Below are 213,742 nucleotides of genomic sequence, written 5' to 3'. Positions count from 1 at the left end.
ATGTCCGAAGAGCCATACAAGGGTGAGAACGGGCTGGACGAGTTGGATCTGGCTGACCTGCGCCATGGGTCCGATCGCGAGCCCTCGGTACCAGGCGAAGAAGCCGAGGTACATGCTGACGACGGCGAGATAGGCGAAGGCGAGCCAGTGGACGGCGGATGCCGCGGGCGGCGCCATCGCGACCGAGACCGCGCTGACGGTCACCGTCACCGGCGCCGCGACCACGAGCGCCCACGAGACGGTCTGCCACGCACCGAGTTCACGGGAGAGGAGCCCGCCCTCCGCGTATCCGACGGCGGCGGCGACGACCGCGCCGAACAGGAGGAGGTCGGCCCAGGTCAGGTGCCCGAACCCTCCCGAGGAGAGCGCGGCGAAGACGACCGCCGCGACCGCACCGAGGGCGGCGAAGATCCAGAACGACACCGGTGGGCGCTCGCGCGTGCGGAGGACGACCGCGACCGCGGTCGCCGCGGGGAGGATGCCGATGACGACCGCGCCGTGGCTCGCGGGCACCGAGGTCATCGCGAACGAGGTGAGGAGCGGGAACCCGAGGACGACGCCGCCCGCGACGACGACGAGTCGCCCCCACTGGGCACCCTGTGGCAGACGCGCGCGGGTCGCGGCGAGGGCGATGACCGCGAGGATCGCGGCGACGACGGCGCGGCCGGCGCCGATGAAGACGGGATGCAGCGCCTCGACGGCGACGCGGGTGAACGGGACTGTGAACGAGAAAGCGACGACCCCGAGGAGGCCCCACCACACACCCGCGAGGGGCGATAACACTGTCGCCGCGGGGAGAGTAGCGCTATTGTTCCCTGACATGGCACACGATAGCACCGACCGGATCGTCGCCGCACTGCGCACCTGGATCGCGTCGGCGCCGGCGGGAACGCAGCTGCCGTCGAGCCGTCGGATCAGCGCCGAGCACGGAGCGAGTCCGGTGACGGTGCAGAAGGCGCTGCACCGCCTCACCGCGCAGGGCCTCATCGATGCGCGGCCCGGAGTCGGGACGTTCGTGCGGGGATCCCGGATGCGCCCGCCCGCGGACTTCGGCTGGCAGACGGCGGCGCTCGGCGCACCGCAGGGGCGGCATCCGGATCTGTCCGTGACGCAGCGTCCCGGCGCGCCCGATGCGATCGCGCTGCACTCGGGGTATCCCGCGTCGGAGCTGCTGCCGGGCGGCCTGGTGCGGGCGGCGCTCGCGCGCGCGGCGCGGTCGGATGCCGCGGTCCGGCGTGCTCCTGCGGACGGTCTCGCGGAGCTGCGGGAGTGGTTCGCCGCGGAGCTCGCCGCCGTCACTGCACCCGAGGTGTCGCCGGTGTCGGCGCGCGACGTGGTGATCGTGCCCGGGAGCCAGAGCGGGCTCGCCTCGGTCTTCCGCGCCGCGGTGGGCGAGGGACGGCCGGTCGTCGTGGAGTCGCCCACATATTGGGGGGCGATGGTCGCCGCGGCCCAGGCCGGCGTCACGCTCGTGCCGGTGGCGTCGGGGCCGGTGGGTCCGGATCCAGACGATGTGGAGCGGGCGCTGGCCTCATCCGGGGCGCGGGCGTTCTACGCGCAGCCGACGTTCGCCAATCCGCACGGCGCGCAGTGGACCGACGAGCGGGCCCGGGCGGTACTGGAGGTCGTCCGCCGGCGCGGGGCGTTTCTCATCGAAGACGACTGGGCGCACGATCTCGCGATCGACTCCGATCCCTCCCCGCTCGCCCGTCTTGATCAGGACGGGCACGTCATCTACATCCGGTCGCTGACCAAGAGTGTCTCCCCCGCCCTGCGCGTCGCTGCGGTGATCGCCCGCGGGCCGGCGCGCGAGCGGATCGCCGCCGATCGCACGGCCGATGCGATGTACGTCAGCGGCGTCTTGCAGGCGGCGGCGCTGGACGTCGTGACGCAGCCGGCGTGGCGCCGTCACCTGCGCGCGCAGCGGTCGGCGCTCCGGGCGCGGCGCGATGCGCTGCTCGGCGGCATCCGTCAGCACCTGCCGCAGTGCACCGTCGCGCTCGTGCCCGCCGGGGGCCTCAACCTGTGGGTGCGCCTGCCGGACGGAACGGATGTCGCGACCCTCGTCCGCGCGGCCGCGGCGCGCGATGTGCTGATCGCCCATGGGCGGGAGTGGTTTCCGGCGGAGACGCCCGGCCCCTACGTGCGCCTGAACTACGCCGGCCCCTCGCCCGAGCGCTACGACGAGGCGATGCGCCTGGTCGCCGAGGCTCTGGCGGAGCAGGGCTGATCCCGGAACACGGCGGCCCCCGCGGCGGTTGACGCCCGCATGACACTCGCGACTCCGCCGACGCAGCTCCGCCTCATCATCGAGACCGACGACTTCGACCGGACGGTGGCGTTCTACCGCGACGTCCTCGGCCTGACCGAGCGGCCCGCGTTCGCGACCGAGGGCGACGATCGGGTCGCGATCCTCGAGGTCGGCGACGCGACGATCGAGATCGCCACGCCCACCCACGCGCGGAACATCGACGTCATCGAGAACGTCCCGGCATCCGAGGGTCCGAGTCTGCGGCTGGCGCTCGAGGTGGCCGACACTCCGGCTGCGGTGCGCGCGAGCCGAGAGGCGGGTATCGAGGTCATCGCCGATGCCACGGACACGCCGTTCCGTTCGGTGAATGCGCGCGTGCAGGGGCCGGCCGGGTGGCAGGTGACGTTCTTCCAGGAGACCGAGTCGCTCGACGAGCGCCGCGCCCGCCCCGGTTTCGAGACGGACGACCGGCGCGCGCGATAGGGGCCACCCGACAACGAGAGAAGACGGGCTCCAGGAGGACCAATTCCGGGGAGCCCGCCTTCCGGCTTGAGGGGGTGCGGGAGCGATCAGCCCGTCACGGTGACGAGGGTGCGCTGCCAGCCCGACGAGCCGTTCGGGGCGATCGGGGCGCGCTCCTGCTCCTGCACCTCGCCGTCGCGGTTGACGGCACGGACCGTGACGTAGTGGGTGCCGGGTTCGGCCTCCCACTCGAGGAACCACTGCACCCACGTGTCGACGTTCACGGCGGTCGACAGCGTCGCCTCCTGCCAGTCGCCGTCGTCGATCTGCACCTCGACACGATCGATGCCGACGGTCTGCGCCCACGCGACGCCGCCGATGGCGACCGTCCCCGCGGGAACGGGAGCCCCGGCCTTCGGGGTGTCCACGCGGGAGGAGAACTTGATCGGAGCCTCGGCGTCGTACCCGCGCGGGGTCCAGTAGGCCTCGTCCCGCGCGAAGGTGGTGACCTTCAGCTCGGTGAGCCATTTGGTCGCCGAGACGTAGCCATAGAGACCCGGAACGACCATGCGGACGGGGAAGCCGTGCTCGAGGGGCAGGGGCTCGCCGTTCATGGCGACGGCGAGGATCGCGTCGGTGCCCTCGTCGGTCAGCGAGGCCAGCGGCGTGCTGGCGGTGTACCCGTCGACGCTGCGGGAGAGCACCATGTCGGCACCGGACTGGACGCCGGCGAGCGCGAGGATGTCGCGGACCGGCACGCCGAGCCAGCGAGCGCTGCCGACGAGATTGCCGCCGACCTCGTTCGACACGCAGGTGAGGGTGATGGAGTACTCGTCGAGGCCGCGGCCGATGAGGTCGTCGAAGCTCAGCTCGATGCGCTGGTCGACCATGCCGTCGACGACGAGACGCCATGTCGCGGGGTCGATCGTCGGGACGGTGAGCGCGGTGTCGACGCGGTAGAACTGGTCGTTCGGCGTGTACAGCGACGAGATGCCGTCGACGTCGAGTTCGGCGCCTTCGGGGATCGTCACGCGCGACCGCGGTTCGGGAATGCGCAGGGCCCCGCGGATCGCGTCGACGGAGGAGGTCGCGGCGCTCACCGCGCGGGCGGCGACACCGGCGATGACGGCCGAGGCGCCGGCGATCGCGCTGGTGAGGAGGAAGCCGCGACGGTTCACGCCTTTCGCTGCGCCCTCCCCGCTCGTCACGTCCTCGCGCCATCCCTGCAGACGGCGGATGAGCACGATCAGGATGACCGAGCCGGCGATCGTACCGGCGAGCGGGGGAACGAACGACAGCGCCTCCGCCGACGCGCGCGTGACGATCGCGGCACCGGAGAGGACCCCGGCGAGCACGAGGGCCGCGACGCCGAGGTGCGGACGCAGGTACTGCAGGATGCCGGCGATGGCCGACGCGATCGCCACGGCGAGGCCGAGGCTTCCGAGGAGCACGATCTTGTCGGCGGCACCGAAGGCCGTGATCGCGAACTCCTTGACCGGCTGCGGAACGATGTCGATCACGAAAGATCCGACGGCGAGGATCGGGCTCGCCGAGCGCGCGGCGATGAGCGCGACCAGCTCGGCGGCGGCGAGGAACACCGCGCCGGAGATGAGCCCGGCCAGCGCTGCCCAGAGCAGGACGCGGGGTCGGGTTCTGCGTGCGCCCATGCGGGTCTCCTTCGGCTTGTGGCTTCGGGAGTTCTTCGGAGCGCGAGGGGCGCCGGATGGGTTTCGCTTCGTGTGCGGGCGCTACGCCGCCGGAGCGGTGATCGGGTCGTCTCCGACAGGAAGGACGATGCGCGCCGCGGCGGCGAAGTCGGCGAGCAGCAGTCGCAGCTGTGCGGGGTCGCTTCCGGCGTCCTCGGGGTGCCACTGCACGCCGACGACCCAGCCGGCATCCTTTCCGGTGTCCCGGCCCTCGATCGCCTCGATGACGCCGTCGGGCGCGGTCGCGCTCACGACGAGGCCCTCGCCGAGCGCGTCGACGGCCTGATGGTGGCCGGAGCGCACGTCGCGCGTGCCGGTGCCGAGCACCGCGGCGAGGCGCGTGCCGGGGCGGACCGCGACCGGGTGGGTCACCATGTCCTGGTTCGGTTCGCGGTGGATGCCCGCCCCGAGGTCCTGCACGAGAGTGCCGCCGCGCACCACGTTCAACAGCTGAGTGCCGCGGCAGATCGTGAACACCGGCACGCCCCGCTCGAGCGCTTCGCGCAGGAGGGCCGCCTCGAACGCGTCGGCTGCGGCGTCGGCGGAGTCCATCCACGCTCCGGCGGGGGTCGCGCCGTAGAGGGAGGGGTCGACGTCGGCGCCGCCGAGCACGATCACGCCGTGCGCCGTCGCGAGGAGGTCGTGCGCGTCACTGTGAGGTGCGGCGGCGTTCACCCACCGCGCCTCGAGACCCGCCTCGGCGATCGCGGTCGCGGCCCCCGCGGCGAGGACGCGGAGCTCGTCGGCGAAGGCGGCATCGTGCCGCGGGGTCTCGCTGGAGTACGAGACGATGACAGGGATCGGGCCGTTCACGAGCACAGCATACGGCCGGCGGGAACGCTGCTCAGGCGACCCCGGACTCGAGCATCTCCTCCTGCGCGGCGAGGTAGCCGGCGTACCCGCCAGGGGTGCGTCCGACGAAGCGGCCGGAGGTCATGACCTCCGCGACGTCGGAGGCGGTCAGGACGAACCCCGCGGCACGCGCGGCGGCGACGAACGTGACGTCCTCGTGCTCGGGCACCTCGGCGAAGCCGCCGACGTGGCGGTAGACGCCGGCGCGGAAGCCGAGGTTCGCGCCGTGCACGTGTCCGTTGGGACGTCCGGGCGTGTGCGTGGCACGCCAGTGGTCGACGTGACGGAGGGTCAGATCGGCGAAGTCGGGCCGGACGGTGCCGATCATGACGTCGGATCCGCCGGCCGAGAGGGCCACCTGGTGGGTGATCCAGTTGCCGGGGACGATTGAGTCGGCGTCAGTGTGGGCGACCCACGCACGGGTCTCTTCGTCGGCGTGGCGGAGAGCGGCATCCGTTCCGATGCGACGCGCGCGCCCCACGCGGCCGGCGTCGATCTCGATGATCTCGACCGGGTACCGGCGGGCGATGAGGGCTGAGCGGTCGGTGCACGCGTCGAGGACGACGACGGTGTGGACGTCGATGCCGAGCGCGCACGCGCGGGCGCTCGCTCCCTGCACCGCGTCAAGGCACGACTGCAGGAGGTCTTCCTCGTTGTGGACGGGGACGACGACGTGGACGGAGGTCGCGATCACGGCAGCATTCCCATCTCTTGCGCGACCGACCGGGCGGGGTACGGACTGAAGACCTCGAGCACGAAGTCCTTCTCGATGTGCACCGCGACGCTCTGCCATCGGCTGTTCGCGCGCAGTCGTTCGTGGACTTCATCGCCCCCGGTGGGGTTCTCGGGCATCGGATGCCGCCAATGGCATGCGATCAGGTGACCAGTGGGCGCGAGGCTCTGCGTGATGCGGTCGATCGCGGTGTCGAGGTCGGCGACGTTCCAGAAGTAGCCGATCTCGGAGAGCAGGACGAGGTCGTACTCTCCGTCGGGCCATTCGTGCGGGAGCGCCGCGGTCTGCAGCGTGACGTTGTCGCGACCGGCGAGTTCTCGCGCGGCGGCCGTGAGAGCCTCCTCGGCGAAGTCGACGGCGACGAGGTGCGCGCAGCGGTCGGCGAGGCGCGAGGTGAGGATGCCGGTTGCGCAGCCGAGCTCGAGCCCTGCGCCGTACGTCGCGCGCGGGAGGGTGGCGAGGAGGAGTTCGCGCTTGCGCTGCTCGTACCAGCTCGAGCGGAAGCCCCAGGGGTCGTCGTGGGTGGCGAAGAACCGCTCGAAGTGGGAGCGCGGCGTCGACGCGGCGGCTTCGCGTGAGACGGATTCGGGGCGAATGAGGATCTCCTGGTAGCGGGCGAAGTGCTCCTGCATCCCGTCGTGGACGATCGCTTCATCGCCGGAAGCGTCCGAAAGGGGCCGGAGCTGGCTGTCGTGGACGGCGAGGGCGCGGCGCTTGGCGTCGTGCACGGCGTCGTCGAGAGTGACGACTTCCGCGCGGTCCCACGGCACGTCGGCGGGGGTGCCCCAGTGCCAGAGCCAGATCGGGTACCCGCGGACGGTCGCGCCGGCCTCGGTCGCGACGCGTTCGGCGAGCGCGCCGACGATGCGGTGGTCGCGATGGCCGTCGCCGGTCCACGGGGATGCCACGAGGATGCGGTGGGGTGCGGCATCCGTCATCCCGGTGAGTGCGGCGATCTCTTCCTGTAGGGCAGCGGTGAGGTCGTCTTCGTGGTCACCGAGGGTGCCGTCGGGGAGATGTAGCAGGCGGAGGGTGGCGGTGGGCGCGACGACGCCCAGGGCGTCGCGCACTTCGGTCTGCCGCCGCGCGGCGAGGTCGGCCGGGGTGTGGGTGGGCGAGTCGGGGTGGGAGTTCTCACCGTCGGTGGCGACGACGACGCGGATCGGGATGCCGCGCTGCGCGACGGTGTGCACGAGCCCGGCGACACCGAGGGTCTCGTCGTCGGGGTGGGCGGCGATGATGAGGAGCGCGTCGATGTCGAGGGACACCTCGGGCAGGGTGCGCGCGGCAAGCGCCGTGCGCCATTCGGATTCGGGGGTTCCGGGGTCGCGATGGTCGAAGGTCACCACCCGGACTCCCCCGCGGTGGTCTCGTCGCGCTCGGCTCGCCGCCGAACGAGGTCGCGCCCGAGGCGGGCGAGGTCGCGTTCAGCATGGTGCTGGCGGAGGTAGAGGTGCAGGTCGGCGACCCGGCGGGCGTGCGCGTCGTCGGCGACGAGCGGGGCCGGCCCGAGCGCGTGGTCGGCGGTGTGCAAGACGGTTTCGGCGGCGTCGGCGACGATGGTGCGGACGCGCGCAGCAAGGATCGCGCGGTCGATCGCGTCGCCTTCCGATGACCGGGCGGTCGCGTCGGCGAGGGTGGTGCGGGCGGCCCATTGGGCGGCATCCGCTCGTCCGAGGTGGACGCGGGCGAGCTGGTCGGCGCGGTCGGTGGAGGCGGCGTCGGCGAGAGCGTCGAGGATGCCGGCAGCGCCACCCCACCAGGTGGCGGCGACGCCCATGCCGCCGGTGGCGAATCCGGGGCGGGCGAGGTACCAGCCGGCGTCGCCGACGGGGACGGCCGGGGCGGCGGCGAGGTCGATGGGTGCGCTGACGATGTGCGGGAGACCGCGGGCGTGCCAGGGTCCGTCGTGCACGTGCACCTCGGGGCGGCGGAGCGCGATCGCGAAGAGGCCGCGGTTGTCGTCGTCGATCCAGGCGGTGACGAGGGCGTGGGTGAGGTGGGCGGCGAGGGAACACCAGGGTTTGGTGCCGGTGAGGGTCCACCCGGTCGTGCGGCTGGCGGTGAGGCGGACACCCGGCCCTTCGGCGGCGAATACGCCCCACGTCGAGGTGGTGTCGACGTCGAGGGGGCGGAGGTCGGGGGCGATGCCGTCGTCCCATGCCTCGGCGAGAATGCGCTGCGCGTCGACGTGCGGTTCGAGGACGCGGCCGGCCGCGACGTCGAGCGCGGCGGTGGAGGCGAGGAGTTGCCAGACGGTGTCGACGGATGCGGTGGCCGCACCGGTGTCGCGCGTCGCATCGCGCGCCCAGGCGAGGGTCGCCTCGACGTCGGTGCCGAATCCGGGGATCCGGCGGGCGGCGTCGATGGCGTCGACGACCGCTGGTTCGGTGTCTTCGCCCGGGAAGAGCGGGGACGGGACGCGAGGGAGGGCCCGTGTGCGGGCGGCGGAGAGGGGCACGGTCGCATCATCACCCCGTCCGGACGAAACGCGCGCGGGGGTTGCTTTCGTCCGCTGAGGCCTGCTAGGGCGTGTTGCTAAACCCTTGAGTGCTGCGTGGGTGAGTCTTGAGGGTGTGTCGCGTGATGTGATCTCTGATGACGCGTGGGCTGTGATCGGGCCGCTGTTCCCGACTGCGAAGTCGACGGGGCGGCCTCCGGTGGATCGGCGAACAGTAGTCGAGGCGACGGCGTGGCGGTTCCGGACCGGCGCGCCGTGGCGCGACGTGCCCGAGCGGTTCGGTAACTGGAACACGATCTACAAGAACTTCAACCGGTGGTCCGAACAGGGTGTGTGGGCGCGGGTTCTAGAGAAGACGCAGTCTCTCGCGCAGCAGTCCGGGGATCTGGACTGGGTAGCGTCGATCGACTCCACGATCGTGCGAGTGCACCAGCATGGCGCGACCCTTCCTCGCGCCACAGGGGGCACTGTCGAACTACAAGAAGTTCGGTGACGAACCGCTCGATCATGCGATCGGGCGTTCCCGTGGCGGGTTTACGACGAAGAATCACCTGGTGTGCGACGGGCAGGGCAGAGCTCTCGCGTTCATCCTCACGCCGGGACAGACCGCGGACACCAGCATGCTGGCCACGACGCTCGACGAGATCCACGTTCCGGGCGCGAGGGGCAGGCCACGATCCCGGCCGGACCGGGTCCTGGCGGACAAGGGCTACCCGTCCAAAGCGAACCGGGCCTGGCTACGCGAACGAGGGATCGCAGCGACCATCCCGGAACGCGACGACCAGATCGCGCACCGCCGCAGGAAGCGGGGCCGGCCGATCGACTTCGGCGACGAGCAACGCGTGCGCTACCGCGGCCGCAACGTCGTCGAACGGTGCTTCAACAAGCTCAAGCAGTGGCGCGGGATCGCGATGCGCTCAGACAAGACCGCCCGCAACTACCACGCTGGCCTCTGCCTCGCCGCGACACTCCATTGGGTCACCAGCAGCGCGCACAACGCTCCTTAGGTGCCGGAGAGCGCACCGAACGAGAGGGCAAGGAGTTCGTCTGGCGACCGAGTCTCTCCGGCTATCGCCCAGGCGTTAAGGGCTGCCTCGAAGCAAGCGATTGCGCACTGCACGACAGCGTATGCGCGCAGGTCGGCATCCGCGCCACCAATGCGACGCGCCACGATCGGCGTGAGCGTGCTCGCCCAGCCGAGGTGCTTCTCGAGGTTGCGTGCACGAAGCGAGGGGGCGCTGTTGAGAACGCGCATCCCACGCTTCTGCCGCTCCCCGCTCATGTCGGACATGGCCAGGAGCGCGCTGAACGCGTGCCGCAGAGACTCCCAGACAGGCTCGTTGACCGGCCGGTTCTCGAGGGTGTCGCGGACGAGGACGCCCCACGGTTCGGTGTCGCCGAGGATCGCGTCTTCCTTGGCCGGAAAGTAGCGGTTGAAGCTGCGTGTTGAGATCCCGGCGGCCGCCGCGATCTGCTCGACGGTCACCTCGTCGAAGCCGTGCTCAGCGAAAAGGTCGAGGGCCGCCTCGGCGATCTGCGCGCGCACAGCTGCGCGCGTCTGCTCGCGCAGGGACGGCGGGGGTGCGGCACTCATCATGCAGTCAGCATACCGCGCATACTTGTCTGAGTCAGACAGTTATGGCGTAGACTGTCGCTTCGTGAAGGGATCAACCATGGAATCACGCAAACTCGGCCGGCAAGGCCTCGAGGTCTCGGCCATCGGCTACGGCGCGATGGGAACGGCCGCGGGCTACGGACCCTCCGACGACACGGAGTCGATCGCCGCGATCCGCACCGCGCACGAGCTGGGAGTCACGCTCTTCGACACCGCAGAGATGTATGGCTGGGGCACCGGCGAGCAGCTGCTCGGGACGGCGCTCGCGCCGATCCGTGATGACGTGGTCATCGCCACGAAGTTCGGCCTGACCCCGGAGGGAGGCATGAACTCGCGCCCCGACCACATCCGTGAGGTCGTCGAGAACAGCCTCCGCAACCTGAACGTTGACACGATCGACGTCCTCTACCAGCACCGCTCCGACCCCGACGTGCCGATCGAGGATGTCGTCGGCGTCATGCAGGGGTTCGTCCAGGCCGGCAAGGTCAAGTACCTCGGCCTGTCCGAAGCCGACGGCGAAACTATCCGTCGCGCGCACGCAGTGCACCCCATCTCCGTACTGCAGTCCGAGTACTCCATCTTCGCCCACGACGCCGAGCCGGTACTGCCCGTGATCGAGGAACTCGGCATCGGCCTCGTCGCATACTCGCCGCTCGCGCGCGGGTTCCTTGCCGCACCCCCGAAGCCGCGCACCGAGTACGCCGCCGACGACTTCCGCCAGTATCTCGGCTGGTGGGCGCCCGCCAACTTCGACGCGAACGCCGCGCTGTCCAACGAACTTCGCGCGTTCGCCGCCGAAAAGGGCACAACGCTCTCCAAACTGGCGCTGGCGTGGCTGCTCGCCAAGCGCGACTACATCGTGCCCATCCCCGGCTCCCGCAACCCGGCCCGCGTCGCGGACAACATCGCTGCCTCGGACCTGCACCTCAGCACCACCGACCTCGCGCGCATCGACGCGATCGCACCCAACGGCGCGGTCGGCAGCCGCAACTACGGATGACGTGCACATAAGGATTGAAGCCGGGGCACCGCACCACACGGTGACCCGGCTTCAATCATCTCCAACACGGCCTCCGAGGGGATTTCCTGCGACGACCCCTACTTCGCCACCGATTCCACCGGATCAATTCCGGGGTTTGGCAACACGCCCTAGGTCGCCGGCGGAACGGATGGCGGCAGGTTGCGTCGCTCGCGGATCTCCTTGGCGAACTGGATACCGCCCGCGGCGATGACGAGAAGGCCGGCGACGAAGAGCAGGATGCGAACCCAGGCTGCGGCATCCGGGAACATGAGTCCGGGCATGACGAAGATGAAGGTCGCGGCGATGAAGTACCAGACCGCGACCTGCTGGGGCGGTTCTTCGGGCGGCTGCGGCTGCGGCAAACCCGGCTGGTGCGGCGGCGGGGGCGCGGGCGTGTTGTCCATGTCGGTACCTCCTGAACGGGCCACGTTACGGATGCCCTGGTGCGCGGCGCCTCCCCCGCGCGACGGAGATCTCGAAACGCGCGGGCTGCTCCGACACACTGGGGAGGTCGCGCACGTCGATCGGGCGAACAGAGGAGAGCTCCGATGAAGTATCTGATCCTGATCCACAACAGTCCCGCGGTGATCGAACTGTTCGGCGATATGAGCGAGGAGGAGCGGTCGGCGGCGTTCCAGGTCTATTGGGATGTCGAGGCCGATCTGCAGGCGAGCGGGGAGCTCGTCGATTCGTCGGCGCTCGACACCGATGCGCAGAAGTCGGTGATGCGGGGCGCGGACGGTGCGGTGATCACCGATGCTCCGCGGCCGGAGGTGGCGGAAGTCGTGTCGGGCTACTACCTCGTGGACGTGGCCGATGAGGCGCGGGCTGCGGAGATCGCGGCGCGGTTCCCCGAGGCGGTCGTGACTGGAGGGATGCGTATCGCGCGAATCTGGACCGAGGCGGACTTCGCCGAGAACACGTGAGCGGCGACGGTCATGGACGCGCGCCGGATGCGGGTGTGACCCCGTTCGGGGCTCTCCATCATGTCGAGGTGCAGGTGGCGGACCTCGAGCGCGCCATCCCCGGGTGGGAGTGGCTGCTCGGCGAGCTCGGGTATGAGCCGTTCCAGCGGTGGGAGGGCGGGCGCAGCTGGAGACTCGGCGCGACGTACATCGTGGTGGCGCGGGCGCCGCGCGAGGGTTCCCATGATCGACGGATGCCGGGGCTCAGCCATCTGGCTTTCCACGCCGGGTCGGCGGCATCGGTGGAGCGGCTCTGGCGGCTGGCTCCGTCGCACGGATGGACGCACCTCTATACGGACCGGCATCCTTTCGCCGGTGGGGAGGGTCACTACGCCGCGTTCATAGAAGACGCTGAGCGCTTCAAGGTCGAGTTGGTGGCGACGGATGCCGAGTCGGTTTCGGCCGCGCGGTTGGGCGCGACCTGAACACGCCTGCCGTGCGAAGAAAGAGAGATTCGAAGCCGATTTCGGCTTAGAACGGTGCGGGGTCGGGCGGCGGTGCGCCGCCGCTCCCGTCCGGGGGTGGTGCCCCACCTCCGGACGGCATGAACCGCACCAGTGGCGCCGGTGGGTGGTCGATGTAGACCCTGCCGGTGGGTGAGGTCCATTCCAGGATCCCGCCGCCGAGTTGGCGGACACCCCACGAGGTGAATTGCTTCATCGAGTGGTGTCTTTGACAGAGGTGGCAGAGGTTCCGGATGTCGGTCGGGCCGCCGAGGGCGTAGTCGAAGGTGTGGTCGAGTTCGCAGCGGATCGCGGGGCGGCGGCAGCCGGGGAACCGGCAGTGCCGGTCGCGTGCCCGGAGGAGTCTCGCCATCGACGCGGTGCGACGGTAGGAGTCGGTGCACAGCACCTGCCCCGACACCGGGTGGACCACCAGACGCTCCCACGACGCGACGGCGCCCGCCAACGCTCGGGCGGTGGCCGGGTCGATCGGCGCCGACCCGACGAGGTCGACTGTCGTGGTGTCGTTCGCCGGGTCATTGTCCTTCCCCACGAGAGCGAGGGCGGGGACGACGACCTGCACTTTCGCGCGGATCATCCCCAAGGTCCCGTTCCCGTCCCCGTCGATGGTGGGGTCTGCGAGGGGGGACCCGGTGAGGAGCATGTCGCAGAGGATGTCCGCGCGGATCTGGTCGCGGGTTCTGCCGTCGGGGTCGGCGTCGATGATGGTGGAGGCCTGTTCGTTGAGCCGGTCATCGATCGCTGCGGCGAGGATCTCGGGGACGCAGGCGATGAGAGCAGACATCCCGTCGCCGACGGACTGTCGCCCGACCCGACGGTCCTTCCGGGCGTCGATGTGACGCTCCGCCAGGGTCCGCGGGTGCAGCTCCTGCGCCAGGTGGTCGAGGCGATCCTTCACCCGCCCGACCGATTGACCCACGCACATCTCCGCGGCCTGGGCATCGAACTCCGCTCGCGCATCGCGGGGCAGCACCGTCCCGCACCGCAGCACCGCGGTCGCGTGGCCGCGGGTGATCCGTCCCGCCTCCCATGCCGAAAGCGTGGCGGGGTAGCACTCGACCCACTCCACCGCCTGGTTGATCTGGACCTGCATCGACCGGTCGGTGGTGAACGTCACCCCGGCAAGCTCTGCTGCGACCGAGCGGTAGACCATCTCCTGCGACCGCACCGACGCCGACTGACGCCGCGCCACCCGCTCCGCGATCGCACCCGCCCGAGCCTGGTTCCGGACGTTCTCAACCTCGATCGCACCGAGCGCCGGGGTGATCCGCTCGGCGGCGCACGCGACCTCATCCAGTTCCGCGAGTTCATCCTCGCTGAACTCGACCAACCGGCTGGTATTCATGTTCGAATACTAGCGACTACCTCCGACATTCGCCTAGCACTTTTCAGCGAGATTGCATCTTCCGGCCGAGACTGCATCCCGCCGACAAGACTGTGCTCCTCGCACCGCGACGCCTCCGAACCGCGCGCCACCGACGGAGGAATCCCATGCGCTCTTCGAGGGCGCGCTCCCCCGCGACCCGCGACCTCACACCCCCGGGCGGATCATCAGCTCCGGAATCTGCGCATCCCGCGGCACGTCGAGCACCGTCAGCATCGCGGTGACGACCGACTCCGGATCGATGAACGCTCCCGGGTCGTACGCGGCGCCCTCCTGCTCGTGCACGCGCTCCTGCATCGGCGTCGCCGTGCGGCCGGGGAACACCGACGACACCCGCACACCGTGCGCCGCCTCCTCCTGCCGAAGCGAGTCGGCGAGCGCCTTCAGACCGTGCTTGGATGCCGCGTACGCCGACCACTCCGGAGACGCGCGCAGCCCCGCACCGGAATTCACGAACAGCACCTGCCCCTTCACCGCACGCAGCGCCGGCAGCAGCAGACGCGTCAGCTCGGCGGGCCCGGTGAGGTTGACGTTCAGCTGCCACTCCCACGACGACACCGGCAGCTCGCCGACGGGCCCCAGGTCGACCACCCCGGCAGCGTGGATCAACGCGTCGATGCGGTCCGGCAGCCGCTCTTCCGCCGCGGCCTGAGACATCGCGGCGGCGAGCGCTGCCGGAACAGCGAGGTCGGCGACAACGGCGACGGATCCCGGATGCCGCTCCTCGAGCTCGCGCGCCCGCTCGGCTCTCCGCGCGATGAGGACGAGATCGTCGCCCCGATCGCGCAGCCGCGTCGCAAGCGCTGCGCCGATTCCCGAACCGGCACCGGTCAGTACATGAAGAGCCATGCCCTCATGCTCGCACGCGGCACCAGCGCGCGCCCATCAGCCGACCCGCCCACAACCGCCCGACTACAGGAACCCGTCGATCGCCTCTCGCGTGAGCTCCATCTCGATCGGGCCGCCGTGCCCTTCGCTCTCGACGATCTCGAGTCGACTGCCCGGCCACGTACGGTGCAGGCGCCATGGGGTGATGGCCGGCCCGCTCACGTCCCGACGTCCGTGGATCAGCACCCCCGGGATGCCGGCGAGCTTGCCGGCCCGCTCGAGGACGGCATCCGCACCGCGCAGAAAGCAGTCGTTCGCCCAGTAGTGGGTGACGAGGGTGGCGAAGTTCTCACGGGTGCGGGCATCCTCGTGCAGCGGGCCGGGCTGCCATGCGGGGTCGAGCGAGATGTGCGTGGACTCCCACCGATCCCAGCGATCCGCCGCAGCCGCGCGGGTGGCGGCATCCGGGCTCCGCATCAATCGTGCATAGTGCTCGACGACCCGCACGCCCACCGGAACCTCGCGCGCGAACTCATCCCACGCCTCGGGGAAGATCGCTCCGACGCCCTCCGTGATCCAGTCGATCTCGGACCGGGCGCCGGTGGTCACGGCGGTCAGCACGATCTCGGTTACGCGTGTGGGGTGCGCGAGCGCGTAGGCCAGCGCGAGCGTCGACCCCCACGACACCCCGTGGAGCAGCCACGCGTCGATACCGAGATGTTCCCGCAGCGCTTCGAGGTCATCGAGCAGCGTCTGCGTCGTGTTCTCGTCGAGGCGGTCGAGATCATCGATCGCCCATGGCGTGCTCCGCCCACACCCCCGCTGATCGACGCCGACGATGAGGTGCGCGGCGGGGTCGAAGCGACGCCGGTATCCGCCCTGCCCCAGCCCGCCGCCGGGCCCACCGTGCAGGTAGATCGCGGGCTTGCCCTGCGGGTTGCCGGACGTCTCCCAGTACAGCTCGACCCCGCCCGGGCGACGGAGCCTGCCGGTCGCGAACGGCTCGATCGGAGGATGCACCGTCGCAGACTACTCCGGCGCCATCGCCGCGACCCCGGGACATTCCTCGCAACGGATGCCGCACACCACCCCGCCGAACCCGGCAACGCAGCGGTGCCCGGCGCGAACCTCCCCGCGCCGGGCACCACCACACCCAACGCCCCGGCTAGATCACCAGCCCGAGCGCCCACGGTCCGATGAGCACCGTGAAGAGGGTGATGAGGATCGCGCCGACGATGTTGAGCACCAGTCCGCCGCGGACCATCTCGATGATCTTCACCTGTCCAGACGCGAAGACGATCGCGTTCGGCGGAGTGCCGACGGGGAGCGTGAACGCGCACGTCGCAGCCAGAGCCGCGGGGATCAGCAGCGTCATCGGGTCGACGCCGACCCCAATGGCCACCCCACCCAGGATCAGGATGAACGTCGCCGCCGTGGCGGTGTTGCTCGTGATCTCGGTGAGGAACAGTACCAGGATGCCGGCGCCGATGGCGACGACGGTGTCGTCGAAGATGCCGAGCCACGGCATCCGCTCTCCGAGGTCTCCGATACCCGAGAGCAGACCCGGGACGATCCAGAAGAACGCGGCGAGGAGGAAGACCGCGAGCACGGTCTTCTCGCCCTGGCTGGTCGGGCCGAGCTTGGCGATCTCGTCGTTCAGTCGGGCATAGGCCGACTGCCCTTACGTGTAGAGACATGTCTCGTCCGATATACCGATCCCTCAGCGGGATGCGAAAGCTCACGGTGAAACATGCCGCCGCGGGTACGATCCAGTCCGTCCAACAGACCCACCACTCCTCGACAGCCCGGGGCCACACCACCGGGATCAGTCCCCAGAATGCCAGGAAGCTCAACGAGCCCATCCACACGATCCGATCCCCGAGCGATCCCGACGTTGCGGTACCTTGCAAGCATGGCGTCCACCGAGAGTCCGGCGCATCCGCCGCAGGGGCGGGCGAGGAACGCGCGCGTTCTACTCGTCATCGCGTCGGGGGCGGTCATCGCCTCATTCGCAGTAACGGCTGCCGCCGCGGCCGCGCCGTCGCCATGGCGGTCTCAAGCCGAACTCGCCGGTATGGGTGCGCTGTGGGTCATCGCTATCGGGACGGTCGTGGTGTGGCGGCGGTACGATTCGCTCGCTGGCATCGGCCTGCGTCGCGTCGGCGGGCGGGATGTGCTCATCGCGTTCGCATCCGGTGTCGTGCTCATGCTCGCGGTGCCGGCACTCGCCTGGCTGGCCACGACGGTCACTGCGGACGGGGTGGGGCTGGTCGAGTCAGCTACCGCTCGTCCGGCGCAGCTCGTCGTGCTGGGCGTGCTGACGGCGGCGGTCACGGAGGAGGTCGTGTTCCGCGGGGCAGCGATGGGCGCGCTCGCACGCGCGGGTGCAGTGCGGTTCTGGCAAGTAGCAGTGCCAGCAGTGCTGTTCACGGCGACGCATGTGGCGTGGTCTCCCGCTCACACACTCTTCGTTGTGCTGCCGCTGAGCGTTGCGCTGGGGTGCCTCTACTTGTGGCGGCGGAGCCTACCTGTCACGATGCTCGCGCACCTCATCATCGATGCACCGCTCGTCGTCTTCGCGCTGGCGGCGTGACACCGCGTGCTCGCGTCGGCCCATTCCGCGCGTCTGTGGGTGAGGACCGCGCGAGAGTGCATGTTCCTCAAGCGCCACTGACCAGACCGTTCCCGTAGAGGGATCCAGCTGCGGACGCACCCGCGCGTGCCCACGAGGTGGTCTGGCCGAGAATCACTCCGGGGCTTAGCCTCGACCTATGGCCTCCACACAGCACCGCACTCGGACGACGATGTCGGTCCTCGTCGGTCTGGCAGGTGTGGCCGCGGTCTCCGTCGTCGTATTCTTCGTGTCTCGTTGGCTCTCGGTTGGGATCTTTGCCGCTTGGAACCGATGGCAGCCGGGTCTGCCGCACAGATAGGTGACGGCTTCTAGTCACGCCGCGAGGGCGACGTCGGTGTTCATGATTGCTTCGTACTCGACCGGGGTCAACCCATGGAGCCGCTTCTGCCGGCGGCGTCGGTGGTAGGTGCGTTCGATCCAGGTCACGATGGCGATGCGGAGCTCGTCGCGGGTGGCCCAGGTGCGCCGGTTGAGGACGTTCTGCAGCAGGCTGAAGACCGATTCCATCGCCGCGGTGTCGCCCGCCGCGCCGACGCGGCCCATTGATCCGATCATCCCGTGGTGGTGCAGGGTGCGGACCATCTTCCTCGCGCGGAACCGAGATCCTCTGTCGGTGTGGACCACGCAGCCGGCGACGTTCCCGCGCCGTGCGACGGCGCTGTTGACCGCGTCGACCGCGAGGCGGGCCTTCATCCGGTCGCTGATCGAGTACCCCACGATCCGGCCCGAGAACACGTCCTTGATCGCGCAAATCCGCGGCGGCTTCCTCACGGCGGCCCTCGGGGTGGTGCTCATGGCACTGCCGGTCGACACGGACGTGTTCGCCCTCATCGGCCTGACCGTCGCCGGCCTCGGCTGCGCGCCCATCTACCCCGCGATCATCCACTCCACGCCGGTGAACTTCGGCCGCCGCAACTCGCAGGCGATCATCGGCATCCAGATGGCCTCCGCGTACACCGGGTCGACCCTCGCCCCGCCGCTGTTCGGCGCCCTGTCGGCCTGGCTCGGCCTCTGGACCTTCCCGCTCTTCCTCGCCGTGCTCGTACTCCTCGGCATCGTCATGTCGGAGCGCGTGAACCGCCGCATCCCGGTCGCGGTCGACGCGTAGGTCGGTGCGCGGGCGCGGGTCGCTGCCGCGGGTCGCTGCTGCCGTGGGTGACCGCCGCCGGCACGACCCGGCCGAGTGCGCATCCGTTTCGTGAGGGAGTATCCGATCGGGTGCGCACTCGCGGAACGGGTGCGCGATCGGGGCGGATGCGGGTCAGTCGGCCTCGGTGACCGCGTACTCGCGGGCGATCCCGGCGGTCGCGCGACCCCACTCACTCGCAGCGACCCGTGCCTGGTGCGCGTCGAAGGCGGCACGGTCGGCGAAGCGCTCGGCGACCTCCCACACCAGCGGATCGGCGGTCGCCGTGACCTCGAACCGCAGGCACCCCGGCTCAGCACGGCTCAGCGCGGTGTGCAGTGGCAACTGCCGCACAACGGTGGCGGCAGCATCCGTGTCCGCGCAGACGAGACGTCCGCGAAGTTCGACCTGGCCCATCCGTCGAGCGTACGCGGCCGAGCACCCGCACCCACACCCAACTGCATGCGGTCTCGGGCGATGGATGCGGTCTCGGCGGTGTGCGGAACAGCGACCCCCGAAGGGCGCACCCACCCCGCCCGAGTGCGCATCCGTTTCGTGAGGGAGTATCCGATCGGGTGCGCGCTCACGAAACGGGTGCGCGCTGGCGAACGGTCGCGCCGTGCACGCGCCGGGTACACAGGGGCGCGGCATCCGTCTACCCTCGGATGAATGAGCGACGAGGCACCGAGGCTGCTCTCGGGCGGGAACCCGCAGATCCCGAAAGGCGACGGCGATGGGCCCGTGCAGGCGTACATCGCGGCGATGCCGGAGTGGAAGAGCGACATCGGGCGGACACTCGACCGGCTCATCACCGAGAGCATCCCCGACGTCCGCAAGGCCGTGAAGTGGAACCAGCCGTTCTACGGCACGGACGGCGAGACGTGGCTGCTGAGCTTCCGCTGCTTCACGAAGTACGTGCAGATCGCGTTCCACCGCGGCACGTCGCTCACCCCGGAACCCCCGAAGGCGTCGAAGCACCCCGCGGTGCGCTATCTCGACATCCGCGAGACGGACGACCTCGACGAGGCGCAGCTGCGCTCGTGGTTCGAGCAGAGCGGGAAGCTCGCCGGCGAGAAGCTCTGAGCCGGCACGGCGGCACCGCCGGACGCCACCGCAGGCAGGACGGAGCCGCTACGGTATGGCCGTGCCGTTCGCCCTCGCCTTCACCGTCGTCCTCGGTCTGCTCGCGGTATTCCAGCTCGCGCTCGCGCTCGGCGCACCGCTCGGCCACTTCGCGTGGGGCGGCAAGGACCGCGTCCTCCCCGCCGGCAGACGTGTCGCGAGCCTGGTCGCGATCCTCGTCTACGCCGTCATGGCGCTCATCGCGTGGGACCGTGCCGTCCCTGATCCAGCAACGCATGTCGCTCGACCGTCAGCGCCTCCGGGCCCGCTGAATGCTGTTGTGGGGATTCGCGTTGGTGTACTTCGGCGTCACTCTCCACTTGAGTGCATCCAACTGGTTCGCCGTACCGTACTTGCTGTTCCCGCTGGTGGTCGTCGCGTTCGGCATCATTCGCGTTCGGACCGCCCGACGCGATCGGACCGCCTTCGAGGCCGAGCACGGCCCCGACGCCGGCAAGCAAGGCCCCGTCCACTGAACTGCCGGCTTGGAATCGCTCGTGCCCGACCTCCCGCTGATGGTCGACGAAGGGCGCCGACGTCAGCGCCATACTGCTGAGATGGAAAGCGATGCGAAGCCCCTTGCCGCGTCACGGCGGTCTCGCTTCGCTATCCCCAGCCTCGCCATCGGCGGCATCCTGATCCTGGCCGGCGTCGTCGGTGCCATGGCGCCATTGATGACGCGAGACGCGTCAGCGTGCGTCTACAACATCCAGCCTCCGGCGGACTTCACCGCGAGGTACCAAGAGGGCATTACGGCGACCGGCGAGATGATCTCCCTGCTCCCCTTCGGCGCGCAGTGCTCGTACCTAGCCCCGTCGACCGGCGAAACCGCTCTTTCCGTCGTTCCGCTTTGGCCGACCATCAGCGTGCTCGGCGGAGTTGCCGGCATCGCCCTGGGCGCAACAACCCTCGCCGTGCCCCGCCGGGCGGGCTAACGTCAGCACGGCCGCCTCCTTCGTCACTCGACTTCGAAGCGCACCCACCGGCACCCGAGGCTCCCTACCCCGCGACGGCCACCCGCACCGCGTCGACGATCTGCTCCTGCGCCTCACGCCCGGCACGCGTCGGCACGAGCGGATACACGTGCACCTGCCCGGCCTCCTCGCGGAGCTCGAACGACACCCCCGCCGCGCGCGCCTTCTCGGCGAGCACGTGCGCGTCGGGGTTCAGAACGTCGCGCGTCCCGGTGAACACGGTGATCGGGCCGAGTCCGGCGAGGTCTCCGAACAAGGGACTCACCACCGGATCCAGCAGGTCCAGGTCCCCGCGCCAACACTCGGCGAGAACCTTCCCTCCCGGGGTGCCGAGCCACGGATCGGTCGGCTGCACGATCGGGATGCGGGGGTTGCTCCACGACAGATCCAGCGCGGGTGAGATGAGGATCGACTGCGGCAGCACCACGCCCTCATCGCGCAGGGTGAGCGCGGCTGACAGGGCGATCTGACCGCCCGCAGAATCCCCCGCGAGGCACGTCGCCCCGTACGTCTCGATGCTCCCCCGCACGAGGGCGACGACGCCGTCCCGCACCTCCTGCGCTGTCCCGAACGGCACGAGCGGATAGATCGGAACCACGACCGCCACCGACGCCTCCGCCGCGACGCGCGCCGCGAGATGCCAGTGCTGGGCCGCGATCTCGTTGACCCATCCCCCACCGTGCACGTACACGACGGCTCCGCGCACCATCGGCGGCAGGATCGTGTACACCGGCCACCCGTCGACCTGTTCCACATCGACGCGGATGCCGCTCCGCAACCGCCCCGGAGGCCCGTACGGCACCGGCCGCACCTCTCGCTCCCGGATCCGCCGGCGCGCCCCCTCCGCGGTGACGAACGTGCGATTCGCGCGCATGAGCCGCAGGAGTACCGGGACGACGGCGTCGGGGAGGACGAGGTTCACCGCCCCAGCATCACACGAGTCGGATTTCGCGGGGTACTACCGGGTCCGCTCCGTGGCGTACGGGTTCAGACCTGCGAGAGAGCGGCGGGCTCCACGACGGTGACGATCGTCGAGGCCAGCCCCACGAGGCGCGGATCCGCGGTTGCGAGAGCGTCCGCTTGCAGCTTCGCGACGGAGATGTACTCGGCGTCGCGAAGCTCCGCCCAATCGTGTTCGCGCGCGAGGTTCCAGGCGGTGCGCCGGGAGACCCGGTCGCCGAGCAGACGGATCTTCGTCTCGGTGGCGCGCGTGTGGACCGCGAGCGCATCCTTCTCGTCGCGAGAACCGTCGCGGACCTCGGCGAGGAGAAGTTCTAGGAGGTCCGGCAGTATCCGATTGGGCGCGACAAGGGTGTGGGTGGGCACGACGACACGATCGCCGGAGGCGATCAACAGCAAGGTCGAGGCGTCGATTCCGTATCGCATCGGCGCCACGCTACTCCGACCGCACGACATCACTCACGACGAGGCGGGCATCACGCGGAAAGCTACAGCGCATCCACCGCCGCGAGGATCTCCGCCGTCTCCGTGCGCTGGGTGTAGTCGACCTTGATGTCCGCGAACGCGACCGTCCGCGCGGCGTCGACGACAATCACCGACGGGAACGGGATCGCCGGGGTGTCATCGGCGTTGCTGTCCTTCACCGCGAAGCCGAGCTGCGTGTGCGCGTCCTGCGCAGCGGCGCTCGGAGCGGTGACGATCCCGAGCGCGCCCGCGAGCGCGTTACCGGGGTCGGAGACGCCGGTATAGCCCAACTCGCCCTTCTCGACGGCGGATGCCGTCCCGTCCGGCGTCTGCGGGCTGATAGCGATCAGGCGCACACCGCGCTCGTCGAGCTCCGGAGCGAGGGTGCGCTGGTAGTGCGCGAGGGTGATGTTGCAGAACGGACACCACGCGCCTCGGTAGAACACCAGCACCGCCGGGCCCGCACCGAGAAGCGACTCGAGGTCGCGCGACTCGCCGCGGACGTCGACGACGGTCGCCGCAGGCAGCGTGTCACCCACCGACACAGCCCCGTCCGGCACGCCACCGGCACGCAGGTCGCTCTGCTCCTCGTCGAAGACGGCGGTCAGCGTCGGGCCGACGGCGTTCGAGAAGCCGGGGACGAAGTCGGCGAACTCCGCGGCGATGGTGTTCGAGGTGGTCATGAGGGCTCCTGTCTCGGAAGTCCCGCCGGCGGTGAGACGCGGCGGAGTCGGGTGTTTCCGATTATTCGGAGCGGATGCCGGGCCAGGGCGAAATCGCGCAAAGTCCAGTCACGGACGGTAACAATCCGCCCCACGCGACGTCAGCGCCGCTCCCCCGCAGGTCGGTCAGACGGTCGCGAGGAACGCCTTCACCCGCTCCATCATCACCGCGGCCGCCTCCGGGTCGAAGGCCTCGAGCGACGAGTCGGCGAACAGGTGCTGCGCCCCGGGGTAAAGGAACAGCTCGACCGTCGGCGACGAATCGGCGAGCGCGCGAGCCGCGGGCAGGTCCTCCTGGAAGAACTCATCACCCTCCTTGCCGTGGATCTGCGCAGGGAGCCCCGGGGGCCACGCCTCACCGAACTCCGAGACGGGGATGCAGGAGTACATGAGGAGCGCTCCGCGAGCGCCGGGCCGTGTCTGCGCCAGCTGCTGCGCGATCATCACGCCGAACGAGAACCCGGCGTACACGAGGTCGGTGCCGCACTCGTCGGCGAGCGCCACTCCACGCTCGCGCAGCGCATCGAAGCCGATCTCCTGTGCGAACGCGATCCCGTCGTCGATGGTGTCGAAGGTGCGCCCGTCGAAGAGGTCGGGGGTGTGCACGGTGTGCCCCGCGCGCCGGAGGTCATCGGCGAACGCGCGCACCCCGTCGGTGAGCCCCTGGATGTGGTGGAAGATCAGCACCTCGGCCATGCTGAGCATCCTCCCCCATTCACCGCTTTTCGGCAGCCCTCATCCGCTGGCGCTCCGTCCGGTCCTCGGCGTACCACCGCCACCTCGACGGACCGCTCAATGTCCGAGGTCGCGCGTATCTTCGCGGTCAGCCCGTCGACTCGAGTTCTGACCGAATCTCGAGTACGGTTTGACGTGAACTAGGAGCGCAAACATGTCGAACGCATCGTGGAAAGTGGCCGGGCTCTTCGCTGGTATCGGCGGGGTAGAGCTAGGGCTGGAACGCGCTCTTGGCAATCAGATCGAGACCCTGACGTTCTGCGAATGGTGGGAACCCGCGCAAGCAGTCCTTCGCGCGCGTTTCGAGGGCGTACCGATCGACACCGATGTGCGCAACATGAGAAAGCTCCCAGACGGGACGAACCTCGTCACGGCGGGTTTTCCTTGCACCGACCTGTCGCAAGCAGGCAGGACCGCCGGCATCGCCGGCGAGAACTCCGGTCTTGTCGTGAACGTGTTCCGGCTACTGGAGGATGCGCAGGAGCGCACCGGGCATCTGCCGACCCTTCTGATCGAGAACGTCCCGAACATGCTCGCCCTCGATCGCGGCAAGGCTATGAGTTACCTCATCGCCGAGATCGAGCGGCTGGGGTACCCGTGGGCCTACCGCGTAGTCGACTCACGCTTCACAGGCGTTCCTCAGCGACGTCGACGCGTGATCCTGGTCGCGTCGGTCGACTTCGACCCCAAGTCGATCCTCTTCGCAGATGATGCGGGCGATCGATCCGACGACTTCCACGACGACATGTTCGGTTTCTATTGGACCGAAGGGCGCGGCGGCCTCGGTTGGGCACAGGACGCAGTGCCGACACTCAAAGGCGGGTCGACCATCGGGATTCCATCACCGCCGGCCGTGTGGGTTCGGGGCGCCGAGCTCGGTCGCCGGCTCGTCAAGCCCTCCGTCGAGGACGCCGAAGCGATGCAGGGTTTCGACCGAGGGTGGACCAACGTAGAACACCTGTCGTCGCGGCGCAACGGCCCCCGGTGGAAGCTCGTCGGCAATGCTGTGACCGTCGGAGTCTCCCGATGGGTAGGTAGCCGACTCCTCTCTCCAGGCGACCCCGTCGTCGAGTTCCGGGATTGGGAGCCCGGCCGAGGCGCATGGCCAGCTGCTGCTGCCGGATCGGCAGGACGCATCCAAGTTCCCGTCGACCTTTCCGAGTTCCCCACGCACGAGGGGTACAACCACCTCGCGCAGATGATCGACGCATCCGCTGCAGAAGCACTGAGTCTCCGAGGTGCCAAGGGTTTCTGGAACCGCCTGCAACAAGGCAATCTCGGCCGCTACCCCGGCTTCCGCGCCGATGTACAGGAACACATCGATGCACTTGAGCGCGCCCAGACTGGAAGCGAGCCGCTCTTTCGTTAAGGCCGAAGGAGTGGCATGAGCGAGTTCGAAGCGACCTCCAGCAAGACATCGAGCCGAATGGCCCGCGTCGGCCAACGTGATACCGCCGCCGAGATGGCGGTCCGCAGACTTCTTCACGCCGCCGGTCTCCGCTACCGTGTCCAGTTTCCCGTGCCTGGACGGCCGCGGAGAACGATCGACGTGGCGTTCACCAGACTTCGCGTTGCCGTGTTCGTTGATGGGTGCTACTGGCACGGCTGTCCCCTTCACGCCACACAGTCCAAGACGAACGCGGACTGGTGGAGATCGAAGATCGAAGCGAACCGACAGCGTGACGCAGATACCAGCCGCGCTCTGATGGAGAGAGATTGGTTCGTGATCCGAATTTGGGAGCATCAGAGCCCAGTCGAAGCAGCAGCGGAGATCGGGCGGGTCGTCGCGCGCCGCGTCAATGACATCGGAGCCGCATCGAGCCGATAGCCTCGGAAACATGCATGGACCCGAGCTGCTGGCGCGATTCTTGTCGACCCCGGGACCGCCTGATAGCCACGGCAACGTCTGGCAGTACAACTCTCGCTCCGATCGTCACTCCAAGGTCGGGTGCTGGGGCGTGGCGTTCGACCTGCTCCTCACATCGAGCTTGCTTCGGCGCCATGTGGAGGACGGCAAGGTCGTACTGGGTGTGAATCATGAGATGCGCGACTTCGCAACGGGACGCAAGAAGGATCTCGACCTTGTCATCGCCCGCCCAGCGGGATCCGTGCCTACCCCGCATCGGAGCCTCAGTAGCCTCGCGCTCGACTACGGTGCGCCACTTACATCCGCCGAGCTCGCGACTCTGGATGGTCTGCCCGAGTTCCCCGTTGCTCCCGTCGGGGCGGTTCTCGTCGCATTGGAGGCAAAGGCGGCAATGACCGCGCACATTAAAGCGCTCCCGCGGCTGTACGACGAACTGAACTCATCGCACGTCTGCGTGCACGGCGCGTCAGCGCAGGCACTCGCCATCGCATATGTCCAGGTAAATGCCGCCGAGGAGTTCATGTCCTCCGTGACCAACAACTACGCGCTCACAGAGTTCCCCGCCCGCTACACGAAGCACAAGCAGCCGGGCGACACCGCACGGGTCGTCTCGAAGATCCGTGAGCTACCCCGCCGCACACGCCAGTCCGAGAACGGTTTCGATGGCATCGGCATCACTGTGCTCGACTTCGCTAACGACGGAGGCCCCGTGTCGATCGTCAGCGGACCGCCGGCACCTGGCACGAGCGACTCGGACAACTACGCACGCATGATCGAACGCATGGCGACTGAGTATGACACAAGATTCGTGGGAATCTGAACTTCCCCTCGTCGCTCAGCGGCTAGCCAACACCGTTAGGAGCAACAGTGGTCGCACCCACCGCATCGAAGCTGAGCAGCGCCTGGGATACTGCGCGTCACTCGCAATCCGGATGGCCGCTGTTTCTGACCTCCATCAAAATCGACGGGTTGCGCGGCTGGACTGGTCAGGCGGTTGAATTCAGGTACCCCGTGGTAGCAGTAGCTGGGACGAACGGTGCGGGGAAGAGCACGGTGCTCAAGGCTGCTGCCGCGGCATACCAAGCGCCGGCCGGCTCGCCTACGGTCACGTACTACGCAGACGATTTCTTTCCGAGCACGCCCTGGGAACAAGTGAGCGGAGTCATACTCGCTTACACCGTTCGGCAGGGAGACGAGACCAGTTCCTACACAGTCAGAAAGCCGACGTCTCGCTGGCGCGGCGCACCGGAGCGCAAGCGCCGGGCCGTGTACTTCCTCGACATTTCCAGGATCCAGCCCGCGAACACGCTGATCGGCTATGGCCGCACTGCGCAGGAAGTCATCAGCCAGGGAACTGAAAAGCCGCTAACGGATTCACAGGTCACCCAGCTGAACCGTACCCTCGGGAGGACCTACGACTCGGCGAGGATCGATGAGAATCAGGGCAAGCAAGTAGGAATCCTGACTCAGGGGGGAGTTCCGTACTCCAACTTCCACCAGGGAGCCGGTGAGGATTCGGTCCTGGACTTGATCGCACTCCTCAATGAAGCCCCGAACCAATCACTCGTAATCATCGACGAGGTGGAAGCTTCCCTGCATCCGCAGGCTCAACGCGGCCTCATGACGGAGATCCTCCGACTTGCGTTCGACAAGAAGTTGCAGGTGATTCTCTCCACGCACTCCCAATTCATTCTTGAACAATTGCCCGACGTCGCCCGCATCTTTGTCTCCGTCGATCGCGACTCAGAGCGTCAGGTATTGCACGGCGTTACGGCCGACTTCGCGCTCAATCTGATGGACGACGAACGACACGAAGAACTCGACATCTACTGCGAGGACGACGAAGCGGTTTACCTCATCGAGCGCATCCTCGCGCTCGGAGCACCCGAAGCTCTGAAGCGGGCTCGGATCACCAGCGTCGGACCTGCGAGCACAGTAATCGCGCTCTCCACGGTCGCGAGCAAGGCGAAGCTCCCGCGCGCAAGTCTATGCATCGTTGATGGGGAGCAGCCATCAGGGGCTACCTACCTTCGACTACCGGGCGAGGAGCGGCCGGAACGTGTCGTGTTTCAGTCGCTCGACGACTCGCATTGGCAGGCGGTGGCCGAGCGCCTGGGGCAGCCCGTCGGGGAGCTTCTCGACGCGAAGGATGCGGCCCTCCAGATCGAGAACCACCACGCCTGGGCGGGCGAGATCGCTCGGCGGATCGGGGGGACCATGCGGCCGTCAAAGGTTTGGGAAGCTATCGCGGACGTCTGGACGCGGGATGTCTTCGGGCAGGAGGCCGCGAAGGAATGGAGCGAGCCGGTCCTAGCTGCGCTCCCCAACTAACTGAGACGGGGATGCAGGAGTACATGAGGAGCGCTCCGCGCCCATCCGGGCCGTGTCTGCGCCAGCTGCTGCGCGATCATCACGCCGAACGAGAACCCGGCGTAGACGAGGTTGGTGCCCGTACTCGTCGGCGAGCGTCACTCCACGCTCGCGCAGCGCATCGAAGCCTACCTCCTTTGCGAACGCGATCCCGTCGTCGATGGTGGCGAAGGTGCGCCCGTCGAAGAGGTCGGGCGTGTGCACGGTGTGCCCCGCGCCCCGGAGGTCATCGGCGAAGGCGCGCACCCCGTCGGTGAGCCCCTGGATGTGGTGGAAGATCAGTACCTCGGCCATGCTGAGCATCCTCCCCCATTCACTGCTTCTCGGCAGCCCTCTTCCGCTGGCGCTCTGCTTCCATTGCTGCCGCGACCTCGGGGGTCGGCGCCGATCCACCCAGGTGCGCCGGCTGCCACCACTGTCCGTCGCCGGAACGCGGATAGGTCGCCTGCGCGTCGGCGAGCAGCGTCTCCAGCTCCGTGCGCAACGCGGCCGTGGCCTCGACCGGGTCGTCGGATTCACTCACGTGCATCGGCTTCCCGATCGAGACGCGGATCGGAGCGCGGAACGCCTCGCGGAAGCTCGCGCGGTGGTTCTTCGTGCGAAGGAACTGTCCGCCCCAGACGACCACGGGGATGACCGGAACACCGGCGGCTGCTGCCATTCGCACCGCCCCCGTCTTAAGCTCTCGCACCGTGAACGACGCGCTGACCCCCGCCTCGGGGAAGACGCCGAGCACCTCGCCGCGCCTCAGCGCCGCGACCGCGTTCGTGTAGGCGTCGCGTCCGGCGGACATGTCGACCGGAATGTGTCGCATTTGCCCCAGCAGCCAGCCGACGACGGGCTTGTCGGCGGCGCGCTTGGTCACCATGTACCGAACCCGCCGACGGGTTCGCAACCACGCGACCCACTCGACGAGGGCGAAGTCCATGTATCCGAAGTGGGTGATCGCGAGCACCGCCGGCCCGGACTTGGGGATCGACTCGGCGCCGGTGATCTTCGGCCGGAGCTGCAGCACTCCCCCGAAGAACACGCGGCCCGCGGCGACCGCCATCGAGTAGATCGGTTCGAATCGACGCTTCGGGTTCGGGTGCATCCGTCTATTGTTTCGCGCCCAGCTGTGAGATGGGCCGTGGGGCCAGCGCATGACCAGCCCCACGGATGCCGATCTCAGCGCCCCGCGAGCCACTCCCGTGCGGCGTCAATGTCGCTCTGCGCGAGTCCGTGCCCGCCCGGGCGGGTGTGACGCGTCACCTTCGCGCCGTGGGATGCCGCGGCCTCTTCCAGCCGGTTGACCGAGGCCGACGGAGCCATCGGGTCGGCGACTCCGTTGAGCAGCACGACCTCGACGGCGGAGACGTCGCCGATGGGGTCGCGGTCGGCGAACGGGAACATCCCGCTGAATGCGACGACGCGGTCGAGCACTTCGGGGTGCAGGAGCGCCGTCGCCAGGCCGATGTTCGCGCCGTTGGAGAAGCCGACCGCGATGATGCGGCGCTCCGCGAGGTCGTAGTGCTCGCGCGCGGCGGTGATGAACTCGGCCAGCTCCCCGGCGCGCTGGATCACGTCGTCGACGTCGAACACGCCCTCACCGAGCCGGCGAAACCAGCGGTTCATACCGCTCTCGCTCACGCGACCGCGCGGAGAGAGCACGCCGGCGCCGGGCCAGAGGTGGGAGACGATGCCGGTGATCTCCTGCTCGTTGCCACCGGTTCCGTGCAGCGTCAGCAACACCGGGGCGTCTGTCTCCCCGGGAGTGAAGACGTGCGGCCAGGACTCGACGGAGACCGCGCTCATGCCGCCGCCCCCGGGTTGTTCTCGGCGGGAAGCTGCACCGGCACGACGGCGGCCTCGATCGCCTCACGAGAGGGCTCGAGCCACGGCGGCAGTTTGAGGGCGCGGCCGAGTTCGAGGAGCGGCTCGTCGATGTCGAAGCCGGGGGTGTCGGTGGCGATCTCGAAGAGCACACCGCCCGGCTCGCGGAAGTAGATGCTCGTGAAGTACTGGCGGTCGAGGATCTCGGTCACCTGGTGTCCACGCGAAACGAGCTCGTCGCGCCACTGCTGCTGCGTCTGCTGGTCGGGCACGCGGAAGGCGATGTGGTGGACTGTTCCGCCGGCCGTGAGGCCGGTCGGGGTGAGGCCGGAGCTGACGACGTCGACGATCGCGCCCGGGAGCCCGTCGCCGGCGACGAGCCGGGTGCGGTTGCCCGCCTGCTTGACGACGCGCATGCCGAGGTCGTTGACGAGGAGCCCGACGGTGCCCTCCGGGTCGCGCACGGTGAGGACGCTGGAGTGCTGCCCGCGCACGGCGTACTCCGCCGGCACGCTCGCGGAGTCCCAGGGGTCGCGCGGGTCATCGGTGCTCGTGGCGACGAGCTCGATGTGGAGCCCGTCGGGGTCGGCGACCATCAGGCGCTCCTCGCTGCTGGAGGGCGAGGTGATGTGCGGTTCGGCGCCGAGGGAGGTGAAGTGCTCGTGCCACCAACCGAGGGATCCGGCCGGAACGCTGAACGCAGTCGAGGTCGACTGCCCCGAGCCGATGCGTCCGGGGGCGATGTTGCGCCATGGGAAGAACGTCATGAGGCTGCCGGGGCGCCCGGACTCGTCGCCGTAGTAGAGGTGGTACGTGCCTGGGTCGTCGAAGTTGACCGTCTTCTTCACCAGCCGCAGGCCGAGCCCGCGAACGTAGAAGTCGATGTTCTTCTGCGGGTCACCGGCGAGTGCGGTGACGTGGTGCAGTCCCGAGGGCGCGACATTCATGGGATTCTCCCGTCGATGGGTCAGGTGGGTGCGAGGCGTCGTGGTGGCGATTCTCGCACTATTTCCATTCAAGCGCATAGAAAACCGGAACATTCCCGGGTTGCCACTTGCGGCGCCCCGGCATGCAGCCCCGTGGTCACGAGTGCCGCGCGGCGAGCCCTTGGGATTCGATACCGGACTGAGAACCACTCCCCCCCGTTACTTTCTTCATGACCGTCTGGCGGAGGATGCTGGGCGGTGACGGCCTGCTGGGCCCGGCATGATTGCTGCCCCCTGTCCTTGATGATCCGGGGGGGTGTTGTCACCGGGCCTGGTTGGCGGTGTGTGATCGCTGATAGGGGCCAGGCCCGAGCACGCTCGAGGCCGTTCGTAACGTGGATGCCGAGACGCACCGCCTGCGGACGCCGTCGGGAGCGAACGGAGGCAACGTGGTCACCAGTATCGACAGATACGACGAGGTCGGCGTGTTCGTCGGGCTCGATGTCGGCAAGGGCGAACACCACGCCGTCGCCCTCGATCGGGCCGGCAAGCGGCTGTTCGACAAGCCGTTGCCGAACGACGAGCGTCGACTGCGGGCAGTGCTCGACCAGCTCGCGACGCACGGGACCGTGCTGCTGGTCGTGGATCAGCCGGCGACGATCGGCGCGCTGCCGGTCGCCGTCGCGCAGGCTTTCGGGGCTCTGGTCGGCTACCTTCCCGGGCTGGCGATGCGGCGCATCGCCGATCTGCACCCGGGCGAGGCGAAGACCGACGCGCGGGACGCCGCGATCATCGCCGAGACCGCACGGACGATGCCGCACACGCTCCGCTCGATCCAGGTCGCGGACGAGCAGGTCGCGGAACTGTCGATGCTCTGCGGGTTCGACGACGACCTCGCCGGACAGATCACCCAAGTCAGCAACCGCATCCGCGGGCTTCTCACCCAGATCCACCCCGCGCTGGAACGCGTGATCGGGCCACGGCTGGACCATCCCGCGATGCTCGACCTGCTGCAGCACTACCCGTCCCCTGCGGCGATGCGATCAGCGGGTGAGAAAAGGCTCGGGAACCGGCTGCTCAAGAACGCGCCGAGGAAGGGTCGCGTCTGGGCGGGCGAGATTGTGACCGCCCTCGGTGAGCAGACTGTCGTGGTCACCGGCACCGACGCGGCAGCGCTCGTCCTCCCGCGGCTGGCGGAGCAGCTCGCCGCGCTGCGCAGGCAACGGGACGAGATCGCTGGTGAGGTCGAGAAGATCGTCGAGCAGCACCCTCTTCAGCCGGTCCTGACGAGCATGCCCGGAGTCGGCGTCAGGACCGCAGCCCGGCTCCTCACCGAAGTCACCACCAGAACCTTCCCGACCGCCGGGCACCTCGCCGCCTACGCCGGCCTCGTACCCGTCACCCGCAGATCCGGGGCCTCCATCCGGGGTGAGCATCCGTCCCGCCGCGGGAACAAAATCCTGAAACGGGCCATGTTCCTCTCCGCGTTCGCCGCGCTCCGCGACCCCGAGTCGCGCGCCTACTACGACCGGAAGATCGCGCAAGGCAAACGCCACAACCAAGCACTCATCGCCCTCGCCAGACGCCGATCGGACGTCCTCTACGCCATGCTCCGCGACGGCACCCTCTACCAGCCACACACCACCGCGATCGCCGCGTGAGCTTCGTCCGGACGGAGCCAGAGTTCAGCGCGGGTCGGCAGCCGCCCGCCGCGACGACCTCATCGACCCGATCGGCATCATCGGCACGGCCAGACCGGCGAACGCGATCAGAGGCCAGAAACTGCTCGACACCACCGCCAACACAATCCCCACGATCGCCAGCGCGATCGCGATTGACCACACGAGGACCCTCAGCCAAGTCGGGACCGTGGATTGCTTCGCGCTCCTCATGTCCGAAGCCTAGCCGCCAGCGTTACAAGCCCGACGAGACGCACACGACGTTCCCAGCAGCCACCCCGTCGTGCTTGACAAAGAACATAGGGGCACCCCCCACTCGCGAAGCGAGTCCGACGCTGCCTGAGCATCGACGTTGGACAGGGTGCGGCAGTCGGCGTCCATCGTGCCGGCGTACGGGCAACGGCACGAACGTCTCGTTGAGAAGATCCCCGCTCTTCACGCTGCGCATCCCGCCGCGTTCGATTCCTTGGATTCTGGACTTGGGCCGATTGGATGGCATCGTTCGAATATTGGGCATCGACTGTGATGCCCACGGTCGTCGCCGATCCGGCGGAGTAAGCGGTCAACTCGGACACGATGGACACGGAAAACAACCTGGTCAAGTCAAACATTAGAAACATTGCGGGCAACTTCCGGCATTGACAGGACACGTGCGAGAGTCATTCGCATGGCACGACTTCAACGGCAGAACGCGCTCGTCGACGCGCTTCATCAACTCGGGTTCCAGCTCGGCAGAAATCTGCCTGTTCCGCGATTGCCCGGTCTGCCGGAACCTGCGGCATCGTGGACCATGGACGCCTACAAGCAGCTCGGCGGGGTGCTCAGAACGCCAGTCCTTAAACCGCTCGGGTGGGACATTACAACGACGGGCGGGCTCATCGTCGAACTCGACGAAGAACAGCACTTCAACCGCTATAGAGCTGCCACTCTCAACACGAGTTGGGCTGTCCACCTGCCTTGGCGAGAGGATTACCTCGCCTACTGCTCCGAGCTCGAGCACATCGCCCTCAAGGGTCACTCTGGCGGAGGGTTCTGGTCGAGCGAGGGTTCGGTTGACCAGTTCGGCCCAGCTGGACCGCGTCGCAGCCTGGAAGGCGCGGGGTCGCCCCGCTGGAAACAGCGAGCGATCTACGACGCATTGCGCGATGCCGCCGCGGCCGCGGGATCGGTTACTCTCGCCCGCGTCTCGGTCCACGACCGCGTTGGCGCCGCGCGACTGGGCGACGCGCTTCGCGGCCACGCGCGCCTCGACTTGCGAGCACTCCACGCACTCATCACCTCGCGCACTTCCAACCGTGATCACCTCGCTCGCGGCACTCGCCCCCAGCGGGACGACGTTCGATCCAACAGCCCCGCCCGGCTGGCGACGAGTCCGGACGAGCGCCCTGCCAGCCAGGGCGACGCCGCGACATTCGAACCGACGAAATCGGCACGGACGCTCACTAACGATGACTTCGTTACCGTTAAGGATCTCATGCGCGAGCTTGGCTATGACGACGACGGTCGAGTCGTTCGCGCAGCCCTCCGGAGGGCCTTCCCGAGTCACCCCAAGAACAGTCGATGGGACCCGCTCTCCCCCGATAAGGTCAGCGCCGTACGCAGGAGCGTCAGCCCAAAGCGATGATGATCCCCAGTCGGGCATTGCCCGCTGACGGCGCTCCACGAACGTCGCCGAGCCGGCTGTTGATTCGCCGCACGGGGAAACTGGCGTCTGCGAGAGCGGGGGCAGCCCTTACGCGGGAAAGTGGTCGCGCTCGCGCCGCCCGTGCACGTGAACGTTGGGCACAACAGAGACTCCGGTCAGAGCGTTTGGATCGGAGGGATGCGCGGCGGCGTATGAGGAAACGCCGTCGCCAATTCGTCGCGAGCACGTCGACCTACCAGCCTCACAGGCCCGCGCCCGGCAGCCCGATCCTCCTGTGACCAACGGATCACACTCCGTGCTCGCAACCACGGGAGCAACGGTCGCTGCCAGCTGACCTCGCACAACACTCCGTAAGGCAATGGCACCTGAACGTGATGGACACTCGTGGAGCCTGGAAGGGTCGAAGTCGGACCGTCGGTGAATTCAATGTGTCGGTACTCGCCTGAAAGCACAGTGCTTGGACCTACGCCCCACGTGCCGCCGGATTCGGCAGCGAGCGCGCGCCCGTCGCCGAGGAGCGAAGCCCATCGCCAACACACGTTGTGTGCTGGCGCAGCACCTGATTGGTGCCACACAAAGACCAACAGTCTGTCCCCTCCCTGGTGTTCAGCGAAGACGTTGAGTCGAGGGCGGACGAGAAGCGCGTAGGCGAGGCCGGTTAGAGCGACGGCCGTCGCGATCAACCCTGCAACATCACCGACTCGGCTGATAACAACCCAAACGTCAAAGGGCGGCGGACCCAAGATCTCGTTCGTCACCGCGCTCATGCACTGGCCCCGCGTCTACTCCGCCACGCTCTGACCGGAGTCGGCCCCCGACCCAGCACCCTCGCCATTGAGCAATTGCTCGCGGAGCGTGTTCAGCCAAGGCCCGTTCTCGACGCGCCAGAAGAACCACGCGTTCACACTTCCGCCTCGTACCTCTCGCGCCGCGGCAGCGGGAGACGAGTACTTCTTGCCCAGGTACAGAACCTGCCCACCCGCCAAGACCTCACACTTGGCGTCAGGCCAGCGACCATCAGTGCAGACGAGCGTCGCGCCGACCTCGAGCAGCCCGGCTGCGATGAGGTGGGGGTAGCCCGTGGTGGCCTTCGAATGCCGCGAGGCACGGTCGATGACTTTGCCCTCGTGCCCGTCCGGCACAGACCACGTTTCGAGGAACGCCTTCGTGAGCTCGGCGGTGCGTTCGTCGATCAGCGACTCATCCCAGCCGCCGACGGATCGAGCCACGACCGCCCGGTTCATGAGGAAGACATCATGGCGGTCGACTGCCGCGCGCTTGCCCTTCTCACCGAGCCAGGCGCTGTTCGACACTGATGCGTTGAGCGATCCCGTGAGTAGCGTGAGATTGCCCAGACGATGCACGTGATCATCGCGGTCTGCTTCGTCCGCTGCACCCTCAACGGGCCAGTTCGTCCGCCAGCCCCGCGGCAGCAGGTGCTCGACCTGCTGCTTATCGCGAAAGATTCGGATGCCGGACTTCGATGCGCCGGGCGATGCATAACCGCGATACCAGTCTTCGGCTGCCTGCAGAAGGAGCCTCTGCATGGGCTGGGAGAAGCGCCGGTAGAAGTGCTCGGTCGCGAGCGCAGAAGTGATCTCCGCGTCGCCGGGCCAGTAGGTGCTGGCGTACTGCTGACCGGTCAGGAACCGCTCGACGACGCCGACGACGTCAGATTCACCGGCCCCGCGCCCCACCGACACGAGATCGGCCGCGATGCGACCGAGGTCGCTGCTCTGCAGCCGCAGGAGCCGGCGACGGATGATCCAGCTCTCGACCATCCCGATCACTCGATCGACGACCGGCCGCGAGTACCTGGCGCGCGGCTCGGTCAGCCACAACACGACGGGCTTCGTGATCTCGACCTGCGCGACACCCATTCGGTACATGTGGAGTTCGAGTCGACTCAGGTCAGCGTGGGCGTCCGCGGCGCGCTCGGTGAGGTGCTGATACGTCTTTGCCTGCTCACTGATCAACTGGAGCAGCTCCACCATCGAGAGCTTCGTCTCGTGTTCGACGAAAAACTTGAAGCGGGTAAAGGTCGAGCGCGGACTGATCTCCTTGCCTACCCGCGACACAAGCCACTGGCTCAGGAAGACCGCGCTGCGCGTCGTCGCGTAGCGGCCGACGCTGACCTCCGCCTCCCAGAATTTCGCCTCGAACGGCCACAGATCCCGATACGCACGCTCCTCGTCCTCCCCCTCCAGCTTGAGGCGCTGGAAGACGAAGTTCTTGATGAGATCCGCCGCGGTGAGCGGCGTGCCGCGTGCGTTCAACGTCTCGAAGATCTCTTGCGAGTCCTCACTCGCGTTCAGCTGTATGACGACGAGCTCGAGCGCGTTCTGGAGAGCCACAGAGAGCGCATCGGCTCGCACTGGCGCCGGCTCGGGTCCTTCGTCGAGCCACTTGCCCACACGTTCATAGAAGAATTCGTGTGCCTCCACGATCAGCGACTCGCGGTGCGAGAGCTCTGCGTAGTCGATGGGTGGCTCGGCCAGCATCACCTCCTGAAAGGCGACGCGGTCACGGTTCGTGTGGCGGAGCTTCAAACCGGGCTTGTCGGTACCGAGGAACATCGCGCTGTTGTGAGTCAGGAACTCGAGCTGCCCCGTCAGTGCCGCGAGCTCACGCGCCGTGAACGCCGCCGCGGTCGCGTCCAGCACGAGCTGCAGCGTGGTGAGCCGCTGCTGACCGTCGACGATCAAAAACTCCTGCACCCCGACCGGCTGCGCGTCCGCCTGCTGCGTCACAACCGCCCCGAGGAAGTGCGTCGCGAGCGTCCCCGTGCTGCCCAGACGGTGCTCCGCGATACGACGGATGTCGGCCCAGAGCGGTCCCCACTGCTCGTCCTCGTTCCACACGTAGGGGCGCTGGTACAGCGGCACCGTGAGGTGCTGCGGCATCCCGAAGATGCCCTGCGGAGTCGTAACGTCAGTCTTCATGTGTCACCTCACCCGGCAGCACCGGGGTTGTACTCGATCGAGAACTCGCCGTCGTAGAAGTCGACGACCTTGCCAGGGCCATCGAGAATCGCGTTCTGGATCGTCGGGTTCTTGAGATCCAGCGCACGCAGCGCAGGACCGGTCGAACCGCTTGCGACGGCGTCAATCCGGTGGAAGTGGTGCCCGTGGTCGCGCGCGAACTCTGCGAGACCCTTGAGCTTCACGAGCGCATCGTCGAGGTGATGTCCGTGCGGGTCGACGATCGACGCCTTCACCTCTCCCTCGATCTCATGGAAGAACAGAAAGTCCGGGAAGAGCGAGCGCCAGTTGCCGAAGGCGTCGCGGTAGGTGACGCCGAGTGCGTCGACGGCGGCGCGGGGCGGGTTGCGGTACCAGCCAATGCAGTCGTCGCGCTCGAGCTCAGCCTTGACGACCGAGTACTCCCAGCCGCCGAGCGAGCTAATGGGGAACAGCCCATCAGCATCGGACATCAGGTGACGACCGACGAGCGCGGCCATTGCCACCTGCTCGTTCGCATCGACGACTTTCCAGTCCTCAAGCCGCGTCCGCGGGCGTCTCAGCCGACCCGGCTGTGGAACAGTCGCAAGGGTCCAGATCTCGAAGTAGAGCGACTGCCGATCGTCGTTGAGCTCTCTGATCGCACCGTCATACTCGGCGAACCAGTCCTTCGCGACTCTCTCCGACACGGCATCGATCTTCGCCCGCAGCTCGGGGATGTAGGCCAGGGCGGATGCCGTCACGTAGGCCGCGGTCAGCCCGTCATCGTCCGCATCCTCGTCGTCGGGTCCCGCGAGGTGATCCACGTACGACTGCGCGACGTCCGCTCCGAAGGCCCGCTTCGCGTCCTCGAACGCGCCTCGCAGCGCACGCGCGTCGGCGCGCTCGGTGAACTGCCGGTACGAGACCCCCGTGCGCCCGGTCGTGCCCATGAGCGTCTGCCCGTGGACGTCCCACACTTCCTTTCGCTCCTGCTCGACACGATCCGGGTACTCAGCGACGAACGCATTCATCACCCCGTGGAGGAGCGAGGTCGCCTCGGCGAGCGCGCCGGGCCGCAGCTGATCGCTCGACAACGCCTGCGCGAGCGAGACGAGCCGCTTGACCGGGCGCGCACCCTTGACGGGGACGCTCAGCGTCGGCAGGCTGTCCCACTTCTTCCACACAGACTCGGGCACGTGCGGGTTCGGCACGAGTTCGCGCGGGTCCAGTAGCACCTTGCGGCCAGTTCCACCAGGCATCTCCGCGATCTGGCCCGTCATGTAGCGGACAACCTTGCCCGCGGTCGTGCGATCGAAGAACGGCAGGATGCAGTCGACAGCGTTGAGGCGCTCGTCGCCAGGCACGCGGCGGGCGAGAGGGCTCCGCACCATGCGCCCGAGAAGCTGCGTGATGTGGGTGTGATCATTGGCCGGACGGAACGAGACGAGCACCTCAGCGCGCGGGCAATCCCAACCCGTCGAGATGCCGTCCTTAGCGATCAGCACGCGCACATCCGGGGTGTCCTGCACACGCTGCGGCTCGATGTGGTCGATCTCCCAGCGCCCGAACTCGTGCGGCTTGTGCTCACCGAGCACGTGACGGATGGCGGATGCGGGTAGACCTCCGAGCTCCTCTGCGATCGTGTCGAGCGCGACGCCTACGTCGGCAGCATCGGGTGTGTTTGGGATCTGAAGGACGAGCAGAGGCTCGACCCTATCGGCGAGCCCCTGATGTGCCGAATACGCGTGCCAGCGGTCCGTCGACTCCTGGAGCTTGCGCGCCGCGCGCCGCACCAGCACAGAGTCGAAGTTGCCCGCCTCGTCGGGGATGTCGAGCATTACCGTGTCTTTGACCAGGCCGGACTCCTGCACCTGCCAGGGGTGCACGGCCACCTGCTCAAGCAGCTGGCGTCGGTCGCCGGCCTGGGCTTCCTTCATCGCCTGAGCGAAGCGGTCGATCGTCGCCGAGATTCCCATCACGATCGGGATCGGCGGCTGTCCGCCCTCGCCGTTCACCAGCCTTTGGACGATCGTCTTGCGGTCGCCGGACGTCTTCGTGTCGAATCCGCGGTGGGCCTCGTCGAGCACCAGGTAGACAGTCTTGTCTTCGTTGGCGACTGTGTTGCCGATCGTCTCCCAGATGTTCCAAGCGAGGTCGTCAGGGGTGGCGACATGGTCGAGGATCTCGTCCGCCGTCGGGACGTAGCCGCGCGTCAAGAGCGAGTTCTTCGACAGTCGCTGCGTGTTGAGGAAGTAGACCTTCCCCGCCTCGAGCTCGGGCACGGCGAACGGTGGCTTGATCGTGACGAGGTCGCCCGAGATCAGCTTCTCGGACGCCTGCATCAGCCGCGTGCGGCTCTGCTCGTTAAGCGCCGGGCTGTCCGAGAACCAGATCACGACAGCGCCCGGATCGGGATCGAACTCGAAAGTGTCACTTCCGTAGAAGAGCGCTTCGATGGATGCCGCAGCCATGACGGTCTTGCCCGCACCGGTCGCCGCCGTGAGGCTGAACGCCACCTCGTCGCCATCGCGACGGTACGTGCTTCGAGCCTTCTCGAGGTTGGTGAGCACATTGTCGACGGCCTCGGCTTGGTAGTCCTTGAGCGTGTACTTCATCGCTCGGCCGCCCTCCGCGCCTCGATCTCGAATGTTCGTAGGTATGCCTCGTACAGCCGCACCGGCTCGACGTGCTCGGGCAGCTCACGCACGAGCGCTTCGAATAGTCGATCCTCATCGGTGATGATGAAGGCGATGGATGCCTCGGGTGCGGCCACGATTGCCTGAGCGAACTGCTCCGAGTGATCGAGGTCGGAAATCACGCCATAGGTCGTGGCGACATCCCAGCCGATAGGGAGGTTATCGATTCGGCGACCCTTTGACCCTGCGCGCAGCCACAACAGCGGGGCAATACGCGCAAACTCACGGTCGGCCTCAATCCGGAGCGACGACTCGTACGTGAGGGTGAAGAATTCGACGTTCTCCTCAAATCCTTCAGAGATCGGGAACTCATCGGTGAATCGATAGTCACCCTTGATCGGATCGCCGCCAGGCGTCTTGCCGGTGATTGCAGCCTCGATGCGGGGCTTCGTGATGTAGTCGCAGATTCCGTGTTTCTCCCACTCCTCTTCGCCGGGACGAAGGCTTTGCATGCGGAGCGCTTTCTGTTCTTCCGCCGACACCTCGTTGTTGGTGATTGAGATCGACCGACGATGCCCGCCATCCTGCCTGTTGAGGCGAAACAGAGCATGCGCCGTGGTTCCTGATCCTGCAAAGAAGTCGACTACCGTCGCGGCGCGCTTGTGCGTCACGAATAAGCGAATAGCATCTTCGACCGCGAACAGCGACTTTGGGAACGGAAATTTGCGGCCAGGCACGAGTGAATTTAGGAGTGAGGTGCCGAACTCGCTCGAGCTGTGAGACTTCGCCGCCCACTGAGTCTTTGCGCGATACTCGCGGCCCACACCCTCCGCGTAGCTCAGAATCACGGCACCGCTCGACTCGCGTCCACTGATCACAATCTGCCCGGAGCCGAGTTGGCTCAGAACACCCGTCGGGAGATACATGATCACAGCACGGGCTTCGTCAGCTCGCAGCGAGGACACCTTCACGTAGCCACGGTTGGCCAGTTCAATCAACCGCGGACCAGAAAGCTGCCAGTTGCCATCGCTCCCGTCGCTGCGTCGCGGCCAAACCGCAACCGAACCGTCCGGCGGCGATGCTGCGTCGCCAGCGTTAAGCGGTACAGATTCCCCCACCCCAGTTATCGTCAAGCGCTCCCGATCCACGTAGATGGGGTAGTAGAGGTTTGGACGATCTGATCTCCGCGCGTTGGTGCCGCTCCGGAGCAGGGCGCCCCAACGCACCGCACCGACCCCTTCTTCGCCACTCTCCCCGCCGACGACAAGCCCCTGGACGTACCTCGCGTTTACCTTCGCAGAGCCGACGAATACGAAGAACAGATACTCATCGACGCGGTAGAAGCCCTCGCCCCGCGCGACGCCCTTCGGGTTGATCGCGGACGAAACCATCTGCACACTCGAGTCCGGGAACACCTGCTCAAGCAGCATCCCCAGCCGCAGATACTCCTTCTCATCGATCGTCACGATGAGCACCGAATCATTGGGGTTCAGAAGCTCCTTAGCAAGCAGAAGTCGCCGCTCCATAAACGCGAGCCACTTCGAGTGGCGGTACAGGTCATCGCCCTCGACGTAGTCGTTGTTGTACTTCCAGTCCTTGGCGCCGGTGTTGTAGGGCGGGTCGATGTAGATGCAGTCGACCTTGCCTCGGTGCGTGAACAGTAGCGCCTGGAGCGCGTGGTAGTTCTCGGCGTTGATCACCGAGTGGTACGGCTTCTCGCCGCCCCGCTCGACCTTGCCCGTCGAGACCAACCCGGGGTAGATCGGGTCACGGAACTCCGCAACAACGACGAGATCCTCGAGCGCGACCTCGTCGGTCGCCTCGGAATCATCGAGGGCTTCGATCGTCGCGACACGTCCCTGGTCGGCCGTTACGATCTCACGCACCTTGAAGAGCCGGTCGTTCTCCTTCTTCGGCATCTGTCCGCGCGGCGGAAGCACTCGCACCTTGTCGCCGCGGCGCACCTTGCGGCCGGGAAGCTCCACGGCCTCAGGCTGGTGTCGCTCGAAGTTGAGGCCGAATGCGCGGCGATCCTGAAGCGCGCTGACTTCACGCTCGATGTCGCGCGCGAGCGCCTCGTCTTTCGTGGCGAGTTGGCGGATGAGGTCATTCAGGTGTGACAACGCGCGGTCCTTAAGCGTCGGTGAGGGTCAGGTCGAGGGTGGCGCGAGCAAACGTCGCGAGAATACGTTTATGCGTCTGGCGCGGAAGGGTCCGATTGCCTGGCTCGCCAAACGGCGTTCCCGGACGGGCGGGTGCTTCATTGAGGAGCTGGTCGAGTCCGGGACGGGCCACGAGCAGCAGCCCGTGCGTGGCACGAGTGCACGTCACCGCGAGTCGACCAAAGGCAGAGTTGAACTCGTCGAGCTTCGCGGCGCCCGTCAGAGGGTGAAGGGCCACTGTGATCGCGTTGGTCTGCCCCTGGTACGAGTCGACAGTCGAGCTCACGAGGTCGTTCTCGGCGAGGTCGTGTTTCTCGCGCAGTCGATCGACCATGTCGGCAGCGTCGTCCACCGCCTGGTTGCGCGTCGCGAGCACAGCGACCAGCGGATCCTCGTGGGCGGCGCCGGCATGGATGGACAACTCCGTTCCATTAGGTGCGGCCCCGTCGTCGTAGTTCGCCCGCTTCACAGTGAAGCCCGAGGCGAAGAGCTCATCGAGCAACGACTCGACGGCGTTCATCAGCGGCAGGTCGATGTCGGGAGCCTCCGCGGCAGGCAGGCCATCGATTTCGAGGAGGGTCGGGATGCCTGAGGCGACCTGGTGCCAGATGATCTGGGCCGCGTCGGGAGGCACGGGGAGCGTTTCGTCTCGCTGCGCTCGCTCAACGACCGGGCTAGCAGCGGTCGCGAGCTCGATCGTGCGGTCGCCGGGCGCGGCCACACAGTTCAGCTCGGACCACTCGGGATAGAACGCACGCCAGAGGCCAAGCTGGCTCGCGGTCGGGCGCCAGACCGCCGGCAGTTCGCGCGACCAGGTGCGCGGGTTGTCGTCGTAGTCGGTGGGCCAAGCGCGATTCGGGTTGTAACGGTCGTCGCCGCGCCAGGGGTTGTCGCCGATCTCGAGGGGCGGGAGCTGACCGACGTCGCCCACACCCACCCACAACGGCGCAGCGCGTGTGACACCGTCGAAGAGATGGTGTGGGATCTGCCATGCCTCGTCCACGAAGAGAACATCGAACACCGAGGTGCCGTTGGCGCCCTTGCCGCCGAGCTGCTTTTCCATACGACCCAGTTCACCCGGCGCGCGCAGCATGTGGACTGTCGAGATCATCACCTGCGTACTCTCAGGGATGGCCGAAGCCGAGTCCGCGACAGTGACGACCTCCGCGACGTCGGCGGGCACGTCGGCGCCGGTGCCACCCTTCACGCGAAGACACACTCGATCCTTGCCGAGCAGCTGACCGAGCGAGCGCGCGAGGGGTCGGGTCTGCTTGTTCGTGAAGGCGATGATCGCGACCTGACGGCACCGGGGGTGGTGCACGGCTTCGGCGACCAGTCGCTTCAAGACGAAGGACTTGCCGGCCCCGGCTGCCGCCTTGAGGAGGATCCGATCGAGGGGCGCTGTACCGGAGAGCGCATCACGCAGCGCGTCGGCCGCGGCATCCGCGACCTGCGCATTACCGGCCGCCGCGTCGGCGTGGTGAAGACCGGTGGCAGCAGGCGAGGCAGGCGCGATGAAGTCGACCATACTCACTCCACATCATCCAGGGTCAGGTCGGCAGGCGGGGGTTCCGACGGGCGCGCGGCGGCGTCGCCCTGGGGCAGTGAGCCGGGCGAGACCTCGAATCCGTCCTCGTCGCGTACGGGCGGCCACGCCTGCGGATTCAGCTCACCGCGTGCGCGGCGGTCGGCGAGATGGTCCGAGAAGTCTGCCTCGTTCACCTTGTGGGGCTTGCAGCACCACTGATGCGACGCCGGATCGTCCGCATACGAGGACGGTAGGCAGGTCACTTTAGGAGCAGCCGAATCGTCAGCGCCGGGTCGGGACACCGGCAAGATCGTGTCCTTCTTGTTCGACGAGAACCAGTTGAAGCCCGCCACGACCAGTCGATCTCCCACGTCGACGTTGGGAGTGTTCTTCGGTTTCCACTGCAGCACGGTCGGCTTCGCATCCTCAGCGATGTCGTCGCGCACGAGCGGTCCGATGCTGAGACCGCTGATCGAGAAGCCACCCGCTGTCATCGTCACCGACGCACCCGGCTCCTCGACACACGGCTGCTCATTTACGTCGAGCATCACCACGCGCGTGCCGTCGACGAGCCGCCTGGAGTCGACGTCGAGCGTAAGCGGGTCGAGCGACAGAACAGTGGCGTGCGCGACTTCGCGCATGCCAGCATCCGTCGCCATCTCGGACGCCGCCGATGGATTGCTCAGGGCGAGCAGCTGGTCGTGACACTGCGCGTCGGCTTCGATCACCGGAACCAGTCGGTTGCGCCAGCTTCGGTACGTGCGCCCGAAACGGACGAGGTCGGATGCCGTGAACCTCAGCCGGCGCCGCCACACAGCCTGCGCGTCGCCCTCGATCGCGCGATATACCTCCCGCAGGTTCGACACCTCGAGCTTCTGGAGCGCGTCGAGGGCGAGGTCGAGCACCTCGGCCTTATAGCCGAGCTCAGCGCGGGTCAGCTCGTCGTGAAGCGCTGGGTTGGGGTCGATGCTCTTCTGTCGGCCGCGCCCCATCATCCCGGCGAGCGCACGATGCAGTGCGTCCGAGCGGGCCTTGGTAAGGCGCGCGCCAGGCGTGTAGTCGCTCTCCTCAATCTGGTCAGCGAAGGCTCGGTGATCCACCGGTGCATCGCTCGCGAGCCATTCGACGACGTAGTCGAGACGGAGCGCGTTGACGGCCGGTCCACCGGCGATCAGGTGCCGAGAGAGGACGGTGCGAACGTCGATGATTGGCGAGCGAACCTTGAGCGCTCGGGCGCGATCCTCTTCGAGAAGGAAGGAGACGGCGGTCCGGGCGGTCTCGCGAAGCGGTCGCGGGATGTCGGCGCGCTCACCGTCCCAAGTCAGCGCCGGCCGGTTGATCTCGACGTCACGCTCCCAGCGCAGCCGGCTAAGTTCGATGCCGGCGAGGTTGTCGGCGATCGAGGTGAGCACGTCGGCGGTGGCTGCATCCGGCACCACGATGTGGAGGGGACTCGGGGAATTCGGGTTCGCCTTGCGCTGCTCGCGCATGGCGTCTTCGATCGCCGACCCCAGAAGGCTCATCGCACCGCGTCGCGCCTCGGGAGCCTGGGGGTTGGCGAACACCTCGTACTTCCAGGTGCCGCGGCCGGAAGCACTGATCCGCTGAACCGCCATGCCGTGGAGCCCGAGTGCCGCGGCATCTGACTTCGCGACGACCACGTTGATCGTGCCGGGGAGACCGGCTGCGTCGATCCGTCGCTGGCCGGTGTCGACCGCGCGTCCGTCGAGGGTCGCCTGGATGGTCGCGACGACCGAGTTCGGAGCGTTCCCGACCTCGCCGGTGCCGTCGACGAGTCCGGTCACGTGCGGACGCAGCGCGGGGTCGATCCCGATCTCGATTAGGAGGTCGGTCGGGTTTGCGGAGCCCCGCAGCTCGGCGCGGCAGAAGGTGAAGAGGTTGCACGTGGCGCAGGTTGACGGGTCGAAGGTGGCCTTGAGGTGCGTGACGTAGTCCTCGAGGATGGCGTCTTCAGCGAGCTGGGCTTCTTCGGCGGCCGCCTTTCGTTCAGCGACGCGCATCGCGACCTCTTCGCGATGATCGTGCAGGTCTTCAACGACGGCGGTCGGCTGAAGGAACGCGTTGCGGGGTACAGCCAGCACCCCGTGCGTGTGGACGTCCATCTCCTTCGGGACCTTGGACCAGGCCGCGAAAGCCTCGGCGCCCAGCGCGACCTGCAGGAACCCCTTCAGCATCCGGCCGTCGTCGATGCGCGAGCGAACCCGCTCATAGTCCTTCGCATCGCCGACGATGAGCCACGAGCCGTCGCCCTGCGCGGAGGTCTTCGGCGCCACGACGACGTAGTCGGGCTTGACCTCCGTGGCGTCCTCGTCCTCGAAACCCGGGAAGGGAAGGGCGGGCTGGTGGATAAGCGTGGCCGCCCCCTCGCCGAGTGCGCGGGCGTGAGCCGCTGCGAGCGCCGCCTCGGTCTTCGCGGCATCCACCTTCGTGTCGACGGTGAAGACGGCGGTGGGACGGTCGAGGCCGAGCGCGCCGACGGCCGTCGTCGTGACCTGCCCGGCGAACGCCTTGTTGCGCACCAGCCGCTCGAAGGCCATGGCCCGCATCCAGCGCGCCTCGGGGATGCCGACGCCGAGGTCTTCGAACCCGATGTCTTTGGCGAGCGTGCGACGCGGCTTGCCGGTGATCAGCGGGTCGGTACCTCGGAATCGTGCACACGCAGCATGACTGGATGCCGCGACCGCGCTCGAGCCCCCACCCGTTGAAATCGTCGCCACTGAATACCTTTCCCCACCCGCGAGCCTAGCCCGCGGGGACTCCATCTCTCTCGCGCCGTCGGCCCGGCTCAGTGCGCGATGTCCCCCGTTAGCGACACTCTGGCACGCGCCGCCGACATCGATGTGACGGGCTGTTCGCTTCGCTCCCGATATCGTGTCAGACACTGTGGACGGCAAGGAAAACGACATCCCGACGCTCGAGGGCGACGCCGCGGATGCCGTCGCCCATCGCGGCGGACACATCCAAATCATCGCCGCCGCAGGCTCCGGCAAGACCGAGGTGGTCTCGCAACGGGTAGCCGACCTCATCGCCAGCGGCGTCGAGCCGACAACGATCGTCGCTTTCACCTTCACCGAGAAGGCCGCCTCCGAGCTCAAGGAGCGCATCCGACAGCGGGTCACGGCACGCGTCGGCAAGGCAGCCGGCGACAAGCTTGGGCAGCTGCAGGTGAGTACTATCCACGCGTACTGCTTTCGACTGCTGCAGACGTACGACCCACGGTTCGAGGCGTACTCGCTGATCGACGAAAACCAGCTCGTGGCGCTGATGGTCCGGGAGGGTACGCGCCTAAACCTGAAGCGGTTCGGGACCGGGCTCTTCGCAGGGATCAAGAACTTCTTGCGCAGCGTGGACGTGATCGAGAACGAGCTGATCGATCCCGACGAGCTCCCCGATGGGGACTTCAAGGATGCGGTACGGGACTACTACGCGACGCTCGATCGGTATCGCGTGCTGACCTTCGGCCAGCAGATCGTCCAGGCGGTGCGGGCGCTCGAGCAGCCGCACGTCCACTCCGCAGTCAGTGCCGTCGTTGAACACCTCATCGTCGACGAGTACCAGGACATCAATCCCGTCCAGGAGCGTCTCATCGGGTTGCTCGCAACCCCCGTCGGGCGTGCGGATCTCGTCGTTGTAGGTGACGACGACCAGGCCATCTACCAGTGGCGCGGGTCAGCCGTCGAGAACATCGTGACATTCACCAACCGATACCCGGGAGTCACCCAGTTCCGGCTTCTCACGAACCGCCGATCTCGTCCGGGAATCGTCGCGCTCGCCAACGAGTTCGCGGGCACGATCCCCGGCCGTCTCGACAAGGAGATGCTGCCCTTCCGGGCGGCATCGGGTGAGTCCGTGAAGGTCAACGTCGGCACAGGAACCGAAGCAGACGAGGCCGAGGAGATCGCCGAGAGCATCCTCGAGCTGAACTCGGCGGGAGTGCCGTTCCGTTCGGTTGCGGTCCTGGTGCGGGGAAAGGCCGCCTACCCCAAAATAATGACCGCGTTCGCAGCGCGCGGCATCCCCGTTCAGCCGGGTGGCCGCACCGGGCTCTTCGAGCAGCCTGCCGCCGACGCCGTGGGGTCGGTGTACGCCTGGCTGGCCGACCTGCAATGGAAGTTCGCCGGCACGGCCACGCGTGTTGACGTCACTCTTGATGAGGTCGTCGTTGCGTTGGTGCGCGCGTTCACACTGAATCGACGATCGCTTCAGCTCGTGCGCCACCACCTCACCGCATGGAAGGCGCAGGTCGCAAACACGTCCTCCCCCGTCGATCTCATCGGCGATTTCTACGCGCTGCTGGGACTCCTCGGCGTCAAGGAGTGGGACCTCGACGACGCGATCGTCCGCAACACTCTCGGCACGATCGCGCGTTTCACGCAGGTGCTCGCCGACTACGAGTCGGTTCAGCGACGGTCGCGGCGCGATCCCGCTAACCCCGGCGAGCAGGTCGGCGCGTCGTGGAGCCCGTGGTACTACAAGAGCCTCGCGATCCTCATGGTGAACTACGCGTCCGGTGAGTACGACGACTTCGACGGCGAGGAGGACCTGACAGGAGACGCCGTCGCCCTGGGCACGGTGCACGGCGCCAAGGGCCTCGAATGGCCGGTCGTGTTTCTTCCCTCTCTCACGAAGAAGCGATTCCCGTCGATGCGGGCTGGATCACAGCAGACGTGGCTGCTCCCGCGCGATATGTTCGAGGCATCCCGCTACGAGGGATCGGATGCCGACGAACGTCGCCTCTTCTACGTCGCCGTCACTCGCGCCCGGGACTGGGTATCGCTTTCGTCGCATGCTCGTGTTAACAAGCAGTCGGGCGCACCATCGCCGTATCTTCAGGCTGCGCGGGACATCGCCGGCGCCGGTGGCAGCGCCGACTCGTTCGACGCCAAGTCGATCGAGGAACCCGACCTGCAGGTCAGCTACAGCGACGTGGCCGCCTACCTCGCCTGCGGGCGCAGCTTTCTGCTTCGTTCCCGACTGGGCTTCCTGCCTCCCGTCCGCGACGAACTCGGCTACGGCAACGCCGTGCATCACGTCATGCGCGTGCTCGCCGAGCAGACGAAGTCGACCGGACACATGCCTAGAGCGTCTGAGATCGACGCTCTCATCGATTCGGACTTCTTTCTTCCCTTCGCGAACAAGCCGGCGCATAAGCAGATGAAGGCGCGAGCCCGTGCTCTCGTCCAGACCTACCTCGATAACCACCCAGACGAGTTCCTGCGAACCTGGGCGACCGAGCGCCCGTTCGAGCTCTACCTCGACGGGGTCGTCGTGTCAGGGCGTGCCGACGTGATCTACGACGATCACGGCGGTGTGCCCTCGAACCTGGCGATCGTCGACTACAAGACGGCGACTGGGCCAGAGATCGAACCACTGCAGCTCCAGATCTACGCGGACGCCGGTCGGCGTGAGGGCTTGACCGTGTCGGCAGGATTCGTCCACGACATGGGGAAGGGTGTGCGTCACTCCGTGGACGTCGCGGACGACGCGATCACGGCTGCAGAGGCACGGGTGCAATCGGCCGCAGCCGGGCTAAGGTCCCTCGTGTTTGCTCCCTCCCCGGCTAAGGAGAAGTGCACGCACTGCGATGTCCGACTCCTCTGTAAGGATTCGGCATCGTGAGCGAACCACTCTGGACTGATGTGCTTTCGGCATGGTCGTCCCTCGCGTCAGCCCTCATCGGCCTTGCAGCGCTCGCCGCGGTCATCGTAGTCGGCGTGCAAATCCGTCTTCAGCGGACGCAGCTCCACCGCGACCTGGAGAACATGTACGTAGCCCGCTACTGGGCCATCATGGATCAGCTCGCCGAGTCCGAACTTCTGTCACCGGACGAAGGACTGAAGCGGCGCACGATCGCAATCCGTTCCTACCTGCGACTCAGCGAGGACGAGTGCGATCTTCGCGCTGCAAATCGGGTGACCGACGATACCTGGTGGGAATGGCTCGCCGGTATGCGCACGCAGCTGGCAGAGCCAGGCTTTCGCGAAGCAATGGAATCGGCACCAGCGGATCAGTTCCTAAACCTGCGGAAGCTCGTAACCAGCGACCTAGACTTCGAGCCGTCGCAGTCGAGCGTCCGACAGCGCCGGCGGGTGGGCCTATAAATGGCGCGCATGATTCCGTCGACGATCGCCGACGATGCAGCACCGGGCGAGCGTGCCGCGTTCGCCGCGCTCCGAGATGCTCCGGGCGCCGACGACTGGATTGTCTTCCATTCACTCGCGATCGGTCGGCACGTCACACAGCGGGAGGGCGAGGCCGACTTCGTCGTGATGGCACCTGGGCTCGGCATCCTGGTGATCGAGGTCAAGTCTCACCTCCGCGTGCAGACGGACGCTGCTGGCCGGTGGAAGCTCGGCAACGACGACTGGACTGACCGGTCTCCCTTCACGCAGGCCAGCGGCGAGTTTCACAGCATCCTTCACTTCCTGCGCCAGCGCACAATTGAGCCCCTCGCTTACCCGGCTGGATATGCGGTGTGGTTCACGGCAATCGCGAAACAGAACATCCCACCTGCGATTGGGTGGCAAGAGTGGGCGGTGCTCGACGCGAGCGACCTTGCCCAACCCGCGAGCGCCGTGCGGCGAGTACTGGCTGCGGTGGACAAGGACACTGTGGCGAAGAACGGTGGATACCGACACGTCGCAGGCGAGCCGACGGCAGAGCGCCTTGACCGAGTCCGGGATGCTCTCGTGCCGAGCTTCGCTGCTGAGATCAAGCCCGCTGAGCGCAGACGCCGCCGTGAGCAGGAGCTGTCATTGTTCACGGCTGATCAGGTGCGGTCGCTCAATCTGATCAGCAGAGTGCCCCGTGTGCTGATTGAGGGACCAGCAGGAACGGGCAAGACCTACATTGCCGCTGAGGCGGCACGACGACACGCCAGCGCGGGCGAGAGGGTTCTCGTCGTCATGTTCAACCGCCTGCTCGAAGGTCACCTGCGATCAGCGCTTGCTGACGTTGACGGTGTCACAGCCACGCGTCTTCATGCCGAGATGGAGCGTGTCGGCGGGGTAACCTCGCCGGCGAACGGGGATGCTGACTGGTACAACACCCACCTTCCGCTTACCGCGCTCGAGAAGGCGACCGAGTCGGGCTTCGACCCGCCCTACGACTACCTCATCGTCGACGAGGCCCAGGACATCGCGTCCGACCTCAATCTCGACTTTCTGGACACGATGCTCGTCGGCGGCCTCAGCGACGGGCGGATGCTCCTCCTCGGAGATTTCTCGAACCAGAACATCTTCCGGAGCGGGATCGACGACGGGCGCGAAACGATCGAACGTCGCGTGCCGGGCATCGTGCCGGTCGATCTCGACACCAACTGCCGGAACCGACGTGACATCGGTGAGTGGGCGGAACGTGCCAGCGACCGATCGGGTATTTGCAAGGAGTTTCGTCGGGATGGCGTAGCCGGGAACGCCGTCGAGGTTCGGCACTTCGCGTCGAAGGCCGACGAAGTGAACATGCTCGATGACGTCATCCGTGGTCTACGTGCCGAGGGTTACGGGCCCAAGGACGTCGTCATCCTCGCCCCCTACCGCGACTCAGCCGCGCAGCGGGCGATCGACCAGAAGATCTCGGTGTCAACACTGGGGTCCGGCATTCGAGACACTTCTTACATCCGCTGGGGAACGATTCACGAGTTCAAGGGAATGGAAGCTCCAGCGGTCATCTTGACCGACATCTCAGGCACAAGTTCACGGTTGCCCGACCTGATCTATGCCGGCGCCACCCGAGCCCAGGACCGGTTGGTGGTGCTCACGTCGCTTGAACACCTCGCCTCGATCTAGCGGCATCACGAGCCAGAATGGGTGGATGAGCGATCTGCTGTCGATGTTCGATGACAAGGACGATGACGCGGAGCCGGCCGGAGTTCGTCCGCTCCCGATGGCGGATGGCCAGCGATCGGAGATCCGCGCGCTTTTTGCGGCGCTTGACATCGGAAGCGCAGCGCTTCAGTTCGAGGCCACCGCCGAACTTGCTGGCGTCCGAATCACCTCGGTTGGTGACCTGGACGCAGCGACAGCCCATCGGCTGATCGGGGCGCTCCAGCGGCGCGTACGGCGTTCGGGTCGCGTGACGACCGGTAAGTCTTGGGACGACCGCGAAGAAGAAACCTGGATTGACCGACTGTAACCCCGCGGGGTTTCGCCCCGCCTCAACTCCAGGTTCCCTCGCTCACCGAATCTGGATTGACCGGTCTAGTTTCACGTCGACCATCAGGCGCCCCTCATCGACCACGCGACGGAGCCGGCGGCGACCGCGCACCCCGCGCATGCGCACAAAAGTCGCCACCCGCCGCACAATCCGCCGCTGGGCGCGACCAGTGACATCGCCCGAGCCGTCGATGTCGACCCGCACCGTGCCGTCTGTAGAAACCGACGCCTCCACATCGTCGGAGCCGTTCAGCTCGACCACGTCGATATAGCGGAGTTAGGGCACACTGTGCGTCCGCGGAGCCGAACCGCTGCATCGAAGATCTGCGCTTGAGCACACAGGACGCACAGACCCGATACATTCACAAGACTGCACCGTCGCATCTATCTGGGGGATACACCGCATGACCACTTCGGCCGCGCCGCCTTCGGCGACCGCACCTGCATCAAAGCCCGTCAGGACGACACCGGCATGGGCCAAGATCCTGCTCGTCGTTTTCATCCTCGCCGTCATCGGCGCAGCTGCGGTCGCCGGGCTCACGATTGGGAAGTTCCTCGGCGCGGCGGAGTCGCGCGACACCCAGGTCATCCGGTCAATCAAAGGCGAGGAGCAGGTGATCCTCGTCACTGCGGGGATCACGGATGTCCAGGAGGAGCGCGCGGACGGACTGAAGCTCGCGATCGGCGACTTCCAGCTCTTCACCCTCCCAGGCACCGAGCGGTCGGTGCTCGTTCGCTACGAATACGACGCCAAGTTCGGCATCGAGGGGAGGGACGTCGAGATCGTCCCCGCGGGTGACAACGCGTACCGCATCACGATCCCGAAGTTCATCTACCTGGGCTACGCCAACCCCGATCTGAGCGTCGCTGAGGAAGAGAACGGCCTGCTGAGTTGGACGACCCCCGAGATCGACACGACCGAAGTGTTCGAGGAACTGCTGTCTGCGCAGACCGTGGACGAGCATATCGATGGCTTCCGAGCGGTGCTCGAAGAGCAGGCAGAGCAGTTCTACACCAAGATCGTGAAGGCGATCGACCCCGCGATCACTCTCGAGTTCGAGTTTGAGTGATGACCGAACGCCGCAACCCACAGAAGGACAACCGCGCATGACCGACTCCGAACCACTCGAGGCTCCGGCAGCTCCGTCGGGCAACGAAGTTGAACTTATCAGCGACGGCGACGGGCTCATGATCATCGGTGAGCACGCAACCGTCGAGCGGTTCGTCGCGTCGACGGGATTGCCGTCGCGGGAAATCGATCTGCGGCGGCTGAGCCCGTCGGTGGCGAAGGGCGCGGCGGTGGTGCAGGCCGCATCCGAAGTGTCGGCGAACGCCGGACGATGGATGAAGTTGACCGAGGAGTCAGCGAGGGCCGCCCAGAAGCTGCCGCTCGTCAAGAACTCGACGACCGACTTCCTGCACGCCACGACGCGTGCGCCGAACGGACAATTCGCGAAGAACCTGCAGTTCGTGGCAAAGCCGGGGGCCATGCTGACCAACCCCGCGATCCTCGCCGGTGTGGGCGGCATCATGGCCCAGTACGCAATGCAGCAGACGATGGAGGAGATCACCGAGTACCTCGCGAAGATCGACGCCAAGGTCGACGACATTCTCCGCGCGCAGAAAGATGCAGTGCTTGCCGACATGATCGGCATCGAACTGACGCTCGACGAAGCGATGGTCGTACGTGCGGAGGTCGGCCGAGTGTCCGAGGTGACTTGGTCGAAGGTGCAAGGCTCCGCGGCGACGATCGCGCGAACCCAGGCGTATGCTCTGCGGCAACTGGACGGACTCGCCGAGAAGCTCGAGCGTGAGACCAAGATCGGTGAACTCGCCGATCTGTCGAAGCAGGCGCAGGACACCGTGGTGGAGTGGCTGGCTGTGCTCGCCCGTTGCGTCCAACTGCAGGAGGCCATGGGGGTGCTGGAGCTCGACCGTGTACTCGATGCCTCGCCGGACGAGCTCGACAAGCATCGCGTCGCGCTGCAGACGGCTCGCCACCGGAGGCTCGAGCTCATCGCGACGACCACCATGCAGCTCGTCGCCCGTATGGACGCGGCCGCGAGCAGAGCGAACGCAAGAGTGCTGCTGAGCCCCGTCTCGGCTCGAGTCGTCGTCCACGCGAGCAACGACGTCGCCTCCGGTGTCGGTGAACTTCACGCGACACTTGGGCTCGCCGATGAGCGCGCCGCGCTCGAGGCTCGACGGTGGTCGGCGGCTGCAGCGGACGTGCGGGATGACGTGGTCGGTGCGGGCAGGGATGGCCTTCAGGCGGCGGGTCGATTTGGGACCGAGACGCTCGAGGCCGCTCGGATGTCGACAGGGCGCTTCGCCGGCAAGATCGCGAACCGTCTTCAGCGCACCGGCGACACCAACACCACTGAAGCCGACCAACCTGAACCTTGAGGCGAAGTGGGATCAGATGTAGGGCGACTGCCGAACGAGCCGCGATGCGCTTGGGTCACGACGTCGTCGACCGGCAGCACCCTCACACTCGGATACGCCGCCGCTCGCCAGTCGGCTTTGTCCGCTCGTCGGCCACTCTGTGGCGAGAGCGGCGACGATTCAGTCCGATCGAAACGATCGACGAACCCCGAGATGCTGCGGGTTTCCGACTCAGACAGATCGAGGTGGAAACCGCTCCGCCTCAGTGGGCTCCCGCCGTCGCGAGAACCATTGACGGACTCGCGCCTTACACTCGCAGGCCGGTGCCCGATGTCGGATCGGCGCTCAGGACAGACGCGACGTGGTTGCGGAGAACCGGATCGCAAACGTACACGTAGGTTCCCAGGATTCCCCGCGTAAGGAGTACGCCGTAAATGTTCTGGATCAGTGTAAGGAGGTCCGCGTCGGTGGTCTGCCTGCGCAGTTTCTTGAGGTTCTCCTTCCCCTTCTTGTCGCGGTAAGAGTCACGGTCTACGATTACCTGCCCAGCAACCTCGTCGTATCGGAGATCACCGCCGATGATCACGCCGGCGTAGTTGAGGTCGTAACCCTGCACCGTGTGAATCGAGCCGACCTCGTCGATCGATCCCGGCGAGTTGATCCAGTCCTTGTCTGTGCGGTTCCAGACGAAGCCAGTTCCCTCGAGTTCGAAGTCGAAGCCGGGTCGGTTGCCGCGGGTCTTCCAGTCCCACGCGTAGCCCGCCACGAGTCGGGCGAGCCCGACCTCGCGGTCGCGGTCGCGGATGGCCTGCCGCATTTCTCCGACACTCTCGAAGAACCGCAGGTCGTACTCACCGAAGTCCGGGCGATCGCCCGTGCGAAGTTCACCCCGAAGCAGCTGACGGACGAATCCCACGTAGTCTGCGTCCGCCCTCACCCGCATCTGCCTCGCCAACGGAAACCACCGATGCACTCGCTTTGCATCAGTGATCTCAGCGGCAAGAACTTCGCTAGGGAGGTCTGCTGGCCGTACACCCTGCTGCTCGTCGATGAGGAGAATCTGGTGCGTGCTCTGCGCGCGGATCCAGTCGAGTTGCGTTTTGCTGAGGTCATCAGCTCCGAACAGTCGTGCGTTGATTTCCGCGAAGTCGCGGTTGCGTATTCCCGAGGATTGGTTCGCGCGGCGATTGAGCCGGTGCGTCTCGTCGACGATGAGTAGGTCGAACGGCATAGACGACTTGCCGACGTCGAACGGATTCAAGACATGGTCCTCGCTGACCTTCGGCGTCTTCTTGAACACCTTCTTGATTGAGTCTCGAAGCGACTGCTGGGGTACGACGAGTCCGACGCGAACGCTCTTCAGGAGCTCCCGGTTCTCGGGTACGAAGAACTCAGAGAAGAGGGAGTCTTGCTCGATCTCATCCGTGTCGTCGTAGTCGCGAATGTCCGCCAGCAGCTTCATCAGGAAGATCGCCACGATCGTCTTGCCCGTACCCGGATTGCCCTGGATGACGCTGGTCGATCGTGTGCCCGTCGCGAGGTCCGCGAGCAGCGATTCAACGATCTGCTCGACGGCGATGGCCTGCTCTCGGGTGAGGACCTTGAAAGGCGAGAGCTTGAAGAGGTCGCTGTTCTCGATCTCGGGGATGCTGCGCTGGAAGATCCCGTCCGATCGCAGCTGCTCGAAGATGTCACGGAAGCTCTCGCGGTATTGGTCGCGCTCGTAGTATCGCGCATCGATGATGCCCTCGTTCCCGTTGAGCACCGTGAAGTGCCCGTCGCCGGCGAGCCAACGGATGAGGTGCGACTCGAGGTCGAGACACGCCGACTTGTTGAACGTCTCGTCTATGACGACACGGACGCGGCGGAAGCCTGCCTTCGATGGATTCTGGAGGTGCTGACGGATTCGCGATACAGCGCTGACCGTCTCGCCGACGTACACAGATGGCGCATCCGGGGACCCGGCGCTGTCGAGAACGTAGACGACGGGCCAGTTGGTACGCCGTTCATCGCCGGACGCCCAAGTGGAGATCGCGGGCGTAGTGAAGTCGAGCCGCTCGATCTCAAAGGGCGTCATACTTCGTGCTCCGCCCTCTCGATCGATCTGCGGGGTACTTCGAGTTCGTCACGGCGAGCTTCTGCAGGACGATCTCGTCCAGGTCGACTCCCAGTTGAGCCGCGAGCAGAACGCAGTAGGTGACGACGTCCGCGAGCTCCTCGCTCACGCGAACCTCGTCTGCATCGTCACTCCACTGGAAGCACTCGAGAAGTTCGCCCGCCTCGATCGAAATGCTCTTCGCGAGGTTAGCCGGCGTATGAAACTGAGCCCAGTCGCGCTCGCGCACGAACTCCGACAAGGCTTCGCGAACTCTCTCACTCGTCACGGTGCGACGGTATCGCACCGCTGCCTTCCCTCTGACAATGAGCGAACCAGCGATCGGGCGCGGCGCAGTGCTCGTCGTCGAACGGCTGCTAAGCGACGCGCGCCAGCGCGGAGTCTGCAAGGAGTGAGCGGCGAGAACGGAGCCGCGAGCGATCGCTACACTCTCGGCGTCGGAGGGAGGCGCCCCTCCCACCAACACCAGTTGACGACGTCTTCCGCCATCTATCCACATATGAAATCGGCCGCGTTGACGGCGTCCGACCTGTGTCCGACACTAGGCCGATACTGACCGTCGAGCCGGCACGAGCGGAGGTCGAGATGGGCACCATCGCCCCGTACGAAACAGCGAAGGGCCGCCGCTACCGCGTGCGCTACCGCAAGCCTGATGGCACCGAAACACAGAAGCGCGGCTTCACGACGATGCGCGAGGCGAAGCTCTATCTGTCCATGGTCACCGTGTCCAAGTCGAAGGGCGAGTACATCGATCCCGTGGCATCGCGGGTGCCGGTCCAGATGTTCGCGGACAGCTGGCTCCGGTCGAAGCAGCCGCCGATGTCGAAGCCTTCGTACTACATGACGCTCGAGCGGGCATGGAAGAACCACGTCGCGCCGGTCTGGGCAGACAGGGAGATCTGGTCGATCCGGCGGTCTGAAGTTCAGGACTGGGTGTCAGAGCTCGCGACGCAGAAGTCCCGCACGGTCGTGCTTCGCGCGCTGGGAGTCCTCGCAGGCATCCTCGACGTTGCCATCGACGACCGTCGCCTTGCCAGCAATCCGGCCCGTAACGTGCGCAGTCTTCCTCGGCGCGGCCCAGGCAAGCGTCGCGTCTACCTCTCGCATGACCAGGTCGCGACGCTGGCGGCGTGCTCGGCGTATCCGACGCTTGTCCTGACGTTGGCGTACACCGGGCTCCGGTGGGGCGAGGCGACAGGGCTGCGGGTGCGCAGCGTGAACCGCCTCCGCCGGCGCTTCGTCATCGAAGAGAACGCGGTGATGATCGCGTACGAGATCCACGTCGGCACGCCCAAGACGCACGAGAAGCGCTCGGTGCCCTACCCGGAGCGGCTCGCGCCGATGATCGAGCAGGCGTGCGCCGGTAAGGGGCCGGAGGGTCTGCTGTTCGGCGACGGGGTACATCACATGCGCAGCTCGGGCAGTAAGGGATGGTTCGCGAACGCGGTGCGGCGTGCGCAGGCGTTCGATCCTTCGATCCCGCGGCTCACCCCTCACGACCTCCGCCACACCGCTGCGTCGCTCGCGATCAGCTCGGGCGCGAACGTGAAGGCCGTGCAGCGGATGCTCGGGCACGCGTCCGCCGCGAAACGCTCGATCTTGGCGCTCTCAGACGTCGCGCAGGCCCCTGAAGGCGCTCGTTTTCGGCCAGCCGAAATTTCAGAATGCGGGCAAAAAGCGGGCAAAAACGACTTTTGTGCGGTCTGACCACAGAAGAAAGTCTTGGTCAGATGCAAAAAGAGACTGTGCCCCTGGAGGGACTCGAACCCCCAACCGTTTGCTTAGGACGCAACTGCTCTTCCATTGAGCTACAGAGGCTGGCCCGGCAAGTTTAGCCGAGCGTTCCGGGGCGGGATCGCGGTCGCAACGACCCGACGGCGAGCGCGGGCGTGCGTAGGGTGGGGGCGTGCGCACTCCCCCGGCATCCGTCATCGGGGTACGCGTATGAACGCCGAGGATGCGGCGAGCGACACCCCGGAGACCGAGGCCGTCGGCCGAAGCCCGTTCCTGCACGCGCTGCGGAACACCGGCATCCTGCTCGCCATCGCCGCGGTGGTGTGGGCCGTGTTCCTCCGCGACGACGACATGCTCCTGTTCGCCTGGATCCCGCTCATCTTCGCCGCGATCGGCTGGTACGTGCACGGCTTGCTCTTACGGGTCTTCCCTCCGCGATCGCGCTGGGCCGCCGCGTGGCGCGCGATCGCCGCGGCATACGTCGGGCTCGGAGTCGGGCTCTTCCTCCTCTCCCCCGGAGCACCTCAGCTCCTGTTCGGTGGACTGCTGACGTTCACAGTGTTCGGCGGCTTCATCGTGGTCGGCGCGGTGGCGATGCTGACGTGGCCGCTGCTCGGCATCCGCTCTCCTCATCGGCGTGATCCGCTCGCGGAGGACGAACCTCCGTATCCGGTGTGAGTCGACGCCCATACGGCGGTATGGGTTGCGGGCGGCGCGGATTCTCGGAATCGTGGCCACCTCGTTGACCGCAGGAAGGAAAGGAGCACTCAATGCTTACTATGACCGACACCGCGGCCGAGGCCGTCAAGACGATCATCGCGCGCGTCCCCGAGGCCGGCGACGGAGGAGTCCGCATCCGCGACACCGGCGCTCAGAACGGCTTCGAGCTCAGCGTCGCTCCCGCACCGGAGCCGCAGGACACCGTCGTCGTCACCGACGGCGCACGTGTGTTCCTCGACGAGGCCGCTAACACCGCACTCGACGACCGTGTGCTGGATGCCGAGCTCGGGCAGGACGGATCCGTCCGCTTCGCCCTCGGCTCCCAGGCGTGATCTGACGTCTTCCGGCACCGCCGGATCTGCGGGCCCTCGCGTTTCGACGCGGGGGCCCGCCGTCGTGTATCCGGGGCAGGGTTGCGAGGGGTGGATAGGGTCGAACGATGAACACCGCACGCCGTCGCGGCGAGATCATCGGGTGGGTTGTGTCCGCGGTCGCGCTGGTTGCGGGGTTCGTGCTGATCCTCGTCGGGATCGCGACTCCCCCGAGCGCATCGTTCGGGTGGTTCGCCTACCAGCCACTTGCGAACGCCGCGTTCGTTCCGGGAAGCGCCGGGATGGCCATTGCCCCGGTCACCGCGGCCGGGTTCACCCTCTTCGTCGTCGGACTCGTCGGGGTGGCGTTCCTCACCGGCATCCGCGTCGGAGCGCGCCGCCGCGCGTGACCTCGTGACGCGCGTGGCCGCGTTAACACGCTGATTTCGGCGTCTTGTCGGAGTGTTCACACGCGGCGCACAGGTTGAGCCCTAGGCTCGCGCGCATGCATATCGCTCTCGAGCTTCTTCCTCTGGTGACCTCCGACAACCTCGCCAACTCCGGCGCGACAGCGGGCGGCCTGATCGGCGGCTTCCTCGGCTATGTCCTGTTCGTCGCCGCCGTGTGGCCCTTCCTCAACAAGGCCGGTCAGCCCGGCTGGACCGCGCTCATCCCGATCGTCGCCGCCTTCTTCATCGTCCGCGCCGCCGGCCTCTCGGCCTGGTGGACCCTGCTGTACATCGTTCCGATCGTGAACATCGTCTTCGCGATCATCGTCGCCCTGCGCCTCGGCAAGGGCTTCGGCCACGGAGCCGTCTTCTCGGTCTTCCTGCTGTGGCTGTTCGCCCTCATCGGCTACTTCATCCTCAGCTACTCCAGCAACACCTACGACCGTTCGCGCATCGCCTGATCACCCCCTCGACGCGACCCCGTTCTCCGGCAAGGATGAGCGGGGTCGCGTTGCGTGTGGAGGAGGCATCCGATGACGACATATCTGATCTCGTTCCCGAGCTCGGCCATGGGCTGGCGTGACACCGGGAGGCGCTGATGGAGACCCTCGACGCGTGGCGCGACTTCAACGTCGCGATGGTCGGGGCGACCTCGGCCCTGGCCGGGCTCGTCATCGTCGCAGCCAGCGTGAACATCACCGCGATCATCAAGGCAGCGACGCTGACCGCTCGCCTCGCTGCGGGCATCGCCAGCCTGCTGATGGGCCTGACCGCGTCCGCCATCGCACTCTGGCCTGACCTCTCTCTTCCCGGATTCGGCATCGGAGTGATCGTCATCGCGGCCATCTCGGCGATCTTCCCCGTCGCCGCGACGGCACGCCTCGCCACGAACCCCGCCGCGCAGGGCAGCGGGCGACGCGCCGTCAACATCGTGCTCGCGTGGCTCCCGACCGTCGCGTACCTCGTCGGCGGATCCGTGCTCCTCGCGGGCCTCGCGGTCGGTGCGGGTATTGTCGCGGCCGGCACGCTGCTCGCGATCGTGAGCGCGGTGATCGTGTCGTGGGTCGCGCTGGTGGAAGTGCTGCGCTGAGCGGTTCGTTCGCGGAGGCGCCAGCAGGAAGCGCAGCTGGGCACCCCACCCGCCGGGCGGTGTCGGTGGTGACGGGAAGGATGGTCCGGTGACGACATCCGCCCCCAGCTTCTTCCCCGTCCCCGCGGCCGAACTGGACGATCTGCGTCGGAGGCTGGAGGCCGCGCGGCTGCCCGCACAGACACCGGGCGACGACTGATCGCGCGGCATCCCGATGCGCGTGCTCGAGCGGCTCCGCGATCGCTGGCTGAACGGCTACGACTGGCGCGCGTACGAGCGTCGACTCATGAGCGAACGGCAGGACGTCTTCGCGAGCGACATCGGCCCGCTTCACTACCTCCGCCGCGTCGGCGATGACGCAGCGCTACCGGTGATCGTGATCCACGGCTGGCCGTACTCCTACGCGCAGTTCCTCCCCCTCGCGGATGCCGTGGGAAAGGCACGCACGATCGTCGCGCCGTCACTCCCCGGGTTCGGTCACTCCCCCGCGGCGTCGGTGCCGTTCAGCGCGGAACGCATCGCCCGCGCGTTCCATCTCCTCATGACGGAGCATCTCGGCTACGAGCGCTACCTGGTGTACGGAGAAGACATGGGCGCACCGATCGCGGACTGGATGGCCGGCCTCTACCCCGATGCCGTCGCGGGAATCATCGCCACCCATCCCTCCTTCTCCGCACAGAAGCGCGACGGGGTGGTCCTGACGGATGCCGAGCGCGACTTCCTCGCCTCGACGCGCGACCCGGCCGAGAGCGGATATGCCCACCAGCAGGGCACTCGACCGGACACCCTTGCGGCGGCGCTGCAGGACTCACCCGTGGGCCTGCTCGCCTGGATCGCCGAGAAGATCGCGGCGTGGAGCGACGGCGGCGTCACCACCGAGTTCGTGAATTTCGACGACGACGATGTGCTCGATCTCGTCTCGCTGTACTGGCACACGAGATCGGTCGGAACGAGCTTCCGCAGCTACGCCGAACCCGACGACCTCGACGATCATCCGCTCATCACGGTTCCGGCATCCATCGCCGCCTCAATTGAGGAGCACGCTCGGCACGTCACCGGCGCGTGACCGCTGCCGGCGCCACGAACGTGTCGGAGGCCCGTGGGAGCATCGCGGATATGACGGCATCCGATCGCCTTCCCGAACCGACGCGGGCACCCGACGTCGACGACGACTTTCGTGGCGGACTCAACCCCGCGCTGTGGGTCGCCGAGTACCTGCCGCAGTGGACCACGCCCGAGCGCGCACGGGCGCGATACGCCCTCGTCGACGTGGGCCTGGAGCTGCGGATCGACGCCGACCAGCCCGACTGGCGGCCCGAGGACGCACCGCTGCGCGTCTCGAACCTGCAGACGGGCACGTTCTCGGGCCCCGTCGGCTCGGACCGCGGAACCCACCGGCACCGCGACGGTCTCCGGGTGCGGACCGAGACCCCCGAGCGACTGCTGTTCGCACCGTCTCGCGGCCGCATCGAGGTGACGCTCTCCGCGGGAACGGATGCCGGCACCATGGTCGCCGCGTGGCTGGTCGGCACCGAGCACCGCAGTCCCGACGAGTCGGGCGAGATCTGCCTGTTCGAGATCGACGCCCACGCGGTCGGTGCGACGACCGGGGCACGGACGGGCATCAAGGCCCATCACGATCCGTCGCTCAGGACCGACATGGCCGGGGTGACGGTCCCGATCGACGCCTCGCGGCCGCACACATGGACGGTGATCTGGGGCGACGGCGAGACCGTCATCGGCTGCGAGGGCGTCGTGGTGCGGCGGATCGCGCAGGCGCCGGAGTATCCGATGTTCCTGCTCATCGACCTGTTCGAAATCGGCGGGCCCGGCGGGACGTACCCGAAGTCGGCGACGATCCACCGCGTCCGCGGATGGGACGACACCGACCCGGTCGGACGGGCGGTGTCAGTCGCTCACGAGGTCGTCGACGGTGAAGGCGTTCAGACCCTCGGCGACGGCACCCACGCCGGTCAGCACGAAGGCGATCACGAGACCGAGGATCACCATCCACCAGCCCTTGCGCACGCACCGCAGGAGAACGGGAACGCCCACCAGCGTTGAGATGAAGAACTGCGCGAGGTAGAACATCCGCAGTTCCGCATCGACCCCGTCCGAGCCGAGGTTCCACGCGATGGCGAAGTTCAACGCAGCCCAGCCGAGGAACGCCAGGCCGGTGATGAGCGCGCCGCGGCCCGCACGCTTCGCGGGTGCTGGGGCGGCCTCCTGCAGCGCGGGCGTCGGTGCGGCATCCTGCGGCGCGGGCAACGGAGCCCCCGCCTGCGGAAGGGGTGCTCGCGGAACGGGTGCTTGCGGAATGGACGGCGGGGTCACCGGTGTCCCACGCAGGAACCTCCCGCGACGTGCCTCGTGCTGAGCGACATCCGCGAAGCCCGCCTTCACCTGATCGAGCGAGAAATCGTCGAGCGTGCGACCGCTGTCCAGAAACCGTCGGCGTAGGCGATACCGCGAGACGGCCAGGGCCGCGCTCCCCCAGGTGAGCGCGACCCCGAGCACCAATGCGACGATGACGACGGGAAGCATGCCGACCTGCCCGCTCCGCAGAGTGAACACCCCCGAGTCGGAGGAAATCACCGAGCTCCACTGCTCAGGGAACGCGATGATCCGGATCGACACCGCCACGTAGACGGCGACGGAGTACACGCCCGCAACGACGGCGACGATGGCGGGAGTCCTCCCGCCGGCCATCACACCGCGACCGGTGCTCCGCACCATCCGCTCGAGCGAGTCGAGCTTGTCGTTCTTCTCACGCCGCGACAGGACGACGCCCAGCGCGATGGCGACGATCGGAATGATGGCGGCGCCGACGATCGCCGCCTGCGTGAGGGACCGGAAGCCGATCGCCAGCGTGAGGAACGGCACGACCGCGGCGAAGACCACGAGCGTCCACAGCTGCGAGGTCTTCGTGATGCCCTTGTCGCGGATGACCCACACCAGGGTCGCAGCGAGAAGCAGCGCCGTCCCCCAAAGGCCGATGGCGAGGGTCCACCCGCCGATGCCGGTGACATCGATCCCGAACGGCCACACGAGGATCGGCAGCACGAACCCGAGCAGGTACGCCATGAGCGGGATCACGGTCGAGAACGCCATGATCCGGAAGACCCGCTCGGACGAGGAGACGGCGAACGTGTCGACGGTGGTCTGCATCGGGCACCTTGTCGGGGGTGTCGGGGAGCGAAATCGGATCGTGGGCGTCACGAGCGACACGAGTGTCCATGATCACCTCGCCACCCTTCGAGGTCAAAACGGATGCCGGTTGCCGACGCCCGAGCTCAGCGGTCGAGCACCGCGCGCGTGCTCGCCTCGGGCGTGAGGTCGATGCGGCGGAGCAGCTGCGCGTTCAGCGCGACAACGACGGTCGACAGCGACATCAGGATCGCCCCGATCGACATCGGCAGGACGAACCCGATCGGCGCCAGCACACCCGCCGCCAGCGGGACCGACAGCAGGTTGTAGCCGGCGGCCCACCACAGGTTCTGCTTCATCTTCCGGTACGTCGCGCGCGAGAGCTCGATCACCGACAACACCGACCGCGGGTCGGAACTCGCGAGGATGACGCCGGCCGAGGCGATCGCGACATCCGTCCCGGCACCGATCGCGATGCCGACGTCGGCTTGCGCGAGCGCGGGCGCATCGTTCACGCCGTCGCCGACCATCGCGACCTTGCGACCCTCCCTCTGCAGCTCGGCGACCTTGTCGGCCTTGTCCTCCGGACGCACGTGCGCGAACACGCGATCGATGCCGAGCTCGGTGCCGACGGCGTCTGCCACGGCATCCGCGTCACCGGTGATCATGACCACCTGGATGCCGAGGGCGTGCAGCGCGTCGACCGCGTCGCGCGACTCGGGGCGGATCTCGTCGGCGAGCTTCAGCCCACCGATCACGACGCCGTCGCGGACGACGTGGAGGATGATCGCGCCGTCCTGACGCCACGCGTCGGCCTGGGGGACCTCATCGGCTCCGACCTCGTCGAGCAGGCGCGGGCCTCCGACGCGGATCTCGGCCCCGTCGACGGTGGCGGTGACGCCGACCGCGGGCGACGAGGTGAACCCGGTCGCCTGCGCCAAGCGGAGGTCCTTCTCCTTCGCCGCGCGGACGATCGCCTTCGCCAGCGGGTGTTCGCTGTCGCCCTCCGCCGCCGCGGCGAGCGCGAGCACGGCATCCGCATCGAGATCCCCGACCGCGTCGACGGCGGAGACGACGGGCTCGCCCTTGGTGAGCGTGCCGGTCTTGTCGAACAGGACGGTGTCGACCGTGCGCATGCTCTCGAGCGCCAGGCGGTCCTTCACGAGAACCCCGCCGCGGGCGGCACGCTCGGTGGCGATCGAGACGACCAGCGGGATCGCGAGACCGAGGGCGTGGGGGCACGCGATGACCAGCACGGTGATCGTGCGGATGACGGCCTCATCGGGGAAGCCGACGAGCGTCCAGACGAGCGCGGTGATGACCGCGGCCCCGAGCGCGAACCAGAACAGCAGCGCGGCGGCCCGATCAGCGATGCGCTGCGCGCGCGACGAGGAGTTCTGCGCCTCGGTGACCAGCCGCTGGATGCCGGCGAGGGTGGTCTCGTCGCCGGTGGCCGTCACTTCGACGCGAAGACCCGAGTCGGTGGCGACGGTGCCGGCCGTGACGAGGTCGCCGACCGTGCGGGCGACGGGGCGGGACTCGCCGGTGACCATGGATTCGTCCATGTCGGCAGATCCGTCGACGATCTTCCCGTCGGCGGGGACGCTGCCGCCCGGGCGGACCACGACGACATCCCCCACCCGCAGGTCGGCGGGAGCGACGGTGACGACCTGGTCTCCCTCGACGCGCTCCGCCTCATCGGGGATCAGCGCGGCGAGCGAGTCGAGCGCGGAACTGGTCTGCGCGAGCGAGCGCATCTCGATCCAGTGACCGAGCAGCATGATGACAATGAGGAGCGCCAGCTCCCACCAGAACTCCAGCTCGTGAGCAAGGATGCCGAGGGTCGCGCCCCAGGAGGCGAAGAACGCGACGGTGATCGCCAGGCCGATCAGCAACATCATCCCGGGCGTGCGCGCGCGCAGCTCACTGATCGCGCCGGTGAGGAACGGCCACCCGCCCCAGACGTACATCACGGTGCCGAGCGCGGGCGCGATCCACATCGCCCATCCGGGGACGTCGTAGCCGAGGAGCATCCCGAACATCGGCGAGAACGCCACAACGGGGACGCCGATGATCAGGTTGATCCAGAACAGCCGCCGGAACTGGCCGACGTGGTCGCCGTGACCGGCGTGGCCTCCGTGACCCCCGTGGCCTGCGTGGTCGCCATGGCCTGCGTGGTCGCTGTGGGCGGACGGCGAGCCGTGGGCCGAGTGATCGACGTGGGCGGAATGACCCTCGTGATTGCCGGGATCGCCGAGGGCGGCATCCGTCGTCGGCGAATTCCGGTGGTGTGCGTGCGGATCGGACATCGATTCACTCCCCGTGGGTGCGGTCTCTCAGCGATGGGCGTATGCTCGAACATGGATACCCCCCAAGGGTATTCCCGAAGGCCACGAATCGGAAGACCTCGTCCGAACGGAGACTCCCATGATGAAGACGATGCGCCCTGCGACGATCGCCGGGGTCACCCTCGCCGCAGCCCTTGCACTGACGGGCTGCGCGAGCGATGCCCCGACCATGCCCGGCATGGATCACGGCGACCACGCGTCCTCGTCGGCGGAGGCGGTGGATGCCAACAGTGCGGACGTCATGTTCGCGCAGATGATGATCCCCCACCACGAGCAGGCCATCGAGATGTCGGACACGCTTCTCGCGAAGAGCGACATCGACCCGGAGGTCACCGCGCTCGCCGAGCAGATCAAGGCCGCCCAGCAGCCCGAGATCGAGCAGATGGAAGAGTGGCTCGACGCGTGGGGTGCGGACATGCCGGGCATGGACGACATGGACGGCATGCACCACGGCGACGGGATGATGAGCGAAGACGACATGGAGGCGCTCGAGGCCGCGACCGGCACAGAGGCCGCGCGGCTGTTCCTCGAGCAGATGATCGAGCACCACGAGGGCGCCATCGACATGGCGCAGGACGAGGTCGACGACGGCCAGAACGCGGATGCCGTCGCCCTCGCGAACGACATCATCGCGTCGCAGACCGAAGAGATCGCCACGATGCGGGAGCTTCTGGCTCAGCTGTGACCCGTGGGCGGCGGCCTGGCGGGCGGACGGTTCGTAGGATCGAGGCGTGCTGGCCTTCGACGATCCCCTGCCGATCCGACCCCGCCGGGTGCTGGTCGCGGGGGTGTCCGGGGCCGGGAAGACGACCCTCGCCCGGCAGATTGCGTCGGTCATCGACGCGCCGCACACCGAGATCGACGGGCTGTACCACGGGCCGAACTGGGTTCCACGGGATGCCTTTCTCGACGACGTTCGCACGCTGGTTCAGGCCCCCACGTGGGTGACCGAGTGGCAGTATCGGGCCGCGCGTCCGACCCTCACCGCGCACGCCGACCTGCTCGTCTGGCTCGACCTGCCGTTCTTCCGGGTGACACTCCCCCGCGTGGTGCGCCGGACCGTGCGACGTCGGATGCGGCGCGAGGAGCTGTGGAACGGCAACGTCGAGCCCCCGCTGCGCTCGATCCTCACCGAACGCGACCACATCGTGCGGTGGGCTGTGCGGACGAGGAAGAAGTACGACGCGCTCCCCGTGCGGCTTGCGGACGAACGGCCCGACCTCGCGATCGTGCGGCTGCGGACTCCGCGCGAGGTGCGGGCGTGGGTGGCGGGGCCGCTCGCGCGGGTGTGAGCGGCCCCGCCCGCCAGCAGGTCATGTCACGTCGCCCAGCTGCAGCGCCGGCCAGTCGGCGACGTCGCGGAGAAGCTGCCGATCGTGGCTCGAGACGATGACCGCGGCATCCGTCGCCTGAAGGGCATCCGTCAGCTCATCGACGAGCGCGATCGACAGATGGTTCGTCGGCTCGTCGAGAAGAAGCACGTGCGGCCGGCCGGCGAGGACAAGCGCCAGCTCGAGACGGCGCTGCTGCCCCATCGACAGCTCGCCGACACGTTTGCCCGTCTCGCGGGCGTGCAGGAGCCCGAGCTGTGAGAGCCCGAGCGCGGCGTTCGCCGGAATGACCCCGCTCGCGACGAGCGCATCGACATGGTCGGTGAAGAGGTCGCTGACGCGGGCGTCGGGTGTGAGCGCGGTCTCCTGCCGGAGGAACCCGAGGCGTACGTCGGCGGGACGACGGACGGTCCCGGCATCCGCCGCGAGATCGCCGGCCACCACGGCGAGCAGGGTGGACTTTCCCGCGCCGTTGGGTCCGGTGACCACGAGGCGTCCGCGGTGCGACAGGGCGAAGCACACCGGATGCGGCAGACGGTGGGCGACGGACACGGCTTCGACCGTCAGAAGCGCGGCACCCGTGCGCGTGGCGAGGTGAGGGAACCGCAGCTGCAACGGCGGTTCGGGAACCGTGATGCGGTGCGCATCCACCTGTTCCTGCCGCCGCCGGACGCTCTGCACCAGCCCGCCCGCACGCGTAGCGCGACCGTGCTTGTTCGTACCCTTATCCGGACGCCAGCCGGAGACGAGCCGGTTCTGCGCGGCAGTGAGGTCGTCCTGCAGCCGCGCAATCTCGGCTTGCTGCCGCTCGTAATCCTGCTCCCAGCGCTCGCGCTCGGCCCGTCGACCCGCGCGGTAGCCGACGTAGCCGTCGCCGTAGACCCGCGCCCGACCGTCGGGGGTCGGGTCGAGGTCGACGATGGTGTCGGCGACGTCGGACAGGAGGGCGCGGTCGTGCGTGACGACGACCACACCTCCGGTCCGCGAGCGCAGCTTCGCCGTCAGGAACTCCAGCCCGCTCCGGTCGAGATGGTTCGTCGGCTCATCGAGCAGCAGGAAGTCGTCGTCCGCGCCGAGCAGGCACGCCAGGCGCACCCGATAGCGCTGGCCGACGGAGAGATCGTCGAGGCGCACCGTCGCGTCAGTTTCGGCGTCCAGTGCTTCGAGCGCGATCTGGACGCGGCGCTCCGCGTCCCACGCGTCGAGGGCCTCAGCGTGCTCGAGAGCTGCGGCGTAACGGTCGTCGGCGTCGGCGTTTCCCGCCGCGAGAGCGGTCGCCGCGTCATCGAGGGCGTCGAGTGCCGCGAGCGCCGCGGCGATCGCCTCGGCGACGGCGTCACCGACGGTGCGGTCGTCTCCCGCCGGCATCTCCTGCTCGGCGACACCGAGCGTGCCGAGCTGCTGGACCGATCCCCCGTCGGGCGTGAGCGCACCCGCGAGGACGTGCAGGAGCGTGGACTTGCCGCGCCCGTTCTCCCCCACGATCGCGACACGCGACGTAGGCGTGACCGTGAGGTCGAGGTGGGCGAGGACGGGTGTGGCTCCGCGGATGACGGAGATGTCGGAGGCGATGAGCTGCGCGCGATGGCGCGCAGGGAGAGGGGTGGTCAGGGTGGGCATTCGTATTCCTCGGCGATGATGTGCGCCGCTTCGCGGGTCGCGCGAGCGCGCGCAGAATGACGGCGACCCGTACGGGGTCGATGACGAGCGGCCGCCGCAAGCTCGGATAACTCAACGAGCGCAGTGGGCCTCAGTCAGCCGTCACAGGAAGTACAAATGCACGCGTCGAGCCTACGAGGCCGGCGCGAGGGTGTGCAAGATCAGGGTCGCCGGGCCGCCGAGGAGAGGGCGGGCTCAGCCGACCGGGGCCACGTCGATCAGCACCTCGTTGCGGCGGAGGAACCACGGGATGAACGGGGCGTTGAACCGGGCGAACTGCGGCTCGCCCGCCGGTTCGAAGCCCGCCTCGCGGACGCGCGCGAAGAGATCGTCGCGGTGCTCAGCGTACGACTCCTCGGTCCAACGACCCGAGAACGTGGTGGCGGCGACGAGTCGCTCGGGAACCGTCCGGATCGTCACGCGCGAATCGGTCGGGACCGGGGCATCCGCTTCCTTGATTTCGGCGGGAAGCACGAACGCGACGACGAAGCCCTCGTCATCGTCTCCGGTCTGGACCACCGGCGCGGTCATCGCGATCTTCTCGGACGTCTGCGGCGAGCGCCCCTGCACGACCGGCGCGGTCATCGCGATCGACTGCCGCGAGACGTTGTCACCCTTGATGTAGCCGACGAGGCGGCCGAACGCGCGGTTGCCGGCGTCTTCGAACGACACCCCGCTCACCGTGGTCTCGGCAACCACGTGCGGCGGGTAGCTGCGCAGCTCCCACTCCTGCTCCTCGCGGACGACGGTGTACGGCTGTTGCTCGGTCATGCTGCGACGGTACGCCCGACGGATGCCCCGGGCAGGGGTCTTGACGGGCGACCTCGGGCGCACTTCGGGTGTCGCGATCTCGCGCTACAGTGCGGCATGCGCATCGTGGTCTCGGGAACGCACGCCAGCGGCAAGAGCACACTCATCGCCGACGTGGCTGCGGCCCTTCCGGACTACGCGGTGCTGCCGGACCCGTTCGAGCTGCTCGACGAGCGGTTCGACCAGCCGGGCCCGGCGATGTTCCTCCAGCAGCTGCGCGTCGCCGCCGATCGGCTCGAGGACGATCCGCCCGCCGACCTCATCGCCGAACGCGGCCCGCTCGACTTCCTCGCGTATCTCGCCGCCGTCGACGAGCTCGGTCGGGGCACAGCATCCGACGAGGCGATCGAGCGTGCGCGGCAGATGACGGCGAGCGCTCTGCGCGCCGTCGACCTGCTGGTGATCCTTCCCCTCGCCGAGGGCGACGGCATCCGTCCGGGCGAGGACGAAGACCTCGAACTGCGTGAGGCGACGGATGCCGCTCTGCTCGATCTGGTCGACGAAGCGGAGCTGGTCCCCCGCACCACACGGGTCGTCGAGATCACTGGCGATCGGGCCGCACGGGCGGCCGCGCTGCTCGCGGCGATGGCGGACTGACCTGCGGGGATAATGGCCCGATGGAATCGTGGGAGCTGCGCGAGTGGTACGCCGACTTCCTCGACACCTGCAACCGGCACGACCTGGACGAGGTTCGTGGGTTCGTCGATGCCGGCGTGCGGCGGGCGCATCTTCCGGGCGGCGCCGATGCGTTCATCGACGACCTCGCCGATCTGTTCCATGGGTTTCCGGACTGGCAGTGGCGCCGCATCCTCGTCGTCATCGAAGACGACCGGATCGCCGTGCACCTGCGCGGAACGGGCACGCACACGGGGATCTTCCGCGGCATCGCCGCCACCCGACGTCATGTGAACGTCGCGGAATACGTCTTCTTGCGGGTGCAGAACGGGCGCATCACCGAGGTCGCCGGCACGACAGACCGCGCCGAGATCGTCGCTCAGCTCACGGGGTGATTCGAGAGCGCTCGCCGGTCACCCCGCGTGGGCGGTGATGAACGCCGTGGTGCGGTCGTGGAGCTCGTCGCGCTGCGGCAGCTGCTCCCACCCGTGGTCGGCGCCCTCGACGACGATCGCCTCGGCACGGTCGCCGAAGACTTCCTGTGCGGCGTAACGCTCAGCGTAGGTGCGTGGGATGAAGTCATCGGTGCCGTGAAGCAGGAGCGCCGGCCCCGCGAAGGCGGCGGCGCGACCGTACGGGTCGAACGCGACCGCGTCGGCGCGCATCGCGGGTCCCAGCCGCATGCCGTGGAAGTCGAACCAGCCGACCGTGTCGAGGGTGTCGAGCGGCATCCCCTGGAGGTGGCCGGAGCGGATCTCGTCCACGAACACCGCCGCCGTCGACCACATCGTCAGCGACCGGACGGGGCGGATCGACTGCTGCTCGGCCGCGACGACCGACGCGATGACGGCGCCGAGACTCATGCCGAGGAAATGCAGATCATCGCCGTCGACATCGGGGAGTGCGCGGACGACCTCGAGCACCCGATGGGCGGCGCGGATGTCGCCCGACACCGTGGTGTCGAAGAACTCCCCGTCGCTCTCCCCATGCCCCGCGCGGTCGTAGGTGACGACGGTGATGCCCGCGGCGGTGAGCCGCCGCGCCTGCGCGACGAACATGCGAGAGGCCTCGACACGGGTGCCGCCGAACCCGTGGAAAAAGACGGCGACGGGGCGGGGGCCCGCGTGTGCGGCATCCGCCCGGAAGACGCTGCCGCGCAGAGTCGTGCCATCGATGTCGACGGAGAACGGGTCGATGCGAGGGTCGGTCGGTGACGCGCTCACGAGGTCGCACCCCCGGCAAGAATTCGGATGAGGACGATGACCGCGGGCACGAGCACGGCGACCCCGACAATGAGGTCGGTCCATGTCGCCACCTGCTCCTGAGGGTTCTTCCCCGTCTTCGTCACGTGCATGAGACCGGCGAAGAGGAGGAAGAGCGCGCCCGCGATGCCGACGGGCAGCGCCCACCCGGGCACGAGCGCGAGGAGCCCGGCCGTCCCCATCGCGATGTTGGCGACCCCGAGTTCGCGGGTGAGCTGCGTCTCCTGGACCGACGGGGTGGTCCCGCCGAGGATTCGGGTCGTCGCCCCCTTGCCCGAGACCTGGGTGAGTCCCGCGAGCAGCAGTCGGGTGCCGACACCCCAGAACACCCACCATTTCGCGAACACCAGCAGGGGGTCGCCGCCGGCGACGGCCAGCTCCACCGCACCCGACACGATCGGCAGAACGATGGTCTGCGCGATCACCACCACGGCGTATCCGATCATGATGTGCCTCCCGCGTCTCTCGCACCATTGTGGCCGAGACCGCGCGAAGCTCACCGGAAGTCGCGCGAGGCGTGCACCACCCCCACCCGCAGGTCTTCGAACCGGTCGGCGAGGAGGTTCGTCACGCCCTCCGGCGAGCGCTCCAGCATCCCTCGCACGATGAGCGCCGGCGCATCGCGGGCGACGCGGCGGTGACGGTTCCACACCCCGACCGAGCAGATGACGTTGACCACGCCGTGCTCGTCCTCGAGGTTGAGGAACGTCACCCCGGATGCCGTCGCCGGGCGTTGCCGGTGCGTGACGAGCCCCGCGACCTCGACCCGGCGCCCGGTCTCGTGGGTGCGCATCTCGCGGGAGGTGAGCACCCCGCGGGCATCCAGCGCCGACCGGTAGTGCGCGAGCGGATGGTCGTCGGTGGAGATGCCGGTCGCCCACAGGTCGGCGGCGAGGATGTCGTAGCTCGACTGGTCGGCGAACAGCGGCGGCTGCACCGACACCATCGAACCGGGGAGGTATTCGGCGCGGTCCTGCGCGGCCGAGCCCGCCATCCAGATCGCCTCGCGCCGCGTGATGCCGAGGCACTCGAACGCGCCCGCGGTGGCGAGCGCCTCGACCTGGGCGGCGGTGATCCCGGTGCGGCGGACGACGTCGCGGAGATCGCGGAACGGACCCTCCGCGTCACGCGCGGCGACGATCCGCTCGGCGACGGCGGCACCGATGCCCTTCACTCCTGCCAGGCCCAGGCGGACGGCGAGGTTGCCGTCGCGCCGGTGCGCCTCGTCCTCGACCGGCGCGGTCGGATCGAACACCTCCACCGGCGGCTGCAGGCGGTGGGTGCAGGAGTCTCGGCCGGTCGGGGCGACGGGCGGGGCGGGCGCCGAGGGCGCCATCGCGACCGCGACGGCCGGCGGGTCGACGACGGGCTCCAGCACCGCGGTCACCCGGGACGCGTGGAGGTCGGGGCGGCGCACCTCCACCCCGTGGCGGCGGGCATCGGCGACGAGGGACGCCGGCGAGTAGAACCCCATCGGCTGGGCGCGCAGGAGCCCGGCGAGGAACGCCGCCGGGTAGTGCAGCTTGATCCACGACGACGCGTACACCAGCAGCCCGAACGACAGCGAGTGCGATTCGGCGAACCCGAAGTTCGCGAACGCCTGGATCTTCGTGTAGATCTCATCCGCCGCATCACCCACGAGGTTGTGCGCCGCCATCCCCTCGTACAGCTTCGTCTTGAGCGACTCGATGCGCTCCACCCCGCGCTTGGACCCCATCGCGCGGCGGAGCAGATCGGCATCCTCTCCGCTGAGCCCGCCGACGGCCATGCCCATCTGCATCAGCTGCTCCTGGAACACCGGGATGCCGAGCGTGCGCTCGAGCACCGGCTTCAGCTTCTCGTGCGGATAGGTCACCTCTTCCATCCCGAGCTTCCGCCGCACGAACGGGTGCACCGCGCCACCCTGGATGGGCCCCGGGCGGATCAGCGCGATCTCGATGACGAGGTCGTAGAACTGCCGCGGCTGCAGGCGCGGCAGCAGCCCCATCTGCGCGCGCGACTCGACCTGGAACACCCCGATGGAATCGGCACGGCACAGCATGTCGTACACCGCCGCCTCCTCCTTCGGCAGCGTCGACAGCTCCCACACCTCCCCCGTCGACTCGCGGATCATGTCGAAGCAGTACTGCAGAGCGGCGAGCATCCCGAGCCCGAGAAGGTCGAACTTCACCAGTCCCATCCACGCGGCGTCGTCCTTGTCCCACTGGATCACCGTGCGGTTCTCCATGCGGGCGTGCTCGATCGGCACGACCTCCCCCACGGGCCGATCGGTGAGCACCATGCCGCCGGAGTGGATGCCCATGTGCCGCGGTGCCTTCAGCAGCTCACCGGCGAACTCGATGACCTGATCCGGGATGTCGTGCCCCTGCGTCGACTCGAGCGACGCGCCCCACCGCTCGACCTGCTTCGACCAGGCATCCTGCTGACCCGGCGAGTGCCCGAGCGCCTTCGCCATGTCGCGCACGGCGTTCTTCGGCCGGTACTGGATGACGTTCGCCACCTGCGCCGCGCGGTCGCGCCCGTAGGTGGCATAGACCCACTGGATGATCTCCTCGCGCCGGTCCGAGTCGAAGTCGACGTCGATGTCGGGCTCCTCGTCGCGGAGGCTCGAGAGGAACCGCTCGAACGGCAGCCTGTACGCGATCGCGTCGACGGCGGTGATGTCGAGCAGGTAGCAGACGGCACTGTTGGCCGCCGATCCCCTCCCCTGGCACAGGATGCCGCGGCGCCGGGCCTCCTGCACGATGCCGTAGACGATCAGGAAGTAGCCGGGGAAGTCCTTCGTCTCGATCACGGCGAGCTCGCGGTCGATGCGGGCGGCATCCTCGGCGGGGAGGTCGGGGTACTTCCGCGGCACCGCCTCCCACACGAGGTGCCGCAGCCACGACATGGGGGTGTGCCCCTCGGGGACGGGGAGCTTCGGCAGCGCGGGCTTGGCGCGACGCAGCGGGAACGCCAGCTCATCGGCGAGGGTGACCGTGCGGGCGACGGCGTCGGGATACCGGACGAAGCGCTCGCTCATCTCCAGCCCCGACCGCAGGTGCGCGCCGGCGTGGGCGGGGAGCCATCCGTCGATCTCGTCGAGCCCCCGGTTGGCGCGGACCGCGGCGACGGCGGCGGCGAGGAGCTGACGCTGCGGCACCGCGTAGTGGACGTTGTTGGTCACCAGCAGCGGCAGCCCGCGCTCGCGCGCGAGTCCGGCGAGCACGTCGTTGTCGCGGGAGTCGCGGGGGTTCCCGTGATCGATGAGTTCGACGTGGACGCTGTCGGCCCCGAACAGGGCGACGAGGTCGTCGAGGGCGCGGGCGGCGCCTGCCGGGCCCTCCTCGGCGAGCGCGTGGCGGACGGTGCCCTTCCGGCATCCGGTGAGGACGGCGAAGTGCGCGCCGTCGCCCTCCCGGCAGAGCGCGGACAGCTCGTCGAGGTCGTACTGCGGGCGCCCCTTCTCGCCGCCGCGCAGCTGCGCATGGGTGATCGCCGACGCCAGCCGGTGGTAACCCTCCTCCCCGCGGGCGAGGACGAGGAGGTGCTGCCCGGTCGGGTCGGGCTGCCCGTTCTGAGGGCCGGGGAGGCCGAGCGACAGCTCGGATCCGAACACCGTCTTCAGCTGCAGGGTCTCGGCGGCCTCGGCGAAGCGGACGATGCCGTAGAAGCCGTCGTGGTCGGTTACGGCGAGCGCGTGGAGCCCCAGGCGCTCGGCCTCCTCGGCGAGCTCCTCGGGCGAGGAGGCGCCGTCGAGGAACGAGAACGACGAGTGCGCGTGCAGCTCGGCGTACGGGATGGTCTCGGCCGGTCGCTCGATACCCTGCGCGACGTACGAATCGCGCTTGTGCGACCAGGCGGGGCTGTCGCCCCCGTCGGCGCCGGGCGGCCGCGTGCCGGGACGCCGTCGGCCGCTCAGCACCCGCTCCATCTCGGACCACGGGACGCCGGGGTTGTTGAAGCCCATCAGTCGTACGCCCCCTCGACCCACCAGCTCTCGCCCTCGCACACCAGCAGCCACGCCGCCCCCTCGGCGTCGACGACCTGGAAGCGGTGCGCGCGGCGGGCGCGGGCGGCATCCCACCCGCGTTCGACGACGGGCCACGGTCCCGCCCACGCCGTGATCTCGCGGCTCCGCCCGCTCTCGGCGAGGAAGGCCGGCACCGCCGAGACGCTCCCCCGCTCGTCGACGTCGATCACCTCGCCGCCGAGTGCGCGCACGTCGGCGGGCACCGGCTCGAGGAACACCGTCGCCGGATGCGGTTCGGGAAGACTCCCCGGCCACGGGCGCGCGCGCACGGCCGCCTGCGCCCCGACCCGGTCGCCCCACGGCACGAGCACCTGCCGCTCGGCGAGCCAGCGCCCGCCGCCGATCTCGGGGGTGAGCACGCCGCGATGCCCGAGCATCGCCTGCACGCGCGAGAGCGCGTGGTGCACCCGTTCCTCCGGCCCACCGCCGAAGAGGGCCGGCGCGTGGTGGGATGCCGCATCCACCGCCGCCGGTTCGATCCGCACGCGCGTCACCCCGCTGCGGAGCCCCTCCTGATCCTCGGCGAGCTGCCAGCGCACCCGGTCGACGATCGCGGCGGCGTCGAAGGAGCGCGGATGCAGCCACACGCGGTGACTGTGCTCGCCGCGGTCGCCGAAGAGCTCGACCCGCAGCTCGGTGCAGACCAGGTCGATCGCCCCGAGGCGCGTGGTGAACTCCTCCGCCGCCACGCGCATGCCGAACGCGACCTGGTCGGCGATCTCGAGCGGCGGCTCGAACGCGACCTCGCGGTGCAGCTCCGGCGGCGGCGTACGGGGTTCGACCGGCCGCGAATCCCACCCCGCCGACAGGGCGTGGAGGCGGATGCCGCGCTCACCGAACCGCTCGCGCACCCGGTCGGGGGTCATCGCCGCGAACCCGCCCAGGGTCTGCACCCCGAGCCGCGCGAGGAGTCCGGGCAGGTCGTCGGCGGCGCGGGCGGGTTCGCCCGGCGTCGCGTCGGCGAGCACCGACACCGACAGCGGCGCGAGGAAGCCCGCCGCGCCGCCTGCGGGGACCGAGAAGACCGGCTCGGCGCGGGTGGTCGCCGCGCGCGCGGCCTGCTCGGCGGTGAAGGGCCCGTCGGCGATCCCCGCGCGCACGTCGGCGAGGCCGAGCTCGGCGAGGGCGGCGAGCAGCACGCGCGCCGCCTCCCCCTCGCCGCCGTAGTAGCGCGCCGGACCCTTCGCCCGCAGCGCGCACAGCCCCGCCCGGAGCACCTGCACGCCGGGCGCGTGCTCCTCGACGGCCGCGACGACCGGCGAGAACGCGCGGTGGTCGCGGATCGCGTCGGCGGGGACGATCACGAGCCCCGGACACCGCGACTGCGCGTCGCGTCGGCGCTGCCCCCGCCGCACACCGTCGGCGCGGGCGTCGGCCGAGCAGGCCACGACGGCGTTGTGTTCGACGACGGCGATCGGCCGTCCCTCCGCTCCCGGCGGCATCCCCTCGCCGTCGCGAAGGAGTGCGGTGACCGGCCAGTCCGGAAACCACAGCACCATGCTGCGCTCGGGCGCCCGCGCGGTCATCAGCCGGCCGCCCGCATCGGGGGCGAGGACGCGCCCGCACGCTCGTCGCGGCCGTCGCGGCCGTCGCCGCCGTCGCGGCCGGTTGCCCCACCCTCGCGCTGCGGTTCGAGTGCGGCCAGCGGCTCGGACGCGGACGAGATCCCGCCCTGCGGATCGGGCAGGAGCACCCGCGCGCGGCGCTGATTCGGCCAGCGCCTGCTCGTCGTACGGAGCGTCACCTCGCGACGGGAGAGGTAGCCGTGCCCGCGGCCGAGGCCCTCCCAGTCGGGCTGGTCGATCTCGATCGCCGCCTCCGCCTGCGGCCACGGCCCCTGCACCAGAAGCACCGCGCCGCGCTCGCGCAGCCGCCCGGCCAGGCGCGAGATCTCGCCGTCGGGCACGCGTCCCGCCGGCCGCACCGCCACCACGGGGAGCACGTCGGCGATCGTCGCGGTGACCGCGAGCCACCGCGGACCGGGCTCGGGGATCAGCACGAGTTTCGACAGATCGACCCCGAGGGCCTCGGCCGCCTCGGCGCCGAAACGCGGCATCCCGACCGCGGCGCACCACGATCCCGAGCTCGACGGGGTCGCCAGCAACGCCATCAGCAGCGACATCGATCGCGGGAGCGAATACGCCGCGCCCGGACGGAGCCCACCCCCGGGCAGGAGCGAGGCGAGCGCGGGATGCACCGGCAGAACGGGGGCGTCGAGGCGGCGCCCCTGCATCCGCTCCATCTGCGCGCGCAGCGCCGCCACGTCCGCCCGCGCACCGGTGCCGGCGTCGCGGGTCGACATCGCGGTAGCCTGCACGATCGCCCTCATCCCTCCAGTGTAGAACGCATGTTCTACGTATCTCTACGTCGATCTCGAACGTATCTCTGCCCTCCGACATCGCCCTCGGGCGAGCGCGTCGCCGCCCTTCGGGTGGCAGGAGTGGCCGCCTCGGCGCGCGCGAAGGGGCCACACGCGCCACACGAATGCGCGCCCGCGACGCCGACCCCGCAGCATCCGCCGCCGCCGACCCTCACGTGGCAGAAGTAGCCGCCTCAGCGCGCGCGAAGGGGCCACACGCGCCACACGAACGCCCGCCCGCGACGCCGACCCCGCAGCATCCGTCACCGCCGACCCTCACGTGGCAGGAGTGGCCCCCTCAGCGCGCGCGAGGGGGCCACACGCGCCACACGAACCCGCGCCCGCGCGCGCGACGCCCCCTGAAGGCTCAGGCGGCGAGGGCCAGGTACGGCTCCCAGCGAGGGTCCGAGCGGTCGGTGCCGCGCACCATCCACTGGGGTCCGCGCGGCGGGCGCGGCGCGACGCGCAGCTCCCACCCCATCTCCTGCGGCGTCCGGTCGCCCTTGACGTTGTTGCAGCGCAGGCAGCAGGCGACGAGGTTCTCCCACGAGTCCGCTCCCCCGCGCGAGCGCGGCAGGATGTGATCGATCGTGGTGGCACTCTTGTCGCAGTATCCGCATCGCTGGCCGTCGCGGCGCAGCACCCCGCGGCGGGTGACGGGCACGTGCGTGCTGCCCGGAACGCGCACGTACCGGGTCAGGATGATCACCGCCGGGCGTTCCCACGAGCCGGATGCGGCCCACACCGGTTCACCCTCCAGGCGTTCGACCACGGTGGCCTTGTCGTTCATCACGAGCACGAGGGCTCTCTTGAACGACACCACGGCGAGCGGCTCGTATCCGGCGTTCAGCACCAGTGTGCGCATTCGTCATCCTCTCGAACGTCCGGGACGGCTTCCCGGTGATTCGACCTGTCGACGTTTCCCGATGCGCACGGGCATGAAAAAAGGCGCTGTCTCAGAGACAGCGCCTTGGCGCCACGGCAGTGCCGCGGAATCCGATCATGCAATGCCGAAGGACGTGGCGTCCGAGCGCATCCATGGTGCGGATGCGTGGTGTGCGGTCCATCGGCTTTTCCCTCCGCTTCGTGGAGCGTCGGGTTTCAGGGTAACCCACGCCACGACGCGCCGGCGCGGAGGTCGGTGAACGCGTCGTGGCGTGTCGACGAACGTCGGACGATGACGGATGCCGTCAGCCGGCGTTGACCTGCAGCCACGCCCACGGGTCGACGACCGACCCGTTGATGTGCACCTCGAAGTGGAGGTGGTTGGCGGTGGAGCGTCCGGTGCTGCCGACGAGCCCGATCAGCTGACCGGCCTCGACGTACTGGCCGGCCTGGACCTGACGGCTGCCGTAGGTCATGTGGCCGTAGACGGTGTTGACCTGCTGTCCGCCCACGACGTGGTCGATGGTGACGGCGACGCCGTAGCCGTAGTGGCTCTCGCTCGAGACGCGGACGACGCCCGCGGCGGCCGCGTAGATGGGGGTCCCGCCGTCGGCGAGGAGGTCGACGCCCTGGTGGTAGCCGGAGTCGCCGAGTCCGCGGCCCTTGGTGAAGGTCAGGAGCGGCCAGCGGACCTCGCCGGTGCCGGGCGAGGTGAGGCTGATGTTCATCGGCACGGAGGACGACGACGAGGATGCCGCGGCGGCGGCCGCAGCGGCGGCGGCTTCGGCGCGGGCGACGGCGGCGGCTTCAGCCGCTTCCTTCGCCTTCTTCTCGTCGATCTCCTCCTGCGTGGTGGCGGAATAGCTCTCGCGCTGGATCTGCGATGCGCTGGCGTCGGAGGCGACGAGCAGAGACTGGGCGTTGTCGGCGGCGATCTGGTGCTGCGTGATCGCCTCCTCGCTCTGCGGCATGGCGGCGAAGGCGGGGATCGCGGCGGTGGCGACGAGGCCGCCCACCATGCTGAGGATCACCATCGAGCGCAGCGGCTTGGTCACGCGGCTCGGGGCCTTGGGGGTCGTCCGGACGGGCGCGGTGGCGGCGGCCTTGCGGGCGGCGACAGCGGCCTTGCGCTCGGCGACGGCGGACTTCCGCTGTGCGACGGCGGCGGTGCGACGGGCGGCAGGAGTCTCGCTCCTGCGGGAACGACGGGTGGGAGGCGTCGCCTCGGTCGGGTTCTCGCCCTCGGGCGAGGAATTCTCTTCAGCCAATAGTTCCTCCGGCGCCTCCGCGCCGGGGGCGCTGGCTCGTCAGCACTCGGTGTCGGGGCACGGTGTGCGGGTCAGGGGCCTCGGAAACGACGAGCCAGAGAGGCAATTTCCGAGGAGTCCGACGGCGGGCTTGTCGCCTGTGGACGGTCCGAGGCTACCCGAAGGTAACGAATAAGTCACGCTCAGACGGCGGACCGAGACGATTCCCAGGGACCGTACACCGCGCCGACTCGGTCGTAGATCAGGCGGGCTCGGCGACGAGGAAGATGTGCGAGGCGACCTCGACGGGCAGCTCCAGCCCCTCGTCGGTCCCGTCCATCTCGACCAGCACATACCCCTCGTTGAAGCGGAAGGACCCGTGCGCGCCGGGCATGACGCCGGCGCCCTTCAGCTGCTGGAGGAGCTCCGGATCGACCTGCGCGGGCTCGGCGAGACGGCGGACGGTGCCGGTGATCGGCGCCCCCTCCTCGTTCATGCGCTTGACGAGGCCGACGACACCCTGCTCGAAGGTCTTGGCCGGAAGGTCGCCCAGCTGGTCGAGGCCCGGGATGGGGTTTCCGTAGGGCGACTCGGTCGGGTGCCCGAGAAGCTCCACGAGCCGGCGCTCGACCTGCTCGCTCATGACGTGCTCCCAGCGGCAGGCCTCTTCGTGCACGAACGCCCAGTCCAGCCCGATCACGTCCGAGAGGAGGCGCTCGGCGAGACGGTGCTTGCGCATCACATCGACGGCCTTCTGGCGCCCGGCGTCGGTGAGCTCGAGGCTCCGGGTGTCGGTGACGACGACCAGGCCGTCGCGCTCCATGCGCCCGATGGTCTGCGACACCGTCGGACCGGAGTGCCCGAGACGCTCGGAGATCCGCGCCCGCAGCGGCACGATGTTCTCCTCCTCGAGTTCGAGGATGGTGCGCAGGTACATCTCGGTGGTGTCGATGAGATCGGTCATATGTGGGGCATCCTCCGCCGTCCGAGCCGGTGAGGACAGCCTATCCACCCTAGAATCGACCCATGCCCCACGTCGTGCTCCCCCGTGAGATCCTGCCCACCGACGGCCGCTTCGGATGCGGTCCGGCCAAGGTGCGCGGCGCGCAGCTGGAGGCCCTCGTCGGCCCCGGCGCCGCCCTGCTCGGAACCTCGCACCGTCAGGCCCCCGTGAAGGACCTCGTCGGCCGCGTGCGCTCGGGGCTCCGCGAACTCTTCCGCGCCCCCGAGGGGTACGAGGTCATCCTCGGCAACGGCGGCTCGACCGCGTTCTGGGATGCCGCCGCCTTCGGCCTGATCGAGAAGCGCAGCCAGAACCTCGTCTTCGGCGAGTTCGGCGGCAAGTTCGCCGCCGCGGCGAAGACCCCGTGGCTCGAGGCGCCCGACGTCCGCAAGGCCGACGCGGGCACCCGCATTCTCCCCGAGGCCGTCGAGGGCGTCGACGTCTACGCGTGGCCGCACAACGAGACCTCCACCGGCGTCAGCGCCCCGGTGCAGCGCGTGCACGGCGACACCGGAGCGCTCACCGTGATCGACGCGACGAGCGCCGCGGGCGGCATCGACCTGTCGATGCACGAGGCGGACGTCTACTACTTCGCCCCCCAGAAGAACCTCGGCTCCGACGGCGGCCTGTGGATGGCGGTGGTCTCGCCCGCCGCCATCGAGCGGATCGAGCGGATCGCGGCATCCGGCCGTTACATCCCCGAGTTCCTGAGCCTGAAGAACGCCCTGGACAACTCGCGTCTGAACCAGACGCTGAACACCCCGGCGCTGACCACGCTGTTCCTCCTGGAGCAGCAGGTCTCGTGGATCCTCGACAACGGGGGCCTGCAATGGGCCGACGCGCGCACCCGCGAGTCGTCGTCGGCTCTCTACGAGTGGGCCGAGGCCTCGTCGGTCGCGACCCCCTTCGTGACGGATGCCGCGGACCGCTCGCCCGTGGTCGTCACCATCGACTTCGACCCGACCGTGGACGCCGCGGCGATCGCCTCGAGCCTCCGCCAGAACGGCATCGTCGACACCGAGCCGTACCGGAAGCTCGGTCGCAACCAGCTGCGCGTGGCGACGTTCGTCTCGATCGAGCCCGACGACGTCCGTCAGCTCATCCGCTGCATCGACTACACCATCGAGCGCCTCTGACCGGGCGGGGCTGAGCCCCGACCCGGCGGACGGGCGGGGTCAGTCCTCGTCGTCGTCCGAGTCGTCGTCCTCGTCGTCTGAATTCTCGTCGCCCGAGTCGTCCTCGTCCGACTCGTCGTCCTCATCCGAGTCGTCCTCGTCCGCGTCATCGTCGGCGAGTTCGTCGATGTCGACGCCGTCGACGTCCCCCGCGTGGAGGATCCGCGAACCGTCCTCGTCGAAATCGGCCGCATCGAGGTCGTCGACGTCGTCGAGGTCGTCGTCATCCTCGTCATCGTCCGACTCGTCGTCGTCCGACTCGTCGTCGCCGGCCTCGGCCGCGGCCTGCGCCGCCGCTTCCTGCGCGGCCTGGTACTCCGCCAGACGCTCGGCCCACGGCACCCACTCCGGCGCGAGGAGCGCGCCGTCGCCGGGGAGGAGCTCCACCTCGAGCACGGTGGGCTCGGCATCCTCGACCCGGGCGATGGTGACCGTCCAGAACCAACCGGGGTACCCGGCGAGGCGGTTCTCGAAGCGGAGCGAGACGACACCGTCCCCCTCGGCGCGGTACCCTGCGGCTTCGCCGATCGTCGACTCCGGCGTGATCTCGGCCAGCGCCGACAGCGCCAGCTCCCGGGCGTCCAGGAGCGACGGGTCGAACGGGATCTCAGGCGTCGAAGTCATCGGCGACCTTACGCAGCACCGCGGCGATCTTCTTGGCGTGGGCACCACTGGGGTAGCGGCCGCGACGGAGGTCACCGCCGATGCCGTCGAGCAGCTTCACGAGGTCTTCGACGATGACCGCCATGTCGTCCGCGGGCTTGCGCGATCGCTTCGACAGGCTGACCGGCGCCTCGAGCACGCGCACCGACAGTGCCTGCAGTCCGCGCTTGCCGTCGGCGACGCCGAACTCCAGGCGGGTGCCCTGCTTCGGTGACGGGGAGCCGGCGGGAAGGGCCGAGGCGTGCAGGAAGACGTCCTGGCCGTCATCGCTGGTGATGAAGCCGAACCCCTTCTCGTCGTCGTAGAACCTGACCTTGCCGGTGGGCATCGAGACCTCGCTGGATCGGTGTGCCCGATCGACGGGCACGAAGAGAACACGGTGAAAGCGGGGTCGGCAGACCCCACCCTTCAGCCTACGGCACCACCTGCCGCGCGACAGGACCGCGCGTCCACAGGAGTAGGGTGAAACCGATGAGCACACGCGCACCCGGGAACGATGTCCCGATCCGTCCGATCGACCGACTGCTGTCGTTCATGTCGCTGGGACTGCTGATCCTGTCGGTCGTGTGCTTCTTCGCGATCATGATCGGCTCGTCCTCCGGCGCCGACATGCAGTCCGGCGTCTGGCCGGCCGTCGCCTTCGTTCCGCTGTTCGGCTTGCCGATCGCCTTCCTCCTCCTTCTCGCCGTGCTCATCATGAGTTTCGTGCGGAGAGCCCGGGCCAACAAGGGCGACTGAGTGGCCTCCGACGAACGGGCCCTGGCAACGTGGCTGGCCGCCCGCAGTGACGACGATCTCGCCGTCATCTTCGCCGCACGCGGCGTCTCCCCCGCCGCCGGCTGGCGCGACTTCTTCGACGCCGCCGACGGGCTGCTCGATCCGATCTCGATCGATCGCGCGCTGACGAAGCTGCCGCGCGCCGCCCTCCAGGCCCTCGCCGATCCCGCAGGCGCCCCCGAGGCACCCGCCGTGTCCGACACGCTCGCCCTCCGCAGCGACACCGGCACCGTGTTCCCGACCGTCGCCGCCCGCGTGTCCGTCCTGGCAGAGGCGACGCCGGAGGCCTTCGCCCCGCTTCCGGATGCCGCCCCCGTCGCCGGCGTCGGCGAGGCCGAGGCCGCCGAACGCGCCTTCACCGCCGCCGGCGCCCTCGCCGAGATCCTCGTCACCGCGCGCCGCGCCCCGATCTCGCGCACGGGCGCAGGTCCCGTCAGCGCGCTGGATCGACGGAGACTGCTCGAGGCCGACATCGTCGATTCCGCCGAGGAGCTCGACGATCTGCTCGCCGCCGCCGAGCACGCCGATCTCGTCGCCACCGACGGGCGTGAGTTCACCATCACCGGCGCGGGAGAGCGCTGGCTCGAAGTCCCGACCCTCGCCCGCTGGACGACGGTCGTCGAGGGCTGGCGCGACCGGCTGCCCGCCGGGCTCGCCTCCGCGGGCGGCGACATCCTCCCTCCCGCGCACTGGGAGGGGGCCTACCCGCTCGATCGGGACTGGCCGGCGCGCGCCGAGCAGAGCCGCCGGATCGCCATCCGCTGGGGGCTCCTCTCCCTCGACGGCGGCATGCCGGAGTGGACCCCGACGATCCTCGCCGGCGGCGACATCCCCACCGACACGATCGCGCCGCACCTGCCGGCCGAGATCGACCGCCTCTATCTCCAGGCCGACCTCACCGCGATCGCCCCCGGTCCGCTGGCCCCCGCGCTCGACATGCGCCTGCGCCGGATCGCCATCCGCGAATCGCGCGCTCAGGCCTCGACCTACCGCTTCACCCCCGAGAGCATCGCCGCCGGTCTCACCGAGGGCGAGACCGCGGAGTCGATCCACGCCTTCCTCGCCGAGGTGTCGCTCACCGGCATCCCGCAGCCGCTGGCGTACCTGGTGCAGTCCACCGCCGATCGGCACGGACTCGTGCGCGTGTCGACGGATGCCGCCGGCCTCACCCGGGTCGAGAGCGTCGACCCCGCGCTCATCGACGCGATCGCGATCGATCAGGCCCTGCGCCCCCTCGGGCTCGTGGCCGACGGCGGCGCCCTGCGCTCCCGCGCCGAGCGGAGCGTGGTGTTCTGGGCACTGGCGGACGCACGGTACCCGGTCGTCGCGATCGACGCGCAGGGTTCCCCCGAGTCGCTCCACCGCCGCACCGCTCCCGTCCGCTCGGCGGTGTCCGTCGCACCGCACACCGCCTATGCGCCGCTCATCGCGACCCTGCGCGCCCGCCATTCCGACACGGGCGAAGGCGCGTGGCTCGAGCGCGAGCTCGACCAGGCCGTGCGTGCCAAGGCGACGCTGCTGGTCACCGTCCGCCTCCCCGACGCCAGCGAACGCACCTTCACGCTCGAAGCCTCCGGTCTCGGCGGGGGGCGCCTCCGCGGCCTCGACCGCGCCGCCGACATCGAGCGGACGCTCCCGATCTCCAGCATCGTCGCCGCCGTCCCCACCGACGCCGTGCCCTCCGGCCGCCGCTGACCGGCATCCGCCCGCTCGCCTCTTCGCACCGGAACAGGCGATCCGCTGGAAACAGGAGAATGCGGCGCGAAAGTGCCTGTTCTCGCCGGATCGCCTGTCCCCGAGCGGCCAGCCGCCCACGGCGCGGAGTCGCACCGCCGCACCGCCGCACCGCCGGTAGACTGGCACGTTATGGCTGACGGACCCCTCATCGTGCAGAGCGATCGCACCGTGCTGCTGGAAGTGGCACACCCCGACGCCGAAACGGCACGGCACGAATTGGCGATCTTCGCCGAACTCGAGCGCGCCCCCGAGCACATCCACACCTACCGCATCACGCGCCTGGGCCTGTGGAACGCCCGCGCGGCCGGTCACGAGGCCGACGACATGCTCGCCACCCTCGACCGGTTCTCGCGCTTCCCTGTCCCGCCGTCGGTGTCGATCGACATCCGCGAGACCGTCGGCCGGTACGGACGGCTCGTCATCGAGCGCACCCCCGTGGACGACGACGGCTCGGGCGGCGACCTCGTCCTCCGCTCGACGGATGCCGCGGTGCTCGCCGAAGTGTCGAAGAACAAGCGCATCCAGCCCCTGCTGATCGGCCGCCCGACCCCGGACTCGTTCCTCGTGGACGCGTGGGCGCGCGGGCAGATCAAGCAGGAGCTGCTGAAGATCGGCTGGCCCGCCGAAGACCTCGCCGGCTACACGCCCGGAACGCCGCACCCCATCGACCTCGCCGAGACCGGGTGGGAGCTGCGGCCGTACCAGCGGCACGCGGTGGACACCTTCCGCGAGGGCGGGTCGGGCGTCGTGGTCCTCCCCTGCGGTGCCGGGAAGACGCTCGTGGGCGCGGGGGCCATGGCCGAGACGAAGACGACGACCCTCATCCTCGTGACCAACACCGTCAGCGCCCGGCAGTGGCGCGACGAGCTCCTCAAGCGCACGAGCCTCACCCCCGAGGAGATCGGCGAGTACTCCGGGGCGTCGAAGGAGATCAAGCCGGTCACCATCGCGACCTACCAGATCCTCACGGCGAAGCGGAAGGGCGAGTACGCCCACCTCGCGCTCCTCGATGCGCTCGACTGGGGCCTCATCGTCTACGACGAGGTCCACCTCCTCCCCGCGCCGGTGTTCAAGCTCACCGCCGACCTCCAGGCGCGTCGGCGCCTCGGCCTCACCGCGACGCTCGTGCGCGAGGACGGCCGCGAGGGCGACGTGTTCAGCCTCATCGGCCCCAAGCGCTTCGACGCCCCGTGGAAGGAGATCGAGGCGCAGGGCTTCATCTCCCCCGCCGTCTGCTACGAGGTGCGCGTGGACCTCCCCGTTGACGACCGGCTCGAGTACGCCGCATCCGCCGACGAGGAGCGCTACCGCCTCGCCGCGACCGCACCGGCCAAGATCGACGTGGTGCGAAGCCTCGTCGACCGTCACGCCGGCGAGCGCATCCTCATCATCGGCCAGTACCTCGACCAGATCGACGTCCTCGCCGAGGCGCTGAACGCACCGAAGATCACCGGACAGACCCCCGTCGACGAACGCTCCGAGCTGTACCAGGCGTTCCGCGAGGGCGAGATCTCAGTGCTCGTGGTGAGCAAGGTCGCCAACTTCTCGATCGACCTCCCCGAGGCATCCGTCGCCATCCAGGTGTCGGGCTCGTTCGGGTCGCGCCAGGAGGAGGCCCAGCGGCTCGGGCGGCTCCTGCGCCCCAAGCAGTCCGGCCACACGGCGAGCTTCTACACGCTCATCGCCCGCGACACGGTCGATCAGGACTATGCGCAGAACCGCCAGCGTTTCCTCGCCGAGCAGGGCTACGCCTACACGATCATCGACGCCGAGACCCTCAGCGCGGCCTGACGGCGGCATCCGCGCGCACGGGACGGATGCCGCGGCGGACCTGAACGGATCATCGGTGTTCGCTATGCGCGAGGCGCCGTACCGGCCGATATCCAGACGCGGCGGCCAAAGCCTGACAATAATGGGCCGTATGACCGCACCGCGCATCCTCGTTGTGGACGACGAGCCGAACATCCGCGACCTGCTCATCCAGAGCCTCCGCTTCGCGGGGTACCAGGTCAGGGCCGTCAGCAACGGCGCCCAGACGATCTCGGCCGTGCTCGAGGAGGAACCCGACCTCATCGTGCTGGACGTCATGCTCCCCGACATGAACGGGTTCAGCGTGACCAAGCGCCTCCGCGGCGCCGGATACACGGCCCCGATCCTGTTCCTCACCGCCAAGGACGAGACCGAGGACAAGATCACCGGGCTCAACGCCGGCGGCGACGACTACGTCACCAAGCCGTTCAGCCTCGACGAGATCGTCGCGCGCATCCAGGCAATCCTCCGCCGCACGATGCAGGCCGACGAGGAGTCGGTCATCCGTGCGGGCGAGCTCACGATGGATCAGGACACCCACGACGTGCAGGTGGGCGACGTGAGCATCGACCTCAGCCCCACCGAGTTCAAGCTGCTGCGCTATCTCATGCTCAACCCCAACCGCGTGCTGAGCAAAGCGCAGATCCTCGACCACGTGTGGGAGTACGACTTCAACGGCGACGCCGGCATCGTGGAGAGCTACATCTCGTACCTGCGCCGGAAGATCGACCCGCACTCCTCGGAGCCGCTCATCCAGACCAAGCGCGGCTTCGGTTACATGCTGAAGGCCGGCAAGACGGCCTGACCCGCCGCCGCGCCCGCCGCCCGCACCACCGCGAAGGAACCTCCTGTCCAGCCACCCGGATGCCGTCACCCGCTGGTGGCGCGGCACGAGTCTGCGCGCGAAGGTCACCGGCGTCACGGTCGCCCTCCTCGTCGTGGGCCTCTTCGCCGCCGGGATCGGGACGATGGCCTTCCTCCGGGAGAGCCTCGTCACGAGCGTGAAGACCCAGCTGACGCAGCTGGCGGCCACCGACGTCACCAGCCCGCTGTTCCAGATCACGGTGGAGGACGGTGTCCCGACGTTCACGCGGCGCGCCGCGACCCCGGCGGCGACGACCTACTTCGTGGCGATCTACGACGCCGACGGCGTGCTGCAGTCCACCGCCGGCGGCGGAGGCCTCGTCGAGCCGGACTTCCCGAGCGAGTTCACCCTCGATGACACCTACCGGAACCTCTCCGAGCCGTTCACGCTGGAGAACACCGACGGCGGCCCCTCCTACCTCGCCGGAGTGGGTTTCATCGAGATCAGCGGTGTCCGCGACAGCTACACGCAGATGGTCGTGCAGCCCCTCGCGCCGACCAACGCGGTCGTGGCGAACTACCTCGCCATCTACAGCATCCTCGCCTTCCTCATCATCATCGGCGGGGCCGTGCTCACCCGGGCCCTCGTGACCCTCACGTTCCGCAGCCTCGGCCAGGTCGAGGCGACCGCCGACGCCATCGCGGCGGGCGACCTCAGCCTCCGCATGACCGACGTCGAACCGCGCACGACCGAGGTCGGACGCCTGAAGGCGGCCCTCAACGCGATGCTGAGCCGCGTGGACGGCGCTCTGGCCCAGCGCGACTCGACGGTGCAGCAGATGCGCCGGTTCATCGGCGACGCCAGCCATGAGCTGCGCACGCCGCTCGTGACCGTCCGCGGGTACGCCGAGCTGTACCGCATGGGCGCCATCCGCGGCGACGACGAGATCGCCCAGTCGATGGAGCGGATCGAGAAGGAGGCGATCCGCATGGGTCTCCTCGTCGAGGATCTCCTCGCCCTCGCGCGCCTGGACGAACGCCGCGACGTCGTCATCACCGACGTGGACCTCCGTCCCATCGCCCGCGATGCCGCGCTCGACGTCCGCGCCGCCGCCCCCTCGCGACCGATCGCGGTGCTGGACACCACGGTGGAGGCGCCGCCGACCGCGCCCATCACCCGGCCCGTGCTGGACGCCGAGACCGGCAAGCGCAGCGCCGAGACCCCGGCCCGCACGGGTGCCCTCGCGCGTCTGCGCCGCCGCCCGAAGTCCTCCGCCCCGGCATCCGTCTCCCCCGCGGAAGAGCTCACCCAGGCCCCGCCGGCCGGGATCGCCCCCATCGTCCGGGGCGACGAGAACAAGATCCGTCAGGTCGTGACGAACCTCCTCGGGAACGCCCGCCGCTTCACCCCCGAGACCTCCCCGATCGAGCTCCGCCTCGGCGTGGATGCCGAGCGGGATCTCGGCTGGATCGAGATCATCGACCACGGCGAGGGCGTCCCGGATCAGATCAAGGACAAGATCTTCCAGCGCTTCTGGCGCGCCGACACCTCCCGCACCCGCGAGACCGGCGGGAGCGGCCTGGGACTGTCCATCGTCGCGTCGATCGTGGAGGCGTTCCACGGCTCCGTCGACGTCCGCGACACGCCCGGGGGCGGAGCGACGTTCCGCGTCGGATTCCCCCTCTCGCAGACGCGGGATGCCGCCGAACAGCTCGACCGCGACACCCAGCCGATCGACCCGCTGCCGGAAACGACTCCTCCCCCGACCGAAGGCGTCTGACTAAGCTGATCCCCACACACCAGCGTCGGTGTGTGGTCGACGAACGTCGACCGTCGTCCTCCGCCCGAAGGATCAGAGATGACCTCACGACCCTGGCTCGAGCACTATCCGGAGGGCGTCGCGGCCGATCTCGGCGCCCTCGCATTCGACAGCATCCCGGCGATGATCCGACACGCCGCGTCCGAATACGCCACGACCACCGCGTTCACCCAGTGCATGCCCAACGGCATGAACGGCTCGCTCAGCTACGCCCAGGTCGACGCCCTCTCCGACGACTTCGCCGCGTACCTCCGCGAGGTGGTCGGCCTCGCCCAGGGCGACCGGGTCGCCGTGCAGATGCCGAACTGCCTCAGCTATCCGGTCGTCGCGTTCGGGGTTTTCAAGGCCGGGTGCGTCCTGGTGAACACCAACCCGCTCTACACGGCATCCGAGATGTCGAAGCAGTTCGCCGACGCGGGCGCGAAAGCCCTCGTCGTGATCGACATGTTCGCCGATCGCCTCCCCGAGGTCCTCCCGGCCACCGACATCACCACGGTCGTCACCGTGAAGATCGCGGAGTTCTTCCCCCCGATCATCGCGGGGGTCATCCGCATGGTGCAGAAGGTCTGGAACCGCTCGCTCCCGCCGATCACCGTCCCGCACAACGGGCCTCCAGACCGCCCTCGCCGAGGGCCGGAAGCGCAAGAGCGACGCCGCCGCGGCGGACTATCTCACCGGCGTCGGCCCCGATTCGCTCGCCGCGCTCCAGTACACCGGCGGGACGACGGGCGTCGCCAAGGGGGCGATGCTCTCGCACGGCAACCTCGTCGCCAACACCCTGCAGATGGTGACGATGTGCGGCACCCACATGCGCGCCGGCGTCGAGGTGGTCCTCACCGCCCTCCCGCTGTACCACGTGTTCGCCTTCACAGTGAATCTCCTCGGCTTCTACCACCTCGGCGCACGGAACATCCTGGTCCCCTCGCCGCGACCGCCCAGCAACCTCAAACGGGCGTTCGAGAACTACAAGATCACGTGGCTGACCGGCGTGAACACGCTCTTCAACGCCCTGCTCAACGAGCGCTGGTTCGTCGACAGCCCGCCCCGTCACCTGCGCGCCTCGGCCGCCGGAGGGATGGCCCTGCACGAGTCGGTGGCCGTCCGCTGGCGGGAGGCGACGGGCACCCCGATCGTCGAGGGCTACGGCCTCACCGAGTCCTCGCCCGTCCTGACGTTCAACCCGCTGGGCGGGCAGGGCAAAGACGGCTCGATCGGCATCCCGGTCCCCTCCACGGACGTCCGCTGCGTCGACGAGAACGGCGTCGAGACTGCCGTCGGCACACCCGGCGAGCTGCTCGCGCGAGGCCCGCAGATCATGCTCGGCTACTGGCGGAAACCCGACGAGACGGCCGCGACCCTCACCGACGGATGGCTCCGCACGGGCGACATCGCCCAGATGGACGACGAGGGCTACTTCACCATCGTCGACCGCAAGAAGGACATGATCCTCGTCAGCGGCTTCAACGTCTACCCGAACGAGATCGAGGAGTGCATCGCCGCGATGCCGGGTGTCACCGAGGTCGGTGTCGTCGGCATCCTCGACGACACCACCGGCGAAGCGGTCCGCGCTTACATCGTCGCCGAGAATCCCCCGCCGACGGATGCCGAGGTCATCGCGCACTGTCGGCAGGCGCTCGCGGGCTACAAAGTGCCGAAGTCGGTGCGTTTCGTCGACGAGCTCCCCAAGAGCCCCATCGGGAAGATCCTCCGCCGCGAGCTCCGCGACTCCGTCACCGCCACCATCCGCTCCCAGCCGGAGGACCGGTCGTGAACGCGCTGCTGATCCTGGCCTCCACGACGCCCCCCGCCGTGAACGAACAGGACGTCGTCACCCCGTTCGAGCAGGTGCTGCTGGTCGGCCTCGTCTTCGTGATCATGTTCGGTCTGGGCGCCGGTCTCACGCCGCGCGACTTCAAGCTCGCCCTCCGTCGCCCGTACGGACTGATCATCGGCCTCGTGACGCAGTTCGGCATCATGCCGCTGCTGTCGTACATCCTCGTGATCACGGTGCTCTTCCAGCTCCCCCGCGAGTACGCCGTGCCGGTGGCGATCGGCGCCCTCCTCATGGGGTGCGTGCCGGCGGGGACGACGTCGAACATCTTCACCTACTTCTCCAAGGGCAACCTCGCCCTGAGCGTGATCATGACGACGAACTCGACGCTGTGGGCGCTGGTCCTCACGCCCCTGATGCTCGCCCTCTACGGCTCGTTCATCTTCACCGAGAGCGCCGACCTCCAGATCCCGATCACGAACATCGTCGTGACACTCGCGACGCTTCTGATCCCGGTCGTGGCGGGCATGCTCGTGCGCCGGTTCAGCGCGAACATCGGCGCGGTGCTCGAACTCCTCGGCGGCTTCTTCGGGCTGTTCTTCATCGTGTTCCTCATGGCCACGTGGGTGCCGCGCAACTGGTCGCTCCTCACCGCCACGCCCTGGCAGACCTACGTCGTCGCGATCGGCCTGGGGCTCTTCGGCATCGCGATCGCCTACGGCCTCGCGCGCGCGATCCGCCTGCACCCCAGCAACGCCCGCACGATCGGCCTGGAGACCGGCATCCAGAACGGGCCGCTGGCCATCGCGATCGTGCTGCTGACATTCGCGAACAGCCCCGACATCGGCTTGATCCTCATCGTGCCGGCGCTGTACTCGCTGTTCATCGTGATCGTGTCGACGTTCGTCACCCTGTGGTTCCGTCGAGCGAACCTCGCCGAGGAGCAGAAGATCCCGAACCTCCTCTGATGGCCGGCGCGGTCGCGCTGCTGCGGGGCATCAACGTCGGCGGCAGGAACCTGATCCGGATGCCGGAACTGCAGTCCGCGTTTCGCGACGCGGGCTACGCGGACGTGCGCACGTACATCCAGAGCGGGAACGTGCTCTTCACCACGGATGCCGTCGCCGGCCCCGCGCTCGAAGCGGATGTCGAGCGGGTTCTGGAGGAGCGTTTCGGCACCGCGATCATGACCGTCGTCCGCTCCCGCGACGACCTCGCCGCCGTCATCGATGCCGCCCCGCCCGGGCACGGCGACCCGGACCTGCGGAGCGACGTGCTGTTCCTGAAGGAACCCGCAGCGACACCGGACCTCCTCGCGGCGCTCCCGGAGCTGGATCCGGACGTCGATCGCGTGGCGAGCGGACCCGGGGTGCTCTACTTCAGCCGCGTGGCAGCCCGCGCGGGGTCCTCGCGGCTGACGCGGATCATCGGGATGCCGATCTACAAACGCCTCACGATCCGGAACTGGAACACCACGACGCGGCTCCTGGCCCTCCTCGACGGCGACTGATCGTCAGCGCTGACCGGGGCGCTCGCGATCGGGACGGATCAGAAGGTCCCCGAGGTTCTCGGCGAGCCAGCCGTTCCACATCCCCACCCCTCGCCACGCGTCGCTGACGATGTCGAACACCTCCGGGGCCCACATCCAGTCCGCGAGCGGCTCGGTGCGGCCGACGGCGAGGTGCTTCAGCCGCAGCAGACCGATCCGGGGATGATCGATCGGATATCCCCGAGGAGCGGTGCGGAGGGCGTCCTCGCTCATCGGCACGAGGTCGTCCTCGGCGAGCGCCGAGAGAAGGCCCTCCACCTCCGGTCCGCGCCGGTCGTCGTCGACGAGCTCGCGGAACCGCGCGAGCGCCGCGGGCGGGACGTCGTACGCGCCGCCGCCCACGAGCATCCCCGTCGCCGAGAGCTGCAGGTAGAACGCGACCGGGGCGAGCGAGACCATGCCGATGTGGAGTTTGTACGGCGATTTGTCGGCGCTGAAGCGGACGTCGCGGTTCGGCCGGAAGATCTTCAGCTGCCCGAACTCCGGCTCGAGCTCGGCGGCGAGGGCTTCGAACGGACCGCGGACGACGGCGTCGTAGCGCGCTTTGTTCGCGATCCACCATTCGCGGGTGTTGTCTGCGGCGAGCTCCTCATAGAAGCGCGGGGCGTCGGGGTCCAGTCCGTCGAAGGCCATGCCGCCGATCGTATCCGCCGGCGCCGGGAGCGGACCCGCGCCCCTCCTCCCCAGATGACGGATGCCGCGGCCCTCTGCACAGACGCCGGGATGCGCCACCGGGGGCCGGGGCGTCGGACCTAGCCTGAGGGCTCTTCCCACGACAGAAGGAGAATTCCATGGCCGTCTTCGCCGTTGACAGCGACGCCGTCATCGCCCAGTCCGCCGCCGTGCGCGGAACGATCGAACGCCTCCAGGCGGAGTCGACCGCGATGATGGCGCAGCTCACGAACCTGCAGTCCACGTGGACCGGCTCCGCCGCCGTCGCCTTCCACGGCGCCGCCGAGCAGTGGCGGGTCACCCAGCGCCACGTCGAGGAGGCCCTCGCGGGCATCAGCGCGGCCCTCGGCGCCGCCGGTCGCCAGTACGCCGAGACCGAGATGGCGACGGCGGGACTCTTCCGCTGACACGCAGAAGCGCCCCTCCCGAAGGAGGGGCGCTTCTGTCTTACAGGAACTGCTATCCGATCCTCGGGATCAGAAATCCATCCCACCGGTCGGGTCGCCCGCGGGAGCGGCGACCTTCTCCGGCTTGTCGGCGACGACGGCCTCGGTGGTGAGGAACAGGCCGGCGATGGACGCGGCGTTCTGCAGCGCCGAGCGGGTGACCTTGGCCGGGTCGATGATGCCCTGTGCGAACAGGTCACCGTACTCGCCCGAGGCGGCGTTCAGGCCGTGGCCGGCGGGCAGGTCCGCGACCTTGTTGGCCACGACACCGGGCTCGAGACCGGCGTTCAGCGCGATCTGCTTGAGCGGGGCCTCGATCGCGACGCGCACGATGTTCGCACCGGTCGCCTCGTCACCGGTCAGCTCGAGGCTGTCCAGCGCCTTCTTGCCCGACTGGATGAGCGCGACGCCACCACCGGGGACGATACCCTCTTCGACGGCCGCCTTCGCGTTGCGGACGGCGTCCTCGATGCGGTGCTTGCGCTCCTTGAGCTCGACCTCGGTCGCCGCGCCGGCCTTGATGACGGCCACGCCACCGGCGAGCTTCGCGAGACGCTCCTGGAGCTTCTCGCGGTCGTAGTCGCTGTCGGTGTTGTCGATCTCACGACGGATCTGGGTGACCCGACCCTCGATCTGACCGGCGTCGCCGGCGCCCTCGACGATGGTGGTCTCGTCCTTGGTGATGATGACCTTGCGGGCACGACCGAGGAGGTCCAGCGTCGCGTTCTCGAGCTTGAGGCCTACCTCTTCGGTGATGACCTGGCCGCCGGTGAGGATCGCGATGTCCTGCAGCTGCGCCTTGCGACGGTCGCCGAAGCCGGGGGCCTTGACGGCTGCCGACTTGAAGATGCCGCGGATCTTGTTGAGCACCAGGGTCGCCAGCGCCTCACCCTCGACGTCCTCGGCGATGATCAGGAGCTCCTTGCCGTCCTGGATCACCTTGTCGACGATGGGCAGAAGGTCCTTGATGTTCGAGATCTTCTGGTTGGCGATCAGGATGTAGGGGTCCTCGAAGACCGCTTCCTGACGCTCGGGGTCGGTGACGAAGTAGGGGTTCAGGTAGCCCTTGTCGAAGCGCATACCCTCGGTGAGCTCCAGCTCGGTGCCGAAGGTGTTGGACTCCTCGACGGTGACCACACCCTCCTTGCCGACCTTGTCGATCGCCTCGGCGATGAGCTGGCCGATCTCGGGGTCTGCGGCGGAGATCGACGCGGTCGCGGCGATCTGCTCCTTCGACTCGACCTCCTTGGCGCCGTCGAGAAGCTCGGCCGTGATGGCCGCAACGGCCTTCTCGATGCCGCGCTTGAGGCTGATGGGGTCGGCACCGGCCGCGACGTTGCGCAGGCCCTCGCGCACGAGCGCCTGAGCGAGGACGGTCGCGGTGGTGGTTCCGTCACCGGCGACGTCGTCGGTCTTCTTGGCGACCTCCTTGACGAGCTCCGCGCCGATCTTCTCGTACGGGTCGTCCAGCTCGATCTCCTTGGCGATCGAGACGCCGTCGTTCGTGATCGTGGGGGCGCCCCACTTCTTCTCGAGAACGACGTTGCGGCCGCGGGGGCCCAGGGTGACCTTGACCGCGTCGGCCAGGATGTTCAGGCCGCGCTCGAGGCCACGACGGGCCTCCTCATCGAAAGCGATGATCTTTGCCATGTGGGTTTCGTCCTCCCAGGACGGTGGCTTACGGATTTAGCACTCAACGAAGCGGAGTGCTAAATCATTCTGGCACTCGACCCCCACGAGTGCAAGCCACCGACCCGAGCGACGGGCCCGGTCAGGCGACGACGCGCACGGACTCCGCCTGCGGACCCTTCTGGCCGGAACCAACCGTGAACTCGACGGTCTGGCCCTCCTCCAGGACGCGGAAGCCGGTCATGTCGATGTTGGAGTAGTGGACGAAGACGTCCTGTCCGTCCGTGACCGTGATGAAGCCGAAGCCCTTCTCGGCGTTGAACCATTTTACGGTGCCCTGGGTCATGCTGTTCTCTCCTGCTGCTGGTGGGACAGCGTCATCGTATGCACGCCGAGGGGCGCGAAACGGGGCCGGAGGGCACTTATTGACACGGGGGAACCGAAGTGTTTACCGGGCCGAAACACCGGGAACGCTCAGGGGGCGTCGGGAGCCGGTTCCCCGCCACCGGTGCGGTCCACGCCCAGGACGATCGTGAGCTGCGAACGCTCCGGATCCGCCGACGGATACGCGTCGCTCTGCTCGGTGCGCGCGCCGCCGATGACGTCGGCCAGACCCGCCGCCGCCGCCTCGTCCTCGGGTGCCACGTAGTAGACGGTGGTCTCGGGGAAGTCGGTCGACCCGGCCTCGCTCGCGAGCACGTCGTCCGCCGCCCATCCGGCCGCGACGACGGCATCCTTCGTCTGCGTCGCCAGGCCCGCGGCATCCGTGGCGTTGAGGATCAGCACCTGGTAGGCCGTGTCGACGACGGGCTCCACCGCGGGGGCGGTCGCGGTCGGCACCGGTTCCGCCTCGGCGGGGAACAGCTCGATGCGACCGGAGAGCAGGAGACTCCCGAAGATGCCGAGGACGATCAGGATGATCGTCGCGACCGCCGACCAGAGCAGAACGGCGCCGGCGCGCATGCGCGGGTTCTCAGCGCGGTGCGCGCCGACGCGCCCAGAGGAGGGGACGTCGTCGAAGCGATCCTTCGGGTATCGGTTCTTCGGCACCAGACGATGCTACCGGCCCGGGTCCGTGAGGCCCGAAGCGCCGGTCAGCCGAGACGGACCCGAGCCGCGCGGTCGCGCAGCCGCTCCTCGCGGAGCCGCCGCAGGCGCTTGACGAGCATCGGGTCGTACGCCTGCGCCTCCGCCGTGTCGATGAGGCGCCCGAGGAGCTGGTAGTACCGCGCCGGCGTCAGGGCGAGCTCCGCGCGGATCGCCTCCTCCTTGGCTCCGCCGTGCCGCTGCCACTGCGACTCGAAATCGAGCAGGGCGCGGTCGGTGTCGGTGAGGGGCACCCCCTCACGCTAACCCCGGGGCGCTCCGGAACCGCGGTGCCACACCACGCGTGCGCCGAGCGGATCGACCGTCGCGAGCGGTTCCGCGTCGAGGGCGAGGACGAATCCCTCCGCCTCGGCCGACACCGGCCCTCGCCACGCACCGTGGAGCTCGCGCGGATCGATCGTGATCCAGCGCAGCGGCCGCCCGGCGATCTCGCCGCGCGAGAGGGTCTCGACGATGCGCTCCCGTCCGGCGCGCGGCACGTGCGGGAGGACGCCCGGAGTGGTCACCACGAGCGTCAGCTCCTCGGGCACCAGGGATACCGCGCGGGCGAGGACCGCCGGATCCGACGCGTCGCCGCGCAGCAGGGTCAGAGGGTCGTCGCGGGCGATGTCCAGTGCCGCACGGATGCGGGCGGCCCGCCCCTCCTCCCCCGGCCACACGAGCGTCTCGAGGAAGCGGCGATCCTCCGGATCGGCCGCATCGCGCGGGGCGAGGTCGATGCCGCCGCGCCAGCCGACGCGCGGCATCCGGAGCCGGAGATCTCCTTCCAGCTCCGAGCGCAGGACGACGCGCGAGGCGCCCCCGACGGGATCGACGGCGATCGTCTCACCGTCCCGGTCGTACCGATAGGAGTAGCGGTCGGGGTACAGGCAGAGACCCGCACTCGCGCCGAGCTCGAGGAGCGCCACGGGGCCGTCGATGAGCGCCAGGGCGGGGAGGAGCGCCGCGCACCGGAGGGGCTCGTTGGTCTGCAGGCTCCTGCGGCCGGTCTCCTCGACGAGCGCCTCCGCGTGGGCTCGGACCCACCCCGCCCACTCGGCGAAGCCCGCGAGCGGAGCACCGAGAAGCCGGGAGACCGCGAACACCAGGGGCGGCTGCCGACGGACGGCGGGGATGCGGGCCAGGATGCCGGCGATGCCCGGGTCCTCGGCCACCCCCGACGCCCACGCGGCGTACAGCGCCGACCGCGCGGGTGCCTCCTCGCGGGCGAACCGCGCGTACCGCTCCTGTACCGCCGCGACCTCGACGCTCTCCGCGGGCGCAGCGTCGACGGGCTCGGCATCCATGCGCCCATTCTCCCGGCGGACGTCCAGTCACACGGGAACACGCGCCCCCGGGGCACGGTTGAATAGGAACGATCGCGGCCGCGCCCTGCGCCGCGAAGGAGGCACGGAGGATCCATGAGCTACGCCGTAGACAAGAACGACGACCAGTGGCGCGCCGAACTGACCCCCGAGCAGTACGCCGTGCTGCGCGAAGCGGGCACCGAGCGCCCGTGGACCGGAGAGCTTCTCGATGAGAGCCGCGCCGGGCTCTACACCTGTGCGGCGTGCAACGCCGAGCTGTTCAAGAGCGGCACCAAGTTCGACTCCCACTGCGGATGGCCGAGCTTCTACGAGTCGATCCGCCCCGAGGCGGTCGAGCTGATCGAGGACAACAGCCACGGGATGGTGCGCACCGAGGTCCGCTGCGCCGCGTGCGGATCGCACCTCGGCCACGTCTTCCCCGACGGGTTCGGGACGCCGACCGGTGACCGCTACTGCATGAACTCGATCTCGCTGAACTTCACGCCCGAACCCTCCGCATGACCGGAGTCCGCGAGGCGGCGCTCGCGCGGCGCTCCTGCTCCAAGGTCACCGACGCCGCTCCCGACTCCGCGGAGCTGCTCGACCTCGTCACCGCCGCGGGACGGGTCGCCGATCACTCGTCCCTCCGCCCGTGGCGGCTCATCGAGATGCGCGGCGAGGATCGGGCGATCCTGGGGCGCGCGCTGAACAAGGCCGACGGGAAGAAGGGCGTCTCGTCCAAGGCGATGCGCGCCCCGGTCGTGATCGCCGTCGTCGCCGCCTACCGCAAGAGCAAGGTGCCGCGGTGGGAGCAGGAGGCCGTCGCGTCCGGCGTCGCCCACCTGCTGAGCCTGCTGCTGGACGACGCCGGATGGGGCGTCTTCTGGCGCACCGGCGAGCACACCCGGTCGAAGAAGGTGGCCAAGGCCCATGGGCTGCGCAAGAACGAGGTGCTCCTCGGCTGGCTGTACGTGGGCGGGAAGCCCGAGAAGGCACGGTCGTCCCACCGGAAGACCATCGACCCCACGGCCTTCGTCGGTCGGATGCCGGGCGCCCGCTGATCGTCAGCGCCGACGTCGACGCCGCGGTCGCGCCGTCGCCACCGCCACCGAGGCGAGCGCGAGCGCGATCATGAAGGCCCCTTCGGCTGTTCCCGGGGTTCCCGGCGCCGGCCACACCAGGTCGATCAGCAGCGACGACACGAGCTGGCCGACCACGACGCCGAGGCCCAGCAGCAGGACCCCCGTCCTCTGGACGATCGCCGCCGACAGGAAGATGTAGGCGACCCCGAGCGCGCCACCGACGTAGACCCACACCTCCGTCGGCGCCGGTGCGGGCGGGCCGCTGAGGGCGACGTGGACGCCGGCGACGACGAGGAGCAGCAGGGTGCCCCCGGCGAAGTTCACCAGCGTCGCCACCAGCGCCGAGTCGATCCGCTGGCGCAGCCGGCCGTTCGTCGCCTGTTGCCACGCGATCCCCGCGCCGACGAAGAACGGCAGCACCGGCATCCACCAGGGGATGCCGCGCAGCGCCGGCCCGGTCAGCGCCAGCGCCACCGCGCCCACCGCGAGCGCGCCGCCGATCAGGCGCGGCACCGTCACGGCCATCACCCCGCCCGGCGCGTAGCCGACGCGGTCGAGGACGAGACCGGCGACCGTCCCTCCGGCCACCGAACCGACCGTGTACAGGGCCACCCCGATGATGCCGACCGTGAGCCCCTGGGTCGCGACCGAGAAGGCGCCGGCCGCACCGCCGGCGAACATCCACCACGGGACCGCGTGCGCCCGCACCGCGGCGCCGAGGCGGCGGAGTCCCGCACGGCCGGCGGGAAGCAGCAGGCACACCGCGACGACGAGGACGAGTCCGGAGGAGAACGACACTGCGGCGGCGACGAATCCGTCCTCGAACCGGACGCCGAGCTGTCCGTTGACCCGCGCCTGCAGGGCGGTGAGAACGCCCACGAGCACGGCGCCGCCGAGGGCGAGGGCGCCGGCGAACCGTGACACAGCCGGGTCCGGCATCCGTGCGGTCATCGAGCCGACGACGGGACTTGAACCCGTAACCGCCCGATTACAAGTCGGGTGCGCTACCAATTGCGCCACGTCGGCAGAACGCCCAGTGTACCGGCGCCCGCGGAGCGGTCCGCGTCAGGACGTCGGCGTGCTCGTCGGCGTCGGGGTGGGGCTCGGCGTCGCCGCCTCGCGGTAGTAGGTGTCGCTCGCGACCGTGAGAACGAACTGCGAGAACTCCTTCGGGTCGGTGAGGGCGCCGACGTAGGGCGTGCCGTTGACGAGGATCGTGGGGGTTCCGGTCAGCGCGACGCCGTCGGTGTCGGGCAGGCCCTTCAGCGCGCGCTCGGTGGCGGAGTTCGCCCACGAGACGAACGCCTGCTCCTCGATGCACTCGCGGACCACCGCGGGGCTCTCGACCCCGGATGCCTGGGCGATGTCGGCGATCTCGGTGTCGGTGTAGCCGTCCTCGTCGACGTTCGGCTGATCGCTCAGCAACGCGTGGTTGAAGGCGAAGAGGGCGTCGGGCGAGTGGGTCGCGACGCACGCGGCCGCACCGGCCGCGCGCAGGGAGTACTTGGTGCCGTTGGACTTCGCCGTGAGCATGGCGACCGGGTAGTAGGTGAGCTCGGCCGCACCCTCGTCCACCCACTGCGACAGCTGCTGGACGTTGGCGAGCTGGAACTCGCGCGATCCGGTGGAGAGGTAGTCGACGTACATGCGGATGTCGACGGCCGGACGCGCCGTGGGCTCCGGCGTCGGCTCGGCGGTCTCCTCCGCCTCCGGGGTCGGAGATGCGGTCGCCTCACCGGCGAGGGCGTCGGCGACTCCGGCATCCTCGGCCACCATGCTCACTCCGGCGACGGCCGAGACCGTGAAGCCGTCTCCCGAGACGTTCTCCGGGCTGAGGAGCGGCTTGGATGCCGACGAGGACACCGCGTACGTCACACCGACCGCGCCGGCGGCCACGACCGCGACGACCACCGACGCCAGAGCCACCGAACGCGCGATGCGCGCACGGGATTGGCGGACCCGCACCTGCTGGGCCTTCTCGCGCACCGCATCTCGGCGGTCGCGGGGCGCAGGAGCGTTCGGGGTTTCGTCGCTCGACATGGAACCTCTCGCAAGACGTGTGGCCGGGCATCCGGCAGGCGGCGAACGGGGGCGTTTCGCGGCCGAGGAAGATGCTAACGATCCAGTCTGGGAAATGACCAGACACCCCATCCACGTCCGCCGTACCGCCCCCGGAGCCGTCCGTGGCATACTGAGCGAAGCGTCCGACGAAGGGCGCGCGGGCCACACCCCGCTCATTCCATCACTACGGATCGTCCGGCACGTACCTGCCGGTGAAGGAGAAGAGAACAATGGCGTCCGTCACATTCGACAACGCAACCCGTCTGTACCCCGGCGGCACCCGCGCCGCCGTCGACAAGCTCAACCTCGAAGTGGGCGACGGCGAGTTCCTCGTCCTGGTCGGCCCCTCCGGTTGCGGCAAGTCCACGTCGCTGCGCATGCTCGCCGGCCTCGAGGAGGTCAACTCGGGCCGCATCCTCATCGGCGACCGCGACGTCACCGACGTGCCCCCGAAGGACCGCGACATCGCGATGGTCTTCCAGAACTACGCGCTGTACCCGCACATGACCGTGGCCGAGAACATGGGCTTCGCCCTCAAGATCGCCGGTGTCGGCAAGGAGGAGCGCGCCTCCCGCGTCCTCGAGGCCGCCAAGCTCCTCGACCTCGAGCAGTACCTCACCCGCAAGCCGAAGGCCCTCTCGGGTGGTCAGCGCCAGCGCGTGGCGATGGGTCGCGCGATCGTGCGTCAGCCCCAGGTCTTCCTCATGGACGAGCCGCTGTCGAACCTCGACGCCAAGCTCCGCGTCCAGACGCGTACGCAGATCGCCTCGCTCCAGCGCCGCCTGGGCGTCACCACCGTCTACGTCACGCACGACCAGACCGAGGCCCTCACCATGGGTGACCGCATCGCGGTCCTCAAGGACGGCATCCTGCAGCAGGTCGGCAGCCCGCGCGACCTGTACGAGCGCCCGAACAACGTCTTCGTCGCCGGCTTCATCGGCTCGCCCGCGATGAACCTGTTCCCGTCGAGCCTCGCCGACGGTGGCGTCATGTTCGGCTCGGAGGTCGTGCCGCTCGACCGCGACACCGTGGGCCGTGCCCACGGCAGCGAGGTCACCGTCGGTGTCCGCCCCGAGGACATCGTCGTCGGCCCCGCCGACGGCAAGGGCCTCTCGGTCACCGTCGACCTCGTCGAGGAGCTCGGCGCGGACGGCTACCTCTACGGCCACACCGACATCAACGGCAAGCGCACCGACATCGTCGCGCGCGTCGACGGCCGTCGCCACCCGAACGCCGGCGACACGGTCACCCTCGCGGCGACCGCCGGTCACGTCCACGCGTTCGACATGGAGACCGGCGAGCGCCTCAACGACGCTCCGGTGATCTCGGGCAACTAACATCGTCACTGCGGCGCGGAGGGTCTTACCGGCCCTCTGCGCCGCAGCCGTTTCCGCCCGCCTCGCCATCCGGGAGTCCGATGTCCGACGCACTGCGCATCACCGCGAGCTCCGTGGATCCGGGTCTGCTCGCCCTCCCCTGGTCGACGCCGCTCGCGGACTGGCCCTCGCATCACATCGTCTTCCTCCCCAAGGGTCTCTCCCGTCACCTGGTGCGCTTCGCCAATCTCTCCGGTCGCGTCGTGGCGATCAAGGAGACGACCGAGGAGATGGCCCGCCGCGAGTACGACATGCTCGGCAATCTCTCCCGACTCGACGCTCCGTGCGTGGAACGCGTCGCCGTGATCGCCGGGCGGACGGATGCCGACGGCACGCCGCTCCCGGCGGCGCTGGTGACGGCGCACCTGAAGTTCTCGCTCCCCTACCGCGCCCTGTTCACCCAGATCCTGCGCCCCGACACCGCCACGCGCCTCGTCGACGCCCTCGCCGTCCTCCTCGTCCGCCTGCACAACGTCGGGTTCTTCTGGGGTGACGTGTCCCTGTCGAACACCCTCTTCCGCCGCGACGCGGGCGCCTTCGCGGCCTACCTCGTCGACGCCGAGACCGGCGAACTCCACGAGACCGGCCTGACCGACGGCCAACGTGCGCACGACCTCGACGTCGCGCGCACGAACATCGCCGGCGAGATCATGGACCTCGAGGCGGGTGGGCGGCTCGAGGGCGGCGTCGACGCCGTGGCGATCGCCGACGGCATCATGTCGTCGTACCACTCGCTGTGGGCCGCCCTCACCGACACCGAGACCTTCGGCTCGGACGAGGCGTGGCGCCTCACCGAGCGCGTCCAGAAGCTCAACTCCATCGGCTTCGACATCGGTGAGATGTCGATCACGACGACCCCCGACGGCACACGCGTGTCGATCCAGCCCAAGGTCGTCGACGCCGGACACCACCAACGACGCCTCCTGCGCCTGACCGGCCTCGACGTCGAGGAGAACCAGGCACGGCGCCTGCTGAACGACCTGGACGAGTTCCGCGCGCGCATCTCCCGCCTCGGAGCCGACGAGGAGATGGCCGCGCACGAGTGGCTGACCCGCGTCTTCGAGCCGGTGGTGCTGGCGATCCCGTTCGATCTGCGCGCGAAGCTGGAGCCCGCCGAGGTCTTCCACCAGGTGCTCGAGCACCGCTGGTACATGTCGCAGACCCGTGGGCGCTCCGTCCCCCTCGCCGAAGTGCTGACGAGCTACATCGACGACGTGCTGCGCCACCGGCGCGATGAGGCGACCCTCATGGGGCCCTCGACCGAGACGATGTCGCTCCCCGTCGTCACCTCCGCCGTCCCGGTGGTCGACGAGGACGACGACATCGACTGGCGCGACCTCGTCTGACCTCCGGGCCTGCGCCCGCGCGGGTCAGTACCCGACCGTGAACCGCTCGCGGGAGTGGCGCGGGTTCTCGATCTCGTCGATCACGGCCACGGCGAGGTCGGCGCCGGAGATGAACGACTCACCATCGGCATCCGTCACCAGGACGTCGCCGCCGTCGCGGTAGCTCCCGGTGCGCTCGCCGGGGTTCCAGGCGCCGAATCCGCCCGCGGGGTGGACGTAGAACCAGTCGTGGCCGCGGTCGTCCGCCTGCAGGTCCTCGAGGATGCCGATGGCCTCGAGAGCCTCGGGCTTGTACTCCTCGGTGAAGGACGGCTGATCGATGAGGCGCGCGCCGCCGGGGGCGATGAGGCTGCCGCCCGCGCCGCCGATCACGCCGATCCGGACGGTGCCGGGGAGACGGTCGACCAGGGCGGCGATGTTCTGCCGGACGTTGCCGAGCATGTCGCCGCGCGCAGCGACGGTCGACACCACGACGTCGACACCCTCCAGCTCCGTCACGAGGCCCGGCACGTCGAGGATGGTGCCCTCGACGTACGTGGCCCCCTCGATGCGCTCGGCGGGGACGGAGCGTGCCACGGAGGCGACGGTGTGTCCGCGCGAGACGGCTTCGGCCACGATGTGGCTCCCGGCGTATCCGGTGCCACCGATGACGGCGATGCGTGCCATGGGAGAGGTCCTTTCCTCGAGGATCGTCAGAGGGATCGCGTCGTGAAACCGCCGCGGGCGGGAGGGCATTCCCTCGCGCGGCGCGGCGGCATCAGCTCTCGCTCGGCGCCGCCCGCAGCGTCGACACCTGATACAGCGCGACGGATGCCGCGATCCCGGCGTTGAGCGACTCGGTGGCCGCGTCGATAGGGATCGACACGATCTGATCGCACGTCTCGGCGACGAGTCGTGACAGGCCCTTGCCCTCGGAACCGACGACGATGACCACCGGGCGGTCGGCGAGCTCCAGGGCCGGCAGCGAGACGTCCCCGTCGCCGGCGAGACCGAGGACGAACACGCCCTGCTTCTTGAAGTCCTTCAGCGTCGCGGTGAGGTTGGCCGCCAGTGCGACGGGGATGCGGGCGGCGGCGCCGGCGCTGGTCTTCCACGCCGCGCTGTTGACGCTGGCGGACCGGCGCTGCGGCAGGATGATGCCGTGTCCGCCGAACGCACCGGTCGAGCGGATGATCGCCCCGAGGTTCCGCGGGTCCGTGACGCCGTCGAGGGCCACGAACAGCGGCGTGCGGTTCGAGTGGACGACCTTCTCGAGCAGATCCTGCGGGTGGGCGTACTCGTAGGGCGGCACCTTGAGGGCGACGCCCTGGTGCACCCCGTCGAAGCCGGCCATCCGGTCGAGCTCGGGCCGGGTGACCTCGAGCACCGGGATGCCGCGGTGGGTGGCGATCGAGAGCATCTCCTTGACGCGGTCGTCCATCTCCACGCGCTGGGCGATGTAGAACGCGGTCGCCGGGATCTTGGCGCGGAGCGCCTCGAGCACCGAGTTGCGACCGGTGACCGTCTCGGTGTCGTCGGCGCTCTTGGCCTTCTGCCCGCGTGTGCTCTGCCCGCTCGGCTTGCCGCCGGGCTTGCCCTTCCCGCCCGCCGCGGCATAACGCTCGGCGGCGGCCTTCCGCTTGCCGGCGACGTGCCAGGCGCGGTCTTCGGCCTTCGGCGTCGGTCCCTTGCCCTCGAGGGCCTTCCGACCGAGTCCTCCCGTGCCCTTCGTGGGGCCCTTCTTGTTGCCCTTGCTCGCGCCGGAGCGCCCTGGCTTAGCCATGTCCTACACTCCAATGGGTCCCGGCGGGACCGTCTTCGAGGGTGATGCCGGCGGCCGCGATGGCATCGCGGATCCGATCGGCACTCGCCCAGTCCTTGTCCGCGCGCGCACGGGCGCGCTGGTCGATCATCGTCTGCACGAGGACGTCGAGCGCCTCCTGCTCGACGGAGGTGTCGGCGGTCCGCCACTGCGGGTCGCGAGGGTCGAGCCCGAGGATCGCCGTCATCGCGCTCACCTGCCCGAGCGCCGCGACGGCGGCATCCGTCTCGCCCGCATCGACGGCCGCATTCCCGGCGCGGACCGTGTCGTGGACGACCGCGAGCGCCTGCGGCACTCCGAGGTCGTCGTCCAGCGCCGCGACGAAGGCGTCCGGCAGCGAGGGTGCGGCATCCGATCCCCGCCCATCGGCGAACCGGGTCGCGCGTTCGACGAACCCGCGTATCCGCCCGAGGGCGGCCTCCGCCTCGTCGAGCCCCTTCGCGGAGACGTCGAGGTTCGACCGGTAGTGCGCGGCCGCGAGGGCGTAGCGCACGACCAGCGGGTCGCGCTCGGCGAGGAGGTCGGCGGCGAGGATGACGTTGCCGATCGACTTCGACATCTTCTGCCCCTCGACGGTCACCAGACCGTTGTGCACCCAGTATCGGGCGAAGCCGTCGCCGGCAGCCGTCGACTGCGCGCGCTCGTTCTCGTGGTGCGGGAAGCGCAGGTCCAGCCCGCCGCCGTGGAGGTCGAACTCGGGCCCGAGGTAGCGCCGCGACATGGCGGAGCACTCGATGTGCCAGCCCGGTCGGCCCGCTCCCCACGGCGAATCCCAGCGGGCGTCGCCAGGCTCGCCGGGCTTCGCAGCCTTCCACAGCGCGAAGTCGAGCGGGTCGCGTTTGCCCGCGTCGGTGTCGGGTGAGGAGTCCATCGCGTCGGGACGCTGATTGGTGAGCATGCCGTACTCGGACCACGAGCGCACGTCGAAGTACACGCTACCCTCGGCGGGGTAGGCGTGGCCTCGCGCGATGAGTCGCTCGATGAGCTCGATCATCTGTGGGATCGACGCGGTGGCGCGCGGTTCGTACGTCGGCGGAAGGATGCCGATGGTCTCGTAGGCGGCGGTGAACTCCCGCTCGACCCGGTAGGCCAGCGCCCACCACGGCTCGTCGGCGGTGGCGTTCTGGAGGACCTTGTCGTCGATGTCGGTGACGTTGCGGACATACGTCACCCGACCGAAACGGTGGGTGAGCCAGCGGCGCAGGAGGTCGAAGGCGAGCGCTCCGCGGAGGTGTCCGATGTGGGGTCCGGACTGCACGGTCGGCCCGCACACGTACATCGTCACGTGTCGCGGATCGGCCGGAACGAAGGCGCGCACGCTCTGCGTGCTGCTGTCGTGGAGTCGGACGTTCACCGAACCACTCTACCGGCGACGGTGCCGATGCCGTGGGGGCAGTAGAAAGGAGCGGTGCATGTCATCGCCATCCTCGCCGCCGCGATGCTCTTCGGAACCACCGGAACATCCCAGGCGCTCGGTCCGTCTGGGACCACTCCGCTGTCGATCGGCGTCATGCGGATGGTGATCGGCGGCACGGGGCTGGCGCTCCTGGCCTTCCTCCTCGCCGCCCGGCACGCGCGGCGCTCCCCCGCCCCGCGTCCGCCGCTCGGCATCCGTCCGCTTTCGCTCATGGTCCTCACCGGCCTCTGCCTGGCCCTGTACCAGCCGCTGTTCTTCCTCGGCACCGAGCGCAACGGCGTCGCCGTCGGCACCGTCGTGGCCCTCGGGTCGGCGCCGATCCTCGCGGGGCTCCTCGAATGGGCGCTGACCCGACGGATGCCGACCACGACGTGGATGGCCGCGACCGCGCTCGCCACCGCCGGCGTCGTCCTCCTCGGCTTCGGCGGATCGGCGGGAGGGGCGGGCGGCACCGACGGGCTCGGCCTCCTCGGCTCGATCGGGGCCGGGGCGTCCTTCGCCGTCATCGCGAACGCCCAGCGTCGACTGCTGGACACCGGGTGGGACCCCTTCACCGTCGTCGGCGCGATGGGGGCGAGCTCGGCGGCGGTGAGCGTCCTCGCCGTGCCGTTCGTCGATCTGGCTTGGATGCAGACGCCCGCCGGACTCGTGATGGCGCTGTGGCTCGGCCTTGCGACGATCTCGGTCGCGTACGTGCTGTTCACGTGGGGCCTCAGCGGGCTCACGGCTGCGACGGCGGCGACCCTCACCCTGGGGGAACCGCTGACCGCTGCGGTCCTCGGCATCGTCGTCCTCGACGAGCGGCTGTCGGTCCTGGCGATCGTCGGTCTCACCGTACTCGGCGCCGGGCTCGCGCTCCTCGCGTGGGGATCCCGCGCACCGAGGGATCCCGCACCCTTCGCCGTCGAGGGCTGACGCATCCGCCCGTCAGGGCCGCCCGCACGTCATGCGGGCGAAACAGTGCTGTGGGACGCTGAACGGATGCCGACACCGACGATCGTCGTCGACGACCTCAGCTCGTCCGCGACGCGGGACCTCCTCGCCCGCCACCAGGCGGAGATGCGCGCGCAGACTCCGGGGGACAGCTGCCACGTGCTGGACGTCGAGGCTCTGCGGGCCCCCTCCATCACGGTCTGGGCCGCGTACGTCGACGGGGAGCTCGCCGGCGTCGGCGCACTGAAGACACTCGACGCCGCACGCGGGGAAGTGAAGTCGATGCGCGTGGAGGCGCGGTTCCTCGGTCGGGGCGTCGGACGCGCGCTCGTCCGGCACATCCTCGCGGAGGCGCGAGCCCGTGGACTGCAGAGCCTGTGGCTCGAAACGGGGTCGGGCGCGGACTTCACCGCCGCTCGGGCGCTCTACGCCAGCGAGGGTTTCACCGCGTGCGCGCCCTTCGACGACTACGTCGCCGACCCCCTCTCGGCCTACTTCACCCGCCGCCTGGCAGAGGGGACAGCCACGGTCTGAGGCGGTTCAGGCCGGCAGCACCAGGGCCACGGCGAAGGCCGAGACCCCGTCGCCACGGCCGGCGAACCCGAGGCCGTCCGTCGTGGTGGCCGACACCGACACGGGGGCGCCACCGAGGGCGGTCGACAGAACCCGCTCGGCTTCCTCGCGTCGTCCGGCGAAGCGCGGGCGACGCGCCTGCACCTGGACCGAGACGTTCCCGATACGCCATCCCGCCTCCGCCAGAAGCGCGCGGGTGCGACCGAGGAAGGCATCGGCGTGGGCCCCGGCATACTCGGGCTTGTCGGTCCCGAAGTGCGTCCCGATGTCACCGAGGCCCGCCGCGGAGAGCAGCGCATCGACGATCGCGTGCGCGATGGCGTCGCCGTCGGAGTGTCCCGACAGCGCGCCCTCCCCCGGCCAGTGCAGGCCGGCGAGCCAAAGGTCGCCCTCGCCCCCGAACGCGTGCACGTCGCTGCCGAATCCGACCCGCGGGGTGTCGGCCGACGCCGCCGGGGTCGGTGCGGTGACCCGCGGAAGCGGCGCGCCCTCGAGGAGCGCACGAGCACGCAGGAGATCGGCGGGGGTGGTGATCTTGAAGGCGCGGTCGTCACCGGCGACGACGACGACCGTCTCTCCGCGGTCGGCGACGAGCGCCGCGTCGTCGGTGAAGTCCGCCTGCGCGGCGGCGTAGGCGGATGCGAGGATGTCGCGCCGGAAGCCCTGGGGCGTCTGGGCGGCGACGAGATCAGAGCGATCGACCGAGGCGACGACGCGTCCGTCGGCGACGCGCTTGACGGTGTCGACGACGGGCAGGGCGGGGACGGCGGCGGCGGCCCCCGCGTCGATGGCCGCGACGACCCGCGAGAAGACCTCGGGCGGGGTCAGCGCGCGCGCCGCGTCGTGGACCAGCACGACCTCGACATCGGCCCAGAGCGCATCGAGGCCCGCGGCGACGGACGCCTGGCGCGTGTCCCCGCCGACGACCACCGTGACGCGGTCCAGACGGTCGCCCGCGGTCGCGGCGACTTCGGTGAGTGCGTCCCCTTCGCGGCCCGCCGGCGCGACGACCACCACTTGCGCCTCCGGAGCGTCGAATACTCCGCGCAGGGCGTGGTGGAGGATCGAGCGGTCGTCGATGCCGACGAAGGCCTTCGGTCCGCCCGCGGCGAGGCGGGTGCCGGAGCCGGCGGCGACGACGATGACGGCCAGACGCGGAACGGGTGCGATGCTCACACCCGTCACGCTACCGGGGCGCGACGACTGCGACGGTCAGGACGCGAGGACCTCGTCGAGGATCACGCTCGCGCGCTCCTCGTCGGTCTTCTCGGCCAGGGCGAGTTCCGAGATCAGGATCTGCTTCGCCTTGGCGAGCATCCGCTTCTCCCCCGCCGACAGACCGCGGTCCTGGTCGCGACGCCAGAGGTCACGCACGACCTCGCTGACCTTGATGACGTCGCCGGAGGCGAGCTTCTCGAGGTTCGCCTTGTACCGGCGCGACCAGTTGGTCGGCTCTTCGGTGAAGGGGGCGCGCAGGACCTCGAAGACGCGGTCCAGACCCTCCTTGCCGATGACGTCGCGGACGCCGACCAGATCGACGTTCTCGGCAGGGACCTCGATGACGAGGTCTCCCTGGGTGACGTTGAGCTTCAGGTACTTCTTGGTCTCGCCCCGGATGATCCGGTCTTTGACCTCGATGATCGTCGCCGCCCCGTGGTGCGGGTAGACAACGGTCTCGCCAACCTCAAAAAGCATGGAGTTATGTCCTTTCGGCAAACTCCAGACTACCACAGCGTTTATACGCTAAGGTTCTCCGCCCCCGCCCGGGCGCGCCACACGACGCCGCGGATCCAACCCCTAGAATGCATGGGGAAGCCGTCACCCCCACATCAGGAGGATCCGTGATCTCGACACGCCGCCGCATCGGCGAAGGACGCCCCGCCAGGAGCCCGCGCCTGATCGCGTCGGCGGCGCTCGGCGCCGCCGTGGTCCTCGGCGCCACGGGGTGCACCTTCCTCACCCCGCAGTCCACGACCATTCAGTATTCGGCTGCCGAGGGCGTGAACGTCTTCGACTCCGGGCCGCTCGAGGTGCGCAACGCCTTCATCGTCGCCGACGAGACCGGCGCGGTCGGCAACTTCGTCGCCGCCGTCGTGAACCCCACCGACACCGCGCACACCCTCGTGGTCGAGCTGGGCGAGGGGTCGACCATCGACCTCGAGCTGCGCGTACCGGCGCGCACGACCATCAGCCTCGGCGCCGACGGCGAAGAGCCGCTCCTGGTCGAAGGGCTCGACACTCCTCCGGGTGCGAACATCCCGGGATACTTCCAGTCCGGCGATGCCGAGGGAATGCTGTTGGCCGTCCCGGTCCTCGACGGCGAACTCGAATACCTCGCGCCCCTCGTCCCCCGCGACTGACGCGCACACGAAGGGGCCGGCATCCACGCGGATGCCGGCCCCTTCGTCGTCGTAGCGGTCCGGGTCAGCCCTCGAAGCGGTAGCCGAGCCCGCGCACGGTGACCAGCATCGTGGGCGAGCCGGGATTCTCCTCGATCCGCGAGCGGATGCGCTTGATGTGGACGTCCAGCGTCTTGGTGTCGCCGAAGTAGTCGCTGCCCCACACGCGGTCGATCAGCTGACCGCGGGTGAGGACCCGGCCGGCGTTGCGCATCAGGACCTCGAGGAGCTCGAACTCCTTGAGCGGCATGTTGATCTCGCGTCCGTCGACGGCCACCGTGTGCCGGTCGATGTCGAGGACGACGCGTCCGCCCTCCAGGACCCGTTCGTCGAGCTCGTCTTCCCGCTGGGAGAAGCGCCGCAGGACGGCACGCATCCGCGCGAGGAGCTCGCGCGACGAGTACGGCTTGGTGACGTAATCGTCGGCACCGAGCTCCAGACCCACCACGATGTCCACCTCGGAGTCCTTGGCGGTGAGCATCACGATCGGGACGGTCGCGCTGGAGCGGATCTGGCGGCAGACCTCCGTCCCCGGCATCCCGGGCAGCATGAGGTCCAGCAGCACGATGTCGGCCCCGCGCTCGCGGAAGGCGGCGAGCGCGGCGGGTCCGTCCTCGGCGATCTCCACGTCGTAGCCCTCGCGCCGCAGGAGATAGGCCAACGGGTCGGCGAGGTCGGGCTCGTCCTCCACGATCAGGACGGCGGTCATGCGGTGTCTCCGTTCTCGATGCGCGACGGCGAAGCCGCCGGCACGGTCGTGGCGACCTTGCGCGCGCGCTTGGGGCGGCGGTCCGGTCGCTCGGGGCGGTCGTCGACGGGGGCGTCGACGGCCGGCAGTCGGATGGTGAAGGTCGAGCCGCGGCCCGGGCGCGACCACAGCCGGACCTCGCCGCCGTGGCGCTGGACCGCGTGCTTGACGATGGCGAGGCCGAGCCCCGTCCCCCCGGTGCGCCGGGCACGAGCCGGATCGGCACGGTAGAACCGTTCGAAGACGCGTTCCTGATCGCCCTCGGCGATGCCGATGCCGCGGTCGGTGACCGCGATCTCCACGACGGCGTCGGTCAGGGTGATCCCGACGCCGACCTTGGATCCGCGCGGCGAATAGGCGATGGCGTTGGCGATGAGGTTCCCGACCGCTTCACCGAGCACCTGGGCGTCGCCGCGCACGTACAGACCGCGCTCGCCTCCGCGCACGACACTGACCCCCGCGGAATCCGCGAGGATCGCGTTGGCGTCGACAGCGGAGGCGACGACCTCGTCGATGGCGACGTCACGCTCGTCCGTGAGCTCATCGGAGGCCTGCAGGCGCGACAGGTTCAGGATGCGCGAGGTCAGCTGCGCCAGGCGCGACGCCTCCGCGGAGAGCCGGGTGGCGAAGATCCGCACCTGGGGCGGATCGTCCGCGGCGGACTCGATCGCCTCGGCGAGGAGGCTCACCGCTCCCACGGGCGTCTTCAGCTCGTGGCTGGTGTTCGCCACGAAGTCCCGGCGCATCTGCTCGACGCGCTCCCGCTCGGTGATGTCGTGCAGAACGAGCAGGGTGAGCCGCGGGGAGATGCGGGTCGCCCGCGCGGCGACGAGCCGAGGCTCGGCCGGCGGCGCGCCGCGCTGAAGGCGGAGCGACCCGGACCAGGAGGACTGGCCGCCGCGGATCGCCCGGATCGCGTCCCGGAGCTCTTCGCTGGCGAGAGACCCGCCGCGCGCGAAGTTGAACGAGGCGGCGGACGGCGACAGGGCGAGCACCGTGAAGGAGGCGTCCACGACGAGAGCGGCGTCATCCATCCCCTGGAGGACCTCTCGAACCCCCTCGGGGATCTCGCGGGACGTCTCAGCCCGGGCCCGATCCCGCACCCGGAGCGAGGTCACCACGAGTGCGGCGAGAGAGCCCCCGATGACGATGCCGGCGAGGAGGGCGAGCAGCGCGAGCTGCAGCGAATCCATGGTCACAGCGTAAGGGTGCCGGCGCGCTCCGCGCGGACGGCCTCCCGAGCACCGTCCGGGGGTGCGGGTACTATTCACCGGGCAGGCACCGCCCGTTAACCTTCGCCGGTGATGATCGCCAGCGCCGCCAGGCGCACGCCTGCCCGGAATCCAGAAAGGTCCCACGGATGCGCGAAGTCTTCCACCAGTCCCTCGAGGACGTGCAGAACCGCCTCGTCGAGATCTCCGAGCTCGTCACCATCGCCATCGACAAAGCCACCCGCGCCTTCGGCACGAGCGACGTCGCCCTGGCCGAAGAGGTCATCGACGCCGACGCGGTCATCGACGAGAAGGCCCTCGCCCTCGACGAGATGGCCATCGAGATCCTCGCCCGCCAGCAGCCGGTCGCGCGCGACCTGCGCATCGTGGTCAGCGCGCTGCGGATGTCGGCGTCGCTCGAGCGGATGGGCGACATCGCAGAGCACATCGCACAGCTCACCCGCATGCGCTTCCCGGAGCGGGCCATCCCCAAGGGACTGAAGTCGACGTTCCTGAAGATGGGCGAGCTCGACGTCGAGGTCGCCCGCCGCCTCACCGAGCTGCTGCGCACGCAGGAGCTCGCCCTCGTCGAAGAGATCCGCAACGCCGACGACGACCTCGACGACCTGCACGTCGCGGTCTTCGAGAAGGTCCTCAGCGACAGCTGGCAGGGGGAGGCGGCCGCGACCGTGGATGCCACCCTCGCGAGCCGGTACCACGAGCGCTTCGCCGACCACGCGGTGTCGGTGGCCAAAAAGGTCGCCTACCTCTCCACCGGTGACTGGACCGCCCCCACCGGCGCGCTGGACGTCGCGACGGAGACCGTGACCGGGCTCGCCTGACCGCCCGAACGAACGACGGAGCCGGATGCCTCGGGAAGAGGCATCCGGCTCCGTCGTTCGTCAGGTCAGTTCTTGCCCTGGTTGGCGACGGCCGCAGCTCCCGCCGCCGCGGCCTCGGGGTCGAGGTACTCGCCCGGACCGAGGGGGACGAGGTTCTCGTCGAGGCGGTAGACCAGCGGGATGCCGGTGGGGATGTTGAGCTCGGCGATGTCGGCGTCGCTGATGCCCTCGAGGTGCTTCACGAGCCCGCGGAGCGAATTGCCGTGGGCGGTGACGAGCACGGTCTTCCCGGAGCGCAGGTCGGGCGCGATCACCTCGTCCCAGTACGGGAGCAGACGGTCGATCACGAGCTTGAGCGACTCGGTGCGGGGGACGTCCCCGTCGATGCCCGCATAACGGGGGTCGCCCACCTGGCTCCACTCGCTGTCATCGGCGAGCTCGGGCGGCGGCACGTCGAACGAACGGCGCCAGAGCATGAACTGCTCCTGACCGAACTCCTCGAGCGTCTGGGCCTTGTCCTTGCCCTGCAGGGCGCCGTAGTGACGCTCGTTCAGACGCCACGAGCGGGTCACCGGGATCCAGAGGCGGTCGGCGGCGTCCAGGGCGATGTTCGCGGTCTGGATCGCGCGGCTCAGGAGGGAGGTGTGGAGGATATCGGGGAGGAGACCCGCCTCGGCGAGCAGCGAGCCGCCGCGAGCGGCCTCGGCCTTGCCCTGCTCGGTCAGGCGGACGTCGACCCAGCCGGTGAAGAGGTTGAGCTCGTTCCACTCGCTCTGGCCGTGGCGGAGGAGGATCAGCGTGTGAGGCGCAGTCATGCGCCCCATGATATCGGGCGCATCCATCGCCTCCCGGCCGGAGACGGTCTCACCGACACCCCGCTGTCATGATGGACGGATGGCTCCCGCTCGCGGTCCCGTGGGCCGCATCACGCGCGGGACCACCCACACCAATCGACTCCGCCGCGTCGACCGCTGGATCGCCACGCGCACGGAGCTGCGCCGTCTTGCCGATCCGCTCGTGGTCGACCTCGGCTACGGGGCCAGCGGCGTGACCGCGCTCGAGCTGCACGCGCGTCTGGCCCGCACCCGGCCTGACGTCGAGGTCCTCGGGCTGGAGATCGATCCGGAGCGCGTGGAGCGCGCCCGAGGCCAGCTCGCCGAGGTACAGGCGGGCGGGACGGCGTTCGCCCCGGACGCACGCGTGGATTTCGCGCGCGGCGGCTTCGAGGTGCCGCTTCCCCACGGCCGCGCGGCCGGGATCATCCGCGCGATGAACGTGCTGCGCCAGTACGACGAGACGGATGTCGCGGCGGCGTGGTCGCAGATGGCCGGACGACTCGCACCGGACGGGCTGCTCGTCGAAGGCACGTGCGACGAGCGCGGGCGCGTGTGCGCGTGGATCGCAGTGGGCCCCGATGCCCTCCCCCGGACCCTCACGCTCTCCCTCCGCCTGGAGGAGCTGCATTCGCCCCTCGTGGCGGCGGAGCGGCTGCCGAAGGCGCTCATCCACCGCAACGTGCCGGGCGAAGGCGTGCACCGCTTCCTCGCCGCGCTCGACGCCGAGTGGGAGCGAGCCGCCGGCCTCGGCGCCTTCGGACCGAGACAGCGCTGGGTCGCGGCCGTGGACGCCGTCGCGGCACAGGACTGGCCGGTGCGCGAGCGCCGCCGCGCTCGACTCGGTGAGATCACCGTCGCGTGGGACGCCGTCGCGCCCGGCTGACGGTCGACCGCTGCGGATCAGATGCGCGGGACCGCCGCGCGGGCGTCCTCCGGCGGCATCCCGGTGGCGACCAGGAGGTCGACCACGAACGGCCGGATGGCGGCGATGAGGTTCTGATCCCCGAGGGACGCGCCGGGTGTCACCTTGGCGGGGTCGAGGTGGGCGGCGACGGCGGCGAGCTGCGACCGCGCGACAGGCTCGAGCGAGATGTCGTCCAGGGCGTCGGTGAGCACCCGGACCGCCCGGAGGGTCTCGGCGAGGATGTCGGCGGCCACCGGGCGGGGCACCCCGTCGTCGCAGAGGTAGACCACGCGCCGGGCGATGACACGCAGGTTCCTCCCGGCCAGCTCCACCGACTCCCGCACGCGTTCGTGGCGCGCGAGCTCCGATCGCTGGCGGCGCAGGAACGGGGAGATCCGCGCGATCGCGAGGCCCGACTCGACCGACGCCCGCCACCCGTCCGCGATCGGCTGGATCGCCCGGGCCTTCTCGAGACCGCGTTCGGCGCGGCGCCGGTCGCCGCGGCGCAGGGCCTGGACGAGCGCGGTCCCGGCCCCCTCGATCGCCCCCAGCACGGCCCGCGCATCGCGCACCTCGATGCGCACCGTGTCGCGCGGGATGAGCGCGGTCGCGAGCAGCGCCGCCACACCGCCGATGAGACCGTCCACGAGCCGCAGGAAAGGCGCGTTGGCGGGGACGATCATCACGATCAGCGACTGGATGGCGGCCGCGATCGCGAACGAGGCCTGCGCAGAGAGGAAGCGGGCGACGACGAGGGTCACGCCGAGGGCGAGAGCGAGCTGCCACCACCCCGATCCCGCCACCAGAAGGAGGAGCTCGGCGACGATGATGCCCACGAGCATTCCGATCACGGTCTCGAGGACGCGGCGCGGGCGCGCGTCGCGCACGAGCCCGAGGCTCGACACGGTCACGGTCGCGGCCAGGAGCGGCGCGGGATGACCGAAGACGTAGGCGGCGACCGCGTACGCGGCCGTGGCGGCCACCACGATCTGCGCGATCGGGATTGCGGAGTCCCGCACGCGCCGGAGCGCCGGCGTCGGATCCAGGCGCGCCTGCCAGCCCGTGCGGATCGGCAGCGTCACCGGGGCGGGGCCCTGCGGATCGGCATCGGCAGCGCCGGGGCCTCGCCCGGAACCGCGCCGCGGGCTCACGTCGCCCGTGCGCGACGCGACAGCCGGGTGATCCGCGGCACGTTCGCCGTGGCTCCGGCATCCGGCGGGACGATGACCTCCTGCGCGGCCGCGATCTGCGCGCCCTCGACGTCGACGGTCAGCGCCGCATCCACCGGCACCCCGCGTCGGAGCACCGCAAGGGCGATGGGGCCCTCTTCGAAATGACGCGCCGCCGATGTGACGACTCCGACCTCGTCCCCGTCGCGACGGACGACTGCACCACGCTCGGGAAGGGCGGCATCGCTGCCGTCGAGCTGCAGGGCGACCATCCGGCGGGGCGGGTGCCCGAGGTTGTGCACCTTGGCCACCGTCTCCTGCCCCCGGTAGCAGCCTTTCGACAGGTGCACCGCGGTGCGCATCCAGTCGGATTCGTGCGGGATGGCGCGCTCGTCCACCTCTCCGGACCAGCGCGGTCGCCATGCGGCCACCCGCAGCGCGTCCGCGGCGACGACGCCGGCGAGATCGACGACACCGGATGCCGCGTCCGCGGCGATCCGATCAAGCTCGTCGATCGCGACCAGGGCCTCGGCCCAGCGCCGCTCGGAGCCCGGATGCGGATCGACGGAGGCGTATCCGTGTCCTCCCGGGGTGATCGCCGGCCACGGGTCATGCCAGACCAAAGGCGTGCCGGCGGGCGCGGCGGGGGCCACCCGGGAGATCGCGTCGGGGGAACCGCCGATGACGGCGACCTCGGCATCCGCTGATCTCGGCTGGACGCGCAGACGGAACCGCATCCGGGTGAGCCAGGCGAGGAGACCCTCGGCGTCGGCGCGATCGACGATGAGCCACGCGGTCGCTCCGTCGTCCACCACGGCGGCGACGTGCTCGATGCGCCCCTGCGGATCGAGCACGAGGAGTTCGGTGGACTCCCCCGGCGCGAGCCGAGCGAGTGCCTGCGAGGTCAGGGAGTCGAGCCAGGTGAGCCGGTCCTCGCCGTCCACGGCGATCACCGCGCGATCACCCAGCGGCGCCAGCGCGGTACCGCGGGCGAGGGCGCGCTGCTCGCCCATCGGATTCCCGACGTGCTGGAGGACGTCGTCGACGATCACGGCGCCGGGAACGGCGGAGAAGGGGGCGGCGTGGGCCATCAGGCGACCTTCGCCAGGCGCGCGGAGGCGTGGGAGGCGAGTTCGTGGCCCAGGGCGGCGATGTCCCACGCCCACAGCAGATGGCCGTCGACCAGCCCGTACATGCGCGTCGCGGCCGCGTAGGCCTTGGCCGTCGCGGGACGGACGACGGCGTCGGTGGCCAAGTCGATCCGCGGGCCGCGGATCTGGCCGAGGTAGAGCTCGCTGATCCCATCGGAGTGCACGATCGCCGCCTCGATGTCGAACCCGTCCGCGTCGTTGCGCAGCCGCTCCACGTCTTCGACGGTCCGGGGCTCCGCGGATGCCGTCGGAGGAAGGAGGGCGGGACCCGGGTCCGCGTCACCGGCGTTCCGCGACAGCCGCCAGTATCCGACCTCGGACACGAGCGCCGTCCGGCCGCCGTCCTCGCGGTCGATCCATGCGGAGGCCGAGTAGTTCAGGTAGTCGCCGCCGTCGTGGCTGAAGCTCACGCGGTGCGTGAACTCGCCCGACAGACCGCCTCCCGCGTAGTCGATGACGCCGCTCCCCTCCCACACTCCGATGAGCCAGGAGAGGGGGACGAGGTCGGCGGGCAGGTCGGTCGGGAGCTCGATCACGACGCCCTGCTCAGCGCTGGCCGCGGTAGAGGTTCTTCACCACCACGCCGGAGACGAACACGATCCCCACCGATGCCAGGCCCAGAAGCCCCAGGAAGAAGATTTCGAGCGCGAGAAGGTCCATGACGCTACTTTAGCCCGGCACGACCGCCGCCAGCCCGAATCCGAGGCTGACGATCCCGAGCACGGCGAGGGCGCCGACGACGCTCGCCGCGACCCGCACCGTGAATCCGTGCGAGCGACCGCCGGCGAGCTGGACCGCGAAGGCGAGCAGCAGGCACGCGCCGAGGGCGACAGCCATCCACGCCGCACGCAGGTCCGACGGGACGAAGAGGCCGATCGCGAGTCCCGCCACGGCGGCGGCGATCCACACGGAGAGGATGCCGGCGCGCGAACGACGCGGAAGGGTGTCGGTCACGGTCATCCCGCTATTGTCTCCCACGACGCTCCGCGTGTGCACCCCCGACGGGGGTCGGCGCAGGACAGTTCGCGCGAACGTCCTAGACTGATCGCGCACGATGCATTCCCCGAAGAGCCCGGAAGGCGACTTTTGGCCCAGCTGCTCGTCCTCAGCTCCGCACACGGCGGCGGCCCCGCCCTGCCCGCGCTCGAGCTGCTCAGCCATCGGGTGCGCCAGATCCCCGCTGAGCCGGCGCAGCTGGTGAACGCACCCAGCGCCGACATCATCTTCGTCGACGCGCGCGTGGACCTCGTCGGCGCGAAGTCGCTGTGCAAGATCCTCAACACCACCGGGCTCGACGCCCCGCTCATCCTCATCGTCACCGAGGGCGGCCTCACCGCCGTCTCCCCCGACTGGGGCGTGGACGACGTCATCCTCGTCACCGCCGGTCCCGCGGAGGTGGATGCCCGCGTCCGGCTGGCCGTGGGACGTCAGAACTCGGAGCAGGTGTCGACCCGCATCCAGACCTCGGGCATCACCATCGACGAGTCCTCCTACTCCGCCAAGGTGCACGGCAAGCCGCTGGATCTGACGTACAAGGAGTTCCAGCTCCTCCACTTCTTCGCCACGCACCCGTCGCGGGTCTTCACGCGCGAGCAGCTGCTGAGCGAGGTGTGGGGCTACGACTACTTCGGAGGGACGCGCACCGTCGACGTCCACGTCCGACGCCTCCGGGCCAAGCTCGGCGACCTGGAGCAGCTCATCGGCACCGTCCGCAACGTCGGCTACCGCTTCAACGTGTACGAAGAGGATCAGCTCCCGGCGGCCCGCGAGACCACCGGCGCCTGAGGCGGCATCCGTTCACACATTCGTCACCCGACCCTGACATGATGTGGGGGTGATCGAACAAGAGGTTCTCGACCCCGGAATCGATGCGGATGACGACGATTTCGACGTCTCCGAAGAGGCCGACGCGCTCCTCCCCGAGCATCGCTATCTCGACCGCGAGGTGAGTTGGCTCTCGTTCAATCAGCGCGTGCTCGAACTGGCCGAGGATCCGAACCTCCCCGTGCTCGAACGGGCGAACTTCCTGGCCATCTTCGCCAGCAACCTCGACGAGTTCTTCATGGTCCGCGTCGCCGGCCTCAAGCGCCGCATCGTCACCGGCCTCGCCGTCCCCACCAACGTCGGACGCTCCGCCGCCGACGTCCTCTCCGACATCTCCGCCGAAGCACACCGCCTCCAGCTCCGCCACGCCGAGGCGTGGACCTCGGCGGTCAAGCCCGCCCTCGCGGACGCCGGCATCCAGGTGGTCGCATGGGACACGCTCGGCGAGGACGACCGGGAGCGGATGCACGACTACTTCCACTCGCGGGTCTTCCCCGTGCTCATGCCGCTCGCGGTCGACCCGGCGCACCCCTTCCCCTACATCTCCGGGCTCTCGCTGAACCTCGCCATCCGCATCCGCAACGCGCGGACGGGACGCCAGGAGTTCGCGCGTCTGAAGGTTCCGCCGATGCTCCCCCGGTTCGTGGAGCTCGAGCCGCAGGACGGTGTCGTCCGCTACCTCCCGCTGGAAGACCTCATCTCCAACCACCTCGACGATCTGTTCCCGGGGATGGAGGTGCTCGACCACCACGCGTTCCGCCTCACCCGCAACGAAGACGTCGTGATCGAGGAGGACGAGACCGAGAACCTCATCCAGGCTCTCGAGGCCGAGCTCCTCCGCCGCCGCTTCGGTCCGCCGATCCGCCTCGAGATCACCGATGACATGGACGAGCTCACCCTCGACCTGCTGCTGAAGGAGCTCGACATCACCGCGCAGGAGGTCTACCGCCTCCCCGGGCCGCTCGACCTCCGCGGGCTGTTCGATCTCGCGCGCATCGATCGGCCGGACCTGCACTACAAGCCGCATCTGCCGACGACCCCGGTGGCCTTCCAGCCGGGTGACAACAACGAGCGCGCCGACATCTTCGCCTCCATCCGCAAGGGCGACGTTCTGGTCCACCACCCGTACGAGTCGTTCGCGACGAGCGTGCAAGCCTTCCTCGAGCAGGCCGCGAAGGATCCCCACGTCCTCGCGATCAAGCAGACGCTCTACCGCACCTCCGGCGACAGCCCGATCGTGCAGGCCCTCATCGACGCCGCCGAGGCCGGCAAGCAGGTCCTGGCGCTGGTGGAGATCAAGGCGCGTTTCGACGAGGCGAACAACATCCTGTGGGCCCGCAAGCTCGAGAAGGCCGGCGTCCACGTCGTGTACGGCCTCGTCGGCCTGAAGACCCACTGCAAGCTGGCCCTGGTCATCCGCGAGGAGAACGGCGTGCTGCGCAGCTACAGTCACGTGGGCACGGGCAACTACAACCCGAAGACGAGCCGCATCTACGAAGACTTCGGCCTGTTCACCGTCGACGACCAGGTCGGGCGGGATCTCACGCGCCTGTTCAACGAGCTGTCCGGGTACGCCATCGAGAAGAAGTTCAAGCGGCTGCTGGTCGCCCCCCTCCACCTGCGGAAGGGTCTCCTGCGGCTCATCGACAAGGAACGACACAACGCCCAGGAGGGCAAGCCCGCGCGCGTGCGCATCAAGGTCAACTCCATGGTCGATGAGCAGATCATCGATGCGCTGTACCGCGCGAGCCAGGCCGGCGTCACCGTCGAGGTGTGGGTGCGCGGCATCTGCTCGCTGAAGCCCGGCGTCCCGGGGATGAGCGAGAACATCACGGTCCGCAGCATCCTCGGACGGTATCTCGAGCACTCCCGCATCTTCGCCTTCGACAACGACGGCGACCCGCACGTCTACATCGGCAGTGCCGACATGATGCACCGCAACCTGGACCGTCGCGTGGAGGCCCTCGTGCGCGTGGTCGAGCCGGCGCACGTGAAGGAGCTTTCCTCCCTGTTCGACCTGGCGATGAGCGACAAGACCAGCTCCTGGCACCTCGGCGCCGACGGCGAGTGGGTCCGCCACAGCACGGATGCCGAGGGCAAGCTCCTCGTCGACATGCAGGACCGCTCCATGTCGGCGGTGCAGCGTCGCCGTCGGGCTCGGGCGGTGCGATGACGGAGACCGCGATCTACGCGGCCGGCGGCGTGGTGTGGCGGATGGTGGACGGCAAGCTCCGCGTGCTGCTGATCCATCGCACGAAATACCGCGATGTGACCCTCCCCAAGGGGAAGGTCGACCCCGGCGAGATGCTCGCCGAGACCGCGGCGCGCGAGATCCACGAGGAGACCGGCATCCGCGTCCATCTCGGCGTGCCGATCGGCGTCTCGCGCTACCGGCTCCCCAGCAAGCGGACGAAGATCGTCCACTACTGGTCGGCCGAGGCGACCGAACCCGCCATCCGCGCGTCGTCGTTCGTCCCGAACAAGGAGATCGCTGCGCTGGAGTGGGTGAGCCTGAAGAAAGCCCGTGCCCGGCTCAGCTATCCCGTCGACGTGGAGATCCTGGAGAACTTCGCGCGCCTCGTCGATGAGGGCATCCTGCAGACCTTCCCGATCATCGCCCTCCGCCACGCCAAAGCGCTCCCCCGCGAGGAGTGGAAAGGCGACGACGCGGCCCGCCCGCTCGCCGCGCGCGGGAAGAAGCAGTCGCAGTCCATCGTCGGGCCGCTGCTGGCCTTCGGCGCCCGGAAGATCATCTCCTCCCCCGCCGTGCGCTGCCACAAGACGGTCGTCCCCCTGGCGGCGGCGACGGGCAAGAAGATCGAGACCACACCGCTGATCAGCCAGGACGCGTGGGAGGAGGGGCACTCCGACGCGCGCTCGGTCATCGGCGCGCGCGTGCGGGCCCGCAAGCCCGCGATCCTGTGCTCCCACGGACCGGTCCTCCCCGACATCCTCGCCGAACTCGCGCTGGCGACAGGGACCCTGCGCGGGTCGTACCTCGGCAGCGCGTCCGCGCTGGAGCCGGGCGCGTTTTCCGTCGTGCACCTGTCGGTCCAGAACCCCGGATCGGGCATCGTCGCGATCGAGACGCACGCGCCGAAGGTGTGACACCACCTGCGCCGCGGCCGGCCGGTGCGGTTCGCGGCCGGTCGTTCACCTTCCGTTCACCGACACAGCGCACGCTCTTAAGAGTCCGTGCTTACCGTCAGGTCGTGCCCTGCACCGGGCCTCAACCCGAAACCCGATCGGGTTTCGTTTCTCTGACATGTGAAGGATTCACACAGTGAAGATCTCCCGCTTCGCCCAGGTCGGCGCCCTCGCCGCCGTCGCCGCTCTCACCCTCGCCGGCTGCGCCGCGAACGAGGGTGGCGGCTCGACCGACGCCGGCACCGACACCGACACCGGCTCGAGCCTCTCCGGCACGCTCTCGGGCGGTGGTGCCTCCTCGCAGGAGGTCGCCGTCCAGACGTGGACCGCCGGCTTCCAGACCGCCAACGCCGACGTCACCGTGAACTACGACCCCGCCGGCTCCGGCGCGGGCCGCGAGTCGTTCCAGGCGGGCGCCTTCCAGTTCGCCGGTTCGGACCGCGCGTTCACGACGGATGAGATCGCCGAGGGCCCCTTCGACGGTTGCGTCGAGGGCTCCGGGATCATCGAGCTGCCGACGTACATCTCCCCGATCGCGGTCATCTTCAACCTCGACGGCGTCGACTCGCTGAACCTCTCGGCCGACGTGATCGCGGGCCTCTTCGCCGGCACGATCACCAACTGGAACGACCCGGCCATCGCCGCGCTGAACGAGGGCGTCGAGCTCCCCGACCTCGCCGTGACCCCGGTCCACCGCGCCGACGACTCGGGCACCACCGAGAACTTCACCGCCTACCTGTTCGAGGCTGCCCCCTCGGTCTGGACCGAAGAGCCCGACGGCGTCTGGCCCTTCACCAGCGGCGAGGCCGCGCAGGGCACCTCGGGTGTCGTCTCGGCCGTCGCCGGCGGCAACGGCACGATCGGCTACGCCGACGCCTCCCGCGCCGCGGAGGAGGGTCTGTCCACCGCCGCCGTCCAGGTCGGCGACGCCTTCGTGGAGTACTCGCCCGAGGCTGCCGCCGCCATCGTCGACGCTTCACCGTTCGAAGAGGGTCGCGGCGAGGGCGACCTCGCGATCGCTCTCGACCGCACCTCGACCGCGGAGGGCGTCTACCCGATCGTCCTGATCAGCTACATGATCGCGTGCCAGGAGTACGCCGACACCGCCGCAGCCCCGCTGGTGAAGGGCTACCTGCAGTACGTCGCCAGCCCCGAGGGTCAGGACGAGGCCGCGGCCTCCGCCGGCAGCGCCCCGATCTCGGACACCCTGCGCGAACAGGTCAACGCCGCGATCGACCTGATCGTCGTCGACTGATACCGTGTGGCCGGCCCGTCGCACCGCGACGGGCCGGCCATTACCACGAACACCCACCCGAGAACAGGACGCCATGACCACGACAGCCCCGGCCATCAAGGCCAAACAGCGGCCCGGTGACCGCTGGTTCTCGGGCACCGCGCTGGCCGCGGGATCGATGATCCTCGTCACCCTCGCCGCCGTCGCGATCTTCCTCATCATCCAGTCGATTCCGGGCCTCACGGCCACACCGGAGTCGGCGTCGCTCCTCCGCACCGACTTCTGGGGCTACGTCTGGCCGCTCGTCTTCGGCACGGTGTGGGCGTCATTCCTCGCCCTCCTCATGGCCGTCCCGCTGTCGGTGGGCATCGCACTGTTCATCTCGCACTACGCGCCCCGCCGGCTCGCGCAGACGCTCGGCTACATCATCGACCTCCTCGCGGCCGTCCCGTCGGTCGTCTTCGGTCTGTGGGGCATCCTCGTCCTCGCGCCCGCCGTGCAGCCCCTCTACGTCTGGCTGACGACCAACATGGGCTGGTTCCCGCTGTTCAGCGGCACGGCCTCCGCGACGGGGCGCACGATCTTCACCGCCGCGATCGTGCTCGCGGTGATGGTCGTCCCGATCATCACCGCCATCTGCCGTGAAGTCTTCCTGCAGACACCCACCCTCCACGAGGAGGCCGCCCTCGCCCTCGGAGCCACCCGCTGGGAGATGATCACCATGGCCGTCTTCCCCTTCGGGCGCAGCGGCATCATCTCCGCCTCGATGCTCGGGCTCGGCCGGGCGCTCGGCGAGACGATGGCCGTCGCCCTCGTGCTCTCCGCCACGGGCGTCGTGACCTTCCAGCTCTTCACGTCCGAGAATCCCTCCACCATCCCGGCGAACATCGCCCTCACGTTCCCCGAGGCCTACGGCACGAACATCAACGTGCTGATCGCGACCGGCCTGATCCTGTTCATCGTCACCTTCGCCGTCAACGCCGTCGCCCGCTGGGTGATCAGCCGGCGCAAAGAGTTCTCGGGAGCCAACTGACATGAGCGCCACCACCATCGCGCCGCCGAACCCCGCGAGCTCCACTCCGGTCGAGGACAGCCGTCGGATCACGAGCGGCAAGCTCCCCACCTGGACGCCGTGGGCGCTCCTCGGCCTCGCCGCCGGCGCCGCCGCCCTGATCTTCTTCATCGTCTCGCTGGCCTCAGGGGACTTCAACGTCCCGGGATGGCTCGTCGTCAGCGCCCTGCTGTACCTGGCGACCATCTTCACGGTGTCGGCCGTCGTCGAAGGCCGACGTAAGGGCATCGACCGGCTCGTGACGGGTGTCGTGACGATCGCGTTCCTCATCGCCATGCTGCCGCTGGTCTCGGTCGCGACGACCGTCATCGTCAACGGCGTCGCGGCGCTCTCCGCGGAATTCTTCACCAACTCGATGCGCAACGTCGTCGGCGAGGGCGGCGGCATCCTGCACGCCATCATCGGGACGCTCCTGATCACCCTCGCCGCTGCTGTCATCTCGATCCCGATCGGTCTGTTCACCGCGATCTACCTCGTCGAGTACGGAGCCGGGAAGCGCCTCGCCCGTGGCATCACGTTCCTCGTCGACGTCATGACCGGCATCCCCTCGATCGTCGCCGGCCTGTTCGCCTACGCGTTGTTCGCCCTCTTCCTCGGCCCCGGCATCCGGATGGGCATCATGGGCTCGGTGGCCCTCGCGGTGCTGATGATCCCCGTCGTCGTCCGCGCCACGGAGGAGATGCTGCGTCTCGTCCCCAACGAGCTGCGCGAGGCCGCGTACGCCCTCGGCGTCCCCAAGTGGCTGACGATCGTCAAGGTCGTCATCCCCACCTCGATCGCCGGCATCACGACCGGTGTCATGCTCGCGGTCGCGCGCGTCATCGGTGAGACCGCGCCCCTCCTGCTCACCGCAGGCATCACCGCGTCCATGAACTACAACCTCTTCGACGGCCGAATGGCGACCCTGCCGGTCTTCGCGTACTCGCAGTACATGAACCAGGGCATCCCCGCCTCGGCCTTCATCGACCGCGCGTGGGGCGCCGCCCTCGTCCTCATCGTCATCGTCATGGCGCTGAACCTCATCGCGCGGCTCGTCGCGCGCATCTTCGCCCCCAAGCTCGGCCGCTGAGTCCGCGCGGCCCGAATACCCGAACCCAGAGGAACCACGTGTCCAAGAGCATCGAAGTCAACGACCTGAACGTCTACTACGGCGACTTCCTGGCCGTCGAGGGCGTCACGCTCGACATCGAACCCCGCAGCGTCACCGCTTTCATCGGCCCGTCCGGCTGCGGCAAGTCCACCTTCCTGCGGACCCTGAACCGCATGCACGAGGTGATCCCCGGTGCCCGCGTGGAGGGCGAGGTGATGCTGGACGGCATGAACCTCTACGGCCCGTCGGTCGACCCTGTGCTCGTGCGCCGCCAGGTGGGCATGGTCTTCCAGCGCCCGAACCCGTTCCCCACGATGTCGATCAAGGAGAACGTGCTGGCGGGCGTGAAGCTCAACAACAAGAAGCTCTCCAAGTCCGACGCGGATGCGCTCGTGGAGAACTCCCTGCGCGGCGCGAACCTGTGGAACGAGGTCAAAGACCGCCTGGACAAGCCGGGGTCGGGACTGTCCGGTGGCCAGCAGCAGCGTCTGTGCATCGCGCGGGCGATCGCGGTGTCGCCGGAGGTCATCCTCATGGACGAGCCCTGCTCGGCTCTCGACCCGATCTCGACCTACGCGATCGAAGAGCTCATCGGCGAACTGAAGAACGACTACACCGTCGTCATCGTCACGCACAACATGCAGCAGGCCTCCCGCGTCAGCGACAAGACCGCGTTCTTCAACATCGCCGGCACCGGCAAGCCCGGCAAGCTCATCGAGTACGACGACACCACGACGATCTTCACGACGCCGTCGGTGCAGGCCACCGAGGACTACGTCTCGGGCCGCTTCGGGTGAGCACCGGCCTCAGTCCCGCGGGCTGAGCAGGTAGTGGTTGAGGGATGCCGTCACCGCGGCATCCCTCTCCTTCTCTTCGCCGTCGATCGCGACGATCGGCGCCGCGAGACGGATGCTCGAGACGACCCACGCCGCCTCGGCCGCGAGCAGCTCGTCCCGCGTGATCGAGGCGTACGCGACCTCGGCCCCCGCGGAGCGCAGATGATGGAAGATGCTCCGCTGGGTGGTGCCGTGGAGGATCCCGGCCGCCGGCTCGGGCGTGAGGTAGCGCCCACCCTGCCGCAGGATCACCGACGCGGTGGGGCCCTCCAGGACGTACCCGTCGGAGGAGACGAACACCGCGTCGTCGGCACCGCGGCGCCGTGCCTCGCGGATCGCCGCCATGTTGACGGCGTAGGACAGCGTCTTGGCGCCGAGGAGGAGCCAGGGTGCGCGGCGCGGCAGATCCGCCGCGAACCCGCGGTCGAGCGTCACCACCCGGATGCCGTCACGGCGGGCGGCGGTGCTGTCCGGCGCATCGGCGAGCGTGAGCCAGGCGGTCGGGGTCTCCTCTCCGTCGATCCCACGGCTGAGGATGAGCTTCAGCACGCTCTCCCCCGCCGCCGGCGCGTGGACGACGATGCGCGTCACGGCCTCGCGCCACTGCGCGAGGTTCGGCTCCGGGAGATCGCAGAGCGCCGCCGAGCGCGTCAAGCGTTCGAGATGTGCCGACACCTCCTGGGCGTGGCGCCCGACCATCCCGAGGGACTCGAAGACACCGTCTCCCCGTTGCGCGCTCAGATCGCCGATCCGCACGATCGGATCCGCCGGGTCGAACGACCGGATGGTGCCGGCGAAGTCCGACCGTGGATCATCGACGGGGATCGGATCGAGCGCGAGGGCGTGACGCAGGGCCATCCCTCGAGCGTACGATGACTGTCCCTGCCGCGGGGAATGCCGGACGGTGGGCCTGGCGTTACACTGAAACAGCCGGGCCGCAGTAACCCCGGGCTCCATCTTCTGCCGCTGCGAGCGGCCTCGCGCCGAGAGGCGTTCTGCGGCCCGGCACTTCTGTGTCCGGGCGCCCTCAGACGAGCGCGTCGCGGCGCCAGAGCGCGGCGGCCGCCGCAAGATCGCCGGCGTAGTCCGACAGGCGCAGGGCGCGCGTCGTGAACGCCGAGGCGCGGTCGGACTCGGTGCCCTCGTAGTCATCGGCGACATGACTCGCGCCGGAGGCCTGTACGCGGCAGAACGCCGCGGCACGCTCGAGGGCGACCGCGAAGTCGCCGACGAACACGCCCCGGAGGATCAGGTCGACCAATCCGACCAGCTCGTCGGGGCCCGCCGGTGTCGGCGCCCCGGCGACGACGGGGTCTGCCGAGCGGAGCTCGATCCGGCCGCGCTCGTAGGTCATCGCGGCCGTCTGCGGATCGTCGTGGACCATGAGCTGGAGGAGGTAAAGCCGCCACAGCGTTCCGGGGAGAGACTTCGCCGGCGAACGCGACCACAGCTCGGCGATGTCGTCGATGCCGTTGCGGTCGGTGAAGGCGACGAGCCGCTCCACCACGGCTGCATCGGGCTCCTCGCGGACGCGCGCAACGAGGGCCCGAGCCGTCGAGTGCGCGACGCGGGAGACCTCGGCCGGGTCATCCGCCGCGAACAGGCGATCGAAGAGCTCAGCGGGTCGCCGGACGGGCTTGTGGAACCCTCGCGCGTCGTCAGTCATCCGGTCAAGGGTACTCCCGGACCACGATGGCGGCCCGGCCCACGACGATTCCTCAGGCGGTCGGAATGGCCACGATCGGGTCGGACGTCGGCTGGCCCGTCGGCGACCCGCCCGCCGTCTCCACCGTCAGCGCGATGACATCGCCCTCGGCGACCGCCGCATCCAGAAGGACGGTGGTCTGCGCGTCTCCCGCGGCGAACGTGCCCGCCGACACCGCGCCGTCGGCGTCCACGACCCACATCTCGAACTCTTCGTCGGCGGAGATGCCCGGGAGGTTGCTCGACACCAGGACGGCCTTGCCGAGCGACTCCGACCAGTGCGCGGTCGCGATGCCGCCGCCCGTCACCTCCGCGGTGATGGACTGCGCATCCGGAGCCGACTCGATCTCGGCGAGGGCCGCCACCGCCGGCGGGCGGTTCACGAACTCGTTGATCGATGCCGCCCCCCATCCGAGGGTCACCAGCAGCACCAGCGACGCCGCGAGGGCGAAGAGTCCTCGTGTCCAGTTGCGCCGCGACACCGTCTGCACGACCGAGGTCGACGGGGTCGGGTCCACGCGAGGCTGCGCGGCATCCGTGTCGGGGAGCGGCGGACGCGGCGGCACGGCCTCGGCGAAGGAGTGATGTCCGAAGACGTCGGCGTCGGACGCCGGATCCGCGGCGGTCTGCGGCGTGCCCGCGATGCGCGCGAGCAACGTCGAACGTGCCGTCAGGGGCGGCAACTCTTCGCGCACGGCCTCGGCGAGGGAAGCCGCCGCCGCGATGTCGGCGTCGACGCGCTCCGCCCATTCCGGATGCTGCCGCAGCGCGTGCTCGAACGCCGCGCGGTCGTCGGGTGCCAGCGCATTCAGCGCGTAGCCCGCCGCGAGCTCGAAGAACTCCTGCTCGTTCACACCGTCACCCCCATCTCCGCCCGCAGGCGCGTCAATCCGTCGCGCATTCTGGTCTTGATCGTCCCCAGCGGCGCTCCCACCAGCGCCGCGATCTCGCTTTGGCTGTATCCCCCGTAGTACGCGAGGGTGAGGGCTTCGCGCTGCGGGTCGGGGAGGGTCTTCAACGCCGTGGCGACCTGGCGGCCTTCGATGCGCAGCTGCGCCTGTTCGGCCACGCCGTCGTACGCGACGTCGAGATCACGGAAACCCACCCGCACATCGCGATCGGTGCTCGCCTGCGACGCTCGCACGCGATCCACCGCCCGGCGATGGGCGATCGTGAGAACCCACGTTCTCCCTTGCCCCTTGTTCGGAGCGAACCGCGCGGCGGATTGCCACACTTCCAGGAAGACCTCCTGCAGCACTTCCTCGCTCTGCGACCGATCGACGAGGACACGGAGGATGAGGCCGAACACGCGCGGGGAGAGCATGTCGTACACGCGCGCGAACGCCCCCTGATCCCCCGCTGCGACGCGGACGAGCATCTCGCCGACGTGATCGACGGGTGCGCCGTCTTCGGGGACTTCCACACCGTCGATGACCATGGGGTCAAGCATGCCTCATCCCGCGGTTTCACCCGGTATCCGCGGGGTCTCACACGGCATCCGTGAAGCAATCGTGCAAAAACTTCCCATCCGATTCCCCCGGAGTGCCGAAGACACCGTGTACGCCAACCGGCGGACCCCCTCCCCAGGGGTATGAGCAATCACCACACACAGCGGTCCACACACGGATCACATACAGGAGGAAGTCATGTCCAGCATCACCACGAAGCGTGTCTCGTCGGGCTTCGCCCTCGCGGTCGCGGCGACGTTCGCACTGACGGCCTGCTCGGGAGCCGGCACCACTGCCGACACCACCGAGGAGCCGATGGAGACCACCGCCCCCATGGAGACCGAAGAGCCCATGGAGATGGACCCGGCCGCGATGCTCGTCGGCCCCGGCTGCGCCGACTACGCCGAGGCCGTGCCGGACGGCGCCGGCTCCGTCGAGGGCATGGCGCTCGACCCGGTCGCCACCGCCGCGTCCAACAACCCGCTCCTCACGACCCTGACCGCCGCGGTCTCGGGTCAGCTGAACCCCGAGGTCGACCTCGTCGACACGCTCAACGGCGGCGAGTTCACGGTCTTCGCTCCCGTGGACGACGCGTTCGCCGCGATCGACCCGGCCGTCATCGAGTCGCTCCAGACGGACACCGAGACCCTGACCAGCATCCTCACCTACCACGTCGTCCCCGGTCAGATCTCCCCCGACGACATCGCCGGCACCCACGCCACCGTGCAGGGCGCCGAGGTCGAGGTGACCGGCTCCGGTGACTCGTTCATGGTCAACGACGCCAACGTCATCTGTGGTGGCGTGCAGACCGCCAACGCCACGGTGTACCTCATCGACTCGGTCCTGATGCCGCCGGCTGAGTGATCGTGATCTCACCGGTGCCTGGCCGGTGAACGGGGCGGCGCGGCCGCCGGGATCGTGCGAGACGGTCCCGGCGGCCGCGTCGCTTCTCACGGCCGGGGCTCTCGGCGAACGCAGCACACGCACGTCGTGTTCGTCAAGCCTCCGGTCGAGAAACTCTCCGAGTCCTAGATTTCTATAACCACCGGGGCCCTCGCTCCCCCTCCCCTGCGGGGGTCCCGGCTCGGGGAGGGATGGCATGACCGATCTGCGTGGGTCGACGACACCGGTCACCGGCGACATCGTCGCGCGCCGGTATCGCCTCCTCGAGCGCATCGGCGAGGGCGGGATGGCGCGTGTGTTCCGCGCGCACGACACCTACCTCGATCGGCCGGTGGCGATCAAGATCATGCGGGGTCCGGTCCACGACGCACTGACCGCGGATCGCGTCCGTGCGGAGACGACGTCTCTGGCCTCCCTCAATCACCACAGTCTCGTCACCCTGTTCGACGCGCACATCGACGATGAGGGCATCAGCTATCTCGTCATGGAGTACGTCTCCGGCATCACCCTCCGCGACCTCATCGCCGACGGGCCGGTCGCCCCGATCGCCCTGGCCGGGATCGCGACCGATCTCGCCGAGGCCCTCTACGTCGCGCACGAGGCCGGGATCGTCCACCGCGATCTCAAGCCCTCGAACGTCCTGCTGTGGCGCTCACCTGTGCCGAGCCGCGACTGGCGCGCGAAGCTCGCGGATTTCGGCATCGCCCATCTCCTCGACGCCGGCGAGGCGGCCGCGGGTCCGATCATGGGGACCGCCGCGTACATCGCCCCCGAACAAGCACGCGGAGCTCCGCCCGCCCCTCCCGCCGACATCTACGCCTTCGGGCTGCTCCTCATCGAGGCCCTCACCGGGGTGCGTCCCTACAGCGACGTCGAGGGTGTCGGTGCGGTCGTGGCCCGCATGAGCGCGGCCCCCGACATCCCCCGCACCCTCGATGCCGGGTGGCGCCGCCTGCTCCGCCGGATGACGTCGTTGCGGCCGGAGGAGCGTCCGAGCGCCCTGGAGGTCGCCGTCATCGCGTCCGGCTACGCCCAGGCCTCCCAGCCCGCGCCCCTTCTCGACGAATCCACGGCACCCGTGGATGTGGCCGAGCTCGACGCCGCCCCCGTCCCCGCACGTCCGATCACCGATCAGATCCCGGTGACGCTCGTGGGTGCCGCCGCGGCGGCAGCGTCGGGGCCGGCACCGACGTCTCCCGACACCGGAAACACCCCGACGGACGGACCGCGCCGCGGGCGACATCTGGGTCGGCTGGTGTCGCTCCTGATCGCCGGCCTCGCCGCGCTCCTGATCGCGATCGTGACGGTGGTGTGGGCGGCGTCCCTCCCCGAACCCGGATCATGGGGACTCGAGGACAACCGCACCCCCCAGACCGGAGGCGTCTCCGTACCGGTGGACGCGCCCGTCGTCGACGGTTCGTAGACGCGCATCGCACCCCGTCACGCGAAGTAGGCTGGACGTCACGGGCCTCTAGCTCAGTCGGTAGAGCATCGGACTTTTAATCCGCGGGTCGTGGGTTCGAGCCCCACGGGGCCCACCAGAAGCGAAGGGCGTCGCTCCGGCGGCGCCCTTCGGCGTTTCCCGCTCCGGACCGCACGACAGGTCAGGGGCTGTCGGGGCGGAGGACGTACTGGACGAAGCCGCTGTCCTCGGCGACCTGGTCGTAGAGGCCGCGCGCGGCCGCGTTGCCGGCCTGCGTCAGCCAGTACACGTGTGCGCACCCGGCTTCCCTCGCCCAGTCCTCGACATGCGTGATGAGCGCACGCCCGGTGCCGTGCCCGCGCGCCGCGGGGTTGACGAAGAGGTCCTCGAGGTAGCAGACGTCCTCGCGGCTCCACGTGCTCCCGTGCGAGAGCCAGTGGACGAATCCGATCGCCTGACCCTCGGCGTCCTGTGCGAGTGCGCCGTGGAAGCCCGAGCCGACGTCGACGAGTCGATCGAAGGTGAGTGCCGTCTGCTCCGGGGCCAGCGTCTCGCGGTAGAACTCGAGGTAGTCGTCCCAGAGCGGCAGCCACACGTCCCGGTCTTCGCGGCGGAGACGACGGATGCCGCTCACAGCGTGGACTCCGCCACCTCGGCGCCGGCGCGCTGCAGCTCTGCGAGCGCCGCGGAACTCGACGCCGCGGCGACGCCCGCGACGAGGTCGGTGAGGATCCGCACCCGCCGCCCGTGCGCGAGGGCGTCCAGCGCCGAAGCGCGCACGCAGTGGTCGGTGGCGAGACCGACGACATCGATGTCGAGGATGCCGTGCCGATCGAGCAGCTCCGGCACACGCTCGCCGTCGTCGGTGGTCCCCTCGAAGAGCGAGTAGGCGGGGATCCCCTGCCCCTTCTTGACGTGGTGCGTCACCGCGGCGGTGTCGAGCTCGGGGTCGTACTCGGCTCCGGCGGTGCCGCTGACGCAGTGCACCGGCCAGGAGTCGACGAAATCGGGTTCGGGGTGGAAATGCCCGCCGTTGTCGTGGTCCGCGTCGTGCCAGTCGCGCGACGCTACGATGACGCCGTAATCGCCCGCGCGGGCGCGCATATACGCCGTGATCCTGCGGGCGACCTCGTCACCGCCCGAGACGGCGAGGGCCCCGCCCTCGGTGAAGTCGTTCTGGACATCCACGATGAACAGCGCCTTGGTCATGGTCCGAGGGTACGCCGAAGCGCCCCGGCCCTCAGCCGCGCGTGAAGAGCAGGACGAGCGAGGCGACCATCGCGACGACGCCGAGGGCGAGCAGCCCCGCACCCAAGCGGACGACACCGCGGACAGCGGGCGAGCCCTGCGTCATACGGATCCGACCTCGCACACCGCGCCGGTAGAACACGTCCGCCATGTCAGCATCACCGATCTCGGCATCCTGATCGGGGGTGAGGACGGCTTCGTTGACGCCGCCGACCTCGTCGTGCCAGCGCGCCACCCGCCCGGTGTCGGTGTCGTCGATCACGGCGCGCACCGGAAGCCATGTCCCGTCGGCGACGTAGACGATCAGGGCAACACAGAGCAGAAGCGCGCCGAGCCCGATGCCCACCCACGAGAAGATCTCGAAGATCGCCTCGACCGTCTGATCCATATGGAGCCACCTAAGGGAATCGAACCCTTGACCTATTCATTACGAGTGAATCGCTCTGCCGTCTGAGCTAAGGTGGCGCGCGTCGCTCGCGCGATGCACGATCACCGATCTTACAGGGTCTGCGATGCGTCCGCGAACGCGCCGCAGGCCCGTGCCGTCCTCACTCGCAGCGGAGGCCGTTCTCGGGCACGACGCCGTCAAGGAGGAACCCCTCCACCGCGGCGTCCACGCACGCGTTGCCCTTGTTGTACCCCGTGTGACCCTCGCCCACGCGGGTCACGAGAACCCCCGACGCCAGCTGAGCGGCCAGGGCTTCGGACCACTCGTAGGGCGTAGCCGGATCGTTGGTGGTGCCGACCACGACGATCGGCGGCGCGCCCTCGGCGGCGATGGCCGCGCGCGTCCCCGTGGGCGGGTAGGGCCAATCGGCGCACGAATCGGGACCGGACCAGTACGGGGCGACCGTCGGCGCGCGCTCGGCGAGCTCGGCCGCCGCAGCCTCCTCCTCCGCCGCCGTCACTCCCGCGGGGTAGTCCATGCAGTTGTAGGCCCGGAAGGCCTCGGTCGAGTTGTCGAGGTACTCCCCGCCCACACGGTTGTAGTAGAAGTCCGCAAGGATGAACGCGACCTCGGGGTCGCCGGCGAGAACCCCCCTCAGGGCCTGCGTGAGGAAGCCCCAGCTGTCCTGCGAGTAGAGCGCGGCCACGATCCCGGTCATGAGCGAATCGGCGCCGAGGAGGCGACCGTCGACGTTCTCGAGCGGTGCGGCGTCCACGGTCGCCAGGAGCGTCGCGAGGTCGGCCATCGCGTCGTCGACCGAGCCGCGGAACGGGCAGGCATCGTGCGTGAGGCAGTCGGCCATGTACGCGCGGAGGGCGGACTCGAAGCCGACGCCCTGGGTCGTTGAGACCTCCGTCACCGGGACGGACGGGTCGATGGCGCCGTCCAGGACGAGCCGACCGGCGCGCTCCGGGAACAGCTCCGCGTATGTGGCCCCGAGGAAGGTGCCGTAGGAGAAGCCGATGTAGTTCAGCTCGGCGTCGCCGAGCACCCCACGGAGGAGATCCATGTCGCGCGCGGAGTTCTCGGTGGTGATGTACGGGAGGATGCCGTCGCTGCCCGCCTCGCACGCCTGCGCGAACGCGGCGTTCCGCTCGATCAGCTCCGCCTCCCACTCGGCGGAGCCGCGGGGATTGCGTGGCACGTCGAAGAGGTAGGCGTCCATGTCGGCGGCGTCGAAGCAGCGGACGGCGGTGGATTCACCGACGCCCCGGGGGTCGAAGCCGATGACGTCGTAGCTGTCGCGCAGCGCCTGCCCGACGGCGAACCCGAGCGAATCCCGGATGAAACCGACGCCGCTCGCGCCGGGGCCGCCCGGGTTGGTGAGGAGCGACCCGATGGCCGTGCCGCTCTCAGCGCGGTTGCGGATGACGGAGAGGTCGATCTCCCCCGCGCCGGGGTCGGCGTAGTCGAGCGGGGCGCGCACCGTGGTGCACTCCATCGCGTCGCCGCACGACGTCCACTCCAGGGTCTGCTCGTAGAAAGGGCGCAGCTCCTCGGGGACGCCGGTGCTGTCGGGCGTCGCGCTGGAGGTCGCGACGGGCCGTTCCTCCGGAATCATCGCGTACAGGCAACCGCTCAAGGCGAGCGTCGTCGCGGCGAGACCCGCCACGACGGCGAGGAGGCGGCCCGTTCGACGACGGGGTGACGTGGTGTTCACGGGGTCCTTCCGCTGGCGACGGTGATCAGCATGCTCTCGAGGGCGAGCGCAGGGGCGGCGTTCATCTCCAGGTTCTCACGCGTGCGACCGATCGCGTCCAGAACGACCAGGCTGCGCTCGGGCGACCACGTGCCGGCGAGATGGCGGAGATCGGCATCCATCTCGCGATTGATGAGGTCGTCGCGACCGAACTGGAGCATGACGACGTCGCGGAACATCGATTCGAGATCGGTGAGCACCCGATCGATGCCGTCACGGAGGCTGCGCGTGGCGCGTCGCTTCTGCTCGTCCTGCAGCGCCGTCACCTGCGAGCGCACCGCCGGCGGCACCGGGCCCCCCTCCGGCACGCCGAGCGTGCGCAGCAGGGACGCCCGCTCGGCCTCGTCGCGTTCGGCGGTGAGGGAGGTGGCGTCCTCGGTCGCCGCTTGGACGATCCGTCCCGCCACCTCCACGGCGTCGCCGACCCCGCGGACGGCGAGCACCGCTCGGAGCGTGCGGTCGCGGCGGTCGCGTGCGGCCTCGTCGGTCGCGAGCCGCTGGGCCATGCCGATGTGGCGCTGGGCGTGACGCGCCGATCGTTCGGCGATCTCGGGATCGGCTCCGGTGCGCGCGGAGATGAGGCGCGCGACGTCGGCGACATCCGGTTCGCGCAGGCGCAGAGTGCGCACGCGCGAGCGGATCGTGGGAAGGAGGTCGGCGTCGCTCGGTGCGCACAGGATCCACACGGTGCGCTCGGGAGGCTCTTCGAGCGCCTTCAGCAGCACGTTCGAGGTGCGCTCGGCCATGCTGTCCGCGTCTTCCATGATGATCACGCGGAAGCGGCCGAGCGACGGGGAGAAGTACGAGCGCTCCACGAGCGCGCGCGCGTCCTTGATCGAGATGATCACGCCCTCGGTGCGCAACGCCGTCAGATCGGGGTGCGTTCCGGCCAGGACCTGTCGCTGCGCGTGCGCGTCGCCGGGCTCGGCGATCAGCGCCGCCGCGAAGGCGTGGGCGAGCGTCGAGCGCCCCGATCCCGGCGGACCGGTGATGAGCCACGCGTGCGTCATCGCCGACGGGTCGTCGACGGCCTCGCGGAGGGTGGCCACCGCGTCGGGCTGGCCCCACACTTCGCTCCACGGCGCGGGGGCCGTGTCGAGGCTCGGGGAATCCATGGGCATCAGCCTAACCGCGGTCCCCGACGCGTCAGGGGGCGTCGGGGAGCATGCCGCCGACGCGGGCGCGGACCGCGTCGGCGAGTTCCGCTGCCGGGCGCGTCGCGTCGAGGACGAGGAAGCGGTCGGGCTCGGCTTCGGCCAGCGCGAGGAACTCGGTCCGCACGCGGACGTGGAAGCCCTCACGCTCGGCTTCGAGGCGGTCGAAGGGCTTGTCGTCGGCATCCAGCCGTCCGCGGGCGACCCTCGGGTCGAGGTCCAGCAGGACGGTGAGGTCAGGGAGGAGACCCTCGGTGGCCCAGAGGGACAGGTCGCGCACCTCAACGCGGCCGAGGACGCGCCCGGCACCCTGGTAGGCCACGGAGGAATCGAGGTACCGGTCCTGGATCACGGTGTCGCCGCGGTCGAGCGCCGGCCGCACCACGGTGGCGATGTGGTGCGCGCGGTCGGCCGCGTACAGGAGGGCCTCCGCACGCGGCGCGATGTCGCCGCGGTGGTGCAGGACGATGTCCCGCACCATGACGCCGACCTCCGTCCCGCCGGGCTCGCGGGTGCGGACGACCGTGCGGCCGGACCGTTCCAGCCACTCCTGCAGGAGGGTGGACTGCGTGGTCTTGCCCGCGCCGTCGCCGCCCTCGAAGGTGACGAACAGTCCCGCGTGCGGCCGATCCGCAGCGTGCGCGGGAACGCTCACTTCTTCGCCGGAGCCTTCTTCGTCGTCGTCCGCCGCGTCGTGCGCTTGGGGGCGGGGCCCTTGGCGCGCTTGTCGGCGAGCAGCTGCACGGCACGCTCGAAGGTGATCTCCATCGCGTCCTCGCCCCGCGGAACTGTCGCGTTGACCTCACCGTCGGTCACATAGGGACCGAAGCGGCCGTCCTTCAGCTTGATGGGCTTGCCGCTGGTGGGGTCCGCGTCGAACTCCTTCAGCGCGCTGGATGCCGCACGGGCGCCGTACTTCGGCTGGGCGTACACCGCGAGCGCCTCCTCGAGCGTGATGTCGAAGATCTGCTGCTCGCTGGAGAGGGTCCGCGAGTCGGTCCCCTTCTTCAGGTACGGACCGTACCGGCCGTTCTGGGCGGTGATCATCTGCTCCGACTCGGGGTCGATGCCGACCTCGCGGGGCAGCTCCAGCAGGCGGAGGGCCGTGTCGAGGTCGATCTCGTCGACCGACATCGACTTGAACAGCGACGCCGTGCGCGGTTTGGGCGCGGCGACCTTCTTGGCCCCGCGCTTCTTCGGTGCGGGCGTCTCCGCGACGGCGTCACGGACCTCACCGGTCTCGGGGTCGACCTCCTCCTCGGCGGGAGGATCGATCTCCTGCACGTACGGTCCGAAGCGGCCGTCCTTGACGATGATCAGCTTGCCGTTGGCGGGGTTCTCGCCGAGGACACGGTCACCCGCGACCGGCGCATCGATGAGCTCCTGGGCCTTGGCCGGGGTGAGCTCATCGGGGGCCAGGTCCTCGGGGATGTTGACGCGCCGGGGTTCGCCCTCCGGGTTCTCCGGATCGGCGACCTCGAGGTACGGGCCGTACTTTCCGAAGCGGAGGACGGCGACATCCCCGATGGGCGTGGAGTTCAGGGCACGGGCGTCGATCTCGCCGAGGTTGTCGACGATGTTGCGCAGCCCCACGTGAGCGTCGGAGCCGAAGTAGAACTCCTTCAGCCACGCGACCCGGCTCTGTTCACCGCGCGCGATGGCGTCGAGGTCGTCCTCGAGCGCCGCGGTGAAGTCGTAGTCGACCAGGTCGGGGAAGTGCTGTTCGAGCAGCCGCACCACGCTGAACGCCAGCCAGCTGGGGATCAGCGCCTGTCCGCGCTTGACGACGTACCCGCGGTTGATGATCACGTCGATGATGCTGGCGAACGTCGAGGGCCGGCCGATGCCCTTCTCTTCGAGCGCCTTGACCAGACTCGCCTCGGTGTAGCGCGGCTTCGGGCTGGTGGCGTGGCCCTTCGGCTCGACGTCGGAGAGCGTGAGGACGTCGCCGACCGACAGCGCCGGGAGCGACTGATCGTCCTGCGCGTCGGATTCGTTGCGCTTCTCGTCGCGGCCTTCCTCGTAGGCCTCGAGGAAGCCCTTGAAGGTGTAGACGGTGCCGGAGGCGGTGAACTCCGCCCGTCGACCGCCGGCGTCGACGGCGAGGGTGACGGTCGTCGTCTCGTACTTGGCGTCGGACATCTGGCTGGCCATCGTCCGCTTCCAGATCAGGTCGTACAGACGCTGTTCGTCGCGGTCGAGTTCGCCGCCGACCTCGGCGGGCGTGCGGAACGTCTCGCCGGACGGGCGGATGGCCTCGTGGGCCTCCTGGGCGTTCTTGGCGTTGTTCCGGTATGTGCGGGGGTTGGCGGGCACCGCAGCGTCGCCGTACATCTGCACCGCCTGGGCCCGCGCGGCCTGCACGGCCTGGGTGCCCAGCGCCGTGGAGTCGGTGCGCATGTAGGTGATGAAGCCCTTCTCGTAGAGGCGCTGGGCGACGCTCATGGCGTGCTTGGCGCTCATCGAGAGCTTGCGTCCCGCCTCCTGCTGGAGCGTGGAGGTGGTGAAGGGGGGCTTGGGGCTGCGGGTACCGGGCTTCGCCTCGACCGACGCGACGGATGCCGTCCCGGCGGCCTCGATGGCCGCGGCCAGCTCACGGGCGGCCTGCTCGTCGAGGACGACGACGGCCTTCCGGAGCGAGCCGGTGTCGTCGAAGTCGGTTCCCCGCGCGAGGGCCGCACCGTCGACGCGGGCGAGCCGCGCCGAGAAGGAGCCGCCGGCGTCGGCGGCGGCGAGGGTCGCGATGTCCCAGTAGGAGGCCGAGACGAACGCCATGCGCTCGCGCTCGCGATCGACCACCAGGCGTGTGGCCGCGGACTGCACGCGGCCGGCCGACGTGCCCTGCTGCACCTTGAACCACAGCACGGGGCTGACGTCCCAGCCGTACAGACGGTCGAGGATGCGACGGGTCTCCTGCGCGTCGACGAGGGCGAGATCGAGGTCGCGCGTGTTCTCGACGGCCGCGCGGATGGCGTCCTTCGTGATCTCGTGGAAGACCATCCGCTTCACGGGGACCTTCGGCTTCAGGGTCTCCAGCAGGTGCCACGCGATGGCTTCGCCTTCGCGGTCTTCATCGGTGGCGAGCAGGAGCTCGTCCGCCCCCTTCAGCGCGCGCTTGAGCTCGGTGACGGTCTTCTTCCCGCGATCGCTCTCGACGTAATAGGGGTCGAAGTCGTTGTCGATGTCGATCGAGTACTTGCCGTACGCCTGCTTCTTGTCCGCAGGGATGCTCTTCTTGTCCGCGAGATCGCGGATGTGTCCGACGGAGCTGAGTACCTCGTAATCGTCACCGAGATACCCCTGGATCGACCTCATCTTCGTCGGAGACTCGACGATGACGAGCTTCTTGCCTTGTGCCAAGGGGGGCGTCCTTTCTTCGTCGCACACCATACACGGGGTGGGGTGGGGCGGATGCTGTGAGTCGGCGCCCCGGCCCCCACGGCGCTCACCCGGGAGGCGGACCCGCACGGGCGGTCGCGGAGGTCGCGAAGACGCCGAAGCGGGCGGTGACGGTCACGGTGACGACGAAGCCGTCGATGTCGCAGACGGCGACCGCCGCCGCCGCGGTGGCGGCGAGATCCGCGGCGCGGTCGCACGGTTCCCCGGCCGCGAGTCCGGTGACGGTGTCGGCGGCGGCGAGGGCGGCGGAGTCCGCCGCGCCGGCGAGGCGCTGGGAGTGGATCGCGGCCGCGCCGACCGCGGAGAGCCCCGCGACGAGGGTCGCGGAGGCGGCGAGGATGCCGACGACGGCGACGGTCGACGCCATCAGCCGCCTCCCGCCAGCGCGCAGCCGGTCGCGGTGAGGGTGAGGACCGCGACCGGCGCGCGGGCGGTGATGCACACGATGTCATCGCGATGCTCGATCGTCGCGGTCGCGTCGTCCACGGCCGCGGCGACGACGGCGTGGACGCGGTCCGCGCTCTCGCCGCGCGCGGCCAGGCGCGCCGCGTCGCTGACGGCATCCTGGAGCCGCACGCCACGAGCCGTCGCGCCGAGCGCCCCGATGCCGAGCGCCAGCACGATGACGATCGCCGGCAGGGCGACGGCGAACTCGGCCACGACCGATCCACCGTCACCCCGCCACGGCCGCCCGGAGGTCGCGTGGGACCGGCGGGCGCGCGGCATCCGCCGCTCGAGGGGCATCACGCCACGGTCAACGCGCGGCGGATGAGGTCGGTGAGGATCCCGCGGACCTCATCGCTGCGCATGATGACCACGAGGAGCCCCGCGAAGGCGACCGCCGCCATCGTGGCGATGGCGTACTCCGCCGTGGCGGCGCCGTCGTCGTCGGCGAACAAGCGCGCCGCGGGACGGTAGAGGCGCTCTGCACGGCGGCGCGTGAGGGGCGGGAGGGTCGGACGGGACGACGGGAACATGGATTCTCCTTTATTCGGGTGAGGGACGAGCGAGGTCACAGGGTGAAGGGCATCGTGCTGACGACGCTGAGGAGCATCGGGCCGACGCCGAGGAGGAGGAACGCGGGGAGCGTGCACACCCCCAGCGGCAGGAGCAGACGGGTGGAGAGTCGCGCCGCGCGTAGCCGACCGTCGACGCGCGCGCGATGCCGGGCGAGCACGGCCCATGCCCGCAGCAGATCGACCGCGGGCACTCCGGCTGTGCGCGAGAGCGCGAGCACCGCATCGGTGTCGTCGCGCGGCGGCGGGTTCGCGGAGCGTCCGGAATCGGCCGGCGGGGTGGGACGCGCCCGCGCGACGAGCTCGACCGCGCGGTCTATGGAGACGCCACCGCTCAGCGCGATGGCGAGGAGCTCCGCGCGGTGCCCCGGAATGGCCTCGCCTCCGCTGGCCGCGCGGACGAGCCGCAGGCTCCAGCGATGCGCGAGCAGGATGAGGACTCCCCCGAGGACGAGGCACACGATCCCCAGCGGATGGGAGAACAGGATGCCGAGGGTGTCGAAGCCGAGGGCGGCTCCGAGGGCAACGGCGGCGATCGGCAGCCAGGCGAGGAGCCGGGCGGTTCCCGCCGGTTCCGCCAGCGCGATCCGGACGTCGTCGGCCGCGGCACGCGCATCGCGAAGCGCATCGGCGAGACCTCGGAGACTCTCCGCGAGCGGCGCTCCGACGACGGTCGCCACCCGCCAGGCGGCGCCCACCTCGCGCCACTCCCCCGTGTCTGTGTCGCGACGATCGCGCCGACGGTTCCGGCGTCCGTCCGCGGCACCGGCGGGGGTGCCGGCGTCGCCGATCGCGTCCGCCAGTGGGCGTCCCTCCGACACCGCCGCCACGACGCGGACGGCGCCGGCATCCCCGGTTTCCGCGAGGTACTCCCACGCGCGGTGCGGTGAGATGCCCGCCTGCAGCAGGACGGCGAGCTGCAGGACGCTCTCCGGCGCCGAGGTCGTCTCGGCCGCGGCGGTCGTCTCCGCCGCCGAGGTCGTCTCGGCCGCGGCGGTCGCCCGGACCGTCACCGCGGCGGCCACGGCTCCTCCTCGATCTCCAGTCGCCCGTCGGAGCCGATGCGCGGACGCCCGACACTCCGCAGGCGACGGATCCCGGCGGCATCCCTCTCCACGTGGAGGATCCAGTGCAGGGCGCTGGACACCTGCCGCGCGAGGGCCTGGTCGCCGAGCCCGGCGAGCGCTCCGAGCGCCTCCAGACGCGCGGCGACGTCCGACAGTCCGTTCGCGTGCACGGTGCCGGCGCCACCGTCGTGCCCGGTGTTCAGCGCGGACAGCAGCTCGCGCACCTCCTCGCCCCGGCACTCGCCGACCACCAGCCGATCGGGCCGCATCCGCAGCGCCTCCCGCACGAGGCGTGCCAGACCGATGCCGCCCGCCCCCTCGAGATTCGGCTGGCGCGCCTCGAGGCGCACGTGATGCGGGTGGACGAAGGAGAGCTCGGCGACATCCTCGATCGAGATGATCCGCTCGCGCTCGGACGCCGCGCTCAGCATCGCCGCGAGAAGGGTGGTCTTCCCCGCCCCCGCCGCGCCGGAGACCAGGACGTTCTCACGGCGACGCACGATCTCCTCCAGTCGCTCGCGCCCCGCCGCGTCGAACATCCCGCCCGCCTGCAGCGCGCCGAGGTCTAAGCGCGTGCGCCGGCCGACGCGGATGGACAGCGCGGTCCCCCCGCCGGACACCGGAGGGAGCACGGCATGCACACGGAGCCGCCCGCCGACGCGGACGTCCACGCACGGCGAGGCGTCGTCGATGTGCCGTCCGCCCGCCCCGATCAAAGCGACGGCCAGGTCGCGCACATCGTCCTCGTCCCAGGACCACCCCGGAACCGGCTCGGCACCGCGCCCCCGGTCGACGAACAGCCCCTGCGCGCCGTTGACGAACAGATCGGTGACCTCGGCGTCGCCCAGATGGCGCGACAGGTCTTCCCAGGCGGCGTGTCGCACGACGGGGAGCGGGGTGTCGTCCTCGCTCGGGGCAGGCACCTCCCCGATCGGTCGGGAGAAGTCCGGCATCCGCGGGATCACCTCCGGCCACGCCCCGTCCGGCTCCGGCGCAGGCCCGGTTCCGTCGCCCTCCTCCGGGAGGGCGTGGTCGATCGCCGTCGGCGCGGGCACCTGCCACCATGTCGCCGGCGGCGCCGACGCGTCCGGCCAGGCCACAGGGTCGCGAACGGGATCCTGCCTGCGTGGCACGAAGCGCTCGGTCATGACGACGACGCTAGGAACGCGGGCGGGCGGAGCGGGAGGCGCGCGCCCCTTCGGTGGAGAACCGGCCCGGTCGCACCGCTGGGGAGGAGGGGCACCCGCGGGAGAAAAGAGGGGCGGCATCCCATGGGGGGAATGGGATGCCGCCTCGGGCGACACCACATTTCGGGGGGGGTGTGTCGGGTGTCGCCAATGCCAGAATCGATGTTCGGCCGCATGACAGCTTATGCGACGCGCCGGAGGCGACCAAACGCCCCTCCGATGATTCTCACCGGCCTCTCACCGATACCCCGCCGGTATCCGGCTCCCCACTATCGGAGGTAGTGCGCGCACCGGCGCCCTCGCTAGCCTTCGAGACAGACTCGCCGGATGCCGGCATCCGACCTCAGGCCGCAAAGGAGCGCGCGATGAGCACGCAGATCGACCACCTTCTGAACGAGACCCGCCGCTTCAGCCCGCCGGACGGATTCGCCGCGCAGGCCGTCGGATCCGCCGACCTCTATGCGCGCGCCGCCGAGGACCGCGAGGGGTTCTGGGCCGATCAGGCCCGTGAACTCCACTGGCACACGCCCTTCACCGAGGTGCTCGACTGGTCGACCCCTCCCTTCGCGCGATGGTTCGGCGACGGCGAGCTCAACGTCGCCTACAACTGCCTGGACCGTCACGTCGAGGCAGGACACGGCGACCGTGTCGCGCTCCTGTGGGAGGGAGAGCCCGGCGACGAGCGCGCCATCACCTACTCCGAGCTGACCGCGGAGGTCTCCCGGCTCGCCAACGTGCTGGAGGGCCTCGGCGTCGGGGAGGGCGACCGTGTCGCGATCTACCTGCCGATGATCCCGGAGGCGGTCGCCGCGATGCTCGCGGTCGCGCGCATCGGCGCCATCCACTCCGTCGTCTTCGGCGGGTTCTCGGCCGACAGCCTGCGCGCGCGCATCGACGACGCCGGCGCGAAGGTGGTCATCACCGCCGACGGCGGCTACCGCAAGGGCAAGGTCTCGGCCCTCAAGCCGGCCGTGGACCTGGCCCTCGCCGACCGCAACGGCTCGGGCGTACAGGAGAGCGTGGAGCACGTGATCGTCGTCCGCCGCGGCGGGAACGACGTCGACTGGACCCCGGGCCGTGACCTGTGGTGGCACGACGTCGTCCCGGCGGCCTCGCCGGCGCACACCGCCCGCGCGTTCCCCGCGGAGACGCCCCTGTTCATCCTGTACACCTCGGGCACGACGGGGAAGCCCAAAGGCATCCTGCACACCTCCGGCGGCTACCTCACCCAGGCAGCCTTCACGAACCGCGTCGTCCACGACATCCACCCTGAGACGGACGTGTACTGGTGCACCGCGGATGTCGGCTGGATCACCGGCCACACCTACGTCACCTACGGCCCCCTCGCCAACGGAGCCACCCAGGTGCTCTACGAGGGGACGCCGGATGCCCCCCACCCCGGACGCTGGTGGGAGATCATCCAGAAGTACGGCGTGACGGTGTTCTACACCGCCCCCACGGCGATCCGGTCGTTCATGAAGATCGGCCGACAGGTGCCGCAGGGTTTCGATCTGTCATCACTGCGGGTGCTGGGCTCGGTCGGTGAGCCGATCAACCCCGAGGCGTGGGTCTGGTACCGCGACATCATCGGCGCCGAGCGCACGCCCATCGTCGACACCTGGTGGCAGACCGAGACCGGGGCAATGATGATCTCCGCCCTTCCCGGCGTCACCGAGACCAAGCCCGGCGCGGCGCAGGTCGCCCTCCCCGGCATCACGATCGACGTCGTCGACGACGACGGCGAGCACGTGGGTACCGGCAACGGCGGCCTCCTGGTGGTCACGGAACCCTGGCCGAGCATGCTGCGCGGCATCTGGGGTGATCCGGAGCGTTTCGTGGAGACCTATTGGGAGAAGTTCGCCGACCGCGGGTTCTACTTCGCCGGCGACGGCGCGCGTCTGGACGAGGACGGCGACATCTGGCTCCTCGGCCGCGTCGACGACGTCATGAACGTCTCCGGCCACCGCCTGTCGACGGCGGAGATCGAATCGGCGCTCGTCGCCCACGAGGCCACCGCCGAGGCCGCGGTCGTCGGCGCCTCCGACGAGACCACCGGCCAGGCGGTCGTGGCCTTCGTCATCCTCAAGCAGAGCTACCTCGACCGGCACTCCGCCGAGGGGCTGGCCACCACGCTCCGCGCCTGGGTCGGCGAGCAGATCGGTCCGATCGCCCGGCCGCGCGACATCTACATCGTCGGGGAACTGCCCAAGACCCGATCCGGGAAGATCATGCGGCGGCTGCTGCGCGACGTCGCCGAGGGCCGGGAGGTCGGCGACACCACGACGCTCGCCGACACCATGGTCATGAGCACGATCCAGGCGAAGATCACCACGAAGTGACGCATGCGTGAGGGCCGGCATCCGTCACACGGATCGGATGCCGGCCCTCACGAGCGGCAGATCAGACGAGCGCGAAGACGACCTCGACCTCGACGGGAGAGTCGAGCGGCAGGACGGGGACTCCGACGGCGGATCGGGCATGCCGCCCCGCCTCGCCGAAGATCTCGCCGAGCACCTCGCTCGCGCCGTTGATGACGCCGGGCTGACCGGTGAACTCCGGAACGGACGAGACGAATCCGACCACCTTCACCACGCGGGCGAGGCGGTCCACTCCCCCGGCGACGTCCGCGGCGGCGGCGATCGCGTTCAGAGCGCAGGTCCGGGCGTAGTCCTTCGCCGCGGCGGGATCGACGAGGCCCTCGCCCTCGCCGACCTTGCCGGTCGCGGGCAGCGCGCCCTCGCGCATCGGCAGCTGGCCGGAGGTGTAGACGAGGTCGCCGTGCACGGTCGCCGGGATGTACGCGGCGACGGGGGGCACGACATCGGGGAGACGGATGCCGAGCTCGGCGAGCCGCGCGGAGACGCTCACCGGCTCAGCCTTCGAACTGCCGCGCGGCCTGCGCCGCGGCATCCAGTCCAGCGTTGGCGTCTCCGCCGCCGACGGGGCGCTTGAAGTAGGCGACGAGGCCGCCCTCGGGACCGGGGATCACCTGCACGAGCTCCCAGCCCTGTTTGCCCCAGTTGTTGAGGATGGCGGCGGTGTTGTGGATCAGCAGGGGCGTGGTGAGGTACTCCCACGTCGTCATTGCGACTCCTGGCGTGTTCGGCGGAAAGAAGCGGAAGAACGGGGATCACGCGCAGGGCATGCCTGTCAAGGGATCGCCCAGGTATCTCCCTTACGATCAAGCCTATGCCTGATACCAAACGCACGGCCACCGGTGTGCTCGGGGGCCTCGCAGGACTGGTCGGCCTCAGCGCCGTCGCCGGCGTTCTCATCACCGCCACGGTGACCCCCGCGATCGCGGTGTCGGGTTACGCGGCCTCCAGCGCCATCACGATGTTCGACAACCTCCCCAGCGTCCTCGAGATCGACAAGCTCATGCTGCCGACGACGCTGTACACCAAGAACCAGGACTCCGGAGAGTGGGAGGAGTGGACGCAGTTCTACGATCAGAACCGCTCCCCCGTCGAGTTCGACGAGGTCGCGCCCGTCATGTACGACGCGATCCTCTCCAGTGAGGACCCCCGGTACTACCAGCACGGCGGCGTGGACCTCATCGGAACGACACGCGCCGTGCTCTCGAACGTCCAGGGCGGCGGCGAGACGCAGGGCGGATCGACGATCAGCCAGCAGTACGTGAAGAACATCCTCGTCCAGCGGTGCGAAGCCACCGCCGAGACCGAGGAGGAGAAGCAGGCGTGCTGGTTCGAGGCGACCACCGCCGAGGGCACCGAGGGCATCCAGCGCAAGCTCCAGGAGATGCGCTACGCCATCGCCCTCGAGCAGCGGTACTCGAAGAACGAGATCATGCTCGGGTACCTCAACATCGCGAACTTCGGCGGCACGACCTACGGCATCGACGCCGCGGCCAAGCGCTACTTCGGTGTCACGGCGGGCGAGCTGAACCTCGCTCAGGCGACGACCCTCGCCGGCATCGTGCAGAACCCGAACACCTACCGCATCGATCAGCCGGGCAACGAGCGCAACGGGGCGGACAACGGCTACGCGCTGACCAAGCAGCGACAGCAGTACGTGCTCTCCCGACTCCTGGACGACGGCAAGATCACGCAGGAGCAGTACGACGAGCTCTTCGACGCACCGATCGAGCCGAACGTCACGACGCCGCGCACCGGCTGCACCGCCGCCGCCGGCGGCGAGTACTTCTGCCAGTACGTCCGCAGCGTCATCGAGAACGATCCCGCGTTCGGCGAGACCGACGAGGAGCGTCGCGAGGCCCTCCGCCGCGGCGGTCTGAACGTCTACACGACGATCGACTGGCGCCTGCAGAACGCCGCGAACGCCTCGATGTCGACCTACGCCCCCACCTCGGTGGAGGGGATGAAGTTCGGCTCGACCGCCGTGAGCATCGACAACACCACGGGCAAGATCCTCGCGATGTCGCAGAACACGCGCTTCGACGAGACGATCACCGGCGACAACAACTTCAGCTCCATCGTCTTCGCCGGAGACCGCACCTACGGCGGCTCCCGCGGATTCGCCGCGGGCTCGACGTTCAAGCTCTTCACCCTCGTCGACTGGCTCGAGCAGGGCCGGTCCGTCCGCGAGGTGCTGAACGGGGTCAACCGCGCGTTCCCGCGCATGACGAACTCGTGCTCGGGAGACTGGGTCAACACCGACAACACCACGATCGGCAACTTCGGCCGCGTGCCCGGGTACGTCGGCACCCCGATGCAGTTCACCGCGGCGTCGCTCAACTCCGGCTACCTCGCGATGGCCGCCGAGCTCGACCTGTGCGACATCGCCAACGTCGCGACCAAGATGGGCGTCACCACCGGTGACAACACTCCGATCGAAATGAAGGTCGCCAATAACGTCATCGGCGACTCCAACATCTCCCCGATCGCGATGGCCGGTGCCTACGGCACCGTCGCCAACAACGGTGTGTACTGCCAGCCGCGCGTCATCGAGAGCGTCACCGACTCCGACGGCAACGACGTCCCGCTCCCCGAGCGCACGTGCGAGCAGGTGCTCGAGCCGGGCGTTGCGGCGACCGCCGCGTTCGCCCTCGCGGGCGTCATGAACGGCGGCGGAACAGGCGCGCAGGGGAACCCCTTCGACGGCACGCCGCTCATCGGCAAGACCGGTACGCACGAGGAGCTGCAGACGTGGCTCGTGGAGTCCTCGACCAACGTCTCGACCGCCGTGTGGGCGGGCAACATCGAGGGCGGCGGAGACATGTTCCGCAACTGGCACAACGGCATCCAGCTCTCCAACCTCCGCTACTTCATCGCGCGGGATGTCCAGGGAGCGGCGAACTCGCTCTTCGGCGGAAACCCGTTCCCGGCGCCCGACAACAACCTCACCCGCCAGGTGCTCCGCGACCTCCCGAACGTCGTCGGTCAGTCCATCGACCAGGCAACGGCGACGCTCCGCAACGCCGGGTTCAGCGTGACCGTGGGCGGAGCGGTCGACTCGTCCGAGCCCGAGGGCATCGTCGCGGCCCAGAGCCCCGGCGCCGGTCGCGTCGCCGGCGGCACGTCGGTGACGATCAACCCGTCCAACGGTCAGGGCATCTCGGTTCCTGCCGTGTCGGGATCGCTGAGCGCCGCCATCTCGGCGCTGCGGAACGCCGGGTTCGGCAACGTCAGCCCCGGATCCTGTCAGCAGGACGAGAACGCCGGCGGGGGCGAGCAGGCCACCGGTACGAACCCGGCCGCGGGCACCCTTGTCAACCGGAACACCGCGATCAGCGTCGACTACGTCAGCCGCAACTGCGGCGGTGGCGGCGGCGAGAGCCCCGCGCCCGATTCCGACAGCGACGGATAAGTGACGCACACCGTCACGCGGACGGCCCTCACCGCCTTCGGGGCGGTGGGGGCCGTCGGCGTCGCCACCGCCGTCTGGGGCGTCGCCGTCGAGCGCTACCTCTTCACCGTCCGCGAGCACACCCTGCCCCTCCTTCCCGCGGGCTCCCCCGACCTGCGGATCCTGCACGTGTCGGACGCCCACATGGCGCCGTGGCAACACCGGAAGCAGCAGTGGATGGCCGCGCTAGTCGACCTGCACCCGGACCTGGTGATCAACACCGGCGACAACCTGGGTCACGCCGACGGGCTCGTCGGCATCCGTCGGGCGTTCGCACCGCTCCGCGGAATCCCCGGCTTCTTCGTCCACGGGTCGAACGACCACGTCGCGCCGTCCCCCCGGAACCCGCTGAAGTACTTCACCGGCCCGTCGCGCCACCAGCCGAAGGCGGAGTCCATCGACGCCGACGCCCTCGACGCCTTCCTCGTCGATGACCTCGGCTGGACCGACCTCAACAACGCCGCGGGCGTCGTGGAGGCCGCCGGCATCCGGGTCGCGGGCTTCGGCGTCAGCGACGCGCACCGGCAGTGGGACCGACTGGACTCCCTCCCCGCGGCCATCACCGCGACGGACAGCACGGATGCCGCGCTGCACGTCGGCGTGACGCACGCGCCGTACCGGCGCGTGCTGGACCGCTTCCTAGACCTCGGAGCGGACGCGATCTTCGCCGGGCACACGCACGGCGGCCAGGTGCGCCTTCCGGGGTACGGGGCCCTCGTGGCGAACTGCGACATTCCGCTGCGCCAGGCGCGCGGTCTCAGCGCCTGGGAGCACGGCGGTCGGGCCGCGCCGCTGAACGTGAGTGCCGGACTCGGACACTCGATCTACGCCCCCGTGCGGTTCGCATGCCGGCCAGAGGCGAGTCTCCTCGTCCTCACCGCGCGCGGCTGAGCGCCCCTCCTCCCCACCTGCGGTGACCGGCGCCCCAGCGAGCGGTTATCCCCCGCGGCGCCCTCGGAGCGATCGGCGCACGTCGGCGGCGCCCACGATCGGAGCACGAACCGATCGAAAGGCCCCTCCCATGTCCGTCTCTTCGCTCCGCCGAGCGCGCCGGGCGCTCGCCCTGAGCATCGCCGCCGCCCTGGCCGCAGCCGCCCTCGTCTTCGCCGTCGCCCCGGCGGCCACCGCCGCGACCCAGGGTGCCGGGTTCGGCGCCTGGCAGCCGACGTCGACGCACGGGTGGCACGGGTCCATGCGCGTCGGCGACGTGCACACCTACTGCATCCTCCCGGGCATCCCGCTCCCCACGGGCACGACGAGCGACCACGGCGTGCGCACCGAGGCCGCCGGCCTCAGCCCGCAGCAGCTCACCGGCATCAATCTGCTCGTCACCCGCTACGGCCAGACCGAAGACCCGGTGCAGGCGGCGGCGGTCGGCTGGGCGGTCAAGGCGATCGCGGACTGGGAGACGACCCTTCGCACGTTCGGCTACCGCGGAGACTCGCTCGCGGGGGCGATCGACTGGACCTTCGCGCGTCTCGCACCGGCCCACAACGCCCGCGTGCAGGAGCTCGCGCTCGCCTACTACGCGGAAGGCAGCTCGGTCGCCGTCGGCGTGACGGATGCCGCGGGATCGGTGGTGTTCCTCCGTGACGACGCCGATCCCCTCGGTGGCGCCGTCCGCGTCGACGCCTCGACCCCGGACGCCCGCGGCACCCTGACCCTCACCGGTGCCGTCTTCGCCGACGACGGCACCATCGAGCGCCACGACGTCGTCCCCGGCGAGGAGTACGCGATCACCGTCGCACCGGCCGCCGAGACCACGCCCGGCCGTCCCCTCGACGTGTCGGCGCACGGGCGGTTCCGCGTCGACACCGTCGCCGCGGTCCGCCACTTCACCACTCCGGGCGGTCAGGACACCGCGGGTCCCGCGGGGCCGGTCGAGTTCGAGGTGTCCGGGCACGACACGACGCGGCATCCGCTGTTCTTCCCGACGATCTCCACGGTCGCCGCCGCCGCTGCGCTCCCCGGGGAGAGCTTCGTCGACGATGTGACCGTCGGGGGCGACCTCACCCACTGGCCGCGCACCGCGGAAGGCGATCGACTGCCCGTCCGCGCGCACGCGGCGGTCTACCTCCTGGACGCGGAACCGGGCGAGCCGTCGCCCGATGTCCCGGAGGGTGCGGTCCTCGCGGGAGAGCTGAGCCTCGAGACGCGAGGGGAAGGACCGACCCGCGTGGTCTCGAGCTGGACGATGGACACCCCCGGCTGGTACGTCGCGGTGTGGAGCATCACCCGGCAGGCGCAGTCGGCGGAGGTCGCGGCGCACCTCGCCGCCGACACTGTCTACACGGAGGCGTTCGCGTCGCCGACCCAGATCACCCGCGTGGAGAGTCCACCGCCGCCGGTCGAGACGGAGGAACCGGCCGCCCCCGACACGCCCGCGGAACCATCGGCGCCGCCGTCGACCGCACAGCTCGCAGAAACCGGAAGCGACCCCCGCGGCATCCGTGGAATCGCGGGGATCTCGGTGATCCTCCTCACCGCCGGCCTCACCGCGGCCGCCCTGGTGCAGCGTCGTCGGTTCGGAGATGCCGTTCCGATCAGGTAGGCTAGGGGGGTTGCCACGGGGTGTGGCGCAGCTTGGTAGCGCGCGTCGTTCGGGACGACGAGGCCGCAGGTTCAAATCCTGTCACCCCGACATACACTGTCTTCGACAGCAGTGAGGCTCCGGCTCCTTCCCCACACGGAAGGGGTCGGAGCCTCACTGCGTATCACGAACCGGACGGAAGCCTCATGACCCTCGCGCCCCGCCTCGTCGCGTTCGACCTCGACGACACCCTCGCCCCCAGCAAGAGCGCCATCGACCCGCGGATCGGCGACCTGCTGGTCGCCCTCGCCGAGCGGGTGGAGGTCGCGATCATCTCCGGCGGGCAGCTCGCCCAGTTCACCGCGCAGGTCGTGGACCGCCTCCCCGCGGCCGCGGACGACGTGCTGACCCGCCTGCACCTCCTCCCCACCTGCGGCACGCAGTACTACCGCCTCGTGAACGGTGACGTGACGACCGTGTACGCGCGCACACTCACCGACGACCAGAAGGAGCGCGCGCTCCGCGCGGTCGAGGAGCAGGCACGCCGGCTCGGGCTGTGGGAGTCCGACACGTGGGGCGACATCCTCGAGGATCGCGGATCGCAGATCACGTTCTCGGCGCTCGGCCAGAAGGCCCCGGTCGACGCGAAGGCCGCCTGGGACCCGACGGGTGAGAAGAAGAACGCGCTGCGCGCCGCCGTCGCCGAGCTCCTCCCCGACCTGGAAGTCCGTTCCGGCGGCTCGACCTCCGTCGACATCACCGAGCGGGGCATCGACAAGTCGTACGGCATGACGCGCCTGTCCGAGCAGACCGGCATCCCGCTCGACGACATGCTCTTCATCGGCGACCGCCTCGATCCGGCCGGCAACGACTATCCGGTCCTCGCGATGGGTGTGTCCTGCCACGCCGTCGACGGGTGGCAGGACACCGCGGCCTATCTCGAGCAGCTCATCCCGACGCTGCCCCTCCGCTGAGCCGAGGCCTCAGGCCTCCACCGCCGCCGTCGTCCCGCGCGGCACGAGACGGGTGAGCTGCGTCACGTGGCGCGGCTCCAGCTCTTCCAGCGAAGACACCCCGAGAAGTGTCATCGTCCGCTCGATCTCGGTGCGCAGGATCTCGATCGTGCGGTCCACCCCTGCGCGCCCGCCGGCCATGAGGCCGTAGAGGTATGCGCGCCCGATCAGGGTGAACTTCGCCCCCAGGGCGATCGAGGCGACGATGTCGGCGCCGTTCATGATCCCGGTGTCGACCATGACCGTCGCATCCCGCCCGACCTCGCGGACGACCTCCGGGAGCAGGTGGAACGGGATCGGCGCACGATCGAGCTGGCGCCCACCGTGGTTGGACAGGATGATGCCGTCCACGCCCCGATCGATGAGCCGCCGGGAATCCTCGACGTTCTGCACACCCTTGACGACGATCTTCCCCGGCCACATCTCGCGGATCACGTCGAGGTCGTCGTAGCTGATCGTCGGGTCCATCGCCGCATTGAGGAGTTCGCCGACGGTGCCGCCCGTGGTCGACAGCGATGCGAACTCGAGCTTCGGGGTGGTGAGGAAGTCGATCCACCACCAGGGGCGCGGGAGGGCGTTGAGGATCGTTCCGACCGTCAGCTGCGGCGGAATCGAGAATCCGTTGCGCTTGTCGCGCAGGCGCGCTCCCGCGATGGGGGTGTCCACGGTGAACTGCAGCGTGTCGAATCCCGCCTCCGCGGCGCGGCGGACGAGGCCGTAGCTGACGTCGCGGTCGCGCATGACGTAGAGCTGGAACCAGTTGCGCCCGTGGGGATTGGCACGTTTCACGTCTTCGATCGACGTCGTCCCGAGCGTCGACAACGTGAACGGAATGCCGGCAGCACCCGCGGCTCCCGCACCGGCGGACTCGCCCTCCGTCTGCATCAGGCGGGTGAATCCGGTCGGGGCGATGCCGAACGGCAGGGCGCTGCGCCCCCCGAGGATCTCGGTGGAGGTGTCCACGACGGCGGCGGGGCGCAGGATGTCGGGGTGGAACTCCACGTCCTGGAACGCCTGCCGGGCCCGGGCGAGCGAGAGCTCCCCCTCGGCCGCGCCGTCGGTGTAGTCGAACGCGGCCTTGGGGGTGCGTCGCTGCGCGATGCGGCGCAGGTCGGCGATGGTGAGCGCCGAATCCAATCGACGCTTGGTGGCGTTCAGCTCGGGCTTCTTGAACTGCATGAGCTCGAGCAGCTCAGCGGGCTGGGGCAGTTGGCGGCGAACCATGGTCGTTCCTTCGATCGTCGGGGTGGGGCGGGGTCACGCGGACGGCCGCGACAGGGCAGCCTGGGCGTAATACCCGGAGATGTGGTCGTGGATGAGGGTGCGGGCGGCGTCGGCGTCTCCGGCGTCGACCGCGGTGAGGATGGCGTGGTGCTCGGCGCGCAGCCGCCGCGCAGCGGCGTCCCAGTCGGCGATGCGCGTCGCGCCCGCCTGCACGTAGGACTCGATCGCCGTGCGCAGGCCCGCCATCATCGCGGTGATGACGACATTGCCGGACGCTTCGGCCATCGCGAGATGGAGCTGGGCGTCCAGCGCCAGGAACTCCTCGACGCTCAACGCGGGATCCTCCATCGCGGCGGCGACGGCGTGGGCAGCCGAGGTGTCGGACGAGGAAGCCGCGGCGAGCGCGGTGACGACCGCGGTCTCGAGCACCAGACGGGTGGTCACGACGTCATCGAGAGGGAACCCCTGCGCCGCCACCTGCAGGCGGAGAAGTGCCGACATCCCCCCGCGGGGGGTGGCGATGATGATCGCGCCCGAACTCGGTCCGGATCCCGTCCCGGTCCGGATGAGCCCCATGACTTCGAGCACCCGGAGCGCTTCGCGCACGCTCGAGCGACCGACGCCGAGGGTCGAGGCGAGCTCGCGCTCGGGCGGGAGATGGTCTCCGGGCTTCAGGCGCTGCTCCAGCAGGTCGGCCTCGATCGACTCGAGAACGACCCGCCACGCGCGTGCGGGTGACGCAGGCGGCATCCTTGCTCCTCCGTATTGTGGTCGGACCACAGTACCGGGTGGTCAGACCACAGAGCAACCCCGTGAAGCGATGATGTGTCGCCGTGCGATGCCGGTCAGGCCGAGGCGAATCCGCGGGGATTCTGAGACTGCCACCGCCAGGCATCCCTCGCGGCGTCATCGATGCCGTACTGCGCCTTCCACCCCAGCACCGTCCGCGCCTTGGCGGGATCGCAGTACGTTGCGGCGACATCTCCCGCGCGACGCGGGAGCACCGCCTTGGGAAGCTCGCGACCGGCGGCCTTCTCGAACGCCGCGATCAGCTGGTAGACGCTGACCGGCGTGCCGGTGCCGAGATTGAACACCTCGTAGCCCGGCTGCGCCTGCTCGAGGGCCGCGACGTGGCCGGCGGCGAGGTCGACGATGTGGATGTAATCGCGCAGGCCCGTGCCGTCCGGGGTGTCGTAGTCGTCGCCGAAGATCCCGACGCGATCGAGATCACCGATCGCCACCCGCTGGACGTAGGGCATGAGGTTGTTGGGGATCCCCGCGGGATCCTCGCCGATGAGCCCGCTCGGGTGGGCGCCGACCGGGTTGAAGTAGCGCAGCACCGTCACCGCGAGGTCCGGCTGCACGCGGGCGAGGTCCTCGAGGACGACCTCGTTCATGCGCTTGGACTTGCTGTAGGGATTGGAGAGGTCGACGCTCGTGGTCGACTCCTCGGTGAACGGCAGGTCGGCGGGGTCGGAGTACACCGTGCCGGTGCTGGAGAAGAGGAACGAGCGGATGCCGCGCTCGAGGCCGACGCGCAGGAGCGCGAAGGTCGTGTCGAGGTTGTTGGCGTAGTAGTCCAGCGGCTTCTGCATGGACTCCCCCACCGCCTTGTAGGCGGCCAGGTGCACGATCGCGTCGAAGGGGCCGTGGGCGTCGAACACGCCCGCCACGACCGCGTCGTCGGACGCGTCGCCGACGACGAGCGGAGCCGCCTTGCCGGTGATCTGCGCGATCCTGTCCGCGGCGAGCGCGGAGGTGTTGGAGAGATCGTCCAGGAGGACCGCGTCGTGACCAGCATCGAGGAGGGCGACCGCGGTGTGGGCGCCGACATAGCCGGCTCCGCCGGCGAGGAGAACACGCATACCTCCAGCCTAGCGATCACGCGCGCTCAGCCCAGGTGCCCTCCGGACTCCCGCAGATAGCAGTCGGCGCACATCGACTCGTAGGTGACGCGGTCGGCGGAGAGCTCGTCGATCGCGACCTGGTCGCCGTCGAACACGAAACGCCCGCCCACGAGGCGGGCATTGAAGAGCGCCTTACTGCCGCACCGGCAGATGGTCTTCAGCTCCTCCAGCGTGTGCGCGAGCTCGAGCAGTCGCCGCGAACCCGGGAACGCCTGCGTCTGGAAGTCGGTGCGGATGCCGTAGGCCAGCGCCGGCACTCCGTCCTCCACGACGATGCGGAGGAGGTCGTCCACCTGCTCGCGCGTGAGGAACTGCGCCTCGTCGATGAGCAGGCACGCAACGTCCGGCGTGGCGCCGGTGGCGGCGGACTCGGGGATGAGGGCGTCCTCGAGTCGCGCGCGCACCCGCGCCCGATGCTCGCGGAAGAGGGCACGGAGGTCGTCCTCAGGGCGGATGAGGAAATCCACCGTGCGACTCACCCCGAGACGGCTGGCGATCTGATCGGCCGCCTTGGTGTCGATCTCCGGCTTCGCGAGGAGCACGTGCTGACCGCGTTCCTCGTAGTTGTAGGCGGCCTGGAGGAGAGAGGTCGACTTGCCGGAGTTCATCGCTCCGTAGCGGAAGTAGAGCTTGGCCACCGGAGAAGTCTATGGTCCGCACGCCGCAGGCCCCCGCCCCGCCGAAGCGGAGACGGGGGCCTGCGGCCGGGTGGGTCTATCAGCGCGGTGTCGTGCAGGAGAACGCGGCATACGACGTCGCGGTCGTCTTCCCCTCGACCGTGACGAGGGCCTCGCCTGCGGGGATCGCGGCCTGACGCGCGGTGAAGGCGTACGACGCCGCCTTGCCGGGAGCGATCGTCACCGTCCGCGACCCGAAGGCCGTGGACACCTGGGCGGTCGCGGCCGCGTCGGAGACGTTGCGCAGCGTCGCGCTGACCAGGACCTTGCCGGCGAGGCAGCGCGTCGCGACGGTGACCTCGATCGGAGCGGACGCGGTGACGGTGACCGTCGCCTCGACCGGCATCCGCGAGGCGTCCTGCGCCACGCCGCGCACGGTGAACGTGCCCGCCTCGGCGTAGTCGGCCGCGTCGATGCCGTCCCACTCGACGGCGACCGTCTCGGTCGAGCCGTCCGCCTTGTTCAGCGTCGCCTGGGGCAGGACCGGAGCGGTTCCCGCCTCTGTCTCCACCGCGATGGCGTCGACCGACGCCACGGCGATGTCGGGTGCGTACTCCTCGAGGACCTTCTGGTACTCGGCGCGGGTGACCGGGATGATCGTGCCGTGCCGGGGCTTGCCGCCGTCGCTGTTCTGCGGCAGGTTCTCCCGCAGCTTCGCACCCAGCGGCTGCCAGGAGTCACCGTCGGCGAGGTCGTCGGACCCGAACGGGATGTAGTAGTTCGGACCCCCGTGGTACGACGGCTGGTCGATGAAGAGGAACCAGTCGAAGCCGTTGACGTCTCCCGGGTTGGACGGGAAGATGCTCGGTCCCTCGCCCTGGTTGTAGGTTCCGCCGGGCTCGCCGTTCGGCAGGCCCGAGGCCACCCGCTCCTTGATGAGCGTCCACTGGTCCGCCGCTCCGGAGGTGCCGGGGAGACTGCCGGAGACGGATGCCGTGAGGTTCGTCGACTTCTCCAGGCGGATCGTCATGGACGCCTCGTCCTTGGTGAAGCGGTAGTACGTGTCACCGATCTGCGCGACCGTGGAGTCGATCATGCCGAGGCCGTTGCCGCGGCGGACATTGATCCAGGGCTTGGCCTCCGAGAACGTCACGAAGTCATCGGTCGTGGCGTACATCATCTGGTTGTAGGTGACGTCGGAACGGTCGGCGGGGTTCGCGGTCGGGTACATGTTCGAGGCCCAGAACACCACGTAGGTGTCCAGATCCTCGTCCCAATACGCCTCGGGCGCCCAGGTGTTGCCGGCGAAGTCGGACGACACCTTCACGTGACGCTGCTCGGACCAGTTCACCAGGTCGTTGGACTCCCACACCTCGATGTGGGTGGACCCGGAGATCTGCGCGGTGCGGAACCCGCCGGGCAGCCCGTCGATCTTCAGATCGGTGGCGAGCATGTAGAAGCGGTCGCCCTCAGGCGAACGGATGATGAACGGGTCGCGCAGACCCTGTGTTCCCAGCGTCGAGGAGAACAGGGGCTCGCCGTCGTTGAGGGTGTTCCAGGCCAGGGCGTCGTTGCCGCGCGAGGCCGCGAGGCTGATCTGCTCGGCTCCGGCGCCCTCGCCGGTGAAGAAGGCCCACACGTACGCCTCGTTCGCGCCGCCGGCGGCCGGCATCGGCTGCACGCGGACGCGGAACTCGCGCGTCGAGGAGGCGGATCCCGACGTGGCGGTCGCCACGAGGACGACCTCGGCGGCGTCCGAGCCGGCTGCGGGACGTGAGACCTCGACGGTGGTCGCGGTGTCGCGCACCCCGGTCCGGAGCGCGGCGTACGCGTCGCCCTCCGCGACGTTCCAGGAGATCGTCGAGCCGAGCGCACCCCGCGTGGACACCGAGAAGTTGGTGCGGATGTCGTCAGGCTGGGCGATGGACAGCTCAGCGAGATCGGCGTCGACCTTCTCCTGGTCCGACAGCTCCGCGGGGACCGTCACCGTGTAGGTGCGGGTCGGCGCATCCGGTCCGGATCCGAAGGTCGCGGTCAGGGTGACCTGGGCGTCCGATGCCCCGGCGACGGGACGGGTCACCGTCGCCGTTCCGCCGGAGATCGCCACTGCGGCGTCGTCCGACGCCCACGCCACGGCGATGCCGTAGGAGGTGGTCGGGACGGTGAAGTCCGCCTCGGCACGCTCCGGAACCGACACCGCCGCGACGGCGCGGTCCACGGCCTCGGACTGGTACATCGCGGCGACGTCGGTCGCGCTCATGGCGCTGCCGTACACGGCGAAGTCGTCGACGTCGCCGGCCCAGTGCGGGTCGTTGTAGGTCGAGCGGGCGAGGTAGGCCACGACCTGGCTGCCGAAGGAGGACACGTCGCGGGCGATCGTGCTCGTGACGACGGGCTGACCGTTGAGGTAGCTGCGCAGCTGGCCGGAAGTGCCGTCGATGACGGTGGTGTACAGGTTCATGCCCTGCGGGGTCCGCACCCCGGAGCTGGGAGCGGCGGTCGAGCCCGCACCGATCTCCGTCGACCACGGCGCCCCGGCGTTGACCGCGTTGGTGATGACCGACTTGACATAGCCGTTGGGGTTGCTGGGGTTCAGCAGCCAGTACCCGCTGGAGAACGACGCCCCCTGGGCGACCGGGGCCCCGATGAAGGCGGCGGCGACGTTTCCGGGACCGGAACGGGGCGAGAGCCAGGTCGAGATGGTGAGGTCCTTCTGGCCGACGAGGTCGGCGGTCGGGATCTCGAGATACGCGGACGTCGAGCGCGATCCTCCGGGGAGGCTGAGGATGCCGTCCCGCACCTCGCCGCCGCTCTGGCGGAGCGTCGCGTCGTTGCCGTTGCCGGAGACGTCGGAGACGACCCCTCCGCTCGCGGCATCGAAGGTGTAGTGGATGATCGGGTCTGATCCGACATCGGCGTGGGCACCGGAGACCGGCACCACGAGCGCGGCGAGGAGCGTGCCGGCGGCCGCCAGCATCGATGTCCTCTTCAACCGACGCGTGCGCGTCATCGCGACTTCCTTCCTCACGTCGGCAGCGACGTGGGCGTCTGGGCTTCCACTGCTGTTAGCGGAAACAATCGGGCGATGAAACTCTGCCAGAGAGGTCACCGCGCCGTCAAGACGTCGGGGCCGAGACGCGCGTCAGGCCCGGAGCGCGAGGGTCTGCGCGGTCTCCTCGAGGACGTCGGCCGCGGCATCCGGGCGCGAGTTGAGCGTGGACCCGTAGCTCGGAATCAGGTTCCGCAGCTCCGGCTCCCACTCGGCGATACGGTCCGGGAAGCAGGTCTTCAGCAGGCCGAGCATGATCGAGACGGCGGTCGAGGCGCCCGGGGAGGCACCCAGGAGTCCCGCGATCGATCCGTCGGCACCCGTGACGACCTCGGTGCCGAACTGGAGGACACCGATCTTCTTCGGGTCCTTCTTCATCACCTGCGCGCGCTGCCCGGCATCCAGCAGCTCCCAGTCCTCGTCCTTCGCCGAGGGCATGAAGTCGCGGAGGCTGTCGACCTTCTTGCCGTGATCCTTCAGCAGCTCGCTGACGAGGTACTTGATGAGACCGGGGTTGTCCGCGGCCACCTTCAGCATCGGGAGGATGTTCCCCGGGCGCACCTGCGTGACGATATCGAGCATCGATCCGTTCTTCAGGAACTTCGGGCTGAACGTCGCGAACGGGCCGAAGAGCAGGGAGGCCTGACCATCGACCACGCGGGTGTCCAGGTGGGGCACCGACATCGGCGGCGCACCGACGGATGCCTGCGAGTAGACCTTCGCCTTGTGCTTCGCGACGAGGTCGGGGTTGTCGGTCTTGAGCCACTGACCGCCGATGGGGAAGACGCCGTAGCCGGAGATCTCGGGGATGCGCGACCGCTGGAGGAGCTTGAGCGCCCATCCACCGGCACCGACGAAGACGAAGCGCGCGCGGATCTCGCCCGGGGTGCGCCCGACCGTGCGGCGGTACCCGACACGCCAGGTCCCGTCCTTGAGACGCTTGAGCTTGCGGACCTCGGTGTTGATGCGCACGTCGGCGCCGTTCTCGGCGAGCGCCGCGAACAGCTGGCGCGTCAGCGCACCGAAGTCGACATCCGTCCCCGCGGGGACACGGGTCGCGGCGAACGGCTCGCCGACGCGGCGCTGGTGCATCAGCAGCGGCGCCCACTGGTTGATGACGCGGGAATCCTCCGAGTACTCGATCCCGGCGAACAGCGGCTCCTTCTTCAGCACCTCGTAGCGCTTGCGGAGGAAGGCGACGTCCTTCTCCCCGCGGACGAAGGTCATGTGGGGAGTGGCGTTGATGAAGGTGGACGGGGCGTCGAGCACGCCGTCGTCGACGAGCGACGACCAGAACTGACGGCTCTGCTGGAACTGCTCGTTGATCGAGATCGCCTTGGCCGGGTCCATGGATCCGTCGGCGCCCTCGGGCATGTAGTTCAGCTCGCAGAGCGCCGCGTGGCCGGTGCCGGCGTTGTTCCACGCGTTGGAGCTCTCCAGCGCGACGTCGTGCAGACGCTCGAACACCGCGATCTTCCACGTGGGCTGAAGACGCGCCAGCATCGTGCCGAGCGTCGCGCTCATGATCCCGCCGCCGATCAGCAGGACATCGACCGTCCCCGCGGGCAGGGAGCTGTCGTCGGGGTGGGTCAGAGCGTCGGAGGGCGTTTCGGTCACCGTTCGATTCTAGGCGCGCGCGCCGAGCCGCGCCGCGACGACCTCCGCGATCTGCACGGCGTTGAGGGCCGCGCCCTTGCGGAGGTTGTCGTTGGAGATGAACAGCGCCAGGCCCCGCCCCTCGGGAGCGGCCTGGTCGGCGCGGATGCGACCCACGAAGCTCGGGTCCTTGCCCGCGGCGTGCAGCGGCGTGGGGACGTCGGCCAGGGAGACGCCGGGGGCGTCGGCGAGGATCTCGCGCGCGCGCTCGGGGGTGATCTCGCGGGCGAACTCCGCGTTGATCGACAGCGAGTGGCCGGTGAAGACCGGAACGCGCACGCAGGTGCCCGACACGCGCAGCTCGGGACGCTCGAGGATCTTGCGGCTCTCGTTGCGGAGCTTCTTCTCCTCGTCGGTCTCCTCCCACCCGTCGTCGACGATCGACCCGGCGAGCGGGATGACGTCGAACGCGATCGGGGCGACGTACTTCTCCGGCTGGGGGAAATCGACCGCGGAGCCGTCGTGGACCAGGCGCAGCGTGTCACCCTGGGCCAGCACGCCCTCGACCTGGCCGAGGAGCTCCTGCGCCCCGGCGAGGCCCGAGCCCGACACCGCCTGGTAGGTGGAGACGACGAGGCGCTCGAGGCCCGCCTCCGCGTCGAGGACCTTCAGCACCGGCATCGCGGCCATGGTGGTGCAGTTCGGGTTGGCGATGATGCCCTTGCGCGCCTCGTCGATCGCGTGGGGGTTGACCTCGCTGACCACCAGGGGGACGTCCGGATCCATGCGCCAGGCGCTGGAGTTGTCGATGACGACCGCACCCGCCTCCGCGAACCGCGGCGCGTGCGCCCGACTGCCGGTGGCCCCGGCGGAGAAGAGGGCGATGTCGATGCCCGCGGGATCCGCGGTGGCGACGTCCTCGATCATGATGGCGTGACCGCGGAAGTCCACGGACGTGCCGGCGGAGCGTGCCGTGGCGAACAGACGCAGCTCACCCAGAGGGAAGTCGCGCTCGACGAGGATCTCGCGCATGACGGTGCCGACCTGGCCGGTGGCGCCGACGACGGCGACGGAGAGTCCTGAGTCTGCGATGCGGGTCATGACGGATACCTCGGGTGTTCTGGGAGCGGAGCCCACAGCCTATCGGCGGCTGCGGGCGGGTGAAGGAGGGAGGGTCAGCGGCCGGAGCCGGCGTACACGGTGGCGTCGACGTCGCCGTCCAGACCGTAGGCGGTGTGCACGACGCGCGCCGCCTCGGCGAGGTCGTCGCCGCGCACGACGACGGAGATGCGGATCTCGGACGTCGAGATCATCTCGATGTTGACGCCCGAGACACTGAGCGCCTCGAAGAGCGTCGCCGACACACCGGAGTGGGTGCGCATGCCGGCGCCGACGACGGAGAGCTTGCCGATCTGGTCGTCGTGCACGAGGCTGTCGAACCCGATCTCGGATCGGACCGCGTCGAGCGCCTTCAGCGCCGCCGCGGAATCCGACTTCGGGAGGGTGAAGGAGATGTCGGTGCGTCCGGTCGCCGCGGCGGAGACGTTCTGGACGATCATGTCGACGTTCGCGCCCGATCGCGCGACGACCTTGAAGATCTCCGCAGCCTTTCCGGGGACGTCGGGGACCCCGATGACGGTGATCTTTGCCTGGCTCAGGTCGGTGGCGACCCCGGCGACGATCGGCTCTTCCATCTTCTCTCCCTCTTCCCCGTCGGGGATGCTCATCCCCGCGCCCAACACATAGGTTCCGGTGCTGGAACTGAACGTCGATCGCGCGTGGATGAGCACGCCGTGACGGCGCGCGTACTCCACGGCGCGGATGTAGAGCACCTTCGCGCCGTTCGCGGCGAGCTCCAGCATCTCCTCCGCCGAGACGATCGGCAGCTTCCGCGCCTTCGGCACGACGCGCGGATCCGCGGTGAAGATGCCGTCGACGTCGCTGTAGATCTCGCAGACGTCCGCGTCGAGAGCGGCGGCGAGTGCCACCGCGGTGGTGTCCGAGCCACCACGACCGAGCGTGGTGATGTCGCGGGTGTCGCGGTTGAATCCCTGGAAGCCGGCGACGATGACGACGGCGCCCTCGTCGAGCGCCTCGCGCAGACGGATCGGGGTGACGTCGACGATCCGTGCGGACCCGTGGTCGGCGGTCGTGATCATGCCGGCCTGCGAGCCGGTGAAGGACCGCGCCTCGAAGCCCATCGAGTGGATCGCCATCGCCAGGAGCGCCATCGAGATGCGCTCACCACTGGAGAGCAGCATGTCGAGCTCCCGCGGCGCGGGAATCGGCGCGACCTCCGCGGCCAGTTCGAGCAGCTCGTCGGTGGTGTCACCCATCGCGCTGACCGCCACGACGACGTCGTGACCGGCGCGGCGGGCGTCGACGATGCGCTTGGCGACCCGCTTGATGCTCTCCGCGTCGGCGACGGAGGAACCGCCGTACTTCTGCACGATCAAGGCCACGGTGTAACTCCTGGGAACGCCGCGAAGCGGCACGGGTGCGGGGCGGGCGCAGACGGATGCCGCGCCCGACGGTCCATCATACGGACCCCGCGGATGCGCGACCCGGCATGTGACGGCGGCCCGCCGGTTCCCGTCCGCGTCCATGACTACGATCGAGGAGGCCCGCCGGGCGTGGTCGGCCTCAGGAAGTGTGGAGGCGATGGAACGACGTCGGCGGAGGGTGCTGCCCTCACTCGGAAACCTCGTGCGGTCGACGGGATCGGCCTCCGATCTCACCGAGACCATCCCGGTCATCGACGACGCGCTCGCGGTGCGGATCCTCGACCTCGCGGTGCGCATCGGCGAGACGATGCTGGTCACCGGGGCCACGGCCAGCGACGTCACCCTCACGATCGTGCGCGTCGGGAGGACGTACGGACTCGATCCGGTGCACGTGGACGTCACCTACAACTCGATCACGGCGGCGTACCACCGCAGCGGCGCCCCCCGCCCCATCACGATCCTGCGGGTCGTGCGCGGCGCCGTCCCTGACCACGAGAAGCTGCAGCGCCTCCAGGCGCTGGTCACCGAGGTGCGGTCGGGGCTCGACCTCGATACCGCCGTCGCGCGGTTCCGAGACATCCGCCGCGCGCCCTTCGCCTACCGCCCTCTCATCGTCATCGGCGCTCAGGCACTGCTGGCGGTCGGGGTGGCGGTGATGTTCGGCGTCTCGTGGCTCGCCATCGCCCTGGCGTTCTTCGCAGCGGCGCTCGCGGCTCTCACGCAGCACCTCCTCACCAAGGCCAGCGTGCCCTTCTTCTTCAGTCAGATCGCGGGGGCGTTCGTGCTCACCCTCGTGGCGGCGCTGTCCCCGCTGCTCGAGATGACCGGGTGGGATGCGGCCCAGGGCGTGCGTCCGTCGGTGATCGTCGCCTCGGGCGTGGTGCTCATGCTCGCCGGCCTCACCGTGGTGGGCGCGGCGCAGGACGCGATCGACGGCTTCGCACTCACCGCCACCGGTCGGATCCTGGAGCTCACGATCCAGACCCTCGGCGTCGTGGTCGGCATCCTCGCGGGCCTCGAGACCGCCCGCGTACTCGGACTCGGGGTCGACCCGCCCGATGACGTCCTGCCGTTCGGCCCGATCCCCCTGCAGTTCTTCGGGGCGGCACTGATCGCCGTGGCCGTGGCGGTCTACAACGGCGCCGGGGCCCGCATCATCGTGGTCAGCGCCCTCCTGAGCCTCGTGGCCTGGCTCGGCTATCTGGTCGCCTCGTCGACGGGCCTCGACGTCGCCGCGGCGAGCGGGATCGGCGCGTTCATGGGGAGCTTCGTCGGCATCGTGCTCGCGTACCGCCTCCACGTTCCGTCGGTCGCCATCACCACGGCCGCCATCCTCCCCATGGTGCCGGGAGCGGCGGTCTTCCGCGGCCTGCTCAGCATCGTCGAATCGGGCGGCTCCGCCGAGCTGCTGCTCCAGGGGTTCAGCACGCTCGCTGTCGCCGCGACCGTCGGCATCAGCCTGGCCGTGGGCGCGTCGCTCGGCATCTACATCGGCCAGCCCGTCCGGGAATCGCTGTCGAGCGTCGCCCGGGCGCGCGCGCACGTGCGTCGGTGGCGGAAGCCGGACTAGACCGAGCGGCGGCCCTCGAAGGCCCGCCCGAGCGTGACCTCGTCGGCGTACTCGAGGTCGCCGCCGACGGGGAGACCGGAGGCCAGCCGGGTCACCCGGATCTCCAGCGTGTGCAGCAGCCGCGACAGATAGGTCGCCGTCGCCTCCCCCTCCAGGTTGGGGTTGGTCGCCAGGATCACTTCCTGCACGGTCCCGTCGGCGAGGCGCTGCATCAGGGGGGCGATGCGCAGATCGTCGGGGCCGATGCCCGCGATCGGGCTGATCGCTCCGCCGAGGACGTGGTACAGCCCGCGGAACTCGCGCGTGCGCTCGATCGCCGCGACGTCCTTGGCGTCCTCGACCACGCAGATGAGGGTCTGATTGCGCCGCGGATCGCGGCAGATCGCGCAGCGCGGCTGCTCCGAGACGTTGCCGCAGATGTCGCAGAAGCGCACGCGTTCGCGTACATCGACGAGGAGCTGCGCGAGATGGGAGACGTCGAACTGCGGCGTCTGGAGGATGTGGAACGCGATGCGCTGCGCCGACTTCGGCCCGATCCCGGGAAGCCGGCCGAATTCGTCGATGAGGTCCTGGACGATGCCCTCGTACATGATCAGCTGAACCTCGTCGGCGGCTCGTAGGGCTCTTCGCGCACGAACGTCGCGCCGAGCACCTGGCGGACCACGGCTTCTCCGTACCGCTCTACACCGTCGGAGCGCGGCGCGGCCCGGTGGGTCACGGTCGGGGCGGGCGGAACGACCACCGGGTGCACGTCGACGTCGGCGGGCGCGTCGAGGTCGTCCTCTTCCTCGCGGGCGGTCTCGGCGACCACCGGGTCGGTGTCCGCGGGCACCTCCCCCGCGGGGGCGAGGGTGGCCACGCGGGCCGGAGCGCGGGTCGCAGCGATGTCTTCGGGCTCCTCGTCGACGGGGAACTGCGCCGGCGGGATCGAGGCGCTCGGCCCCGGGTCCGGCGGCGGAGCGTCGTCATCGGACGGGATCGGCGCCACCGCCCAATCGGTCACCGGCGCGGCGGATGCCGGTGCGGGCGTCGTGTTCGCCCGGGCCCCTCCCCCGCGCGCCGGGCGGTCCGCATCGCGTCGGGCGTCCGGGCCGCCGGTGGGCGCGGTCGTTCCGTCCGGTCCGTGCTGCGGCGCGTCGGAGACCGCGGCGTCGTGGCGGGCGAGGTACTTCACCCGGACACCGAGGACGGCGAGGATGGCCTGGCGGAGGTCTTCGCTCGGGCCCTTGCCCGCCTGCAGCTGTTTGAACTTCGCCACATCGCCCGCGCTGGTGAACGACAGGCTGAGCACCTCATCCGCGTACGCCAGCACGGTCGCACCCGCGGCGAGCAGCCAGGACGAACGGCTGATCTTCTCGAGACGACCGAGGATGTCGGGCCACGCCGCACGGACGCGCTCCACGGTCACGGGCCCTGCGGGCGGAGCCGGCTCCGGCTCGGGCGCCGGAGGCGCGACCGCGGCGGACGGCGCGACCGCGGGTGCCGACGCGGGCGATGCCGACGGCGACGCGGAGACCGCCTCGACCGCCGGGGGAACGGGGGCGGAGGCGCCCGGCGGGCGCGGCGCCTCGGCCCGCGGTGCGGCGGGCGCGGATGCCGGCACCGCGGCCGCGGTCCCCGCGGGTGCGACGGCCCCGCCGCCGCGCGCGAGGACGCGGGCGACCATGAGCTCGAGCTGCAGCCGCGGCGAGGTGGCACCGGTCATGTCGTCGAGCGTCGCGATCACGAGGTCGGCGACCGCCGAGAGGCGGGCCGTCCCGAAGGACCCCGCCTGTTTCGTCATGCGGGCCAGGTCGTCGTCGGACACTCCGCGCAACACCGCCGCGGCGCCGTCGCCTGTGGCGGAGACCACGATGAGGTCGCGCAGTCGCTCGAGGAGGTCGTCGACGAAGCGCCGCGGGTCCTGGCCGGTCTGGACGACGCGGTCGATCGCGGCGAAGGCCGCGGCGGCGTCCTGCACCGCGAACGCGTCGACCACCTCGTCGAGGAGTTCCGCGTGGGTGTAGCCGAGGAGGGCCACCGCGCGCGCGTAGGCGACGTGCTCGGCATCGGACCCCGCGATCAGCTGGTCCAGGAGCGAGAGGGTGTCGCGCGGCGACCCGCCGCCGGCGCGAACGACGAGCGGGAGCACTCCCGGGTCGACCCGCACGCCCTCTTGGGTGCAGAGCTCTTCGACGTAGGCGAGCATCGCCGCCGGCGGGACGAGCCGGAACGGGTAATGGTGCGTCCGGGAGCGGATCGTGCCGATGACCTTCTCGGGCTCGGTCGTGGCGAAGATGAACTTCACGTGATCGGGCGGCTCTTCGACCAGCTTCAGCAGCGCGTTGAACCCCTGCGGGGTCACCATGTGCGCCTCGTCGAGGATGAAGATCTTGAACCGGTCGCGGGCGGGTGCGAACACCGCGCGCTCGCGCAGGTCGCGGGCGTCATCGACGCCGTTATGGGAGGCCGCGTCGATCTCGACGACGTCGAGGGATCCGCCTCCGCCGCGACCGAGCTCCACACAGCTGTCGCATCGGCCGCACGGGGTGTCGGTCGGTCCTTCGGCGCAGTTCAGGCAGCGTGCGAGGATCCGCGCAGACGTGGTCTTGCCGCACCCGCGCGGACCCGAGAAGAGATACGCGTGCCCGACGCGATCGCCGCGCAGCGCGGTCATGAGCGGATCGGTCACCTGGGACTGCCCGATCATCTCGCCGAACGCTTCGGGGCGGTAGCGACGGTAAAGGGCGGTGGTCACCCCCACAGCCTACGGCGTGCCTGCGACATCGCCACCGGGGTCACGTGTCCAGCCCGACGGCGACCTCACCCGCCGCATCGACGACCGGGATGGTGGTGGTCACCGTGGGAACGGACGCCGAGAGGATGCTGCCGTCCTCGCGCCGCGCGTCGGCCAGCTCCTTCAGCGACGGCCGCCCCGGGATGACCGGCCCCTGGTCCTCCAGCGGCACCACGACCTCGTCGTTCGGGCCGATGACGTAGCCGACGCCGCGCACGGTGAACCCGAGCGGGTCGCCGTCGCCGGCGCGCAGGCGCAGCGCGTCGCGCGTGACGGTGACCTCCAGCCGCGTCCCGTGCCAGTGCAGGGTGAAGGCGAGTTCAGGCCAATCGGCGGGCAGACGCGGATCGAAGGAGAGCTCGCCGAAGTGGTCGCGCATCCCGCCGAATCCGCACACGAGAGCCGTCCACACCCCGCCCGCCGAGGCGACGTGCACCCCGTCCGCGGCGTTGTGGTGGAGGTCGGCGAGGTCGACGAAGATCGACTGGCGGAAGTACTCCAGCGCAAGGTCCTGATAGCCGACCTCGGCGGCGAGGATCGACTGCACCACCGCCGACAGCGTCGAGTCGCCCGTGGTCAGCGGGTCGTAGTACTCGAAGTCGGCGAGCTTGTCCTCGGGCGAGAAGTGGTTGCCCTGCAGGAACAGCGCGAGCACCACGTCGGCCTGCTTGAGGACCTGGTAGCGGTAGATGACGAGCGGGTGGAAGTGCAGCAGGAGCGGCCGCTTCTCGGGTGGCGTGTTCTCCAGATCCCAGATCTCGCGCTCGAGGAAGACGTGATCCTGCGGATGGATGCCGAGGGCCGGACTGAAGGGGATGTGCATGGCCTCGGCCGCACGCTCCCAGTCGTCCTCCTCCCCCGGTTCGAGCCCGAGACGGTCGACCATCACGCGGTAGACCTCGCCGTCGCGCTCGGCCATCTCGCGCACCGTGCGCGCGGCGAAGCGGAGGTTGAAGCGCGCCATCACGTTGGTGAACAGGTTGTCGTTGACCACCGTGGTGTACTCGTCGGGTCCGGTGACACCGTGGATGTGGAAGCTCTCCTCTCCCGTGTCGTCGCGGCGCCAGAAGCCGAGCGTCGTCCACAGCCGCGCGGTCTCGACCGCGATGTCCACGCCTTCGCGGTGCAGGAACTCCTCGTCGCCGGTCGCGCGCACGTACTTCGCCAGGGCGAAGCTGACGTCGGCGTTGATGTGGTACTGCGCGGTGCCGGCGGCGTAGTAGGCGGAGGCCTCCTCGCCGTTGATGGTCCGCCACGGGAAGAGGGCTCCCGCCTCGTTCAGCTGATACGCGCGCTTGCGTGCCGCCGGGAGCATCAGGTACCGCATCCGCAGGGCGTTCCGCGCCCACTGCGGCGTCGTGTACGCCAGGAACGGGAGGACGTAGATCTCGGTGTCCCAGAAGTAGTGCCCCGAGTACCCGGACCCGGTCATCCCCTTGGCGGGCACGCCCTGTCCGTCCGCGCGCGCGGAGGCCTGCGCGAGCTGGAACAGGCACCAGCGCGTGGCCTGCTGCAGGTCGTCGTGACCGCCGATGCGCACGTCAGAGCGCTCCCAGAACGCCGCCATCCAGGCGCGCTGCTCGGCGACGATGCCGTCGATCCCGACCCGCAGCGCCCGGTCGATGGTGCGGCGCCCCCGGTCGACGAGCTCGCGCGCCGGCACGCCGCGGGAGGTGTGGTAGGCCACGAGCTTGGTGACCCGCGTGGGGACTCCGGCCTTCGCGTCGACCCGGAAGACGTTCTTGGCGATGTCCGGTTCGATGAGCCGGCGCGCCTCGACCTCGTTCTCGGTGTCCAGGACGTGATCGGCGACGACGGAGATCGACATGCCCGACTCGGTCGCCTCGTACGCCAGCGCGGAGCGGTCGCCGTCCTGCCAGTACTCCTGCGGCTGCAGGACGCGTTCGCTGATGCGTTCGGCCTTGCGCGGATCAAACCCGGCCTTCTTCGGCGCCGACGGAGTGCCTCCGTACACGTCCTCGCCGTCCTGACGGTTGATGAGCTGGCTGCTGACGGTCACCGGCGCATCGGCGTTGAGGACGGTGACCTCCACGCTCATGAGTGCGAGGTGCTTCTCGTCGAACGAGATGAGCCGTTCGAAGTCGATCAGGACGTCCTTGCCGGATGGCGTCATCCAACGGATGCGGCGCGTGAGGATGCCGTTGCGCATGTCCAGAACGCGCTCGTACTCACGCACGTCGGCCACATCCAGCGAGAGCGGCTCGTCGTCGACATACACCCGCAGCACCTTGGCGTCGGGGGCGTTGATGATCGTCTGGCCGACCTCGGCGAAGCCGTACGCCTGCTCGGCATGACGGATGGTGAAGGTCTCGTGGAACCCGTTGATGAACGTCCCGTGCTCCTGCGCGAAGCGCCCCTCGGGGTGGTTGCCCCGCATGCCGAGGTAGCCGTTGCCGAGGGCGAAGAGGGTCTCGGTGACCCCGACGTCGTCGAGGCGGAAGGAGGTCTCGACCAGGCGCCACGGGTCGACGGGGAAGCGATCGCGGTCGATCATGCGACGAACTCCTCGAGGTCGGTCACCACGACGTGCGCACCGGCCGCGCGCAGGTCGTCCGCACCCACCCCGCGGTCCACGCCCACCACGAGCGCGAACCCGCCGGCGGCGGCCGAGAGGACGCCGCTGAGGGCGTCCTCCACGGCGGCGCTGCGGGCGGGATCGACACCCAGCATCCGGGCGGCTTCGACGAAGACGTCCGGCGCGGGCTTCGACGCGAGGTGATCGCGCTCGGCGATCACGCCGTCCATCACCACCTCGAACCGGTCGCGGATGCCGGCCGCGGCCAGCACCTCTTCGGCGTTCTTCGAGCTGGAGACCACGGCCACCGGCATCCGCTTCTCGACGAGCTGATCGAGCAGGCGGAGGGACCCGGGGTAGGGCGCGATGCCGTCGGCGCGCAACACGCGCTCGAACACGGCGTTCTTGCGGTTGCCGATGCCGCAGACGGTGTCGCTGCTCGGCGGGTCTGACGGGTCGCCCCACGGCACTTCGATGTCGCGCGAGCGGAGGAGCGCGGCGACGCCGTCGTAGCGCTTCTTGCCGTCGAGGTGGTCGAAGTAGTCCCGCTCGGTGTAGGCGGGGGTGATGTCCCACGCCGCGAAGAGCTCTTCGAACATCGTCTGCCAGGCGTGCATGTGCACCTCGGCGGTGGGGGTCAGCACGCCGTCCAGGTCGAACAGGACGGCATCGTAGGAGAACAGATCGGGCAGATCGTGGGGGGGCACGGCGACACCTTCGGGCGAGGGGACGGGACAACAGCGAGCGGCGCCTCATCAGGCCGACGATTCAGCGTAATGCCCACGCTGTCGGGGCGACAGCGGGAGTTCTCAGGCGCGCGCGACCGACAGGGTCTGGCGGGCGATCTCGAGCTCCTCGTCGGTGGGGACGACGAGGACGGCCACCCGTGAGGCATCCGTGGAGATACGGCGAATGCCGCGCTCGGGTGCGGTGTTGCGCTCCGGGTCGATCTCGACGCCCGCGAAGCCGAGCGTCTCGAGTGCCCGCGCCCGCACGAGCGGCGCGTTCTCGCCGACGCCGGCGGTGAAGGAGATCACGTCGGCGCCGCCCAGCTGGGCGAGGTACGCCCCGGCGTAGGCGCGGAGGCGGTGGACGTACACCTCGAAGGCGAGGATCGCCGCCTCGTCACCCCGCTCCATGGCGTCCTTGATGTCGCGCTGGTCGGATGCGCCGGCGAGGCCCAGCATGCCGCTGCGCTTGTTCAGGAGGTCGTCCAGGTCGTCCACCGACATCCCCTCGCGCCGGGCGAGCTGGAACAGCACCGCCGGGTCGAGATCGCCCGAGCGCGTGCCCATCACGAGACCCTCGAGGGGGGTGAAGCCCATCGAGGTCTCCACGGAGCGTCCCCCGTCGATCGCGGTGACCGAGGCGCCGTTGCCGAGGTGGAAGACGATCTGGCGGAGGTCTGCGAGGGGCCGACCGAGGTAGCGCGCGGCCTCCTCCGAGACGAACTTGTGCGAGGTCCCGTGGAATCCGTACCGACGGATGCGGTGCTTCGCGGCGAGGTCCCGGTCGATGGCGTAGGTGTAGGCCGCCGGGGACAGCGTCTGGTGGAACGCGGTGTCGAACACGGCCACGTGCGGAACGTCGACGAAGGCGCTCTGAGCGGCGACGATGCCCGCGAGGTTGGCCGGGTTGTGCAACGGCGCGAGCACCGCGAGATCCTCGATGTCGGCGCGGACCTGCGCGGTGACGAGGGTGGGCGCGAAGAAGCGCGCGCCGCCGTGGACGACGCGGTGGCCCACCGCGACCGGCGGGTTCTCGGCCAGTGACGGGCCGTCCGCGGCGAACGCGTCGAGCATCACCTGGAAGCCCGCGGTGTGATCGGGGATCGGCAGCTCACGGGTGGAGGTGGCGCTGTGCATCGTCGTGGCGGGGCCGTCGGTGCGCGCGGCGTAGACGGTGTGCCGCGCCTGGCCGACGTCGGCGCCGATGCGTTCGACCAGTCCCGCGGCGAGCACGCGCTCGGCATCCGCATCCAGGAGCTGGTACTTGAACGACGACGATCCGCTGTTGACGACGAGGACCACGCTCATCGTGCTTCTCCCTGTTCGGTGTCGGCGTCCTGGGCCTGGGCCTGGATCGCGGTGATGGCGATGGTGTTGACGATGTCCTCGACCAGCGCTCCCCGCGAGAGGTCGTTGATCGGCTTGTTGAGCCCCTGCAGGACCGGGCCGATCGCCACCGCCCCCGCCGAGCGCTGCACCGCCTTGTAGGTGTTGTTGCCGGTGTTGAGGTCGGGGAAGACGAACACCGTCGCCCGTCCCGCGACCTGCGAGCCGGGCATCTTCGCCGCGGCGACGGCCGCATCGGCCGCCGCGTCGTATTGGATCGGACCTTCGACCAGGAGCTCGGGCGCACGCTCGCGCACCAGCGCGGTCGCCTCGCGGACCTTCTCCACGTCGGCTCCGGACCCGGACTCCCCCGTCGAGTAGGAGAGCATCGCCACCCGCGGCTCGATGCCGAACTGCGCCGCGGTCGCGGCGGAGGACACCGCGATGTCGGCGAGCTGCGGGGCCGTCGGGTCGGGGATGACCGCGCAGTCGCCGTAGACGAGGACGCGGTCGGCGAGCGCCATGAGGAAGACGCTGGAGACCACCGAGACCCCCGGCTTGGTCTTGATGATCTCGAAGGCCGGCCGGATCGTGTGTGCGGTCGTGTGGGCGGCCCCCGACACCATGCCGTCCGCGAGCCCGGTGTGCACCATCATCGTGCCGAAGTAGGACACGTCCGTGACCGTGTCGGCGGCCTGTGCGGCGGTGACGCCCTTGTGGGCGCGCAGGCGCGCGTACTCCTCGGCGAAGCGGCTGACGTGTACCGCGTCGAACGGCGAGAGCACCTCGGCGTCCTGGATGTCGATGCCGAGCTCGATGGCCCGCGCGCGCACCTCGAAGGGCTCCCCGAGGATCACCAGGTCGGCGATGCCGCGCTTGAGCACCGTCGCGGCGGCGCGCAGCACCCGGTCGTCGTCTCCCTCGGGGAGGACGATGCGCTTGCGCGACGCGCGGGCGCGGTCGATCAGCTGGAACTCGAACATGAGGGGCGTCACGACGGTCGCCCGCGCCATCCCGAAGGCGCGCAGCAGCTCCTCCGTGTCCACGCTCGTCTCGAACAGCGACAGCGCCGTGTCGTAGCGCCGCTGGGAGTCGGCGGCGAGGCGCCCGCGCGTGTTCATGACGCGCACGGCCGTGTCGTAGGTGCCGAGTTCGGTCGAGATGATCGGGACGTTCGAGCCGAGGCCGTCGATGAGACGGCGGACGGGCTCGGGCAGATCGAACCCACCGTTGAGGACGATGCCAGAGATCGACGGGAAGGTGCCGGAGGCGTTCGCCAGGAGCGCGGCCAACAGCACCTCCGACCGGTCGGCGGGGATCACCACCACCGCGCCCTCAAGAAGACGCGGGAGGACGTTGACCATCGACATCGCCGCCACGACGACTCCGAGCGCCTCGCGGGTGAGCAGCTCGGGGTCGCCGGCGATCAGCTCGCCGTCGACCGCGCGCAGGATGCCGCGCATCGACGGCGCGACGAGGAAGCGGTCCTCGGGGATCGCCCAGACCGGCACGTTCGCGGCATCCAGGCTCCGTTCGGACGTGAGCGAGCGGCGGACGGCGGCGATGACCTCGTCCCGTTCGTCCTCCTCGACGCGGTTGGCGATCACCGCGAACAGCTGCGCGCGGCCGTGGACGAGCTCGGCGAGGGCGAGATCGGCGATCTGCCCCATCTCCGCCGGCGTGCGCGGGAGCGTCGCGCCGAGCTGCTCGGCCTGCCCCTGCGCCGCCCGTCCGCCGAGGACGAGGAGGACGGGAGCGCCGAGGTTCGCGGCGATCCGGGCGTTGTACGCCAGCTCCGCGGGGCTGCCGACGTCGGTGTAGTCGCTGCCGACGATGACGACGGCGTCGCACTGGGCCTCCACGGCCTTGTACCGCTCCACTATCGTCGAGAGCGCGGCATCCGGGTCCTCGCGCACGTCGTCGTAGGTCACCCCGACGCACTCCTCGTACGGGAGGTCGACCCCGTCGTGATCGAGCAGCATCTCCAGCACGTAGTCGCGCTCGCGAGTCGATCGCGCGATCGCGCGGAAGACCCCGACACGGGAGGTCGCGCGGCTCAGGGCGTCGAGGACGCCGAGGGCGACCGTGGACTTACCGGAATGACCTTCTGCGGACGTGATGTAGATGCTCTGCGCCACGTCCTCCAGCCTATGCGGCGGACGGGGAGCGGTTCCTGAGAAGGCCGGGAAAAGTAAGACTCTCCGCGAACCCGGCAGAGCCTGGTTACCCTTGCTACGTTTCCGTCCTGGGGGAGTTGGCCTGGATGCCGCCTCGCGGAGAGCTTCCGACAGTCTACCCCCGACACCTCCCGACGCCGAACGCGCGTCCTGCGCGGCATCCGATGCAGGCATCTCCCAGGCCCCGCACCGTGATCCGGTTGTTACCATCGAGGGGTGGGTGAGGACGCCCGCGTCCGCCCGATCCGCCGCCCGAACGGCGCGCTAGGAGGCCCTCCGTGACCGACATCGCCCCCGCTCCCACGCGGCGCCGCGGAGAGGGTCCCGGCGACTTCGCGGCTCTCACCTCCGCCGTCCTGACCTCCATCGGCTCGGTCATCGACGGCAAGCCCGAAGCGATCCGCAGCGCCCTGGTCTGCCTCCTCGCGGAGGGGCACCTCCTGATCGAAGACGTCCCCGGCGTCGGCAAGACGATGCTCGCCCGGGCGCTCGGCGCCTCGGTGGACGCGAGCGTCCGACGCATCCAGTTCACCCCCGACCTCCTCCCCGGCGACGTCACCGGTGTGAGCGTGTTCAATCCGGTCGAGCGGGAGTTCGAGTTCAAGTCCGGCGCGATCTTCGCCAACATCGTCATCGCCGACGAGATCAACCGCTCCTCCCCCAAGACGCAGTCGGCCCTCCTCGAGGCCATGGAGGAGCAGCAGGTGACCGTCGATGGACGCACCCACCGCCTCCCCTCGCCCTTCCTCGTCGTCGCGACGCAGAACCCGCTCGAGATGGAGGGCACCTACGCCCTCCCCGAAGCCCAGCGCGACCGGTTCATGATGCGCATCTCGATGGGATACCCGGACGCCCGCGCGGAGGCGCTCATGCTCCGCCAGCGCGAGACGACCAATCCGCTCGACGCCCTGAGCCCGGTGGTGACCTCCCGGCAGGTGGAGGACCTCATCGCCGTGGCCCGCGCCGTGCACGTCGCCCCGGCGCTCGAGGACTACGCCGTCGCCCTGGCGCAGGCCACGCGCACCCACGGCGATCTGCGCCTGGGCGCGAGCCCGCGGGCGACCCTTCAGCTCGTGCGCGCCGCGAAGGTGTGGGCGGCCCTCGACGGGCGCGACTTCGTGATCCCGGACGACATCACCGCTCTCCTCGGTCCCGTCTTCGCCCACCGGCTCCTCCCCACCCGCGCGGCGGGAGGGGCACGCGGGACGGGCGCCGCCGATGCCGTGGCGGCCATCCTCGACCGGATCGCGGCGAGCGTGCGCGTGCCGATCGCCGCCCGCGTCTGATGACGCTTCCCGCGGCATCCGTCCCGGCCCGCGCACGCGGCGCGTGGCCGCTGACCGTCCGCGGAACGGGCGCGGTCGTCCTCGCCGGGGTCTCCGTCGTGCTCGCGCATGAATCGGGCATCGTCGAGCTGCTCTACTTCGGGATCCTCCTCGCGGCGATGCCGGCGCTGGGCTTCCTCTCCCTCCTCCTCGTGCGACGCACCGAGCCCGCGCGGCGGGTCATCGATCCCGAGACCGTCACCGTGGGGCGGCCGAGCCGTGTACGCGTGCGCGTGGGGCTGCGGAGCGTCCTGCCCGTCCCGCCCGGAACGTGGCGGGACGACCTCGGCGACGGGCTCGACGGGACGGCGGCCGGCATCCTCCCCGCCTTCGCGTCGGGCCTGCGCGGCGGCACACCGGACGAACGGGCGATCGACTTCGTCTACACCGTCACGGGGAGCCGGCGCGGCGTCCACGAGCTCGGACCACTCGCGGTGACCCTCACCGATCCGTTCGGACTCGTCCGTCGACGGGTGCGCTTCCCCTCACGCACCTCCGTCACCGTCGCGCCCGCGATCGTGGATCTCACCGGCCTCACCGACGCCCCGGGCGAGTCCGGCGGCACCCTGCACGCCACCACCGATCGTCTCGGCCAGGGGGCGGACAACCTCGTCGCGCGACCCTACGCGCCGGGCGACTCGATGCGCCGCATCCACTGGCGGGCCACCGCCCACCGCGATCAGCTCATGGTGCGGCAGGAGGAGAGCGAGTCGACGCCGGAGGCGTCCGTCGTCCTCGACCGCGGCGCGCTGCGGTGGAGCGTCGAGGCGCAGGACCTCTCGGGAGAGGATGCGGCGTTCGACGCCGCGGTGTCGGCCTGCATCTCGGCCACCGCGCGCCTGGTGCGCGACGGGTACGCCGTCGAGGTCGTCGACGAGGAGGGCGGCATCCTCGCCGAGCGGATCGAGAGCGGCGACACCGCCGAGGTGGAGGAGCTGCGCACGCGCCTCGCCCTGATCACCGCGCACCGCGATTCCGGACTCGCCGCGCTGACCCGGCAGTTCGCGAACGCCTCGACGGGGCCCGTGGTGGTCGTCACGGGACGATTCGACACCGGCGACGCCGCCGCGCTGGCGCCGCTCGCCCCGCACAGCGCCCTGCCGCTGCTGCTGTGCACCGATCCGCTGGGCGACGCCGTCGAGCACGCGGCATCCGCCGGCTGGCGTGTCGGCGTCCTCGGGCGGGACGGCGACGTCGCCGCGGCCTGGGCGGACGCCGCGCGGAGAGGGGCGCGGCATGTCGCGCACTGAGACGGCGTCGGAGGCGCGAGGAGATCGGGTCGCGGAGAGGCGGGGGCGACGCCCGGGCCTGATCACGCTGGGCCTCGCCGCGCTCGGCACGCTCATCGCGGCGCTCATCCCCGTCCTTCGGGTCGTCGAAATGGGAGCGTGGTTCCTCGGCGCCGCGACGCTCGCCACCGGCATCCTCGGCGCGGGTGTGCTCGTGCGCCGCACCGGTATCGCCCCCGCGTGGGCCAGCCTCGTCGGGGCGGTGGTGTGGGTGCTGTTCCTGACGGGCGTCTTCCTCGGCGACACCGCGCTGCTGTGGGTGATCCCGACGCCTTCGACCGTCGATGCGGCAGCGCTGGTGATCCCCGCGGCGATGGACGAGATCGTTCGCGGCTCCGCGCCGCTGAACGCCACCTTCGCCCTGTCGTTCGTGATCGTCGGCGCGATGGGGCTGCTCGCCCTCATCACCGACCACGTCGTGCTGACCGCACGGATGCCGCTCCTCGCCTCGATCGGGATCGTCGCCGTCTCGCTCATCCCGGCCATCGCCGTCCCGGGCCGCGTCGACGTCACGGCGTTCGTCGTACTCGCCGCGATGATCCTGTTCCTCCTCCGGGCCGAGACCCGCGCGCGCGAGCTGCCCCTCGTCCGCGCCTCCGAACGGCGCGCGGGGGTCCCCGCCACCGCGCTCGGCATCGCCGCGATCGGGCTCGTCGTCGCCGTCGCGGTGACTCCGCTCCTCCCTCAGCCGAGGGCGGCCGTCGCCACCGGAAGCGGATTCGGGCCCGGCATCGACGCGACCCTCGCCCTGGGGGACGACCTGCGCCGACCCGCCGACGTCGAGGTCCTGCAGGTGCGCAGCGACGCCTCCGTGCCGCCGTACCTCCGCGCCACGACGCTCTCCACCTTCGAAGGCGACGAGTGGGAACCGGACCGCGTGCGGACCGTTCCGCTGGAGGAGGAAGGGTCGCTCGGCGCGGTGTCCGTGGCCGAGGACATCACGCTCGCCTCCACCGCGACCACCGTGGACGTCGTGAACCTGAACTCGATCTGGCTGCCCGTACCGTGGCCCGCGGTCGGCGTCGACGGGCTCGACGGCGACTGGGGCGCCGCGCCCGCCAACCGCACCGTCATCGCGCAGTCGGGGGGCTCGCAGGGCCAGGAGTACACGGTGCGCGCCGACGTGCCCCGCCCCACCCTCGAGCAGGTGCGGGCACTCCCCGCGGCCGGCACGGAGGACGACGACCTCCGCGCCCTGCCCGCCGACATCCCCGAGATCATCCCGACGCTCGCGCAAGAGGTCACCGCCGAGGCCGCCACCGACTACGACCGCCTGATCGCGTTGCAGCGCTGGTTCCGCGGCGGCGAGTTCGCATACTCCCTCGATGCCCCCGTAGAGGAGGGGTTCGACGGCAGCGGCGCCGAGGCGGTCGCGGAGTTCCTCGAGCAGCGCGAGGGCTACTGCGTGCACTTCGCCTCAGCGTTCGCCCTCATGGCGCGGACGATGGACATGCCGAGCCGCATCGTCATCGGCTACCTCCCGGGCACGGCGAACGGCGACGTCATCGACGCGCAGACGGTGTACTCCGTCACGAGCAACCAGCTGCACGCATGGCCCGAGGTCCACTTCGAGGGGATCGGCTGGATCCCCTTCGAGCCGACCGCGAGCCTCGGCGTCCCCACGGGCTTCTCCTCGGGTACCGGCATCCCCGGATCCGTCACGGAGAACCAGGCCGAGACCGACCCGCAGGCCCCCGAGGCGACGCCGGGTGCCCCGGTCGACGTCGACGACCCGGCCGAGTCCGATGCGCTGTTCCCCGGCGCTGTCGGCGGGGCCGACGGACAGAACCCGCTTCCCACCATCGGCGCCGTGCTGCTGGTGCTCGGCATCCTCGCCCTGCCGGCGCTCGTGCACCGCGTGCGGCTCGGCCGTCAGCGCAGCCGCGCCGAGGGCGGAGACGTCTCGGCCGCCTGGGCGATGGTGCAGGATGCCGCGATCGACGTCGGCATCGGCATCCCGCCGAGTGAGAGTCCGCGGGCGTTCGCCACGCGTCTGAGCGATCGGCACGGCGCACCGGGGGGAGCCGCGGCGACGCTCGCCACCGAGATGGAGCGGGCCAGCTACGCACCGCCCGGGTCGCTCGATCCCGGATCGGGAGAGGTGGCCCTGGCTGCCGCGGAAGACGTCCGACGGGCGGTGCGGGCGGGGGCCTCCCCCGCCCGGCGGGTGCTGGCGGCGTTCGTGCCGCGCTCGCTCGTGGTGCGCCCGGGAAGCGCCTACGCCACCGCGCGGTCGAAGGACCCCCTCGCGGCACGGTAGGATGGACGACGGCCCTCCGGGGCTCTGGAGGATTCGCCTAGTGGCCTATGGCGCACGCTTGGAAAGCGTGTTGGGTGCAAGCCCTCAGGGGTTCGAATCCCCTATCCTCCGCCATTTTCCTCGCATCGCCCGCGCCCGCTCGCACCACTCAGTGCGCGTTGCGAGGGCCGAACTCCTCAGAAACGCCGTGCGGGAGCGGTCCCGGGGCCCCCGGGGCGCCGCAGACGCCCAAATCTGAGGAGTTAGGCACGGCCCGGGGCGCGGGGTCGAAGCGCGGCGGAGTCAGGCGTACTCGGCGGCCCAGCGGGCGGCGAACTGACGTGGTGAGATCGCGCCGATGTCGAGCCGCTCCTCCCCCTCGCGCAGGCGCACCCAGCACTCCAGGGTGGCGGTGTATCGCGGATCGGGGTCGACGTCGCGCGGCCGACGCGTGCCCGACAGCGTCTTGGTCCGCGCCCGCACGTCGGCGGTGATCGCCTGCAGCGTCACGGCGGCCACCACGACGGCGACGATCTTGATCGCGAACACCGCGGGCCAGGACATCGGCACCACGGATGCCGTGACGAGGCCCGTCAGTGCCGCCGCCACCAGCCCGAACGGAATCCAATGCCGGGCCACGTGCAGGAACCCCCGCACGAGCGGCGGCGTCCCCGGCGGGTAGATGTGCACCTCCACCGTGTGCGTGCCGTAGCGGGAGAAGCGCGAGGTGGCGTAGCCCCAGCGGTGTCGTCCCACCAGAAGTGCACGGGCCTGTCGCGCGGCCTCCCGCACCGCGATCATGTCCGCTCGCCGCTCCCGTCGGTCGCGTCCTCGTCCGGCGTGAGCTCGTCGTACCCGAGCCGCCGGCGCGGCGAACGCGAGAGGTACGCCGCCCGCGCGATGGCGATGCTCCCCACCGCGGACGTGGTGAGCTGCATGACGATCGCGAGGACGACCTTGACGAGGTCGGGCACCGTCGGCTGCACGAGGAAGGCCCCGCCCACCACGAGCGCGATGCCGAGCCCACCGGCGGTGCCGACCGCGGACACCCGGGTGAAGGCGTCCGGGAAGCGGATCACCCCGAGGGCGGCGGTGGCGAAGACCAGCGCCCCGAGGACGACAAAGACATTGCCGAGAACGGCGAGGATCTCGCTCATCGCTTCCCCCTCGTCAGCGCCCGGGCGAGCGACAGGGCGGCGAGGAAGCCGACCACCGTCGCCACGAGCACGATGTCGAATGCATACGTGGCGGCCACCCGCACGCCGATGACCGCGATCAGTCCAACCGCGCCGAAGAGCAGCAGGTCGGCGGCGACGACGCGGTCGGCGTCGTCGGGTCCGGTCAGCATGCGATACGTCGTCACGAGCATGGACAGGGCCAGGATGCCGATGGCGATGTCGAGGCCGATCATCGGGCGTCCCCCTTTCGGCGCAGGGCGCGGAGCAGCTGGTCCTCGATCCGACCGACCTCGGTGCGGAGCGCGTCCGGCCCGTCGGAGTACATCCCGTGCACGAACAGCACGCGCGCGTGCGTGCGGGGCTCGACCGTCGTGCCGAGGGTGAGGGTGCCGGGTGTGAGGGTCACGAGCGCCGCCAGTGCGGTGAGTTCGACATCCGTCTCGCATCGTGTGGGAACCCGCGCGATGCCGGGCGTGGAGTCCTGCCCCGGTGTCAGGTTGTCGCGGAGCACGGCGATGTTCGAGACGACGACCTCCTTGGCGAACCACGCCATGAATCCGAGCAGGCGGAAGGGCCATGTGAGCCAGGTGGTGAGCTGCGTCATGATCCGAGCACCGCCTCGACGTAGGCGGAGGTGTCGAGCAGGCCGTCCGCGGCGATCTGCGCGAGCCCGAGGAGCAGTTCGGCTCCGAGCCCGAGCCCCAGGGTGATCACGGCGAGCACGATCGCTGGAGCCGCGAGCGACGCGCCGATGCGGGGCCGGGTGCGCGTCAGCGTGCCGGTTGCGCCAGCGGTCGCGGATGCCGCCCCCGCCGGTGCCGCGTCGATCGAGGCGTCGGCTTCCCTCGCGCGGGAGCCCCAGAACATCCCGGACCAGATCTTCAGCATGGACAGCAGGGTCACCAGGCTCACGAGGATCATCACGACGACCGCCACGATCTCTCCGGCATCCTGCGCCGCGACGATGAGCGAGAGCTTCGCGACGAACCCCGAGAAGGGCGGAAGCCCCGCGAGCGACAGCGCGGCGACGAAGAACGCGGCGGCGATGAGCGGTTCGGTCTTGGCCACTCCGCGGAAGGCGCCGAGCTTGTCGGTGCCGTAGCGGACCTCCACGGCGCCGGTCGAGAGGAACAGCGACGCCTTCACGATCATGTGATGGAGGAGATAGAAGATGCCCGCGACGAGACCGAGCGGGGTGAACAGGGCGACTCCGAGGAGGATGTAGCCGATCTGGCTCACCATGTGGAACGCCAGGATCGACCTGCTGGTGTTCTCCCCCACCGCCCCGAGCACGCCGACGACCATGGTCACCGCGAACACCGCGATCCCGATCCAGAGGAAGCGCGGGTCGCCGTCGAAGACGACGGCGTACACGCGGTAGATCGCGAAGATCGCGACCTTCGTGTGGAGCCCGGAGAAGAGGGCGGTGATCGCCGGCGAGGTCGTCGGGTACGCGCGGGCGAGCCAGCCATGCACCGGCACCACGGCGGCCTTGATCCCGAGCGCGAACAGACACACGGCCGTGGCGATGGCGACGGTCTCGTCGGCGGCGGCCATGCCCGACAGCTCCGCGATGTTCACGGTGCCGGCGGTGCCGTAGAGGAACCCGACGCCGATGAGGAACACGGTGGAGGTGAGCAGGTTGATCGTCACGTACAGGCGCGCGCCGGCGATCCGGCGGATCGGCGCGCGGTCGGGGGCGGCGAGGAGGAACAACCCGTACGAGGGCAGGAGCATGACCTCGATGAAGACGAAGAGGTTGAACAGGTCCGCCGTCAGCAGCGCACCGTTGACGCCCGCGAGGAGCACCAGCAGCATCGGCGCGAAGAAGCGCGACTGCGCGCGACCCGATGCCACGGCGAACCACGCGCACGTCAGAGACAGGATGCCGGTGACGGTGAGCATGAGGGCCGTGAACATGTCCGCAGCGAAGGGGATCGCGATTCCCGCGACCCATCCTCCGACGCCGTGCGCGATCGCACCGCCGTCGAGGAAGTCCAGGATCAGCAGGATGCCGCCCGCCGTCGAGGCGGCGATCGTCACCATCATCACGATGACGTGGATGTGACGACGGGTCGGGGTGAAGGCGAGGACGCCGGCGATGATCATCGGCAGGCCGGCGAAAAGCGGAAGAAGGGCGGCGCTCACGAGGTGATCCCCCTCTCGGCGGCGACGACCTCGTCCGGGTGCACGCCGTCGTCCTCCACAGTCTCGTCGTCGTCCTCCGGCTCGGTGCCGTCGGAGGTGTCATCGTCGTTGTCGCCGGTGACGGCGAGGACGAGCATGAAGATCGTGATGGAGAACGCGATGACGATCGCGGTCAGCACGAACGCCTGCGGGAGCGGATCGGCGATCGTGCTCGGGTCCGCCGGGGTGCCGAAGGGCTCGCCGCGACGCGCCGTGCCGCCCGCGGCGAGGAGGACGAGGTTCGCGGCGTTGCCGAGCAGGATGAAGCCGAGGATCACCCGCAGCATCTCGCGCTGCAGGAAGAGGTAGACGGCGCCGGCGACGAGGATGCCGGCGGTGAGGGCGACGGTCATCGCGAGGCCACCTTTCTCGAGGCGCGGTCGGATTTCGGATTCCGGTCGGGTTTCGGATCCGGCTCGGATCCGCCCTCCTCCCGTTCGGTGTGGTGCTGCCGGCCGAGGAGGTTCAGAGCGGTCAGCACGACGCCGACGACGGCGAAGTAGACACCCACGTCGAAGACGAGCGCGGTGGTCAGCTTGGTCCCGAGGATGTCGATGCTGAGCGGCCGGAGGAACGAGCCGTCGAAGTACCCGAGGAGACCGGTTCCGGTGCCGACCACGATGCCGGCTCCGATGAGGGCGAGGAAGGGCCAGCGGATGCGCGCGGCGGACTCGCTCGGGGCGGCGAGGTAGAGCAGCGCGAAGCCGGCACCGCCGATGAGGGCGGCGATGAACCCGCCCCCCGGCTCCTGGTGTCCGCGAACGAGGAGGACCACCGAGAGGATGACGATCGCGGGCACCAGGATGCGTGCGACGGTGCGGACGAAGACGCTGTTGTGGGCGGCATCCGACAGCGGGGTGCCGCGGAGGAGTCGGGCCGACCGCACCGGCGTCGGGCGCCGCGAATACAGCAGCGCCGAGATCGCGATCCCCGCGACACCGAGGACGGTGAGTTCGCCGAGCGTGTCGAACGCACGGAAGTCCACCAGGATCGTGTTGACGATGTTCGCCCCGCCGGTGAGGGTCTCGCCCTCGCTGAGGTAGAACTCCGCCGCCGGCGACATCTCGCGACGCCCGGTGAGCGCCCAGACGCCCAGGGTCGTGGCGGCTCCTGCGCCGAGGGCGAGGGCCGCGGGCAGGATACGGCGGCGCTTCGCCCGCGACGGCGCGAATTCCCGCGGGAGTCGGCGCAGCAGCAGCACCATGACGCAGACGGTGAGGATCTCGACGAGGAGCTGGGTCATCGCGACGTCGGCAGCCCCGAGGACGAAGAACCACACCGTCATGCTCGTTCCCACCACACCGGTCACCACGACCGCGGCGATCCGCGTGCGGGCGCGGACCGCGGCGATCGTCCCTGCCGCGACGAGGGCGAGCAGCAGCCAGTCGATCGGCTCGGTCGGGTCGCCGACCACCGCGGGCAGCCGCGGGACCGTGAAGACGCCGACGGCGGCGATGACGATGAGGACGGCGACGGGGATGCCGAGGTGCAGTGCGGGCTTGGTCGTGCCGGTCGTGCGTCCCACCATCCCGCCGAAGCGGATGATGCCGGCGCGCGTGGCGTCGACGACCGCCAGCCCCGAGACGGGCGAGCGAAGGACCGCGGTCACCCGCTCCACGCGCGCACGACCGACGACCATCGCCGTCCCCAGGGCGATGACGACGGCCGATACCGCGAGCGGGAGGTTGAACCCGTGCCAGAGCTCGAGATACGCGTCCACCGGAGAGCCGACCGCGGACGTCGCTGCACCCGCGACGAGGTCGTCGAGCAGGAAGGGCAGGACTCCCAGGACGAGACCGGCGGCGGCGAGGAGTCCGGGAGCGCCCCAGAAGAGCGCCGGTGCCTCCGGGATGCTCCGAGTCGCGTTCCGCCCGCCGAGGGCGCCGACGACGATGCGTCCCGAGTAGGCGAACGTGAACACCGCGGTGAGGGCTCCGACGACCGTGAGCACCACCGGGAACCACACCGGCCCGGGTGCTTCCACGAACGCCGCGAACATCGACTCCTTGCTGACGAACCCGAGCAGCGGCGGGATGCCGGCCATGGACGCCGCGGCCAGCGCGAGCGCGCCGATGGTGATCGGCATCCGGATCCGGAGGTTCGCGAGCTCACGGATGTCGCGGGTGCCGGCCTCGTGGTCGATGACCCCGATGAGCATGAACAGCGCCGCCTTGAACAGGGCATGGGCGACGGTGTGGACGACGGCGGCGGTGAGGGCCTCGGGGGTGCCGACGCCGATCATGGCGACGAGGAGCCCGAGCTGGCTGATCGTGGAGTAGGCCAGGAGCGCCTTCAGGTCGGTCTGGCGGAGGGCGGTGACGGCGCCGAAGACGGCCGTGATGAGACCGGAGGTGATGAGCAGGCTCGACCAGACGAGCTCACCGGCGAGGGCCGGGGAGAACAGCAGGGCCAGGTAGATGCCGGCCTTGACCATCGCGGCGGCGTGAAGGTACGCCGAGACCGGGGTGATGGCGACCATCGAGTCGGGGAGCCACGCCTGGAACGGGAACTGGGCCGACTTGGTGAACACCGCTCCGGCGAGGAGCAGCGCCACCGGGATCGCGAATCCGGGCTGGGCCCAGGCGTCGGAGACGAGGACGTCGGTGATGCGGGTCGTCCCGGTTCCCACCCACATGACCACGACCGCGGCGAGGAGGCTCAGGCCGCCCGCGGCGGTGACGAGGAGGGTGCGGATCGCCGGCTCACGCGCATCCTTGCCGGACCGCGCGATGAGGAAGAACGAGCAGAGGGTCGTCGCCTCCCAGGCCACGAACATCAGCACGAGGTCGTCGGCGAGGACGAGGAGCAGCATCGCCGCGGCGAAGCCGGTCATCAACACGAAGAAGGACGCGTTCGGGCCCCTCGGCAGGTACCGCGCCGAGTAGATCAGCACCAGCGCACCGATCACCAGGACGATCAGCGAGAACAGCAGCGAGAGCCCGTCGAGGCGGAGACCGAAGCCCACCCCGAGGGTCGGCATCCACGGCACCCACACCGTCCCGGAGCCGAGCGTCGCCAGCATTCCGGCGGCCACGACCAGGGGAAGCGCGAGCCACCATCCGGCGGCCCGGCCCGCGGCGCGCGCAACCGGCGCGGCGACGGCGCACGTGGCGCCGACAAGAATCAGAGATGCCCACAGCATCCGCGTACCTCATCCGTTGCAGCTTCGCCGGTCGGTCCGCGGTCATCTCGCCACGCGTGCGATGACCCCAGCCGGCGCTTACCGGAGAACGGATGCCGGCGCGCTGCCGGACAGGTTCGCGCCCCAGCGGGAGATGTAGCCGTTGGTGCCGGTGTGCAGCGGGACGGAGAACGCCGGCGCGGGGGCCGGGGTCGTCATCTCACGCAGGAATCGCACCGCGCCATCTTACCGGAGCCGGTCGGAGATCGGCTCCGGTAAGACGCCCGCCGCGAGCCCCCCGGTCGCGCCCAGCTCGTCGAGGAGGTCCGCGATCCGCGCGCGGATGTCGTCGCGGATCACCCGCACGTCGGCGAGCGACAGGTCGGCGGGATCGGTCAGCTCCCAGTCGAGGTAGCGCTTGCCCGGGTAGATCGGGCAGGCGTCTCCGCAGCCCATCGTGATGACCGCGTCCGCGGCGCGGACCACGTCGTCGGTGAGGGGCTTCGGGAACTCCTCCGACACGTCGATTCCGATCTCGGCGAGCGCCTCGACGACGGTCGGGAGGATCCCCTCACCGGGCTGCGAACCTGCGGAGCGGACGTGGACCCGGTCGCCCGCGAGGTGGCGCGTGAGGGCTGCGGCCATCTGCGAGCGGCCCGAGTTCTGCACGCAGACGTACAGCACCTCGGGAACCGTCTTGACGATCAACCCGCGGGACTGGGCGAGAGCGGTGAGCCGGTCCCTTGCGAACTTCTCCGCGAGGGAGGCGAGGTGGGTCGAGACCCGCGCCGTGCGCCCGAGCGCGGTGTAGGACTCGTAGACCACGCGCTCGACGGTCTCCTCGCTCACCATGCCGGTGAACTGGAGGGCCAGGCGCTCGGCCGCGCGGTGGAGGACGGCATCCGGCGACAGGAGAGGCGCCTGCCCGCGCCCAGTGCTCATCAGGCGGTCCGTGCGGGGAGGAGATCGGCGACGAGGGCCTCGACGCGGCGACGGATGTCGTCACGGATCGGGCGGACGGCCTCGATGCCCTGACCGGCCGGATCGTCGAGCTCCCAGTCCTCGTAGCGCTTACCGGGGAAGATCGGGCACGCGTCGCCGCAGCCCATCGTGATCACGACGTCGGACTCCTTGACGGCCTCGACCGTGAGCACCTTGGGCGTGTTCGCCGCGATGTCGATGCCCTCTTCGGCCATCGCCTCGACGGCGACGGGATTGATCGAATCCTTCGGCGCGGAGCCCGCGGAAAGAACCTCGATCTCACCCCGGCCGAGCTCGCGCAGGTAGCCGGCGGCCATCTGCGAGCGGCCGGCGTTGTGGACGCAGACGAACAGGACGGTGGGGGTGGCGGTCATGGGGTCTCGCTTTCTCTCACGGGAAAGCATAGACCTTCATCTATCGATTGGGTGAACGGCGAGCGAACGATCCGAGAGGAGTTCACCCAAGAGCGCGCGCACCCGTCGTTCGATGTCATCGCGGATCGCGCGGATCCGCTCGGGCGACGCTCCGACGGGATCTTCGAGATCCCAATCCAGGTACCGGCGACCCGGGTAGACGGGGCATGCGTCGCCGCAGCCCATCGTGACCACAACGTCCGCGGCGCGCACCGCGTCGTCGGTGAGGGGCTTGGGGAACTCGCCGTCGAGAGCCGCCCCGATCTCGTCCAACGATGCCGCGATCGCCGAACGGACCTCGGCGGCGGGACGAGAGCCGGCGGTCCGGACGCGAACGGCATCCCCCGCGAGACGCCGGAGGATCGCCCCGGCCATCTGCGAGCGTCCGGCGTTCTGGACGCAGACGAACAGCACGGTGGGGACGGCATCCGACACTCGCGCCTCCGCGTCACCGGCGCGCGCGAGCGCTTCCAGTCGAGATGCCGCGAAGGAGGCCGATCTGCTCGTGAGCAGGGGGCGCGGCCCCGCGGCTGCGAGGAGGTCGTAGCTCTCACCGACGACGGCGCGGACCGTCTCGCGGGCGAACACCCCGCGGAACCGGATGTCGAGGTCGGACGCGATGCGATCGAGGTCCGGCGCGGGGCCGTCGACCGCATCGCCGGCACCCAGGACCGCTTCCACGCGCTCGGCGACGTCGGGGGCGATGGAGTACCAGACGCGGCGGCCATCGGGGTCGCGATGGACGATGCCGGCGTGGGCGAGCGCCTTCATGTGGTGACTCACGGTCGGCTGCCGGAGGTCGAGCGCGCGGGCGAGATCGCCGACGAGCGCACGCCCGTCGGGCGCGGTTCGGATCAGGGCGAGGATGCGCACGCGCGTCGGGTCGCCGAGAACGCGCATCTGCTCGACGGAATCCATAGACGGCAGTCTATCCGCGCCGGAAACATCGACTATGGTCTATGCGTGCCCGAACGGTCCCCTCGCATGAACCCCTCCACGCGCGCCCTGGCCGGCGAGTTCCTCGGCAGCGCCGGACTCGCCGTCGTCGTCATCGGCTCCGGAATCGCCGCGCAGAGCCTCTCGCCCGGCGACACCGGCCTGCAACTGCTGGAGAACGCCCTTGCGACGGCCTTCGGCCTGACAGTCCTCATCCTCGTCTTCGCGCCCGTCTCGGGGGCGCACTTCAACCCGGTCGTCACCGTCGTCGACATCCTCCTCCATCGCCGCTCGTGGGCGACGGCGGCGAGCTATCTTCCCGCCCAGATCGCCGGCTGCATCACCGGCGCGGTGCTCGCGAACCTCATGTTCGACGCTCCGGCGATCGCCTGGAGCACGACCGACCGGTCAGCGGTCAACCTCCTGCTCTCGGAGGTCGTCGCCACCGCCGGGCTCATCACCGTCATCTTCGCGCTCGTCCGCACCGGGCGCTCCGCGTGGGCGGCACCGGCGGTCGGCGCCTACATCGGCGGCGCGTACTTCTTCACGTCGTCGACGAGCTTCGCCAACCCCGCCATCACGATCGGACGCATGTTCAGCGACACCTTCGCGGGGATCGCCCCGGCATCCGCCCCGGCGTTCATCGGCGCGCAGCTGGTCGGCGCCGCGGTCGGACTGCTCGTCGTGCGCCTCCTCTTCCCGGTCGCCGCGCCGGATCCCGCGGTGGTCACCACCGCCGACGCCCGGTCCTGATCCGGGCGGGACGTCGACGGCGTCCTCCGTCCCTCACACCTGCGCGGGGGCGCGACCGATCTGCAACACTCCGGAGGCCGGCACGGACGGCACCGCGCAGCATCCACCCCCGTCGGACGTCGCGGCCGGGGCGTCGAAGAGTCCCGCACCGCCGCACACCCCGGTGTCGGGGAGAACGAGCTCCACGCGCCGCGCCGCCTCCCGGTCGCCGGCGAGTTCGGCCACGACACTGCGGACCTGCTCGTAGCCGGTGAGGGCCAAAAACGTCGGTGCGCGACCGTACGACTTCGCCCCGACGAGGTAGAACCCCGGCTCCGGCTGAGCGAGGTCGACCGCACCGGTGGCCGCCACCGATCCGCAGGAGTGGGCGTTCGGATCGATCTCCGCCGCGATGCGGCGGGGCGCCTGCAGCGTCGGATCGAGGTCCAGGCGCACCTCACTGAGGAACGACAGGTCGGGGCGGAATCCGGTGAGGACGACGGCGCGATCGGCCATCAGCCTGCGACCGTCTTCGGCGACCAGCGAGACCCGGGCCTCGTCGCGTTCGACGCGTTCGACGCGGAACGCGATGACGAGCTCGACCAGGCCCGCGTCGACGGCCTCGCGCGCACGCCGACCGAGCGCGCCGCGGGCGGGGAGCTCGTCGCCCGCACCGCCACCGTAAGCGCCGCCGGCGTCAGCGCGCCGCAGCGCCCACGTCACACGCGTCTCCGGGTCCCGTCGGGCCATCCGGGCCAGGGCGAGGACGGCGGTGATCGCGGAGTGGCCGGACCCGATGACGACGGTGTGCCGGCCCTCGAAACCCGCGCGGTCCCGGAAGTCGGGGATCCGATAGGACAGCAGGTCGGTCGCCGCCCGTTCGCCGATCGCCGGCAGCCCGTCGGCCCCGGCGGGGTTCGGCGATCCCCACGTGCCCGATGCGTCCACGACAGCCCGGCCGAGGAGGCGCTCCTCCGCGCCGTCCGCGGACTGCACGTGGACGACGAAGGGCTGGTCCCCGCGCCCCGCGTCGACGAGGCGGTCGCGGCCGACACGGGACACCCCGGTGACGCGCGCGTCGTAGCGGACACGGTCACCCACCGCGTCCGCGAGCGGGACGAGGTACCCCGAGATCCACTGCGCACCCGTGGGGTAGCCGGACGTCGGGGCAGTCCAGCCCCGGGACCTCAGCAACCGCGCCGCAGCGGCGTCGATGACCTCCGGCCATTCGGAGAAGAGTCGCACGTGATCCCACTCGGCGACGGCGGATGCCGGGCCCGCACCGGCTTCGACCACGTGCGCGACACCGGCGGACGCAATCGCCCTGTCGCCCGCCGACGCGGAGCCAATCGCCCGTATCTTCAAGGCGCTCGGCGACCCCACCCGCGTCCGATTGATGTCGCTGATCGCTTCCTCCGAGGGAGGCGAGGCGTGCATCTGCGACCTCACCGCCCCCGTGGGGCTCGCGCAGCCGACCGTGTCGCACCACATGCGTCTCCTCGTCGAAGCCGGGCTCGCCTCTCGCGAACAGCGCGGCCGCTGGGCCTACTACCGCGTGGAGCCGGCCGCCCTCGCCCGCGCCGCCGGCTTCCTCCGCGCGTGAGCGGGGTGCGGATCCGCCCCCTCGTCGAGGCCGACTGGCCGGCGGTCGAGGAGATCTACCGTGAGGGGATCCGGGCGGGGAACGCGACTTTCGATCCGGATCCCCCGACATGGGAGGCCTTCGACGCGACCCGGGCGTCAATCGCACGGCTCGTCGCCGTCCGAGAGGACGTCGTCCTCGGATGGGTGGCAGCCTCCCCGGTCTCGTCCCGCGACGTGTACCGCGGCGTCCTGGAGCACTCCGTGTACGTGGCGACGTCGGCCCGGGGACGAGGGGTCGGGTCCGATCTCCTCGCCGCGTTCCTCGATGCGGCCGACCGCGCCGGGATCTGGACGGTCCAGGCGAGTGTCTTCCCGGAGAACCCCGCCAGCCTCTCCCTGCACCGCCGTGCGGGCTTCCGCGAGGTCGGCAGGCGTGAACGCATCGCCCTGATGAGCTTCGGCCCCTGGGCCGGGCAGTGGCGCGACACGATCCTCATCGAGCGCCGCCGCCGCGACTGATCTCTGCGCTCAGCCGCGGAAATCGTCGGGATCGACATCCTCCAGGAAGCGCTTGAACTCGTCCACGCTCTCCTCCGCATCCACCGGGACGCCGTCCTCGTCCTCCCCGGTGACGGTGTCGATCACGCCCGCCTCGGCCAGCACCTCGTCGGCGACGAAGATCGACGCTCCGGTCCGCGAAGCCAGCGCCACGGCATCCGACGGCCGGGCATCGACCACGCGAGAACCGACGGGGGTGTCCAGCACGACGTCGGCGTAGTACGTGCCCTCATCGATACGCGTCACCTCGACGCGGTCGACGGTCGCACCGAGGGTGTCGAGGATCTCGCGCATGAGATCGTGCGCGAGCGGCCTCGGCACGGGAGCACCCTCGACGGCGACGAGAATCGACGTCGCCTCCTGTACGCCGATCCAGATGGGCAGGAGGCGCCCCTCCCCAGGGAGGTCCTCGAGGGGCTTCAAAAGGATGACGTGCTGCTGGGCGGCGTCGAGGGCCACCCCCGCCACGCGGACCTGCACCATGCGATCGCTTCCTCTCAGTCTCGGGGTCCGTTCAGCGCCGCGAGGGCGGCGAGCCGGTCCCCCGTCATCCGCTGCGTCGTCCACTCGCTCATCGGTTCGGCGCCGATCGCGCGATAGAACTCCACGGCCGGAGTATTCCAGTCCAGCACCGTCCATTCCAGTCGCGGATAACCGCGCTCGGCACAGATGCCCGCGAGGGCCGACAGGAGGCTCTTCCCGTATCCGCGACCGCGCTCCGATTCGTGGACGAAGAGGTCCTCGAGCCAGATGCCGTGACGGCCCGTCCAGGTCGAGTAGGTGAGGAACCACACGGCGATGGCCTTCACCTCCCCGTCGCGCTCCACCACGTGCGCGAACGCGCGCGGCTCGGCGCCGAAGAGCGTCTCGGTGAGCGCCTCGACGGTGTTCTCGACGGCATCCGGCTCGCGTTCGTAGACGGCGAGCGCCTGGATGCACGACAGGATGCCGGGCGCGTCATCGGACGCGGCGGCACGGAGGATCGCGCCGTCCGCGAGGATCCGCCCGGTCACGACGCGGCGTCGGCGACCGCGTCCGCGATCGGCTGGCCGCCCGTGTTGAACGAGATGGTGCGGCCGATCGTCCGGTCGTCCGCGAGCACGGCGGCGATCACCGCGGCGACGTCGGCACGTGCGACGGAACCGGACTCCTCCGCGCGGACGTCGATGCGCCCGGTCGGCTCGTCGAGTGTGAGGGAGCTCGGCGCGACGATCGTGTAGTCCAGCCCGCTCTCGCGCAGGTGGGTGTCGGCGGCGGCCTTGGCCTCGGCGTAGGCATAGAAGTCGTTGTCCTCGGGGACGCCGTGGTCGGGGCCCGCACCGAAGTACGACACCATCACGTAGCGGCGGACCCCGGCGGCGACCGCCGCGTCGATCGAGCGGATCGCGGCATCGCGGTCCACCGCGCGGGTGCGCTCGGGGTCACCGCCACCGGCGCCGGCGGCCCACACGACCGCGTCGTTGCCGCTCACCAGGTTGGTCAGCTGGTCGACGTCGAACGACTGCACGTCGGCGACGAGCGGAGCGGCACCGGTCGCGGCGACTTCCGCGTCGTGATCGGGATTGCGGATGACGGCGGTGACGGTGTCACCGCGGTCGACGAGGAGAGGTTCGAGCAGCAGGGCGATCTTTCCGTGGCCGCCGATGAGCAGGACGCGAGACATTGGGGGCTCCTTCCGAGGGTGATCAGAGCCTAGCCGCGGCGCATCCGCGCGACCCAGGCCTGGCGTATGACGCCATGTTGTGTCAAGGGGGGCGGGGTGTCGGTGCAGTGTGGTTTGCTTTCTCCACGCTCCGGAAAGGGCCCGTATGTCGATCGAGTTCCGCTCCGTCACGAAGAGATTCCCCGATGGCACCGTCGCGGTCGACGCGTTCGACCTCGTGATCCCCGCCCACAAGACCACGGTCTTCGTCGGTTCGTCGGGGTGCGGCAAGACCACGCTGCTGCGCATGATCAACCGCATGGTCGACCCCTCCGACGGTGACATCGCCATCGACGGCGAGAGCGTGCTCGACAAGGATGCCGTGCGGCTGCGTCGCAGCATCGGATACGTGATGCAGAACTCCGGGCTCATGCCGCACTTCACCGTCGTGGAGAACATCTCCACCGTCCCGGTGCTCGAGGGGACGCCGCGGAAGAAGGCGCGCGAGCGCGCCCTCGACCTCATGGACACCGTGGGCCTCGACCGCGCGCTCGCCGACCGGTATCCGAGCCAGCTCTCCGGCGGGCAGCAGCAGCGCGTCGGAGTGGCGCGCGGACTCGCCGCCGACCCGAACATCCTCCTGATGGACGAGCCGTTCGGCGCGGTCGACCCGATCGTGCGGACCGACCTGCAGCAGGAGCTCATCCGCCTGCAGAGCGAACTCGGCAAGACCGTGGTCTTCGTCACCCACGACATCGACGAGGCGTTCCTCCTCGGCGATCAGGTCGTGATCCTCGAGAAGGGAGCGAAGATCGCCCAGGTCGGCTCCCCGAGCGAGATCGTCGAAAACCCGGCCACCGACTTCGTCGCGAGCTTCATCGGCGTCGACCGAGGATCGCGCGCCCTGACGCTCAAGAAGACCGATCGCGGAACGGTGGTGGTCGACAGCGCCGGACGCACGCAGGGGGCGATCGTGGGAGACGCTCCGTGACCTGGGTCCTGAACAACCTCGACCTCATCTGGGAGCTGACGGTGGTGCACCTCCGTCAGTCGGTGATCGCGATCGTCCTCGGGTTCCTGCTCTCGATACCGCTCGGGTGGGTGGCGTGGCGCTTCCGGGTCGCACGGGGCGGCATCCTGACCGTCACCGGTCTCCTGTACACGATCCCGTCTCTCGCGCTCCTGATGATCATGCCGATCCTCATCGGGCTCCCCCCGTTCAACGAAGTGAACCTGATCATCGCGCTGGCGGTGTACGCGATCGCCCTCATGACACGGTCCGTGACCGACGGCCTCGACTCGGTCGACCCCGCTGTCCGTCTCTCCGCCACCGCGATGGGGTACGGCACCGCGCGCCGCTTCTGGGCTGTCGACTTCCCGCTCGCCGGCCCGGTAATCCTGGCCGGCCTCCGGGTGACCGCGGTGAGTACGATCGCCCTCGCCACCGTCGGGGCCCTGATCGGAGTGACCAACCTCGGGTACCTCTTCACCAACGGCCTGCAGCGCCGCATCATCGCCGAGGTCGTCGCCGGCATCGTCGCGGTGGTGCTCATCGCGGTGATCATCGACCTCGTTCTCGTCGCGGCCGGACGCATCGCGATGCCGTGGACGCGCGCACAGCGCCGTCGGGCCCGACGCGGCGCCGTGCCGCTGGAGGTGAGCGTCGCGTGAACCTCATCCTCGACGCCTTCGCCTGGATCTTCTCCGGCGACCCCGGCCGCGGGCTCGCCCCGATCCCCGTCGCCCTCGGCGAACACCTGTGGTTCACCGTGCTCTCCGTGCTCATCGCCGCGCTGATCGCCGTTCCGGCGGGGTGGGCGATCGGCCACACCGGCAAGGGGCGCGACGTCGCCGTGGCGATCTCGGGTGCCGCTCGCGCCATCCCGTCCTTCGGGCTGCTGATCCTCCTCGTGCTCCTCCTCGGCGTGCTGCGGAGCGCGGAGGCGGCCGTCATCACCTTCGTCCTGCTCGCGATCCCCTCGATCCTCGCCGGGGCCTATGCCGGGTTCGAGGCGATCGATCGGAAGGTCATCGACGCCGCCCGGGCGATGGGGATGACCCCGTGGCAGGTGCTGTGGCGGGTGGAAGTGCCGCTCGGCCTCCCGCTTCTCGTTGCGGGCCTCCGCGCCGCGACCCTGCAGGTCGTGGCGACCGTCACCATCGCCGCGTACGTCAACCTCGGCGGGCTCGGGCAGTACATCATCGCCGGCATCCCGCTCCGTCGCTTCGACATCGTGCTCGGCGGCGCGATCCTCGTCGCCGCCCTCGCGCTCGTGCTCGACGGGCTCTTCGCGCTGTGGCAGCGCGTGGCCACACCCGCCGGCATCCGTGCCGCCACCCGCCACCATTCCGGTCCCGCGCGCTCCTCCCGTCGCGCCGCGACCGCCTGACCGTCCCCTTCCCGCACCATCACACAACAGAGGAAAATCACATGTTCACAGCAAAGAAGTCCCGCCTGGCCCTCGCGGCGGCGCTCCTGACCGGTGTGTCGCTCGTGGCCGCCGGGTGCGCCTCCAGCGACCCGCTGGCCCCTGAGACCGAGGCGCCCGCCGCGGGCGGCGAGACCAGCGAGACGATCGTCATCGGATCGCAGGCCTACTACTCCAACGAGATCATCGCCGAGATCTACGCCCAGGCCCTCGAGGCCGGCGGATTCGAGGTGTCGCGCGACGCCTTCAACTCCGGTCAGCGCGACGCGTACATCCCGGCCCTCGAATCGGGTGAGATCACCCTGTTCCCGGAGTACTCGGGCAACCTCCTGCAGTACTTCGACCCCGAGACCGAGGCGCGCACCGCGGACGAGGTCTACGCCGCGCTCCCCGACGCGCTGCCCGAGGGCCTGAGCGTCCTGGACCAGTCGACCGCGACGGACCAGGACTCCTACACCGTGACCGCCGCGTTCGCGGAGGAGAACGGCCTCGTCGAGATCGGCGACCTCGCCGACGCTGCGGGCCCGATCACCCTGGGCGGACCGCCGGAGCTCGCCGAGCGCCCCTACGGCCCGGCGGGCCTGGAGGAGGTCTACGGCGTGACAGTGGAGTTCTCCCCCACCGCCGACACCACCTTCGAGGCGCTCGAGGCGAACACGATCCAGGTCGCGAACATCTACACCGCCGACCCGCGCATCCAGACCGGCGACCTCGTCGTCCTCGAAGACCCCGAGGGCCTGTTCCTCGCCTCGAACGTCGTCCCGGTCGTGAGCGGCGAACTGCCCGACGGCGCCGCCGAGATCCTCAACGAGGTCAGCGCCGCGCTGACCCCCGAGGGTCTCGTCGCCCTGAACGTCCAGAGCACCGAAGACCAGGAGTCGACCCCCGACATCGCCGCCGCGTGGCTGTCGGAGAACGGTCTCGTCTGATGGCCGGCCTCGTCTGAACGAACCGAACGCCCCCGGCCCGCGCACGGCGCACCGGGGGCGTTCGGCATCCTCCCTTTGCCCGGGCGCGTCGACCTCAGAAGGCGCGGAGGTTCGCGTGCAGCCCGCCCGGGAGGAAGTCACGCCGCAGGATGCCGCGACGCCGGAGGATCGGCACGAGCTCGTCCAGCATCCGATGCACGGTGACCGGGTGCAGATCCCCCCACAGGAGGACCCCGTCGTTGCCCCACTCACCGAGCTCCTCGATGAGGTCGGCGAACTCGTCGGCGGTGCCGACGAACCCGGACCGGTCGGAGATGCGCCCCAGGGTCGACAGCGCGGTCAGGTGCGCGCGCAGCGGTGCGGTGGCGACGTCGCGATCGCCGACGAGACGACGGATGCTGCCCTGCGACACGTTCTCACCGAAGACCTCGGCGGGCAGGGGAGCCTCCAGGTCGAGGGCCGTCAGGTCGGTCTCGAGATCGCTGGACTGGCGCCGGGCGATCTCGCGGAGCGCGGCGTCGTCGGGGTGCCCGGAGGCCGCGACGATCCGGTCCGCCTCCTCCGCGCTCGCCACCAGCACCGGCTGGATCGCGAAGAGGATGCGGACGTCGGATGCCGCCCGACCGCGCTCGGCCGCGGCGGCGTGGATGCGCGCACGGTAATCCCTGATGCTCGCCTCCGTGAGCGGGGCGAGGGCGAGCTGGATGTCGGAGTTCGCGCCCGCGAACGCCAGGCCGCGCCCGGATCCGCCGGGTGAGGCGATGACCGGCTCGCCCCGCTCGAAGGGCAGCGCGTTGAGGGGTCCGTCGAAGGCGTAGTACTTCCCGCGATGGCGGACGGCGTCGAGCCTGTTGCCGTCGGCGTAGACGCCCGACACCGGGTCGGCGACGAGCGCACCGTCCTGCCAGCTGCGCCACAGCGCGCGCAGCGCCCCGAGCCACTCCTCGGCGCGGTCGTAGGCGGCGTCGTGCCCGAGCGGCGGCGCGTCACCGAAGTGCCTGGCGCTGCCGGTGTCGGTGACGACGTTGAGACCCAGGCGGTGATCGCTGAGGTGCTGGAGCGTCGCGAACTGCCGCGCCGCGGTATACGGGAGCGTCCCGGCGGGGTTCACCGTCGGGATCACTCCGAGATGCTGCGTCGCCTGGAAGAGGTAGGGGGCGAGGAGCAGCGGATCGTGCTTGGGCCCGCCGAAGGCGTGTCGGACGCGCAGGTCGATCGTGTCGGCCGACCCCAGGGACGGGGCATCCTCGATCAGGACGAAGTCGAACCCCGCCCGCTCGAGCTCGCGCGCAGACTGCCGGTAGAGCTCGGGAGCAGTCCATCGCCAGTCCCAGTCCAGGTACGGGTGGCCCCAGCCGTGCGGACCGAACCCGCGCGCGAGGAACCACCCGAAGTGCTGGAGGCGACTCACGCCGGCACCGGTTCCGCCGCCGCCCGCCCCGCGGCCACCTGCCCGGCATCCACCCGTCCGGTCTCCGCGGCCGACAGCGCACCCGCGAGATCGGCGATCAGATCGTCGACGTCCTCGATCCCGATCGACAGGCGCACGGTGCCGGGATGCACCCCGACGGCGGCACGCTCGGCGTCGGTCAGGTGGGCGTGGCTGGTGGAGGCGGGATGCAGAGCAAGCGAGCGCACGTCGCCGAGGTGGGTCATGTGGGTGATGAGCGCGAGCGCCTCGATGAAGCGGCGCGCCGCTGCGACGCCGTCCTCGCCCGCCAGGGTCACCGTGAAGACCGATCCCGTCCCGTCCGGCAGGTATCGGCGGGCGAGGCGATGCGAGGGGTGCTCCGGCAGCCCCGGGTGATCCACGCGCTCCACCCCCGGCTGCGCGGCGAGCCAGCGCGCGACGCGGAGGGCGGTGGCGCTCTGTCGCTCGACGCGCAGGCTGAGCGTCTCGAGCCCCTGGCCGATGAGGAACGCGTTCAGCGGCGACGGGGTGGGGCCGAAGCGGGGCGCGAGGTCGTCGCGGGCGTAGGCGATCCGCGCGTCGCCTCCGGCACGTTCGACCGCGCTCGGTCTCCCGTCCCTGCCGCGGGTGACCAGGTGCGGGTAGCGTCCAGCCGCCGACACGGGGTCGAACCGACCGCTGTCGACGATCACGCCGCCGAGCACGCTGCCGTGGCCGGCGAGGAACTTGCTCGCCGAGTGCACGACGACATCCGCACCGTGCTCGATCGGGCGGAGCAGATAGGGCGTGGCGAAGGTGCTGTCCACGACGAGCGCGATGCCGTGGCGGCGCCCGACAGCGGCGACCGCGGCGATGTCGAGGACGCGGCCGGCGGCGTTGGAGATCGACTCGGCGAAAAGCGCACGGGTGTGGGGACGGATGCCCGCCTCCCACGCGCGGGGGTCGTCGATGTCGTCGACGAAGTCGACCTCGATGCCGAACCTCTCGAGGTTGTCGCGCAGGAGTCCCCGCGTGCCCTCGTAGATGTGGGTCGAGGCGAGGATGTGGCCACCCGCCGAGACGAGGCTGAGAAGGGCGATCGTCGTCGCCGCCTGCCCGGAGGCGACGAGCAGCGCGCGCGTTCCGCCCTCGAGATCGGCGAGCGTGCGTTCGACCTGGTCGACGGTGGGGTTCCCGACCCGGGTGTATGCGAAGCCGTCGGCGCCGCCGAAGAGCGCGGCGGCGTCGTCGAAGCTCTCGAAGCGGAACCCCGCCGTGAGGTAGATGGGTGTCGCGCGTGGCTCCGCAGATCGCACCCGCGCACCGTGCACCTGCCGCGTCGTGAATCCCGCGTGCCCCATCATTCCGTCCTCCCCGGGCGGTGCACGCGCCCGCGCGCTCCGTCAGAGCATCTTGGGGCCGCCCGCGGGCACACCCCAACTTCCCGCGTCGCCGTGTTACGACGGCCGTTCCCCGGGACGTTCCGCGAGCGACCCCGGGCGCGCGGCGCGCGAGGCCGGGGTTCCTCCCCCTGCCCCCGGGGGTCGGCGCTCGCTATCGTCGGGCCATGTCCCCCGACACCGCGCACTCCCCCGGCACGTTGCGCGAACCAGGCGCGTCCGCGATGGCGCAGTGCCTCGCGGTGCAGGAGCGCGCCCGCCCCCGGTCGGCGTGGGCACGCCTCGTCGGGCGCAGCCCCGTGTGCGAGGACGCCCTGCCGTGGTACGTCGGCGCGGTCGCCGAGCGCGAGGTCGCCGCGCGCCTGCACCGACTCGGGCCGGACTGGGTCTCCGCCGCGGGCGTCCGCCTCGACGCGCACGCTCCGCCCGTCGAGCTCGTCCTCGTCGGCCCGGGCGGGGTCTATACGGTGACCACGAAGTTCCTGCAGGATGCCCGTGTGCGGGTCGGAAGCCTCCGTCTCCTCGTCGACGGGACGCGGATGCCGTACGTGCGGGCCGCGCGGGAGGAAGCTGCCCGCGTCCGCTCGGTGCTGTCGGCACCACCACCGCTGCCGCGATCCGGACACCCCGCCCCGCCGGCTCCGGCGGTGGCCGTCACGCCGCTCATCGTGGTCGTCGGGGCGCGTCGCGTGGAGCTGGTCGATCCCCCGCGCGACGTCGTCGTCCTGCGCGACCGGGCGCTCACCCGGTGGCTCCGCCGCCGCCCCCGGATCTTGGAGGGAGTCGCGCGCGCCATCGTCGTCGATCGCCTCGCCGCCGCGGCGTCCGCTCCGCTCGTGCTGAGCGGCCGAGGCGCCGCGAAGACCGAGACCGACCTCACCCGCCCGCCGGACGTCGTCGCCTTCGCCGCCCTCCGCCGGCAGGTGCGCAGCGCCGCCGCCGTCCGCGGGCTGTGGCTGGCGCTGTTCATCCTCGTCGCCGCCGCCGTGCTCGGCCTCGGAGCCCTTCACATCGAAGGGCTCCTCGGCTTCACCGGCTGACCGGGACCCGCTCCGTTTTCGCCGTCGCCCGCGCCCGTGCGGCGTGGCGGGAGTGCTGGATGACGCTGAGCGCCACCGTCACCGCGAGGAGGGCGTACAGCACGATCGTGATCGGCGAGGAGACCAGGACGGTCGGGTCGCCTTCGGACACCGCCAGCGCCCGACGCAGCTGCGTCTCGGCGAGGGGTCCGAGGATCGCGGCGATCAGCACCGGGGCCAGCGGGATCGAGAAGTGCCGCATGGCGAATCCGACGACGCCGATGCCGAGCGCCATCCACAGGTCGACCGGCCGCGAGGCGATGGCGTAGATGCCGAGCATCGCCATCACCGTGATCCCGGCGTAGAGGTAGTGACGGGGGATGAGGAGGAGCTTGGCCCACACCGCCGCGAACGGCAGGTTGATGATCAGCAGGATGATGAGCCCGAGGAAGAGGCTCGCCAGGAGCGGCCACACGAGGTCGCCGCTCCGCTCGAACAGGAGGGGTCCGGGCTGCATGCCGTACTGCTGGAAGGCCGCGATCATCATCGCCGCGGTGGCGGAGGTCGGAAGCCCCAGTCCGAGGAGCGCGCCCATGGCCGAGCCGGCGGTGGCGTTGCCGGCGGCCTCCGGGGCGGCGACGCCCTGGATCGCGCCGCGCGTGCCGAAGTCGGTGTCGCCGCGGCGACGGGCCAACCGCTTCTCGGTGCCGTAGGCGAGGAAGGTGGGAACCTCGGAGCCGCCCACGGGGATCGCGCCGAACGGGACGCCGTACGCGGTGCCGCGGAGGAATGCCGGCAGCACCATCTTCCACTCGCGCCACGACAGCAGCGGGGAGCCGGTCGGCTTCACCAGGCGCGCCGGGCCGTCGCCGCGACGGATGTGGGAGGCGACGTGGATCACCTCGCCGAGGGCGAGGAGTCCGACGGTGACCACGATGATCGAGATGCCGTCGAAGAGGACGGGGCTTCCGAGGGTGAAGCGCTCGGTGCCGCTCATGCCGTCGATGCCGACCAGCGCGAGGGCGAAGCCGAGCCCCAGGGCGACGAGGCCGCGGACGATCGAGTCGGCGACCACGGCCGAGATCGCCACGAAGGCGAACACCGCGAGGGCGAAGTACTCGGCGGGGCCGAAGACGGTGGCGAGCTGCACGATGTACGGGGAGAAGAAGACGACCAGGACGCACGCGATCGTGCCGCCGATGAAGGCGCCGATCGCCGAGGTCCCGAGCGCCTTCGCGGCCCGGCCGTCCTTCGCCATGCGATGGCCCTCGAAGGTTGTGGCGATCGCGGAGGAATTGCCGGGTGTGTTCAGCAGGATGCCGGACGTGGAATCGCCGAAGAGCCCGCCGAAGTAGATGCTGGCGAACATGATGAACGCGCCGGTCGGATCGAGGCTGAACGTGACCGGCAACAGGAGCGCGACGGCCATCGCCGAGCCGAGGCCGGGGAGCACACCGACGGCGGTGCCGAGGATCGCGCCGATGACGAGGAAGAGGAGGTTCTGCGGGGTGAAGGCGACCGCGAACCCCTCCATGAGGTTTCCGAGCTGATCCATCAGAGGATTCCTTCCAGGAAGCCGGCGGGCAGGGAGAGCCCGAGTCCGGCGCCGAACGCCAACTGCACGGATGCCGACATGATCACGCCGATGGCGATGTCCATGAGCGGGCGGCGACTGCCGAACGCCCAGGCGACAACCCAGAAGAGCGCCGCCGCCGACAGCAGCCAGCCGGCGAACGGCAGGACGAGGATGAAGCCGGCGAGCGCGCCGATCGTGATCACGACGGTCTTGACGTCGATGGAGCCGCGGCCGGAGCCGCCGACGCCTGCAGCGGCGCCGGAGTCTTCGGGAGAGACCACGCGGATCTCGCTCGTGGCGTCGATCCCGCCCAGGTCGCGCAGCATCTCGTCCGAGATCTCCACGGGGTCGTCCGCGACGTGCGGACGCTGCGGTGCGCGGAGGACGTCGATCGCGAGGGCGACCCCCACGACGTAGAGGAACACCGCGACGATGATCGGGAAGAAGGTGGGACCGGGGAACGCGGCGCCCTCCGGGATCTCCATCGTGACGATGCCGGCGGTGAGGGCCACCGCCAAAGCGATCACGCCGGCGACGATGATCAGCTCGCTCCGGCCGGTGTACCAGCGCGGCATCCGCTGCACCCGAAGGGTTCCCGTGGTGGGCGGGGCCGGGTCGTTCCCCGGCCCGAGGTCGATTCCTGCGCTCACAGTCCGAGCTCCTCGATGATCTGCGCCGTGCGGCGGCTTTCCTCGGAGATGAAGGCGGCGAACTCCTCGCCCACCATGAAGCTGTCGACCCAGCCGTTGCGCTCGAGCACCTCGGCCCACGCTTCGGTCTCGCGGAGCTCGGTGAGCATCGCCACCAGCTCGTCGCGGACCTCGTCGGAGACCCCCGGCGGGGCGACGTAGCCGCGCCAGTTCGACATGGCCACATCGATCCCCTCCTCGCGGAAGGTGGGGACGTCGATGCCGGGCACCGGCTCCTCCGCCGACATCCCGAGTGCGCGGAGGTTGCCGGAGGCGATCTGGTCGCGGAATTCGTTGTAGCCCGAGAGGCCCGCCTTGGCGGTCTTGGACAGGAGCGAGGTCACGACCTCACCGCCGCCCGGGTAGGCGAGGTAGTTGACCGCGGCGGGATCCGCCCCGGCCTCCTTCGCCAGGAGTCCGGCGAGGAGGTGGTCGATGCCGCCGAGGGAGCCGCCTGCGATCGCCGTGCCGCCGGGGTTCGCGGCGAGGTCCGCGGCGAAGTCGGCGAGCGTCTCGTAGGGCGAGTCGGCGGGGACGACGAGGACGTTGAAGTCGTCCGCGAGGCGCGCCACCGGGACGACGTCCTCGAGGGTCACCTGCGAATCGTTGATGAGGATGCCGCCGACCATGACACCGCCGGTGACCATCATCAGATCGTGCCGGTCGCCCATCTCTGCGACCTGCGCGATTCCGATCGTGCCGGAGGCCCCCGGGACGTTCACGACCTGCACGCCCTGGGCGATGTTGTCGGCGCGCATGACCTGCTGCGCCTCGCGGGCGAACGCATCCCATCCGCCGCCCGGGGCCGCGGGGGCCACGAGGGTCACCTTCGTGCGGGGACTGGCCGCACCCCCGGTTCCGGCGGCGTGGACCGCCGCGGTGAGGAAGAGCGCTCCCGCGAGCACTCCCACGATCGTTCCGGTGATTCTCCGACGCATCTTCGCCTCCCTCGCGGACGCCGTCGTGGCCGCGAATGTGGGAGGTAGACTCGCACCGCGCGCCCCCCGGCGGGCAGGCAAGACGACTTTCGCTCATTGATGCTCACGGCGACGACGTCCGGCACGGCGCGAGCAGCACGCGACGGAGGAGCCGATGACGACCTCGACCGGCATCCGTCGCCTGCGTCTGCTGCCGTTGCTCGTGGTGCAGTGCCTGGTGGTCCTCGCGTGCGTGGCGATCACGACCCTCGTCGCGACCTCTGTGCAAGAGCGGACGCTGCGTCAGGTCACGACCGAACGCGTGCTCGACGTCTCGCGGAGCCTCGCCGCGCTCGACCAGGTGCGGACGGCGGTGACCGACGACCGCGCCGCCGCGATGGCGGAGCTGCAGCCCCTCGCCGACCTCATCGAACAAGCCGCCGGCGTCGACTACGTGGTCATCACGGATGCCGACGGCATCCGCCTCACGCACCCCACCGCGTCCCAGCGCGGGCTGAAGGTCTCCACCGACCCCGCCGACGTCCTCGCGGGCGAGACGTTCGTGGGCACCGAGACGGGGACGCTCGGACCGACGCTCCGCGCGAAGGTGCCCGTGACCGCGGACGGCGTGGTCGTCGGGACAGCGTCGGTCGGCATCCTGGAGAGCGAGATTGCGGCCGATTTCGATCAGGCGATCGCCGCCCTCCTGCCGTGGGTGCTCGCATCGGTCGTGGCCGGCTGCGCGATCAGCGCGGCGCTCGTGGTCGCGCTGCGCGGACGGGTCCGGCGGCTCGAGGACCGCGCGCGGGAGGCCGAGACGCAGCGACGCATCGCGGGCGCCCTCCGGGACGCCACGCACGAATTCCGCACACGCCTGCACGTCATCCGCGGCCTCGTCGCCGAGGGGGACGCCGACGCGGCGCTCCAGTACGTCGACGGCATCGCCCCGGTCTCGACCCCCGGTTGGGACGCGCCGGACGTCGCCGACCCCGCCCTCCGCGCGCTCGTCACGGGCCTCGCCGACGACGCCGCCGGCGCCGGCGTGGCGCTCGAGCTCGATCCGCTCACGACCGTCACGCCCTCGGTGATGACGGATGCCGATCTCGTCGTCATCGCGAACCTCTGCCGCAACGCGATCGAGGCGGCGAGCGAGCACCCCGCCGCCGGCCGCGTGCGGCTCCTGGTGGTCGCGGACGCGCACGCCGTGCATATCGTCGTCGACGACGACGGCCCCGGCATCCCGGATGCCGCGCGCCTGCGCATCTTCGAGCGCGGCGTGACGACGAAGACGCCCGAGGGCACGGCCGCGGCACCGGACCGCGGTGTGGGGCTCGACATCGTCCGCCGCGAGATCGCGGCCCGCGCCGGGACGATCGAGGTCGGGCGGTCCGCGTGGGGCGGCGCCCGCTTCACCGTCGACATGCCCGCCGCCCCGGCGGAGGTCCGGCGATGACCGGAGGACACGCGGCGAGCGGGGATCAGATGAGCGCCCCGCCGCCGATCCGCACCCTCATCGTCGACGACGACCCCGCCGTGGTGCGTCTGCACACCGCGTACCTCGCCGAGCTGCCGCGCTTCCGCCTCATCGGCACGGCGCGGACGGGTGCCGCCGCCGCCCGGCTCGCCGCCGACCGCGCCGTCGACCTCGTGCTGCTGGACATGAACCTTCCCGATTTCAGCGGCATCGAGGTGCTGCACCGGCTCCGCCTCGTTCGGGAGTGGGATGTCGACGTGATCGTCATCAGCTCCGCGCGCGACACCTTCACCGTCCGCCAGGCACTCGCTGCGCACGTGGCGGGGTACCTCGTGAAGCCCTTCACGAAGGAGGCGTTCGCGGCGCGGCTGAGCGAGTATGCCGATCGACGGCCCGCCCGCCCGAGCGAGACGGCCGTGGGCCTCGGACAGGGGCAGATCGACGGGCTGGTGACCCCGCCGGGCGCGGTGCCCGCCGCCGCGGCATCCGATCCTCTGTCGCTGCCCCTTCCCAAAGGACTGTCGGCATCGACGCTCGCCCGCGTCGTCGCGGCGCTCGACACCACCGTGCCGGTGAGCGCGCGGAGCCTCGCCGATGAGCTCGGCGCCTCCCGCGCGACCGTCCGCCGGTATCTCGATCACCTCGCCTCGACCGGTGGCGCCACCGTGTCGCACCGCTTCGGCGCGCGCGGGCGGCCCGAGGTGCTCTACCGCCTCACCCCGTGAATCGGCGCCGGACGACCGACGACTAGCACGTCACCGGAGCTCTCACAATCCCCGGCACGACCGCCGGGTTCGGGTCTACCGTCGACCTCGTGACCACGAACACGACGAAGACCAACAAGCGCCGCCCCGCGCGCCGGGGCGCCGAACTGACCGCCGAGCAGAACGCCGAGCAGGGGTTCCAGGCCTCCGAGCAGCTGAGCGAGAGCATGCAGAAGGTCCTCGTGGACCTCATCGAGCTGTCGCTGCAGGGCAAGCAGGCCCACTGGAACGTCGTCGGCCGCAACTTCCGCGACACGCACCTTCAGCTCGATGAGATCATCGACGCCGCGCGCGAGTTCGCCGACACCATCGCCGAGCGCATGCGCTCGCTGCACGCCCTTCCGGACGGCCGCAGCGACGTCGTCGCCGAGACCACCACGCTCCCGGAGTTCCCGCAGGGCGAAATCGACACGACCGAGGTCGTGGACCTCATCACCGAGCGCCTGGACGCCGTCTGCACGACGTGCCGCGAGGTGCACGACGGCATCGACGAGGAAGACCCCACGAGCGCCGATCTCCTGCACGAGATCCTCGGCCGTCTCGAGCAGCTGTCCTGGATGGTCAGCGCGGAGAACCGCACGCCGAAGCGCTGAGACCTCCCGGCCTCACTCCCCGTGCCGCTTGCGCATCTGCGCGAGCGGCACGGCCATGCGGTGGTTCTCCCGCAGACGCTCCTCGTGCGCTTCGAGGAAGTCCCAGTACGCGGTGGTGAAGGTCGACTCGCGCGCCGCCTTCTGGGTGGGCCACCACGAGCCCATCCGCTGCAGGTAGGCCCCACCGGAGATGTACGGCTTCGTGGCCACTCCCCCGCCATCGGCGTACTGGCTCATCCCCTGGACGTTGGGGACCATGACCCACTCGTAGGCGTCGACGAAGAGGGCGCTGAACCACTCGAACACCGCGCGCGGGGCGTACCCCTGCAGCAGGAACCAGTTGCCGAGCACCATGAGGCGCTCGATGTGGTGGGCGTAGCCGGTGGCCAGCACGCGTTCCAAGACGGTGCGCACCGGCACCGGCAGGTCGTCCGGAATACCCACCCCGTCGTACCACCAGGGCTCCAGCTCCCGGCGGAGCGCGAAGTGGTTGGCATCCCGCAGGTGGGGCCACGCGCGGTAGGCGCCGCGCATGTACTCGCGCCAGCCGATCACCTGCCGCACGAAACCCTCGAGGGAGTTCAGCGGCACGCCCTCGGCATCCGTCGCCGCCTCGATCACCTCGTCGACCGTCAGCAGCCCGATGTTCAGGGCGGGGCTGAGGATCGAGTGGAAGAGGAACGGCTCGTCCGCCGCCATCGCATCCTCGTAAGGGCCGAACTGCGCGAGGCGGCGCGCGACGAAGTCGGCCAGCCAGCCGCGCGCTTCGTCGGGCGTCACGGGGAGCCAGAACCGCGCGGGGTCCCCCGGGTGGTCCGGGAACCGCTCGGCGATCTCGGAGATCACCTCCCGCGTGATGTCGTCGTGCTCCAGCGGCGGCAGCGGCGGGATGTCGATTCCGCCCTTCGGGAGCGGCTCGCGATTGTCGGCGTCGAAGTTCCAGCGCCCGGCGGCGGGCTTCGCTCCGTCCATGAGGACGCCGGTGCGGCGGCGCTGCCAGCGGTAGAAGTCCTCCATGCGAGCGCTCGGATGCCCGGCGAACCAGTCGTCGAGCTCGGCGGCGGGGGTGAGGAACAGCGCGTCGGGGTACACCCTCGAACGGAGGCCCTCCTCCTCGCACAGGCGTCGCAGGCGCGCGTCGACCCCGCGATCGGTCGCGCTCATCCAGGCGAGACCGTCGATGCCGTGGGTGCGGACGAGCTGCCGCACACCGTCGGCGAACCCCCGGCCCTCCGCCAGCGGCACCCGCTCAACCCGGCGTCCGGCCGCCTCGAGGGCCGCGGCGGTGTGGCGCATCGCCGAGAGGATCAGCACCATCTTGTGCGCGTGATGCGGACGCCGCTCGAACACCGCCGGCGACTCCACGAAGAAGAAGACGTCGATGTCGTCGTCGACGAAGGCGGGATGGGCGTCGAACTGCTGCGTTCCGAGGATCAGTGCCGCCTTCACCAGGCCATCCTGACACCCGCGGCGAGCACGGGGACGCATTGTTGTCAAGCGACCCTCACCCCCTCCGGCAGTGGATACGCTCGCGCCATGGGAACCCAGATGGCGATCGATCGCATCGCCCAGGCGCCGACCATCGTCTCGGCTCTGCGCGCCGCGGAAGAGCTCGCGGTGGAAGCCGGCCGCGACCCCGGCGTGAGGACGCTTCGCCTTCTCACGGCAGCCCTCGCGGGCGACGACGACATCATCGTGCTCGCGGCCGTCCACGCCCTCGCCGAGATGCAGGACGCGGATGCCGGGACACTCCTCTGCGAGCTGCTGCGCGATCCGCGCCCGTGGGTGCGCGAGCACGCCGCGTGGGCTCTCGGCCAGTCGATGCCGCAGACGCACGCGATCGCCGCGCTCATCCGTCTCGTCGCAGGCGGCGGATTCACCGGAATGCTCGCCCAGCAGACGCTGGAGAAGTGGTCGTCGCCGGCCGGGGAGACCCTCGTCGTCGCGCTCGAGTCGGCGCTCCTCGGCGGGTGGGATGTCGCCGCGCGCACCCGACTCGTGGAGACGCTGGGCCTGGTGCGGCATCCGTCAGCCGACGGGCCGCTGCGGCGGTTCGCGTTCGATACCGCCGAGAGCGACGGGGTCCGCGAAGCCGCGATCGCCGCCCTCGGCCAGCGCGCCGACGCCCAGGGGCAGAGCGAGCTCGAACGACAGCTCGACGCCCTCGTCGACGCCGGCGGGCGGCTCGGCGACGTGGCGCGTCTCGCTCTGATCGACCTCGACCCGCCGCCCACTGCCGCCCCGCGCGAGGGCCTCACCGTGGCGCAGCTGTTCCTCCACGCCGACATCGACCCCAGCCTGTCGTCCGCCGGCGCGGGCGACAACGGCGGGATCGCGACCCTCCTCGTGCGGCTCGGCGATGCCCTGCTGTCGGCCGACGACACCCCCGCCGGCCTCGACGGGGCCGGGGTCGCGGTCACCCGGGTCCTCACCCTCTCGCGCGGCTCCGTGCAGGCCGCCAGCGGCGACCTCCTCACGGTCGCGGGGACCGCCTCCGGCCACGTCTACGGCCGCGTGCCGCTCGGCACCGCCTCGACCGGATCGGCCGCCGCGTGGCCGTTGCGCGTGGCCGCGCGGCGCGGCATCCGTCGGCTCCTGCGTGCGGCGGGGCGCATCGACGTCCTGCACCTGCGCATGGCCGACGTCGGGTCGCTCGCCGCCGCCGACGTCGCGCGCGAACTCGGCATCCCCACCGTCTTCACCGTCGCTCCAGACCCGCACAGCGTCATCGCCTCGATGGACCGCTCGGGCGCACTCACCCGCTCCGGATTCGGCACGGTGGACCAGCGCGAGCACTTCTGGTTCCGCACGCGGCTGGTGCAGGGACTCGCCGCATCGGCATCCCACACCGTGTTCTTCCCCCGTCCCGAGCTCGCCCGCGACATGCGCGAGCTCGTCGGCATCGACCTCGCCGAGCACCCGGATCGGCGCACCGTCGTCGCCGAGGGCGTCGACCTCGAGGTGATCGACCGGGACGTCGCCGCGGCGGCGTACCCGGGAGCGAGCCCGGATCTGGCCGAGATGCTGGACGCCCTTCCGGCCGAGCGCCGGCGCCTGCCGCTGCTCCTGTCCGTCGGGCGCCTCCACAAGGTCAAGGGAATGGCGACGCTGGTTGCCACGTGGGCGGGTTCCGCCCTCTCGGAGCGGGCCAATCTGCTCATCGTCGGCGGTGATCTCGACAGCCCCTCCCCCGATGAGCGCGAGCAGCTGGACCTCATCGCGCAGGCCGTGCCCGAGGACGCGTGGTCCGCGCGGGGCTTGCTCATCGCCGGGCACCGCCCGAATGACGTCACCGCGCGCTGGCTCGCCGCCGCACGCCTGGGAATGCCGGGACGCGCTGCGCCGGGTGGTGCCTACGTCTGCGCGAGCATGAAGGAGGAGTTCGGTCTCGCGCTGCTCGAGGCGATGGCAGCGGGCCTCGTCGTGGTCGCCCCCGACGGCGGCGGGCCCGCCACCTACGTGCTCGACGGCGACACCGGCTTCCTCACCGCGACGTGGGATTCCGCGCGCCTGGAGGAGGCCGTGGATGCAGCGCTCGATCGGGCCGCCGAAGCCGCCGCGGACTCCGACGGAGACCTCGCCCGCCGTGCTCGCCGCATCGTCGCCGACCGCTTCACCATCCAGGCCATGGCGCGAGCCCTCGCCCCCGTCTACCGCGGCGTCGCGGCGGCGGAAGAGGAGATCGTGCGCGCAGCGACCGGAATCCCCGCATGACCCTGCTGGTCATCAGCCCGGACTACGCCTCCCACCTCCTGCCCCTGGCGACGCTCGCCACGGCGTGGACGGATGCCGCGGAGAATGTCGTGGTCGCCACCGGACCCGCCACAGAACCGCTGGTCCATCGCTTCGGCTTCCGGCGGGTCGACCTGCCGCTCGGACGCGGGGCGAACGCGGGGGTGATCCGCGCCGAGGATCAGGTTACCGAAGAGGCCGATTCCCTCGCCGGGTTCTTCGCCGCCACGAGGCGCGGAATGGTCGAGACTCTGACCTATCAGGCGCGCGAGCGTCTCACCGACCTCATGTGGGACCCGGTGGGCCGTGCGCAGGCGACCCTGCGAGTGGTGGAGCAGGTGGCGCCGAGCGCGATCCTCGTCGACCACCTCGCTTTCGGTGCGCGCCTGGCGCTGCACACGGCCGGCATTCCCTACGCCGATGTGGTGCTCGGTCACCCCACCGCCCTGCCCGTGGGTGACGAGGTCTACGGATACCCGCCGTCGTGGCCCTCCACCCTCTCCGCCGACGCCGCAAGCCTCGAGGCGCTCCGCGCGATCTGCGACGAGGTGTCCTCGCGCTTCACCGCGCAGTGGAACACGGCGGCCGCCGAGCTCGATCCCGACGCGACGCCCGTGGCGGACGCGTTCCGCCTGCACGGCGAGACCGTCCTCTACAACTATCCGGCCGAGCTCGCGAAGGGTGACGGCCGGGTCCTGCCGCCGCACGTCTTCCTCGGGTCGGCGCAGCGCGTCGAGCCCCGTGATGGCGAGGTGGAGTCGTGGCTGGCCGTGGACGAGCCGTTCGTCTACGTCAGTCTCGGCAGCTTCCTCTCCGTGCGCGACGATGTGCTCGCCCGTCTGGCCGAGGCGTTGCGCGCCCTGCATTCCGCGACCGGCATACGCGCCGCCATCGCGTCGGGGAGCACGCCGATGGAACGGCTCGGACCGATCCCGGAGAGCTGGCTCGTCCGCGAGTACCTCCCGCAGGTGCGCCTGCTCTCGCGGGCCCGGGCGGCCGTGACGCACGGCGGGAACAATTCGGTGACCGAGGCCGTGGGACAGGGGGTGCCGCTCCTGGTGCTTCCGATGTCGACGGATCAGTTCGCCGGGGCGGCCGCTCTCGAACGGACCGGCCTGGGTGTCGCCGCCGACCCGAACGCGGCGGGTCCCGATGAGCTCCGCTCGGCCCTCGAGACGCTGTGTGCGGATGACTTCGCCGGGCGAGCGCCTCTCGCTGCGATCGCGGAGGGTCAGCGCCGCGCGCCCGGCGCACACCGCGCCTTCGAGGCCGTCACCGGCACCACCCGCTGACCCCGCCCGGGCGCCCCGCCCGCGCCAGACGCGTACCCAACTCCTCCGATCCGCGGCACTTGGGCCCGAAACCGGCCCCGCACCCACCCCCGGACCCCGTCTTTGAGGAGTTCGGCCCGCCCCGGCCCCGCACCCGCCCGCCCCATCCCGTGGCACACCGCCCACGGGCCTACGGCCCCGGCCGCGTACCGAACTCCTCCGATCCGCGGCCCAAAGGCCCCAAACCACCCTCGAACACGACCTCCGCCCCCGTTCTGGAGGAGTTCGGCCCGCCCCGGCCCCGCACCCGCCCGCCCCATCCCGTGGCACACCGCCCACGGGCCTACGGCCCCGGCCGCGTACCGAACTCCTCCGATCCGCGGCCTACGGGACCGAAACCGGCCCCGCGCGGGCCTCCCGCCGACGTTTCTGAGGAGTTCGGTACGGCCCGGGGCGGGTCAGGTCACGCGGGCGGATGCGGCGTCGACGGCGGCGTCGGTCGCGCCGCCCGTGCGGGCGAGCAGCCACACACCCGCGAGCGCTCCCGCCCCCGCGAGGACGAACACCGCGAAGCTCCAGGGGGGCGCGCCGGCGGCCTCGCCCAGCACCGTGATGCCCATGACGACCGCGACGAACGGGTCGACCACCGTCAGCCCCGCCACGACCAGCTGCGGCGAGGCGACCGTGTGCGCGACCTGCACGAAGGTGATCGAGAGGGCGCCGGCGACCACGATGGCCAGGAGGCATGCGAGGGTCAGGAGGTTGTTCTCGTCCAGCCGGTAGTCGGCACCGGCGACGGCCGTCTGCACGCGGAGGATCACCGTCTTCCCGAGCGTGGCGACGAATCCGGAGAACAGCCCTCCGAGGATCACGTACCCGCCCGCCCGCAGCCCCCGTCCGCGGCGCACGGCGAACGCCGCGCCGGTCGCGGCGAGCACGACGCCGAGCACCGCGAGCACGGCGATCAGCTGCGCGTCGGTGATCGTCGCCTGCGTGCTCACCGCCGCCGCGACCGACACGAACACGCCGAGACTCACGACGCTGAGCGCGATCGCACCGATCTCGCCGAGGCGCGGCGGCGTACGGGTGATCACGGCCGTCAAGAGGGAGGAGAACACCAGAGCCGCGACACCCACCGGCTGCACGACCATCAGCGGCGCGAAGGCGAGCGCGGCGAGTTGCGCGAGGATGGCGAGTCCGAACAGCACCGAGCCGACCAGCCACGACGGCTGGCGGGCGAGAGTCCACAGCGCCGCCGCACCCGCACCCGGATTCGCGCGCACCCGCGCCGCCACCCCGAGGGACTGCAGGTGATTGCCGACGGTGAGCAGCGCCGCGGACAGCAGCGCGAACCCGATGCCGAGGTAGGAGAACGACGCGATCGTGGTCACCGGCGCAGCACCTTCTCCAGGGCCTTGCCGCGCGCGAGCTCGTCGACGAGCTTGTCGAGATAGCGGATCTGCTGCATGAGGGGGTCGTCGATGTCCTCCACTCGGATGCCGCACACCACCCCGGTGATCAGCGAGACGTTCGGGTTGATCCGGGCGTCGGCGAAGAAGTCCCGGAAGGTCACGCCCTCGTCGAGGATGCGCGCGAGATCGTCGGAGTCGTACCCGGTGAGCCACGTGATGACGGCGTCGAGCTCGGCCTGCGTCCGCCCCTTGCGCGCGAGTTTGGCGACGTAGAGGGGATACACGGAGGCGACGCTGTCGCTGAAGATCCGGTGCACGAGCGCCATCCTAGGGGCGCCCTTTCTGAGTGTCGCGTCCAGCAAACACACGGGAAGCGCCCAGACGGGGTGGGCAGACTCGGGGACTTGTGCCCGCCCGAGGGCACCGTGCGCCGGCTTTCGCGGCGCGGACATTCCCACGGATTCGGTTGTTTTCTATGCGCTCCACGTCTGCAGATGCCCTCACTCGCCGCTCCCGCCGGGCCCACCGCCGCGCTCAGCGCCGCGTCGGAATCGTCGCCGCCGCCGCGACCTTCAGCCTCATCGCCGTCGCCGGCGTGACGGCGCTCCCGACCTCGGAAGCCGAAGCCTCGACCTCGTCCTTCGGCGACATCACCCTCGCCTCCTTCTCCACCACCGTCGAGCCGACCCCCGTGGTGAGCCTCTCCGGCACCGATGAGATCTCCACGGCGGTGCGGACGGCCCTCGCTGACGCGGATGCCGCGCTCGAAGCATCCGTCGAGGTGTCCTCGCAGGTGGAGGCGTCGGGTCTCGACCTCGGCGACGCCGAGACCGACATCGACACCGATGCGCTGGAGGATGCCGCCGAGCGCCTCACCGCGTCGCT

At 69.9% G+C, this 213,742-nt stretch carries 204 protein-coding genes, 6 tRNA genes, 1 other RNA gene and 4 pseudogenes (1 of these 215 cut by a window edge); 91 read left to right on the top strand and 124 right to left on the bottom strand.

Features of this window, described 5'->3' with window-relative positions; all coding sequences use genetic code 11:
* On the bottom strand, nucleotides 1-822 hold an 822-nt coding region (locus LTL01_RS05445), incomplete at its 3' end, for a DMT family transporter (RefSeq protein ID WP_236967697.1).
* Between LTL01_RS05445 and LTL01_RS05440 the strand changes: the two genes are divergently transcribed.
* The gene (locus LTL01_RS05440) at nucleotides 821-2,230 is read left to right on the top strand and encodes an aminotransferase-like domain-containing protein (RefSeq protein ID WP_236967696.1); all 1,410 of its coding nucleotides are present in this window, start codon (nucleotides 821-823) and stop codon (nucleotides 2,228-2,230) included. The two genes, LTL01_RS05445 and LTL01_RS05440, sit on opposite strands and share 2 nt — an antisense overlap.
* Nucleotides 2,231-2,269: 39 nt before the next feature.
* Complete coding sequence (locus tag LTL01_RS05435) at nucleotides 2,270-2,734, top strand: VOC family protein (protein ID WP_236967695.1); 465 nt, start codon at nucleotides 2,270-2,272, stop codon at nucleotides 2,732-2,734.
* Between the two features lie 86 nt (nucleotides 2,735-2,820).
* Here the strand turns inward: LTL01_RS05435 and LTL01_RS05430 are convergent, their stop codons facing one another.
* From LTL01_RS05430 to LTL01_RS05410, 5 genes are all read right to left on the bottom strand, one after another.
* On the bottom strand, nucleotides 2,821-4,380 hold the full coding sequence (locus LTL01_RS05430; protein ID WP_236967694.1) for a molybdopterin-dependent oxidoreductase: 1,560 nt from the start codon (nucleotides 4,378-4,380) through the stop codon (nucleotides 2,821-2,823).
* 81 nt (nucleotides 4,381-4,461) lie between these two features.
* Nucleotides 4,462-5,232 (bottom strand): gamma-glutamyl-gamma-aminobutyrate hydrolase family protein, encoded by a 771-nt coding sequence (locus LTL01_RS05425; RefSeq protein ID WP_197272990.1) that lies wholly within the window; start codon nucleotides 5,230-5,232, stop codon nucleotides 4,462-4,464.
* A 31-nt stretch (nucleotides 5,233-5,263) separates the two neighbouring features.
* Nucleotides 5,264-5,965, bottom strand: a complete 702-nt coding sequence (locus LTL01_RS05420; RefSeq protein ID WP_236967693.1) for a glycosyltransferase family 2 protein — start codon at nucleotides 5,963-5,965, stop codon at nucleotides 5,264-5,266.
* Nucleotides 5,962-7,350, bottom strand: a complete 1,389-nt coding sequence (locus LTL01_RS05415; protein WP_236967692.1) for a PIG-L family deacetylase — start codon at nucleotides 7,348-7,350, stop codon at nucleotides 5,962-5,964. Before LTL01_RS05415 ends, LTL01_RS05420 begins: the two co-directional genes overlap by 4 nt.
* Complete coding sequence (locus tag LTL01_RS05410) at nucleotides 7,347-8,465, bottom strand: acyl-CoA dehydrogenase family protein (RefSeq protein ID WP_236967691.1); 1,119 nt, start codon at nucleotides 8,463-8,465, stop codon at nucleotides 7,347-7,349. Before LTL01_RS05410 ends, LTL01_RS05415 begins: the two co-directional genes overlap by 4 nt.
* Before the next feature lie 100 nt (nucleotides 8,466-8,565).
* Here LTL01_RS05410 and LTL01_RS14930 point away from each other — a divergent pair, with 100 nt between their 5' ends.
* Nucleotides 8,566-8,958, top strand: coding sequence for an IS5 family transposase (locus LTL01_RS14930; protein ID WP_372461295.1), 393 nt, complete (start codon nucleotides 8,566-8,568; stop codon nucleotides 8,956-8,958).
* Entirely contained in the window at nucleotides 8,900-9,472 is a 573-nt protein-coding gene (locus LTL01_RS14925) for an IS5 family transposase (protein WP_372461294.1), read from the top strand. The genes LTL01_RS14930 and LTL01_RS14925 overlap by 59 nt, the downstream gene beginning before the upstream one ends.
* Here LTL01_RS14925 and LTL01_RS05400 read toward each other — a convergent pair.
* Nucleotides 9,469-10,011: a TetR family transcriptional regulator gene (locus LTL01_RS05400; RefSeq protein WP_236967690.1), complete on the bottom strand. Its 543-nt coding sequence runs from the start codon at nucleotides 10,009-10,011 to the stop codon at nucleotides 9,469-9,471. The genes LTL01_RS14925 and LTL01_RS05400 overlap by 4 nt on opposite strands.
* Before the next feature lie 127 nt (nucleotides 10,012-10,138).
* Between LTL01_RS05400 and LTL01_RS05395 the strand changes: the two genes are divergently transcribed.
* Complete coding sequence (locus LTL01_RS05395) at nucleotides 10,139-11,080, top strand: aldo/keto reductase (RefSeq protein ID WP_236967689.1); 942 nt, start codon at nucleotides 10,139-10,141, stop codon at nucleotides 11,078-11,080.
* A gap of 149 nt (nucleotides 11,081-11,229) precedes the next feature.
* On the opposite strand, the gene LTL01_RS05390 is transcribed toward LTL01_RS05395, so the two are convergent.
* Nucleotides 11,230-11,505 carry a hypothetical protein gene (locus tag LTL01_RS05390; RefSeq protein ID WP_236967688.1) on the bottom strand — a complete coding sequence of 92 codons (276 nt, stop codon included), beginning with the start codon at nucleotides 11,503-11,505 and terminating at the stop codon, nucleotides 11,230-11,232.
* A gap of 144 nt (nucleotides 11,506-11,649) precedes the next feature.
* Between LTL01_RS05390 and LTL01_RS05385 the strand changes: the two genes are divergently transcribed.
* Nucleotides 11,650-12,027: a YciI family protein gene (locus LTL01_RS05385; RefSeq protein ID WP_236967687.1), complete on the top strand. Its 378-nt coding sequence runs from the start codon at nucleotides 11,650-11,652 to the stop codon at nucleotides 12,025-12,027.
* Between the two features lie 35 nt (nucleotides 12,028-12,062).
* Entirely contained in the window at nucleotides 12,063-12,491 is a 429-nt protein-coding gene (locus LTL01_RS05380) for a VOC family protein (RefSeq protein WP_236967686.1), read from the top strand.
* Nucleotides 12,492-12,537: 46 nt separating this feature from the next.
* On the opposite strand, the gene LTL01_RS05375 is transcribed toward LTL01_RS05380, so the two are convergent.
* From LTL01_RS05375 to LTL01_RS05360, 4 genes are all read right to left on the bottom strand, one after another.
* Complete coding sequence (locus LTL01_RS05375; protein ID WP_272877647.1) at nucleotides 12,538-13,875, bottom strand: HNH endonuclease signature motif containing protein; 1,338 nt, start codon at nucleotides 13,873-13,875, stop codon at nucleotides 12,538-12,540.
* A gap of 186 nt (nucleotides 13,876-14,061) precedes the next feature.
* Complete coding sequence (locus LTL01_RS05370; protein ID WP_236967685.1) at nucleotides 14,062-14,763, bottom strand: SDR family oxidoreductase; 702 nt, start codon at nucleotides 14,761-14,763, stop codon at nucleotides 14,062-14,064.
* A gap of 63 nt (nucleotides 14,764-14,826) precedes the next feature.
* Nucleotides 14,827-15,762, bottom strand: coding sequence for a prolyl aminopeptidase (gene pip / locus LTL01_RS05365; RefSeq protein ID WP_236967684.1), 936 nt, complete (start codon nucleotides 15,760-15,762; stop codon nucleotides 14,827-14,829).
* Nucleotides 15,763-15,907: 145 nt separating this feature from the next.
* A complete protein-coding gene (locus LTL01_RS05360; RefSeq protein WP_308195171.1) occupies nucleotides 15,908-16,351 on the bottom strand; it encodes an anion permease in 444 nt (147 codons plus the stop codon).
* Between the two features lie 303 nt (nucleotides 16,352-16,654).
* Between LTL01_RS05360 and LTL01_RS05355 the strand changes: the two genes are divergently transcribed.
* Nucleotides 16,655-17,335: a CPBP family intramembrane glutamic endopeptidase gene (locus LTL01_RS05355; RefSeq protein WP_236967683.1), complete on the top strand. Its 681-nt coding sequence runs from the start codon at nucleotides 16,655-16,657 to the stop codon at nucleotides 17,333-17,335.
* 354 nt (nucleotides 17,336-17,689) lie between these two features.
* Here LTL01_RS05355 and LTL01_RS05350 read toward each other — a convergent pair.
* A pseudogene (locus LTL01_RS05350) lies at nucleotides 17,690-18,130 on the bottom strand (transposase); the annotation flags it as partial.
* Between LTL01_RS05350 and LTL01_RS05345 the strand changes: the two are divergent.
* The gene (locus LTL01_RS05345) at nucleotides 18,117-18,485 is read left to right on the top strand and encodes a hypothetical protein (RefSeq protein WP_236967682.1); all 369 of its coding nucleotides are present in this window, start codon (nucleotides 18,117-18,119) and stop codon (nucleotides 18,483-18,485) included. The pseudogene LTL01_RS05350 and the gene LTL01_RS05345 sit on opposite strands and share 14 nt — an antisense overlap.
* Before the next feature lie 153 nt (nucleotides 18,486-18,638).
* Here the strand turns inward: LTL01_RS05345 and LTL01_RS05340 are convergent, their stop codons facing one another.
* A complete protein-coding gene (locus LTL01_RS05340) occupies nucleotides 18,639-18,920 on the bottom strand; it encodes a putative quinol monooxygenase (RefSeq protein WP_236967681.1) in 282 nt (93 codons plus the stop codon).
* A 252-nt stretch (nucleotides 18,921-19,172) separates the two neighbouring features.
* On the opposite strand from LTL01_RS05340, the gene LTL01_RS05335 reads away from it, so the two are divergent.
* From LTL01_RS05335 to LTL01_RS05325, 3 genes are all read left to right on the top strand, one after another.
* Nucleotides 19,173-19,586 carry a DUF1801 domain-containing protein gene (locus tag LTL01_RS05335; protein ID WP_236967680.1) on the top strand — a complete coding sequence of 138 codons (414 nt, stop codon included), beginning with the start codon at nucleotides 19,173-19,175 and terminating at the stop codon, nucleotides 19,584-19,586.
* A gap of 359 nt (nucleotides 19,587-19,945) precedes the next feature.
* Nucleotides 19,946-20,101, top strand: a complete 156-nt coding sequence (locus LTL01_RS05330) for a hypothetical protein (protein WP_236967679.1) — start codon at nucleotides 19,946-19,948, stop codon at nucleotides 20,099-20,101.
* A 9-nt stretch (nucleotides 20,102-20,110) separates the two neighbouring features.
* Entirely contained in the window at nucleotides 20,111-20,560 is a 450-nt protein-coding gene (locus tag LTL01_RS05325) for a hypothetical protein (RefSeq protein ID WP_236967678.1), read from the top strand.
* 64 nt (nucleotides 20,561-20,624) lie between these two features.
* Here LTL01_RS05325 and LTL01_RS05320 read toward each other — a convergent pair whose 3' ends face one another.
* The 4 genes from LTL01_RS05320 to LTL01_RS05305 form a co-directional block, all read right to left on the bottom strand.
* The gene (locus LTL01_RS05320; protein WP_236967677.1) at nucleotides 20,625-21,521 is read right to left on the bottom strand and encodes an alpha/beta hydrolase fold domain-containing protein; all 897 of its coding nucleotides are present in this window, start codon (nucleotides 21,519-21,521) and stop codon (nucleotides 20,625-20,627) included.
* 65 nt (nucleotides 21,522-21,586) lie between these two features.
* On the bottom strand, nucleotides 21,587-21,985 hold the full coding sequence (locus tag LTL01_RS05315) for a hypothetical protein (RefSeq protein ID WP_236967676.1): 399 nt from the start codon (nucleotides 21,983-21,985) through the stop codon (nucleotides 21,587-21,589).
* Nucleotides 21,986-22,047: 62 nt separating this feature from the next.
* Nucleotides 22,048-22,707 carry a peroxiredoxin-like family protein gene (locus LTL01_RS05310; RefSeq protein ID WP_236967675.1) on the bottom strand — a complete coding sequence of 220 codons (660 nt, stop codon included), beginning with the start codon at nucleotides 22,705-22,707 and terminating at the stop codon, nucleotides 22,048-22,050.
* Nucleotides 22,708-22,872: 165 nt separating this feature from the next.
* A complete protein-coding gene (locus LTL01_RS05305; RefSeq protein ID WP_236967674.1) occupies nucleotides 22,873-23,442 on the bottom strand; it encodes a dienelactone hydrolase family protein in 570 nt (189 codons plus the stop codon).
* Between the two features lie 193 nt (nucleotides 23,443-23,635).
* Here LTL01_RS05305 and LTL01_RS05300 point away from each other — a divergent pair, with 193 nt between their 5' ends.
* From LTL01_RS05300 to LTL01_RS05285, 4 genes are read left to right on the top strand one after another with little or no spacing between them, the layout of a single operon-like run.
* Nucleotides 23,636-24,850, top strand: a complete 1,215-nt coding sequence (locus tag LTL01_RS05300) for a DNA cytosine methyltransferase (RefSeq protein WP_236967673.1) — start codon at nucleotides 23,636-23,638, stop codon at nucleotides 24,848-24,850.
* Nucleotides 24,851-24,865: 15 nt separating this feature from the next.
* On the top strand, nucleotides 24,866-25,309 hold the full coding sequence (locus LTL01_RS05295) for a very short patch repair endonuclease (protein WP_236967672.1): 444 nt from the start codon (nucleotides 24,866-24,868) through the stop codon (nucleotides 25,307-25,309).
* Between the two features lie 10 nt (nucleotides 25,310-25,319).
* The gene (locus LTL01_RS05290; protein ID WP_236967671.1) at nucleotides 25,320-26,168 is read left to right on the top strand and encodes a hypothetical protein; all 849 of its coding nucleotides are present in this window, start codon (nucleotides 25,320-25,322) and stop codon (nucleotides 26,166-26,168) included.
* Between the two features lie 47 nt (nucleotides 26,169-26,215).
* Nucleotides 26,216-27,679, top strand: a complete 1,464-nt coding sequence (locus LTL01_RS05285; RefSeq protein ID WP_236967670.1) for an ATP-dependent nuclease — start codon at nucleotides 26,216-26,218, stop codon at nucleotides 27,677-27,679.
* Here LTL01_RS05285 and LTL01_RS05280 read toward each other — a convergent pair.
* The 4 genes from LTL01_RS05280 to LTL01_RS05265 all read right to left on the bottom strand — a co-directional run bounded on the left by LTL01_RS05280 (nucleotide 27,659) and on the right by LTL01_RS05265 (nucleotide 30,477).
* A complete protein-coding gene (locus LTL01_RS05280; protein ID WP_236967669.1) occupies nucleotides 27,659-28,012 on the bottom strand; it encodes a dienelactone hydrolase family protein in 354 nt (117 codons plus the stop codon). The genes LTL01_RS05285 and LTL01_RS05280 overlap by 21 nt on opposite strands.
* A 19-nt stretch (nucleotides 28,013-28,031) precedes the next feature.
* Complete coding sequence (locus LTL01_RS05275; RefSeq protein WP_236967668.1) at nucleotides 28,032-28,811, bottom strand: lysophospholipid acyltransferase family protein; 780 nt, start codon at nucleotides 28,809-28,811, stop codon at nucleotides 28,032-28,034.
* Between the two features lie 74 nt (nucleotides 28,812-28,885).
* Nucleotides 28,886-29,512, bottom strand: coding sequence for an alpha/beta hydrolase (locus tag LTL01_RS05270; RefSeq protein WP_236967667.1), 627 nt, complete (start codon nucleotides 29,510-29,512; stop codon nucleotides 28,886-28,888).
* A complete protein-coding gene (locus LTL01_RS05265) occupies nucleotides 29,509-30,477 on the bottom strand; it encodes a ring-cleaving dioxygenase (RefSeq protein ID WP_236967666.1) in 969 nt (322 codons plus the stop codon). Before LTL01_RS05265 ends, LTL01_RS05270 begins: the two co-directional genes overlap by 4 nt.
* Before the next feature lie 440 nt (nucleotides 30,478-30,917).
* Here LTL01_RS05265 and LTL01_RS05260 point away from each other — a divergent pair, with 440 nt between their 5' ends.
* Entirely contained in the window at nucleotides 30,918-32,117 is a 1,200-nt protein-coding gene (locus LTL01_RS05260; RefSeq protein ID WP_236967735.1) for an IS110 family RNA-guided transposase, read from the top strand.
* Nucleotides 32,118-32,141: 24 nt separating this feature from the next.
* On the opposite strand, the gene LTL01_RS05255 is transcribed toward LTL01_RS05260, so the two are convergent.
* A complete protein-coding gene (locus tag LTL01_RS05255; RefSeq protein ID WP_053548866.1) occupies nucleotides 32,142-32,348 on the bottom strand; it encodes a hypothetical protein in 207 nt (68 codons plus the stop codon).
* Between the two features lie 454 nt (nucleotides 32,349-32,802).
* Between LTL01_RS05255 and LTL01_RS05250 the strand changes: the two genes are divergently transcribed.
* Nucleotides 32,803-33,759 (top strand): DUF7255 family protein, encoded by a 957-nt coding sequence (locus LTL01_RS05250; protein ID WP_236967665.1) that lies wholly within the window; start codon nucleotides 32,803-32,805, stop codon nucleotides 33,757-33,759.
* 803 nt (nucleotides 33,760-34,562) lie between these two features.
* Here the strand turns inward: LTL01_RS05250 and LTL01_RS05245 are convergent.
* From LTL01_RS05245 to LTL01_RS05225, 5 genes are read right to left on the bottom strand one after another with little or no spacing between them, the layout of a single operon-like run.
* Nucleotides 34,563-36,683, bottom strand: a complete 2,121-nt coding sequence (locus LTL01_RS05245; RefSeq protein ID WP_236967664.1) for a GmrSD restriction endonuclease domain-containing protein — start codon at nucleotides 36,681-36,683, stop codon at nucleotides 34,563-34,565.
* 47 nt (nucleotides 36,684-36,730) lie between these two features.
* Nucleotides 36,731-39,337, bottom strand: coding sequence for a DEAD/DEAH box helicase (locus LTL01_RS05240; protein ID WP_236967663.1), 2,607 nt, complete (start codon nucleotides 39,335-39,337; stop codon nucleotides 36,731-36,733).
* Nucleotides 39,334-41,481: a site-specific DNA-methyltransferase gene (locus tag LTL01_RS05235; RefSeq protein WP_236967662.1), complete on the bottom strand. Its 2,148-nt coding sequence runs from the start codon at nucleotides 41,479-41,481 to the stop codon at nucleotides 39,334-39,336. The genes LTL01_RS05240 and LTL01_RS05235 overlap by 4 nt, the downstream gene beginning before the upstream one ends.
* 10 nt (nucleotides 41,482-41,491) lie before the next feature.
* Nucleotides 41,492-43,048: an AAA family ATPase gene (locus LTL01_RS05230; protein ID WP_236967661.1), complete on the bottom strand. Its 1,557-nt coding sequence runs from the start codon at nucleotides 43,046-43,048 to the stop codon at nucleotides 41,492-41,494.
* 2 nt (nucleotides 43,049-43,050) lie between these two features.
* Entirely contained in the window at nucleotides 43,051-45,786 is a 2,736-nt protein-coding gene (locus LTL01_RS05225; protein WP_236967660.1) for a hypothetical protein, read from the bottom strand.
* Between the two features lie 166 nt (nucleotides 45,787-45,952).
* Here LTL01_RS05225 and LTL01_RS14825 point away from each other — a divergent pair, with 166 nt between their 5' ends.
* Genes LTL01_RS14825 through LTL01_RS05205 form a run of 4 tightly spaced genes read left to right on the top strand, consistent with a single transcriptional unit; the run spans nucleotide 45,953 to nucleotide 51,202 of the window.
* The gene (locus tag LTL01_RS14825; protein WP_236967659.1) at nucleotides 45,953-48,688 is read left to right on the top strand and encodes an ATP-dependent helicase; all 2,736 of its coding nucleotides are present in this window, start codon (nucleotides 45,953-45,955) and stop codon (nucleotides 48,686-48,688) included.
* Entirely contained in the window at nucleotides 48,685-49,170 is a 486-nt protein-coding gene (locus LTL01_RS05215) for a hypothetical protein (RefSeq protein ID WP_236967658.1), read from the top strand. Before LTL01_RS14825 ends, LTL01_RS05215 begins: the two co-directional genes overlap by 4 nt.
* Before the next feature lie 9 nt (nucleotides 49,171-49,179).
* Entirely contained in the window at nucleotides 49,180-50,856 is a 1,677-nt protein-coding gene (locus LTL01_RS05210) for a nuclease-related domain-containing DEAD/DEAH box helicase (protein WP_236967657.1), read from the top strand.
* 25 nt (nucleotides 50,857-50,881) lie between these two features.
* Nucleotides 50,882-51,202 (top strand): hypothetical protein, encoded by a 321-nt coding sequence (locus LTL01_RS05205; protein WP_236967656.1) that lies wholly within the window; start codon nucleotides 50,882-50,884, stop codon nucleotides 51,200-51,202.
* Between the two features lie 42 nt (nucleotides 51,203-51,244).
* Here LTL01_RS05205 and LTL01_RS05200 read toward each other — a convergent pair whose 3' ends face one another.
* A complete protein-coding gene (locus LTL01_RS05200; RefSeq protein ID WP_236967655.1) occupies nucleotides 51,245-51,484 on the bottom strand; it encodes a hypothetical protein in 240 nt (79 codons plus the stop codon).
* Between the two features lie 142 nt (nucleotides 51,485-51,626).
* Between LTL01_RS05200 and LTL01_RS05195 the strand changes: the two genes are divergently transcribed.
* Entirely contained in the window at nucleotides 51,627-52,292 is a 666-nt protein-coding gene (locus LTL01_RS05195; protein WP_236967654.1) for a hypothetical protein, read from the top strand.
* 37 nt (nucleotides 52,293-52,329) lie between these two features.
* A complete protein-coding gene (locus LTL01_RS05190) occupies nucleotides 52,330-53,628 on the top strand; it encodes a hypothetical protein (protein WP_236967653.1) in 1,299 nt (432 codons plus the stop codon).
* Nucleotides 53,629-53,914: 286 nt separating this feature from the next.
* On the opposite strand, the gene LTL01_RS05185 is transcribed toward LTL01_RS05190, so the two are convergent.
* Nucleotides 53,915-55,684: a DUF2075 domain-containing protein gene (locus LTL01_RS05185; RefSeq protein ID WP_236967652.1), complete on the bottom strand. Its 1,770-nt coding sequence runs from the start codon at nucleotides 55,682-55,684 to the stop codon at nucleotides 53,915-53,917.
* Nucleotides 55,671-55,991, bottom strand: a complete 321-nt coding sequence (locus LTL01_RS05180) for a nucleotide pyrophosphohydrolase (RefSeq protein ID WP_236967651.1) — start codon at nucleotides 55,989-55,991, stop codon at nucleotides 55,671-55,673. The genes LTL01_RS05185 and LTL01_RS05180 overlap by 14 nt, the downstream gene beginning before the upstream one ends.
* Nucleotides 55,992-56,308: 317 nt before the next feature.
* Here LTL01_RS05180 and LTL01_RS05175 point away from each other — a divergent pair, with 317 nt between their 5' ends.
* The gene (locus LTL01_RS05175; RefSeq protein ID WP_236967650.1) at nucleotides 56,309-57,430 is read left to right on the top strand and encodes a site-specific integrase; all 1,122 of its coding nucleotides are present in this window, start codon (nucleotides 56,309-56,311) and stop codon (nucleotides 57,428-57,430) included.
* A 39-nt stretch (nucleotides 57,431-57,469) separates the two neighbouring features.
* Here LTL01_RS05175 and LTL01_RS05170 read toward each other — a convergent pair.
* A tRNA-Arg gene (locus LTL01_RS05170) sits at nucleotides 57,470-57,541 on the bottom strand.
* Between the two features lie 126 nt (nucleotides 57,542-57,667).
* Here LTL01_RS05170 and LTL01_RS05165 point away from each other — a divergent pair.
* The 6 genes from LTL01_RS05165 to LTL01_RS05140 all read left to right on the top strand — a co-directional run bounded on the left by LTL01_RS05165 (nucleotide 57,668) and on the right by LTL01_RS05140 (nucleotide 61,093).
* The gene (locus LTL01_RS05165) at nucleotides 57,668-58,135 is read left to right on the top strand and encodes a hypothetical protein (protein ID WP_236967649.1); all 468 of its coding nucleotides are present in this window, start codon (nucleotides 57,668-57,670) and stop codon (nucleotides 58,133-58,135) included.
* 101 nt (nucleotides 58,136-58,236) lie between these two features.
* Nucleotides 58,237-58,509 carry a Fe-S cluster assembly protein HesB gene (locus tag LTL01_RS05160; protein WP_236967648.1) on the top strand — a complete coding sequence of 91 codons (273 nt, stop codon included), beginning with the start codon at nucleotides 58,237-58,239 and terminating at the stop codon, nucleotides 58,507-58,509.
* 107 nt (nucleotides 58,510-58,616) lie between these two features.
* Nucleotides 58,617-58,898 (top strand): hypothetical protein, encoded by a 282-nt coding sequence (locus LTL01_RS05155; protein ID WP_236967647.1) that lies wholly within the window; start codon nucleotides 58,617-58,619, stop codon nucleotides 58,896-58,898.
* A gap of 95 nt (nucleotides 58,899-58,993) precedes the next feature.
* Nucleotides 58,994-59,398: a DUF5684 domain-containing protein gene (locus tag LTL01_RS05150; RefSeq protein ID WP_236967646.1), complete on the top strand. Its 405-nt coding sequence runs from the start codon at nucleotides 58,994-58,996 to the stop codon at nucleotides 59,396-59,398.
* A gap of 137 nt (nucleotides 59,399-59,535) precedes the next feature.
* Nucleotides 59,536-60,027, top strand: a complete 492-nt coding sequence (locus tag LTL01_RS05145; protein ID WP_236967645.1) for a hypothetical protein — start codon at nucleotides 59,536-59,538, stop codon at nucleotides 60,025-60,027.
* A 214-nt stretch (nucleotides 60,028-60,241) separates the two neighbouring features.
* Nucleotides 60,242-61,093: an alpha/beta fold hydrolase gene (locus LTL01_RS05140; RefSeq protein ID WP_272877646.1), complete on the top strand. Its 852-nt coding sequence runs from the start codon at nucleotides 60,242-60,244 to the stop codon at nucleotides 61,091-61,093.
* An 842-nt stretch (nucleotides 61,094-61,935) separates the two neighbouring features.
* Here the strand turns inward: LTL01_RS05140 and LTL01_RS14820 are convergent.
* Together LTL01_RS14820 and LTL01_RS05125 are read right to left on the bottom strand one after the other, a co-directional pair.
* Entirely contained in the window at nucleotides 61,936-63,195 is a 1,260-nt protein-coding gene (locus LTL01_RS14820) for a hypothetical protein (RefSeq protein ID WP_236967643.1), read from the bottom strand.
* A gap of 125 nt (nucleotides 63,196-63,320) precedes the next feature.
* Nucleotides 63,321-65,483: a heavy metal translocating P-type ATPase gene (locus LTL01_RS05125; RefSeq protein ID WP_236967642.1), complete on the bottom strand. Its 2,163-nt coding sequence runs from the start codon at nucleotides 65,481-65,483 to the stop codon at nucleotides 63,321-63,323.
* A 121-nt stretch (nucleotides 65,484-65,604) separates the two neighbouring features.
* Here LTL01_RS05125 and LTL01_RS05120 point away from each other — a divergent pair, with 121 nt between their 5' ends.
* Both LTL01_RS05120 and LTL01_RS05115 read left to right on the top strand, forming a co-directional pair.
* A complete protein-coding gene (locus tag LTL01_RS05120) occupies nucleotides 65,605-66,207 on the top strand; it encodes a DUF305 domain-containing protein (RefSeq protein ID WP_236967641.1) in 603 nt (200 codons plus the stop codon).
* Between the two features lie 46 nt (nucleotides 66,208-66,253).
* Nucleotides 66,254-66,814, top strand: coding sequence for a P-loop NTPase family protein (locus LTL01_RS05115; protein WP_236967640.1), 561 nt, complete (start codon nucleotides 66,254-66,256; stop codon nucleotides 66,812-66,814).
* Between the two features lie 21 nt (nucleotides 66,815-66,835).
* On the opposite strand, the gene LTL01_RS05110 is transcribed toward LTL01_RS05115, so the two are convergent.
* Both LTL01_RS05110 and LTL01_RS05105 read right to left on the bottom strand, forming a co-directional pair.
* Nucleotides 66,836-68,473, bottom strand: a complete 1,638-nt coding sequence (locus LTL01_RS05110; RefSeq protein WP_236967639.1) for an ABC-F family ATP-binding cassette domain-containing protein — start codon at nucleotides 68,471-68,473, stop codon at nucleotides 66,836-66,838.
* Nucleotides 68,474-68,707: 234 nt separating this feature from the next.
* The gene (locus LTL01_RS05105) at nucleotides 68,708-69,283 is read right to left on the bottom strand and encodes an SOUL family heme-binding protein (protein WP_236967638.1); all 576 of its coding nucleotides are present in this window, start codon (nucleotides 69,281-69,283) and stop codon (nucleotides 68,708-68,710) included.
* 96 nt (nucleotides 69,284-69,379) lie between these two features.
* Between LTL01_RS05105 and LTL01_RS05100 the strand changes: the two genes are divergently transcribed.
* The gene (locus tag LTL01_RS05100; RefSeq protein ID WP_236967637.1) at nucleotides 69,380-69,919 is read left to right on the top strand and encodes a DEAD/DEAH box helicase family protein; all 540 of its coding nucleotides are present in this window, start codon (nucleotides 69,380-69,382) and stop codon (nucleotides 69,917-69,919) included.
* A gap of 20 nt (nucleotides 69,920-69,939) precedes the next feature.
* Nucleotides 69,940-70,332, top strand: a complete 393-nt coding sequence (locus LTL01_RS05095; protein ID WP_236967636.1) for an ester cyclase — start codon at nucleotides 69,940-69,942, stop codon at nucleotides 70,330-70,332.
* Between the two features lie 18 nt (nucleotides 70,333-70,350).
* Here LTL01_RS05095 and LTL01_RS05090 read toward each other — a convergent pair whose 3' ends face one another.
* The 8 genes from LTL01_RS05090 to LTL01_RS05055 all read right to left on the bottom strand — a co-directional run bounded on the left by LTL01_RS05090 (nucleotide 70,351) and on the right by LTL01_RS05055 (nucleotide 80,666).
* Entirely contained in the window at nucleotides 70,351-71,160 is an 810-nt protein-coding gene (locus tag LTL01_RS05090) for an alpha/beta hydrolase (protein ID WP_236967635.1), read from the bottom strand.
* Entirely contained in the window at nucleotides 71,157-71,645 is a 489-nt protein-coding gene (locus LTL01_RS05085) for a hypothetical protein (RefSeq protein WP_053547936.1), read from the bottom strand. Before LTL01_RS05085 ends, LTL01_RS05090 begins: the two co-directional genes overlap by 4 nt.
* A gap of 50 nt (nucleotides 71,646-71,695) precedes the next feature.
* Nucleotides 71,696-75,148 (bottom strand): error-prone DNA polymerase, encoded by a 3,453-nt coding sequence (locus LTL01_RS05080; protein ID WP_236967634.1) that lies wholly within the window; start codon nucleotides 75,146-75,148, stop codon nucleotides 71,696-71,698.
* Nucleotides 75,148-76,737: a DNA polymerase Y family protein gene (locus LTL01_RS05075; protein ID WP_236967633.1), complete on the bottom strand. Its 1,590-nt coding sequence runs from the start codon at nucleotides 76,735-76,737 to the stop codon at nucleotides 75,148-75,150. Before LTL01_RS05075 ends, LTL01_RS05080 begins: the two co-directional genes overlap by 1 nt.
* Nucleotides 76,737-77,540: a DnaE2-dependent mutagenesis accessory factor ImuA' gene (gene imuA', locus LTL01_RS05070; protein WP_236967632.1), complete on the bottom strand. Its 804-nt coding sequence runs from the start codon at nucleotides 77,538-77,540 to the stop codon at nucleotides 76,737-76,739. The genes LTL01_RS05075 and imuA' overlap by 1 nt, the downstream gene beginning before the upstream one ends.
* A 397-nt stretch (nucleotides 77,541-77,937) precedes the next feature.
* Nucleotides 77,938-78,435: an HNH endonuclease gene (locus tag LTL01_RS05065; RefSeq protein ID WP_236967631.1), complete on the bottom strand. Its 498-nt coding sequence runs from the start codon at nucleotides 78,433-78,435 to the stop codon at nucleotides 77,938-77,940.
* A 325-nt stretch (nucleotides 78,436-78,760) separates the two neighbouring features.
* Nucleotides 78,761-79,723 carry a M23 family metallopeptidase gene (locus tag LTL01_RS05060; protein WP_236967630.1) on the bottom strand — a complete coding sequence of 321 codons (963 nt, stop codon included), beginning with the start codon at nucleotides 79,721-79,723 and terminating at the stop codon, nucleotides 78,761-78,763.
* Nucleotides 79,724-79,964: 241 nt separating this feature from the next.
* Nucleotides 79,965-80,666, bottom strand: coding sequence for an iron-dependent transcriptional repressor DtxR (locus tag LTL01_RS05055; protein ID WP_236967629.1), 702 nt, complete (start codon nucleotides 80,664-80,666; stop codon nucleotides 79,965-79,967).
* Between the two features lie 62 nt (nucleotides 80,667-80,728).
* Here LTL01_RS05055 and serC point away from each other — a divergent pair, with 62 nt between their 5' ends.
* Nucleotides 80,729-81,841 (top strand): phosphoserine transaminase, encoded by a 1,113-nt coding sequence (gene serC, locus LTL01_RS05050; protein WP_053547929.1) that lies wholly within the window; start codon nucleotides 80,729-80,731, stop codon nucleotides 81,839-81,841.
* 39 nt (nucleotides 81,842-81,880) lie between these two features.
* On the opposite strand, the gene LTL01_RS05045 is transcribed toward serC, so the two are convergent.
* Together LTL01_RS05045 and LTL01_RS05040 are read right to left on the bottom strand one after the other, a co-directional pair.
* On the bottom strand, nucleotides 81,881-82,504 hold the full coding sequence (locus tag LTL01_RS05045; RefSeq protein WP_053547928.1) for a DUF3027 domain-containing protein: 624 nt from the start codon (nucleotides 82,502-82,504) through the stop codon (nucleotides 81,881-81,883).
* On the bottom strand, nucleotides 82,488-82,871 hold the full coding sequence (locus tag LTL01_RS05040; protein ID WP_053547927.1) for a cold-shock protein: 384 nt from the start codon (nucleotides 82,869-82,871) through the stop codon (nucleotides 82,488-82,490). Before LTL01_RS05040 ends, LTL01_RS05045 begins: the two co-directional genes overlap by 17 nt.
* A 143-nt stretch (nucleotides 82,872-83,014) precedes the next feature.
* Here LTL01_RS05040 and LTL01_RS05035 point away from each other — a divergent pair, with 143 nt between their 5' ends.
* The 10 genes and pseudogenes from LTL01_RS05035 (at nucleotide 83,015) to LTL01_RS04990 (ending at nucleotide 92,771) form a co-directional block, all read left to right on the top strand.
* The gene (locus LTL01_RS05035) at nucleotides 83,015-83,281 is read left to right on the top strand and encodes a hypothetical protein (protein WP_053547926.1); all 267 of its coding nucleotides are present in this window, start codon (nucleotides 83,015-83,017) and stop codon (nucleotides 83,279-83,281) included.
* Nucleotides 83,282-85,015, top strand: a complete 1,734-nt coding sequence (locus LTL01_RS05030) for a helicase-associated domain-containing protein (RefSeq protein ID WP_236967628.1) — start codon at nucleotides 83,282-83,284, stop codon at nucleotides 85,013-85,015.
* 171 nt (nucleotides 85,016-85,186) lie between these two features.
* Nucleotides 85,187-86,848: a DNA repair helicase XPB gene (locus LTL01_RS05025; RefSeq protein ID WP_236967627.1), complete on the top strand. Its 1,662-nt coding sequence runs from the start codon at nucleotides 85,187-85,189 to the stop codon at nucleotides 86,846-86,848.
* Between the two features lie 130 nt (nucleotides 86,849-86,978).
* Nucleotides 86,979-87,671, top strand: a complete 693-nt coding sequence (locus LTL01_RS05020; protein WP_236967626.1) for a response regulator transcription factor — start codon at nucleotides 86,979-86,981, stop codon at nucleotides 87,669-87,671.
* A gap of 163 nt (nucleotides 87,672-87,834) precedes the next feature.
* A complete protein-coding gene (locus LTL01_RS05015; RefSeq protein ID WP_236967734.1) occupies nucleotides 87,835-89,451 on the top strand; it encodes a sensor histidine kinase in 1,617 nt (538 codons plus the stop codon).
* A gap of 78 nt (nucleotides 89,452-89,529) precedes the next feature.
* Nucleotides 89,530-89,922 (top strand): annotated as a pseudogene (locus LTL01_RS14920) (AMP-binding protein); the annotation flags it as partial.
* A gap of 244 nt (nucleotides 89,923-90,166) precedes the next feature.
* Nucleotides 90,167-90,808: pseudogene (locus LTL01_RS05005) on the top strand (AMP-binding protein); the annotation flags it as partial.
* The gene (locus LTL01_RS05000; RefSeq protein WP_372461299.1) at nucleotides 90,806-91,261 is read left to right on the top strand and encodes an AMP-binding enzyme; all 456 of its coding nucleotides are present in this window, start codon (nucleotides 90,806-90,808) and stop codon (nucleotides 91,259-91,261) included. The pseudogene LTL01_RS05005 and the gene LTL01_RS05000, both read left to right, overlap by 3 nt.
* Nucleotides 91,258-92,229 carry a bile acid:sodium symporter family protein gene (locus LTL01_RS04995; protein WP_197272988.1) on the top strand — a complete coding sequence of 324 codons (972 nt, stop codon included), beginning with the start codon at nucleotides 91,258-91,260 and terminating at the stop codon, nucleotides 92,227-92,229. The genes LTL01_RS05000 and LTL01_RS04995 overlap by 4 nt, the downstream gene beginning before the upstream one ends.
* Nucleotides 92,229-92,771: a DUF1697 domain-containing protein gene (locus LTL01_RS04990; protein ID WP_236967624.1), complete on the top strand. Its 543-nt coding sequence runs from the start codon at nucleotides 92,229-92,231 to the stop codon at nucleotides 92,769-92,771. The genes LTL01_RS04995 and LTL01_RS04990 overlap by 1 nt, the downstream gene beginning before the upstream one ends.
* A gap of 3 nt (nucleotides 92,772-92,774) precedes the next feature.
* On the opposite strand, the gene LTL01_RS04985 is transcribed toward LTL01_RS04990, so the two are convergent.
* The gene (locus LTL01_RS04985) at nucleotides 92,775-93,443 is read right to left on the bottom strand and encodes a DUF2461 domain-containing protein (RefSeq protein ID WP_064319429.1); all 669 of its coding nucleotides are present in this window, start codon (nucleotides 93,441-93,443) and stop codon (nucleotides 92,775-92,777) included.
* A gap of 158 nt (nucleotides 93,444-93,601) precedes the next feature.
* Here LTL01_RS04985 and LTL01_RS04980 point away from each other — a divergent pair, with 158 nt between their 5' ends.
* A complete protein-coding gene (locus LTL01_RS04980) occupies nucleotides 93,602-93,889 on the top strand; it encodes a WXG100 family type VII secretion target (protein ID WP_053547920.1) in 288 nt (95 codons plus the stop codon).
* 69 nt (nucleotides 93,890-93,958) lie between these two features.
* Here the strand turns inward: LTL01_RS04980 and groL are convergent, their stop codons facing one another.
* The 5 genes from groL to LTL01_RS04955 form a co-directional block, all read right to left on the bottom strand.
* Nucleotides 93,959-95,578 carry a chaperonin GroEL gene (groL, locus tag LTL01_RS04975; RefSeq protein WP_236967623.1) on the bottom strand — a complete coding sequence of 540 codons (1,620 nt, stop codon included), beginning with the start codon at nucleotides 95,576-95,578 and terminating at the stop codon, nucleotides 93,959-93,961.
* Between the two features lie 121 nt (nucleotides 95,579-95,699).
* On the bottom strand, nucleotides 95,700-95,903 hold the full coding sequence (locus LTL01_RS04970; protein ID WP_053547918.1) for a cold-shock protein: 204 nt from the start codon (nucleotides 95,901-95,903) through the stop codon (nucleotides 95,700-95,702).
* 128 nt (nucleotides 95,904-96,031) lie between these two features.
* Complete coding sequence (locus LTL01_RS04965) at nucleotides 96,032-96,607, bottom strand: LytR C-terminal domain-containing protein (RefSeq protein ID WP_236967622.1); 576 nt, start codon at nucleotides 96,605-96,607, stop codon at nucleotides 96,032-96,034.
* A gap of 44 nt (nucleotides 96,608-96,651) precedes the next feature.
* The gene (locus LTL01_RS04960) at nucleotides 96,652-96,897 is read right to left on the bottom strand and encodes a DUF3263 domain-containing protein (protein WP_053547916.1); all 246 of its coding nucleotides are present in this window, start codon (nucleotides 96,895-96,897) and stop codon (nucleotides 96,652-96,654) included.
* Between the two features lie 9 nt (nucleotides 96,898-96,906).
* Nucleotides 96,907-97,950 carry a DUF2332 domain-containing protein gene (locus LTL01_RS04955; protein WP_236967621.1) on the bottom strand — a complete coding sequence of 348 codons (1,044 nt, stop codon included), beginning with the start codon at nucleotides 97,948-97,950 and terminating at the stop codon, nucleotides 96,907-96,909.
* Nucleotides 97,951-98,064: 114 nt separating this feature from the next.
* Here LTL01_RS04955 and msrB point away from each other — a divergent pair, with 114 nt between their 5' ends.
* Together msrB and LTL01_RS04945 are read left to right on the top strand one after the other, a co-directional pair.
* Nucleotides 98,065-98,472 (top strand): peptide-methionine (R)-S-oxide reductase MsrB, encoded by a 408-nt coding sequence (gene msrB / locus LTL01_RS04950; RefSeq protein ID WP_053547914.1) that lies wholly within the window; start codon nucleotides 98,065-98,067, stop codon nucleotides 98,470-98,472.
* A complete protein-coding gene (locus LTL01_RS04945) occupies nucleotides 98,469-99,011 on the top strand; it encodes a nitroreductase family protein (RefSeq protein WP_053547913.1) in 543 nt (180 codons plus the stop codon). The genes msrB and LTL01_RS04945 overlap by 4 nt, the downstream gene beginning before the upstream one ends.
* A gap of 3 nt (nucleotides 99,012-99,014) precedes the next feature.
* Here LTL01_RS04945 and LTL01_RS04940 read toward each other — a convergent pair whose 3' ends face one another.
* The 3 genes from LTL01_RS04940 to LTL01_RS04930 form a co-directional block, all read right to left on the bottom strand.
* Nucleotides 99,015-99,971: a DMT family transporter gene (locus tag LTL01_RS04940; protein ID WP_053548010.1), complete on the bottom strand. Its 957-nt coding sequence runs from the start codon at nucleotides 99,969-99,971 to the stop codon at nucleotides 99,015-99,017.
* A 14-nt stretch (nucleotides 99,972-99,985) separates the two neighbouring features.
* Nucleotides 99,986-100,058, bottom strand: a tRNA-Thr gene (locus LTL01_RS04935).
* A gap of 39 nt (nucleotides 100,059-100,097) precedes the next feature.
* Nucleotides 100,098-101,072 carry a DsbA family protein gene (locus tag LTL01_RS04930; protein ID WP_053547912.1) on the bottom strand — a complete coding sequence of 325 codons (975 nt, stop codon included), beginning with the start codon at nucleotides 101,070-101,072 and terminating at the stop codon, nucleotides 100,098-100,100.
* 251 nt (nucleotides 101,073-101,323) lie between these two features.
* Between LTL01_RS04930 and LTL01_RS04925 the strand changes: the two genes are divergently transcribed.
* A complete protein-coding gene (locus LTL01_RS04925; protein WP_053547911.1) occupies nucleotides 101,324-102,430 on the top strand; it encodes an ABC transporter ATP-binding protein in 1,107 nt (368 codons plus the stop codon).
* An 80-nt stretch (nucleotides 102,431-102,510) separates the two neighbouring features.
* Nucleotides 102,511-103,815, top strand: coding sequence for a DUF4032 domain-containing protein (locus LTL01_RS04920; RefSeq protein WP_053547910.1), 1,305 nt, complete (start codon nucleotides 102,511-102,513; stop codon nucleotides 103,813-103,815).
* 24 nt (nucleotides 103,816-103,839) lie between these two features.
* Here the strand turns inward: LTL01_RS04920 and LTL01_RS04915 are convergent, their stop codons facing one another.
* The 3 genes and pseudogenes from LTL01_RS04915 to cysS all read right to left on the bottom strand — a co-directional run bounded on the left by LTL01_RS04915 (nucleotide 103,840) and on the right by cysS (nucleotide 106,970).
* A complete protein-coding gene (locus LTL01_RS04915; RefSeq protein WP_236967620.1) occupies nucleotides 103,840-104,481 on the bottom strand; it encodes an NAD(P)-dependent oxidoreductase in 642 nt (213 codons plus the stop codon).
* Between the two features lie 91 nt (nucleotides 104,482-104,572).
* A pseudogene (gene rlmB / locus LTL01_RS04910) lies at nucleotides 104,573-105,313 on the bottom strand (23S rRNA (guanosine(2251)-2'-O)-methyltransferase RlmB); the annotation flags it as partial.
* 256 nt (nucleotides 105,314-105,569) lie between these two features.
* Nucleotides 105,570-106,970: a cysteine--tRNA ligase gene (cysS, locus tag LTL01_RS04905; RefSeq protein ID WP_236967618.1), complete on the bottom strand. Its 1,401-nt coding sequence runs from the start codon at nucleotides 106,968-106,970 to the stop codon at nucleotides 105,570-105,572.
* Nucleotides 106,971-107,024: 54 nt separating this feature from the next.
* Here cysS and LTL01_RS04900 point away from each other — a divergent pair, with 54 nt between their 5' ends.
* Both LTL01_RS04900 and LTL01_RS04895 read left to right on the top strand, forming a co-directional pair.
* Nucleotides 107,025-107,948: a DMT family transporter gene (locus LTL01_RS04900; RefSeq protein ID WP_231717981.1), complete on the top strand. Its 924-nt coding sequence runs from the start codon at nucleotides 107,025-107,027 to the stop codon at nucleotides 107,946-107,948.
* A gap of 66 nt (nucleotides 107,949-108,014) precedes the next feature.
* Nucleotides 108,015-108,500, top strand: coding sequence for a GNAT family N-acetyltransferase (locus tag LTL01_RS04895; protein ID WP_053548008.1), 486 nt, complete (start codon nucleotides 108,015-108,017; stop codon nucleotides 108,498-108,500).
* A gap of 6 nt (nucleotides 108,501-108,506) precedes the next feature.
* Here LTL01_RS04895 and ispD read toward each other — a convergent pair whose 3' ends face one another.
* The gene (ispD, locus tag LTL01_RS04890; protein WP_236967617.1) at nucleotides 108,507-109,715 is read right to left on the bottom strand and encodes a 2-C-methyl-D-erythritol 4-phosphate cytidylyltransferase; all 1,209 of its coding nucleotides are present in this window, start codon (nucleotides 109,713-109,715) and stop codon (nucleotides 108,507-108,509) included.
* 36 nt (nucleotides 109,716-109,751) lie between these two features.
* Nucleotides 109,752-110,234, bottom strand: coding sequence for a CarD family transcriptional regulator (locus LTL01_RS04885; protein ID WP_053547905.1), 483 nt, complete (start codon nucleotides 110,232-110,234; stop codon nucleotides 109,752-109,754).
* A 146-nt stretch (nucleotides 110,235-110,380) separates the two neighbouring features.
* On the opposite strand from LTL01_RS04885, the gene LTL01_RS04880 reads away from it, so the two are divergent.
* Nucleotides 110,381-110,899, top strand: coding sequence for a DNA modification methylase (locus tag LTL01_RS04880; protein WP_231717980.1), 519 nt, complete (start codon nucleotides 110,381-110,383; stop codon nucleotides 110,897-110,899).
* Nucleotides 110,900-110,963: 64 nt separating this feature from the next.
* On the opposite strand, the gene LTL01_RS04875 is transcribed toward LTL01_RS04880, so the two are convergent.
* Nucleotides 110,964-111,647, bottom strand: a complete 684-nt coding sequence (locus LTL01_RS04875) for a response regulator (RefSeq protein WP_053547904.1) — start codon at nucleotides 111,645-111,647, stop codon at nucleotides 110,964-110,966.
* Nucleotides 111,644-112,879: a sensor histidine kinase gene (locus LTL01_RS04870; RefSeq protein ID WP_236967616.1), complete on the bottom strand. Its 1,236-nt coding sequence runs from the start codon at nucleotides 112,877-112,879 to the stop codon at nucleotides 111,644-111,646. The genes LTL01_RS04875 and LTL01_RS04870 overlap by 4 nt, the downstream gene beginning before the upstream one ends.
* Nucleotides 112,880-113,046: 167 nt before the next feature.
* Here LTL01_RS04870 and phoU point away from each other — a divergent pair, with 167 nt between their 5' ends.
* Nucleotides 113,047-113,739, top strand: a complete 693-nt coding sequence (gene phoU, locus LTL01_RS04865; protein ID WP_053547902.1) for a phosphate signaling complex protein PhoU — start codon at nucleotides 113,047-113,049, stop codon at nucleotides 113,737-113,739.
* A 65-nt stretch (nucleotides 113,740-113,804) separates the two neighbouring features.
* Here phoU and LTL01_RS04860 read toward each other — a convergent pair whose 3' ends face one another.
* A complete protein-coding gene (locus LTL01_RS04860; RefSeq protein ID WP_053548006.1) occupies nucleotides 113,805-114,554 on the bottom strand; it encodes a phosphoglyceromutase in 750 nt (249 codons plus the stop codon).
* Between the two features lie 79 nt (nucleotides 114,555-114,633).
* On the opposite strand from LTL01_RS04860, the gene LTL01_RS04855 reads away from it, so the two are divergent.
* A complete protein-coding gene (locus LTL01_RS04855; protein WP_053547901.1) occupies nucleotides 114,634-115,458 on the top strand; it encodes a class I SAM-dependent methyltransferase in 825 nt (274 codons plus the stop codon).
* A gap of 17 nt (nucleotides 115,459-115,475) precedes the next feature.
* On the opposite strand, the gene LTL01_RS04850 is transcribed toward LTL01_RS04855, so the two are convergent.
* The 4 genes from LTL01_RS04850 to LTL01_RS04835 all read right to left on the bottom strand — a co-directional run bounded on the left by LTL01_RS04850 (nucleotide 115,476) and on the right by LTL01_RS04835 (nucleotide 118,759).
* The gene (locus LTL01_RS04850) at nucleotides 115,476-116,630 is read right to left on the bottom strand and encodes an FUSC family protein (protein WP_231717979.1); all 1,155 of its coding nucleotides are present in this window, start codon (nucleotides 116,628-116,630) and stop codon (nucleotides 115,476-115,478) included.
* Nucleotides 116,627-117,739 (bottom strand): CAF17-like 4Fe-4S cluster assembly/insertion protein YgfZ, encoded by a 1,113-nt coding sequence (gene ygfZ / locus LTL01_RS04845; protein WP_053547900.1) that lies wholly within the window; start codon nucleotides 117,737-117,739, stop codon nucleotides 116,627-116,629. The genes LTL01_RS04850 and ygfZ overlap by 4 nt, the downstream gene beginning before the upstream one ends.
* Nucleotides 117,739-118,335, bottom strand: coding sequence for a nitrobindin family protein (locus LTL01_RS04840; RefSeq protein ID WP_236967615.1), 597 nt, complete (start codon nucleotides 118,333-118,335; stop codon nucleotides 117,739-117,741). Before LTL01_RS04840 ends, ygfZ begins: the two co-directional genes overlap by 1 nt.
* A 133-nt stretch (nucleotides 118,336-118,468) precedes the next feature.
* Nucleotides 118,469-118,759 carry a hypothetical protein gene (locus tag LTL01_RS04835; RefSeq protein WP_053547898.1) on the bottom strand — a complete coding sequence of 97 codons (291 nt, stop codon included), beginning with the start codon at nucleotides 118,757-118,759 and terminating at the stop codon, nucleotides 118,469-118,471.
* 126 nt (nucleotides 118,760-118,885) lie between these two features.
* Here LTL01_RS04835 and LTL01_RS04830 point away from each other — a divergent pair, with 126 nt between their 5' ends.
* The 7 genes from LTL01_RS04830 to pstB all read left to right on the top strand — a co-directional run bounded on the left by LTL01_RS04830 (nucleotide 118,886) and on the right by pstB (nucleotide 126,963).
* Nucleotides 118,886-119,584 carry a response regulator transcription factor gene (locus tag LTL01_RS04830; RefSeq protein WP_236967614.1) on the top strand — a complete coding sequence of 233 codons (699 nt, stop codon included), beginning with the start codon at nucleotides 118,886-118,888 and terminating at the stop codon, nucleotides 119,582-119,584.
* A gap of 49 nt (nucleotides 119,585-119,633) precedes the next feature.
* Complete coding sequence (locus LTL01_RS04825; protein WP_236967613.1) at nucleotides 119,634-121,796, top strand: RNA degradosome polyphosphate kinase; 2,163 nt, start codon at nucleotides 119,634-119,636, stop codon at nucleotides 121,794-121,796.
* A complete protein-coding gene (locus tag LTL01_RS04820) occupies nucleotides 121,793-122,731 on the top strand; it encodes an NUDIX hydrolase (RefSeq protein ID WP_053547895.1) in 939 nt (312 codons plus the stop codon). The genes LTL01_RS04825 and LTL01_RS04820 overlap by 4 nt, the downstream gene beginning before the upstream one ends.
* Nucleotides 122,732-122,906: 175 nt before the next feature.
* On the top strand, nucleotides 122,907-124,025 hold the full coding sequence (pstS, locus tag LTL01_RS04815; RefSeq protein ID WP_236967612.1) for a phosphate ABC transporter substrate-binding protein PstS: 1,119 nt from the start codon (nucleotides 122,907-122,909) through the stop codon (nucleotides 124,023-124,025).
* A gap of 73 nt (nucleotides 124,026-124,098) precedes the next feature.
* Nucleotides 124,099-125,037, top strand: a complete 939-nt coding sequence (pstC, locus tag LTL01_RS04810) for a phosphate ABC transporter permease subunit PstC (RefSeq protein WP_053547893.1) — start codon at nucleotides 124,099-124,101, stop codon at nucleotides 125,035-125,037.
* Between the two features lies 1 nt (nucleotide 125,038).
* A complete protein-coding gene (gene pstA / locus LTL01_RS04805) occupies nucleotides 125,039-126,145 on the top strand; it encodes a phosphate ABC transporter permease PstA (RefSeq protein ID WP_236967611.1) in 1,107 nt (368 codons plus the stop codon).
* 38 nt (nucleotides 126,146-126,183) lie between these two features.
* Nucleotides 126,184-126,963 carry a phosphate ABC transporter ATP-binding protein PstB gene (pstB, locus tag LTL01_RS04800; protein WP_053547891.1) on the top strand — a complete coding sequence of 260 codons (780 nt, stop codon included), beginning with the start codon at nucleotides 126,184-126,186 and terminating at the stop codon, nucleotides 126,961-126,963.
* Nucleotides 126,964-126,972: 9 nt separating this feature from the next.
* Here the strand turns inward: pstB and LTL01_RS04795 are convergent, their stop codons facing one another.
* From LTL01_RS04795 to sigK, 4 genes are all read right to left on the bottom strand, one after another.
* Nucleotides 126,973-127,860 (bottom strand): aminodeoxychorismate lyase, encoded by an 888-nt coding sequence (locus LTL01_RS04795; protein ID WP_236967610.1) that lies wholly within the window; start codon nucleotides 127,858-127,860, stop codon nucleotides 126,973-126,975.
* A gap of 169 nt (nucleotides 127,861-128,029) precedes the next feature.
* A complete protein-coding gene (locus tag LTL01_RS04790; RefSeq protein WP_236967609.1) occupies nucleotides 128,030-128,668 on the bottom strand; it encodes a DNA-directed RNA polymerase subunit beta in 639 nt (212 codons plus the stop codon).
* Nucleotides 128,669-128,720: 52 nt separating this feature from the next.
* Nucleotides 128,721-129,560: an anti-sigma factor gene (locus tag LTL01_RS04785; RefSeq protein WP_236967608.1), complete on the bottom strand. Its 840-nt coding sequence runs from the start codon at nucleotides 129,558-129,560 to the stop codon at nucleotides 128,721-128,723.
* Nucleotides 129,557-130,156, bottom strand: a complete 600-nt coding sequence (sigK, locus tag LTL01_RS04780; RefSeq protein WP_197272987.1) for an ECF RNA polymerase sigma factor SigK — start codon at nucleotides 130,154-130,156, stop codon at nucleotides 129,557-129,559. The genes LTL01_RS04785 and sigK overlap by 4 nt, the downstream gene beginning before the upstream one ends.
* 196 nt (nucleotides 130,157-130,352) lie before the next feature.
* On the opposite strand from sigK, the gene LTL01_RS04775 reads away from it, so the two are divergent.
* The 3 genes from LTL01_RS04775 (at nucleotide 130,353) to LTL01_RS04765 (ending at nucleotide 132,598) form a co-directional block, all read left to right on the top strand.
* A complete protein-coding gene (locus LTL01_RS04775; RefSeq protein WP_053547886.1) occupies nucleotides 130,353-131,018 on the top strand; it encodes a fasciclin domain-containing protein in 666 nt (221 codons plus the stop codon).
* A 235-nt stretch (nucleotides 131,019-131,253) separates the two neighbouring features.
* Nucleotides 131,254-132,480 (top strand): serine/threonine-protein kinase, encoded by a 1,227-nt coding sequence (locus tag LTL01_RS04770; protein ID WP_236967607.1) that lies wholly within the window; start codon nucleotides 131,254-131,256, stop codon nucleotides 132,478-132,480.
* Nucleotides 132,481-132,522: 42 nt separating this feature from the next.
* Nucleotides 132,523-132,598 (top strand) — tRNA-Lys (locus LTL01_RS04765).
* Nucleotides 132,599-132,661: 63 nt separating this feature from the next.
* Here the strand turns inward: LTL01_RS04765 and LTL01_RS04760 are convergent.
* From LTL01_RS04760 to LTL01_RS04700, 13 genes are all read right to left on the bottom strand, one after another.
* Entirely contained in the window at nucleotides 132,662-133,114 is a 453-nt protein-coding gene (locus tag LTL01_RS04760; RefSeq protein WP_236967606.1) for a GNAT family N-acetyltransferase, read from the bottom strand.
* A complete protein-coding gene (locus LTL01_RS04755; protein ID WP_236967605.1) occupies nucleotides 133,111-133,689 on the bottom strand; it encodes an isochorismatase family protein in 579 nt (192 codons plus the stop codon). Before LTL01_RS04755 ends, LTL01_RS04760 begins: the two co-directional genes overlap by 4 nt.
* Before the next feature lie 31 nt (nucleotides 133,690-133,720).
* Entirely contained in the window at nucleotides 133,721-134,116 is a 396-nt protein-coding gene (locus LTL01_RS04750) for a hypothetical protein (RefSeq protein WP_053547882.1), read from the bottom strand.
* A 1-nt stretch (nucleotide 134,117) separates the two neighbouring features.
* Nucleotides 134,118-134,193: transfer RNA gene (locus LTL01_RS04745), tRNA-Thr, on the bottom strand.
* 83 nt (nucleotides 134,194-134,276) lie between these two features.
* Complete coding sequence (locus tag LTL01_RS04740) at nucleotides 134,277-135,836, bottom strand: alpha/beta hydrolase (RefSeq protein ID WP_236967604.1); 1,560 nt, start codon at nucleotides 135,834-135,836, stop codon at nucleotides 134,277-134,279.
* On the bottom strand, nucleotides 135,833-136,990 hold the full coding sequence (locus tag LTL01_RS04735; protein WP_236967603.1) for a DNA polymerase III subunit delta': 1,158 nt from the start codon (nucleotides 136,988-136,990) through the stop codon (nucleotides 135,833-135,835). Before LTL01_RS04735 ends, LTL01_RS04740 begins: the two co-directional genes overlap by 4 nt.
* Nucleotides 136,991-137,021: 31 nt before the next feature.
* Nucleotides 137,022-137,684 (bottom strand): dTMP kinase, encoded by a 663-nt coding sequence (tmk, locus tag LTL01_RS04730; protein WP_236967602.1) that lies wholly within the window; start codon nucleotides 137,682-137,684, stop codon nucleotides 137,022-137,024.
* Nucleotides 137,681-140,389, bottom strand: a complete 2,709-nt coding sequence (gene topA / locus LTL01_RS04725; RefSeq protein ID WP_236967601.1) for a type I DNA topoisomerase — start codon at nucleotides 140,387-140,389, stop codon at nucleotides 137,681-137,683. The genes tmk and topA overlap by 4 nt, the downstream gene beginning before the upstream one ends.
* Nucleotides 140,390-140,474: 85 nt before the next feature.
* Complete coding sequence (locus LTL01_RS04720) at nucleotides 140,475-140,795, bottom strand: helicase (RefSeq protein WP_236967600.1); 321 nt, start codon at nucleotides 140,793-140,795, stop codon at nucleotides 140,475-140,477.
* Nucleotides 140,795-141,172, bottom strand: a complete 378-nt coding sequence (locus tag LTL01_RS04715; RefSeq protein WP_236967599.1) for a TadE family type IV pilus minor pilin — start codon at nucleotides 141,170-141,172, stop codon at nucleotides 140,795-140,797. The genes LTL01_RS04720 and LTL01_RS04715 overlap by 1 nt, the downstream gene beginning before the upstream one ends.
* A complete protein-coding gene (locus LTL01_RS04710) occupies nucleotides 141,172-141,405 on the bottom strand; it encodes a DUF4244 domain-containing protein (protein WP_236967598.1) in 234 nt (77 codons plus the stop codon). Before LTL01_RS04710 ends, LTL01_RS04715 begins: the two co-directional genes overlap by 1 nt.
* A 35-nt stretch (nucleotides 141,406-141,440) precedes the next feature.
* Entirely contained in the window at nucleotides 141,441-142,469 is a 1,029-nt protein-coding gene (locus LTL01_RS04705; RefSeq protein ID WP_236967597.1) for a type II secretion system F family protein, read from the bottom strand.
* On the bottom strand, nucleotides 142,454-143,659 hold the full coding sequence (locus LTL01_RS04700) for a TadA family conjugal transfer-associated ATPase (protein WP_308195169.1): 1,206 nt from the start codon (nucleotides 143,657-143,659) through the stop codon (nucleotides 142,454-142,456). The genes LTL01_RS04705 and LTL01_RS04700 overlap by 16 nt, the downstream gene beginning before the upstream one ends.
* Before the next feature lie 404 nt (nucleotides 143,660-144,063).
* Between LTL01_RS04700 and acs the strand changes: the two genes are divergently transcribed.
* The gene (gene acs / locus LTL01_RS04695) at nucleotides 144,064-146,037 is read left to right on the top strand and encodes an acetate--CoA ligase (RefSeq protein WP_236967596.1); all 1,974 of its coding nucleotides are present in this window, start codon (nucleotides 144,064-144,066) and stop codon (nucleotides 146,035-146,037) included.
* A 61-nt stretch (nucleotides 146,038-146,098) separates the two neighbouring features.
* Here the strand turns inward: acs and LTL01_RS04690 are convergent, their stop codons facing one another.
* Both LTL01_RS04690 and sp36 read right to left on the bottom strand, forming a co-directional pair.
* Entirely contained in the window at nucleotides 146,099-146,566 is a 468-nt protein-coding gene (locus LTL01_RS04690) for a RidA family protein (protein WP_236967595.1), read from the bottom strand.
* 4 nt (nucleotides 146,567-146,570) lie between these two features.
* Nucleotides 146,571-146,783: a Sp36 family protein gene (gene sp36, locus LTL01_RS04685; protein WP_053547872.1), complete on the bottom strand. Its 213-nt coding sequence runs from the start codon at nucleotides 146,781-146,783 to the stop codon at nucleotides 146,571-146,573.
* 104 nt (nucleotides 146,784-146,887) lie between these two features.
* Between sp36 and LTL01_RS04680 the strand changes: the two genes are divergently transcribed.
* The 5 genes from LTL01_RS04680 (at nucleotide 146,888) to LTL01_RS04660 (ending at nucleotide 153,028) form a co-directional block, all read left to right on the top strand.
* Nucleotides 146,888-149,485 (top strand): transglycosylase domain-containing protein, encoded by a 2,598-nt coding sequence (locus LTL01_RS04680; RefSeq protein ID WP_236967594.1) that lies wholly within the window; start codon nucleotides 146,888-146,890, stop codon nucleotides 149,483-149,485.
* On the top strand, nucleotides 149,486-150,415 hold the full coding sequence (locus LTL01_RS04675; RefSeq protein WP_236967593.1) for a metallophosphoesterase: 930 nt from the start codon (nucleotides 149,486-149,488) through the stop codon (nucleotides 150,413-150,415). It abuts the gene before it with no gap.
* Between the two features lie 130 nt (nucleotides 150,416-150,545).
* Nucleotides 150,546-152,075: a hypothetical protein gene (locus LTL01_RS04670; RefSeq protein WP_053547870.1), complete on the top strand. Its 1,530-nt coding sequence runs from the start codon at nucleotides 150,546-150,548 to the stop codon at nucleotides 152,073-152,075.
* A 16-nt stretch (nucleotides 152,076-152,091) separates the two neighbouring features.
* Nucleotides 152,092-152,165 (top strand) — tRNA-Pro (locus LTL01_RS04665).
* A 95-nt stretch (nucleotides 152,166-152,260) separates the two neighbouring features.
* Nucleotides 152,261-153,028 carry an HAD-IIB family hydrolase gene (locus LTL01_RS04660; RefSeq protein WP_236967592.1) on the top strand — a complete coding sequence of 256 codons (768 nt, stop codon included), beginning with the start codon at nucleotides 152,261-152,263 and terminating at the stop codon, nucleotides 153,026-153,028.
* 9 nt (nucleotides 153,029-153,037) lie between these two features.
* Here the strand turns inward: LTL01_RS04660 and LTL01_RS04655 are convergent, their stop codons facing one another.
* The 8 genes from LTL01_RS04655 to LTL01_RS04620 all read right to left on the bottom strand — a co-directional run bounded on the left by LTL01_RS04655 (nucleotide 153,038) and on the right by LTL01_RS04620 (nucleotide 163,922).
* Complete coding sequence (locus LTL01_RS04655) at nucleotides 153,038-154,291, bottom strand: alpha-hydroxy acid oxidase (protein WP_053547868.1); 1,254 nt, start codon at nucleotides 154,289-154,291, stop codon at nucleotides 153,038-153,040.
* Between the two features lie 33 nt (nucleotides 154,292-154,324).
* Complete coding sequence (locus LTL01_RS04650) at nucleotides 154,325-155,041, bottom strand: FadR/GntR family transcriptional regulator (protein WP_236967591.1); 717 nt, start codon at nucleotides 155,039-155,041, stop codon at nucleotides 154,325-154,327.
* 95 nt (nucleotides 155,042-155,136) lie between these two features.
* Entirely contained in the window at nucleotides 155,137-156,156 is a 1,020-nt protein-coding gene (gene galE / locus LTL01_RS04645; RefSeq protein WP_053547866.1) for a UDP-glucose 4-epimerase GalE, read from the bottom strand.
* A gap of 26 nt (nucleotides 156,157-156,182) precedes the next feature.
* Complete coding sequence (locus LTL01_RS04640; protein WP_053547865.1) at nucleotides 156,183-156,836, bottom strand: thymidine kinase; 654 nt, start codon at nucleotides 156,834-156,836, stop codon at nucleotides 156,183-156,185.
* Between the two features lie 79 nt (nucleotides 156,837-156,915).
* The gene (locus LTL01_RS04635; RefSeq protein ID WP_236967590.1) at nucleotides 156,916-159,825 is read right to left on the bottom strand and encodes an immunoglobulin-like domain-containing protein; all 2,910 of its coding nucleotides are present in this window, start codon (nucleotides 159,823-159,825) and stop codon (nucleotides 156,916-156,918) included.
* A 132-nt stretch (nucleotides 159,826-159,957) separates the two neighbouring features.
* Complete coding sequence (locus LTL01_RS04630) at nucleotides 159,958-161,433, bottom strand: malate:quinone oxidoreductase (RefSeq protein ID WP_272877785.1); 1,476 nt, start codon at nucleotides 161,431-161,433, stop codon at nucleotides 159,958-159,960.
* Between the two features lie 57 nt (nucleotides 161,434-161,490).
* Nucleotides 161,491-162,561 carry an aspartate-semialdehyde dehydrogenase gene (locus tag LTL01_RS04625; protein WP_236967589.1) on the bottom strand — a complete coding sequence of 357 codons (1,071 nt, stop codon included), beginning with the start codon at nucleotides 162,559-162,561 and terminating at the stop codon, nucleotides 161,491-161,493.
* 74 nt (nucleotides 162,562-162,635) lie between these two features.
* On the bottom strand, nucleotides 162,636-163,922 hold the full coding sequence (locus LTL01_RS04620) for an aspartate kinase (RefSeq protein ID WP_236967588.1): 1,287 nt from the start codon (nucleotides 163,920-163,922) through the stop codon (nucleotides 162,636-162,638).
* A 142-nt stretch (nucleotides 163,923-164,064) separates the two neighbouring features.
* Between LTL01_RS04620 and LTL01_RS04615 the strand changes: the two genes are divergently transcribed.
* Nucleotides 164,065-165,534, top strand: coding sequence for a threonine/serine exporter family protein (locus LTL01_RS04615; RefSeq protein WP_231717977.1), 1,470 nt, complete (start codon nucleotides 164,065-164,067; stop codon nucleotides 165,532-165,534).
* On the opposite strand, the gene recR is transcribed toward LTL01_RS04615, so the two are convergent.
* The 7 genes from recR to ffs form a co-directional block, all read right to left on the bottom strand.
* Entirely contained in the window at nucleotides 165,531-166,124 is a 594-nt protein-coding gene (recR, locus tag LTL01_RS04610) for a recombination mediator RecR (RefSeq protein ID WP_053547861.1), read from the bottom strand. The genes LTL01_RS04615 and recR overlap by 4 nt on opposite strands.
* 2 nt (nucleotides 166,125-166,126) lie before the next feature.
* Nucleotides 166,127-168,271, bottom strand: a complete 2,145-nt coding sequence (locus tag LTL01_RS04605; RefSeq protein ID WP_236967587.1) for a DNA polymerase III subunit gamma and tau — start codon at nucleotides 168,269-168,271, stop codon at nucleotides 166,127-166,129.
* Nucleotides 168,272-168,311: 40 nt separating this feature from the next.
* Nucleotides 168,312-170,825, bottom strand: coding sequence for a glycoside hydrolase family 65 protein (locus LTL01_RS04600; protein ID WP_236967586.1), 2,514 nt, complete (start codon nucleotides 170,823-170,825; stop codon nucleotides 168,312-168,314).
* Nucleotides 170,822-171,553: an HAD family hydrolase gene (locus tag LTL01_RS04595; protein ID WP_236967585.1), complete on the bottom strand. Its 732-nt coding sequence runs from the start codon at nucleotides 171,551-171,553 to the stop codon at nucleotides 170,822-170,824. The genes LTL01_RS04600 and LTL01_RS04595 overlap by 4 nt, the downstream gene beginning before the upstream one ends.
* A 102-nt stretch (nucleotides 171,554-171,655) precedes the next feature.
* Nucleotides 171,656-172,882 carry an acetate/propionate family kinase gene (locus LTL01_RS04590; protein WP_053547857.1) on the bottom strand — a complete coding sequence of 409 codons (1,227 nt, stop codon included), beginning with the start codon at nucleotides 172,880-172,882 and terminating at the stop codon, nucleotides 171,656-171,658.
* Complete coding sequence (gene pta, locus LTL01_RS04585; protein ID WP_236967584.1) at nucleotides 172,879-175,038, bottom strand: phosphate acetyltransferase; 2,160 nt, start codon at nucleotides 175,036-175,038, stop codon at nucleotides 172,879-172,881. Before pta ends, LTL01_RS04590 begins: the two co-directional genes overlap by 4 nt.
* 51 nt (nucleotides 175,039-175,089) lie before the next feature.
* Nucleotides 175,090-175,186: signal recognition particle sRNA small type (ffs, locus tag LTL01_RS04580), an RNA gene on the bottom strand.
* 178 nt (nucleotides 175,187-175,364) lie between these two features.
* Here ffs and LTL01_RS04575 point away from each other — a divergent pair.
* From LTL01_RS04575 to LTL01_RS04560, 4 genes are all read left to right on the top strand, one after another.
* Nucleotides 175,365-176,363, top strand: a complete 999-nt coding sequence (locus LTL01_RS04575; RefSeq protein WP_372461298.1) for an AAA family ATPase — start codon at nucleotides 175,365-175,367, stop codon at nucleotides 176,361-176,363.
* Complete coding sequence (locus LTL01_RS04570) at nucleotides 176,363-177,652, top strand: DUF58 domain-containing protein (protein ID WP_236967583.1); 1,290 nt, start codon at nucleotides 176,363-176,365, stop codon at nucleotides 177,650-177,652. Before LTL01_RS04575 ends, LTL01_RS04570 begins: the two co-directional genes overlap by 1 nt.
* Entirely contained in the window at nucleotides 177,639-179,951 is a 2,313-nt protein-coding gene (locus LTL01_RS04565; protein ID WP_236967582.1) for a transglutaminase TgpA family protein, read from the top strand. Before LTL01_RS04570 ends, LTL01_RS04565 begins: the two co-directional genes overlap by 14 nt.
* A 26-nt stretch (nucleotides 179,952-179,977) precedes the next feature.
* A tRNA-Ser gene (locus tag LTL01_RS04560) sits at nucleotides 179,978-180,065 on the top strand.
* A gap of 168 nt (nucleotides 180,066-180,233) precedes the next feature.
* Here the strand turns inward: LTL01_RS04560 and LTL01_RS04555 are convergent.
* From LTL01_RS04555 to LTL01_RS04505, 11 genes are all read right to left on the bottom strand, one after another.
* Nucleotides 180,234-180,731, bottom strand: a complete 498-nt coding sequence (locus tag LTL01_RS04555) for a DUF6611 family protein (RefSeq protein ID WP_053547853.1) — start codon at nucleotides 180,729-180,731, stop codon at nucleotides 180,234-180,236.
* Nucleotides 180,728-181,087, bottom strand: a complete 360-nt coding sequence (locus tag LTL01_RS04550) for a cation:proton antiporter (protein ID WP_053547852.1) — start codon at nucleotides 181,085-181,087, stop codon at nucleotides 180,728-180,730. The genes LTL01_RS04555 and LTL01_RS04550 overlap by 4 nt, the downstream gene beginning before the upstream one ends.
* Entirely contained in the window at nucleotides 181,084-181,341 is a 258-nt protein-coding gene (locus tag LTL01_RS04545) for an MrpF/PhaF family protein (RefSeq protein WP_053547851.1), read from the bottom strand. The genes LTL01_RS04550 and LTL01_RS04545 overlap by 4 nt, the downstream gene beginning before the upstream one ends.
* Complete coding sequence (locus LTL01_RS04540) at nucleotides 181,338-181,712, bottom strand: Na+/H+ antiporter subunit E (protein WP_236967581.1); 375 nt, start codon at nucleotides 181,710-181,712, stop codon at nucleotides 181,338-181,340. The genes LTL01_RS04545 and LTL01_RS04540 overlap by 4 nt, the downstream gene beginning before the upstream one ends.
* Nucleotides 181,709-183,256 carry a monovalent cation/H+ antiporter subunit D family protein gene (locus tag LTL01_RS04535; protein WP_236967580.1) on the bottom strand — a complete coding sequence of 516 codons (1,548 nt, stop codon included), beginning with the start codon at nucleotides 183,254-183,256 and terminating at the stop codon, nucleotides 181,709-181,711. Before LTL01_RS04535 ends, LTL01_RS04540 begins: the two co-directional genes overlap by 4 nt.
* Nucleotides 183,253-183,648 carry a sodium:proton antiporter gene (locus tag LTL01_RS04530; RefSeq protein WP_236967579.1) on the bottom strand — a complete coding sequence of 132 codons (396 nt, stop codon included), beginning with the start codon at nucleotides 183,646-183,648 and terminating at the stop codon, nucleotides 183,253-183,255. The genes LTL01_RS04535 and LTL01_RS04530 overlap by 4 nt, the downstream gene beginning before the upstream one ends.
* Entirely contained in the window at nucleotides 183,645-186,437 is a 2,793-nt protein-coding gene (locus tag LTL01_RS04525; protein WP_236967578.1) for a DUF4040 family protein, read from the bottom strand. The genes LTL01_RS04530 and LTL01_RS04525 overlap by 4 nt, the downstream gene beginning before the upstream one ends.
* A 78-nt stretch (nucleotides 186,438-186,515) precedes the next feature.
* Nucleotides 186,516-186,653, bottom strand: a complete 138-nt coding sequence (locus tag LTL01_RS04520; protein WP_236967577.1) for a hypothetical protein — start codon at nucleotides 186,651-186,653, stop codon at nucleotides 186,516-186,518.
* Nucleotides 186,654-186,662: 9 nt separating this feature from the next.
* The gene (locus LTL01_RS04515; RefSeq protein WP_236967576.1) at nucleotides 186,663-187,358 is read right to left on the bottom strand and encodes an arsenate reductase ArsC; all 696 of its coding nucleotides are present in this window, start codon (nucleotides 187,356-187,358) and stop codon (nucleotides 186,663-186,665) included.
* The gene (locus LTL01_RS04510; RefSeq protein WP_053547846.1) at nucleotides 187,358-187,771 is read right to left on the bottom strand and encodes an arsenate reductase ArsC; all 414 of its coding nucleotides are present in this window, start codon (nucleotides 187,769-187,771) and stop codon (nucleotides 187,358-187,360) included. Before LTL01_RS04510 ends, LTL01_RS04515 begins: the two co-directional genes overlap by 1 nt.
* A 36-nt stretch (nucleotides 187,772-187,807) precedes the next feature.
* Nucleotides 187,808-188,728: a metalloregulator ArsR/SmtB family transcription factor gene (locus LTL01_RS04505; RefSeq protein WP_236967575.1), complete on the bottom strand. Its 921-nt coding sequence runs from the start codon at nucleotides 188,726-188,728 to the stop codon at nucleotides 187,808-187,810.
* Nucleotides 188,729-188,794: 66 nt separating this feature from the next.
* On the opposite strand from LTL01_RS04505, the gene LTL01_RS04500 reads away from it, so the two are divergent.
* Nucleotides 188,795-189,499, top strand: a complete 705-nt coding sequence (locus LTL01_RS04500) for an aquaporin (RefSeq protein ID WP_236967574.1) — start codon at nucleotides 188,795-188,797, stop codon at nucleotides 189,497-189,499.
* Nucleotides 189,500-189,532: 33 nt separating this feature from the next.
* Here the strand turns inward: LTL01_RS04500 and LTL01_RS04495 are convergent, their stop codons facing one another.
* Nucleotides 189,533-190,774, bottom strand: a complete 1,242-nt coding sequence (locus LTL01_RS04495; RefSeq protein ID WP_308195168.1) for an NAD(P)/FAD-dependent oxidoreductase — start codon at nucleotides 190,772-190,774, stop codon at nucleotides 189,533-189,535.
* 100 nt (nucleotides 190,775-190,874) lie between these two features.
* On the opposite strand from LTL01_RS04495, the gene LTL01_RS04490 reads away from it, so the two are divergent.
* Together LTL01_RS04490 and LTL01_RS04485 are read left to right on the top strand one after the other, a co-directional pair.
* A complete protein-coding gene (locus LTL01_RS04490; protein ID WP_372461290.1) occupies nucleotides 190,875-191,081 on the top strand; it encodes an ArsR/SmtB family transcription factor in 207 nt (68 codons plus the stop codon).
* On the top strand, nucleotides 191,078-191,581 hold the full coding sequence (locus LTL01_RS04485; protein WP_236967573.1) for a GNAT family N-acetyltransferase: 504 nt from the start codon (nucleotides 191,078-191,080) through the stop codon (nucleotides 191,579-191,581). The genes LTL01_RS04490 and LTL01_RS04485 overlap by 4 nt, the downstream gene beginning before the upstream one ends.
* Before the next feature lie 9 nt (nucleotides 191,582-191,590).
* Here the strand turns inward: LTL01_RS04485 and LTL01_RS04480 are convergent, their stop codons facing one another.
* The 3 genes from LTL01_RS04480 to LTL01_RS04470 are packed head-to-tail and all read right to left on the bottom strand — an operon-like array spanning nucleotide 191,591 to nucleotide 193,283.
* A complete protein-coding gene (locus tag LTL01_RS04480) occupies nucleotides 191,591-192,103 on the bottom strand; it encodes a bifunctional nuclease family protein (protein WP_236967572.1) in 513 nt (170 codons plus the stop codon).
* A 14-nt stretch (nucleotides 192,104-192,117) separates the two neighbouring features.
* Nucleotides 192,118-192,633, bottom strand: a complete 516-nt coding sequence (locus LTL01_RS04475; RefSeq protein ID WP_372461289.1) for a GNAT family N-acetyltransferase — start codon at nucleotides 192,631-192,633, stop codon at nucleotides 192,118-192,120.
* The gene (locus tag LTL01_RS04470) at nucleotides 192,630-193,283 is read right to left on the bottom strand and encodes an NAD(P)H-binding protein (RefSeq protein WP_236967571.1); all 654 of its coding nucleotides are present in this window, start codon (nucleotides 193,281-193,283) and stop codon (nucleotides 192,630-192,632) included. The genes LTL01_RS04475 and LTL01_RS04470 overlap by 4 nt, the downstream gene beginning before the upstream one ends.
* 145 nt (nucleotides 193,284-193,428) lie before the next feature.
* Here LTL01_RS04470 and LTL01_RS04465 point away from each other — a divergent pair, with 145 nt between their 5' ends.
* The 4 genes from LTL01_RS04465 to LTL01_RS04450 are packed head-to-tail and all read left to right on the top strand — an operon-like array spanning nucleotide 193,429 to nucleotide 196,620.
* Nucleotides 193,429-194,253 carry an ABC transporter ATP-binding protein gene (locus LTL01_RS04465; protein ID WP_236967570.1) on the top strand — a complete coding sequence of 275 codons (825 nt, stop codon included), beginning with the start codon at nucleotides 193,429-193,431 and terminating at the stop codon, nucleotides 194,251-194,253.
* The gene (locus LTL01_RS04460; protein ID WP_236967569.1) at nucleotides 194,250-194,933 is read left to right on the top strand and encodes an ABC transporter permease; all 684 of its coding nucleotides are present in this window, start codon (nucleotides 194,250-194,252) and stop codon (nucleotides 194,931-194,933) included. Before LTL01_RS04465 ends, LTL01_RS04460 begins: the two co-directional genes overlap by 4 nt.
* On the top strand, nucleotides 194,930-195,652 hold the full coding sequence (locus tag LTL01_RS04455; protein ID WP_236967568.1) for an ABC transporter permease: 723 nt from the start codon (nucleotides 194,930-194,932) through the stop codon (nucleotides 195,650-195,652). The genes LTL01_RS04460 and LTL01_RS04455 overlap by 4 nt, the downstream gene beginning before the upstream one ends.
* A gap of 41 nt (nucleotides 195,653-195,693) precedes the next feature.
* Complete coding sequence (locus LTL01_RS04450) at nucleotides 195,694-196,620, top strand: ABC transporter substrate-binding protein (RefSeq protein WP_236967567.1); 927 nt, start codon at nucleotides 195,694-195,696, stop codon at nucleotides 196,618-196,620.
* 94 nt (nucleotides 196,621-196,714) lie between these two features.
* Here LTL01_RS04450 and LTL01_RS04445 read toward each other — a convergent pair whose 3' ends face one another.
* Both LTL01_RS04445 and LTL01_RS04440 read right to left on the bottom strand, forming a co-directional pair.
* Nucleotides 196,715-198,031: an LLM class flavin-dependent oxidoreductase gene (locus tag LTL01_RS04445; protein ID WP_236967566.1), complete on the bottom strand. Its 1,317-nt coding sequence runs from the start codon at nucleotides 198,029-198,031 to the stop codon at nucleotides 196,715-196,717.
* Entirely contained in the window at nucleotides 198,028-199,371 is a 1,344-nt protein-coding gene (locus tag LTL01_RS04440; RefSeq protein WP_236967565.1) for an O-acetylhomoserine aminocarboxypropyltransferase/cysteine synthase family protein, read from the bottom strand. The genes LTL01_RS04445 and LTL01_RS04440 overlap by 4 nt, the downstream gene beginning before the upstream one ends.
* A gap of 206 nt (nucleotides 199,372-199,577) precedes the next feature.
* Here LTL01_RS04440 and LTL01_RS04435 point away from each other — a divergent pair, with 206 nt between their 5' ends.
* A complete protein-coding gene (locus tag LTL01_RS04435; RefSeq protein ID WP_156305188.1) occupies nucleotides 199,578-200,450 on the top strand; it encodes a hypothetical protein in 873 nt (290 codons plus the stop codon).
* Here the strand turns inward: LTL01_RS04435 and LTL01_RS04430 are convergent.
* From LTL01_RS04430 to LTL01_RS04420, 3 genes are read right to left on the bottom strand one after another with little or no spacing between them, the layout of a single operon-like run.
* On the bottom strand, nucleotides 200,440-201,984 hold the full coding sequence (locus tag LTL01_RS04430) for a tripartite tricarboxylate transporter permease (RefSeq protein ID WP_053547833.1): 1,545 nt from the start codon (nucleotides 201,982-201,984) through the stop codon (nucleotides 200,440-200,442). The genes LTL01_RS04435 and LTL01_RS04430 overlap by 11 nt on opposite strands.
* Nucleotides 201,984-202,655: a tripartite tricarboxylate transporter TctB family protein gene (locus tag LTL01_RS04425; RefSeq protein WP_236967564.1), complete on the bottom strand. Its 672-nt coding sequence runs from the start codon at nucleotides 202,653-202,655 to the stop codon at nucleotides 201,984-201,986. Before LTL01_RS04425 ends, LTL01_RS04430 begins: the two co-directional genes overlap by 1 nt.
* On the bottom strand, nucleotides 202,652-203,632 hold the full coding sequence (locus LTL01_RS04420; protein WP_236967563.1) for a Bug family tripartite tricarboxylate transporter substrate binding protein: 981 nt from the start codon (nucleotides 203,630-203,632) through the stop codon (nucleotides 202,652-202,654). The genes LTL01_RS04425 and LTL01_RS04420 overlap by 4 nt, the downstream gene beginning before the upstream one ends.
* 154 nt (nucleotides 203,633-203,786) lie before the next feature.
* Between LTL01_RS04420 and LTL01_RS04415 the strand changes: the two genes are divergently transcribed.
* The 3 genes from LTL01_RS04415 to LTL01_RS04405 all read left to right on the top strand — a co-directional run bounded on the left by LTL01_RS04415 (nucleotide 203,787) and on the right by LTL01_RS04405 (nucleotide 206,442).
* Nucleotides 203,787-205,064 (top strand): sensor histidine kinase, encoded by a 1,278-nt coding sequence (locus LTL01_RS04415; protein ID WP_236967562.1) that lies wholly within the window; start codon nucleotides 203,787-203,789, stop codon nucleotides 205,062-205,064.
* Nucleotides 205,065-205,093: 29 nt separating this feature from the next.
* A complete protein-coding gene (locus LTL01_RS04410; RefSeq protein ID WP_236967561.1) occupies nucleotides 205,094-205,810 on the top strand; it encodes a response regulator in 717 nt (238 codons plus the stop codon).
* An 89-nt stretch (nucleotides 205,811-205,899) separates the two neighbouring features.
* Nucleotides 205,900-206,442 carry a Dps family protein gene (locus LTL01_RS04405; RefSeq protein WP_053547828.1) on the top strand — a complete coding sequence of 181 codons (543 nt, stop codon included), beginning with the start codon at nucleotides 205,900-205,902 and terminating at the stop codon, nucleotides 206,440-206,442.
* Nucleotides 206,443-206,454: 12 nt separating this feature from the next.
* Here LTL01_RS04405 and LTL01_RS04400 read toward each other — a convergent pair whose 3' ends face one another.
* The gene (locus LTL01_RS04400; RefSeq protein WP_236967560.1) at nucleotides 206,455-207,891 is read right to left on the bottom strand and encodes a cryptochrome/photolyase family protein; all 1,437 of its coding nucleotides are present in this window, start codon (nucleotides 207,889-207,891) and stop codon (nucleotides 206,455-206,457) included.
* A gap of 87 nt (nucleotides 207,892-207,978) precedes the next feature.
* Between LTL01_RS04400 and LTL01_RS04395 the strand changes: the two genes are divergently transcribed.
* Together LTL01_RS04395 and LTL01_RS04390 are read left to right on the top strand one after the other, a co-directional pair.
* The gene (locus LTL01_RS04395) at nucleotides 207,979-210,156 is read left to right on the top strand and encodes a glycosyltransferase (protein WP_236967559.1); all 2,178 of its coding nucleotides are present in this window, start codon (nucleotides 207,979-207,981) and stop codon (nucleotides 210,154-210,156) included.
* Complete coding sequence (locus tag LTL01_RS04390) at nucleotides 210,153-211,466, top strand: nucleotide disphospho-sugar-binding domain-containing protein (RefSeq protein WP_236967558.1); 1,314 nt, start codon at nucleotides 210,153-210,155, stop codon at nucleotides 211,464-211,466. Before LTL01_RS04395 ends, LTL01_RS04390 begins: the two co-directional genes overlap by 4 nt.
* A gap of 437 nt (nucleotides 211,467-211,903) precedes the next feature.
* Here LTL01_RS04390 and LTL01_RS04385 read toward each other — a convergent pair whose 3' ends face one another.
* Together LTL01_RS04385 and LTL01_RS04380 are read right to left on the bottom strand one after the other, a co-directional pair.
* Complete coding sequence (locus tag LTL01_RS04385; RefSeq protein ID WP_236967557.1) at nucleotides 211,904-212,836, bottom strand: multidrug DMT transporter permease; 933 nt, start codon at nucleotides 212,834-212,836, stop codon at nucleotides 211,904-211,906.
* Nucleotides 212,833-213,174 (bottom strand): DUF2200 domain-containing protein, encoded by a 342-nt coding sequence (locus tag LTL01_RS04380; RefSeq protein WP_236967556.1) that lies wholly within the window; start codon nucleotides 213,172-213,174, stop codon nucleotides 212,833-212,835. The genes LTL01_RS04385 and LTL01_RS04380 overlap by 4 nt, the downstream gene beginning before the upstream one ends.
* Before the next feature lie 158 nt (nucleotides 213,175-213,332).
* Between LTL01_RS04380 and LTL01_RS04375 the strand changes: the two genes are divergently transcribed.
* A protein-coding gene (locus LTL01_RS04375) for an aggregation-promoting factor C-terminal-like domain-containing protein (protein ID WP_236967555.1) crosses the window boundary here: on the top strand, nucleotides 213,333-213,742 show its 5' end (the start). The gene runs 577 nt beyond the window's last position; the window shows 410 of its 987 coding nt (coding positions 1-410); it begins with the start codon at nucleotides 213,333-213,335; its stop codon lies beyond the right edge, outside the window.

It is taken from the genome of Microbacterium aurantiacum, assembly GCF_021654035.1.
Lineage (GTDB): Bacteria > Actinomycetota > Actinomycetes > Actinomycetales > Microbacteriaceae > Microbacterium > Microbacterium aurantiacum.
This window is presented reverse-complemented; position numbering and strand designations above follow the sequence as displayed.

What these genes read in the sequence shown, in the direction of transcription:
- LTL01_RS05440 (WP_236967696.1), top strand. Translation starts at nt 821, where the DNA reads ATGGCACACGATAGCACCGACCGGATCGTCGCCGCACTGCGCACCTGG.
- LTL01_RS05435 (WP_236967695.1), top strand. Translation starts at nt 2,270, where the DNA reads ATGACACTCGCGACTCCGCCGACGCAGCTCCGCCTCATCATCGAGACC.
- LTL01_RS05430 (WP_236967694.1), bottom strand. Translation starts at nt 4,380, where the DNA reads ATGGGCGCACGCAGAACCCGACCCCGCGTCCTGCTCTGGGCAGCGCTG.
- LTL01_RS14925 (WP_372461294.1), top strand. Translation starts at nt 8,900, where the DNA reads ATGGCGCGACCCTTCCTCGCGCCACAGGGGGCACTGTCGAACTACAAG.
- LTL01_RS05395 (WP_236967689.1), top strand. Translation starts at nt 10,139, where the DNA reads ATGGAATCACGCAAACTCGGCCGGCAAGGCCTCGAGGTCTCGGCCATC.
- LTL01_RS05390 (WP_236967688.1), bottom strand. Translation starts at nt 11,505, where the DNA reads ATGGACAACACGCCCGCGCCCCCGCCGCCGCACCAGCCGGGTTTGCCG.
- LTL01_RS05385 (WP_236967687.1), top strand. Translation starts at nt 11,650, where the DNA reads ATGAAGTATCTGATCCTGATCCACAACAGTCCCGCGGTGATCGAACTG.
- LTL01_RS05375 (WP_272877647.1), bottom strand. Translation starts at nt 13,875, where the DNA reads ATGAATACCAGCCGGTTGGTCGAGTTCAGCGAGGATGAACTCGCGGAA.
- LTL01_RS05370 (WP_236967685.1), bottom strand. Translation starts at nt 14,763, where the DNA reads ATGGCTCTTCATGTACTGACCGGTGCCGGTTCGGGAATCGGCGCAGCG.
- LTL01_RS05355 (WP_236967683.1), top strand. Translation starts at nt 16,655, where the DNA reads ATGGCGTCCACCGAGAGTCCGGCGCATCCGCCGCAGGGGCGGGCGAGG.
- LTL01_RS05340 (WP_236967681.1), bottom strand. Translation starts at nt 18,920, where the DNA reads ATGGGCCAGGTCGAACTTCGCGGACGTCTCGTCTGCGCGGACACGGAT.
- LTL01_RS05335 (WP_236967680.1), top strand. Translation starts at nt 19,173, where the DNA reads ATGAGCGACGAGGCACCGAGGCTGCTCTCGGGCGGGAACCCGCAGATC.
- LTL01_RS05315 (WP_236967676.1), bottom strand. Translation starts at nt 21,985, where the DNA reads ATGCGATACGGAATCGACGCCTCGACCTTGCTGTTGATCGCCTCCGGC.
- LTL01_RS05310 (WP_236967675.1), bottom strand. Translation starts at nt 22,707, where the DNA reads ATGACCACCTCGAACACCATCGCCGCGGAGTTCGCCGACTTCGTCCCC.
- LTL01_RS05305 (WP_236967674.1), bottom strand. Translation starts at nt 23,442, where the DNA reads ATGGCCGAGGTGCTGATCTTCCACCACATCCAGGGGCTCACCGACGGG.
- LTL01_RS05300 (WP_236967673.1), top strand. Translation starts at nt 23,636, where the DNA reads ATGTCGAACGCATCGTGGAAAGTGGCCGGGCTCTTCGCTGGTATCGGC.
- LTL01_RS05295 (WP_236967672.1), top strand. Translation starts at nt 24,866, where the DNA reads ATGAGCGAGTTCGAAGCGACCTCCAGCAAGACATCGAGCCGAATGGCC.
- LTL01_RS05290 (WP_236967671.1), top strand. Translation starts at nt 25,320, where the DNA reads ATGCATGGACCCGAGCTGCTGGCGCGATTCTTGTCGACCCCGGGACCG.
- LTL01_RS05280 (WP_236967669.1), bottom strand. Translation starts at nt 28,012, where the DNA reads ATGGCCGAGGTACTGATCTTCCACCACATCCAGGGGCTCACCGACGGG.
- LTL01_RS05275 (WP_236967668.1), bottom strand. Translation starts at nt 28,811, where the DNA reads ATGCACCCGAACCCGAAGCGTCGATTCGAACCGATCTACTCGATGGCG.
- LTL01_RS05270 (WP_236967667.1), bottom strand. Translation starts at nt 29,512, where the DNA reads ATGAGCGCGGTCTCCGTCGAGTCCTGGCCGCACGTCTTCACTCCCGGG.
- LTL01_RS05265 (WP_236967666.1), bottom strand. Translation starts at nt 30,477, where the DNA reads ATGAATGTCGCGCCCTCGGGACTGCACCACGTCACCGCACTCGCCGGT.
- LTL01_RS05255 (WP_053548866.1), bottom strand. Translation starts at nt 32,348, where the DNA reads ATGAGGAGCGCGAAGCAATCCACGGTCCCGACTTGGCTGAGGGTCCTC.
- LTL01_RS05250 (WP_236967665.1), top strand. Translation starts at nt 32,803, where the DNA reads ATGGCACGACTTCAACGGCAGAACGCGCTCGTCGACGCGCTTCATCAA.
- LTL01_RS05245 (WP_236967664.1), bottom strand. Translation starts at nt 36,683, where the DNA reads ATGCCGCAGCACCTCACGGTGCCGCTGTACCAGCGCCCCTACGTGTGG.
- LTL01_RS05240 (WP_236967663.1), bottom strand. Translation starts at nt 39,337, where the DNA reads ATGAAGTACACGCTCAAGGACTACCAAGCCGAGGCCGTCGACAATGTG.
- LTL01_RS05230 (WP_236967661.1), bottom strand. Translation starts at nt 43,048, where the DNA reads ATGGTCGACTTCATCGCGCCTGCCTCGCCTGCTGCCACCGGTCTTCAC.
- LTL01_RS05210 (WP_236967657.1), top strand. Translation starts at nt 49,180, where the DNA reads ATGATTCCGTCGACGATCGCCGACGATGCAGCACCGGGCGAGCGTGCC.
- LTL01_RS05205 (WP_236967656.1), top strand. Translation starts at nt 50,882, where the DNA reads ATGAGCGATCTGCTGTCGATGTTCGATGACAAGGACGATGACGCGGAG.
- LTL01_RS05195 (WP_236967654.1), top strand. Translation starts at nt 51,627, where the DNA reads ATGACCACTTCGGCCGCGCCGCCTTCGGCGACCGCACCTGCATCAAAG.
- LTL01_RS05190 (WP_236967653.1), top strand. Translation starts at nt 52,330, where the DNA reads ATGACCGACTCCGAACCACTCGAGGCTCCGGCAGCTCCGTCGGGCAAC.
- LTL01_RS05185 (WP_236967652.1), bottom strand. Translation starts at nt 55,684, where the DNA reads ATGACGCCCTTTGAGATCGAGCGGCTCGACTTCACTACGCCCGCGATC.
- LTL01_RS05175 (WP_236967650.1), top strand. Translation starts at nt 56,309, where the DNA reads ATGGGCACCATCGCCCCGTACGAAACAGCGAAGGGCCGCCGCTACCGC.
- LTL01_RS05165 (WP_236967649.1), top strand. Translation starts at nt 57,668, where the DNA reads ATGAACGCCGAGGATGCGGCGAGCGACACCCCGGAGACCGAGGCCGTC.
- LTL01_RS05160 (WP_236967648.1), top strand. Translation starts at nt 58,237, where the DNA reads ATGACCGACACCGCGGCCGAGGCCGTCAAGACGATCATCGCGCGCGTC.
- LTL01_RS05155 (WP_236967647.1), top strand. Translation starts at nt 58,617, where the DNA reads ATGAACACCGCACGCCGTCGCGGCGAGATCATCGGGTGGGTTGTGTCC.
- LTL01_RS05150 (WP_236967646.1), top strand. Translation starts at nt 58,994, where the DNA reads ATGCATATCGCTCTCGAGCTTCTTCCTCTGGTGACCTCCGACAACCTC.
- LTL01_RS05145 (WP_236967645.1), top strand. Translation starts at nt 59,536, where the DNA reads ATGGAGACCCTCGACGCGTGGCGCGACTTCAACGTCGCGATGGTCGGG.
- LTL01_RS05140 (WP_272877646.1), top strand. Translation starts at nt 60,242, where the DNA reads ATGCGCGTGCTCGAGCGGCTCCGCGATCGCTGGCTGAACGGCTACGAC.
- LTL01_RS14820 (WP_236967643.1), bottom strand. Translation starts at nt 63,195, where the DNA reads ATGCAGACCACCGTCGACACGTTCGCCGTCTCCTCGTCCGAGCGGGTC.
- LTL01_RS05125 (WP_236967642.1), bottom strand. Translation starts at nt 65,483, where the DNA reads ATGTCCGATCCGCACGCACACCACCGGAATTCGCCGACGACGGATGCC.
- LTL01_RS05120 (WP_236967641.1), top strand. Translation starts at nt 65,605, where the DNA reads ATGAAGACGATGCGCCCTGCGACGATCGCCGGGGTCACCCTCGCCGCA.
- LTL01_RS05110 (WP_236967639.1), bottom strand. Translation starts at nt 68,473, where the DNA reads ATGCCCACCCTGACCACCCCTCTCCCTGCGCGCCATCGCGCGCAGCTC.
- LTL01_RS05105 (WP_236967638.1), bottom strand. Translation starts at nt 69,283, where the DNA reads ATGACCGAGCAACAGCCGTACACCGTCGTCCGCGAGGAGCAGGAGTGG.
- LTL01_RS05100 (WP_236967637.1), top strand. Translation starts at nt 69,380, where the DNA reads ATGCGCATCGTGGTCTCGGGAACGCACGCCAGCGGCAAGAGCACACTC.
- LTL01_RS05095 (WP_236967636.1), top strand. Translation starts at nt 69,940, where the DNA reads ATGGAATCGTGGGAGCTGCGCGAGTGGTACGCCGACTTCCTCGACACC.
- LTL01_RS05085 (WP_053547936.1), bottom strand. Translation starts at nt 71,645, where the DNA reads ATGATCGGATACGCCGTGGTGGTGATCGCGCAGACCATCGTTCTGCCG.
- LTL01_RS05080 (WP_236967634.1), bottom strand. Translation starts at nt 75,148, where the DNA reads ATGGGCTTCAACAACCCCGGCGTCCCGTGGTCCGAGATGGAGCGGGTG.
- LTL01_RS05075 (WP_236967633.1), bottom strand. Translation starts at nt 76,737, where the DNA reads ATGACCGCGCGGGCGCCCGAGCGCAGCATGGTGCTGTGGTTTCCGGAC.
- imuA' (WP_236967632.1), bottom strand. Translation starts at nt 77,540, where the DNA reads ATGAGGGCGATCGTGCAGGCTACCGCGATGTCGACCCGCGACGCCGGC.
- LTL01_RS05065 (WP_236967631.1), bottom strand. Translation starts at nt 78,435, where the DNA reads ATGCGCACACTGGTGCTGAACGCCGGATACGAGCCGCTCGCCGTGGTG.
- LTL01_RS05055 (WP_236967629.1), bottom strand. Translation starts at nt 80,666, where the DNA reads ATGACCGATCTCATCGACACCACCGAGATGTACCTGCGCACCATCCTC.
- serC (WP_053547929.1), top strand. Translation starts at nt 80,729, where the DNA reads ATGCCCCACGTCGTGCTCCCCCGTGAGATCCTGCCCACCGACGGCCGC.
- LTL01_RS05045 (WP_053547928.1), bottom strand. Translation starts at nt 82,504, where the DNA reads ATGACTTCGACGCCTGAGATCCCGTTCGACCCGTCGCTCCTGGACGCC.
- LTL01_RS05040 (WP_053547927.1), bottom strand. Translation starts at nt 82,871, where the DNA reads ATGCCCACCGGCAAGGTCAGGTTCTACGACGACGAGAAGGGGTTCGGC.
- LTL01_RS05035 (WP_053547926.1), top strand. Translation starts at nt 83,015, where the DNA reads ATGAGCACACGCGCACCCGGGAACGATGTCCCGATCCGTCCGATCGAC.
- LTL01_RS05025 (WP_236967627.1), top strand. Translation starts at nt 85,187, where the DNA reads ATGGCTGACGGACCCCTCATCGTGCAGAGCGATCGCACCGTGCTGCTG.
- LTL01_RS05020 (WP_236967626.1), top strand. Translation starts at nt 86,979, where the DNA reads ATGACCGCACCGCGCATCCTCGTTGTGGACGACGAGCCGAACATCCGC.
- LTL01_RS05015 (WP_236967734.1), top strand. Translation starts at nt 87,835, where the DNA reads ATGGCCTTCCTCCGGGAGAGCCTCGTCACGAGCGTGAAGACCCAGCTG.
- LTL01_RS05000 (WP_372461299.1), top strand. Translation starts at nt 90,806, where the DNA reads ATGCTCGGCTACTGGCGGAAACCCGACGAGACGGCCGCGACCCTCACC.
- LTL01_RS04990 (WP_236967624.1), top strand. Translation starts at nt 92,229, where the DNA reads ATGGCCGGCGCGGTCGCGCTGCTGCGGGGCATCAACGTCGGCGGCAGG.
- LTL01_RS04985 (WP_064319429.1), bottom strand. Translation starts at nt 93,443, where the DNA reads ATGGCCTTCGACGGACTGGACCCCGACGCCCCGCGCTTCTATGAGGAG.
- LTL01_RS04980 (WP_053547920.1), top strand. Translation starts at nt 93,602, where the DNA reads ATGGCCGTCTTCGCCGTTGACAGCGACGCCGTCATCGCCCAGTCCGCC.
- groL (WP_236967623.1), bottom strand. Translation starts at nt 95,578, where the DNA reads ATGGCAAAGATCATCGCTTTCGATGAGGAGGCCCGTCGTGGCCTCGAG.
- LTL01_RS04970 (WP_053547918.1), bottom strand. Translation starts at nt 95,903, where the DNA reads ATGACCCAGGGCACCGTAAAATGGTTCAACGCCGAGAAGGGCTTCGGC.
- LTL01_RS04955 (WP_236967621.1), bottom strand. Translation starts at nt 97,950, where the DNA reads ATGGATGCCGAGCCCGTCGACGCTGCGCCCGCGGAGAGCGTCGAGGTC.
- msrB (WP_053547914.1), top strand. Translation starts at nt 98,065, where the DNA reads ATGAGCTACGCCGTAGACAAGAACGACGACCAGTGGCGCGCCGAACTG.
- LTL01_RS04945 (WP_053547913.1), top strand. Translation starts at nt 98,469, where the DNA reads ATGACCGGAGTCCGCGAGGCGGCGCTCGCGCGGCGCTCCTGCTCCAAG.
- LTL01_RS04940 (WP_053548010.1), bottom strand. Translation starts at nt 99,971, where the DNA reads ATGCCGGACCCGGCTGTGTCACGGTTCGCCGGCGCCCTCGCCCTCGGC.
- LTL01_RS04930 (WP_053547912.1), bottom strand. Translation starts at nt 101,072, where the DNA reads ATGTCGAGCGACGAAACCCCGAACGCTCCTGCGCCCCGCGACCGCCGA.
- LTL01_RS04925 (WP_053547911.1), top strand. Translation starts at nt 101,324, where the DNA reads ATGGCGTCCGTCACATTCGACAACGCAACCCGTCTGTACCCCGGCGGC.
- LTL01_RS04920 (WP_053547910.1), top strand. Translation starts at nt 102,511, where the DNA reads ATGTCCGACGCACTGCGCATCACCGCGAGCTCCGTGGATCCGGGTCTG.
- LTL01_RS04915 (WP_236967620.1), bottom strand. Translation starts at nt 104,481, where the DNA reads ATGGCACGCATCGCCGTCATCGGTGGCACCGGATACGCCGGGAGCCAC.
- LTL01_RS04895 (WP_053548008.1), top strand. Translation starts at nt 108,015, where the DNA reads ATGCCGACACCGACGATCGTCGTCGACGACCTCAGCTCGTCCGCGACG.
- LTL01_RS04885 (WP_053547905.1), bottom strand. Translation starts at nt 110,234, where the DNA reads ATGCTTTTTGAGGTTGGCGAGACCGTTGTCTACCCGCACCACGGGGCG.
- LTL01_RS04875 (WP_053547904.1), bottom strand. Translation starts at nt 111,647, where the DNA reads ATGACCGCCGTCCTGATCGTGGAGGACGAGCCCGACCTCGCCGACCCG.
- LTL01_RS04870 (WP_236967616.1), bottom strand. Translation starts at nt 112,879, where the DNA reads ATGGATTCGCTGCAGCTCGCGCTGCTCGCCCTCCTCGCCGGCATCGTC.
- phoU (WP_053547902.1), top strand. Translation starts at nt 113,047, where the DNA reads ATGCGCGAAGTCTTCCACCAGTCCCTCGAGGACGTGCAGAACCGCCTC.
- LTL01_RS04860 (WP_053548006.1), bottom strand. Translation starts at nt 114,554, where the DNA reads ATGACTGCGCCTCACACGCTGATCCTCCTCCGCCACGGCCAGAGCGAG.
- LTL01_RS04855 (WP_053547901.1), top strand. Translation starts at nt 114,634, where the DNA reads ATGGCTCCCGCTCGCGGTCCCGTGGGCCGCATCACGCGCGGGACCACC.
- ygfZ (WP_053547900.1), bottom strand. Translation starts at nt 117,739, where the DNA reads ATGGCCCACGCCGCCCCCTTCTCCGCCGTTCCCGGCGCCGTGATCGTC.
- LTL01_RS04835 (WP_053547898.1), bottom strand. Translation starts at nt 118,759, where the DNA reads ATGACCGTGACCGACACCCTTCCGCGTCGTTCGCGCGCCGGCATCCTC.
- LTL01_RS04820 (WP_053547895.1), top strand. Translation starts at nt 121,793, where the DNA reads ATGACGGAGACCGCGATCTACGCGGCCGGCGGCGTGGTGTGGCGGATG.
- pstC (WP_053547893.1), top strand. Translation starts at nt 124,099, where the DNA reads ATGACCACGACAGCCCCGGCCATCAAGGCCAAACAGCGGCCCGGTGAC.
- pstA (WP_236967611.1), top strand. Translation starts at nt 125,039, where the DNA reads ATGAGCGCCACCACCATCGCGCCGCCGAACCCCGCGAGCTCCACTCCG.
- LTL01_RS04795 (WP_236967610.1), bottom strand. Translation starts at nt 127,860, where the DNA reads ATGGCCCTGCGTCACGCCCTCGCGCTCGATCCGATCCCCGTCGATGAT.
- LTL01_RS04790 (WP_236967609.1), bottom strand. Translation starts at nt 128,668, where the DNA reads ATGACTGACGACGCGCGAGGGTTCCACAAGCCCGTCCGGCGACCCGCT.
- sigK (WP_197272987.1), bottom strand. Translation starts at nt 130,156, where the DNA reads ATGCTTGACCCCATGGTCATCGACGGTGTGGAAGTCCCCGAAGACGGC.
- LTL01_RS04775 (WP_053547886.1), top strand. Translation starts at nt 130,353, where the DNA reads ATGTCCAGCATCACCACGAAGCGTGTCTCGTCGGGCTTCGCCCTCGCG.
- LTL01_RS04770 (WP_236967607.1), top strand. Translation starts at nt 131,254, where the DNA reads ATGACCGATCTGCGTGGGTCGACGACACCGGTCACCGGCGACATCGTC.
- LTL01_RS04755 (WP_236967605.1), bottom strand. Translation starts at nt 133,689, where the DNA reads ATGACCAAGGCGCTGTTCATCGTGGATGTCCAGAACGACTTCACCGAG.
- LTL01_RS04750 (WP_053547882.1), bottom strand. Translation starts at nt 134,116, where the DNA reads ATGGATCAGACGGTCGAGGCGATCTTCGAGATCTTCTCGTGGGTGGGC.
- LTL01_RS04735 (WP_236967603.1), bottom strand. Translation starts at nt 136,990, where the DNA reads ATGGATTCCCCGAGCCTCGACACGGCCCCCGCGCCGTGGAGCGAAGTG.
- LTL01_RS04720 (WP_236967600.1), bottom strand. Translation starts at nt 140,795, where the DNA reads ATGGCGTCGACCGTCGCCGTCGTCGGCATCCTCGCCGCCTCCGCGACC.
- LTL01_RS04715 (WP_236967599.1), bottom strand. Translation starts at nt 141,172, where the DNA reads ATGCCCCTCGAGCGGCGGATGCCGCGCGCCCGCCGGTCCCACGCGACC.
- LTL01_RS04710 (WP_236967598.1), bottom strand. Translation starts at nt 141,405, where the DNA reads ATGTTCCCGTCGTCCCGTCCGACCCTCCCGCCCCTCACGCGCCGCCGT.
- LTL01_RS04700 (WP_308195169.1), bottom strand. Translation starts at nt 143,659, where the DNA reads ATGACCGAGCGCTTCGTGCCACGCAGGCAGGATCCCGTTCGCGACCCT.
- acs (WP_236967596.1), top strand. Translation starts at nt 144,064, where the DNA reads ATGAGCACGCAGATCGACCACCTTCTGAACGAGACCCGCCGCTTCAGC.
- sp36 (WP_053547872.1), bottom strand. Translation starts at nt 146,783, where the DNA reads ATGACGACGTGGGAGTACCTCACCACGCCCCTGCTGATCCACAACACC.
- LTL01_RS04680 (WP_236967594.1), top strand. Translation starts at nt 146,888, where the DNA reads ATGCCTGATACCAAACGCACGGCCACCGGTGTGCTCGGGGGCCTCGCA.
- LTL01_RS04670 (WP_053547870.1), top strand. Translation starts at nt 150,546, where the DNA reads ATGTCCGTCTCTTCGCTCCGCCGAGCGCGCCGGGCGCTCGCCCTGAGC.
- LTL01_RS04660 (WP_236967592.1), top strand. Translation starts at nt 152,261, where the DNA reads ATGACCCTCGCGCCCCGCCTCGTCGCGTTCGACCTCGACGACACCCTC.
- LTL01_RS04655 (WP_053547868.1), bottom strand. Translation starts at nt 154,291, where the DNA reads ATGGTTCGCCGCCAACTGCCCCAGCCCGCTGAGCTGCTCGAGCTCATG.
- LTL01_RS04650 (WP_236967591.1), bottom strand. Translation starts at nt 155,041, where the DNA reads ATGCCGCCTGCGTCACCCGCACGCGCGTGGCGGGTCGTTCTCGAGTCG.
- galE (WP_053547866.1), bottom strand. Translation starts at nt 156,156, where the DNA reads ATGCGTGTTCTCCTCGCCGGCGGAGCCGGCTATGTCGGCGCCCACACC.
- LTL01_RS04635 (WP_236967590.1), bottom strand. Translation starts at nt 159,825, where the DNA reads ATGACGCGCACGCGTCGGTTGAAGAGGACATCGATGCTGGCGGCCGCC.
- LTL01_RS04625 (WP_236967589.1), bottom strand. Translation starts at nt 162,561, where the DNA reads ATGACCCGCATCGCAGACTCAGGACTCTCCGTCGCCGTCGTCGGCGCC.
- LTL01_RS04615 (WP_231717977.1), top strand. Translation starts at nt 164,065, where the DNA reads ATGACTACGATCGAGGAGGCCCGCCGGGCGTGGTCGGCCTCAGGAAGT.
- recR (WP_053547861.1), bottom strand. Translation starts at nt 166,124, where the DNA reads ATGTACGAGGGCATCGTCCAGGACCTCATCGACGAATTCGGCCGGCTT.
- LTL01_RS04600 (WP_236967586.1), bottom strand. Translation starts at nt 170,825, where the DNA reads ATGATCGACCGCGATCGCTTCCCCGTCGACCCGTGGCGCCTGGTCGAG.
- LTL01_RS04590 (WP_053547857.1), bottom strand. Translation starts at nt 172,882, where the DNA reads ATGAGCGTGGTCCTCGTCGTCAACAGCGGATCGTCGTCGTTCAAGTAC.
- LTL01_RS04570 (WP_236967583.1), top strand. Translation starts at nt 176,363, where the DNA reads ATGACGCTTCCCGCGGCATCCGTCCCGGCCCGCGCACGCGGCGCGTGG.
- LTL01_RS04565 (WP_236967582.1), top strand. Translation starts at nt 177,639, where the DNA reads ATGTCGCGCACTGAGACGGCGTCGGAGGCGCGAGGAGATCGGGTCGCG.
- LTL01_RS04555 (WP_053547853.1), bottom strand. Translation starts at nt 180,731, where the DNA reads ATGATCGCGGTGCGGGAGGCCGCGCGACAGGCCCGTGCACTTCTGGTG.
- LTL01_RS04550 (WP_053547852.1), bottom strand. Translation starts at nt 181,087, where the DNA reads ATGAGCGAGATCCTCGCCGTTCTCGGCAATGTCTTTGTCGTCCTCGGG.
- LTL01_RS04545 (WP_053547851.1), bottom strand. Translation starts at nt 181,341, where the DNA reads ATGATCGGCCTCGACATCGCCATCGGCATCCTGGCCCTGTCCATGCTC.
- LTL01_RS04540 (WP_236967581.1), bottom strand. Translation starts at nt 181,712, where the DNA reads ATGACGCAGCTCACCACCTGGCTCACATGGCCCTTCCGCCTGCTCGGA.
- LTL01_RS04530 (WP_236967579.1), bottom strand. Translation starts at nt 183,648, where the DNA reads ATGACCGTCGCCCTCACCGCCGGCATCCTCGTCGCCGGCGCCGTCTAC.
- LTL01_RS04525 (WP_236967578.1), bottom strand. Translation starts at nt 186,437, where the DNA reads ATGCTGTGGGCATCTCTGATTCTTGTCGGCGCCACGTGCGCCGTCGCC.
- LTL01_RS04515 (WP_236967576.1), bottom strand. Translation starts at nt 187,358, where the DNA reads ATGAGCACTGGGCGCGGGCAGGCGCCTCTCCTGTCGCCGGATGCCGTC.
- LTL01_RS04510 (WP_053547846.1), bottom strand. Translation starts at nt 187,771, where the DNA reads ATGACCGCCACCCCCACCGTCCTGTTCGTCTGCGTCCACAACGCCGGC.
- LTL01_RS04505 (WP_236967575.1), bottom strand. Translation starts at nt 188,728, where the DNA reads ATGGATTCCGTCGAGCAGATGCGCGTTCTCGGCGACCCGACGCGCGTG.
- LTL01_RS04500 (WP_236967574.1), top strand. Translation starts at nt 188,795, where the DNA reads ATGAACCCCTCCACGCGCGCCCTGGCCGGCGAGTTCCTCGGCAGCGCC.
- LTL01_RS04490 (WP_372461290.1), top strand. Translation starts at nt 190,875, where the DNA reads ATGTCGCTGATCGCTTCCTCCGAGGGAGGCGAGGCGTGCATCTGCGAC.
- LTL01_RS04480 (WP_236967572.1), bottom strand. Translation starts at nt 192,103, where the DNA reads ATGGTGCAGGTCCGCGTGGCGGGGGTGGCCCTCGACGCCGCCCAGCAG.
- LTL01_RS04470 (WP_236967571.1), bottom strand. Translation starts at nt 193,283, where the DNA reads ATGTCTCGCGTCCTGCTCATCGGCGGCCACGGAAAGATCGCCCTGCTG.
- LTL01_RS04465 (WP_236967570.1), top strand. Translation starts at nt 193,429, where the DNA reads ATGTCGATCGAGTTCCGCTCCGTCACGAAGAGATTCCCCGATGGCACC.
- LTL01_RS04450 (WP_236967567.1), top strand. Translation starts at nt 195,694, where the DNA reads ATGTTCACAGCAAAGAAGTCCCGCCTGGCCCTCGCGGCGGCGCTCCTG.
- LTL01_RS04440 (WP_236967565.1), bottom strand. Translation starts at nt 199,371, where the DNA reads ATGGGGCACGCGGGATTCACGACGCGGCAGGTGCACGGTGCGCGGGTG.
- LTL01_RS04435 (WP_156305188.1), top strand. Translation starts at nt 199,578, where the DNA reads ATGTCCCCCGACACCGCGCACTCCCCCGGCACGTTGCGCGAACCAGGC.
- LTL01_RS04430 (WP_053547833.1), bottom strand. Translation starts at nt 201,984, where the DNA reads ATGGATCAGCTCGGAAACCTCATGGAGGGGTTCGCGGTCGCCTTCACC.
- LTL01_RS04420 (WP_236967563.1), bottom strand. Translation starts at nt 203,632, where the DNA reads ATGCGTCGGAGAATCACCGGAACGATCGTGGGAGTGCTCGCGGGAGCG.
- LTL01_RS04415 (WP_236967562.1), top strand. Translation starts at nt 203,787, where the DNA reads ATGACGACCTCGACCGGCATCCGTCGCCTGCGTCTGCTGCCGTTGCTC.
- LTL01_RS04410 (WP_236967561.1), top strand. Translation starts at nt 205,094, where the DNA reads ATGAGCGCCCCGCCGCCGATCCGCACCCTCATCGTCGACGACGACCCC.
- LTL01_RS04395 (WP_236967559.1), top strand. Translation starts at nt 207,979, where the DNA reads ATGGGAACCCAGATGGCGATCGATCGCATCGCCCAGGCGCCGACCATC.
- LTL01_RS04390 (WP_236967558.1), top strand. Translation starts at nt 210,153, where the DNA reads ATGACCCTGCTGGTCATCAGCCCGGACTACGCCTCCCACCTCCTGCCC.